The 220,356-nt window shown below is 68.0% G+C and carries 214 protein-coding genes and 5 tRNA genes (1 of these 219 only partly in view); 119 read left to right on the forward strand and 100 right to left on the reverse strand.

Annotation, left to right across the window (positions count from 1 at the left end; genetic code table 11):
- Positions 1-614 precede the first annotated feature (614 nt).
- The 8 genes from AC1DJ5_RS04870 (at position 615) to AC1DJ5_RS04905 (ending at position 7,961) form a co-directional block, all read left to right on the forward strand.
- Positions 615-1,514: a class I SAM-dependent methyltransferase gene (locus tag AC1DJ5_RS04870; RefSeq protein WP_477019858.1), complete on the forward strand. Its 900-nt coding sequence runs from the start codon at positions 615-617 to the stop codon at positions 1,512-1,514.
- 139 nt (positions 1,515-1,653) lie between these two features.
- The gene (locus AC1DJ5_RS04875; protein WP_477019859.1) at positions 1,654-2,388 is read left to right on the forward strand and encodes a pseudouridine synthase; all 735 of its coding nucleotides are present in this window, start codon (positions 1,654-1,656) and stop codon (positions 2,386-2,388) included.
- A 158-nt stretch (positions 2,389-2,546) separates the two neighbouring features.
- Positions 2,547-3,185 carry a phosphoribosylanthranilate isomerase gene (locus AC1DJ5_RS04880; RefSeq protein ID WP_441454421.1) on the forward strand — a complete coding sequence of 213 codons (639 nt, stop codon included), beginning with the start codon at positions 2,547-2,549 and terminating at the stop codon, positions 3,183-3,185.
- A gap of 32 nt (positions 3,186-3,217) precedes the next feature.
- Positions 3,218-4,432 (forward strand): tryptophan synthase subunit beta, encoded by a 1,215-nt coding sequence (gene trpB, locus AC1DJ5_RS04885; protein ID WP_477019860.1) that lies wholly within the window; start codon positions 3,218-3,220, stop codon positions 4,430-4,432.
- A 2-nt stretch (positions 4,433-4,434) separates the two neighbouring features.
- A complete protein-coding gene (locus AC1DJ5_RS04890; RefSeq protein WP_477019861.1) occupies positions 4,435-4,926 on the forward strand; it encodes a hypothetical protein in 492 nt (163 codons plus the stop codon).
- Positions 4,923-5,765, forward strand: coding sequence for a tryptophan synthase subunit alpha (gene trpA / locus AC1DJ5_RS04895; RefSeq protein WP_441454418.1), 843 nt, complete (start codon positions 4,923-4,925; stop codon positions 5,763-5,765). The genes AC1DJ5_RS04890 and trpA overlap by 4 nt, the downstream gene beginning before the upstream one ends.
- Positions 5,766-5,775: 10 nt before the next feature.
- The gene (locus AC1DJ5_RS04900) at positions 5,776-6,666 is read left to right on the forward strand and encodes an acetyl-CoA carboxylase carboxyltransferase subunit beta (protein WP_477019862.1); all 891 of its coding nucleotides are present in this window, start codon (positions 5,776-5,778) and stop codon (positions 6,664-6,666) included.
- A gap of 8 nt (positions 6,667-6,674) precedes the next feature.
- Positions 6,675-7,961, forward strand: a complete 1,287-nt coding sequence (locus AC1DJ5_RS04905; RefSeq protein WP_477019863.1) for a bifunctional folylpolyglutamate synthase/dihydrofolate synthase — start codon at positions 6,675-6,677, stop codon at positions 7,959-7,961.
- Between the two features lie 97 nt (positions 7,962-8,058).
- Here the strand turns inward: AC1DJ5_RS04905 and trxA are convergent, their stop codons facing one another.
- From trxA to AC1DJ5_RS04940, 7 genes are all read right to left on the reverse strand, one after another.
- Positions 8,059-8,391, reverse strand: coding sequence for a thioredoxin TrxA (gene trxA, locus AC1DJ5_RS04910; RefSeq protein ID WP_114816818.1), 333 nt, complete (start codon positions 8,389-8,391; stop codon positions 8,059-8,061).
- Between the two features lie 122 nt (positions 8,392-8,513).
- Positions 8,514-11,948, reverse strand: a complete 3,435-nt coding sequence (gene addA / locus AC1DJ5_RS04915) for a double-strand break repair helicase AddA (RefSeq protein ID WP_477019864.1) — start codon at positions 11,946-11,948, stop codon at positions 8,514-8,516.
- Complete coding sequence (addB, locus tag AC1DJ5_RS04920; RefSeq protein ID WP_477019865.1) at positions 11,945-15,022, reverse strand: double-strand break repair protein AddB; 3,078 nt, start codon at positions 15,020-15,022, stop codon at positions 11,945-11,947. The genes addA and addB overlap by 4 nt, the downstream gene beginning before the upstream one ends.
- A gap of 2 nt (positions 15,023-15,024) precedes the next feature.
- Positions 15,025-15,738 carry an N-acetylmuramate alpha-1-phosphate uridylyltransferase MurU gene (gene murU / locus AC1DJ5_RS04925; protein ID WP_477019866.1) on the reverse strand — a complete coding sequence of 238 codons (714 nt, stop codon included), beginning with the start codon at positions 15,736-15,738 and terminating at the stop codon, positions 15,025-15,027.
- A 187-nt stretch (positions 15,739-15,925) separates the two neighbouring features.
- Positions 15,926-17,014 (reverse strand): N-acetylmuramate/N-acetylglucosamine kinase AmgK, encoded by a 1,089-nt coding sequence (gene amgK, locus AC1DJ5_RS04930; RefSeq protein WP_477019867.1) that lies wholly within the window; start codon positions 17,012-17,014, stop codon positions 15,926-15,928.
- Positions 17,007-17,510, reverse strand: a complete 504-nt coding sequence (gene tsaE, locus AC1DJ5_RS04935; protein WP_441454411.1) for a tRNA (adenosine(37)-N6)-threonylcarbamoyltransferase complex ATPase subunit type 1 TsaE — start codon at positions 17,508-17,510, stop codon at positions 17,007-17,009. The genes amgK and tsaE overlap by 8 nt, the downstream gene beginning before the upstream one ends.
- Entirely contained in the window at positions 17,507-18,346 is an 840-nt protein-coding gene (locus tag AC1DJ5_RS04940) for a 1-acyl-sn-glycerol-3-phosphate acyltransferase (RefSeq protein ID WP_477019868.1), read from the reverse strand. The genes tsaE and AC1DJ5_RS04940 overlap by 4 nt, the downstream gene beginning before the upstream one ends.
- A 136-nt stretch (positions 18,347-18,482) precedes the next feature.
- On the opposite strand from AC1DJ5_RS04940, the gene AC1DJ5_RS04945 reads away from it, so the two are divergent.
- The 3 genes from AC1DJ5_RS04945 to AC1DJ5_RS04955 all read left to right on the forward strand — a co-directional run bounded on the left by AC1DJ5_RS04945 (position 18,483) and on the right by AC1DJ5_RS04955 (position 23,104).
- Positions 18,483-20,588, forward strand: coding sequence for a S9 family peptidase (locus tag AC1DJ5_RS04945; protein WP_477019869.1), 2,106 nt, complete (start codon positions 18,483-18,485; stop codon positions 20,586-20,588).
- 120 nt (positions 20,589-20,708) lie between these two features.
- Complete coding sequence (locus AC1DJ5_RS04950; RefSeq protein ID WP_477019870.1) at positions 20,709-21,572, forward strand: alpha/beta hydrolase; 864 nt, start codon at positions 20,709-20,711, stop codon at positions 21,570-21,572.
- A gap of 86 nt (positions 21,573-21,658) precedes the next feature.
- A complete protein-coding gene (locus AC1DJ5_RS04955) occupies positions 21,659-23,104 on the forward strand; it encodes an AMP nucleosidase (RefSeq protein ID WP_441454407.1) in 1,446 nt (481 codons plus the stop codon).
- Between the two features lie 78 nt (positions 23,105-23,182).
- Here the strand turns inward: AC1DJ5_RS04955 and AC1DJ5_RS04960 are convergent, their stop codons facing one another.
- Complete coding sequence (locus AC1DJ5_RS04960) at positions 23,183-23,929, reverse strand: SAM-dependent methyltransferase (RefSeq protein ID WP_477019871.1); 747 nt, start codon at positions 23,927-23,929, stop codon at positions 23,183-23,185.
- Positions 23,930-24,030: 101 nt separating this feature from the next.
- On the opposite strand from AC1DJ5_RS04960, the gene AC1DJ5_RS04965 reads away from it, so the two are divergent.
- The 4 genes from AC1DJ5_RS04965 to AC1DJ5_RS04980 are packed head-to-tail and all read left to right on the forward strand — an operon-like array spanning position 24,031 to position 27,115.
- Positions 24,031-24,657, forward strand: coding sequence for a hypothetical protein (locus AC1DJ5_RS04965; protein WP_441454405.1), 627 nt, complete (start codon positions 24,031-24,033; stop codon positions 24,655-24,657).
- A gap of 2 nt (positions 24,658-24,659) precedes the next feature.
- Positions 24,660-24,977 (forward strand): winged helix-turn-helix domain-containing protein, encoded by a 318-nt coding sequence (locus AC1DJ5_RS04970; protein WP_441454404.1) that lies wholly within the window; start codon positions 24,660-24,662, stop codon positions 24,975-24,977.
- Positions 24,978-25,019: 42 nt separating this feature from the next.
- Positions 25,020-25,796, forward strand: coding sequence for a tyrosine-protein phosphatase (locus AC1DJ5_RS04975; RefSeq protein ID WP_441454403.1), 777 nt, complete (start codon positions 25,020-25,022; stop codon positions 25,794-25,796).
- Positions 25,793-27,115 carry an anthranilate synthase component I family protein gene (locus AC1DJ5_RS04980; protein WP_477019872.1) on the forward strand — a complete coding sequence of 441 codons (1,323 nt, stop codon included), beginning with the start codon at positions 25,793-25,795 and terminating at the stop codon, positions 27,113-27,115. The genes AC1DJ5_RS04975 and AC1DJ5_RS04980 overlap by 4 nt, the downstream gene beginning before the upstream one ends.
- Here AC1DJ5_RS04980 and AC1DJ5_RS04985 read toward each other — a convergent pair.
- The 3 genes from AC1DJ5_RS04985 to AC1DJ5_RS04995 are packed head-to-tail and all read right to left on the reverse strand — an operon-like array spanning position 27,112 to position 28,634.
- Positions 27,112-27,669: a TadE/TadG family type IV pilus assembly protein gene (locus AC1DJ5_RS04985; protein ID WP_441454401.1), complete on the reverse strand. Its 558-nt coding sequence runs from the start codon at positions 27,667-27,669 to the stop codon at positions 27,112-27,114. The two genes, AC1DJ5_RS04980 and AC1DJ5_RS04985, sit on opposite strands and share 4 nt — an antisense overlap.
- Positions 27,666-28,217 carry a TadE/TadG family type IV pilus assembly protein gene (locus AC1DJ5_RS04990; protein WP_441454400.1) on the reverse strand — a complete coding sequence of 184 codons (552 nt, stop codon included), beginning with the start codon at positions 28,215-28,217 and terminating at the stop codon, positions 27,666-27,668. The genes AC1DJ5_RS04985 and AC1DJ5_RS04990 overlap by 4 nt, the downstream gene beginning before the upstream one ends.
- Before the next feature lie 3 nt (positions 28,218-28,220).
- A complete protein-coding gene (locus AC1DJ5_RS04995; protein WP_477019873.1) occupies positions 28,221-28,634 on the reverse strand; it encodes a pilus assembly protein N-terminal domain-containing protein in 414 nt (137 codons plus the stop codon).
- Between the two features lie 284 nt (positions 28,635-28,918).
- On the opposite strand from AC1DJ5_RS04995, the gene AC1DJ5_RS05000 reads away from it, so the two are divergent.
- The 9 genes from AC1DJ5_RS05000 to AC1DJ5_RS05040 all read left to right on the forward strand — a co-directional run bounded on the left by AC1DJ5_RS05000 (position 28,919) and on the right by AC1DJ5_RS05040 (position 38,182).
- Positions 28,919-29,083 carry a Flp family type IVb pilin gene (locus tag AC1DJ5_RS05000; protein ID WP_477019874.1) on the forward strand — a complete coding sequence of 55 codons (165 nt, stop codon included), beginning with the start codon at positions 28,919-28,921 and terminating at the stop codon, positions 29,081-29,083.
- 117 nt (positions 29,084-29,200) lie between these two features.
- Positions 29,201-29,713, forward strand: a complete 513-nt coding sequence (locus AC1DJ5_RS05005) for an A24 family peptidase (RefSeq protein WP_477019875.1) — start codon at positions 29,201-29,203, stop codon at positions 29,711-29,713.
- Positions 29,714-29,817: 104 nt separating this feature from the next.
- On the forward strand, positions 29,818-30,771 hold the full coding sequence (gene cpaB / locus AC1DJ5_RS05010) for a Flp pilus assembly protein CpaB (protein ID WP_477019876.1): 954 nt from the start codon (positions 29,818-29,820) through the stop codon (positions 30,769-30,771).
- A gap of 11 nt (positions 30,772-30,782) precedes the next feature.
- On the forward strand, positions 30,783-32,324 hold the full coding sequence (locus tag AC1DJ5_RS05015) for a type II and III secretion system protein family protein (protein WP_441454396.1): 1,542 nt from the start codon (positions 30,783-30,785) through the stop codon (positions 32,322-32,324).
- 5 nt (positions 32,325-32,329) lie between these two features.
- Positions 32,330-33,022: a CpaD family pilus assembly protein gene (locus AC1DJ5_RS05020; protein WP_441454395.1), complete on the forward strand. Its 693-nt coding sequence runs from the start codon at positions 32,330-32,332 to the stop codon at positions 33,020-33,022.
- A 5-nt stretch (positions 33,023-33,027) separates the two neighbouring features.
- Positions 33,028-34,614 (forward strand): CpaE/TadZ family protein, encoded by a 1,587-nt coding sequence (locus tag AC1DJ5_RS05025; protein WP_477019877.1) that lies wholly within the window; start codon positions 33,028-33,030, stop codon positions 34,612-34,614.
- A gap of 4 nt (positions 34,615-34,618) precedes the next feature.
- The gene (locus AC1DJ5_RS05030) at positions 34,619-36,193 is read left to right on the forward strand and encodes a CpaF family protein (protein ID WP_477019878.1); all 1,575 of its coding nucleotides are present in this window, start codon (positions 34,619-34,621) and stop codon (positions 36,191-36,193) included.
- A gap of 8 nt (positions 36,194-36,201) precedes the next feature.
- Positions 36,202-37,176 (forward strand): type II secretion system F family protein, encoded by a 975-nt coding sequence (locus AC1DJ5_RS05035; protein ID WP_477019879.1) that lies wholly within the window; start codon positions 36,202-36,204, stop codon positions 37,174-37,176.
- A gap of 13 nt (positions 37,177-37,189) precedes the next feature.
- Positions 37,190-38,182, forward strand: a complete 993-nt coding sequence (locus AC1DJ5_RS05040) for a type II secretion system F family protein (RefSeq protein WP_477019880.1) — start codon at positions 37,190-37,192, stop codon at positions 38,180-38,182.
- A 30-nt stretch (positions 38,183-38,212) separates the two neighbouring features.
- Here AC1DJ5_RS05040 and AC1DJ5_RS05045 read toward each other — a convergent pair whose 3' ends face one another.
- Entirely contained in the window at positions 38,213-38,644 is a 432-nt protein-coding gene (locus AC1DJ5_RS05045) for an SRPBCC family protein (protein ID WP_477019881.1), read from the reverse strand.
- Positions 38,645-38,673: 29 nt separating this feature from the next.
- Positions 38,674-39,048, reverse strand: a complete 375-nt coding sequence (locus AC1DJ5_RS05050; RefSeq protein WP_477019882.1) for a hypothetical protein — start codon at positions 39,046-39,048, stop codon at positions 38,674-38,676.
- Positions 39,049-39,200: 152 nt separating this feature from the next.
- Here AC1DJ5_RS05050 and AC1DJ5_RS05055 point away from each other — a divergent pair, with 152 nt between their 5' ends.
- Genes AC1DJ5_RS05055 through AC1DJ5_RS05065 form a run of 3 tightly spaced genes read left to right on the forward strand, consistent with a single transcriptional unit; the run spans position 39,201 to position 39,922 of the window.
- Positions 39,201-39,344: a hypothetical protein gene (locus AC1DJ5_RS05055; protein ID WP_477019883.1), complete on the forward strand. Its 144-nt coding sequence runs from the start codon at positions 39,201-39,203 to the stop codon at positions 39,342-39,344.
- Between the two features lie 29 nt (positions 39,345-39,373).
- Complete coding sequence (locus AC1DJ5_RS05060) at positions 39,374-39,715, forward strand: RidA family protein (RefSeq protein WP_477019884.1); 342 nt, start codon at positions 39,374-39,376, stop codon at positions 39,713-39,715.
- Positions 39,716-39,718: 3 nt separating this feature from the next.
- Positions 39,719-39,922: a hypothetical protein gene (locus AC1DJ5_RS05065; protein WP_477019885.1), complete on the forward strand. Its 204-nt coding sequence runs from the start codon at positions 39,719-39,721 to the stop codon at positions 39,920-39,922.
- Here the strand turns inward: AC1DJ5_RS05065 and dapE are convergent.
- Positions 39,919-41,112 carry a succinyl-diaminopimelate desuccinylase gene (dapE, locus tag AC1DJ5_RS05070; RefSeq protein ID WP_477019886.1) on the reverse strand — a complete coding sequence of 398 codons (1,194 nt, stop codon included), beginning with the start codon at positions 41,110-41,112 and terminating at the stop codon, positions 39,919-39,921. The genes AC1DJ5_RS05065 and dapE overlap by 4 nt on opposite strands.
- Positions 41,113-41,160: 48 nt before the next feature.
- Here dapE and AC1DJ5_RS05075 point away from each other — a divergent pair, with 48 nt between their 5' ends.
- Positions 41,161-41,637 carry a cupin domain-containing protein gene (locus AC1DJ5_RS05075; RefSeq protein ID WP_441454384.1) on the forward strand — a complete coding sequence of 159 codons (477 nt, stop codon included), beginning with the start codon at positions 41,161-41,163 and terminating at the stop codon, positions 41,635-41,637.
- Positions 41,638-41,684: 47 nt separating this feature from the next.
- The gene (locus tag AC1DJ5_RS05080) at positions 41,685-42,938 is read left to right on the forward strand and encodes an MFS transporter (RefSeq protein ID WP_441454439.1); all 1,254 of its coding nucleotides are present in this window, start codon (positions 41,685-41,687) and stop codon (positions 42,936-42,938) included.
- A 30-nt stretch (positions 42,939-42,968) separates the two neighbouring features.
- Here the strand turns inward: AC1DJ5_RS05080 and AC1DJ5_RS05085 are convergent, their stop codons facing one another.
- Together AC1DJ5_RS05085 and AC1DJ5_RS05090 are read right to left on the reverse strand one after the other, a co-directional pair.
- A complete protein-coding gene (locus AC1DJ5_RS05085; RefSeq protein WP_477019887.1) occupies positions 42,969-43,268 on the reverse strand; it encodes a hypothetical protein in 300 nt (99 codons plus the stop codon).
- Positions 43,269-43,332: 64 nt separating this feature from the next.
- The gene (locus AC1DJ5_RS05090) at positions 43,333-44,622 is read right to left on the reverse strand and encodes a hypothetical protein (protein ID WP_477019888.1); all 1,290 of its coding nucleotides are present in this window, start codon (positions 44,620-44,622) and stop codon (positions 43,333-43,335) included.
- A 138-nt stretch (positions 44,623-44,760) separates the two neighbouring features.
- Here AC1DJ5_RS05090 and AC1DJ5_RS05095 point away from each other — a divergent pair.
- The 6 genes from AC1DJ5_RS05095 to truA all read left to right on the forward strand — a co-directional run bounded on the left by AC1DJ5_RS05095 (position 44,761) and on the right by truA (position 47,995).
- Positions 44,761-44,837, forward strand: a tRNA-Arg gene (locus tag AC1DJ5_RS05095).
- Between the two features lie 192 nt (positions 44,838-45,029).
- The gene (locus AC1DJ5_RS05100; protein ID WP_441454438.1) at positions 45,030-45,371 is read left to right on the forward strand and encodes an acyl-CoA thioesterase; all 342 of its coding nucleotides are present in this window, start codon (positions 45,030-45,032) and stop codon (positions 45,369-45,371) included.
- An 82-nt stretch (positions 45,372-45,453) separates the two neighbouring features.
- Positions 45,454-46,035, forward strand: coding sequence for a peptide deformylase (locus AC1DJ5_RS05105; protein ID WP_477019889.1), 582 nt, complete (start codon positions 45,454-45,456; stop codon positions 46,033-46,035).
- The gene (locus AC1DJ5_RS05110; protein ID WP_441454380.1) at positions 46,035-46,250 is read left to right on the forward strand and encodes a hypothetical protein; all 216 of its coding nucleotides are present in this window, start codon (positions 46,035-46,037) and stop codon (positions 46,248-46,250) included. Before AC1DJ5_RS05105 ends, AC1DJ5_RS05110 begins: the two co-directional genes overlap by 1 nt.
- Before the next feature lie 27 nt (positions 46,251-46,277).
- Complete coding sequence (gene fmt, locus AC1DJ5_RS05115; RefSeq protein WP_477019890.1) at positions 46,278-47,243, forward strand: methionyl-tRNA formyltransferase; 966 nt, start codon at positions 46,278-46,280, stop codon at positions 47,241-47,243.
- Between the two features lie 2 nt (positions 47,244-47,245).
- Positions 47,246-47,995 (forward strand): tRNA pseudouridine(38-40) synthase TruA, encoded by a 750-nt coding sequence (gene truA, locus AC1DJ5_RS05120; protein WP_477019891.1) that lies wholly within the window; start codon positions 47,246-47,248, stop codon positions 47,993-47,995.
- 35 nt (positions 47,996-48,030) lie between these two features.
- Here truA and AC1DJ5_RS05125 read toward each other — a convergent pair whose 3' ends face one another.
- The gene (locus AC1DJ5_RS05125) at positions 48,031-48,168 is read right to left on the reverse strand and encodes an entericidin A/B family lipoprotein (protein ID WP_477019892.1); all 138 of its coding nucleotides are present in this window, start codon (positions 48,166-48,168) and stop codon (positions 48,031-48,033) included.
- Positions 48,169-48,267: 99 nt separating this feature from the next.
- Here AC1DJ5_RS05125 and AC1DJ5_RS05130 point away from each other — a divergent pair, with 99 nt between their 5' ends.
- The 4 genes from AC1DJ5_RS05130 to rplS all read left to right on the forward strand — a co-directional run bounded on the left by AC1DJ5_RS05130 (position 48,268) and on the right by rplS (position 53,054).
- A complete protein-coding gene (locus AC1DJ5_RS05130; protein ID WP_477019893.1) occupies positions 48,268-49,932 on the forward strand; it encodes a thiamine pyrophosphate-binding protein in 1,665 nt (554 codons plus the stop codon).
- A 65-nt stretch (positions 49,933-49,997) separates the two neighbouring features.
- Entirely contained in the window at positions 49,998-51,839 is a 1,842-nt protein-coding gene (locus tag AC1DJ5_RS05135; RefSeq protein WP_477019894.1) for a DUF885 domain-containing protein, read from the forward strand.
- Positions 51,840-51,877: 38 nt separating this feature from the next.
- Positions 51,878-52,630 carry a tRNA (guanosine(37)-N1)-methyltransferase TrmD gene (gene trmD, locus AC1DJ5_RS05140; RefSeq protein WP_441454374.1) on the forward strand — a complete coding sequence of 251 codons (753 nt, stop codon included), beginning with the start codon at positions 51,878-51,880 and terminating at the stop codon, positions 52,628-52,630.
- Between the two features lies 1 nt (position 52,631).
- Positions 52,632-53,054, forward strand: coding sequence for a 50S ribosomal protein L19 (gene rplS / locus AC1DJ5_RS05145; protein ID WP_431564349.1), 423 nt, complete (start codon positions 52,632-52,634; stop codon positions 53,052-53,054).
- Between the two features lie 110 nt (positions 53,055-53,164).
- Here the strand turns inward: rplS and AC1DJ5_RS05150 are convergent, their stop codons facing one another.
- The 9 genes from AC1DJ5_RS05150 to AC1DJ5_RS05190 all read right to left on the reverse strand — a co-directional run bounded on the left by AC1DJ5_RS05150 (position 53,165) and on the right by AC1DJ5_RS05190 (position 61,083).
- Positions 53,165-53,650, reverse strand: a complete 486-nt coding sequence (locus AC1DJ5_RS05150; protein WP_441454373.1) for a PA2169 family four-helix-bundle protein — start codon at positions 53,648-53,650, stop codon at positions 53,165-53,167.
- 118 nt (positions 53,651-53,768) lie between these two features.
- A complete protein-coding gene (locus AC1DJ5_RS05155) occupies positions 53,769-54,629 on the reverse strand; it encodes a tryptophan 2,3-dioxygenase (RefSeq protein WP_477019895.1) in 861 nt (286 codons plus the stop codon).
- A 54-nt stretch (positions 54,630-54,683) separates the two neighbouring features.
- Entirely contained in the window at positions 54,684-55,211 is a 528-nt protein-coding gene (locus tag AC1DJ5_RS05160; protein WP_441454371.1) for a CHAP domain-containing protein, read from the reverse strand.
- Between the two features lie 34 nt (positions 55,212-55,245).
- Positions 55,246-56,379 carry an acyltransferase family protein gene (locus AC1DJ5_RS05165; RefSeq protein ID WP_477019896.1) on the reverse strand — a complete coding sequence of 378 codons (1,134 nt, stop codon included), beginning with the start codon at positions 56,377-56,379 and terminating at the stop codon, positions 55,246-55,248.
- A gap of 79 nt (positions 56,380-56,458) precedes the next feature.
- The gene (locus tag AC1DJ5_RS05170; protein WP_477019897.1) at positions 56,459-56,911 is read right to left on the reverse strand and encodes a COG3650 family protein; all 453 of its coding nucleotides are present in this window, start codon (positions 56,909-56,911) and stop codon (positions 56,459-56,461) included.
- Positions 56,912-56,928: 17 nt separating this feature from the next.
- Positions 56,929-57,228: a hypothetical protein gene (locus tag AC1DJ5_RS05175; RefSeq protein WP_441454368.1), complete on the reverse strand. Its 300-nt coding sequence runs from the start codon at positions 57,226-57,228 to the stop codon at positions 56,929-56,931.
- 9 nt (positions 57,229-57,237) lie between these two features.
- Positions 57,238-57,597: a YdbL family probable chaperone protein gene (locus AC1DJ5_RS05180; RefSeq protein WP_441454367.1), complete on the reverse strand. Its 360-nt coding sequence runs from the start codon at positions 57,595-57,597 to the stop codon at positions 57,238-57,240.
- A 20-nt stretch (positions 57,598-57,617) separates the two neighbouring features.
- A complete protein-coding gene (locus tag AC1DJ5_RS05185; protein WP_431566299.1) occupies positions 57,618-57,806 on the reverse strand; it encodes a YnbE family lipoprotein in 189 nt (62 codons plus the stop codon).
- Positions 57,807-57,894: 88 nt separating this feature from the next.
- The gene (locus AC1DJ5_RS05190; protein WP_477019898.1) at positions 57,895-61,083 is read right to left on the reverse strand and encodes an intermembrane phospholipid transport protein YdbH family protein; all 3,189 of its coding nucleotides are present in this window, start codon (positions 61,081-61,083) and stop codon (positions 57,895-57,897) included.
- A gap of 331 nt (positions 61,084-61,414) precedes the next feature.
- On the opposite strand from AC1DJ5_RS05190, the gene AC1DJ5_RS05195 reads away from it, so the two are divergent.
- The gene (locus tag AC1DJ5_RS05195) at positions 61,415-62,770 is read left to right on the forward strand and encodes a M23 family metallopeptidase (protein ID WP_441454365.1); all 1,356 of its coding nucleotides are present in this window, start codon (positions 61,415-61,417) and stop codon (positions 62,768-62,770) included.
- A 408-nt stretch (positions 62,771-63,178) separates the two neighbouring features.
- On the opposite strand, the gene AC1DJ5_RS05200 is transcribed toward AC1DJ5_RS05195, so the two are convergent.
- Positions 63,179-63,255: transfer RNA gene (locus AC1DJ5_RS05200), tRNA-Arg, on the reverse strand.
- Positions 63,256-63,407: 152 nt separating this feature from the next.
- Between AC1DJ5_RS05200 and AC1DJ5_RS05205 the strand changes: the two genes are divergently transcribed.
- Positions 63,408-65,171 carry a gamma-glutamyltransferase family protein gene (locus tag AC1DJ5_RS05205; RefSeq protein ID WP_477019899.1) on the forward strand — a complete coding sequence of 588 codons (1,764 nt, stop codon included), beginning with the start codon at positions 63,408-63,410 and terminating at the stop codon, positions 65,169-65,171.
- A 10-nt stretch (positions 65,172-65,181) separates the two neighbouring features.
- Here the strand turns inward: AC1DJ5_RS05205 and AC1DJ5_RS05210 are convergent, their stop codons facing one another.
- Positions 65,182-66,072 (reverse strand): lipid A-modifier LpxR family protein, encoded by an 891-nt coding sequence (locus AC1DJ5_RS05210; protein ID WP_477019900.1) that lies wholly within the window; start codon positions 66,070-66,072, stop codon positions 65,182-65,184.
- A 159-nt stretch (positions 66,073-66,231) separates the two neighbouring features.
- Entirely contained in the window at positions 66,232-68,121 is a 1,890-nt protein-coding gene (locus AC1DJ5_RS05215) for a ribonucleoside-diphosphate reductase subunit alpha (RefSeq protein WP_441454436.1), read from the reverse strand.
- A 281-nt stretch (positions 68,122-68,402) separates the two neighbouring features.
- Here AC1DJ5_RS05215 and AC1DJ5_RS05220 point away from each other — a divergent pair, with 281 nt between their 5' ends.
- From AC1DJ5_RS05220 to AC1DJ5_RS05230, 3 genes are all read left to right on the forward strand, one after another.
- Positions 68,403-69,152, forward strand: a complete 750-nt coding sequence (locus AC1DJ5_RS05220; RefSeq protein WP_477019901.1) for a phosphatase PAP2 family protein — start codon at positions 68,403-68,405, stop codon at positions 69,150-69,152.
- 68 nt (positions 69,153-69,220) lie between these two features.
- Positions 69,221-70,552 carry an acetyl-CoA hydrolase/transferase family protein gene (locus AC1DJ5_RS05225; RefSeq protein ID WP_477019902.1) on the forward strand — a complete coding sequence of 444 codons (1,332 nt, stop codon included), beginning with the start codon at positions 69,221-69,223 and terminating at the stop codon, positions 70,550-70,552.
- Positions 70,553-70,657: 105 nt separating this feature from the next.
- A complete protein-coding gene (locus AC1DJ5_RS05230; RefSeq protein WP_477019903.1) occupies positions 70,658-72,766 on the forward strand; it encodes a hybrid sensor histidine kinase/response regulator in 2,109 nt (702 codons plus the stop codon).
- Here AC1DJ5_RS05230 and AC1DJ5_RS05235 read toward each other — a convergent pair.
- Positions 72,763-73,410: a glutathione S-transferase family protein gene (locus AC1DJ5_RS05235; protein ID WP_477019904.1), complete on the reverse strand. Its 648-nt coding sequence runs from the start codon at positions 73,408-73,410 to the stop codon at positions 72,763-72,765. The genes AC1DJ5_RS05230 and AC1DJ5_RS05235 overlap by 4 nt on opposite strands.
- Before the next feature lie 150 nt (positions 73,411-73,560).
- Here AC1DJ5_RS05235 and AC1DJ5_RS05240 point away from each other — a divergent pair, with 150 nt between their 5' ends.
- Positions 73,561-74,604: a ribonucleotide-diphosphate reductase subunit beta gene (locus AC1DJ5_RS05240; RefSeq protein WP_441454331.1), complete on the forward strand. Its 1,044-nt coding sequence runs from the start codon at positions 73,561-73,563 to the stop codon at positions 74,602-74,604.
- 71 nt (positions 74,605-74,675) lie between these two features.
- Here AC1DJ5_RS05240 and AC1DJ5_RS05245 read toward each other — a convergent pair whose 3' ends face one another.
- The 3 genes from AC1DJ5_RS05245 to AC1DJ5_RS05255 all read right to left on the reverse strand — a co-directional run bounded on the left by AC1DJ5_RS05245 (position 74,676) and on the right by AC1DJ5_RS05255 (position 77,499).
- Positions 74,676-75,176, reverse strand: a complete 501-nt coding sequence (locus tag AC1DJ5_RS05245) for a cell wall hydrolase (RefSeq protein WP_477019905.1) — start codon at positions 75,174-75,176, stop codon at positions 74,676-74,678.
- A 101-nt stretch (positions 75,177-75,277) separates the two neighbouring features.
- Entirely contained in the window at positions 75,278-76,774 is a 1,497-nt protein-coding gene (locus AC1DJ5_RS05250; protein WP_477019906.1) for a sensor histidine kinase, read from the reverse strand.
- A complete protein-coding gene (locus AC1DJ5_RS05255) occupies positions 76,771-77,499 on the reverse strand; it encodes a TVP38/TMEM64 family protein (RefSeq protein ID WP_477019907.1) in 729 nt (242 codons plus the stop codon). Before AC1DJ5_RS05255 ends, AC1DJ5_RS05250 begins: the two co-directional genes overlap by 4 nt.
- A 167-nt stretch (positions 77,500-77,666) precedes the next feature.
- Between AC1DJ5_RS05255 and rpmH the strand changes: the two genes are divergently transcribed.
- From rpmH to AC1DJ5_RS05280, 5 genes are read left to right on the forward strand one after another with little or no spacing between them, the layout of a single operon-like run.
- Positions 77,667-77,801, forward strand: coding sequence for a 50S ribosomal protein L34 (rpmH, locus tag AC1DJ5_RS05260; RefSeq protein ID WP_114818479.1), 135 nt, complete (start codon positions 77,667-77,669; stop codon positions 77,799-77,801).
- Between the two features lie 33 nt (positions 77,802-77,834).
- Complete coding sequence (gene rnpA / locus AC1DJ5_RS05265; protein ID WP_477019908.1) at positions 77,835-78,263, forward strand: ribonuclease P protein component; 429 nt, start codon at positions 77,835-77,837, stop codon at positions 78,261-78,263.
- Positions 78,264-78,268: 5 nt separating this feature from the next.
- Positions 78,269-80,059: a membrane protein insertase YidC gene (yidC, locus tag AC1DJ5_RS05270; protein ID WP_477019909.1), complete on the forward strand. Its 1,791-nt coding sequence runs from the start codon at positions 78,269-78,271 to the stop codon at positions 80,057-80,059.
- Between the two features lie 4 nt (positions 80,060-80,063).
- On the forward strand, positions 80,064-80,735 hold the full coding sequence (gene yihA / locus AC1DJ5_RS05275) for a ribosome biogenesis GTP-binding protein YihA/YsxC (protein ID WP_441454325.1): 672 nt from the start codon (positions 80,064-80,066) through the stop codon (positions 80,733-80,735).
- Positions 80,736-80,795: 60 nt separating this feature from the next.
- Positions 80,796-81,785, forward strand: coding sequence for an LLM class flavin-dependent oxidoreductase (locus tag AC1DJ5_RS05280; protein WP_477019910.1), 990 nt, complete (start codon positions 80,796-80,798; stop codon positions 81,783-81,785).
- Between the two features lie 2 nt (positions 81,786-81,787).
- On the opposite strand, the gene AC1DJ5_RS05285 is transcribed toward AC1DJ5_RS05280, so the two are convergent.
- The 4 genes from AC1DJ5_RS05285 to AC1DJ5_RS05300 all read right to left on the reverse strand — a co-directional run bounded on the left by AC1DJ5_RS05285 (position 81,788) and on the right by AC1DJ5_RS05300 (position 85,801).
- Complete coding sequence (locus tag AC1DJ5_RS05285) at positions 81,788-82,288, reverse strand: hypothetical protein (protein ID WP_477019911.1); 501 nt, start codon at positions 82,286-82,288, stop codon at positions 81,788-81,790.
- 4 nt (positions 82,289-82,292) lie between these two features.
- Positions 82,293-83,441, reverse strand: a complete 1,149-nt coding sequence (locus AC1DJ5_RS05290) for a polysaccharide biosynthesis/export family protein (protein ID WP_477019912.1) — start codon at positions 83,439-83,441, stop codon at positions 82,293-82,295.
- A 90-nt stretch (positions 83,442-83,531) separates the two neighbouring features.
- A complete protein-coding gene (locus AC1DJ5_RS05295; RefSeq protein ID WP_441454321.1) occupies positions 83,532-84,809 on the reverse strand; it encodes a glycosyltransferase family 4 protein in 1,278 nt (425 codons plus the stop codon).
- A complete protein-coding gene (locus AC1DJ5_RS05300) occupies positions 84,809-85,801 on the reverse strand; it encodes a KpsF/GutQ family sugar-phosphate isomerase (protein WP_441454320.1) in 993 nt (330 codons plus the stop codon). The genes AC1DJ5_RS05295 and AC1DJ5_RS05300 overlap by 1 nt, the downstream gene beginning before the upstream one ends.
- A gap of 182 nt (positions 85,802-85,983) precedes the next feature.
- Here AC1DJ5_RS05300 and otsB point away from each other — a divergent pair, with 182 nt between their 5' ends.
- Genes otsB through AC1DJ5_RS05315 form a run of 3 tightly spaced genes read left to right on the forward strand, consistent with a single transcriptional unit; the run spans position 85,984 to position 89,926 of the window.
- On the forward strand, positions 85,984-86,748 hold the full coding sequence (otsB, locus tag AC1DJ5_RS05305) for a trehalose-phosphatase (RefSeq protein WP_477019913.1): 765 nt from the start codon (positions 85,984-85,986) through the stop codon (positions 86,746-86,748).
- Positions 86,745-88,532: a glycoside hydrolase family 15 protein gene (locus AC1DJ5_RS05310; protein ID WP_441454318.1), complete on the forward strand. Its 1,788-nt coding sequence runs from the start codon at positions 86,745-86,747 to the stop codon at positions 88,530-88,532. Before otsB ends, AC1DJ5_RS05310 begins: the two co-directional genes overlap by 4 nt.
- A complete protein-coding gene (locus AC1DJ5_RS05315; protein WP_477019914.1) occupies positions 88,529-89,926 on the forward strand; it encodes an alpha,alpha-trehalose-phosphate synthase (UDP-forming) in 1,398 nt (465 codons plus the stop codon). Before AC1DJ5_RS05310 ends, AC1DJ5_RS05315 begins: the two co-directional genes overlap by 4 nt.
- A 39-nt stretch (positions 89,927-89,965) precedes the next feature.
- Here the strand turns inward: AC1DJ5_RS05315 and AC1DJ5_RS05320 are convergent, their stop codons facing one another.
- Entirely contained in the window at positions 89,966-91,168 is a 1,203-nt protein-coding gene (locus tag AC1DJ5_RS05320) for an acetyl-CoA C-acyltransferase (protein WP_477019915.1), read from the reverse strand.
- A 257-nt stretch (positions 91,169-91,425) separates the two neighbouring features.
- On the reverse strand, positions 91,426-92,331 hold the full coding sequence (locus AC1DJ5_RS05325; RefSeq protein WP_477019916.1) for an SDR family NAD(P)-dependent oxidoreductase: 906 nt from the start codon (positions 92,329-92,331) through the stop codon (positions 91,426-91,428).
- A 197-nt stretch (positions 92,332-92,528) separates the two neighbouring features.
- Here AC1DJ5_RS05325 and AC1DJ5_RS05330 point away from each other — a divergent pair, with 197 nt between their 5' ends.
- The 5 genes from AC1DJ5_RS05330 (at position 92,529) to aguB (ending at position 99,902) form a co-directional block, all read left to right on the forward strand.
- Positions 92,529-93,677 carry an OmpA family protein gene (locus tag AC1DJ5_RS05330; protein WP_441454314.1) on the forward strand — a complete coding sequence of 383 codons (1,149 nt, stop codon included), beginning with the start codon at positions 92,529-92,531 and terminating at the stop codon, positions 93,675-93,677.
- A gap of 281 nt (positions 93,678-93,958) precedes the next feature.
- Positions 93,959-95,128: a capsular polysaccharide export protein, LipB/KpsS family gene (locus AC1DJ5_RS05335; RefSeq protein WP_441454313.1), complete on the forward strand. Its 1,170-nt coding sequence runs from the start codon at positions 93,959-93,961 to the stop codon at positions 95,126-95,128.
- A gap of 192 nt (positions 95,129-95,320) precedes the next feature.
- Positions 95,321-97,840, forward strand: a complete 2,520-nt coding sequence (locus AC1DJ5_RS05340; protein ID WP_477019917.1) for a TonB-dependent receptor — start codon at positions 95,321-95,323, stop codon at positions 97,838-97,840.
- Positions 97,841-98,033: 193 nt separating this feature from the next.
- Positions 98,034-99,035 carry an agmatine deiminase family protein gene (locus tag AC1DJ5_RS05345; RefSeq protein WP_477019918.1) on the forward strand — a complete coding sequence of 334 codons (1,002 nt, stop codon included), beginning with the start codon at positions 98,034-98,036 and terminating at the stop codon, positions 99,033-99,035.
- Positions 99,036-99,902, forward strand: a complete 867-nt coding sequence (aguB, locus tag AC1DJ5_RS05350; RefSeq protein ID WP_441454310.1) for an N-carbamoylputrescine amidase — start codon at positions 99,036-99,038, stop codon at positions 99,900-99,902.
- Positions 99,903-100,037: 135 nt separating this feature from the next.
- On the opposite strand, the gene AC1DJ5_RS05355 is transcribed toward aguB, so the two are convergent.
- From AC1DJ5_RS05355 to AC1DJ5_RS05385, 7 genes are all read right to left on the reverse strand, one after another.
- Positions 100,038-100,529, reverse strand: coding sequence for a right-handed parallel beta-helix repeat-containing protein (locus AC1DJ5_RS05355; RefSeq protein ID WP_477019919.1), 492 nt, complete (start codon positions 100,527-100,529; stop codon positions 100,038-100,040).
- Positions 100,438-100,992, reverse strand: coding sequence for a hypothetical protein (locus tag AC1DJ5_RS05360; protein WP_477019920.1), 555 nt, complete (start codon positions 100,990-100,992; stop codon positions 100,438-100,440). The genes AC1DJ5_RS05355 and AC1DJ5_RS05360 overlap by 92 nt, the downstream gene beginning before the upstream one ends.
- A complete protein-coding gene (locus tag AC1DJ5_RS05365; RefSeq protein ID WP_477019921.1) occupies positions 100,992-101,813 on the reverse strand; it encodes a phosphatase PAP2 family protein in 822 nt (273 codons plus the stop codon). The genes AC1DJ5_RS05360 and AC1DJ5_RS05365 overlap by 1 nt, the downstream gene beginning before the upstream one ends.
- Complete coding sequence (locus tag AC1DJ5_RS05370; RefSeq protein ID WP_441454307.1) at positions 101,813-102,292, reverse strand: hypothetical protein; 480 nt, start codon at positions 102,290-102,292, stop codon at positions 101,813-101,815. Before AC1DJ5_RS05370 ends, AC1DJ5_RS05365 begins: the two co-directional genes overlap by 1 nt.
- Before the next feature lie 71 nt (positions 102,293-102,363).
- Positions 102,364-102,684, reverse strand: a complete 321-nt coding sequence (locus AC1DJ5_RS05375) for a ribonuclease (protein WP_477019922.1) — start codon at positions 102,682-102,684, stop codon at positions 102,364-102,366.
- Between the two features lie 153 nt (positions 102,685-102,837).
- Entirely contained in the window at positions 102,838-103,890 is a 1,053-nt protein-coding gene (locus tag AC1DJ5_RS05380; RefSeq protein ID WP_441454305.1) for a 1,9-bis(guanidino)-5-aza-nonane synthase, read from the reverse strand.
- Positions 103,891-104,004: 114 nt separating this feature from the next.
- Entirely contained in the window at positions 104,005-105,267 is a 1,263-nt protein-coding gene (locus AC1DJ5_RS05385; protein WP_477019923.1) for a type III PLP-dependent enzyme, read from the reverse strand.
- Between the two features lie 264 nt (positions 105,268-105,531).
- Between AC1DJ5_RS05385 and phnC the strand changes: the two genes are divergently transcribed.
- From phnC to AC1DJ5_RS05405, 4 genes are all read left to right on the forward strand, one after another.
- Complete coding sequence (gene phnC / locus AC1DJ5_RS05390; RefSeq protein ID WP_441454303.1) at positions 105,532-106,329, forward strand: phosphonate ABC transporter ATP-binding protein; 798 nt, start codon at positions 105,532-105,534, stop codon at positions 106,327-106,329.
- Entirely contained in the window at positions 106,326-107,333 is a 1,008-nt protein-coding gene (gene phnD / locus AC1DJ5_RS05395; RefSeq protein ID WP_441454302.1) for a phosphate/phosphite/phosphonate ABC transporter substrate-binding protein, read from the forward strand. Before phnC ends, phnD begins: the two co-directional genes overlap by 4 nt.
- A complete protein-coding gene (gene phnE / locus AC1DJ5_RS05400) occupies positions 107,330-108,139 on the forward strand; it encodes a phosphonate ABC transporter, permease protein PhnE (RefSeq protein ID WP_441454301.1) in 810 nt (269 codons plus the stop codon). The genes phnD and phnE overlap by 4 nt, the downstream gene beginning before the upstream one ends.
- A gap of 78 nt (positions 108,140-108,217) precedes the next feature.
- Positions 108,218-109,297: a substrate-binding domain-containing protein gene (locus AC1DJ5_RS05405; protein ID WP_477019924.1), complete on the forward strand. Its 1,080-nt coding sequence runs from the start codon at positions 108,218-108,220 to the stop codon at positions 109,295-109,297.
- A gap of 97 nt (positions 109,298-109,394) precedes the next feature.
- Here the strand turns inward: AC1DJ5_RS05405 and AC1DJ5_RS05410 are convergent, their stop codons facing one another.
- The 5 genes from AC1DJ5_RS05410 to AC1DJ5_RS05430 form a co-directional block, all read right to left on the reverse strand.
- Positions 109,395-110,315, reverse strand: a complete 921-nt coding sequence (locus AC1DJ5_RS05410) for a phytanoyl-CoA dioxygenase family protein (RefSeq protein ID WP_441454299.1) — start codon at positions 110,313-110,315, stop codon at positions 109,395-109,397.
- Between the two features lie 172 nt (positions 110,316-110,487).
- On the reverse strand, positions 110,488-111,366 hold the full coding sequence (locus tag AC1DJ5_RS05415; protein ID WP_477019925.1) for a WcbI family polysaccharide biosynthesis putative acetyltransferase: 879 nt from the start codon (positions 111,364-111,366) through the stop codon (positions 110,488-110,490).
- Positions 111,363-112,418 (reverse strand): GSCFA domain-containing protein, encoded by a 1,056-nt coding sequence (locus AC1DJ5_RS05420; protein WP_477019926.1) that lies wholly within the window; start codon positions 112,416-112,418, stop codon positions 111,363-111,365. The genes AC1DJ5_RS05415 and AC1DJ5_RS05420 overlap by 4 nt, the downstream gene beginning before the upstream one ends.
- Before the next feature lie 12 nt (positions 112,419-112,430).
- Positions 112,431-113,516, reverse strand: coding sequence for a glycosyltransferase family 4 protein (locus tag AC1DJ5_RS05425; RefSeq protein WP_441454296.1), 1,086 nt, complete (start codon positions 113,514-113,516; stop codon positions 112,431-112,433).
- A gap of 76 nt (positions 113,517-113,592) precedes the next feature.
- Entirely contained in the window at positions 113,593-114,054 is a 462-nt protein-coding gene (locus tag AC1DJ5_RS05430) for an Lrp/AsnC ligand binding domain-containing protein (RefSeq protein ID WP_477019927.1), read from the reverse strand.
- A gap of 118 nt (positions 114,055-114,172) precedes the next feature.
- Here AC1DJ5_RS05430 and putA point away from each other — a divergent pair, with 118 nt between their 5' ends.
- Both putA and AC1DJ5_RS05440 read left to right on the forward strand, forming a co-directional pair.
- A complete protein-coding gene (gene putA / locus AC1DJ5_RS05435; protein ID WP_477019928.1) occupies positions 114,173-117,301 on the forward strand; it encodes a bifunctional proline dehydrogenase/L-glutamate gamma-semialdehyde dehydrogenase PutA in 3,129 nt (1,042 codons plus the stop codon).
- Between the two features lie 93 nt (positions 117,302-117,394).
- Entirely contained in the window at positions 117,395-118,630 is a 1,236-nt protein-coding gene (locus AC1DJ5_RS05440) for a tetratricopeptide repeat protein (protein ID WP_477019929.1), read from the forward strand.
- 117 nt (positions 118,631-118,747) lie between these two features.
- Here AC1DJ5_RS05440 and AC1DJ5_RS05445 read toward each other — a convergent pair whose 3' ends face one another.
- The 3 genes from AC1DJ5_RS05445 to AC1DJ5_RS05455 form a co-directional block, all read right to left on the reverse strand.
- On the reverse strand, positions 118,748-119,749 hold the full coding sequence (locus AC1DJ5_RS05445; RefSeq protein WP_477019930.1) for a class I SAM-dependent methyltransferase: 1,002 nt from the start codon (positions 119,747-119,749) through the stop codon (positions 118,748-118,750).
- A gap of 94 nt (positions 119,750-119,843) precedes the next feature.
- On the reverse strand, positions 119,844-120,785 hold the full coding sequence (locus tag AC1DJ5_RS05450; protein ID WP_477019931.1) for a hydroxymethylglutaryl-CoA lyase: 942 nt from the start codon (positions 120,783-120,785) through the stop codon (positions 119,844-119,846).
- A complete protein-coding gene (locus tag AC1DJ5_RS05455) occupies positions 120,785-122,458 on the reverse strand; it encodes an ArnT family glycosyltransferase (RefSeq protein WP_441454290.1) in 1,674 nt (557 codons plus the stop codon). The genes AC1DJ5_RS05450 and AC1DJ5_RS05455 overlap by 1 nt, the downstream gene beginning before the upstream one ends.
- Before the next feature lie 104 nt (positions 122,459-122,562).
- Between AC1DJ5_RS05455 and AC1DJ5_RS05460 the strand changes: the two genes are divergently transcribed.
- Entirely contained in the window at positions 122,563-123,300 is a 738-nt protein-coding gene (locus AC1DJ5_RS05460) for a glycosyltransferase family 2 protein (RefSeq protein ID WP_441454289.1), read from the forward strand.
- A gap of 67 nt (positions 123,301-123,367) precedes the next feature.
- Positions 123,368-123,793: a hypothetical protein gene (locus tag AC1DJ5_RS05465; protein ID WP_441454288.1), complete on the forward strand. Its 426-nt coding sequence runs from the start codon at positions 123,368-123,370 to the stop codon at positions 123,791-123,793.
- Positions 123,794-123,813: 20 nt separating this feature from the next.
- On the opposite strand, the gene AC1DJ5_RS05470 is transcribed toward AC1DJ5_RS05465, so the two are convergent.
- The 4 genes from AC1DJ5_RS05470 to trhA all read right to left on the reverse strand — a co-directional run bounded on the left by AC1DJ5_RS05470 (position 123,814) and on the right by trhA (position 125,741).
- The gene (locus tag AC1DJ5_RS05470; protein ID WP_441454287.1) at positions 123,814-123,936 is read right to left on the reverse strand and encodes a hypothetical protein; all 123 of its coding nucleotides are present in this window, start codon (positions 123,934-123,936) and stop codon (positions 123,814-123,816) included.
- Between the two features lie 18 nt (positions 123,937-123,954).
- Positions 123,955-124,326, reverse strand: coding sequence for a hypothetical protein (locus tag AC1DJ5_RS05475; protein WP_441454286.1), 372 nt, complete (start codon positions 124,324-124,326; stop codon positions 123,955-123,957).
- On the reverse strand, positions 124,323-124,958 hold the full coding sequence (phaR, locus tag AC1DJ5_RS05480; protein WP_477019932.1) for a polyhydroxyalkanoate synthesis repressor PhaR: 636 nt from the start codon (positions 124,956-124,958) through the stop codon (positions 124,323-124,325). The genes AC1DJ5_RS05475 and phaR overlap by 4 nt, the downstream gene beginning before the upstream one ends.
- A 72-nt stretch (positions 124,959-125,030) precedes the next feature.
- Entirely contained in the window at positions 125,031-125,741 is a 711-nt protein-coding gene (gene trhA / locus AC1DJ5_RS05485; protein WP_441454284.1) for a PAQR family membrane homeostasis protein TrhA, read from the reverse strand.
- 149 nt (positions 125,742-125,890) lie between these two features.
- On the opposite strand from trhA, the gene AC1DJ5_RS05490 reads away from it, so the two are divergent.
- Positions 125,891-127,063, forward strand: coding sequence for an acetyl-CoA C-acetyltransferase (locus AC1DJ5_RS05490; protein ID WP_477019933.1), 1,173 nt, complete (start codon positions 125,891-125,893; stop codon positions 127,061-127,063).
- 77 nt (positions 127,064-127,140) lie between these two features.
- Here AC1DJ5_RS05490 and AC1DJ5_RS05495 read toward each other — a convergent pair whose 3' ends face one another.
- The 4 genes from AC1DJ5_RS05495 to argB form a co-directional block, all read right to left on the reverse strand.
- Positions 127,141-129,213 (reverse strand): S8 family peptidase, encoded by a 2,073-nt coding sequence (locus tag AC1DJ5_RS05495; RefSeq protein ID WP_477019934.1) that lies wholly within the window; start codon positions 129,211-129,213, stop codon positions 127,141-127,143.
- 319 nt (positions 129,214-129,532) lie between these two features.
- Positions 129,533-130,402 carry a 2,3,4,5-tetrahydropyridine-2,6-dicarboxylate N-succinyltransferase gene (gene dapD, locus AC1DJ5_RS05500; protein ID WP_441454281.1) on the reverse strand — a complete coding sequence of 290 codons (870 nt, stop codon included), beginning with the start codon at positions 130,400-130,402 and terminating at the stop codon, positions 129,533-129,535.
- Entirely contained in the window at positions 130,399-131,106 is a 708-nt protein-coding gene (locus tag AC1DJ5_RS05505; RefSeq protein WP_477019935.1) for a pyrimidine 5'-nucleotidase, read from the reverse strand. Before AC1DJ5_RS05505 ends, dapD begins: the two co-directional genes overlap by 4 nt.
- Positions 131,106-132,035, reverse strand: coding sequence for an acetylglutamate kinase (argB, locus tag AC1DJ5_RS05510; protein WP_477019936.1), 930 nt, complete (start codon positions 132,033-132,035; stop codon positions 131,106-131,108). Before argB ends, AC1DJ5_RS05505 begins: the two co-directional genes overlap by 1 nt.
- Before the next feature lie 74 nt (positions 132,036-132,109).
- Between argB and AC1DJ5_RS05515 the strand changes: the two genes are divergently transcribed.
- Positions 132,110-132,307 (forward strand): hypothetical protein, encoded by a 198-nt coding sequence (locus AC1DJ5_RS05515; protein WP_441454278.1) that lies wholly within the window; start codon positions 132,110-132,112, stop codon positions 132,305-132,307.
- A gap of 4 nt (positions 132,308-132,311) precedes the next feature.
- Here AC1DJ5_RS05515 and AC1DJ5_RS05520 read toward each other — a convergent pair whose 3' ends face one another.
- Positions 132,312-133,142, reverse strand: coding sequence for a sulfotransferase family protein (locus AC1DJ5_RS05520; RefSeq protein ID WP_477019937.1), 831 nt, complete (start codon positions 133,140-133,142; stop codon positions 132,312-132,314).
- 96 nt (positions 133,143-133,238) lie between these two features.
- Between AC1DJ5_RS05520 and AC1DJ5_RS05525 the strand changes: the two genes are divergently transcribed.
- The 3 genes from AC1DJ5_RS05525 (at position 133,239) to AC1DJ5_RS05535 (ending at position 137,469) form a co-directional block, all read left to right on the forward strand.
- Positions 133,239-135,449: an AGE family epimerase/isomerase gene (locus AC1DJ5_RS05525; protein WP_441454276.1), complete on the forward strand. Its 2,211-nt coding sequence runs from the start codon at positions 133,239-133,241 to the stop codon at positions 135,447-135,449.
- Positions 135,450-135,575: 126 nt separating this feature from the next.
- Positions 135,576-136,301 carry a class I SAM-dependent methyltransferase gene (locus tag AC1DJ5_RS05530; protein WP_441454275.1) on the forward strand — a complete coding sequence of 242 codons (726 nt, stop codon included), beginning with the start codon at positions 135,576-135,578 and terminating at the stop codon, positions 136,299-136,301.
- A 10-nt stretch (positions 136,302-136,311) separates the two neighbouring features.
- Positions 136,312-137,469: a methyltransferase domain-containing protein gene (locus AC1DJ5_RS05535; protein WP_477019938.1), complete on the forward strand. Its 1,158-nt coding sequence runs from the start codon at positions 136,312-136,314 to the stop codon at positions 137,467-137,469.
- Between the two features lie 33 nt (positions 137,470-137,502).
- Here the strand turns inward: AC1DJ5_RS05535 and AC1DJ5_RS05540 are convergent, their stop codons facing one another.
- Entirely contained in the window at positions 137,503-139,944 is a 2,442-nt protein-coding gene (locus AC1DJ5_RS05540) for a glycosyltransferase family 4 protein (protein ID WP_477019939.1), read from the reverse strand.
- Between the two features lie 182 nt (positions 139,945-140,126).
- On the opposite strand from AC1DJ5_RS05540, the gene AC1DJ5_RS05545 reads away from it, so the two are divergent.
- From AC1DJ5_RS05545 to rfbA, 3 genes are read left to right on the forward strand one after another with little or no spacing between them, the layout of a single operon-like run.
- Positions 140,127-142,598, forward strand: coding sequence for a glycosyltransferase (locus AC1DJ5_RS05545; protein ID WP_477019940.1), 2,472 nt, complete (start codon positions 140,127-140,129; stop codon positions 142,596-142,598).
- Positions 142,595-143,488, forward strand: coding sequence for a dTDP-4-dehydrorhamnose reductase (gene rfbD, locus AC1DJ5_RS05550; protein WP_477019941.1), 894 nt, complete (start codon positions 142,595-142,597; stop codon positions 143,486-143,488). The genes AC1DJ5_RS05545 and rfbD overlap by 4 nt, the downstream gene beginning before the upstream one ends.
- A gap of 3 nt (positions 143,489-143,491) precedes the next feature.
- A complete protein-coding gene (rfbA, locus tag AC1DJ5_RS05555; protein WP_477019942.1) occupies positions 143,492-144,364 on the forward strand; it encodes a glucose-1-phosphate thymidylyltransferase RfbA in 873 nt (290 codons plus the stop codon).
- Positions 144,365-144,392: 28 nt separating this feature from the next.
- Here rfbA and AC1DJ5_RS05560 read toward each other — a convergent pair whose 3' ends face one another.
- Positions 144,393-145,112, reverse strand: coding sequence for an SAM-dependent methyltransferase (locus AC1DJ5_RS05560; protein ID WP_477019943.1), 720 nt, complete (start codon positions 145,110-145,112; stop codon positions 144,393-144,395).
- A gap of 92 nt (positions 145,113-145,204) precedes the next feature.
- Between AC1DJ5_RS05560 and AC1DJ5_RS05565 the strand changes: the two genes are divergently transcribed.
- The 7 genes from AC1DJ5_RS05565 to AC1DJ5_RS05595 all read left to right on the forward strand — a co-directional run bounded on the left by AC1DJ5_RS05565 (position 145,205) and on the right by AC1DJ5_RS05595 (position 152,901).
- Complete coding sequence (locus tag AC1DJ5_RS05565) at positions 145,205-146,773, forward strand: methyltransferase regulatory domain-containing protein (protein WP_477019944.1); 1,569 nt, start codon at positions 145,205-145,207, stop codon at positions 146,771-146,773.
- A gap of 241 nt (positions 146,774-147,014) precedes the next feature.
- Positions 147,015-148,421 (forward strand): hypothetical protein, encoded by a 1,407-nt coding sequence (locus tag AC1DJ5_RS05570; protein ID WP_477019945.1) that lies wholly within the window; start codon positions 147,015-147,017, stop codon positions 148,419-148,421.
- 113 nt (positions 148,422-148,534) lie between these two features.
- A complete protein-coding gene (locus AC1DJ5_RS05575; protein ID WP_441454266.1) occupies positions 148,535-148,795 on the forward strand; it encodes a hypothetical protein in 261 nt (86 codons plus the stop codon).
- Between the two features lie 40 nt (positions 148,796-148,835).
- Positions 148,836-150,599 (forward strand): GspE/PulE family protein, encoded by a 1,764-nt coding sequence (locus AC1DJ5_RS05580; RefSeq protein ID WP_477019946.1) that lies wholly within the window; start codon positions 148,836-148,838, stop codon positions 150,597-150,599.
- A complete protein-coding gene (locus tag AC1DJ5_RS05585; RefSeq protein ID WP_477019947.1) occupies positions 150,589-151,266 on the forward strand; it encodes a class I SAM-dependent methyltransferase in 678 nt (225 codons plus the stop codon). The genes AC1DJ5_RS05580 and AC1DJ5_RS05585 overlap by 11 nt, the downstream gene beginning before the upstream one ends.
- A 1-nt stretch (position 151,267) precedes the next feature.
- Positions 151,268-152,476: a type II secretion system F family protein gene (locus tag AC1DJ5_RS05590; protein WP_441454263.1), complete on the forward strand. Its 1,209-nt coding sequence runs from the start codon at positions 151,268-151,270 to the stop codon at positions 152,474-152,476.
- A complete protein-coding gene (locus AC1DJ5_RS05595; RefSeq protein ID WP_477019948.1) occupies positions 152,476-152,901 on the forward strand; it encodes a prepilin-type N-terminal cleavage/methylation domain-containing protein in 426 nt (141 codons plus the stop codon). Before AC1DJ5_RS05590 ends, AC1DJ5_RS05595 begins: the two co-directional genes overlap by 1 nt.
- A 4-nt stretch (positions 152,902-152,905) precedes the next feature.
- Here the strand turns inward: AC1DJ5_RS05595 and AC1DJ5_RS05600 are convergent, their stop codons facing one another.
- Genes AC1DJ5_RS05600 through AC1DJ5_RS05610 form a run of 3 tightly spaced genes read right to left on the reverse strand, consistent with a single transcriptional unit; the run spans position 152,906 to position 156,401 of the window.
- Positions 152,906-155,242, reverse strand: a complete 2,337-nt coding sequence (locus AC1DJ5_RS05600) for a secretin N-terminal domain-containing protein (protein WP_477019949.1) — start codon at positions 155,240-155,242, stop codon at positions 152,906-152,908.
- A gap of 17 nt (positions 155,243-155,259) precedes the next feature.
- The gene (locus AC1DJ5_RS05605; protein ID WP_441454260.1) at positions 155,260-155,727 is read right to left on the reverse strand and encodes a hypothetical protein; all 468 of its coding nucleotides are present in this window, start codon (positions 155,725-155,727) and stop codon (positions 155,260-155,262) included.
- A complete protein-coding gene (locus AC1DJ5_RS05610; protein WP_477019950.1) occupies positions 155,724-156,401 on the reverse strand; it encodes a hypothetical protein in 678 nt (225 codons plus the stop codon). The genes AC1DJ5_RS05605 and AC1DJ5_RS05610 overlap by 4 nt, the downstream gene beginning before the upstream one ends.
- A 137-nt stretch (positions 156,402-156,538) precedes the next feature.
- Here AC1DJ5_RS05610 and gspG point away from each other — a divergent pair, with 137 nt between their 5' ends.
- Together gspG and AC1DJ5_RS05620 are read left to right on the forward strand one after the other, a co-directional pair.
- Positions 156,539-157,006, forward strand: a complete 468-nt coding sequence (gspG, locus tag AC1DJ5_RS05615) for a type II secretion system major pseudopilin GspG (RefSeq protein WP_441454258.1) — start codon at positions 156,539-156,541, stop codon at positions 157,004-157,006.
- A gap of 4 nt (positions 157,007-157,010) precedes the next feature.
- Complete coding sequence (locus AC1DJ5_RS05620; RefSeq protein ID WP_477019951.1) at positions 157,011-157,448, forward strand: pilus assembly FimT family protein; 438 nt, start codon at positions 157,011-157,013, stop codon at positions 157,446-157,448.
- A 3-nt stretch (positions 157,449-157,451) separates the two neighbouring features.
- Here AC1DJ5_RS05620 and AC1DJ5_RS05625 read toward each other — a convergent pair whose 3' ends face one another.
- From AC1DJ5_RS05625 to AC1DJ5_RS05635, 3 genes are read right to left on the reverse strand one after another with little or no spacing between them, the layout of a single operon-like run.
- Positions 157,452-158,534 carry a hypothetical protein gene (locus AC1DJ5_RS05625; RefSeq protein ID WP_477019952.1) on the reverse strand — a complete coding sequence of 361 codons (1,083 nt, stop codon included), beginning with the start codon at positions 158,532-158,534 and terminating at the stop codon, positions 157,452-157,454.
- On the reverse strand, positions 158,503-159,546 hold the full coding sequence (locus AC1DJ5_RS05630) for a type II secretion system minor pseudopilin (protein ID WP_477019953.1): 1,044 nt from the start codon (positions 159,544-159,546) through the stop codon (positions 158,503-158,505). Before AC1DJ5_RS05630 ends, AC1DJ5_RS05625 begins: the two co-directional genes overlap by 32 nt.
- Entirely contained in the window at positions 159,533-160,156 is a 624-nt protein-coding gene (locus tag AC1DJ5_RS05635) for a prepilin-type N-terminal cleavage/methylation domain-containing protein (RefSeq protein WP_477019954.1), read from the reverse strand. The genes AC1DJ5_RS05630 and AC1DJ5_RS05635 overlap by 14 nt, the downstream gene beginning before the upstream one ends.
- A 113-nt stretch (positions 160,157-160,269) precedes the next feature.
- On the opposite strand from AC1DJ5_RS05635, the gene AC1DJ5_RS05640 reads away from it, so the two are divergent.
- The 3 genes from AC1DJ5_RS05640 to rfbB are packed head-to-tail and all read left to right on the forward strand — an operon-like array spanning position 160,270 to position 162,870.
- Positions 160,270-161,205: a cell wall hydrolase gene (locus AC1DJ5_RS05640; RefSeq protein WP_441454253.1), complete on the forward strand. Its 936-nt coding sequence runs from the start codon at positions 160,270-160,272 to the stop codon at positions 161,203-161,205.
- Positions 161,202-161,789: a dTDP-4-dehydrorhamnose 3,5-epimerase gene (gene rfbC / locus AC1DJ5_RS05645; RefSeq protein WP_477019955.1), complete on the forward strand. Its 588-nt coding sequence runs from the start codon at positions 161,202-161,204 to the stop codon at positions 161,787-161,789. The genes AC1DJ5_RS05640 and rfbC overlap by 4 nt, the downstream gene beginning before the upstream one ends.
- A 31-nt stretch (positions 161,790-161,820) precedes the next feature.
- A complete protein-coding gene (gene rfbB, locus AC1DJ5_RS05650; protein WP_477019956.1) occupies positions 161,821-162,870 on the forward strand; it encodes a dTDP-glucose 4,6-dehydratase in 1,050 nt (349 codons plus the stop codon).
- On the opposite strand, the gene AC1DJ5_RS05655 is transcribed toward rfbB, so the two are convergent.
- The 7 genes from AC1DJ5_RS05655 to AC1DJ5_RS05685 form a co-directional block, all read right to left on the reverse strand.
- Positions 162,867-163,748, reverse strand: a complete 882-nt coding sequence (locus AC1DJ5_RS05655) for a hypothetical protein (protein ID WP_441454250.1) — start codon at positions 163,746-163,748, stop codon at positions 162,867-162,869. The genes rfbB and AC1DJ5_RS05655 overlap by 4 nt on opposite strands.
- Positions 163,745-164,416, reverse strand: a complete 672-nt coding sequence (locus AC1DJ5_RS05660; RefSeq protein ID WP_441454249.1) for an ABC transporter ATP-binding protein — start codon at positions 164,414-164,416, stop codon at positions 163,745-163,747. Before AC1DJ5_RS05660 ends, AC1DJ5_RS05655 begins: the two co-directional genes overlap by 4 nt.
- Complete coding sequence (locus tag AC1DJ5_RS05665) at positions 164,416-165,579, reverse strand: KpsE/RkpR family capsule polysaccharide export protein (protein ID WP_441454248.1); 1,164 nt, start codon at positions 165,577-165,579, stop codon at positions 164,416-164,418. The genes AC1DJ5_RS05660 and AC1DJ5_RS05665 overlap by 1 nt, the downstream gene beginning before the upstream one ends.
- A 40-nt stretch (positions 165,580-165,619) precedes the next feature.
- Positions 165,620-166,393, reverse strand: a complete 774-nt coding sequence (locus AC1DJ5_RS05670; RefSeq protein ID WP_441454247.1) for an ABC transporter permease — start codon at positions 166,391-166,393, stop codon at positions 165,620-165,622.
- A gap of 181 nt (positions 166,394-166,574) precedes the next feature.
- Positions 166,575-168,419, reverse strand: a complete 1,845-nt coding sequence (gene cysC, locus AC1DJ5_RS05675; RefSeq protein WP_477019957.1) for an adenylyl-sulfate kinase — start codon at positions 168,417-168,419, stop codon at positions 166,575-166,577.
- Positions 168,416-169,339 (reverse strand): sulfate adenylyltransferase subunit CysD, encoded by a 924-nt coding sequence (gene cysD / locus AC1DJ5_RS05680; protein WP_477019958.1) that lies wholly within the window; start codon positions 169,337-169,339, stop codon positions 168,416-168,418. The genes cysC and cysD overlap by 4 nt, the downstream gene beginning before the upstream one ends.
- Position 169,340: 1 nt before the next feature.
- Positions 169,341-170,663 carry a glycosyltransferase family 4 protein gene (locus AC1DJ5_RS05685; protein ID WP_477019959.1) on the reverse strand — a complete coding sequence of 441 codons (1,323 nt, stop codon included), beginning with the start codon at positions 170,661-170,663 and terminating at the stop codon, positions 169,341-169,343.
- 250 nt (positions 170,664-170,913) lie between these two features.
- On the opposite strand from AC1DJ5_RS05685, the gene AC1DJ5_RS05690 reads away from it, so the two are divergent.
- Together AC1DJ5_RS05690 and AC1DJ5_RS05695 are read left to right on the forward strand one after the other, a co-directional pair.
- Entirely contained in the window at positions 170,914-172,074 is a 1,161-nt protein-coding gene (locus tag AC1DJ5_RS05690; protein WP_441454243.1) for an OmpA family protein, read from the forward strand.
- A gap of 175 nt (positions 172,075-172,249) precedes the next feature.
- Positions 172,250-173,569 carry a UDP-glucose dehydrogenase family protein gene (locus AC1DJ5_RS05695; protein ID WP_441454242.1) on the forward strand — a complete coding sequence of 440 codons (1,320 nt, stop codon included), beginning with the start codon at positions 172,250-172,252 and terminating at the stop codon, positions 173,567-173,569.
- 69 nt (positions 173,570-173,638) lie between these two features.
- Here AC1DJ5_RS05695 and AC1DJ5_RS05700 read toward each other — a convergent pair whose 3' ends face one another.
- Positions 173,639-174,313, reverse strand: a complete 675-nt coding sequence (locus AC1DJ5_RS05700) for a YiaD family glycine zipper/OmpA-like lipoprotein (RefSeq protein WP_441454241.1) — start codon at positions 174,311-174,313, stop codon at positions 173,639-173,641.
- Between the two features lie 224 nt (positions 174,314-174,537).
- Between AC1DJ5_RS05700 and AC1DJ5_RS05705 the strand changes: the two genes are divergently transcribed.
- The gene (locus AC1DJ5_RS05705; protein WP_441454240.1) at positions 174,538-174,957 is read left to right on the forward strand and encodes an Hsp20 family protein; all 420 of its coding nucleotides are present in this window, start codon (positions 174,538-174,540) and stop codon (positions 174,955-174,957) included.
- A gap of 59 nt (positions 174,958-175,016) precedes the next feature.
- On the forward strand, positions 175,017-175,268 hold the full coding sequence (locus AC1DJ5_RS05710; protein WP_477019960.1) for a DUF1150 family protein: 252 nt from the start codon (positions 175,017-175,019) through the stop codon (positions 175,266-175,268).
- A gap of 51 nt (positions 175,269-175,319) precedes the next feature.
- Here the strand turns inward: AC1DJ5_RS05710 and AC1DJ5_RS05715 are convergent, their stop codons facing one another.
- From AC1DJ5_RS05715 to AC1DJ5_RS05750, 8 genes are all read right to left on the reverse strand, one after another.
- Complete coding sequence (locus AC1DJ5_RS05715; protein WP_477019961.1) at positions 175,320-175,784, reverse strand: PTS sugar transporter subunit IIA; 465 nt, start codon at positions 175,782-175,784, stop codon at positions 175,320-175,322.
- A gap of 78 nt (positions 175,785-175,862) precedes the next feature.
- Positions 175,863-176,519 carry a ribosome hibernation-promoting factor, HPF/YfiA family gene (gene hpf / locus AC1DJ5_RS05720; protein ID WP_441454237.1) on the reverse strand — a complete coding sequence of 219 codons (657 nt, stop codon included), beginning with the start codon at positions 176,517-176,519 and terminating at the stop codon, positions 175,863-175,865.
- A gap of 76 nt (positions 176,520-176,595) precedes the next feature.
- Entirely contained in the window at positions 176,596-178,113 is a 1,518-nt protein-coding gene (gene rpoN / locus AC1DJ5_RS05725) for an RNA polymerase factor sigma-54 (RefSeq protein ID WP_441454236.1), read from the reverse strand.
- A 401-nt stretch (positions 178,114-178,514) separates the two neighbouring features.
- Positions 178,515-179,324 carry an LPS export ABC transporter ATP-binding protein gene (lptB, locus tag AC1DJ5_RS05730; protein ID WP_441454235.1) on the reverse strand — a complete coding sequence of 270 codons (810 nt, stop codon included), beginning with the start codon at positions 179,322-179,324 and terminating at the stop codon, positions 178,515-178,517.
- A 6-nt stretch (positions 179,325-179,330) separates the two neighbouring features.
- On the reverse strand, positions 179,331-179,819 hold the full coding sequence (locus tag AC1DJ5_RS05735; protein ID WP_477019962.1) for an LptA/OstA family protein: 489 nt from the start codon (positions 179,817-179,819) through the stop codon (positions 179,331-179,333).
- Positions 179,820-179,821: 2 nt separating this feature from the next.
- Positions 179,822-180,484 carry an LPS export ABC transporter periplasmic protein LptC gene (lptC, locus tag AC1DJ5_RS05740; RefSeq protein ID WP_441454234.1) on the reverse strand — a complete coding sequence of 221 codons (663 nt, stop codon included), beginning with the start codon at positions 180,482-180,484 and terminating at the stop codon, positions 179,822-179,824.
- Between the two features lie 8 nt (positions 180,485-180,492).
- Positions 180,493-181,107 (reverse strand): ribonuclease D, encoded by a 615-nt coding sequence (locus tag AC1DJ5_RS05745; RefSeq protein WP_477019963.1) that lies wholly within the window; start codon positions 181,105-181,107, stop codon positions 180,493-180,495.
- A 157-nt stretch (positions 181,108-181,264) separates the two neighbouring features.
- Positions 181,265-181,351 (reverse strand) — tRNA-Leu (locus AC1DJ5_RS05750).
- A gap of 261 nt (positions 181,352-181,612) precedes the next feature.
- Here AC1DJ5_RS05750 and AC1DJ5_RS05755 point away from each other — a divergent pair.
- Positions 181,613-182,968, forward strand: a complete 1,356-nt coding sequence (locus tag AC1DJ5_RS05755; RefSeq protein ID WP_477019964.1) for an NRAMP family divalent metal transporter — start codon at positions 181,613-181,615, stop codon at positions 182,966-182,968.
- Positions 182,969-183,026: 58 nt separating this feature from the next.
- Here the strand turns inward: AC1DJ5_RS05755 and AC1DJ5_RS05760 are convergent, their stop codons facing one another.
- The 3 genes from AC1DJ5_RS05760 to rplU form a co-directional block, all read right to left on the reverse strand.
- Positions 183,027-183,560 (reverse strand): GNAT family N-acetyltransferase, encoded by a 534-nt coding sequence (locus AC1DJ5_RS05760; protein ID WP_441454231.1) that lies wholly within the window; start codon positions 183,558-183,560, stop codon positions 183,027-183,029.
- Between the two features lie 175 nt (positions 183,561-183,735).
- Positions 183,736-184,020, reverse strand: coding sequence for a 50S ribosomal protein L27 (gene rpmA, locus AC1DJ5_RS05765; protein WP_477019965.1), 285 nt, complete (start codon positions 184,018-184,020; stop codon positions 183,736-183,738).
- A gap of 96 nt (positions 184,021-184,116) precedes the next feature.
- Positions 184,117-184,593, reverse strand: coding sequence for a 50S ribosomal protein L21 (rplU, locus tag AC1DJ5_RS05770; protein ID WP_441454229.1), 477 nt, complete (start codon positions 184,591-184,593; stop codon positions 184,117-184,119).
- 264 nt (positions 184,594-184,857) lie between these two features.
- Between rplU and AC1DJ5_RS05775 the strand changes: the two genes are divergently transcribed.
- The 5 genes from AC1DJ5_RS05775 (at position 184,858) to AC1DJ5_RS05795 (ending at position 188,135) form a co-directional block, all read left to right on the forward strand.
- Complete coding sequence (locus tag AC1DJ5_RS05775) at positions 184,858-185,517, forward strand: hypothetical protein (RefSeq protein ID WP_441454228.1); 660 nt, start codon at positions 184,858-184,860, stop codon at positions 185,515-185,517.
- Between the two features lie 10 nt (positions 185,518-185,527).
- Positions 185,528-186,505: a cation diffusion facilitator family transporter gene (locus tag AC1DJ5_RS05780; RefSeq protein WP_477019966.1), complete on the forward strand. Its 978-nt coding sequence runs from the start codon at positions 185,528-185,530 to the stop codon at positions 186,503-186,505.
- 11 nt (positions 186,506-186,516) lie between these two features.
- Positions 186,517-186,747, forward strand: a complete 231-nt coding sequence (locus AC1DJ5_RS05785) for a hypothetical protein (protein WP_477019967.1) — start codon at positions 186,517-186,519, stop codon at positions 186,745-186,747.
- 72 nt (positions 186,748-186,819) lie between these two features.
- Positions 186,820-187,923 carry a CobW family GTP-binding protein gene (locus AC1DJ5_RS05790; protein WP_477019968.1) on the forward strand — a complete coding sequence of 368 codons (1,104 nt, stop codon included), beginning with the start codon at positions 186,820-186,822 and terminating at the stop codon, positions 187,921-187,923.
- Positions 187,920-188,135: a DUF2093 domain-containing protein gene (locus AC1DJ5_RS05795; protein ID WP_477019969.1), complete on the forward strand. Its 216-nt coding sequence runs from the start codon at positions 187,920-187,922 to the stop codon at positions 188,133-188,135. The genes AC1DJ5_RS05790 and AC1DJ5_RS05795 overlap by 4 nt, the downstream gene beginning before the upstream one ends.
- Before the next feature lie 162 nt (positions 188,136-188,297).
- Here AC1DJ5_RS05795 and AC1DJ5_RS05800 read toward each other — a convergent pair whose 3' ends face one another.
- Positions 188,298-188,990 carry an alpha/beta fold hydrolase gene (locus AC1DJ5_RS05800; RefSeq protein ID WP_477019970.1) on the reverse strand — a complete coding sequence of 231 codons (693 nt, stop codon included), beginning with the start codon at positions 188,988-188,990 and terminating at the stop codon, positions 188,298-188,300.
- A 219-nt stretch (positions 188,991-189,209) separates the two neighbouring features.
- Between AC1DJ5_RS05800 and AC1DJ5_RS05805 the strand changes: the two genes are divergently transcribed.
- The 4 genes from AC1DJ5_RS05805 (at position 189,210) to AC1DJ5_RS05820 (ending at position 194,538) form a co-directional block, all read left to right on the forward strand.
- The gene (locus tag AC1DJ5_RS05805) at positions 189,210-190,535 is read left to right on the forward strand and encodes a carbohydrate porin (protein ID WP_477019971.1); all 1,326 of its coding nucleotides are present in this window, start codon (positions 189,210-189,212) and stop codon (positions 190,533-190,535) included.
- A gap of 92 nt (positions 190,536-190,627) precedes the next feature.
- On the forward strand, positions 190,628-191,593 hold the full coding sequence (locus AC1DJ5_RS05810) for a WD40 repeat domain-containing protein (protein ID WP_477019972.1): 966 nt from the start codon (positions 190,628-190,630) through the stop codon (positions 191,591-191,593).
- Between the two features lie 210 nt (positions 191,594-191,803).
- Positions 191,804-192,508 carry a monofunctional biosynthetic peptidoglycan transglycosylase gene (mtgA, locus tag AC1DJ5_RS05815; RefSeq protein WP_477019973.1) on the forward strand — a complete coding sequence of 235 codons (705 nt, stop codon included), beginning with the start codon at positions 191,804-191,806 and terminating at the stop codon, positions 192,506-192,508.
- A gap of 122 nt (positions 192,509-192,630) precedes the next feature.
- Positions 192,631-194,538 (forward strand): ubiquitin-activating E1 FCCH domain-containing protein, encoded by a 1,908-nt coding sequence (locus tag AC1DJ5_RS05820; protein ID WP_477019974.1) that lies wholly within the window; start codon positions 192,631-192,633, stop codon positions 194,536-194,538.
- Between the two features lie 75 nt (positions 194,539-194,613).
- Here the strand turns inward: AC1DJ5_RS05820 and AC1DJ5_RS05825 are convergent, their stop codons facing one another.
- On the reverse strand, positions 194,614-195,525 hold the full coding sequence (locus AC1DJ5_RS05825) for an isopenicillin N synthase family dioxygenase (protein ID WP_441454434.1): 912 nt from the start codon (positions 195,523-195,525) through the stop codon (positions 194,614-194,616).
- A gap of 223 nt (positions 195,526-195,748) precedes the next feature.
- Here AC1DJ5_RS05825 and AC1DJ5_RS05830 point away from each other — a divergent pair, with 223 nt between their 5' ends.
- Entirely contained in the window at positions 195,749-195,961 is a 213-nt protein-coding gene (locus AC1DJ5_RS05830) for a hypothetical protein (RefSeq protein WP_441454219.1), read from the forward strand.
- Positions 195,962-196,018: 57 nt separating this feature from the next.
- On the opposite strand, the gene AC1DJ5_RS05835 is transcribed toward AC1DJ5_RS05830, so the two are convergent.
- The 3 genes from AC1DJ5_RS05835 to AC1DJ5_RS05845 form a co-directional block, all read right to left on the reverse strand.
- A tRNA-Ala gene (locus tag AC1DJ5_RS05835) sits at positions 196,019-196,094 on the reverse strand.
- Positions 196,095-196,180: 86 nt separating this feature from the next.
- Positions 196,181-196,256: transfer RNA gene (locus AC1DJ5_RS05840), tRNA-Ala, on the reverse strand.
- A gap of 127 nt (positions 196,257-196,383) precedes the next feature.
- Positions 196,384-196,851 carry a TIGR02300 family protein gene (locus tag AC1DJ5_RS05845; protein WP_441454218.1) on the reverse strand — a complete coding sequence of 156 codons (468 nt, stop codon included), beginning with the start codon at positions 196,849-196,851 and terminating at the stop codon, positions 196,384-196,386.
- 131 nt (positions 196,852-196,982) lie between these two features.
- Between AC1DJ5_RS05845 and aroA the strand changes: the two genes are divergently transcribed.
- The 6 genes from aroA (at position 196,983) to AC1DJ5_RS05875 (ending at position 203,983) form a co-directional block, all read left to right on the forward strand.
- Positions 196,983-198,308: a 3-phosphoshikimate 1-carboxyvinyltransferase gene (aroA, locus tag AC1DJ5_RS05850; RefSeq protein WP_477019975.1), complete on the forward strand. Its 1,326-nt coding sequence runs from the start codon at positions 196,983-196,985 to the stop codon at positions 198,306-198,308.
- Positions 198,305-198,955 carry a (d)CMP kinase gene (cmk, locus tag AC1DJ5_RS05855; protein WP_477019976.1) on the forward strand — a complete coding sequence of 217 codons (651 nt, stop codon included), beginning with the start codon at positions 198,305-198,307 and terminating at the stop codon, positions 198,953-198,955. The genes aroA and cmk overlap by 4 nt, the downstream gene beginning before the upstream one ends.
- Positions 198,956-199,124: 169 nt before the next feature.
- On the forward strand, positions 199,125-200,828 hold the full coding sequence (gene rpsA, locus AC1DJ5_RS05860) for a 30S ribosomal protein S1 (RefSeq protein ID WP_441454215.1): 1,704 nt from the start codon (positions 199,125-199,127) through the stop codon (positions 200,826-200,828).
- Between the two features lie 212 nt (positions 200,829-201,040).
- Complete coding sequence (locus tag AC1DJ5_RS05865) at positions 201,041-201,331, forward strand: integration host factor subunit beta (protein ID WP_105562595.1); 291 nt, start codon at positions 201,041-201,043, stop codon at positions 201,329-201,331.
- Between the two features lie 13 nt (positions 201,332-201,344).
- Positions 201,345-201,740, forward strand: coding sequence for a large-conductance mechanosensitive channel protein MscL (gene mscL, locus AC1DJ5_RS05870; protein ID WP_477019977.1), 396 nt, complete (start codon positions 201,345-201,347; stop codon positions 201,738-201,740).
- Between the two features lie 317 nt (positions 201,741-202,057).
- Positions 202,058-203,983 carry a peptide MFS transporter gene (locus AC1DJ5_RS05875; protein WP_477019978.1) on the forward strand — a complete coding sequence of 642 codons (1,926 nt, stop codon included), beginning with the start codon at positions 202,058-202,060 and terminating at the stop codon, positions 203,981-203,983.
- Positions 203,984-204,150: 167 nt separating this feature from the next.
- Here AC1DJ5_RS05875 and AC1DJ5_RS05880 read toward each other — a convergent pair whose 3' ends face one another.
- Positions 204,151-206,184, reverse strand: a complete 2,034-nt coding sequence (locus AC1DJ5_RS05880; RefSeq protein WP_477019979.1) for a TonB-dependent receptor plug domain-containing protein — start codon at positions 206,182-206,184, stop codon at positions 204,151-204,153.
- Between the two features lie 489 nt (positions 206,185-206,673).
- Between AC1DJ5_RS05880 and AC1DJ5_RS05885 the strand changes: the two genes are divergently transcribed.
- Positions 206,674-207,651, forward strand: coding sequence for a TraB/GumN family protein (locus AC1DJ5_RS05885; protein WP_477019980.1), 978 nt, complete (start codon positions 206,674-206,676; stop codon positions 207,649-207,651).
- On the opposite strand, the gene tldD is transcribed toward AC1DJ5_RS05885, so the two are convergent.
- The 4 genes from tldD to AC1DJ5_RS05905 all read right to left on the reverse strand — a co-directional run bounded on the left by tldD (position 207,648) and on the right by AC1DJ5_RS05905 (position 210,958).
- Positions 207,648-209,078, reverse strand: a complete 1,431-nt coding sequence (gene tldD / locus AC1DJ5_RS05890) for a metalloprotease TldD (protein ID WP_441454433.1) — start codon at positions 209,076-209,078, stop codon at positions 207,648-207,650. The genes AC1DJ5_RS05885 and tldD overlap by 4 nt on opposite strands.
- A 106-nt stretch (positions 209,079-209,184) precedes the next feature.
- Complete coding sequence (locus tag AC1DJ5_RS05895) at positions 209,185-209,961, reverse strand: GIN domain-containing protein (protein ID WP_477019981.1); 777 nt, start codon at positions 209,959-209,961, stop codon at positions 209,185-209,187.
- A gap of 17 nt (positions 209,962-209,978) precedes the next feature.
- Positions 209,979-210,545 carry a DUF1700 domain-containing protein gene (locus AC1DJ5_RS05900; RefSeq protein ID WP_477019982.1) on the reverse strand — a complete coding sequence of 189 codons (567 nt, stop codon included), beginning with the start codon at positions 210,543-210,545 and terminating at the stop codon, positions 209,979-209,981.
- Positions 210,542-210,958, reverse strand: a complete 417-nt coding sequence (locus AC1DJ5_RS05905; RefSeq protein ID WP_477019983.1) for a PadR family transcriptional regulator — start codon at positions 210,956-210,958, stop codon at positions 210,542-210,544. Before AC1DJ5_RS05905 ends, AC1DJ5_RS05900 begins: the two co-directional genes overlap by 4 nt.
- Before the next feature lie 250 nt (positions 210,959-211,208).
- Here AC1DJ5_RS05905 and coxB point away from each other — a divergent pair, with 250 nt between their 5' ends.
- From coxB to AC1DJ5_RS05960, 11 genes are all read left to right on the forward strand, one after another.
- Positions 211,209-212,156 carry a cytochrome c oxidase subunit II gene (coxB, locus tag AC1DJ5_RS05910; protein ID WP_441454207.1) on the forward strand — a complete coding sequence of 316 codons (948 nt, stop codon included), beginning with the start codon at positions 211,209-211,211 and terminating at the stop codon, positions 212,154-212,156.
- A gap of 23 nt (positions 212,157-212,179) precedes the next feature.
- Positions 212,180-213,832, forward strand: a complete 1,653-nt coding sequence (gene ctaD / locus AC1DJ5_RS05915; RefSeq protein ID WP_477019984.1) for a cytochrome c oxidase subunit I — start codon at positions 212,180-212,182, stop codon at positions 213,830-213,832.
- A 64-nt stretch (positions 213,833-213,896) separates the two neighbouring features.
- Positions 213,897-214,865, forward strand: a complete 969-nt coding sequence (locus AC1DJ5_RS05920) for a heme o synthase (RefSeq protein ID WP_441454205.1) — start codon at positions 213,897-213,899, stop codon at positions 214,863-214,865.
- A 4-nt stretch (positions 214,866-214,869) separates the two neighbouring features.
- The gene (locus AC1DJ5_RS05925) at positions 214,870-215,127 is read left to right on the forward strand and encodes a hypothetical protein (protein ID WP_477019985.1); all 258 of its coding nucleotides are present in this window, start codon (positions 214,870-214,872) and stop codon (positions 215,125-215,127) included.
- Positions 215,124-215,690: a cytochrome c oxidase assembly protein gene (locus AC1DJ5_RS05930; protein ID WP_477019986.1), complete on the forward strand. Its 567-nt coding sequence runs from the start codon at positions 215,124-215,126 to the stop codon at positions 215,688-215,690. Before AC1DJ5_RS05925 ends, AC1DJ5_RS05930 begins: the two co-directional genes overlap by 4 nt.
- A gap of 55 nt (positions 215,691-215,745) precedes the next feature.
- Positions 215,746-216,624 (forward strand): cytochrome c oxidase subunit 3, encoded by an 879-nt coding sequence (locus tag AC1DJ5_RS05935; RefSeq protein ID WP_441454202.1) that lies wholly within the window; start codon positions 215,746-215,748, stop codon positions 216,622-216,624.
- Between the two features lie 59 nt (positions 216,625-216,683).
- Positions 216,684-217,031, forward strand: a complete 348-nt coding sequence (locus AC1DJ5_RS05940; protein WP_477019987.1) for a DUF983 domain-containing protein — start codon at positions 216,684-216,686, stop codon at positions 217,029-217,031.
- A complete protein-coding gene (locus AC1DJ5_RS05945) occupies positions 217,028-217,750 on the forward strand; it encodes an SURF1 family protein (RefSeq protein ID WP_477019988.1) in 723 nt (240 codons plus the stop codon). The genes AC1DJ5_RS05940 and AC1DJ5_RS05945 overlap by 4 nt, the downstream gene beginning before the upstream one ends.
- A 50-nt stretch (positions 217,751-217,800) precedes the next feature.
- Positions 217,801-219,015, forward strand: coding sequence for a M16 family metallopeptidase (locus tag AC1DJ5_RS05950; RefSeq protein WP_477019989.1), 1,215 nt, complete (start codon positions 217,801-217,803; stop codon positions 219,013-219,015).
- 42 nt (positions 219,016-219,057) lie between these two features.
- Positions 219,058-219,681: a GNAT family N-acetyltransferase gene (locus tag AC1DJ5_RS05955; RefSeq protein WP_441454198.1), complete on the forward strand. Its 624-nt coding sequence runs from the start codon at positions 219,058-219,060 to the stop codon at positions 219,679-219,681.
- Positions 219,678-220,356: the 5' end (the start) of a putative bifunctional diguanylate cyclase/phosphodiesterase gene (locus AC1DJ5_RS05960; protein ID WP_477019990.1), read on the forward strand. 989 nt of this gene lie beyond the right edge of the window; the window shows 679 of its 1,668 coding nt (coding positions 1-679); its start codon is at positions 219,678-219,680; its stop codon lies beyond the right edge, outside the window. The genes AC1DJ5_RS05955 and AC1DJ5_RS05960 overlap by 4 nt, the downstream gene beginning before the upstream one ends.

Here is a 220,356-nt window from a genome sequence, read left to right on the forward strand (position 1 = left end):
CGTCGCTAGGCCCCAGCGGCGTCATGAATGGAGTGTGGTCTATCGCCCTTCGGGCTACTTGAGACCACGATAGGAAGAAGCGCGTTCGCGCCTGCTTCGTCTCTCACTCCTGAACCGCCCGCCTGATCCGTCGCCGCCTTCCGCTGGGTGCTCCCTTGCCCGGCGCGCGCGACGAGAGGCTGACGGTCCGACAAGACCCCCGGTCTCTCCGCTCCCGCCGCCGCTTCGGTTCGCCGGCCAAGCGAGCCCTCCCTTGCGACGGGACAGGGAAAGCATGGCGCAGGTTGGCGGTGGGGCGAGGATGTGGGGGATGGGACGGCGCGATCCCTTGGGTTTTCAGGGATTGGGCGGGGTGGTTGTGCGTGCTGCCGCCAAACTCCGCTCACCCCGGCGGACGCCGGGGTCCAGTCCTTTGCCCAGGGGCGGGCGTCCGGAGCTCGCACTGGATCCCGGCGTCCGCCGGGATGAGCGGGAGGTGGAGCATGCGAGACCCCTCATCCGAACCCTTTGGGCCCACCTTCTCCCGCAAGGGGAGAAGGGACGATTTCGGGCCTATGAGAGGAAGGCAAGGCGAGGCCTACGCCTCGGCGCGGAAAGCCGCTAAGGAGCGCCGCATGACCACTATTCTCTATGGCCGCCCGCCGGCGGTGTTCGATGTGCCGACCGGGGCCGTGCAGACCTCGCCCATCATTCCCGGCTCGACCGCGCTGGAAGACCTCGCTCCCGGTTCGGTGGACGAGGCGATGATTTACGCCCCGCCGGGCGTGGTGGAGCGTCGCTATACCCTGGCGATGGCGCTGCGGGCGCTGAAGGTCGGCGGACGGCTGGACGTCATGGCGCACAAGAGCAAGGGCGGCTCGCGTCTGGGCAAGGAGCTGAAGGACTTCGGTCTGGAAGTCGGCGAGACGGCCAAGGCCCACCATCGCCGCTGCATCGTCACCCGCCCCGAGATGATCGAGGGGCTGGATGCGGCCATCGCCGCCGGCGCCCTGCAACAGATCGAGGGTCTGGACGCCTGGTCGCAGCCGGGCGTCTTCGCCTGGGACCGGGTCGATCCCGGCACGGCCCTGCTGGCCGGAGTCATGCCGCCGCTGAAGGGCGCGGGCGCCGATCTGGGCTGCGGCTTCGGAGCGCTGTCGCTGGTGGCGCTGCGCTCGCCGGCGGTGACGAGCCTGCGTCTGATCGACATCGACCGGCGCGCGCTGGCGGCGGCCAGGAAGAACGTCGAGGACCCGCGCGTCGCTTTCGAATGGGCCGATGTGCGGACCCTTGAGACGGCGGGCGAACTGAACTTCATCGTCAGCAATCCGCCCTTCCACGACGGCGGGACCGAGGACCGGCGTCTGGGCCAGAACTTCATCCGTCAGGCGGCGGCCCTGCTGAAGACCGGCGGCGTGCTGTGGCTGGTCGCCAACCGGCACCTTCCCTATGAGGCCGAACTGAACGCGACCTTCAAGCGGGTCAAGCCGCTGCTCGACAAGGGCGGTTACAAGATTTTTGAGGCGGTGAAGTGAACCTGTCTCTCTTGCGCCATCCTCGGGCTTGTCCCGAGGATCCAGACGCGCAGGGGGTTGATGGGGGCGTGCTGTCGGAGACGTCGAGTCTATGGATCCTCGGGACAAGCCCGAGGATGACGGCTGTGGGTGAGCAACGGTGAAGAAAATCCCGACAAGCCGCGTCGACAAGCTGCTCGGCTCCATGGGCTACGGCTCGCGGGCCGAGATGGCGCGCATGGGCAAGGCGGGCGGGATCGTGCTGGACGGCGTCGACCTGACCGACGTGTCGAAACGCATTCCGGTGACGCCCGACCTGCCGACGCGGATGGAGATCGACGGCGAGCCGCTGGACCCGGTTCAGGGGTTGGTCATGCTGCTGAACAAGCCCTTGGGCATGACCTGTTCGCGCAAGGAAGACGGGTCTCTGGTCTATGACATTCTGCCGGATCGGTGGAAGCGTCGCGACCCGGCCATCTCGACCATCGGGCGGCTGGACAAGCAGACCACGGGCCTGCTGCTGCTGACCGACGACGGCGACCTGCTGCACCGGGTGATTTCGCCGAAACGCCATGTGGCCAAGGTCTATCGCGCGACGCTGGCGCGACCGCTGGTCGGCACCGAGGGGGCGCTGTTCGCCTCGGGCGATTTGGTGCTGGAAGGCGAGGACAAGCCGCTGTCGCCGGCCATCCTCGAGGTGGTGTCGCCGACCGAGGCCCTGCTGACCGTGACCGAGGGCCGCTATCATCAGGTGCGCCGCATGTTCGCCGCCGCCGGCAACCACGTCGAGGCCCTGCACCGAGAACGGCTGGGCGGGCTGGTCCTGCCCGACGATCTGGCGCCGGGAGCGTGGCGGCTGCTGACGCCGGAAGAGGTTGAGCTGATCTTCGCCTGAACCCTTCATATCCGCTCACCCCGGCGGACGCCGGGGCCCAGTGCTTTGGCTGCAAGCGTCGCAGGTGAGGCTCTCACTGGATCCCGGCGTCCGCCGGGATGAGCGGGAAGTGAGGTTGTCGTCTTGACCTCGCCTCTTCGCTCGCGCACCTCCCTCTCATGACCCTCGCCAAGATCTGCGGATTGACGACGCCCGAGACGCTGGAGGCGGCGCTGCAAGGCGGCGCGGCCTTTGTCGGGGCGGTGGTGTTTGAAAAGAGCCCCCGCCACATTCCGCCGTTGCACGCCGCCACCCTGTTCGATCGGGCGCGGAAACGGGCCAAGATCGTGGCGGTTCTGGTCGATCCCGACGACGCCCTGCTGACCGAGGTGGGGCTGATCCTGCGGCCCGACCTGATCCAGCTGCACGGCCATGAAACGCCCGAGCGCGCGGCCGAGGTGCGGCGGCTGACGGGGGCGGGGACCATTAAGGCCCTGTCGATCCGCGAGGCGGCCGATTTCGACGCCGCCGCCGACTGGGCTCCGTATGTCGATTATCTGATGTTCGACGCCAAGCCGCCGGCGGGCTCGGACCTGCCGGGCGGGGTGGGGGCCTCGTTCGACTGGTCGATGCTGGCGGGTCGCCGCTTCGACAAGCCCTGGTTCCTGGCCGGAGGCCTGAGCCCCGACAATGTCGCCGAGGCAGTGCGGATTTCCGGCGCAACGCTGGTCGACGTGTCCTCTGGCGTCGAAAGCGCGCCGGGTGTTAAGGACCGTGGCCGGATCGACGCCTTTCTAAAGGCCGTATCCCGGTCCTGATTTCGTCGCCTTCCCGCGAAAGACTGCCGCTCGTGAACGCAAACCTGTCCAATACCTACGCCTGGCCTGACGCCGAGGGCCGCTTCGGCCCCTATGGCGGCCGCTTCGTGCCCGAAACCCTGATGCCTCTGATCCATGAGCTTCAGGCGGCCTATGACGCGGCCAAGGCCGATCCGAGCTTCCAGGCCGAGCTGGACGGCTTTCTGACCCACTATGTCGGCCGCGAGAGCCCGCTCTATTTCGCCGAGCGGCTGACCGATCATTTCGGCGGGGCCAAGATCTGGCTGAAGCGCGAGGATCTGAACCACACGGGCGCGCACAAGATCAACAACTGCATGGGCCAGATTCTGCTGGCCCGGCGCATGGGCAAGACCCGGATCATCGCCGAGACCGGCGCCGGTCAGCACGGCGTGGCCTCGGCCACCGTCTGCGCCCGCTTCGGCCTGCCCTGCACCGTCTACATGGGCGCGGTGGATGTCGAGCGGCAGCAGCCCAACGTCTTCCGCATGAAGCTGCTGGGGGCCGAGGTCGCGGCCGTGACGGCGGGGGCGGCGACGCTGAAGGACGCCATGAACGAGGCGATGCGTGACTGGGTCACCAACGTCGAGGACACCTATTACATCATCGGTACGGCGGCGGGCCCGGCCCCCTATCCGGCCATGGTGCGCGACTTCCAGTCGGTCATCGGCAAGGAAATCAGGCGTCAGTCGCTGGCCCAGATCGGGCATCTTCCCCAAGCGGTGGTGGCCTGCATCGGGGGCGGCTCCAACGCCATCGGCGCCATGCACCCCTTCATCGAGGACGAGGGCGTGCGCCTGATCGGCGTCGAGGCGGCGGGTCATGGTCTGGATACGGCCGAACACGCCGCCAGCCTGAAGGGCGGTCGTCCCGGCGTGCTGCACGGCAACCGCACCTATCTGTTGCAGGACGCCGACGGCCAGATTCTGGAGGGCCACTCCATCTCGGCCGGGCTCGACTATCCGGGCATCGGGCCCGAGCACGCCTGGCTGAACGACCTCGGCCGTGGCGAATACCTGTCGGCCACCGACGACGAGGCGCTGGACGCCTTCCAGATGCTGTCCAAGCTGGAGGGCATCATCCCGGCGCTGGAGCCTTCGCACGCGCTGGCCCGCATCGGCGAGATCGCGCTGGACGTGGGCAAGGACGGCGACGTCGTGCTGGTCCTGTCGGGCCGGGGCGACAAGGACATTTTCACCGTGGCCAAACACCTGGGCGTGGAGCTTTGAGCATGAAGACCCTTCTGATCGCGGCCCTGGCCGTCGCCATGTCGCCGACCCTGACGATGGCTAAGACCCAGGCGGCGCCGGCTGCTCCGGCGCCCGCGGCGCAGGCTGCCGCCCCCGGACCGCAGGGCGCGCCCGCCGCCGACACGCCCCTGCTGGGCGCCGCCCAGCCGGCGCCGGACTGCGGCAACCTGCATGGACTGAACGGTCGCGCCTTCTGCGTCACCGCGCCGCTCGCCGGCGTCGGCGCTCTGGCCGAGACCTATATCGCTCATTTCGAAAGCCAGGGCTGGCTGGTCGCGGACGGCGACGACAATCGCGTCGTCCTGATCAAGCGCAAGGACGGCGGCGTCTGCGACGGTCTGCAGATGGTGGCCTTCTACGACACCGCGCGCCCCTCGGCGCCGGAAACGCCGGGCTACCTCGGCTTCGCCACCATCCCCGGCAACGTCTGCGCCGGTCAGCCGGCGGCGGCTGCGGGAGCGACGCCCCAGTGACGACCGCTCGCATCGACGCCCGCTTCGCCAAGCTGAAGGCCGAGGGCCGGGCCGGCTTTATTCCCTATGTCATGACCGGCGATCCCAGCCGGGACGAGGCGCTGGAAATCCTCAAAGGCTTGCCCGCCGCCGGGGCCGATCTGATCGAACTGGGTCTGGCCTTCTCGGACCCTATGGCCGAGGGGCCGCCGATCCAGCGCGCGGCGCTGCGCGGATTGCAGGCGGGGATGACCCTGCGCGGCACGCTCGACCTGGTGGCCGACTTCCGCAAGGGCGACGACGCCACCCCGGTCATCCTGATGGGCTACCTCAACCCGGTCGAGAGCTATGGCTACGAGGTCTTCGCGCGCGACGCGGCGGCTTCGGGCGTGGACGGCCTGATCGTGGTCGACTGTCCGCCGGAAGAGGCGGGGCCTCTGGCCGCCGCCCTGGACGCCGCCGAGGTCTCGCTGATCCGTCTGGCCACGCCGACCTCGGACGACGACCGGCTGAAGGTCATCGCGCGCGGCACCTCGGGCTTTGTCTATTACGTCTCGGTCGCGGGCGTGACCGGGGTGAAGGAGGCGCAGGCCGCCTCCGTCGCCCCCGCCGTCGAACGGGTGAGGAAGGCCGCCAACCTGCCGGTCGCCGTCGGTTTCGGCGTCAAGACGCCCGAGCGCGCCGCCGAGATCGCCCGCGTGGCCGATGCGGTGGTGGCCGGCTCGGTCTTCGTCGATGAAGTCGCCGCCGCCCTCGCGGCGAACGAACCCGCCGTCCCCCGCGTTCTGGCTCGAGTGAAGGCTCTGGCCGATGCGGTGAAAACCGCCCGGGCTAGTGCGTCAGTCGCGGAAACCGTCTAAAGGCGCGCTCATGGTCGACAAAAATCCCGAGAACAAGCCGCGCGGCGGCTGGCTGTCCCGCTTCGCTCCCGGCGTGCGCAAGATCGTCAGCCGGCGCGACACGCCCGACAATCTGTGGGTCAAGGATCCGGACAGCGGCGAGATGCTGTTCCGCTCGGACCTGGAGGCGGCCCTGTGGGTCACGCCGTCCGGCCGTCACATGCGGATCAATGCGCCGACGCGTCTGAAGGCCACCTTCGACGACGGCCAGTTCGAAGCCATCGACACGCCCGACGTGCCGGAAGACCCGCTGAAATTCTCGGACGGCAAGCCCTATCGCGATCGCCTGTCGGCGGCGCGCAAGGCGGCCGGCCGCAAGGACACCATGGCCATCGGCTTCGGCCAGATCGACGGCGTGGCCGCGGTCGTCATCGTGCAGGACTTCACCTTCATGGGCGGGTCGCTGGGCATGGCGGCGGGCGAGGCCTTTGTCGCCGCCGCCCGTGAAGCCGTGAAGCGCGGCGTGCCCTTCGTCTGCTTCACCGCCGCCGGCGGCGCGCGGATGCAGGAAGGCGCGTTGAGCCTGATGCAGATGGCCCGCACCACCCTGGCCGTGCAGGAAGTGAAGGCGGCGCAACTGCCCTATATCGTCGTCCTGACCGACCCGACCACGGGGGGCGTGACCGCTTCCTACGCCATGCTAGGCGACGTGCATCTGGCCGAGCCGGGCGCCCTGATCGGGTTCGCCGGTCCGCGCGTGATTGAGACCACCATCCGCGAGAAACTGCCGCCGGGCTTCCAGCGCGCCGAATATCTGCAGGGCAAGGGCATGGTCGACAAGGTCGTGGCGCGCGGCGAGCTGCCGACGAAGCTGGGCCAGATCATGTCCATGCTGATGGGCGGCAAGCGCAAGGCGGCGTAAGCGCCTTCATGGATCCGATTTCGCAGCGCCTTCTGGCCCGCCATCCGCAGCGCATCGACCTGTCGCTGGACCGGATGCGGGCCCTGTGCGCGGCGCTGGGCAACCCGCAGGATCGGCTGCCGCCGGTGGTCCATGTCGCCGGCACCAACGGCAAGGGCTCGACCGTCGCCCTGATCCGCGCCATCGCCGAGGCGGCGGGGCTTCGGGTCCACGCCTACACCTCGCCGCATCTGGTGCGCTTCAACGAGCGCATTCGTCTGGCCGGCAACCTGATCAGCGACGAGGCGTTGAACGAAGTGCTGGACCGGGTCGAGGCCGTCATGGCTGAGACGGGGGGCCAGGCCACCGTGTTCGAAAGCACGACCGCCGCCGCCTTCCTGGCCATGAGCGAGGCGCCCGCCGACCTAGCCATCATCGAGGTCGGTCTGGGCGGGTTGCTGGACGCCACCAACGTCATCGACCGGCCGCTGCTCAGCGTCATCACTCCCATCGACCTGGACCACGCCGAGTTCCTCGGCACGGTGCTGGAAGGCGTCGCCGCCGAGAAGGCGGGCATCCTGAAGGCGGGAGCGCGGGGCGTCATCGCCCGCCAGTCCGAAGCGGTCATGGCGGTGATCGCGCGGCGCGCGGCCGAGGTCGGCTCGCCGCTGACCGTCATGGGCGTGGATTTCGACGCCTGGGCCGAGCGCGGGGGCCTGGTCTATCAGGATCAGGAACGCTTCCTCGACCTGCCGGCCCCGGCGCTCAGCGGCCCGCATCAGTTCGACAATGCGGGCGTGGCCATCGCCGCCGCCCTCGAACTGGACCTGCCCGCGGCCGCCGTCGCCGAGGGGCTGAAATCCGTGCGCTGGCCCGCGCGAATGCAGCGGCTAACCGCCGGCCCCTATGCCGAAAAGGCGCAGAAGGCGGACGCCGAACTGTGGCTGGACGGCGGGCATAACCCCCACGCCGGACGCGCCCTGGCCCGGACCCTGGCCGAGCGGCAGGCGCGGGCGCCGCGCCCTCTGGCCCTGATCGTCGCCATGCTGGCCAACAAGGACGCGGGCGGCTTCTTCGAGGCGCTGAAGGGGACCGACGCTCAGGTCTTCACCGTCGGCTTCGACGGCGCCGCGGCCGATCCGGCGGCCTTGGCTGCGGTGGCGCAAGGGCGCGGCTTCGGCGCCATGCCGGCGGGTTCGGTGGACGAGGCGCTGGACCGCGCTCTGGCGCTGGGCGCTGGACGGGTGGTCATCTGCGGCTCGCTGTATCTGGCCGGCGAGGTGCTGGGCGCCAGTCCCGAGACCTGGCCTCAATGATTCTCCCTTCCCCCTCGAGGGGGAGGGCTTTGTTTCACGCATGAAAAAGGCGGCGGGCCTTTCGGCGCCGCCGCCTGATCTCATCCGCTGAGACGGATCAGTCCGCCTTGACGCCGGCTTCGGCCAGCCATTCGACGATCTTGCCCTTGGGCATGGCGCCGACCTTCATGGAGGCCAGTTGGCCGTCCTTGAACAGCATCAGGGTCGGGATGCCTTTGACGCCCATCTTGGACGGGGTCATGGGGCTGTCGTCGATGTTGATCTTGGCGATCGTCACCTTGCCCGATAGTTCGTCGGCGATCTGTTCCAGCGCCGGGCCGATCTGCTTGCAGGGGCCGCACCACTCGGCCCAGAAGTCCACGAGGACGGGGGTCGAGGATTTCAGGACGTCGGCGTCGAAGCTTTCGTCGGTGACTTTGACAGTCGCCATGAGTGGTCTCCTTTAGGGCGCTACGCTCGGCCCGCGGGGCCTCGCTGCTTGAGCGCATTTAGTGGCGCGCCGACGATGGGGCCGACGTTCAGTGGCAGATGTGGGTGCGATTCCCGCACAAATCAACGCGCATTTGAAAGAGCATCGTCCATCAGGCTTTGCGGCACGGCCATCAGCTTCGGCCCGTCGGTCCAGACCAGGGCCGCCTCGACCGCGCGGTCGGGATAGAGGCGCTTCAGCACCGCCGTATAGACCGCCATCTGCAGCACATAGGCCGGGTCGGCGTCCTCGACCTGATCTGGGGCCGGACGGTTGGATTTGAAGTCGACCACCAGCACCCGTTCCGGCGTGACCACCAGCCGGTCGATCCGGCCCGAGATGGAGACGCCAGCGGGCAGGTCGGGCGAGGAGCCGGTCAGGGCCACCTCGGCGCGACAGCCCTCGCCGAAGACGGGCGCGAACCGCGCATCGTCCAGCACGGCGAAGGCGGCGCCGATCATCTCGGCCCGCTGATCGTCGGACAGGTCGCGTTCGCGGGCCAGCATCCGGGCGGCGGCGTCGGGGCGGTCTCCGCTGGCGATATCGGGCAGGCGTTCCAGCAGGCGGTGGATCAGGTCGCCGCGCCGGAAGCGGCCGAGACCGGCGCCGGGGCCTTCGCCGCGCGCCAGGGGCGAGGGCGCCGGGATGCGTTTCTGCTCCTGCATCTGGGACGGCGAGGCGAAGCGAGCGGCGGCGTCGCGGACGGGCGTCCGGCGGGTCCAGTCGGGGGCTTCGGGGCGGGCTTCAGCCGTGGCGGTCACGGCGGGCAGGACATCGAGATCGACGCCGTAGCGGCGGACATTGTTGTCGAGCGTGCGGACCTCGTCGCCGAGGCGGTTGAAGGTCTCCTCGATGACCGACCACCAGTCGCCCGGCTCGGGCGACCGCTTGGAGCCTCGGCCCATGACGATGACCCGGTCGCGGGCGCGGGTCAGGGCGACGTAGAGCAGGCGCAGGGACTCGTCGCCGACCCGCGCCTCGCGGGCGTCGCGGGCGGCTTTCGAGGCGGCGCAGTCTTCTTTCGACGAGCCGGGACACATCAGCCAGGCTTCACCGTCTTCGGTCGTGACCGGCATCAGGGTCGGCCCCTGGGCCTTCGCCTTCATCGTGGTGTCGGGCAGGATGACGACGGGCGCCTCCAGCCCCTTGGCGCCGTGGACGGTCATGACGCGGACCTCGCCGCGCGGGCCTTCCAGTTCGCGCTTCACCTCGACATCGGCGGCCTCCAGCAGGGCGAGGCAGGTCTCCAGATCGACCCCGCCCCGGTTCTCGGCGGCCAGCACCTGATTCAGCGTCTCGTCGATGGCCTCCTCGGCCTCGCGGCCCAGCCGTGTCAGGACGCGGGCGCGGCCCGAAACGCCCGTGTCGTCCACTCGGTTGAGCAGGGTCGAGAAGAAGCCGAACGGGTCGTGGTCGCGCACCGCGCGGGCGGCCAGGCACAACTCCAGCGCCCGGCGCCATTCGGGGCGCTCCTCGGCCCGCTGCTTCAGTTCACGCCACAGACCCTGACGCTTCTCGCGCCCGGCCAGGTCATAGAGCGAGGCCTCGTCCACGTCGCAGAAGGGGCTGCGCAGCACCTCGGCCAGCGACAGGTCGTCGCCGGGGAAAAGCGCAAACCGGGCCAGGGCGATCAGGTCGTCAAAGACGATATGGCTGCTGAGTTTCAGTCGGTCGGCGCCGGCGACGGGCACGCCCGCCGTCTTCAGGGCGCGGATGATCTCCTCGAAGGTGGCGTCGCGGCGGCGCACCAGAATGAGGAAGTCGCCATAGCCGCTGGCGCGGGGCTGGCGGGTCGTGCGGTCATAGACGGTGGCGCCGGTCTCGACCTGACGTCTGATCTCCTGGGCCAGGGCGGCCGCCATGCGCTTCCTCGCGCCCGACACGCCTTCCTGATCGACCGGATCGTCCCAGGCGTCGCGCTCGGGCGGGGCCTCGTCCATGAACAGGGGCCAGAGGTCGACGCTGCCGCGCTGACCGACGCGGGCGGGCAGGTGACGGGGGATGTCGCCCGCTTCGCCCACCAGGGCGCGGGTGCGTTCGGGATCGGCGAAGGCGTGGTCGACGAAGGCGAGGACGTCCTCGGTCGAGCGGTAGGAGGTCTTAAGTTCGACCGCCTCGAAGTCCGCCCCGACCCCTTCGATCAGAGAAGTGTAGGCCTGAGACTCCTGCAGCAGCCGCTCCGGCCGGGCGCCCTGGAAGGAGTAGATCGACTGCTTCTGATCGCCGACGGCGAAGACGGTGCGGTCGGTCTCTTCGCCCGAGAAGAACTCGCCGGTCAGGGCGCGCATGATCGCCCACTGTTCTGGCGCGGTGTCCTGGGCCTCGTCGATCAGGACGTGGTCGATGCCGCCGTCCAGCTTGTAAAGGACCCAGGCGGCGGTCGAGCGCGTGGTCAGCAGGTCGACCGTCTTGGCCACCAGATCGGAGAAGTCCAACGCCCCGCGCTCGGCCTTGGCCGCCTCGTAGAAGGCGGCGTGGGCCACGGCGAGGGTCAGCAGCCTGATGGTGTCGGCGGCGACCTTGGCCGCGCGCACCACGTCCAGCGTGGCCAGATACTTGTCCTGCAGATCGGTCAGCCAGCCGCCGGCGTCGGGCGGAGCCTGCTTGGTCGCCATCGACTTGCGCGGCGATCCCGTGCCGGTGAGGAAGACGACGCCGACGCCGTGGAAGCTCCACTCGTGCTCGAGGGCGTGGATCAGTTCGGCGGCGCGGTCCTTGTCGGTCTTGCCGCCGGTCGCCATCAGCTCGGCCATGCGGCGGACTTCGTTGCGGTCCAGCCAGCGGATGAAGTCGGCCTCGATCTCGTCGGGCGTCTGTTCCGGGTCGGCGCCGGTCAGGAGGTGGGGGCCGGGGGCCGAGCCGTCGCCGACGCGGGCGACATAGTCGGTCAGGTCGGCGCGTTTGGCCTCGATCATGGCCAGCAGGCTCTCGAACCGCCCCCAGTCCAGCTCGACGGCGAAATGGCTGTAGGCTTGCCCCACCGGACCGTCGGGGTCCCGCAGCGCGGCGCGGGCCAGTTCCTCGCGCGCGGCGTGGCTGAGGGCGATGGCGGCCTCGTTCTCCAGCACGGTGAAGCGCGGCGAGACGCCCGCCTCGATGGGGAAGCGCCGCAGCAGCTTTTCGCAGAAGGCGTGGATGGTCTGGATTTTCAGCCCGCCCGGCGTCTCCAGCGCGCGGGCGAACAGGCGGCGCGCTTCGGACAGGCGGGCCGGGTTGAGGCTGGCGGGATCGCTGGCGTCCAGCCTGGCCAGTTCGGCGGACAGGGCGGCGTCGTCCATGACCGCCCACTTGCCCAGGGTCTCGAACAGGCGGGCCTGCATCTCGGCGGCGGCGGCCTTGGTGTAGGTGACGCACAGGATGGCCGAGGCTCCGGCCCCGCCCAGCAGCAGACGCGCCACGCGGCTGACCAGGGTGGTCGTCTTGCCCGAGCCGGCGTTGGCGGTGACGAAGACCGACAGGGCCGGATCGGCGGCGCGGATCTGCGGATCGGGTCGCATCTGCGGAGTGGCGATGTTCATTCGCTGTCACCTTCCTCGCCGCCGACGACGTGCCATTCCCAGACGCGGGCCAGATGGTCGTAGTTGCCGCCGTAATTGCCCATGAACTGCGGCGCGGCCCAGGAGACGTAGGGGGTGTCGGGATGGTCGAAGCGGGCCACTCGCTTCTTCAGTCCTTCGAGGGCCGCTTCGCCGAGGGCGGCGGCTTCGGGGCCGGAGGCGCGCACCGCGACTTCGCCCGCCTTCTTGCGCCCGACGACGCGGACATAGGTCAGTTCGTCCGCCGGCACCGGCCCGTTGGTGTCCTTGAAGCCGCCGTCGGCCAGGATGGCGGCGGTCAGGGTCAACTGGGGCGCAAAGCCCGCCTTGACCTGCTTGCCCGAAGGCACGCCCCCGGTCTTGAAGTCCATGATGGCGGCGCCGGTCGCGCCCACCTCGATGCGGTCGGCATAGGCCTTCATGGTGAAGGGGCCGGCGGGGGCGTTAAACGTCATCGTCCCCTGTTGTTCGATCAGCAGGGTGACGCCGCGGGCGCGGCGCTCGGCCTCGAACCCGGCCAGCCAGCGAGCGCAGTTGCGCGCCAGCGGCGTCTCGCGCGCCATGGCGGCGTCTTCAAAGCCGTGGGCGGTCAACTCCTCGATCAGCAACGCCTCGATCTGGGCCTCGCAGTCGTCGGGCAGGACATGGGGCCACATCAGGGTCATGCGCTCGATGGCCTTGTGCACCGCATTGCCGCGCGCCATCGCCTCGGCCGAGGCGCCGGGGCGGTCCATGATGTTCAGGCCCAGCACCCACTGGGCGTAGATGGCGTAGGGGTCGCGCACCCAGCGCTCGATGCGGGTGACATAGAGGCTGCGCGGACGGCGATCGACCGGCGGACGCGGCATGGGACGCGGGGCGAAACGGGCGGCGCCGGGCGGCGGGGCGTCCAGCGCGCGGGTCCAGTCGGCCAGACCTTCGGGCTTGGGAATGGCGACCGGCGTGGCCGGGGCGTCGGCGCCGCGCGTCAGCATTTCCAGCCGCCATAGCCAGCGCGAGCGCACGGCGGGCTGGCCGCCGCGTCGCTCGCAATGGATCAGAATGGCTTCGTCGGCGCAGGCGGCCTGGACGAAGTCCTGGGCCGTCTGGCCCAGACGCCGCTCGGGCGTGGGCAGGCCCAGGGTCTTACGCATGGGCCGCGACAGGAAGGGATCGACCGGGGCCGGCCGGGGCCAGACGCCTTCCTCCAGCCCGGCCAGGATCATGCGGTCGGCGCGGGTCAGGCGGGCCTCGATGGCGCCGAGAATGCGCAGGCGCGGATGGGTGGCGCCGCCCGTGCGGATCGTCTCCTCGCCCAGCAGACCGGCGGTCAGGGCGGCGAAGTCGGCGCGGCTGACCGCGCCCAGCGAGCCGCCGCCGTCGATCAGGGCGGACAGCAGGGAGGCGGCGGCCTCGCCGTCGGGACCGGCCCAGGCGTTCTGGCCGGCCAGGGCCTCGATCAGGGCGGTCAGGGCGCGGGCGGCGGCGTCGGGGGCGGCGGTCGGGGTGAAGACCGAGAGGGCGTCGGCGGCGAGTTGCTCCAGACGGGCGGCGAGGGCGCGGGCGCCGGACAGACGGGCGGCCTTCCACTCGGGCAGGGGCTGGCCGCCGCGTCCGGGTTCGGCGGCCTTCAGCAGGCGCTTGCCCACTTCGGACCAGTCGCGCGGACGGGGGCCGCGCAGGGCGTGTTCTTCCAGCGCCGAGGCGGCGTCCGACGGGCTGGCGCCGTCGAGGTCCAGCCGCGTCAGCGGATGCTTGATCAGGCCCAGCAGGGTCCGGGGCTTCAGCGGGGTCTCGATGAAGCGGGCGCAGAGGTCGACTAGAACCCCCGCGCTCATCCGCGACAGGGGGGCGCCGGTCGAGGCGTCGGGGATGATGCCCCAGCGCGCCAGTCGCGCCTCGACCCGTCGCGACAGGTCCAGATCGGGCGTGACGAGGGCGCAGGTCTCGCCGGGCCGTTCCAGCGTCTCGCGCATCAAGAGGGCGATGGCCGTGGCGGCTTCTTCCTCGGCGCGGACGGAGAGGGCGGACAGGCCTTTGAGGCCCTCGGCGATGGGGTCGGCGGCCTGGCCCGCCTCGGCGGCGTCGGCGCGCAGGCGGGCGATCTCGGCGCGCCAGTCGTCGGTGGCCTCGGCGGGGCGCAGGGCCTCGTTGATCAGGCGCTGGCGGGCCAGACCGCGCGCTTCCAGACGCGGTTCGACGGCGGGCCGGAACCAGGGGCGGACCTGATCGCGCGACACCTCGGCGCGCTTCAGCAGGGCCTTCAGCGCGGCCTGCGGATGCTGGTCATCGATGCGGTCCCAGACGCCGTCGGCCAGATCGAGGTCGAGACCAGGCAGGACGACCACGCCCTGCGGCGCCCGCGCCACGGCGGCCAGAACGTCGGCGGCGGCGGGGACGGTGCCGGTCGAACCGGCGGCGATCACCGGTTGCGACGGCGGGCGCGCGTCCCAGGCCTCGGCCAGACGGCGCAGCAGCGCAGCGCGACGCCAGGCGGAATCGACGAGGCCGAGGGCTTCCAGCCGCTTGGGCCAGGCCTCGACGGCGAGGCCGAGGAAGCGGGCGCTGTCCTGCCAGTGTTCGGCCAAGTCCTGTTCGGCCAGGCCGGCGATGCGCGACAGGTCGGAGACTTCTTCGAGTTGACAGGAATCGAGGAAGCCGCCGAGGGCGTCGGCCATCTCGAGCGCCCGCAGGGGCTTCAGTCCCGGCTCAAACTCTTCGACGATCATCCGCGCCATTTCGAAACGGCGGGTCAGGGGGGCGATGGCGGGGGGCAGGTCCAGACCCAGTTCGCCGGGGGCGAAGGGCGGCTCGTCCTCTTCCAGATCGCCGAGCGGGCGCACCTGGGGCAGCAGGACAGGGCGGTCGCCGGCCAACCGGCCCAGCGCCGAGGAGAAGGCGCGGGCGGCGCGGCGGTTGGGCAGCAGGATGGTGGCGTCGGTCAGGGTCTCGGGCGTCTGATCGCCCAGCCAGTCGAGCACCCCCGCCGCGAGGTCTTCGAGGAAGGGCCGCCAGGCGGGCACGGCGCGCCAGCGCGGCCCGGTTCCGGCGAACGGATCGAAGCGGCCCCCCGACATGGTCAGGCCTCTGCTTTCAGCCGGGCTTCGGCCTCGTCGCGCGCCTGCGGGTCGCCGACGTGCATCCAGTCGCCGTCCAGCACGCAGCCGAACAGGCGGCCCTCGGCGGCGGATTGCCGCCACAGGGGGCTGAGCGAAAAGGGACCGTCGGGGCCGGCGTCGGCGTAGCCGGGGCGGGTGATATGGACGCCCATGTAGGCGAAGGGGGCGCTGGCGGCCTCGCCCCGGAAGGTCAGTCGGCCGTCGTCGGCCAGGAAGAAGTCGCCGCCCCCCTCGAAGCCGATGGCGCCTTCGCGTCGGGCCAGCAGCAGGGCGGCGTCCATGCGCTCGGGGTCCCACAGACGGATCAGGTCGGCCAAGGCGTCGCCGTGGTCGATCCAGACGCTGTCGATATTGGCCACGAAGACGGGCTCGTCGCCGAGCAGGGGGCGGGCCTTCTTCAGGCCGCCGCCGGTCTCCAGCAGTTCGGCGCGCTCGTCAGAGATGAGGATTTCGGGACGGGCGCGGGCCTTGAGATGGCTCTCCAGCCGGTCGGCGAACCAGTGGACGTTGACCGCGGCCTGGGTGACGCCCGCCTCGGCCAACCGGTCGAGCACGTGGTCGATTAGGGCTTTGCCGCCGACCTCGACCAAGGCCTTGGGCCGGTCGTTGGTCAGGGGGCGCATCCGCGTGCCGAGCCCTGCGGCGAGGACCATGGCGGTCTTGGGAGCGGTCATGTGGCGGCTCCTGCCCTTCTCCCCTCGGGGGAGAAGGTGTCATGCGCAGCATGACGGATGAGGGGGCGGGCGGCGACGGGCGCGCCGATCGATTTCAAGGATGAGACTGGCGGAACGCGCCCCCTCATCCGAGCCGCGAGGCGGCCCACCTTCTCCCTCGAGGGGAGAAGGAAGAGAGCGGCGGCGGTCATCGACGCACATCCTCCGGCACGTGGCGGTCCATCCATGCGGCGACGGCTTCGAGGCCCGGCGCCTTCAGGTTGGCGTTCAGGTGCGCCCACATGCGGGGCATGAAGGCGGCGTATTTCGGTTTGGCGTCGCGGGCGATCAGGCGGGCGAAGATGCCGAGAATCCGCGCCTCGTTCAGCGCCGCCAGACCGGCGTAGGCCGCCATGAAGGCTTCGCGGTCGGTCTCGGGCCGCAGGGCGAAGTAGTGGTCCAGAGCCAGGGCTTCCAACTCGGGCGAGACGTCGCGGCGGGCGTCCTGCAGCAGGGAGTGGAGGTCCCACGACGGATGGGCCTTCACCGCGTCCTGGAAGTCGATCAGGCCGACCGAGGCGGCGCCGGCCTTGCCGTCCAGCCGGATCAGGTTCTCGGCGTGATAGTCGCGGTGGGCCATGACGGTCGCGCCCGCCTCGCCCGCCGCGGTGATCGGGGCCCAGACATTGCGCCATTCGGCGACGGCGGCGTTGTCGAAGGCCAGCGACGGCACCAGTTTCGGCAGCCAGTCGACGAACAGGTCGGCCCCGCCTTGCAGCGCTGTCTGGTCATAGGTCAGCAGGGGCCAGTCGCCGGCGGCGCCGCTCAGCACCTCGGGCGTCGGAGCGGCGTGCAGGACGGCCAGGGCCTCGACGGCGGCGCGGTAGAGCGGGGCTTCTTCGGCGCCCTCAGCGATGACCTTGGCGAACAGGGCGTCGCCGAAATCCTCGATCACGGCCAGGCCGTTGGGGGCGTCGACGGCGACGATTTCGGGGGCGGACAGGCCTAGGGATTTCAGGTGGGCGGCGACGGCGGCGAAGGCCTCGATGCGGCCGGCGGACAGGCGGGCGACGGCGTTCCAGCCGTGGGCGTGGCGCTGTTCCGGCGTCCACGACGGATCGCAGGGCGGGCTCTCGGCGGCGGGGGCCTGATCCATCAGCATCAGGGTGGCGCCGGGCGGCGTGGTCAGGCGCTCGTAACGGCGCGTCGAGGCGTCGCCGGGCAGGGACGCGCGGACGGCCTCGGCCAGACCAGCCGAGCGCAGGAAGTCGAGACGGAGAGCTTCGCGGTCAGACATGGAGTTCCTTCAGTTTCGCTTCCCACGCCCCTGCGCCAGATACGGTCGCAACTCTTCCAGCGAGACCCCTATCGCCGCCCTCGCGGAGGACGGCTGCTTGAGGGGAGGGTTCCGAAATCTCGATGACCAGCCGGTCCGGTCCCAGCATCCGGCCCGGGTCCTCGCCCAGGCGTTCGGGCCATTCGATCAGGGCGCAGCCTTCATCCAGCGCCTCGTCGAGGCCGATCTCGAAGGCCTCCTCGGGGCGGCTCAGGCGATAGAGGTCGAAATGGGCGATGGGCGGGTCGCTCTCATAGAATTGCACCAGAGTGAAGGTCGGCGACGGCACATCCTCGTCGGGCGAAGTCAGGGCGCGGATCAGGCCGCGCGCCAGGGTCGACTTGCCCATGCCCAGCGGGCCGTAGAGCAGGACGGATTCTCCGGGCGCCAGCAGGGGGGCGATGGCCTGACCCAGACGGGTTGTAGCGTCGGCGTCGTCGAGAATGAAGGTCGTCATGCGAACACCGCGTCGGGGTCGGCGGCCAGGGTGCGCTCGACAAAGGCCTTCAGCGCCTCGGTGGCCTTGGCGGCGTCGATGTCGAGCGTCTCGGGTGCGATGGGCAGGCCGACGCTGAGGTCGAACGCGCGCCCCTGCTTGTTGAGCAGTTCGTGGAAGAGGGTGATGTCGCGCAGTTCCTGAGAGAAGCGGTCGAACAGATGGAACAGGCGGCTGGTCGGTCCGGCGACGTGGATCGGGACGACGGGGGCTTCGTATTTGCGCGCCAGCGACGCCGCCGTCGCGGCCCATTCGGGATCGGTCAGCCGGCCCTGGGCGTCGACGCGGGCCAGTCGCCCGGCGGGGAACATGACGACGCATCGTTCAGCCTCGAAGGCGGCCTTGGCCGCGAGCAGGGTGGCGCGGGTCTTCGCGCGGGTGCGCTTGGCCGTGACCCATTCGACCGGGATGACGCTCTCGGCCAGGCGCGGCGAGACGCGCAGGGCGTCGGCGTTGGCGAAATAGATGATGTCGTCGCGCACCGTGCGGATGGCGTCGTGCACGGCTAACCCGTCGGCGATCCCGGTCGGATGGTTGCACACCACCAGACAGCGCCCGGTCCGGGGCAGGCGGTCGAGGTTCAGCGTCGTCGTCTTCAGCGCCAGCAGGGTCGAGACATGGTCCAGCGCCGCCTGACCCGACAGCGGCCCGATGGCGTCGGCCATGGCGCGGGCCCGGTTATAGTCGAGCAGCCGATACAGCAGCGGCCGCACCACCGGCCAGGCGGCCGAACGGGTCAGGCGCGGCGCGCGCTCGGCGATCAGGACGTCGACGATATGAGGGGAAGAGGGACTCATGCCCCTGCTTGTCGCCGCTCCCGACGATGGCGGCAAGCGGTCGTGACCATCCTCGCGGATGCCGGGTTTGACGCGAGCGTCGCCGGTGCTACGCCTGCGGCCAAGAATTTCGCGAAGCCCGAGAGGATCATCGCCCATGCGCCACCTGCCCCATCTTCTGAGCGGCCTCAGCGCCGTCGCCCTGCTCACGGCTTCGGCCCTGCCGGCGCTGGCCGAGGCGCCCGTTGCCCCGGCGGCGGCTTCGATCCAGGCGTCGAAAGCCTTCACCTATCAGGACATGATCTCGGCCAACCGGCTGGGCGATCCGCAGGTGTCGCCGGACGGCGATTGGGTGGTCTATTCCCTGACCCAGACCGACGTGGCGGCCAACAAGCGCGCCAGCGCCCTCTACATCCTGAGCCTGAAAGGCGAGGGCCAGCCGCAGAAGTTGGCGATTTCCGAGGGCGGCGCCAACACCGCGCGCTGGGGCGCGGACGGCAAGCTCTACTTCCTGTCGGGCCGTTCGGGTTCGAGCCAGGTCTGGGTCTCGGCCGACAAGGGCGCGACGGCGACCCAGGTCACCAGCCTGCCGACCGACGTCAACGCCTATCGCGTCAACGATGCGGGCGATGCGGTGGCCGTGTCGCTGGCCGTCTATCCCGAAGCGCCCGACCTGAACGCCTCGGTCGAGCGCGCCAAGGCCGCCGCCGAGGTCAAGTCGACCGGTCAGGTCTATGACCGCATGTTCGTGCGCCACTGGGATACGTGGAGCGACCACACCCAGAACCACCTGTTCGTTCAGGCCATCGGCGCCGACGGCAAGGCGGGCGGCGCTCCGGTCTGGGTGACCAAGGGCTTCGACGGCGACACCCCCTCCAAGCCGTTCGGCGACGAGAGCGAGTTCGTCTTCGCCCCCGACGGCCGGTCGCTGGTCTTCTCCGCGCGCAAGGCCGGGAACAGCGAACCGTGGAGCACCAATTTCGACCTCTACAGCGTCGCCGTCTCGGCGCCGGGTCAACTGACCAATCTGACCGAGGCCAACCCCGCCTGGGACACCGGCCCGGTCTTCTCGCCGGACGGCAAGACCCTGGCCTATCGCGCCATGGCCCGCCCGGGCTTCGAGGCGGACAAGTATTCGATCTTCCTGCGCGACACTGCCACCGGCCAGACGCGCCAGATCGCGGCCAACTGGGACCGCTCGGCCGATGCCCTGCAATGGTCGAAGGACGGCAAGACGCTTTACACGACCGCCGGCGACGTCGGTCAGACCCGTCTGTTCGCCATCGACGCGCGCAACGGCGTGGTGGTTCCGATCACGGGCGAGGGCCACGTCGGCGCCTTCGCCCAGACGCCGTCGGGCTTCGTCTACGCGCAGGACACCCTGACCTCGCCCGCCGACCTCTTCTTCAAGACCTATCGCGGTCGCGAGATGCCGCGTCGCCTGACCAACGTGAACCCGCAGCTGGCGTCCAAGGCCTTCGGCGCGGCCGAGCAGTTCAGCTTCCCCGGCTGGAACAATGAGACGGTCCACGGCTACGTCATCAAGCCGGCCGACTATGTCGAAGGTCAGAAATATCCCGTCGCCTTCCTGATCCATGGCGGGCCGCAGGGGTCGTTCGGCAACTCCTGGTCCTACCGCTGGAACCCCGAGACCTATGCCGGCGCGGGCTATGCGGTGGTGATGATCGATTTCCACGGCTCGACCGGCTACGGCCAGGAATTCACCGATGCGATCAGCCAGCACTGGGGCGACCGCCCGCTGGAAGATCTGCAGAAGGGCTGGGCCGCGGCTCAGGAGAAGTATTCCTTCCTGGACGGGAATAACGCCTGCGCCCTGGGCGCCTCCTACGGCGGCTATATGATCAACTGGATCGCCGGCAACTGGTCCGACGCGTTCAAATGCCTGGTCAACCATGACGGCGTCTTCGACACCTTCGGCATGGGTTATTCGACCGAGGAGCTGTGGTTCACCGAGTGGGAATACGGCGGCACGCCGTGGGAAAACCCGGAGGGCTATCAGAAGTTCAACCCGGCCAACCACGTGCAGAACTGGAAGACGCCGATGATGGTGGTCCAGGGCGACCTCGACTACCGCATCCCGACGGCCCAGGGCCTGTCGACCTACACCGCCCTGCAACGTCGCGGCATCGACAGCCGACTGGTCTTCTTCCCCAACGAGAACCACTGGGTGCTGAAGCCGGCCAACAGCCTGCAATGGCACAATGAGGTCTTCGGCTGGCTGGACAAGCATCTGGCCAAGTAGGGCCAAGGGCGAAACGAACGAGGGGCGCGGCCAGCCAAGGCCGCGCCCCTTTTTCATGCGTGGTTGGCGCGGGATGAAGCTTCGCCTTGATCCAGGACGGGGGCTGGGGCGTAGTGGGGCATGACCCGAAGAGGCCTGTTCGCTCCCCTGATCGGCGCTGTCGCCGCCGCCTGTTCGCCATTGTCGGCGCTGAACGCCCTGGGACCGCGCGACCGGGGTGCGGGAAAGGTCGCCTCGGGCGTTCGCTACGGCGAGGACCCACGCCAGACGATGGACGTCTATGCGCCGGCGGGGGCCGCCATAGGAGGGATGAGCCTGCCGACGGTGGTCTTCTTCTACGGCGGCGGTTGGAATTCGGGGTCGAAGGCCGTCTATGGCTGGGCGGCCCAGGCGCTGGCGGCCTGCGGCTTCGTGGTCTTCCTGCCCGACTACCGGGTCGTGCCGCAGGTCCATTTCCCCGCCTTCATCGAGGATGCGGGAGCGGCGACCGCGCGCGCCGGCGATCTGGCGGCGCAGTATGGCGGGGACGCCGGGCGGCTGGGCGTGCTGGGCCATTCGGCGGGGGCGCATCTGGCCATGATGATCGCGCTGGACCGGCGCTACATGGCCGCCGTCGAGCGCCCCGACCTGATCCGGGCGGCGGCGGGGCTGGCGGGGCCTTATGACTTCCTGCCGTTCGACGTGCCCGCCTCGAAGGCCGCCTTCGGCCGGGCGCTCGATCCGACCCTGACCCAACCCGTGACCTTCGTGCGCGCCGACGCCCCGCCGCTGTGGCTGGGGCATGGGGCGGCCGACACGGTGGTTCATGCCGAGGACACGACCATCCTGAACGACCGGATGAGGGCCGTCGGCGGCAGGGCGGAAGCCAAGCTCTATCCCGGGCTCGACCACGCCGACCTGATCGCGACCTTCTCGCCGTTGTTCAGGAAAAAGGCGCCGGTGCTGGACGACGTGGCGGCCTTCTTCCGTCGCGAACTGGGCTGAGGACGTCCGCCGCGCTTGCGGTCAACAGTCGTGTCCTCGTGTTTCGCCCGTCTCGCCAAGGTCACGCTTTTCCGCTAGAGGAAGTCATGACAGACAAGATGACCCCCCAGGCGGCGCTGGACCGCCTCGAAACCCTCTACAATCAATCCGTCGCCAATCTGCGCAGCGCAGTGAAGCGTTTTATCGAGACCGGCGAGCGCGCCGATCCCGAAGCCAGGGCCGCCGGCCTGTTCGCCTATCCCCGACTGACCGTCAGCTGGTTCGGCGACCGTCCGCAGGATCTGGCGACGCGCGCCTTCGCCCGCCTGTCGCGCACCGGCGTCTATACGACCACCATCACCCGTCCCGACCTGTTCCGGCCCTATCTGCTGGAGCAGCTGAGCCTGCTGGTCGCCGAATACGGCGCGACCCTGACGGTCGAGCCCTCGGATCAGGAGATTCCCTTCCCCTATGTGCTGGACGGTTCGGGCGTGGCGCTGGACGGCACCATGACGGCCTCCATCGCCCGCTGGTTCCCGACCACGGATCTGGCCCATATCGGCGACGAGATCTCGGACGGCCTGTTCGAGCCGGGCGAGGACTTCCCCCTGGCCCAGTTCGACGGCCTGCGCACCGACTTCTCGCTGGCGCGGCTGCGTCACTACACAGGCACGCCGGTCGAGGACGTTCAGAGCTACGTCCTGTTCACCAACTATCACCGCTACGTCGACGAGTTCGTGCGCTGGGCCTGCGCCCAACTGGCCGACCCGAACAGCGCCTATGAGACCCTGTCCTGCGCCGGCGGCGTGGTCATCACCCGCGACACGCCCAATCCGGAGGTCGCCATCATGGACGCGGCCTGGCGCCGACATCAAATGCCCGCCTACCACCTGACGGCGCCGGGCGGGACGGGCATCACCCTGGTCAACATCGGGGTGGGGCCGTCGAACGCCAAGACCATCTGTGACCACCTGGCCGTCACCCGGCCGCACGCCTGGATGATGATCGGCCACTGCGGCGGCCTGCGCGCCAGCCAGACTATCGGCGACTATGTCCTGGCTCATGCCTATCTGCGCGACGACCATGTTCTGGACGCCGTCCTGCCGTCGGACATTCCGATCCCGAACATCGCCGAGGTGCAACGCGCCCTCTACGACGCCACCAAACAGGTGTCCGGCGCGCCGGGCGAAGAGGTCAAGAAGCGGCTGCGCACCGGCACCGTCGTCACCACCGACGACCGCAACTGGGAGTTGCGCTATTCCAAGTCGGCCCTGCGCTTCAACCAGAGCCGGGCCGTGGCCATCGACATGGAATCGGCCACGATCGCGGCCCAGGGCTACCGCTTCCGCGTGCCCTACGGGACGCTGCTGTGTGTCTCGGACAAGCCGCTGCACGGCGAGATCAAACTGCCGGGCCAGGCCAATCGCTTCTACGAAGGCTCGATTTCGGAACACCTGCAGATCGGCATCCAGGCGGTCGACCTGCTGCGGGCCGAGGGCGCCAAGCTGCACTCGCGCAAGCTGCGCGCCTTCGACGAGCCGCCTTTCCGGTAAGCAGGCCTACCGCGCTTCGCGCTACTTGAGGCCGGTCTGAGCGCGGTTCTCCCTCCCCTTCATGGGGAGGGAAAGGCGTCAGCCCTTCCGGAACAGGTAGAGACCGAAGCCCAGATGCGGCGCGCCGAAGTCGAACATCAGCTTTACCCGTGCCGCGGTCGCCGAGACCGAGGGGGCGTCCGGGTGGTCCGGATGAGCGTCCAGCCAGTCGGCGATCGCCCTTTCCATCGCCGTGCGATAGGTCGCCCATTCGGTTTCGTCGCTGATCTCTGCCGAGACGACCTCCAGCCCCGCCGCGCGGGCGGCGGCTTGCAGGGCGTCGTGGCTGACGTAGTAGCCGCCGGTCTCGACCAGCTGGCGCAGGGGCGCGGGCGGTTCGTCCTTCCAGAACAGGTCGCCCCACAGCAGCGCGCCGCCCGTCGTCAGATGCTCGGTCAGGGCCGCGAAGACGGCGGCGGGCTCGCGCAGGCCCTTGCCCGCCGGTTCCGTCGAGCCGATGGCGACGATCAGGTCGAGAGCGGGGAGGGCGGCCAGGGCCTGGGCCGAGGTTTCGCGCCGCACCCGGATCCGGTCCGACAGGCCTGCGGCCTGGATGCGCGCCTCTGCCCCCTCGGCCATGACCGGGTCCAGTTCGACCGCCGTCACGCGCGCGTCGAAGGCGCGGGCGAGACGGATGGACACCTCGCCATAGGCGCAGCCGATGTCCATGACGGTGGCGTCCGGCGCAAGGCCGGCGCGCCGCACGGTCGCCTCCAGCCGGTCCATAGACAGGGCGTTGCAGACGGCCAACGGTTGATAGGCGATATGATGAAAGGCGACGCGCATGGCCAAGGCCTAGAATGGGTCGCGCGGCCTGTCTCAGAAAAAGTACTTTACATAATAAAGTTCTTGGCTCACTGTCCCATCAACAGGCAGGGAGAGACGCCATGACCCGCGACCAAGTGCAGTCCGTCCACGACGACATCGCCTATATGAAGGCCCTGGCCCAGGAGGGGCGGCAGGCCCCGTTGCTGGGCGGGTCGATCCTGATTTCCGCCGGCCTGATCTTCGGTCTGGCCTCGATCTTCGCCTACGGCATCGACAGCGGGATCATCGCTGTCGCGCCTGTCGCCTATGCGATCCTGTGGGGCGGGGCCATGCTGGCCTTCTTCGCCGTGCTAATGTGGCAGATTCGCAGGTCCTGCTATAAGCCCGGAGCGAAATCGGCGGCCAATCGCGCCGCCAGCGCTGGATGGATGGGGGTCGGTCTGGGGGTCTTCGTCATGTCGCTGTCGATGGCGGTGATCGGCTGGAAGACACACAGCGCGATCCCGTCGCTGATCTTCCCCTCGCTGATCTTCGCCCTCTACGGTTCGGGCTGGGCGGTGTCGGCGACCATGAGCGACCAGAAATGGCAGTGGAAGCTGGCCATCGCCTGCTGGATCGCGGCGCCCCTGATCGCCTTCCTGAGCGGCAGTCCGTTGATGTGGCTGGCCTATGCGGCGGGACTGTTCCTGTTCGCCCTGCTGCCCGGCGTCCTGCTGGTGCGTCAGGAACCGTCGGAGGTGATCTGACCATGGCCCCTTCGGATACGGTGGACGCTTTCGACATCGGCCGCATCGACGAGGTCATCCACGGGCGGGTGCGCCTGGGGATCATGGCCTATCTGTCGGGCGTCGGGACCGCCGATTTCAACGAACTGAAGACCCGGCTGCAGACGACGGACGGCAATCTGTCCGTCCATCTGAGAAAACTGGAGGAGGCGGGCTTCGTCGAAGTCTCCAAGAGCTTTCAGGGCCGCAAGCCCCTGACGCGGGCGACCATGACCGAGGCGGGGCGCGACGCCTTCGTCGCCTATCTGGACGCCATGTCCGGTCTGGTCGGCGCCCGTTAGCGCCGTTAGCGTCTGGACCTGAATAGGCTAAGGAAGGCGGTCATGAACGACCGCCTTCTGCCGTTTCAGGCCCTCGATAATTTCCGCGACTATGGCGACTACGCTGTCGGTGAGGGCCGCGTGGCGCGGGGGCGGCTCTATCGCTCGGCGCATCAGGCGCGGGCGACCGAGGCCGACCTGGAGCGGCTGGCGGCGCTGAACATCGCCACGGTGGTCGATCTGCGCCGCCCTAGCGAACGGCGCGACCAGCCCTCGCGGCGACCGGCGAACTGGGTCGGTCAGGTGATCGAGAGCGACCACGACGACGGCGGCGAGGCCCCCCACGTCACCTTCCTGAAGACCGCCGACCTGACCGAGATCTCGGGCCGCGCCTTTATGGCCGACACCTATCGCCGCCTGCCGTTCGAGCCGGCCCACCTCGACCTGTTCCGCCGCTATTTCCGCGCCCTGGCCGAGGGCGAGGGGGCGGTTCTGATCCACTGCGCGGCGGGCAAGGATCGCACCGGTCTGCTGGCGGCCCTGACCCACAGCCTGCTGGGTGTATCGCGCGACGACCTGATCGCCGACTATCTGCTGACCAATATCGCCGTCGATCTGGAGGGGCGGGCCGAGGGCATTGCGAAGAAGCTGACCGAGATGACCGGTCGTCCGGCCTCGCGCGGGGCCGTCGTCGCCTTCCTCGGCGTCGAGGCCGACTATCTGGACGGCGCTTTCGGCGCGATCACGCAGGCGCAGGGGTCGATCGCGGCCTATCTGGAGCAGACCTTGGGCGTGGACGCCGCCCTGGCCGAGCGCATCCGGGCGCGGCTGACGGCATGAGCCTGCCGGTCGTCCACGTCGAACGCCTGGCGTGGCGCGAGCCGCTGGCCGTGGCGGCGGGAATGAATCGACGCGAGGGGGCGCTGGCGCTGCTGGCCGGAGCGGGCGATGCGACCGCGCACGGCGGGCGCTGGTCCTTCGTCGCCTGCGAGCCGGATAGAGTTCAGATAGGGCCCGTGGAGGACGCGGCGCTCTTCGACGCCCTGCGCGACCCGGCGTTCGCAGGCGGCGGCGTGGTCGGGCTGATGAGCTATGACGCCGGGGCGCGACCGGCGACGGGGCGGCGGGCCGAGATCTGGCCCGACCTGATGCTGGCCCGCTATCCGGCCCTGCTGGCCTTCGATCATGCGGCGCGAGAGGTTCGGGCCGTCGGCCGGGGCGCGGACGCCGCCGGGGCCGAGGCGCAGGTGCGGCGCGCGGCGGCCTGGCTGGCGGCGGCGGTCGCGCCGTCGGTCCCCTCAGCGCCCGCCGCCGCCTTCGACGGCGAGGCGCCGCCTGACGTCTATGAAACCGCCGTGGCCGAGGTGACGACGCGGATCGCGGCGGGCGAACTGTTCCAGGCCAATATCGCGCGCGCCTGGAGCGGGCGGCTGTCGGCCGGGCGCGATCCGTTCGAGGTCTTCCTGCGGCTGTCGGTCGAGCGGGGCGCGGCCTACGGCGCCTTCTGGCGGTTGGGCGAGCGGGCGCTGGTGTCCAACTCGCCGGAGCTGTTCCTGACCTTTGATCCTGCGTCGGGCCGGATCGAGACGCGGCCGATCAAGGGGACGCGGCCGCGCCTCCCGGACCCGGCGCGCGACGCCGAATTGGCCGCAGACCTGGTCGCCAGCGCCAAGGACCGGGCCGAGAACCTGATGATCGTCGATTTGATGCGCAACGATCTGGCGCGGGCGGCGGCGCCCGGCTCGGTGCGGGTCGAGCGGTTGTTCGACGTCGAGAGCCACCCGACGGTGCATCATCTGGTCTCGACGGTGACGGCGACGGCGGCGCCGGGCGTCCATGCGGCCGAGGTGCTGGAGGCGACCTTCCCGCCGGGCTCGATCACCGGCGCGCCCAAGCATCAGGCCATGAAGGTGATCGCGCGCCATGAGCCGCCGCGCGGGCCGTGGTGCGGTTCCCTGTTCGGCCTGGGGTTGGCGGGGGGCGGCGAACTGACGGCCTCGGTGCTGATCCGCACGGCGTCGTTCGAGCAGGACGGGGCGGCCTGGCGCTGGCGGGCCCTGGCGGGGGCGGGCATCGTCGCCGACAGCGACCCCCGGGCCGAACGCGAGGAGACCGACGCCAAGATCCGGGCGCTGAAGGAGGCCCTGGCCGGCCTCTAGCAGTTGGAGCAGGCGACCTTGTCCACCGTCCGCGGCCGTAGATAGTAGCTGCGGCGGAAGTCGATCGGCGTCTTGATGACCTTGGCGAAGGGGGAGGTGTATTTGAACACGGTCTCGCCCAGGATCAGGCTTTCGCCCTTTTCGATCAGGCCGGGCGGCAGGTCGCTGACGACCGAGTTCTTGACCCGGGCGGTCAGGGCCTTGTTGTTGCCCCGGCTCCAGTCGACGCGGGCTGCGCCGTTGGCGTCGATGGTGACGCTGGAGACGCGGATCGACAGAGGCGAGGACGGAAACGGCCGCATGATCATGTCGCCGATGGCGAAGATGCTGGTCAGGTCCTGGGTCGTGGTCGCGTCCGATTGGGCCACCAGGTCGGCGACGATCGAGGCGGTGTGGCTGGCGCGGCGGTTGGCCATATAGCCCTGGCAGCACTCCACCAGACCGAAATAGATCAGCAGCATCAGCGGCGCGATCAGGGCGAACTCGATCGCCGATACGCCGCGCCGGTCGCGCCAGAACCGCTGGATCGCGCTGCGGACGAGGCGGCGGCTCATTGATAGGGCTCGTTGCGGAAGGCCAGGGAAGTGGTCAGCAGCACCTTGTGGTCGGTGGTGTGCGACAGGGCCTGGGCGATGAAGGGGGTGACGATCGGCTGTTCGTACCAGATCCGCACCAGGACGCGATCACCCGGGCCGCCGGGCTGATAGGTGAGCTTGCTCTGGTCGAACACCCCCGAGGCCAGCGGATCGGGCGCGACCGGATTGCTGAAGTTGTCGACCACGCGCACGTCGATGAATGCGCGCGACGGACAGTCGGCGGCGAAGACGCTCATGCGTTCGCACAGCTTCTGTCTGATCTCCGCAGGTTTCAGGGCCTGCTGCTGGGCCTGGCCGGTCCGCACCAGACGTCCAGTGTCGGAGACCGCCGTTTCGACCACGGCGTCGAGCAGAAGCAGCATCCCCACTTCCAGAATGCCGAAGACCAGGATGAAGAAGGGCAGGGCGACCATGGCGAACTCGACCGCCGTGGACCCTTCGCGGGCGCGTTTTCGCCGCCGCAGCAGCGACGGCCGGTCAGGACGGCGAGGAAGCGGCCCGATCATCGATCAGGGCGCCGGTGCGGCCCGCACGCTGGGCGAGCAACTGGTTCCGCAGGCCATGTCCGTGGCCTGGGCCCCGCGCCAGACGCGGACCGCGCCGGCCGAACCGGCGCTGACCACGACCTGGCTCTGGAACAGGGGGCGGCCGATGGCGTCGACGGCGACGATTTCGGTCACCCCATAGCCCTTGCCGGTGATGAACAGGGTGTTGGCGTCGACCACGGTGACGTCGGCGATCCTGGGGTTGGCCACGATGACCGACCCGGCCGGCGCCCTCAACTGCACGCGGGTGGCGTGGTCGATCTCGACGTTCAGCGGGCGCGACTGGCCTTGCGACTGGGCTTGTACGGCGACGGCGGCGCAGAGCGCGACCAGGGCGGAGGCGCAGCCGACGGCGAGCCTCTTGAAGGTCCTGGGCATGGGCGGCGGCTCCGAATGAATGAATGGGCGCGCGCGAGCGCTAGGCGTGAAACCTCGCGCTGAAAGATCAAGAAATCCTGAAGGGGCGCCGAAAGGGCTGATATTGGGATAAATCTATAGTAAACAGCTCAGTAACCATCAAAAAAGCGAAGCAGCTCTCGTCATTTTACTCGCCCTTAATGATCCTGGTCGCATTGTCGCCATGCAAACGGGGGTCAAGCGGGCAAAACCGGTGACCCTGGTGATGGAACTGTTGCTCGCTTAGACAAAGAAGGAAGATATTCATGCGTAACTTCATCAAGAACTTCGCCAACGACGAATCCGGCGCCACGGCCATTGAATACGGCCTGATCGCGGCCCTGATCGCCGTCGCCATCGTCGCCGTCCTGACCACCCTCGGCCCGAAGCTGGCCAGCGTGTTCGCCACGGTGGAAGCCAAGCTGCCTTAAGTCCGACAGCAAGGTTCAAAAATCGAGGCCGGAACGGAAACGTTCCGGCCTTTTTTGTCTGGACGTCGAGAGGCCGCGGAAACTCGGCCTTAAAGGTTGCCGCCGCAGGGTGATGCCATGACCGAGCTCTCTCTTGTCCTGCTGAGCATCCTGCCCGTGCTGGTGATCGTGGCGGGGCTGCACGATCTGACCACGATGAAGATTCCGAACTGGATCTCGGGTCTGCTGATCCTCGGCTTCTTGCCGGCGGCCTTGGCCACGGGTCTGCCGCTGACGGACATGGCGACGGCGCTCGGGGTCGGCGTGGCGGCGCTGTTCGTCGGCATGGGAATGTTCGCGTTGCGCTGGATCGGCGGCGGGGACGCCAAGCTGATGGCGGCGGCCAGTCTGTGGCTGGGCCTTGCCGGAATCGCGCCCTTCCTGCTGTTCACGGCCCTGGTCGGCGGCGGCCTCTGCCTGCTGCTGATGTCGGTTCGCGCCCAGTTTCAGGTCTTCGCCTTGAACGCGCCCGGATGGGTCGCGCGGCTGATGCAGCCCAAGGGCGATATTCCTTATGGCGTGGCCATCGCCATCGGCGCCCTGCTGGCCTATCCGTCGAGCCCTCTGGTCCAGGCCTTCGTCGGCGCCTGACGCCCGCTCCGGCTTAGGGGCGCGTTAACCGGCCGGCCTCATGGTCGTTAACGGCAGAGGGCGAAGAACGGAATCCGCGTCGCCGCTCAAGCCGGAGACCGTCGATGAAGCCCGCCAAGATCGCCGTCATCTGTATCGCCGCCGTTTCGGCCGTCGGCCTAGCTCTGGTCGTGCGCGCCATGGGGTCCTCGTCCGGGGCTCCGGCCGCGAGCGCCGTGGCCGCCGTCGAGACCCGCCCCATGGCCAAGGTCCTGGTCGCCGCCAAGGATCTGGAGCCGGGACGCCGTCTGACCGACGGCGACCTGAGCTGGAAAGACTGGCCGATCGACGAACTCAATCCCGTCTTCATCACCGACGGCACCGTGCCGGTTCCCGCCGCGCCATCGGCTGAGGCGCCCGCCGAGGCCAAGCCCGCCGCCGCCAAACCGGCCGCCAAGGTCGAAGGCGCCGCCGCACGCGTGACCCGCGCCGCGACCGATCTGGCGACCGGCGGGGCCAAGGCCGACTATATCGGCGCGGTCGTCCGTGAACCCATTCTGGCCGGCGAACCCATCGTCGGCCGTAAGATCGTCCGCGCTGGCGACAGCGGCTATATGGCCGCCTATCTGGAGCCGGGCATGAGGGCCATGGCCATCCGCGTCACGGTCGAGACCGCCGCCGGGGGCTTCATCCTGCCGGGCGACCGGGTCGACGTGTTGCTGACCCGCGAGGTCAAGCTGCCGGCGGGCGCGACCGGCGGCGAGACGTCGAAATTCGTCGCCGCCACCGTGATGCAGAACGTCAAGGTTCTGGCCGTCGACCAGAACACCCGCGCCGCCGAGAACGAGCAGGCCGTGGTCGGCGCAACCGCCACGCTCGAGGTCAGCGGCCGTGACGCCGAGACCCTGGCCCTGGCCAAGTCCGAAGGCGACCTGTCGCTGGTGCTGCGCTCCTACGCCGACACCGCCGGACCGTCGGGCCGCGTCCCGGGCGCGGTCCACCGTGGAAATGCCGCCGCTGCGGGCGGCGTCGTGCGCGTCTATCGCGAAGGCCAGGCAGAGGCGGTCGCGGTCCCATGAGGAAACCAGGCATGAATCGTTTGATCGCGGCGGCCTGCGCCTCCCTGATCGCTCTGGGCGGAGCCGCCTCGGCGCCGCTGGCCCAGACTCGCGCTGCCGTTTCTACGGGCGCGGCCCCCCAGTTGGTCAACCTGCCGCGCGGCACCTCCTTCGCGGTTGATCTGCCGGCCGACGCGCGCGACGTGATCGTGTCGAACCCGCTGGTGGCCGAGGCCATGCTGCATTCGCCGCGCCGCATCACCGTGATCGGGATCGCCCCGGGCGAGACCGACGCCGTCTTCCTGGACGCCGCCGGCCGCACCATCCTGGCCCTTCGCGTGCGCGTCGACGCGGGAACCAGCGCCCTTCAGGACACGCTGAGCCGTGTCACGCCAGGGTCGAACGTTCGCGCCGAAGCGGTCAACGACAGCATCATCCTGACCGGAACCGCCGCCAGCCCGGCCGAGGCCCAGCGCGCCGCCCAGGTGGCCCGCGCCTTCGTCTCGGCGCCCGAGAAGGTGGTCAACATGATCAGCGTCACGGGCTCCGACCAGGTGACGCTGAAGGTCCGCGTGGTCGAGGTGCAGCGCAGCGCCATCAAGCAACTGGGCTTTGACACCCAGGCGGTGATCGGCCGGGTCGGCGACACCCAGTGGCTGCTGGGCAACGCCGCTACCTGGGGCGTCAACGGGTCGCTTCTCGGCGGGATCACCGGCGGGGTGTCGCGCGACACGACCAAGAATTTCCAGATGCAAGCCCCCTGCGGCGGGGGCTTCCCCGCAGACGCCCTGTGCCCCCACACGGTTCACGGCGGCGCCCCAGGCGATCCGTCGAACTGGGACACCGCCCAGCCCGGCACCGGCCCCGGCTCGGACGGACTGAACAAGGGCAACGCCACGATCAAGGCGTTCGAGCGCGTCGGCCTGATCCGCACCCTGGCCGAACCCAACCTGACGTCGGTCAACGGCGAGGCGGCCAGCTTCCTGGCCGGCGGCGAATTCCCCACGCCCTCCGGCCGTGACCGCGAAGGCCAGATCTCGGTCGAATACAAGCCTTTCGGCGTCGGCCTGTCGTTCCGGCCGGTGGTGCTGAGCGGCGGCCGTATCTCGCTGCAGGTCAAGGTCGAGGTTTCCGAACTGACGCCTCAGGGCGGGCTGACCATCGGCGCGGGCACCCCGTCGTCGATCAGCCTGCCGGGCCTGTCGGTGCGCCGCAGCGAGAACACAGTCGAAATCCCCTCGGGCGGTTCGATGATGATCGCGGGTCTGCTGCAGGAAACGACGCGGCAGACGGTCGATTCCCTGCCGGGGATGACCAATCTGCCGGTGCTGGGCCAGTTGTTCCGGTCGCGCGACTATCTGATGGGCGAGACCGAACTGGTCGTGATCGTCGAAGCCTATATCGTCAGCCCCACTTCGCCGGGCCGGATGCAGACGCCCGCCGACGGCCTGCGCATCGCCGATGACGCCCATACCATCTTCTTCGGCCAACTGAACCAGGCCTATGGCTCGCCCGCCCCGACCGCCCAGCCGGGCGCCGGATGGCAGGGGCCGGTCGGCTATGTGATCGAGTGAACGTCATGACCCGTTCCGCCAAATCCATCCTGTGCCTGACGTCAGCCCTGGCGTTGGGCGGCGTGCTTCTGGCCGGTTGCGTCGGCGGCCCCGCCAGCCTGGGGGGCGAGCCGCCGCTGAACCCGGCCTCGCGCTACAGTCTTCAGGTCGAGCCGGGTCTGGACCGCATCGCCCTGGCCGTGCACGAGACGGGCCTGTCGGCGAACCAGCGGGCGGCGCTGGCCGACCTGGTCAGCCGCTTCGCCATCCAGGGCGCGCCGGCCCTGGTGGTCGAGGCCCCGGCCGGCGGCGATCCGGTCGCGACCGAGGCGGCCTGGCGCGTCAAGGCCGCGCTGGAGGCGGCGGGCGCGCCCGCCCGCATGATCCGTGTCGTCAGCTACGCCGGGCCGGACCCGCGCGCGCCGATCCTGGCCGGGTTCGAGACCCTGCACGCCGTCGTGCCGCAGTGCGGAACCCGGTGGGGCAGCCTCAGCCGCACCGGCGACAACCAGTCAGCCGCGAACTTCGGCTGCGCCGTCACCGCCAATCTGGCGGCCCAGATCGCCGATCCCCGCGACATCGTTTCGCCGCGCGCCATGACCCCGGCCGACGCCCAGCGCCGGTCGGTGGTGTTCGACCATTATGGCAAGGGCGAGCGGACGGCTGCGGCCCGCGAAGAATTGGTGTCTGGGATGCGCACTTCCCGCGCCGTGGATTGATGGACATGACCAAGCCCCTCGCCGCTCAGGATTTCGACGCCCTGGACACGTTCGACATGGACGACGAGTTCATCGACGCCGCCGCCGGCCCGGCGAACGAACCGTTGCAGTTCACGCCTGCGTCTTACGCGCCCGCCGAGACGCCCCCGTCGACCCTCGACGACAGCTACAACCCGGTCGGGCGTCTGGTCGCCGAAACCGAGACGGCGGTCGCCGCTGTCGTGTCCGCCATGCCTGCCCCCAAGACGCCTGACGACCTCGCCCCCGCCTATCCGATCGACGAGCCGACGGCCCCGTCCGCTTCTCTGGCGGCCTATGAGCCGGCCAGCCTGCCGATCGCCTCGAACGCCGGGGTCGAGGTGTCGATCCCGCGCATCGCCGTTCACGTCTTCGCCGAGCGTCAGGACACCTTGGCGTCGGCCGAGCGCGCCGGTCAGGACCGCCGCATGGCGCGCGCTACGACCCAGATCCGCATCGGCGGGGTCGCCGCCGCCATCGAGGCCTATCAGTCCGAGCCGACGCCGCCGCTGATCGTCGTCGAAAGCATGAAGGACCCCCAGACCCTGCTCTGGGAGATCGACCAACTGGCCGAGGTCTGCGACGCCGGCACCAAGGTGGTGATCATCGGCGCCACCAACGACATCCTGCTGTTCCGCGAGCTGATGCGGCGCGGCGTCAGCGAATATCTGGTCGCCCCAGTGCAGCCGCTGCAGTTGATCTCGGCCATCGGCGGCCTGTTCGCCGATCCGGCCCAGCCCTTCATCGGCCGCTCGATCGCCTTCGTCGGCGCGCGCGGCGGGGCCGGGGCTTCGGCCGTGGCCCACAATACCGCCTATGCGATGAGCGAGCGGATCGGCCTCAACACCGTCATCGTCGACTACGACCTGCCCTTCGGCACCGCCGGTCTGGACTTCAATCAGGACCCGCTGGGCGGCGTCGCCGACGCCCTGAGCCAGCCTGACCGTCTGGACGCGACCCTGCTGGACCGGATGATGGTCCGCTGCACCGACAAGCTGAGCCTGTTCGCCGCGCCAGCCAGCCTGGAGACCGACTGGGAGATCGGACCCGACGCCTTCGAGGAAGTGACCAGCCGCATCCGCTCCACGGCGCCCTTCGTGGTGCTGGACCTGCCGCACCTGTGGTCGGGCTGGATGCGTAAGACCCTGATTTCGGCCGACGAGGTTGTGGTCGTGGCGACGCCCGATCTGGCGTCTCTGCGCAACGCCAAGAACATGATCGACCTGATCAGGCAGGCGCGGCCCAACGACGCCCCGCCGCGTCTGGTGCTGAATCAGGTCGGCGTGCCGGGCCGTCCCGAAATCCCGGCCAAGGATTTTGGCGCCGCTCTGGGCCTCCACCCGAGCCTGATCATCCCCTTCGACGCCAAGGTGTTCGGCGCGGCCGCCAACAACGGCCAGATGATCGTGGACTCCGGGGCCAAGAGCAAGGCAGCCGAGGCGTTCGAGACTCTGGCCCAGATCGTGTCGCGTCGCGAACTGCCGGCGGTCCCTGTGAAGGGCAAGACGCCGTCCGGCGCTTCGGCCAAGAAGGGCGGCTCTCTCTTCGCCTCCCTGTTCAGCAAGAAGCACTGAGGCCATGTTCGGCAAGCGCACCGCCCAACCCGGCGTCGCGGTCGCCCCGCGACCCGCTCCGGCGCCTCAGCCGGCTGCGGCGGACCTGCGCGCGCTTGATCCCGTCGACGCCTTCCCGATCGAGGAACTGGAAGCGGACGCCGCACCGACGTCGGCCGCAGCGGACCGGCTGGACGCCCTGGCCGCGCGCCCGCGTCCCGAGGCGGCGGCCCCGACCCCCGGCGGTCCGGCCAAGGGGCCGCGCGCCACGCCCGGCCTGGAGCAGTTGAAGAAGGCTCAGGCGGTCGCCGAGATCGTCCGCGAACAGTCCGACTATTATCACGCGACGAAGACGACGATCTTCAATGCGCTGATGAACACCATCGACCTGTCGCAGCTGGCCCAGCTGGACACCAAGGCGGCGTCCGAGGAAATCCGCGACATCGTCGCCGAACTGGTGGCGATCAAGAACGTCTCCATGTCGGTGGTAGAGCAGGAGCATCTGGTCCAGGACATCGTCAACGACGTCCTCGGCTACGGCCCGCTGGAGCCGCTGCTGGCCCGCGACGACATCGCCGACATCATGGTCAACGGCGCCGGCCGGGTCTTCATCGAAGTCGGCGGCAAGGTGCAACTGACCAATGTCCGCTTCCGCGACAACACCCAGCTGATGAACATCTGCCAGCGGATCGTGTCGCAGGTCGGCCGTCGCGTCGACGAAAGCAGCCCCATCTGCGACGCCCGTCTGCCGGACGGGTCGCGCGTCAACGTCATCGCCCCGCCCCTGGCCATCGACGGCCCGACGCTGACGATCCGGAAGTTCAAGAAAGACAAGCTGACGATGAAGAACCTGGTGGAGTACGCCTCCATCAGTCCCGAGGGCGCGCGCGTCCTGGGCGTCATCGGCGCTTCGCGATGCAATCTGGTCATTTCGGGCGGCACGGGTTCCGGCAAGACGACCCTGCTCAACACCCTGACGGCCTTCATCGATCCGACCGAGCGCGTCATCACCTGCGAGGACGCCGCCGAACTGCAGTTGCAACAGCCGCACGTCGTGCGTCTGGAAACCCGCCCGCCGAACCTGGAAGGCCAGGGCCAGATCACCATGCGCGATCTGGTCAAGAACTGCCTGCGGATGCGTCCCGAACGCATCATCGTCGGCGAGGTCCGGGGGCCGGAGGCGTTCGACCTGCTGCAGGCCATGAACACCGGCCACGACGGCTCGATGGGCACGCTGCACGCCAACTCCCCGCGCGAAGCCATCAGCCGGATGGAGTCGATGATCACCATGGGCGGCTATGGCCTGCCCTCGCGGACGATCCGCGAGATGATCGTCGGCTCGGTCGACGTCATCGTTCAGGCGGCGCGTCTGCGCGACGGTTCGCGCCGCATCACCCACATCACCGAGGTGGTGGGGCTGGAAGGCGACGTGATCGTGACCCAGGACCTGTTCGTCTACGAAATCACAGGTGAGGACGCCCACGGCAAGATCACCGGCCGTCACCGTTCGACCGGCATCGCGCGTCCGCGCTTCTGGGATCGCGCGCGCTACTACGGCCTCGAGCGCGAACTGGCCGAAGCGCTGGACGCGGCGGAGTAACGACAGCGATGCTCCCGATTCTTGCGGCCTTCCTGGCCTTCATCACCATCGGCGGCGTGGGCTGGGCCCTGGTCAGCGGCGACGACGGCTCAGCCCAGGCGGTCAAGCGCGCCAAAACCATCGGCGCGGCGCGGGCGGAAACGTCCAACAAGCGCGCCGCCGTGACCAATACGCCCGAGGCGCGCCGCAAACAGATCATGCAGCAGTTGCAGGAGGTCGATCGCCGCGACCGCAAGGCCCGCATGACCATGAGCGCCAAGCTCAAGCAGGCCGACCTGTCGATCAGCCTGCGCACCTTCATCATCATCAGCGTCGTCTTGGGCGTCGTCGGCGCCCTGATGGCCTTGCTGCTCCACCTCAACCCGGTGCTTTCCCTGGGGATCGGCGTGGCCATGGGTCTGGGCCTGCCGCGTTGGGTGGTGGGGATGAAGGGCAAGAAGCGGATGAAGCAGTTCTCGCTCGCCTTCGCCGATGCGGTCGACATCCTAGTCCGGGGGATCAAGACCGGCCTGCCGGTCCACGACTGCTTCAAGATCATCGCTCGCGAGAGCCCGCAGCCCCTGGCCGGCGAGTTTCAGCTGCTGATCGAGGGACTGGGCGTCGGGATGACGCTCGCCGAGGCGCTGGACAAGATGTTCGAGCGGATGCCGGTTCCCGAGCTGAAGTTCTTCGCCATCGTCATCGCCATCCAGCAGAAGAGCGGCGGCAACCTGGCCGAGGCCCTGGGCAACCTCACCACGGTCCTTCGCGCGCGGCGCATGATGGGTGAGAAGATCAAGGCCATGTCGTCGGAGGCCATCGCCTCGGCCGGCATCATCGGCTCGTTGCCGCCAGTGGTCATGATCCTAGTGATGATCTCCAGCCCGGCCTACATGATGCTGCTGTTCACGGACATGCGCGGTCAGGTGATGCTGCTGGGTTCGGCGATCTGGATGGGCTGCGGCATCTTCATGATGAAGCGCATGATCTCGTTCAAGTTCTGAGGGGGAGGGGATCATGAACAGCTTCATGCACTTCATCACCGACTTGCAAAACCTGCTGAGCATCGGCGTGGGGATCGCCGTCTTCGCCAGCGTCCTGACCATGCTGGGCTCCTTCATGGGCGGCGAGCGGCTGGACAAGCGGATGAAGGCGGTGGCCGAGCGCCGCGAAGAGCTGAAGCGCCGCTCGCGCCAGGCGATGAAGGGCGGGGCGGCCGGTTCGACCACGGGCACGCTGCGTCACTCCGACGGGGGGTTCAAGAAACGCGTCGTCGAACGCCTGAACCTGACCAAGCTGCTGGAAGATCCCAAGGTCGCCGAGAACATGGCCCAGGCCGGGTTCCGCGGCCCGCGTCCCCTGACCACCTTCTACTTCTTCCGCTTCACCACGCCCTTCATCTTCATGGTGTTGACGGGGATCTACCTGTTTGCGGTCAATGATTTCGGCTTCAACCTGACGCTGAAGCTCTGCGCCCTGGTGTTCGCGGCGGCGGCGGGCTTCTACGCCCCGAACCTCTATGTGCAGAACCGCATCGCCTCGCGGCGTCAGTCGATCGTCGCGGCCTTCCCCGACTCGCTGGACCTGCTGCTGATCTGCGTCGAATCCGGCATGTCGATCGAGGCGGCGATCCAGAAGGTCAGTCAGGAGGTCGGCAGCCAGTCGATCGAGCTGGCCGAGGAACTGAGCCTGCTGTCGGCTGAACTGTCCTACCTGCCTGATCGGCGCATGGCCTATGACGGCATGGCCAAGCGGACCAACCATCCGGGCATCCGGGCCGTGGCCACCGCCATGACCCAGGCCGAGACCTACGGCACGCCGCTGGGCAACGCCCTGCGGGTGATGGCCAAGGAAAACCGCGACCTGCGTCTGGCCGCTGCCGAGAAGAAGGCTGCGGCCCTGCCGGCCAAGCTGACCGTGCCGATGATCGTCTTCTTCCTGCCGGTGCTGTTCGTCGTCATCCTGGGGCCGGCGATCATCAACATTCAGGACATGATGAAGGGCGGCTGATCCGCCGCCGCAAAATCGGGTCGTGTCGCGTCAGCCCTCGGCGGCGCGGCGCAGCGCCTCGCCGATCCCTTCATAGGCGGCGCGGATGGTCGGACGGTGCTTGTCGTGGAACAGTTCGCCGCGCAGGCCGGTGAAGATGACGCCGTTGGAGACGATGCAGCTGCCGCGGTCCAGTTCCTCGATCTCATAGTAGCGGATGGCGTTGAACAACCAGCCGCGCTTCTCGGCCCAGACCAGCTGCGAATAGGGCTGCCAGTCGCCGATGCGGGCCTGGACCTGACGTTCGACCATGCCGGGCAGGGACTCGGTCAGGTTGATGCTCCCGCCGAAGGCCAGGGCGCCGGTCACGCCGGTTTCATAGGGATTCCAGCTGTGCCAGTTCTCGAGATCGCTGAGGATCTCCCAGATGCGGTCCGACGGCGCTCGCACGCCGATACGCTTCTCGATACGGGTCGTGTCCATGGATTTGCCTCTGACACGGCTTTTGGACTTTAGGAAGTCGTCTCGATCGGATCGGCGTTCGCAAGAGGCGGCTTGAGCCGTCGTCCGTCCTCCAGACCAAGCCTTGCCTTGACCTCGAACAGGTCGGCGCCGGCGGGCACGATCAGCAGTTCCTCGGGGCGACGGGCGTTGACCGCGACCACGGCGTTCTTGGGACAGACATCGAAACAGTCGGCGCCGACGACGGCCAGATCGGCCTTGCGCCCCTTGCCCGCGTGCAGATAGCGGCGAAGCGCTTTCTTCAGCGTCTGGTCGCCATCGGGACCGAAGCCGCCATCCAGCTTCTTGGAGCATTTGCGGCACACCAGAACCACCTCGTTCCAGCGGGTTTTCGAGACCTTGAAAGATTTCGGCGGCTTGCTCATGCCGCCTGAGGATCGGTGTTCTCGACGGCTTGTACAAGCGGCGCCTGTCTGCGCTACAGGAACTTCACAAACGGCCCGACGAAACTGATTGTTTCTGTTTATCAAAGGGTAAGCGTGAGGGCGCATCCTTCTCTTCTGACGAGGGTCTGTCGATGTCGCGTCTGCCGATCAATCTGCCGTCCGCCAGGCCGGGGCGTTCCGGGCGCGGTCCCGTGCGCGTCCTGTTGGTCTTCTGCCTGTCGTTCGCGGCGGTCTTCGCCGCCGCCCTGCTGGCGATGGAGATGATGCTGGGCTAAGGCGGTCGCTCGATTTCAGGAGCGCGCCCATGATCACCCGCATCCAGCCCAACCCTCGCATGAGCGAAGCCGTGATCCACGGGAACACCGTCTATCTGGCCGGGCAGGTCGGCGAGCCGGGCGACGATGTCACAGCCCAGACCCGCATGGCCCTGACCGAGATCGACGCCCTGTTGGCGCAGGCCGGAAGCGACAAGTCCAAGATTCTGAGCGCCACCATCTGGCTGGCGGATATCGCCGACTTCGAGGCCATGAACGCGGTGTGGGACGCCTGGGTCGATCCGGCCAACCCGCCCGCCCGCGCCACCAGCGAGGCGAAGCTGGCGACGCCCGACTATCGGGTCGAGATCATCGTCGTGGCGGCGCACTGAGCCATGTCAAAGGAAAGCGAACTGGAGCGGTTCAAGGCGACCCGCGTCACCGCCCTCTTCCGCCTCGACCTGATCGAGAAGGGCGCGCAACTGACCTATGAGGACGGCACGCCCGTCGACATGGCCTCGGAAGCCCAGCGGCTGAAGGATCAGGTCGCCGACATGGATCGCCGCATCGCTCGGCTGGAGGCGGCGGGCGAAGCCTAGACCGCCAGCCGCGCCAACACCGTCCCGATCACCCGTTGATAGGCGTCGGCCAGGGCGCGCAGCTCGGCCTCGGGCACGCGCTCGTCGATCTGGTGCATGGTCTGGCCGACCAGGCCCAGCTCCAGCACCGGGCACAGGGCGCGGATGAAGCGGGCGTCCGAGGTGCCGCCGGTGGTCGAGGCGACGGGACGGCGGCCGATTTCGGCCTCGACCGCGTCCTGTACCGCCGTGACGAAGGGGCCGGGTTTGGTCAGGAAGGCCTCGCCCGAGCACAGGTGCTCCAGTTCGATGCGTAGGCCTGTGGCCGCCTGCATCTCGCCCGCCTCGCGGTTCAGCCAGTCGCTGAGGCTGTCGCCGGTATGGCTCGGGTTGAAACGGATGTTCAACCGGGCCCTGGCCTCGGCCGGGATGATGTTGGTCGCCGGATTGCCCACGTCGATGGTGGTGATCTCGAGGTTGGAGGGCGGGAACTCCGGATAGCCGTCGTCGAGGACGTGGGCGTCCAGTCGAGCCAGCAGCCGGGCGATCACCGGCGCCGGGTTCGCGGCGCGGTCGGGATAGGCGACGTGGCCCTGCTTGCCGTGGACGGTGATCCAGGTGTTCAGCGAGCCGCGCCGCCCGACCTTGATCATGTCGCCGAGGTGGTGGGCTGAGGAGGGTTCGCCGACGACGCAGGCGTCGATGACTTCGCCCTCGGCGGCCAGGGCTTCGACCACCCGCTTGGTGCCGTGCAGGGCCGGGCCTTCCTCGTCGCCGGTGATCAGGAAGGAGAGGGAGCCGGGCACGTCGCCTTCCGCGAGGATGCGCGAGACGGCGGCGACCCAGGCGGCGATGCCGCCCTTCATGTCCACGGCGCCGCGGCCGTAGAGGACGCCGTCGCGGGTCTCGCCCTCGAAGGGGGCGGCGGTCCAGGCGGCGACGTCGCCGGTCGGCACCACGTCGGTGTGGCCCGCGAAGCAGAGGTTGGGCGAGGCCGCGCCGCGCCGGGCGTAGAGGTTCTCGATCCGGGCGTCGCGGCCCACGCGCGTCGGCCCCTCGAACACCATGCGACGGCAGGTGAAGCCGAGGCCGGTCAGGGTCCGCTCCAGCACGTCCATGGCCCCTTCGTCGGCGGGCGTGACGGAGGGAATGCGGATCAGGTCGCGGGTCAGTTCGACAGGATCAATGACGGAATGTGATGCGGCGCTCATGGGCTCTATGCTTTAGGCATATCCCGCATCCGCGAGAAGGCCCGAACCGTGCCGAAGATCGACATCGAAACCGCGCCCACCGGGCATGGAACCGGATACCCGGACGAATTCGCCGGTCCGTGCAAGCCGCGCCGCCGCTGGCGGCTGGGCGACGCGGTCGGTCTGGACCAGTTCGGGGTCAACCTGCTGCGCCTACCCACCGGGGCCTGGTCCAGCCAGCGTCACTGGCACGCCGCCGAGGACGAGTTCGTCTGGGTGGTCGAGGGCGAGGTGGTTCTGGTCGAAGAGGACGGCGAGACCGTGCTGGTCGCCGGCGACTGCGCCGGCTTCAAGGCGGGCGTGCCCAACGGCCACAAGATCGAGAACCGCAGCGACCGTGAGGCGGTCTTGCTGGAGGTCGGATCGCGCCGCCCGGCCGAGGACGCCTGCGACTATCCCGACATCGACATGATCCTGCCGAAGGGCGCCGACCGCTACTTCCACCGCGACGGAACCCCCTATCCGAAGACGCCCCGAAGAACGTGACGACCGACAGCATAGACACCGCCCCGACGGTTCCGCCCCAGCCGCCCTTGCCGCCCGAGACCCATGACGGGGGTCCGTCCAGCCCGTGGGGGCTGCGGGATTTCCGCCTGCTGTGGCTGGGCCGGGTGGCGGCGGTCCTGGGCATCCAGATCCAGTCCTCGGCCCTGTTGTGGCAGGTCTATGAGATCGCCCGACGCGATCATCCGATCGCCGAGGCCAGCCTCTATCTGGGTCTGGTGGGGTTGTGCCAGTTCCTGCCGCTGCTGGCCTTCACCCTGCCCGCCGGGGCCATGGCCGACCGGCGCGACCGCAAGCACACCGTGACCCTGTCCATCGTGGTGGAGAGCCTGTGCGCGCTCGCCTTCCTCGCCATGGCGATCCATGGCGCGCCGCCGTTGTGGGGCCTGCTGGCGGTGGCCGCCGTCTTCGGCGCGGCGCGGGCCTTCCTCGCCCCGGCCAGTCAGGCCTTCCTGCCGATGGTGGTGGGGCGCAAGGCTCTGCCGCCGGCCATCGCGGCCCAGTCCATCGCCTTCCAGACCGGGGCCATCGCCGGCCCGGCCCTGGGCGGGGTGATCGTGGGGATGGCGGTGCCTTTGGCCTACGCCTCGGCCATGGCGCTGTTCTTCGTCGCCATCGCCTGCTTCGTGCTGATCCGCACCTCGGGCAAGCCGAAATTCGTCGAGACGGGCGTGGGGCCGCTGGAGCTGGTCAAGGAAGGTCTGGCCTATGTCTGGAAGACCAAGATCGTTCTGGGCGCCATTTCGCTGGATCTGGTCGTGGTGCTGCTGGCGGGCGTGGCCCTGCTGACGCCGATCTTCGCGCGCGACATCCTGCACGTGGGGCCGCAGGGCTTCGGATTGCTGCGCGCCTCGTTCGGGGTCGGGGCCCTGCTGATGGCCCTCTATCTCAGCCGTTTCCCCATCCGCCGCCACGGCGGGCGCTGGATGTTCGCGGCGGTGGCCGTGTTCGGCGTCTGCACCCTGGCCTTCGGCCTGTCCAAGAGCGTCTGGCTGTCGGGCGCGGTCCTCTTCGTCGGCGGGGCCGCCGACATGATCAGCGTCAATATCCGCCAGACCCTGATCCAGCTGGCCACGCCCGATCACATGCGCGGCCGGGTGTCGTCGGTCTCCATGCTGTTCATCGGCGCCTCCAACGAACTGGGCGAGGCCTATTCCGGCGTCATGGTGCGCCTGCTCGGCCCCATCGGGGCGGCGGTGTTCGGCGGCGTGGGCGCGCTGGCTGCGACCGGAATCTGGGCCAGGGCCTTCCCCAGTCTGAGGAAGGCGAACAAGCTGACCTGACCGTTTCGGTCAGGACGGGTCAGTGTCGGGTCAGTGTCGGGTCGGAGCGGGGTGGGCCGGGGCCGCGCCGGCATGGCCTTCGCGGGCGGCGTCGGTCGGTTTGCCTTCCAGCTTGTTTTCGACCTTTGCGGCGCCGGTCTCGACGGCGTGCGCCGCCTTTTCGGCGCCGGTTTCGACCGCATTGCCCGTCTCAGCTGCGGCGTTGGAGGCCTTCTCGCCAGCGGCCTTGGCGTGGCTCTCGGCCTTCTTCTGGTCGGCCTGGGTGCAGGCGGCGGCGCCCAGGGTCAGGACGGCGACGGCGGCGACGGCGCTTAGGGTGCGGATGGACATGACGGCCTCTCGATGATGTGAACCTTGGCGGTAAACGCCGCGCCGCGCCCCGGGTTGCGTCCGTCTATTGCAGATCGATCGGCAGGGTCTGGCTGGCGAGCAGGGCATCCATTCCCTTCCAGTGATCCGGCCCCTGACGTTCGACCCAGGCCTGCACCATGTCGCGGCCCAGGCCGTAGTTGATGATGTAGGAGCGGTAGGTTTCGATGAAGCTCAGCCGCTGGGCGGCCCGGTCGCGCGCGACCAGATTGTATTTCTGCAGCTGGTTCAGGGCCGTCTCGCGGTCGATGCGGCCCGCCAGGTAGTCATCGGCAATGGTGTACTCGGCCCGCGCCAGTTCGCGCGTCAGGGCCAGAAGCTGCGTCTGGGCCTCAGCCGTCGTCGGGTCCAGACCGGCCAGCGGATAGAGGACCCGCGCCTCGAACGAGGTCCGTTCGTGGCCGGGGAAGGCCAGGTCGATACCGTAGTTGGCGCTGCCCTCGGCGATGAAGGACATGGGGCTGAACAGGGGATAGACGCTCATCTCGACCCAGCCCTTCTGTTTCACAAAGGTCTGTTCCAGCAGGGCGTTATAGACGTGGTGGCCGGGGTATCCTTCGTGGCAGCCCAGATCGACGGCGCGGTCGATGTAGATGGGCAGGTCCGTGTTGACCTGGATCAGGCTGAAGGCGGCGCCCTTGTACCAGTTGTAGCCCGACCACGGCTTGCCGGTGACGAACTCCAGGGTGAAGGTCTCGTTGGCGGGTAGGGTCATGTGGCGCACCGTGCGCGCCCTGCACTCGTTGATGGCGGCCCGCATCACCGGCTCCAGCCGATCCTTGGGAATGACGTAGCGGGCGCGGAAGGCGGCGACGCGATCGGCCAGCGGTCCCTCGCCGGGGATCAGGGCGTCGATGCGCGCCAGCACCGGGTCGTAGGACGACAAAGGGCGCAGTTCGGGGCGCACGCCGAACTGGGCCTCGGCCTCGTCGGCGAAGCTCATCTTCTCGCCGCCCAGCATCCGCAGACGCGCCGAAGCCGCCGAGACGTGGGCCAGCAGATAGGCACGGCGCTGACGGCTCTGGGCGTCCAGTCCGGCGGTCGGCAGGGCGTCCAGCCGATGAGACAGGGCGGCGGCGCCTTCGGCCAGCTGGGGCAGGGCGCGCGGATGGGCCTTGGCCGCCTCGGCCCATTCCGGCGGGCCGTAATAGGCGTCGACATAGCCCGGCTCGCGCTCGCCGATCTCCAGCGTCAGGGCGACATAGTCGCGGGCCACGGCGTCCAGGCTGTCGGGCGCCGGCTTGGGCGCGGCGGCGCAGGCGGCCAGCAGGGTGAGGCCCGCGCTCATCACGGCGGCGATCGTCAGGTTGCGCATGGAAACTCCCTCTCTCCAGGCCGCGACGCTAGGCGCTCGACGGCGCGCCGCCAAGAAGGGAACCGGCGCGGAGATTCAGGGATTGAGGCCGCCCCGCCCATGCTGTAAGCACCGCCGTCCGGCCAAAGAGCCGCAGACGCACCCGTAGCTCAGCTGGATAGAGTACTGCCCTCCGAAGGCAGGGGTCAGAGGTTCGAATCCTCTCGGGTGCGCCATCTCTCCAAACATCGTCGCCATTTGAGCCATGCGCGCTGCCTTCAGGCTGCGGTCTTGCCTGACCCGGGGTCCGGGCGCATGGGAGGAGGCTCCTCCCCCAAGACCTTCAAGGCCCCATCGTGTCCGACGCCGAACAGACCCCCGCCCCCGTTCTCCTGCCCGAAGGCCAGCCGGTCGGCCGCGTCATCGCCATGCCCGCCGACACCAATCCCGAGGGCGACATCTTCGGCGGCTGGCTGCTGGCGCAGATGGACTTGGCCGGCGCGACCCCGGCGTTCGAGCGCGCCAACGGCCGCTGCGCCACCGTGGCCCTGGACGGCATGGTCTTCCACCAGCCGGTCTCGGTCGGCGACGAGGTCTCGATCTACGCCCGCGTCATCCACACCGGCCGCACCTCGATCCGCGTCCATGTCGAGGCGTGGAAGCGCTCGCGCGGCCAGCCGGAGGTCCAGTCCGTCCGCGTGACCGAGGGCGTCTTCACCTATGTGGCGATCGATTCCGAGCGCAAGCCGCGTCCGTTGCAGCCGGTCTGAGGTCCGTGCGGCACGGGGCCAAGACCAAGCGCCGCACTCGGTAATTCTTGACGTTCGGCTGCTCGCACCCTACCTGCGGGCCATGGCTATTCGTCGCATCCTGACCATCGATAACGCCGCCGATCTGGCGATCCTCAAGGCCGTCGCGCCGCCCGTGGAGGGCGGCGTCACCGACGATCTGCGCGCTCTCATGGATGACATGCTGGAGACGATGTACGACGCGCCGGGCATCGGCCTGGCCGCCGCCCAGATCGGCGAGTTGAAGCGCGTCGTGGTCATGGACCTGGGCGACAAGCCGGTCGAGGGCGCGTCGGAAGCCCCCGAGGCCGAGGAGAGCGAGGACCTGCAACTGGCCCGTCGCAACCCGCGCTACTTCGTCAATCCGGAAGTGATCTGGGCCTCGGACGAGCTGTTCGCCTACGAGGAGGGCTGCCTGTCGGTGCCGGAATATTTCGACGCCGTCGAACGTCCGAGCCGCGTCCGCGTCCGCTACCTGGACTACGCCGGCAAGCAGATCGAGGAAGAGATCGAGGGTCTCTACGCCGTCTGCTTCCAGCACGAACTGGATCACCTGAACGGCGTCCTGTTCATCGACCACCTGTCGCGCCTGCGCCGCGAACGGGCCGTCGCCAAGGTCAAGAAGAACGCAAGGCTCGCCGCCTGATGGCCCGCAAGACCACGATCATCGATCCGCGCGGTCGTCGCCGCCTGACCCGTAATCAGAAGGTTGGCGTGGCCAGTCTGGCCACCATCGTCGCCGTCGGCGCGCTGGGCGTGGTGGCGGGTCTGCTGCTGGACCGTCTGCTCGATTTCGACGACGCCCTGGATGCGGGCGGCGAGTGGGACGAGGGCGGCGGCGTCTATACGCGCTGGCAGTAAGCCGCCCCAGCGGCTAAAGGCGTGGCCATGCGCCTAGCCTTCATGGGAACTCCCGACTTCGCCGTGCCGTCGCTGGCCGAGATGATCGCCTCGGGACACGAAATCGTCGCCGTCTATTCGCAGCCGCCGCGCCCCAAGGGCCGGGGGCAGAAGCTGACGCCGTCGCCGGTCCAGGCCTTCGCCGAGGCCATGGGCCTGCCGGTCTTCACGCCCGAGAGCATGAAGGCGCCGGAAGCCATCGACACCTTCAGAAGCCTGGATCTCGACGCCGCCTGCGTCGTCGCCTACGGCCAGATTCTCAAGCCCGAGGTGCTGGAGGCGCCGCGTCTGGGGTGCTTCAACCTGCACGGTTCGCTGCTGCCGCGCTGGCGCGGAGCCGCCCCGATCCAGCGCGCCATCATGGCCGGCGACCGCCAAACCGGCGCTCAGATCATGCGGATGAGCGAAGGCCTGGACGAGGGCGCGATCATCCTGTCCGAGGTCATGGACATCTATCCCGACGACACCGCCGCCTCGCTGACCGCGCGGATGGCGCATCTCGGCGCCGCCCTCTGGCCGCGCGCCCTGGCCGCCATCGAACGCGGCGGCTTCACCGAGACCGAACAGACCGGCGAGCCGACCTACGCCAGGAAGATCACTCCCGCCGAGGCGCGCATCGACTGGACCCGTCCCGCCGCCGAGGTGGATGCCCACATTCGCGGCCTGTCGCCCTTCCCGGGGGCCTGGTTCGAGGTCGAGGCGGACGGCGAGCCGGTCCGCGTGAAGGCGCTGATGTCGGCTCTGGCCGAAGGGCAGGGGACGCCTGGTCAGGTGCTGGACGACGCCCTGACGGTGGCCTGCGGAACCGGCGCCGTGCGCCTGACCCGTGTGCAACGTCCCGGCAAGGCGGCGCAATCCGCCGAGGAAATGCTGCGCGGCTTCCCGGTTCCTTCCGGAACCATTCTTAGCGAGCCGCGGTCAGAAGGCTCCGCCTTCTCGACCCGACGCGGCTAGTAATGCCCCGCTACCGCTTCACGGTCGAATACGACGGCTCGGCCTACAACGGCTTTCAGGCCCAGGCCGGCCAGCCGACGGTGCAGGGCGCGATCGAGACGGCGGCAGCGGCCTTTACCGGCCAGGCCGTGCGGATCGCCGCCGCCGGGCGCACCGACACCGGGGTCCACGCCACGGGCCAGACCTGCCATGTCGATCTGGAGCGGGACTGGCCGGCGCGGACGGTGATGAACGCCCTGAACGCTCACCTGATGCACGAGGCGGTGGCCGTGCTGGACTGCGCCCCCGTCAGCGACGACTGGCACGCCCGCTTCACCGCCAACGGGCGCAAGTATCTGTATCGCATCCTCAACCGTCCGGGCCGTCCGGCGTTGGACCGGGGCCGGGTCTGGCATGTGAAGAAGCCGCTGGACGCTGAGGCCATGCAGGCGGCGGCGCAGGCCCTGGTGGGGTTGCACGACTTCACCACCTTCCGCGACGCCCAGTGCCAGTCGGCCAGCCCGGTGAAGACGCTGGATGTGGCCCGCGTCAGCCGGGTCGGCGAAGAGGTGCATCTGGTGTTCGAGGCCCGCAGCTTCCTGCATCGTCAGGTGCGCTCGATGGCGGGCAGTCTGGCCGAGGTCGGTCTGGGCCGCTGGGCCGTGACCGATCTGGCCGAGGCGCTGGCGGCGAAGGATCGCGCGCGGTGCGGCCCGGTGGCGCCGTCAGACGGTCTCTATCTGACGGGCGTCACCTATGAGGCCGAGGCCTGAGCCGACTGCCACCCTCCGCCGTCTGGGGCGCGGCTTTAGTTGCGGGCCGAGTTGGAGCTGGAGGTCACGGCCTGACCGGCGGCTTGCAGGTCGCGGCCGACGCCGGCGACGGTGTTGCAGGCGGCGACAGCCAGGGCGGCGGCGATGACGCCGAGGGCGATGAGCTTGCGCATGGTGGTTTCCCCGAGAGAGATGATTTGACCGCTTCAACGTGAAGCTTGACCATAAGGTTGCATGGCCAATTCATCCTTCAATCTGCTAACGGCGAAAGCATGACGCAAGCTCTCGGAACCGCCGCCCGCCGTCTGGTCGACACCCTGGTGATGAACGGGATCGACAAGGTCTTCTGCGTGCCGGGCGAGAGCTATCTCGCTGTGATCGACGCGCTGGCCGACGTGCGCGACAAGATCGAGGTCATCGTCTGCCGTCACGAGGCCGGCGCCGCCAACATGGCCGAGGCCTACGGCAAACTGACCGGCAAGCCGGGCGTCTGCATGGTCACGCGCGGCCCGGGCGCGACCCACGCCTCGATCGGCGTGCACACGGCGCATCAGGATTCGACGCCGATGATCCTGTTCGTCGGCCAGATCGCCCTGACCGACCGGGGACGCGGCGCCTTCCAGGAGGTCGACTACCGCGAGGTCTTCGGCGGCCTGGCCAAGTGGGCGACCGAGATCGAAAGCCCGCAGCGCACCGTCGAGGTGGTCGAGCGCGCCTTCGCCACCGCGCTGCAGGGCCGCATGGGCCCCGTGGTCGTGGCCCTGCCCGAAGACATCCTGCACGAAGAGGGCGGCCCGGCGCCGGTCCGCCCGGTCGTCGCCGCCAAGGCCGCGCTGGACCCGGCCTTCGTCGAACAGGTGCGCGACCGCCTGTCGGAGGCCGAGCGCCCGGTTCTGGTGCTGGGCGGCTCGGGCTGGAGCGACGCCGCCACCGACGCGATCTCCGCCTGGGCCGAGCGGCTGGGCCTGCCGGTCGCCCTGTCCTTCCGCCGCAAGGATCTGATCCGCAACGACCATCCGGGATATGCGGGCGATCTCGGTCTCGGCCCGAACCCGAAACTGGTCGCGCGCATCAAGGACGCCGACCTGATCATCGCCGTCGGCGCGCGCCTCGGCGAAAACCCCACCCAGGGCTACACCCTGCTGAACCGGACGAAGACGGCCGAGACCCTGGTCCACATTCATCCGGGAGCGGAAGAACTGGGGCGCGTCTGGTCGCCCGCCCTGTCTGCGGCCGCCGACAACTCGCTGGCGGCCCTGGCCCTGTCGAGCATCGATCCGGGCCGAGCCTGGAACGACCAGGCCGCAGCCGCCCATGCCGACTTTATCGCCTTCTCCTCGCCTATAGAGGTGAACAGCGCGGTGAACATGAGCGAGGTCATCGCCCATCTGGCCGAGGCCTTGCCGGAAGACGCCGTCCTGACCAATGGCGCGGGCAATTTCGCCGCCTGGCTGCACCGTTTCCATCGCCATCAGGCCAGACGCACCCAACTGGCCCCGACCTCGGGCGCCATGGGCTACGGCTATCCGGCGGCTCTGGGGGCCAAGGCGGTCGATCCGGCGCGCGAAGTGGTCTGTATCGCCGGCGACGGCGACTTCATGATGAGCGCCAACGAGATGGCCACCGCCGCCCAGTACGGCCTCGGCGTCATCGTCGTGGTCGTGGACAACGGCACCTTCGGCACCATTCGCATGCACCAGGAGCGGGAGTACCCGACCCGCGTCATCGCCACCGAGTTGAAGAACCCCGACTTCGTCAAGTACGCCGAGGCCTTCGGCGCCTTGGGCGTGCGCTGCGACCGGACCGAGGACTTCCCGGCGGCCCTGGCGGCGGCCCGCGCGGCGGCGGCCGGCGGGCGTCCGGCCCTGGTGCACCTGATCACCGAGGCCGAGCAGATCGCGCCGGGCCGGACGATCACGGACCTGCGCGGCGGCTGATCGGAAAACTTGCGCATCCCGTTCTATGCGGGAACAGTGTCGCCTCGCAGTTCCGAGGGGGTTTCATGCGTCGTTTTCTGATCTCGTCCGTCGCCGTTCTGGCGCTTTGCGCCACAGCACCCGTCGCCATGGCTCAGGCCGTCGCGTCCGCGTCGGCGTCTGCTCAGGCCCAGAGCGAGGACGTGCGTCTCAACGCCTTCTTCGACCAGGCCTTCCAGGAACGGATCGCCCTCAGCCCGCAGTCGATGACGTCGCTGGGCCTGAAGACCGACTACGACAAGCTGGACGACGTGTCCGACGCGGCGTCGGAGCGCGCCCTGGCGCTGCAAGAGGGGCAACTGACCCGGATGAAGGCCGAGTTCGACCCGGCCAAGCTGAACGCCCAGAGCAGGCTGTCCTGGCGGCTGTTCGAATACGGCGTGCAGCAGGCGCGCCTGTCGAACCAGTGGCGCGATTGGAATTTCCAGTTCGCGGCCAACGGCAATCCGACGACCGGCCTGCCGGTCTTCCTGATCAACAACCATCGCATCGGCAGCGTCTCGGACGCCGAGGCCTATGTCGCCCGCATCGGCGAGGCCGAACGCTACATGGGTCAGGTGGCGACGACGCTGAAGGCGCGGGCCGCCGAGGGCGTGGTCTCGCCGCGCTTCGTCTTCGCGCCCTCGATCGAGAACACCCGCGCGGTGATCACGGGCGCGCCCTTCGACAATGGCGCCGACAACCCGGTCTGGGCCGATTTCCAGAAGAAGGTCGGGGCGCTGGACGCCGATCAGGCGACGAAAGAACGACTGCTGGCCTCGGCCCGCGCCGCCCTGACCGGCCCCTACAAGCGCGGCTTCGACACCGTGCTAACGGCCCTGGCCGAGGTCCAGCCGATGGCCGACAGCGACGCGGGCGTCTGGCGGCTGCCGAACGGCGAGGCCTATTACAACGCCCGCCTGCAGCTCTCGACCACGACCGACCTGACCGCCGACCAGATCCACCAGATCGGTCTGGACGAGGTGGGCCGCATCCAGGCCGAGATGGAAACCGTCAAGGCCAAGATCGGCTTTACCGGCTCGCTCCAGGACTTCTTCGTCTTCCTGAAGACCGATCCGCGCTTCCAGTACCCCAACACGCCGGAGGGCAAGGAGCAGTATCTGACCGACGCGCGCGGCTTCATCGCCCAGGTCATGGCGGTGGCCCCGCAGTGGTTCTCGACCCTGCCCAAGGCGGCGCTGGAGGTCCGCGCGGTCGAGCCGTTCCGCGAGGCGACCGCCTCCATCGCCTTCTACAACGCCCCGGCGCCGGACGGTTCACGCCCGGGCATCTACTACGTCAACCTGTCCGACATGACCCAGGTGCTGAAGCCCCAGATCGAGGGCATCAGCTATCACGAGGGCGCGCCGGGGCATCACTTCCAGATCGCCTACGCCCAGGAGATCGAGGGCCTGCCGCGCTTCCGTCGCTTTGGCGGCTACGGCGCCTACGCCGAGGGCTGGGGCCTGTACGCCGAACAACTGGGCAAGGAGATGGGCTTCTATCAGGACCCCTATTCCGACTTCGGCCGCCTCTCGACCGAGCTGTGGCGCGCGGTGCGCCTGGTCACGGACACGGGCCTGCACGCCAAGCGCTGGAGCCGCGAACAGGCGATGGACTATTTCCGCCAGAACTCGCTGCTGTCGGAACGCGACATCGGCAAGGAGGTCGAGCGCTACATCACCAACCCCGGCCAGGCGACCAGCTACAAGATCGGCGAGCTGAAGATCGAGGAACTGCGCCACAAGGCCGAGGCGACCCTGGGCGACCGCTTCGACATCAAGGACTTCCACGCCGTCGTCCTCGGCTCCGGCTCGGTGCCGCTGGACGTCCTGGCCGATCAGGTCAACGCCTGGATCGCAGCGGGGGGCGGCAAGCCGAGCGCCTGAGGCTCGCGTTTGCGGCTTTAGAGCGGTAAAGGGCCGCCATGCCCTTTACCGCCACCGTCCTGACCATGTTCCCCGAGGCCTTTCCCGGGCCGCTCGGCGTGTCGCTGATCGGCACCGCCTGGCGCGAGAAGGGGCTGTGGGACCTGCAGACGCTGGACATTCGGGCGTTTTCCGAAGATAAGCGCGGCTTCCTGGACGACACCCCCGCGGGTGGCGGCCCTGGACAGGTGCTTAAAGCGGACGTGGTGGCCCGGGCTTTAGATAGTCTAGAGGGCCCGCCTCGGCCGCTTTTGTACATGAGCGCACGCGGTCGACCCCTGACGCAGGCGCGAGTGAAGGAATGGGCCAAGGCCGACGGAATCGTCGTGCTTTGCGGTCGTTTCGAGGGGGTGGACCAGCGGGTGCTTGACGCCCGCGGGTTCGAGGAGGTCTCCGTCGGAGACGCGGTTCTCGCCGGCGGCGAGGCGGCGGCCATGGTGGCGATCGAGGCGTGCGTACGACTGATCCCCGGAGTGCTTGGCGCGGCAGACAGCCTGTCGTCCGAGAGTTTCGAGGATGGTCTTCTGGAACACCCGCAGTACACGCGACCGCGGACGTTCGAGGGGCACGATATTCCCGAGGTGCTGCTGTCGGGCGATCACAAGAAGATCGCGCAATGGCGAGAGGCGCAGCGGGAAACGACCACGCAGGAACGGCGCCCGGATCTCTGGGCGGCGCATCTTGCAAAGACGACTGCGGAGCCTGGCTCCGCCAAATCAAAGGCAAAGGGCGCAAAAGCCCGAGGAGAATAGAATGAACATCGTCCAGCAGATCGCTGCCGAAGAAAAAGCCCGCCTGCTCGAAGGCAAGACCATCCCTGACTTCCAACCGGGCGACACCCTGCGCGTCCACGTGAAGATCAAGGAAGGCGAGCGCGAACGCATCCAGGCGTTCGAAGGCGTCTGCATCGCCCGCGACAGCGGCGGCATCAACGAGACCTTCACGGTCCGCAAGATTTCCTTCGGTGAAGGCGTGGAGCGTCGCTTCCCGATCCTGTCGCCGAACATTGACTCCATCGAAGTGAAGCGTCGCGGCGTCGTCCGTCGCGCCAAGCTCTACTACCTGCGCGACCGTCGCGGTAAGTCGGCCCGGATCGCCGAGCGTCAGATCGCTCGCCCGGCCAAGGGTGCGGCTGTTCCGGTCACCGGTTCGGCCGACAAGGGCGACGAGGCTTAATCCCAAGCTTCGGCTCTGCGCTGAAATGATCGAGGCCCTGGCGGAAACGCCGGGGCCTTTTTCTTTTTAGGGCGCTAGCGCGCGCCGCGCGGCGGCTTGCTGCTTGAGCGCTACTGCGGGAACAGCGGATTATCCGCGTCGTGCTGGCCTTCGAGGCTGCGTCTCAGGTCCTGCATCTGGTCCTGGCCGACCTTCACCGCAGCGTAGGCGCGGCGGATGGTTTCCTTCGTGGTGGCCGACAGGGATTCATCGGCCAGGGCGTGTTCGAACCGGGCATGGAGATGCTCCTCGCCGCGCTCGACCGAGTGCAGGGCGGTCGCCTCGTCGCGGACCAGGGCGTGTTTGATGTCCGTGAAGGCGCGCTGGGCCTTGGCCAGGATGGAGCTGTCGTCCTCCGGCTGGCCGCCCAGGCCGTGCACGGCGTCCTGAAGCTCGGTCGCGATCCGGCGCCGTTCCTCGCTGCGGCGCGCGAACAGGTCGCGATAGCGGGCGTCCTCGGTTACGGCGGCGGCCTCGGCGTAGCCGTCGGCGCTGTCGACGGCGCCGGCGGCCAGAGCGTTCAGAACCTTGACGTCGTGGCTGTTGGGGGTGTTCACCAGAGGCCTCCGTGGCTGACGCTGGGATAAACCCACGCCCGCAGCGAAGGTTGCGGCCATGATGCTGGCGCGAATATCTGAGCTTGGACGCGACGCGTCCAAACCGATTTCGCGCCCGTTACAGCTTGGTGCGCAGCGACCACAGTTCGGGGAAGCAGCGGCGCTTCAGCGTCTCGACCAGATAGCCGACGCCGTCGGTGCCGCCCGTGCCCTGACGGCGGCCGATGATACGTTCGACCGTCACCACATGCTTGTGCCGCCAGGTCAGCAGGGCGTCGTCCAGATCGACCAGCTTTTCGGCCAACTGATACAGGGGCCACCAGCGCTCGGTGTCGCGATAGACCTCCAGCCAGGCGGCCTCGACGCCCTCGGACGGCTCATAGGTCTGGCTGACGTCGCGGTTCAGCACCTCGGCCGGGACCGGCAGGCCTGCCTTCGACAGTTGCAGCAGGGCGTCGTCATAGAGGCTGGGGGCCTCGATGGCCGCCTGCAGCGCCGCGTAGGCTGAGGGGCGTTCGGCGTGGAAGCGAAGGAAGCGCGGGTCCTTCAGCCCCAGCATGGTCTCCAGGCGACGGAACTGGTCGCTCTGGAAGCCCGAGCTGGCGCCCAGGTCGCCGCGGAATTTCAGATAGTCGGAGGGGGTCATGGTGGCCAGGATGTCCCAGCTCTGGGTCATCACCGCCTGAATGCGGCTGATCCGCGCCAGGCTCTTGTAGGCGGGGACCAGATCGCCCGACCGCACCAGTGTCTGGGCCAGGGCCAGCTCGTGCAGGATCTGCTTGAGCCACAGTTCCTTGGTCTGGTGGATGATGACGAACAGCATTTCGTCGTGTTGGTCGGAGCGCGGGTGCTGGGCGCTCAGCAGCACGTCGAGCGACAGGTAGCCGGCGTAGGTGATGCCAGTCGGCTCGTGCTTGGCGGTCTCGATGGCCCTTCCACGAATATCTGGGCCGCGAATGTCGTCGGGAGCGTCGGTCATCCGCTATCTATCGCCGGATCGGCCCCTGAGGGCCAGCCCGAAGGGCGGCGAAACTCAGTTGCCGGCGCGGGCCTCGGCGGCGTTGGCGGCCATCTGGCGGCCGTTGTCGAAGGCGTCGCGCGCGCCTTTGTAGACGAAGCCGTAGGTCGGATAGACGGTGGTGCCCAGGGCGTTCATCGGATTGTACCAGACCTTGACCCGGCTCCAGTCGCCCGAGGGGGAGACGTCGACCACGGTGACGTTCTCCTCGACCTTGCCGCGGCTGCCGCCCCAGTTGGCGTGGGTCACGCGGATGACGCGGTCGGTCAGGATGTCGGAAACGACGGCGACGTGGCCCTTGTCCATCCGGCCGCTGGGCTGGAAGACCAGAACCGAGCCGGTTTCGGGGGCGCGGCCGGTGCGGAAGCTGTTCACCGCCTGGCTCCACCAGGTCCAGGCGTCGCCGAAGAGCTGGATGCCCGAGAACATGCGGGCGAAGGTCACGCACTGCCAGTAGGAGTCGTCGGCCTTGGCCGGCGCGGAGCCGAGGGCGAAGAATCCCAAGGTCGCCGCAACTGCGGCGGCTGTGAGCCGTTTCATCATCTGGCGTGCTCCCGACTAAAACGCGGACCAAGCCTTAGACGATAGCGTCCGAAGGTTGAAGAACCGTTTCGGACTGTTTCTCCGCCTCATCCACAGGCGCGCGGCGTCGTTCGGCCATCCCGCGCAGCGCCTTGCGGGCCGGGCGTTCGATCAGGTGATAGGTGGCCGCCGCGGCGGCGATCAGGCCTAGAACTATCCCCAGCCACACGAGAACGTGAAGCCGCTTGTCCTCGGCTCCGGTCGCGCGCGCGGCCACATTGACCGCCAGGATCTGCCACGGGGCGCAGACCATGTAGACCGAATAGCTGATCTCTCCGAGGTAGACGGCGGGCCTGGAGGCCAGCCCCCCGGCCCGGCCGTTGGGCAGGGAGGCCAGGGCCAGGATCAGCAGGCCGGCGGCCAGAACCGTGATCGCGTCCCAGGCCAGGACCGAGGCGCTGGCGATCATGACGGCGGCGGCCGTGAGGGCCATCAGCCCTGCGCGCGGCAGGGGCGCGCGGCGATAGACCAGGTAGAGGGCGCAGCCGTAGGCGAAGCACGGAACGATGCGCAGCGCCCCCCAGCGGAAGGTGGCTTCCGTCAGGGGGAAACCCGCCAGACGCTCAAACGCCGCGTAGAGCCCCATCAGGAAGACCGCCGCGCCCGCGGTCGCCAGCCAGGGCCGCCGGCGCAGCGGCCAGGCGGCCAGGGCGAACAGGGGGAAGGCCAGATAGGCGAACCACTCGGCCGAGATCGACCAGGACGGGTGGTTCCAGCCAGCCGAACTGGCGAAACCCCAGGCGTGGACCATCAGCAGATGGGCGGGCAGGGTCTTCCAACTGAGGACGCCGCCGTCGATGTTCATCCCCACGGCTGTCGCCGCCAGGCCCAGGGCCATGACGCCTAGCAGGGTGACGATATGCAGCGGATAGACCCGCGCGATTCGCGCCCACAGGAAGCCGCGATAAGAGAAGCGCTTCTCGGCGAAGGCGTGCAGATAGACGTGGCTGAGGATGAAGCCCGACAGGACGAAGAACAGCTCGACGCCCAGATAGCCCTTGGCCGTCAGGTTCGGGACGAAGCCGACGTCGAGGTTGGGCCAGAAGGTGTAGAGGGCCACCCACAGCGCCGCCATGAACCGAAGGGCGGTCAGCGGGCGAAGATCGACAGGCGTCTGAACCGGGGTCATGCGGCCACCATGAAACGGCGCCGCTTTGGGAAGCGTTAAGCGGCCGGACGCCTCAGGAGCAAACGCGGCGCCAGACGCCCTATTCGACGCGGCCGGATTCGCCGACCTTTTCGATCGCCGCGCTGGAGGCGGCGCAGCCGGTCAGGGTCTCGCCGCCGATCTCGACCTTGGCGGTCAGGGGATAGGTGCGGTCGCTCATGCCGTCGGAACAGTCCGTGGCCATCAGGGTGACGACCAGCGGGGCCCTGGCTTCGGTTTGGGTCGTCCAGACCGCGACTGTCCCTTGCAGCGTCGGGCCGGGGTTGGCGGCCTTCTGCTCGGGGCGGTCGACGCCGGAATAGGTCAGGCCCTGCGGGGTGATTTCGACGGCCCAGAAGGGTTCGGTCCCCAGCACGCGCAACGGCTGGTCCAGATCGACCCCGGCCAGGGCGCGCGCCTCTTTCGGCGCGATCGGGGCTTTTCCAGCGGGTTGCGAACAGGCCGCCAGCGCGGCGGCGGTCGACAGGGCGGAGAGCAGCAGGGCGAAACGCATGACGGGCTCCGAGAGGATCAGTAGTGGAGGTCGTCGTCTTCGGCCTCATCCCGGCCGGGGTCCAGTCGATTGTCGACCCGGTCGTCCCAGCCCTCGCGATCGGAACGAAAGGCCAGGGTCATCAGTCCCCAGGCCAAGCCGACCGTGCTGAGCACGCCGAAACCCATGGCGATCCAGCCGTGGACGGACATGGGTCCGCCGCCGATCAGCCGCCAGTATCCGGCCAAGCCCAGAACCGCGACGGCGGCGATGGCGGCCGCCAGGCCGAGGGCCAGCAGGAAACGTCCCGCCCGACCCCTGACCCGCAGCGTTCTCATCGCATCAGATCAGCGCTGGACCCACTGGCCCGCGGCGTTCTTGTACCACTGGCCCGAGCTGATGCGCGGCAGCAGCTGGGTCTCGAACATGCGGGCGCCCGCGACCTCGGCCGTGGTGCCGGCGTCGGCGGCGCTGCGGGCGTAGGCCTGGCGGCGGCCGGCATTGGTGGCGCTGACGGCGGTCTGGGTGTCTGGGGTCACCGAGGTGCGGACGCCGAGATAGCCGTCGGCCTGCTCGCCGACCGCGCCGGCGGCCTTGGCCTGATCGACCAGGGCCTTTTGCGAGGCGGTCTGGGCCACGGCGGCGCCGGCGGCCACGCCGAGAGCGGCGACGGCGGCGACGGCGACGAAGAGCTTGCGATGGTTCATGTTCAGCCCCTTTCTTTCGGTCAGAACAGGTTGGGGTTTTCGCGCAGGAGGTTCTGCAGTTCCTGGTCGAGCTTGATGCGAATGTCGGCGTCCAGCTTGGCGTAGATCTGCAGCGGCTCGCTGAATTTGATGTTCACCGTAGGCGAGCAGGCGGCCACGCTGACGGCGGCGAGGCCGAGAACGACGGCGATCTCACGCTTGCTGATCATGGGGCCGATCTCCGAAGGCGGCGGTTAAGGTCGTGACGATCTAACGCCGCCGCGGGTGAATGGGTTCTGAACAAAGCGGCGCCGTATCTCAAGGGGCGATTGGGGGCGTTTCGCCTCGGCGCGCGTATTCCATCAGGTCGGACACGATCTGGTTGGCGTTCCAGGTGGTGTCCAGCGTCAGGTCGATCGGCGTGTCGGAGGGCAGGGGCAGCTTCTTCTTGAGGAAGTCGCGGCGGATCACGTCCATCCAACTCAGGCGCAGTTGCTGGCGTTCCGGCGGATCGTGGCGGCCATGGATGTGGAAGCGAACGCCCAGACGCCCTGCGTCCAGACTGTTGACCTCGGCGCTCAGGTCGCTGATCGCCAGGTCCTGCATCGCCTGATAGGCCAGATCCTGCATGGTGTTGGGCGGCAGGGCGGCGGCGCCTTCGGTCGCGCCCGCGGCCTCCAGGTCGTCGAAGACCTCGGGCTGGATCGACAGACGACCGGGGCGGACCGCGTTCAGGACGCCGCCCGTGATGCGCCAGCCGACATCGGGGGCGTAGGTGAAGGGCAGGCGGCCCGACACGACGGAATCCAGCTTGGCCTTTTCCTGCAGGTTGGCGCTCTTCAGCAGGTCGTTGAGCTGAACCTGTTCGACCACGATCACCCCGCCCCAGGGCTGGCCGGGCGTCAGCGGAATGCTGAGCGGTTCGATGCTGATGCGGCCGCCCGCCGCCTGGATCTTGCCGCCGGACAGATTCAGCGCCTTCTCGTCCAGAGCGAAGCGCAGCGCCAGATCGGTCAGGGGCGTGACCGACTCCAGCCGATCGACCGTCAGCACCTGATCGGGCGCGGTGATCAGCGGCGTCAGGCTGGTGAACTCGACCCGGCCCTTTAGCCCCTTCACCTTGCCGGCCGGGCTGGTGAAGTCGAGGCCGGGCGTGGTCAGCAGGCCCGAACTGGTCGTGGCGGTCCGGGACCAGTCGAAGCGGCCCGCGAAGGCGGCCGAGCCTTCGACCGGCGACTTAAGATAGTCGGCCGCCAGCGGGCTGAGGTCGTCGGGCTGAAGCCCCTGGGCGGTGAAGGTCAGGTCGGGCGCGCTGATGGTCACGCCGCCGGCCTCGGCCTTGCTGTCGTGACGCAGGTCGACGCGGCCCACCGCATGGCCCAGACGGGTCAGGTCGAACCCGCCGCTCCACACGTCGCCGGCCAGTCGCGCCTCGCCGGTCGCGGCCAGCGGCAGGAAGCGTTGAGGATCGGTGGTGTCGGCGACCTGGGCCCGGGCGACGGTCGCCGTCATCGACAGGCCGGAAGGCTTGCCGTCCACGACCAGCCGGCCTTGGGCGTCGGCGAAACGCATGGCCAGGAAGGGGGCGGAGGCGGCGACGTCGGCCAGCGTGCCCTCGGCGCGCCAACTCCCGTCCGCGACCGTGATCAGCGGGGCGTGGGCGGGGCAGAACCGGCCCGCCACATCCGTCACGTCGTTCTCGCCCAACTCCAGCCGTTCGACGCTGACGGGGACGCAGTCCTGGGTCGTATAGGTCAGCCGCCCGTCGCCGGACGCCAGTTCCCCCTGGGTCGACAGGGCGATGTTGCGGCCCGGCCCGAAGTCCAGCGCCGCCTTGCCGTCCAGCCGGGCGCGGAAGCCGCCCTTCGTCAGGCTCCACGACGGCACGGCGAAGTGGGCTTCGGGCAGGCCCCCGCCGCGCTGCGCGGTAAGGCTCAGGGCGCCCCCGCCCGCTTGATCCGGCTCGGCCGCGAACAGGGGCGTCGGCGCGGGGGTCAGGGTCAGTACGCCGCCGTTGGCCGGACGGGCCGTGATCGGGCGGGTCAGGGTCAGCTCCGTCCCGGCGCTGCCGGTGGCCAGCTTCAGCCCCGGCGCATCCACGGCGAAGGCGCCCAGCGCCCGTTTCAGCTCGGCCAGTTCAGGCAGGTCGTCCGCCGCCGGCGCGCCGAAAACGGTCCAGGCGGCGCGCGACGCGCCCAGCGCCCCGGTGGCGGTGATCCGGGTCACGCCGTCGCGCACGACGTCCAGCGCCAACCGCCCGCGCGCGTCGTTCAGGGTCAGGTCGCCCGCGGCCAGCCGTCCCGCCGTCAGCGCCAGAGGTCCCTCGATCTCGAAGGCGTCGCCGCGACCACCCGCGATCAGCCCCCCGGACGATAGGGCGGCCTGGCTCAACCGCGTCCCGCCCGAGCTTCCGCTGTCGAGGGTGATGGCGGCGGGAGAGGCGATCCGCCATTCCAGGCCGCGTTCGCCGCGCGCCACGGTGACGTCGGCCCGGCTCAGGGCGATGTCGGCGCCGCGCGCCTCCAGTCCCTGACCGGTCAGGCGTTGGGCGCGAACCCGCATCTGACCCTTGCCGACGACGCGGAAGGTCTGGGTCCAGCCTTCGGTCCGGCCGTCGAAGTCGAGCGAGGCTTCGGTCTTGCGCCCCTCGATCCCGCCGGCCTTCAGGGCGTCGGCGGTCAGGCGGGCGGCGATGACGGCGCGCCCGTCGCCGCGACGGGCCTTGAGGTCAGGATAGGGCAGGTCGCCGGTCAGGTTTAGCCGGGCGGTCGTTCCGTCGCCGCCGTTCAGGGAGAAGCGCTCGGCCTCCGCCTCGATCTTTAGGGCGACGCGGTCGCCGACGGTGGTCAGGTCGACGACGGCGCTCAGGCCTCGCGCTTCGGTCTCGCCGCTCTTCAGCGAGGCGGCGGGCAGGCGCGCGGACAACTGCATTAGCTTGCCGTCGTCGACGCGGGCGTCGGCCAGGACCTGCACCGGGCCGTATTCGGTGTCGATGCGGGCGCGGCCGCCCTCGACGATGACCAGCGGGCCGGGCATGTCGGGACGCGGCGGCTTGGCCAGGAAATCCTTGATCAGGGGGTCCAGCGAACCGAACGACAGTTGGCCCTTCGTCCAACTGGCCCTGGCCAGCGGGCGGATCAGGCGGATGCGGCTGGGGGTCACGCCCAGGCCGGTCTTGGACCAGGGCATGCCCAGGGCGTAGTCGACCTCGACGCGTTCGACCTTGAAGTCAGGATTGCGCGGGTCGCCGATGACGATCTTGCCGACGAAGCCGTCCATCTCGAGCTGTTCGACCTCGACGTCCGCGTCGATTCCCTTGCGGTCCAGCCAGTCGGTCAGCAGTTCGCGGGCGGCGGCGCGCCGGTTCAGATAGAGGGCGGCGGCCAGGACAACGAGCAGCAGGACGCCGATCAGCAGAACGATCAGCATCGTCCGGGCGACGGAGTCCGGGCGACGGCGGGCCTGAGGCTGGGGCTGGGGCTGGGGAGCAGGAGTGTCGTCGGTCAAAGGCGCTCGGCGTTCGGCGGCGGAAGGAGGGGCAACAACGCCACAGATTGCTCGCGGACAACAGTTGTGGCCGCATGAACACTGGGGCGTGTCGCTTCAGTCACTGTTCAGTCGAGCAAGGCAAGAAAAGGGCCGTTGATGTCGGGAGATCCTGGAAAAACGGTGGAATACTCAGCGTTCACCCGGCCAAGTTAACCAATTGTAACCTGCGCGCTTCCCAAGTTGGGACGGACGGGCTATATCGCTCGCTTCGCGTTTCCGGGGGGACCTGGACGCGATCCATGATTCGAGTGGTTTGGCGCTGCGAGGCGTCGTCGATTGCCGGGGACCGATGGCTCAGTTCGATCCGCGCCGCCAGCCCATGCGGCTCGCGCCGCATCTCCTGACGACGGCCGCAGCCGTGGCCATCGCCCTGATGGCGGGTCAAGCCTATGAACCGGCGCGCGCCGAGGAAGTTCCGGCGCTGACGTCTGAACAGTTCGCCTATCTCGAGACCCAGGCCTACGCCGCCGCCGGCGCGCCCGCCGGTCTGACGGCCCCCGAGGCCATCCCCGTTCAAATCCGCCGCGGCGAAACCTTCGAACAGGCTGTGCGCCGCACCGGCATCGGCGCCGAGGAAGCCAGCGCCGTCGCCGCCACCATCGCCAGCGCCTTCGACCTCAAGGACCTGCGCGCCGGTCTGAAATTCGAGACGGCGGTGTCCAAGCCGCGCGGCGGCCGCGGCGACGCCCGCCTGATCGGCCTGACCATGCGCACCGGCCCGGCCAGCCAGCTGACCGTGTCGCGCAGCTTCGACGGGGCCCTGCGCCTGCGCGCTCTCGACGAAAACGTGACGCACGAAACCGTGGTCGCCAACGACAAGGTCCAGCGTTCCCTGTCGGCCAGCGCCCGCGAACTGGGCGCCACCTCGACGGTCGTGCGCCGCGCCAGCCAGTTGTTCGCGCACAAGTTTGACATGCAGCGCGACGTGAAGGCCTCTGACGAATTCACCCTGGTCTTCGACCGTTCGGTGACCGAGGCGGGCCGCACGGTCGAGACCGGCGAACTGCTCTACGCCGAGCTCAAGGGCCACGCCTTCTACCGCTATCAGCGCCCCGGCGCTAAGGCGGCGGAATATTTCGACGCCACCGGCAAGAACACCCGTTCGGCCATGATGCGCACCCCGTTGCAGAGCTTCCGCCGGGTCAGCTCCAATTTCGGCGTCCGCACCCACCCCATCTCGGGCTATCGCAAGATGCACCAGGGGATGGATTTCGCGGCGACGACCGGCACGCCCATCGTGGCGCCCGCCGACGGCGTGGTTGTCGAAGCCCGTCGCTGGGGCGGCTACGGCAACTGGCTGCGCATCCGTCATTCCAACGGTCTGGAAAGCGGCTACGGCCACCTGTCGCGCTACGGCTCGGGCATTCGCGCCGGTCAGCGCGTCAGCCAGGGCCAGATCGTCGCCTATGTCGGCTCGACCGGCGCCTCGACCGGCCCGCACCTGCACTACGAACTGTGGCGCGGCGGTCAGCGGATCAATCCGGCCGGCGTGAAGACCCAGGAGGGCACCGTTCTGGAGGGCTCGGATCTGGCCGCCTTCCGCGCCGAAAAGGCGCGCATCGACCGGATCATCGCCGCCGGCGGCCAGCGCCGCCCGGTGGTGCAGCAGGCTTCGGTGTCGGGCCTGCGTTCCGTCGAAGGCTGACGGCCGCTTAAGAACATGGCGCGTGGCGCTGGGCGTCGCGCCGCCGGGGACCGAAGCGGTCCTTTGAGGGCGAGGCGGGCGTCGGCGACATAGCCGCCCTTGGCCACCTAAAACGCGCTGGTGTCCGCCAGATTGCCCGAGGCTGTGGCGCGGGCCGCGCTCTCGGCGTGGCTCGGCTCGCGCGCTGGCGCTAGCGCCGACCCGTCCCCTGAATTCGTCGCGCCTTCAGCGACGCCGCGTCGATCACGATCAGGCGTCAGAAAGGCAGGAGTCGCCTCATGGTCAGGCCTCGCCTCTGCCAGGCAACAATCTTAAGGCGTGATCCGTCAAGGGGCGCTAGCGCGCATGGCTAAAGGCGGGCCCGGGCGGGTCCGCCTCATGAAACGTCTGATGCAAGGAAAGAAGAAATGGCGCGCCCGGAACGATTCGAACGTCCGACCCTCAGATTCGTAGTCTGATGCTCTATCCAGCTGAGCTACGGGCGCGCACTGCCTTGCGGGCAGGCCGGGTATCTAGCGGGCGGGTCGGAGGCTGGCAAGCGGCTTTTCTGGAAATCTCGATAGAAAATGCAGGCTTGGACTTTGGGGCCTGTGACACTAGGCATGAACCTCTCCCTGAACCCTGCAGGAGCCGTTTAGTGCGCGCCTATTCCAACCCCTCGTCGAACCGTCGGCGCAAAATTTCGCTCATTCTGACGGGAGCGGCCGTCGGCGCATCTATGCTGGCGGGATGCGCCACGGCGCCGGTCGTGGATGCAGCGACGGCTGGGCCGGTCGCGGCGACGACGGAGGCGCCCGCGCGAGGGCCCTTCGTGTCGGCGGCCAATCCTCTGGCGGTCGAGGCCGGGATGAAGGTTCTGGCGCGCGGCGGGTCGGCAGTGGACGCCGCCGTGGCCGTCCAGGCGGTGTTGGGTCTGGTCGAGCCGCAGTCCTCGGGCCTGGGCGGCGGCGCCTTCATGATGTTCTACGACGCCGAGAGCGAGGCGATCACCGTCTATGACGGGCGCGAGACGGCGCCGGCCTCGGCCACGCCCGAGCTCTTCTATGAGAACGGGCGGCCGCTGCCCTTCGTCGATGCGGTGCTGAGCGGGCGCTCCACCGGCGCGCCGGGCGCCGTGCCCATGCTGGCCCTGGCGCAGAAGCAGCACGGGGCGCTGGCCTGGTCGGAGTTGTTCGGCGACGCCGAGCGGCTGGCGCAAGACGGCTTTGTCGTCAGCCCGCGTCTGGCCGGGATGATCGCGTCGGACGCGCCCCAGGCCAAGACGCGCTGGGCCACCGCCTATTTCACCAAGCCGGACGGCGCCCGCTATGTCGCCGGGGACGTGCTGAAGAACCCCGCCTACGCCGAGACGGTGCGGACGATCGCGCGCGAGGGCGCGGCGGGCCTGCAGCAGGGGCGGCTGGCCGAGGCCATCGCCGCCGCGGTGGCCGAGGGGCCGCGTCCGGGCGGGCTGACCACCGCCGACATCGCCGCCTATAAGCCCATCGTGCGCGAGGCCGTCTGCGGTCCCTACAAGGTCTATGTCGTCTGCGTGCCGCCGCCGCCGTCCAGCGGGGCGTCGATCCTGCAACTGCTGGCCATGGGCGAGCGGACGCCCGATCTCGACAAGGGGCCGCAAAGCCCCGCGGCCTGGGCCGCCTTCGCCCAGTTGCAGCGGTTGATGTACGCCGACCGTGACCGCTATTTCGGCGACCCGGGCTTCGTTGCCGTGCCGGTCGCGGGCCTGCTGGACCCCGCCTATGTGGCCGAGCGTGCGGCCCTGGCCCCGGCCTTGCGCGGGGCGGCGCCCTTCGGGACGCCGCCGGGGGCGCCGCGCGTCGGCGCCGACGCGACGCGCGAGCCCGCCGGCACCTCCCACTTCGTGGTCGTCGACGCCAAGGGCAACGCCGTCAGCATGACCACCACGGTCGAGAGCCTGTTCGGCTCGGGTCGGATGGCGGGCGGCTTCTTCCTGAATAATCAACTGACCGACTTCTCGATGGTCCCGACGGCGGCCGACGGCACGCCGGCGGCCAATGCCGTGGCGGCAGGCAAGCGGCCGCGCTCGTCCATGTCGCCGGTCATCGTGCTGGACCGTCAGGGGCGGCTGCTGGGGGCCATGGGGTCGCCGGGCGGATCCTCCATCCTGGCCTATAACGCCAAGGCGCTGATCGCGACCCTGAGCTGGGACCTGCCGGTGCAGGCGGCCTTCGACCTGCCCAATCTGGTGGCCAAGGGCGACGGGTTCGGCGCCGACACCGAAGGCTTCACGGCCGAGATCCAGGCGGGCATGGCCATGCGGGGGATCGTGCTGCGGCCGAACGCCTCGGAGAATTCGGGTCTGCACGGCGCCTTGTGGCGCAACGGGCGCTGGGACGGCGGGGCGGACAGCCGTCGCGAGGGCGTGGCGCGCAGCCAGTAGGCGCTCGCCCCTATTCGTGAGGTCGGATCGTCAGTTGGAAGGCCACCAGGCCTTCCGACACGTCGGTGTTGATGCCGTTGTAGGCCCTGATGCCCTTGGCCTCGATTTCGCGATAGACGATGCCGAACGAGCTCTGCATGGCGCCCCGGCGATAGGCCACGCCGACGGAGGCGTCGCCCAGATAGGAACCGGAGTCGTGGCTCATGCCCGAGCGGGCGAAGTCGCCGTCGCGGGTGCGGGCGAAATTATAGCCGACGGCGCGTTTCGAACCGGCGGCGTAAAGGTACCATCGGGCGCGTTCTCCGAAGGCTTCGTCGCCATTGGGCGCGAGGCGGTCGAGTCCCTCGCCGATCTTGAGCGTGGCGCCGGCTTCCGCCGACGTGCCTTCGCTGCCGAAGCCCACGCCGGCGTGCGGCGTCAGCGACACCTCCAGACCCGAGGGCGTGCGGCCCCGCGCGGCGACCCAGCCGCGCGTATAGGTGACGTCATAGCCCTCGGCGTCAAAGGCGCGGGCGTCCAGAGGTCGCGGCGGCACCGGCGCGCCGTCGGCCCGGCGCAATTCGCCTATGGTGGTCAGGCGCAGTCGGTCGGTGAAGCCGTCACCGGCGAACCAGGCCTCGGTCTGGGCGGCGGTGAAGGCTGTGCCGCCCAGGGGGGCGTCGAGCAGGGCGCCAACCAGGGCGTCGACCATGGCGATCGGGGCGCCGAAGGGCGTGTCTGCGGCGGTGAAGGCGGTTTCGCGGTTCAGCAGGGCGGCGGCGTCCTCGAATCGGACGGCGTCGCCTCCGCGGGCGGCGATGGCGGGCGGCGTTGAACTGCGGGCAACGCTCGCCTGTGCGTCCGCCGTCGCGGGCAGAGCCACGACAACCAGCAGACCAATCAGGCAAGCCTCTACGCGCACAACGGCCCTCCCGATCCGTCAACGACTCCACTGTGCACTAACGGTGGAGAACCGCAACGGACTCTTTAGCGCCACAATCCTGTCCCGACGAAACGAAGCCGCCCGGAGGACGGTTCCTCCGGGCGGCATGATCAGGCGAAGGTGATGAGAGGGCGGGGCCTACTGGCAGGCCAGGCACTCGTCGTAGTCGGTGCGCGCGGCGGAGAAGAGGTCCGGCTGGTTCGGATCGATCTCGGCTTCGGCCTTGTCGTCCGCGCCGGCGAAGGCGGCGCGCTGCACCGATTTCGAGCGCAGATAATAAAGCGACTTCACGCCGCGTTCCCAGGCGGACCAGTGCAGCATGTGCAGGTCCCACTTGTTCACGTCGCCGGGGATGAAGAGGTTGATCGACTGAGCCTGGCAGATTTCCGGCGAGCGATCAGCCGACAGTTCGACGATCCAGCGCTGGTCCAGTTCGAAGGCGGTCTTGAAGATGCCCTTCTCGTCGTCCGACAGGGTCTCCAGGTGCTGGACCGAACCTTCGTGTTCGAGGATCGAGTTCCACACGGCTTCGGTGTCGATGCCCTTCTCGCCCAGCAGCTTCTGCAGGTAGGGGTTCTTGACCGCGAACGAGCCCGACAGGGTCTTGTGCGTATAGATGTTGGCCGGGATCGGCTCGATGCCGGCGGACGTGCCGCCGCAAATGATCGAGATCGAGGCGGTCGGGGCGATGGCCAGCTTGTGGCTGAACCGCTCCATCACGCCGCGTTCGGCGGCGTCCAGGCAGGCGCCCTTTTCCTCGGCCAGAAGCTTGGAAGCCTTGTCGGCCTCGCGGCGCAGGTGCTTGAACAGACGCATGTTCCACGACTTGGCCATGGCCGATTCAAAGGCCACGCCCTGCGCCTGCAGGAAGGAGTGGAAGCCCATCAGGCCGAGACCCACCGAACGCTCGCGCTTGGCGGAATAGACGGCGGCCTTCATGTCGGCCGGCGCCGTCTGGATGAAGCTTTCCAGCACGTTGTCGAGGAAGCGCATGACATCCTCGATGAACTTGGGTTCTTCGCGCCATTCCAGGAAGGCCTCGGCGTTGACCGAGGACAGGCAGCAGACGGCGGTGCGGTCCACGCCCAGGTGGTCCTTGCCGGTGTGCAGCATGATTTCCGAGCACAGGTTCGACTGCTTGACCTTCAGCCCCAGGTCCTTCTGGTGCTGCGGCATCGACCGGTTCACGGTGTCGGAGAAGATCAGGTAGGGCTCGCCGGTCTGCAGGCGGATCTCAAGAATCTTCTGCCACAGGTTGCGGGCGTCGACCGTCTTCATCACTTCGCCGGACTTGGGCGAGAGCAGGTGGAAGGGGCGACCGTCGCGCACCGCCTCCATGAACTCATCGGTGATGCTGATGCCGTGGTGCAGGTTCAGCGACTTGCGGTTGAAGTCGCCCGAGGGTTTGCGGATCTCGAGGAACTCCTCGATCTCGGGGTGGTGAACGTCCAGATAGACGGCGGCCGAACCGCGACGCAGCGAACCTTGGCTGATCGCCAGGGTCAGCGAATCCATCACGCGGATGAAAGGGATGATGCCCGAGGTCTGGCCGGCGCCCTTGACCTTCTCGCCGATGGAGCGGACGCCGCCCCAATAGGTGCCGATGCCGCCGCCGTTCGAGGCCAGGGCGACGTTCTCGTTCCACACGCTCTGGATGCCGTCGAGCGAGTCGCCCACGGCGTTCAGGAAGCAACTGATCGGCAGGCCGCGACCGGCGCCGCCGTTCGACAGGACCGGGGTGGCCGGCATGAACCACAGCTTGGACATGTAGTCGTAGATGCGCTGGGCGTGTTCGGCGTCGTCGGCATAGGCCGTCGAGACGCGGGCGAACATGTCCTGATAGCTTTCGCCGGGCAGGAGGTAGCGATCTTCCAGGGTCTTTTTGCCGAAATCCGTCAGCAGGGCGTCGCGGCTGCGGTCCAGTTGCAGGCCGGTGACGACCTTCAACTGCGGCTTGCCTTCAGGCGGCGCGGAGGAAACCGCCATGAAATCCGTGGTCTGCAAAGCTTCGCCGCCAGCCATATTGATCACTGCCCCGATCAAATCCGTTAGAAGACCGTGCCGTATTGAAACACTAGATATGGTGTTTCTGTTCCCGCGCTCGGCTACATATATGGGCGCACATCCCTAACCGCTCGTAAAGCTCTTGACGCGCGCTTTTCCGACGAATCGGTGGGCGGCCTCCGCCACCCTGTGGAAATGCCTCGGAAATTGGGGCGATCACTTTTCCCGCCCGCCCGAAGCGCTCATCACGACGGCGTGATGACGCGGGCGCGGGAACGCGCAGCCAGCGTAGCCGTTAGCGGCTCATGGCTCCGCATCCGACCGCCTTCCTGACCCGCGCCCTGAGGGTCGCCCGCAGCGAAATCGCCGCCGTCGCCGCCCTGCTGGTGGCGGCCTTGGGGACGCTGACTTTCGTTGAACTGGCCGACGACATGCGCGAGCCAGGCGGCCAGGCGTTCGACGTGGCGGTGCTGCATGCAGTCCGGCCCTACGTCGACGATCCGGCCCGGCCCTGGGGACCGTGGTGGCTGCAAGAGGCGGCGGCCGACCTGACCTCGCTGGGCGGAATTTCGGTCCTGGCCCTGTTCGCCCTGATCGCTCTGGGCTTTCTGCTGATTCAGGGAAAGCGGCTGTCGGCCCTGCTGCTGGTCTGCGGCCTGGCCGGCGGCGTCGCCCTCAGCGAGGGGTTGAAGGCCCTGTTCGAGCGCGAGCGGCCGCCGCTGGAGTATCAGGCGGTCCAGACGCTGAACGCCAGCTTCCCCTCGGGCCATGCCCTGTTGTCGACCGTCTTCTATCTGACGCTCGGCGTCATGCTGACGCGCGCCTTCCCCCGCAAAAGACTGAAGGCCTATGTCCTGGGCGTCGGCGTGCTGATCGCCCTGCTGACCGGGCTGACGCGCATCTATCTCGGCGCCCACTGGGCCTCGGACGTCTTCGCGGGGTGGAGCGTCGGCGCGGCCTGGGCCATGATTCTGTGGCTGATCGCCTATGCGATCGAGCGGCGTCAAAGGTTGCGCGGGGCCCCGCTTCAGGACGCGCCTTCGACCAATGTCTAGCGGTCGCAAAGGGCGGAAGGCTCGATAACGGACCGAAGAGCCCAACGGCCGTTCGAGGATGACGCCCCATGACCGACCCCATCATCCCTTATGGCGCCCAGTACGCCGAGCGCCTGATGTCGCCCGCCGCCGCCGCCGCCCTGATCCCGTCGGGGGCCAGGGTGGCCATGGCCCTGGGCGTCGGTCAGCCGCCGGCCCTGCTGAAGGCCCTGGCCGATCGGGCCGAGGCGAACGAGGTCGGCGACGTCAACCTCTACTACCTGCTGTCCACCGCCATAGCGGGCGAGACGGTGCTCCGCTACGAACTGACCGACCGCATCCGCCCCTACAGCCTGTTCCATGGCGCCATCGAGCGGAAGCTGGAGGCGCGCGGGATCGAGGCGGGGCGGCGCGCCGTCTGGTTCATTCCCACCGGCTTCCAGCAGGCCCCTCACGTCCTGACGCACGAGGTCGTGGTGGACACCCTGCTGGCCACGGTCTCGCCGATGGACGCGGACGGCAACTTCAGCTTCGGCACCAACACCGACTATGCGCTGGCGGCGTCCAGGTCGGCCAAGCGGGTGATCCTGGAGGTCAATCCGCACATGCCGCGCGTGTTCGGCGACTGCACGGTGCATGTGTCCCAGGTCACGGCTCTGGTCGAACACTCAGCCCCCTTGTTGGAGGCCGGCAAGGCCCCGCAGCAGCCGCAGGACCTGGCCATCGGCGGCATCATCGCCGGTCTGGTCGAGAACGGATCGACGCTGCAGATGGGCATCGGCGCCCTGCCGGACGCGGTCTGCGCCGCCCTGCACGACCATGTCGATCTGGGCATCCATACCGAGATGCTGACGCCGGGGCTGGTCGAGCTGATGCGGGCCGGGGTCGTGACCAATGCGAAGAAGACCCTGCATCCGGGCAAGACGGTCTTCACCTTCTCCATGGGCGATCGTTCGACCTATGAATTCCTGAACGAGAACCCGGCGCTGGAGGCGCGGCCCGTCGACTACGTCAACGATCCGGCGGTGATCGCGCGGAACGACCGAATGGTGTCGGTCAACGCCACGCTGCAGATCGACCTCTTCGGCGCCTGTTGTTCGGAGTATCTGAACGGGCGGCAATATACGGCCTCGGGCGGGCAATTGGACTTCGTGCGCGGCGCTTCGGCCTCGGAGGGGGGCAAGTCGATCATCGCCTGCCATTCGACGGCGGCGCGGGGAACGGCCTCGCGCATCGTCGCCAGACTGGACGGGCCGGTGACGACGCCGCGCAACGACACCCAGTTCGTGGTGACCGAACACGGCTGGGTCAATCTGCGCGGCCTGGCCGCGGATCAGCGCGCCCGCGCCCTGATCGGTCTGGCCGCGCCGCAGTTCCGCGACGGCTTGGAAGATGAAGCCCGGGTCATGGGGTTGATTTAGAGCGCCGATAAAAGAACGGCGCTACGCATAACCTCGCATAGGCGTTCGCAAGAATTTTTTACGTTTCGCCCGCAAGTTCGGCCTTAGGTGAGGCGGGGAATAGGCATGACCGGACGCTGGCGGTTATTTCGCCATGATGCGGGGCGAGAGGCAGGGCCCCCGCCGATCGCCTATGTCGTGCTGTTCGTCGCCTGCCTGGTGCTGGGCCAATGGAGCGCCGCGACCTTTCAGGCGATCATCGTCTGGCCGGCCAACGGCGTCATGCTGGCCGCGCTGCTGCAACTGCACCGACGCAAGGCCGTGGCGGTCCTGCTCGTCTGTTTCGCGCTGAATCTGGCTAGCAACGTCCTGCGCGGCGACGCCATGCCGCTGCTGCTGATCAACGCCGTGCTGAACATGGCGCAGGTGCTGGTCGCGGCCTTGCTCGCGCGGCGCGTCGGCGGCGCGGCCCTGGACATGCGGCGGCCCCGGCGTCTGATCGCCTTCGGCCTGATGGCCATCGCGCCGACGGTGGCGCTCAGCACGAGCCTGTCGATCGCGGCGGGCATGTGGCTGCGGGGCTATTCGCCCGTCTATGCGGCCTTCGTCTGGCGGCACATGTTCGGCATGGAGCTTCTGGGGTTGCTGATCGTGACGCCGTCCTTGTTGCTGCTCGCGCGCGCTCATCGCTTCCGAGAGGAAGGGACGGCCCGTCCGTCTGAGGCGGTCGGTCTTCTTCTGCTGCTGGCCGCGACGACGGCCTGGGTCTTCAGCCGCCCGGAAGCCATGGCCTATCTGGTTCTGCCGCCCCTGCTGCTGGTCGCCTTCCGCCTGTCGCCGCCTTGGACCGCGGCGGCTCTGATCCTGACCACGGCGATCAGCGGAATGGCGACGCTGACCGGCCACGGCCCGGTGATGCTGACGCCGGTTCCCGATGTTGCGGACCTGGCGGCGGTGCCGCTGCGGATGCGGCAGATGGGCGCCTATTATGTCTTCCTTCTGGTCACGGTGATCACCGCCCTGCCGGTCAGCACATTGATGAGCGAGCGCCGTCAGCTGACGGCGCGTCTGCAGCGGCGGACGGCGGCCGCGCTCAAGGCGCGCGCGGCGGCAGAGGCGGCCGATGCGGCCAAGTCGCGGTTCCTCGCCCTGATGAGCCACGAGATGCGCACGCCGCTGAACGGCGTCGTCGGCTACGCCGACCTGCTGTCGCGTCGAACGGACCTGCCTGCCGAAGCCGCGACTCAGGTGGAAGCCGTCCGCCGCTCCGGCGACGCCATGCTGATGCTGGTCGAGGACGTGCTGGACTTCTCGCGCGGGGGCGAAGAGGTCTCCGCCGAGAACCTGAGCTTGGCCGATCTGCTGCAGGAGGCCGCCGCTCCAGCCATGGCGAACGCCCGGGCCAAGGGGCTGCCGGTGACGCTGGCTGTCGAGCCCGGGGCGCAGGGTACCTTCTTCGGCGAGCGGCGCCGGCTGCGTCAGGCGCTGCATCACCTGATCTCCAACGCCGTCAAATTCACGGATTGCGGCGAGGTGCGCGTGACGGCCGGCTACGGCAGCGGCGCGGTCTCCATCATCGTGGCCGATACCGGCGTCGGCATAGCGCCGGATCTGATGCCGCATCTGTTCGAAGCCTTCGTTCAGGGCGATGATTCCCTGCAACGGCGCCACATGGGGGCTGGGGTGGGGCTGCCGCTGGTCCAGGCTCTGGCGCAGCGGATGGGCGGACGGATCGAGACGCGCAGCATCGTGGGGGAGGGGGCGACCTTCGTCCTGACCGTGCCTCTGCCCCGGCTGTCGGAGGAGCCCGTCGCTGCGGTCGGCGAGGCGGATCGCGCCTTGCGCGTTCTGATCGTCGACGATCATCCCGTGAACCGCGAGATGATGCGGCTGATGCTGGCCGCCGCCGACTGCGAGACGGTCGAGGCGGTCGACGGAATGGAGGCGGTCGAGCGCGCGGGTGAAGGGGCGTTCGATCTGATCCTGATGGATGTGCGGATGCCGCGCCTGGACGGCCTGGCCGCCACGCGACAGATTCGCGCCCTGGCCTCTCCTGCGGCTGCGGCGCCGATCCTGGCGGTGACCGCCGACGCCATGCCCGAGGACGCCGACCGGTGCCGAGACGCGGGCATGGACGGGCATCTGGCCAAGCCGATCACCCATGTCCGCCTCTATGCCGCGATCGATCAGGCCATGCAGGCGGCGGCGGCTCGTCTGGAGCGGGCGGCGGCCTAGATCGTGCCGTCTTCAAACGGGAAGCGCTCGGCCCAAAAGGCCTGCAGCGCGGGCAGGGCGTCCACCCGGCGCACCGCCTCGGCCATGCGCGGCGCCTCGGCGTAAAAACGCGTCCGACGCGGCGTCCAGCGGCTGGCGACGGCGACATAGAGATCGAGCACGCTCAACTCGTCGCCCAGCAGGAAGCGGCCCGGTTCGATCTGGCTGTCCATGACGCGCCAGCATTCGGCGATGCGCTCGGCGGTGCGCTGCTTCACCTGTTCCTGCGCCGCCGCGTCGTCACCGACCAGCCGCGACGGTTCGTCCCGCACCCAGAACATCGAATAGACGGCGGCGGGGATGAAGGTCATCCAGCGCAGGAACTGGGCGCGGCGCGGGTCGTCGAGCCTCGGTCCCAGCCCCGCCTCGGGATAGGCGTCGGCCAGCCAGATCAGGAGGGCGGCGCTTTCGGTGATGATCTCTCCGACCGGCGTGATCAGGGCCGGGATCTGGCGCATGGGATTGGCGACGGCGACCTTGTCGCGCTCGGTCTCGCCTTCCCAGGTCGGGGCCTCGATGACGCGATAGTCCAGGCCGATCAGGGTCATGGCCGCCTCGACCGGGACCGAACCCGAGCCGGCGGCGCCGTAGAGCGTATAGGTCATCCCCAGGCTTCTCCCCGTGTGATTGTCCGTGACCACCATATCTAGCGGTCCGAAAAAATGTGATCGCAAAATAAGCGCGTTTCAGCTTGGCGCCGAGGCGGCGCGGACGCATGTTGGGTCCCTCCTCCGGATTCGCCTCAGGTCATTTCGATGAACGCCCACACCTCGATCATCCGCCCCGGAACGGCCGGACTGCTGACGCCCTCGGCGGCCTACAAGCCGTTCCGCTATCCGTGGGCTTTCGACATGTGGAAGACGCAGCAGCAGGTCCACTGGATGCCCGAAGAGGTGCCGCTGGGCGAGGACGTCAAGGACTGGGCCGCCAACCTGACCGACAGCGAGCGCAACCTGCTGACGCAGATCTTCCGATTCTTCACCCAGGCCGACATCGAGGTCCAGGACAACTACATGGAGCGCTACGGCCGGGTGTTCAAACCGACCGAAGTGAAGATGATGCTGGCGTCGTTCGCCAATATGGAGACGATCCATATCGCGGCCTACGCCCTGCTGCTCGAAACCATCGGCATGCCCGAGAGCGAGTTCGGCGCCTTCATGGAATACGAGGCCATGCGCGACAAGCATGACTTCATGGGCCAGTTCGGGGTCGAGACGGACGCCGACATCTGTCGGACCCTGGCCATGTTCGGCGGCTTTTCCGAGGGGCTGCAGCTGTTCGCCAGCTTCGCCATGCTGATGAACTTCCCGCGCCAGTCGAAGATGAAGGGCATGGGGCAGATCGTCAGCTGGTCGGTGCGTGACGAGAGCCTGCACTGCGAAGGCATCATCAAGCTGTACCACGCCTTCAACAAGGAGACGGGCGCCGTCACCAAGGCCGTGGCCGACGACATCGTCGACTGCTGCAAGACGGTGGTCGACATGGAAGACAAGTTCATCGACCTGGCCTTCGAAATGGGCCCGGTGCACGGCATGACGCCGGACGATATCAAGTCCTACATTCGCTTCATCGCCGACTGGCGCCTGCGCCAGCTGAAGCTGCCGGAAGTGTATGGCGTTACCGAAAACCCGCTGCCCTGGCTGCAGTCGCTGCTCAGCGGCGTGGAGCACGCCAACTTCTTCGAGGCGCGCGCCACCGAATACTCCAAGGCGGCGACGCAGGGCGCCTGGCACGGCGCCGACGGCGTCTGGGACAGCTTCGACGCCATGATGAAGCGCCGCGAGACCGCCGAGGGCTGATCCCTCCATTCCGAGCCCGGCGGCCGGAAGGCCTGCCGGGCGTCGTGATCGAGAGCGCGCGCTCGTTCGATCTAGTAGGGCCTATACGGTCCGGGCGCCTGACTTCCGGCGTTGCAGCGCGCGCGGTCGCCGCGTTCGCAGGCCGCGACCGTGGCGCGCCAGTCGGCCATCTGTTGCTCATAGCGCGCCTGCCCTTCGGCGGCGGCGCGCGCTTCGGCGTCATAACGCTGGCGATCGGCCTCCGCGGCTTCCATTCCGGCTTGATAGCGGGCCAGCGCCTGAGCATGGGCGGCGGCGTTGGCGCGGTCCTCGTTCTCGGCCAGATTATTCTGGGCGACGATCTCGTCGTTCAGGGCCTGGGTCCGGCGTAGTTCGTCGGGGTTCTGAGCGGAATCCGGAGCGCGGTGGTAGCGCTCGCCCTTGCTGCGCAGCAGGTCGCCTACGGGGTCGCTGGGCGCGGTCTGGGCGGGCCTGGGCGGCATCGACGTCTGGGCCAGGGCGGGCGCGGCCAGAAGGACGCTCACGGCCGCCGCGAGAAGGGCGGCGCGGTGCGGGCGGGGGGCGTAGATCATGGAGGATATCCTTGCCGAACGAAGGGGGGCGGATCGAAGCTTGGCTTTTCCGACTTTAGACAGAAACAACGCCCGAATGGGACAAATGGCTGCACGTCGCTTCAGGCCGGCAGGCGCAGTTCGAAGGTCGTGCCTTGCGGCCCCGTGTCCAGCAGCCGCAGCTCGCCGCCGTGGTTGGCCGCCAACTCGCGCGAAATGGTCAGGCCCAGACCGGTGCCTTCCGAGGCGCGGCCGCTGACGAAAGGTTCGAACAGCCGCCCGGCCAGACGTTGGGGAATGCCCGGTCCGTCGTCGGTGATGCTGATGACGGCGACGGCGTCGCGGGTTTCGGCCCGGACGGTGATCCGGCCCTTCTTGTTCCGCGCGGGATCGCTCTCGATGGCCTGACGGGCGTTGCGCATCAGGTTGACCAGAATGCGATGCAACTGGTCGGCGTCGGCGTTGACGGTGAAGCGGGCGGGCAGGGCTCGGACCAGACGCACGCCGTCTTCCTCCAGGCCCGCATCCTCGGCGGCGACGGCCACGACGCGGGCCAGCAGCATCTTCTGGCGCTGGGGCGGGGCTTCTTCGGACTTGCCGTATTCCAGCACATTGCGGGCCAGGGCGGCGGCGCGGCTCAGGGCGCGCTCCAGCCGAGGCAGGGCCTTGGCCACCAGCGGGTCGGACGAACTGGACAGCCGCTCCGACGCCATCTGGGCCGAGGTCAGCATGTTGCGCAGGTCGTGGTTGATCTTGGCCACCGCTTCGCCCAGCGCCACCAGACGCGCGCGCGCGCGCAGCGACTGACGCACCTCTTCCTGCATCCGCGCCAGTTCGCGTTCGACCCGGCCGATCTCGTCATGGCGGTCCGAGGGCGCCTCGCCCGCGCTTTCGGGGTCGGCGGCGAACCGTTCGATAGCGCGCGTCACCCGGCGCAGGGGCGTCAGCACCAGGAAGGACAGGGAGACGTAGAGCAAGGCCCCCGCGACCATGGCGATCAGCAGGGACATGGTCAGGCTGTTGAGCAGGAAGGTCTTCAGCTCGACCTTCAGCGGCTGGGCGGGGGCCAGGATTTCGATGAAGTCGCCTGAGCGATACCGCGGCTTGGCCTGAACCCGGATCGATCGGTCAGGGTGGCCGAACAGGGTCTTCCACGGGTCCAGCAGGCGGGCGCCGATGTTGCGCTGGCGCAGGTCGATCAGGTCGGGCGCGCGGGGCAGGTTGGGAGCCTGCAGCAGCAGGCGTCGCACGCCCTGCTCGCCGACCACGACCGACTGGACCCCGCCGATGCTGAGCAACTGCTCGGCGGTGGAGTCCTCGACTGCGGAGTAGGGCAGGGCCTCGACCCCGACCGAGGCCAGTTCGGCGGCCTGCAGCCGGTCCATCAGCCACCGCTCCTGGAAGGAGGCGGCGCTGGGCACGATGATCAGGGCGGCCACCGCCAGGGTGAAGGCCACGGTCAGCAGCAGCAGGCGGCTGGACAGGCCGTCCGGCGCGCGGGGCGTCAGCCGCTCGCGCCAGACCTCGGGCAGACGCACGGCCTGCAGGCGCGCGATCAGGCCCGTCGCAGCGTGGGGGCGCGGTTGCAGCCGGGTCTCGATCGCCTTACGTTCCGTCATGCGGCGTCCATGCCGTGTCGAGCCCGCCATTTCTGCACTAATTTGAGCGCGAGGGGCAGAAGCAAGGACAGGAAACCGACGCCCATCAAGGGCCACATGAATTGGGCGAACAGGCTCTGCAGGTCCGGGTTCGGATCGCGGATCAGGATTTCGTTCAGCCCCGACCCGATCCAGCAATAGATGATGTGGGCCGGCAACAGACCGATGAAGGTGGCGATCAGATAGGGCCGCAGCGGCGCGGCCATGACCCCGGCGGCGACATTGATAAGGTGGAAGGGCACGGTCACGACCAGGCGGGCCACCAGCACATACCAAAATGTATTGCGGTCCACGCCCTCGCAGACCTTCTTCAACAGCCCCGTGTCCTGGGCCGCGCGACGACGCAGGGATTCGCCGAGCGCGGTGCGACCGACATAATAGATGGCCAGGGCGCCGGCGGTGGCGGCGAAGGCCGTGGCCACGCCGCCGACCCAGGGGCCGAACAGATAGCCGGCGGTCACGGTGATGAAGACCACGCCCGGGACCACGCTGGCCGTCAGCAGGGCGAACAGCAGCATCAGCGCCAGCAGCGTCAGCAGGTAATGTTCGTTCGCCAGGGCCTGAAACGCCGCGCCGTGCTCGCGCAGCGTGTCCAGCGACAGGTAGCGGTTCCACCCCATGCCGAAGATCAGCGCGATCGCCGCCAGCAGGACGGCGAGGGGCAGAAATCGTTTGACCCGGTTCATCCCTGCTCCGTAACCGACGCTGTCCGGCTTCCCTAGAGGATTCAGGCTGGTGCAACGTTCTGGATCGCTTGTCGGCGTTGACTCGTCCGTCGCCGCCGCTTATACGCCCGCCTCCTGCAGCGGATGACTGTTGTCCGTTGTGAAACCCTGTAGCCCTGGAGCCGAACGTGAAGCGGACCTATCAGCCGTCGCGACTCGTGCGCAAGCGCCGTCACGGCTTCCGTTCGCGGATGGCCACCAAGAACGGACAGAAGATCGTTATGCGTCGCCGCGCCAAAGGCCGTAAGCGCCTGACGGCCTGACGTCACGCGCCCATTACCCTTCAGGGCGGGCGCATGACCGATCCGATGAAAATCGATCGCCTGACACGGCGGCCCCAGTTTCTGGCGGCCGCCAAAGGTGTTTCTCAGGCCCGCGGCGCCGTGGTGGTCCAGCAACTGGACCGTCAGGACGGACAGACCGCGATCCGCCTGGGATTCACCGCCACCCGCAAGGTCGGCGGAGCAGTGGTGCGCAACCGTTGCAAACGCCGCCTGCGCGAGGCCGCACGGCTTCTGGCGTCCCTGCACGGGCGCCCCGGCTGCGACTATGTGTTCATCGCCCGCATGGGCACGGCGGACCGCGACTGGGACCGCTTGCTTGACGATGTGAAATCGGCCCTTACAAGGCTCGCAACCCCGCGTGCGGCTCCCGATATGGGAGACGAGGCGAAATCGCCCGCCCGCGCCTCTGACGATTCGCGCCCCTCCGGCCAGGACCGCTGACCCCGATGCAGAACGAGAATTCGCGCAACACCATCATCTTCTTCGTGTGCGCGGCCCTGATCATGGGCGTGTACTACTTCATGGTGATGCGCCCGCAGGCCGAGATGCGCCGTCAGGCGCAGGTCGTCGCCGCCGAGCAGAAGCTGGCTGTCAGCGACGCCGGGGCCAGCACGGCCTCGCGTCCTGAAGCCTTCGTGACCGACCGCGCCCAGGCCCTGGGCGCCGCCGCCCGCGTGCCGATCCAGACGGATACGCTGAAGGGTTCGCTGTCGCTGCAGGGCGCGCGCATCGACGACCTGTATCTGACCCGCTACCGCGAGACGCTGGACAAGAATTCGCCCCCGGTCGAGCTGTTCCGCCCGCAGGGGATGGAGCACGCCTATTTCGCCCAGTTCGGCTGGAGCGGCCCCAACGTCCTCGGCGGCGTGCCCGGTCCGAACACGGTCTGGCAACTGACCAAGGGCGCGACCCTGACCCCGACCACCCCGGTCGAACTGACCTGGGACAACGGCCAGGGCCTGCGCTTCACCCGCGTCATCGCCATCGACGCGCAATACGTCTTCACCGTCACCGACACCGTCGCCAACCTGAGCGGCCAGCCGATCACCATCGCCCCCTATGGCCGCGTCGAGCGCCAGGGCGTGCCGACGGATCTGGGCAAGCAGATGATCCTGCACGAGGGCGCCATCGGCACCTTCGGCGCGGACGGCAAGTTCACGACGGAACAGGTCAAGTACAAGGACTGGGCCAAGAAGCCGCGCATCGAGAACCAATCGACCGGCGGCTGGCTGGGCATCACCGACAAGTACTGGATGGCCGCCCTCATCCCGGACCAGAAGGAAACGATCGAGGGCCGGTTCGCCGTCCGCGACGCCGAGGGTCTGAACGTCCACGAAGCCGCCATGCTGGGCGCCACCCGCACCATCCAGCCGGGGCGCCAGATCGAAGAGACCCAGCGTCTGTTCGCCGGCGTCAAGCGTAACGAGATCCTGGCCGGCTATGAGAAGAGCCTGGACCTGCCGCGCTTCGTCTACGCCATCGACTGGGGCCACCTGTTCTTCCTGACCCGCCCGATCTTCATGATCGTGGAGTTCTTCTACGGCGTCCTCGGCAACTTCGGCCTGGCCATCCTGGCCCTGACCGTCGTGGTCAAGCTGATCATGTTCCCGCTGGCCAACAAGTCCTACGAGAGCCTGTCCAAGATGCGGACCCTCCAGCCCAAGATGGAGGAGATCAAAAAGAAGTTTAAGGACGACCCGCAGAAGCAGCAGCAGGAGACGATGGCCCTGTATCAGCGGGAGAAGATCAATCCGCTGGCGGGCTGCCTGCCCATCGTGGTGCAGATCCCGGTCTTCTTCGCCCTGTACAAGGTGCTGTTCGTCACCATCGAAATGCGCCACGCGCCCTTCTTCGGCTGGATTCGCGACCTGTCGGCGCGTGACCCGTCGACGATCTGGAACCTGTTCGGCGCCATTCCGTGGGATCCGGCGACCCTGCCCCTGGTCGGCAGCCTGCTGACCGGCCCGCTGCATCTCGGCGTCCTGCCGATCATCTATGGTCTGACCATGTGGCTGCAGCAGTCGATGAACCCGCCCGCCCAGGACCCGATGCAGCGTCAGATCTTCGCCTTCCTGCCCTTCGTCTTCACCTTCATCATGGCCCCGTTCGCGGCCGGCCTGCTGATCTACTGGGCGTGGAACAACATCCTCTCGATCCTGCAGCAGTATGTGATCATGCATCGCTTCAAGGCCGAGAACCCGATCGACAGCTTTATCGCCCGCTTCAAGAAGGCCTGATTCATTGGACGAACCATCGGCAGAGCCCAAGGTCGGAGAATACTCGGACACCGAGATTGAGGCCGCGCGCGTGCTGTTCTCGCGCCAGGCCACCTTCGTCCTGGGCTGCGCCAAGATCGAGCAACTTCCTGACCCCGACTTGCCGGAAATCGCCTTTGCCGGCCGTTCCAATGTCGGCAAGTCCAGCCTGATCAACGCCCTGGTCGGGATGCACAAGCTGGCTAGAGCCTCGAACGAGCCGGGCCGCACGCGCGAGGTCAATTTCTTCGATCTGGACGGCCGTTTGCGGCTGGTCGATCTGCCCGGCTACGGCTGGGCCAAGGCGTCCAAGACGACGGTGAAGAAGTTCCAGGACCTGGGCCGCGACTATCTGCGCGGCCGGGTGACGCTGAAGCGGGTCTATCTGCTGATCGACGCCCGCCACGGCCTCAAGAAGGTCGACGACGAGGCGCTGAAGGCCCTGGACCTGGCCGCCGTCAGTTATCAGATCGTCCTGACCAAGGCCGACAAGCTGAAGAAGGGCGAGGCTGAAAAGGTCCAGGCGGAGACACTGAAGGCCATCTCCAAACGCCCGGCCGCCTTCCCCGCAGTTCTGGTCACCTCGTCCGAAAAGGGTACGGGCATGCCAGAGCTGCGCGCCGAGATCATGCGCACCACGGGCGTCGACCTGACGTAAATCATCGTCGGATGCATCGGTTGATATGGCGCCGCTGACGCGCGGCCCCATATCGGACGGATGACCCCGCTTTCCATTCTCGATCTCGCCCCGGTGCCCGAGGGCTCGGATGTCTCGCAGTCGCTGGCCAACACCCTCGACCTGGCTCGCCACGCCGAGCGGCTGGGCTATCGCCGCTTCTGGCTGGCCGAGCACCACAATATGCCGGGCATCGCCAGCGCCGCGACCTCGGTCGTCATCGGCGCGGTGGCGGCGGCGACCAGGACCATCCGCGTGGGCGCCGGCGGCGTCATGCTGCCCAATCACGCCCCCCTGGTCATCGCCGAACAGTTCGGCACCCTGGCCGCGCTTTATCCCGGCCGCATCGACCTGGGTCTGGGTCGAGCGCCCGGCTCGGATCAGGCGACGGCGCGGGCCTTGAGGCGGACTCTTCAGGGCGACGTGGACGCCTTCCCGCAGGACGTGATGGAGTTGATGCAGTGGTTCGCGCCGGCGGCGCCGGATCAGCGCATCATCGCCAACCCCGGCGAGGGTCAGGACGTGCCGATCTGGATCCTGGGTTCCTCGACCTACGGGGCGCAGCTGGCGGCGCATCTGGGCCTGCCCTACGCCTTCGCCAGCCATTTCGCGCCCGGCGACATGATGCGGGCGCTGGACGTCTATCGTCAGACCTTCCGGCCGTCCGAACACCTGGCTGAGCCCTATGCCATGCTGGGCTACAATGTCTTCGCCGCCGAGACGGATGCGGCCGCGCGCCTGTTGTTCACCTCGGTCCAGCAGGCCTTCGTCAACCTGAGGACCGGGCGTCCCGGCAAGCTGCCGGCGCCGGTCGAGGGCTATTACGAGCGGCTGGACGGCGCCGCGCGGGGCATGATCGACGCGGCCTTGGCCTGTTCGGCGGTTGGATCGCCCGAGACCGTCCGCGCTCAGATAGAGGCCTTCGTCGCCCAGACCGGGGCCGACGAACTGATGGTCACCAGCCAGATCTGGGATCCCGCCGCACGGGTGCGGTCGCTGGAACTCCTCGCGGGGGCCGTCGGGCAGGGCTGAGGTCAGCCCGCCTCGTCCGGCGGCAGGAATTTCGGGATCGAGGTGTCCGTGGCGAGGCGGGACCAGGCCTCGCCCAGGCGGATGGAGTCCGCCAGGTCCTGAGCCGAGATGGTCGCGCGATCGGCGAGGCGCTGACGCAGGCCCTGACAGGCGGCCAGAAGGGCGGAGGCCCGGCGGACGGCAGGGACGTCCGAGCCCGCCCCCAGGGCTTCATAGGCGGCGTAGCGCCAGCGACCGCCCTCGGGCGAACTATCGACCAGCGCCCATTTCTCGGCGGGGGACAGGGCGTCGCCCAGGGGCTCCCAGACGTTGCCGTCGGCGGGGCGCCGGTAGTGCCCCCGACGCTGCGGCAGGCCATGGCGTCCATAGACCTCGCCGGCCGCCGTCTCGATCGCTTGCAGCAGGGACAGCAGGTCGTCGGTCGACGTCGGCACCTCGGGCCGATCACCCTTCAGCCCCGAGGACGGGGTTTCGAAACGGCGGCGTCCGAGGCGACCGAACATCGCCCTAGTTGACGTTCAGCGCGCTCGTGACCGAGACGTCGTAGATCACGCGGGTGATCGACTGCACGAACTCGAAGAATTTGCGCGCCTCGGCCGAATCCGAACGCGGCGCATAGACCACGTCCTCCGGCTGGATCATGAAATTATTGCCGATGAAGAAGCCCTGACCCTCGGCCAGGTTCAGCCGATAGACCACGGGCACGCCGCGGGGCGTGGCGGCCTGGGTCAGGCCCAGGGCCTGGGCGACCTCGGGCCGTTCGAAGCGGAACACCATGACCGAGCGGGGGTTGGCCGACTGGGTGTCCAGCCCGCGCAGGCGCGCCAGCGCGGCCGTCAGGCTGAGGCTTCCCTGTCCCAGATCCTGCTCGCTGACGGCGCCGACGGCGCCGAAGGCGGTGAAGCGACGCGGCTTGTAGGTCAGGCTGACCTGGTCGCCGCGACGCAGACGCACGTTCTCGCCGAACGTGGTGGCGACCAGGGTCAGGGGCGCCGAATAGGTCTGGTCGCCGCGACGCACGTTGACGATCAGGTCTTCAGCCGGACGGCTCGGGCCGCCGGCGGCGGCGATAACGTCCAGAATTCGGTCGGTGTTGACCGACAGGGCGGCGCGGCCGGGGCTGCGGACATCGCCCAGCACCGTGATCGCGTTCGAGGGGTTCTGCGTGATGGCGGCGATGACCTGAGGATCGCCGACCTTGCCGCGCAGGGCGCGCTTGATGGCGTCGGCCGCTTCCGGGCCGGTGAGGCCGTCGACATGGACCCGACCGGCGAAGGGGACGTTGACGGCGCCGGTGCGGTCGACCACCAGCGGCGGCAGGGCCTGGCTGCCAGTCTGGATGTCGCGCGACATGTTGCGGGTGCCGAACAGGGCGCCGCTGGGTTCGTAGATCGACACCGCCAGAGTGTCGCCGATGCCGAGCACGTCCACCGGCGCGTCGGCGCCGCCCGCAGCCAGACTGCCGCCGAAGCGGGGGGGGACGGCCTTGATCGTTTCGCCGACGGCGTAGTCCAGATCGACCATGGCGTAGTTGCCGGCCTGTTGGGCGCCGGCGGCCCCGTCGACGACGGCGCGGCCCGACGGACCGTCTCCGGGCAGGGTCGAGCAGCCGCCCACAAGGGCGAGGGCGATCAGGGGCAGAAGGGATCGCTTCATGGCGGCTCCGGGGATCTGGCGGTTCATGACCGTGATTACTTGGCTTTGCCGCGTCGGACCAGAGGCATGGCGCCGATCCCCGACACGGCCTCATGCCGAGCCGACGAGGCGGGCGTCGACGTTGCGGTCGAGGCCCAGCCGCGCCTCGACCGTGGCGAAATGTCGGGGCCAGGTCGGCGGCGAATAGGCTGTCACCGCCGGGCGTCGCCGGGTCGCGGCCTCGAGGGCCGTCAGCCAGCCCAGGCCATCCAGTGGATCGATCAACGTCGCCTGCGGCACCAGTTCGCGGTGCGCGGGAATGTCGGAAGCGATCAGGGGGACGCCGAGGGCGCAGGCCTCGACCGCCGGCAGGTCGAACCCCTCGACGGAGGAGGGCGCCAGGACGGCCTGGGCGCCCTGCATCAGATCGGCCAGCGCCGTGTCGGGCAGGTTCTCGGCCTGATGCACCAGACCCTGAAGATTGGGCGAGCGCTGCAGGTGGTCGAGCACGGCCTCGTTCTCCCAGCCGTAACGGCCGATCAGGACCAGACGCGGGGCCTGGTCGCCCATCCGTTCCTGCAGCCGGCGCCAGATTGTCAGCAGGAAGGCGAGGTTCTTGCGCGCCTCTATGGTGCCGACATGGACGAAATAGGGACGGCGCGAGGGGCTGGGCTCGGCCTTGAGGAAGATCGGCTCCAGGCCCAGGTGGGCGACGTCGACGGGCGGGGCCGGCAGCCTCTCGCGCTCGGCGAAGGCCAGCAGTTCATGGGCCGTATAGTGCGAGTTGACCACGATCCGTGAGGCGTGGCGCAGCGCCGTGATCACCCGGCGGCGATGTTTGGCGCCGTCGCCCGGTCGGCAGAACTCGGGATGGGTGATGGGGATCAGGTCGTGCAGCATCACGACGCGATCAATCCCCTGGGCTCTCAGGCCGGTAAGGATGTCCGGCGTGTTCAGGCTGGTGTGCCCGACGTTGAAATAAAGGCGGGCGGGCGGTGCGGCGGCGACCCGTTTGGCCCGGAAATACTGCTTCCAGGCGCGCGCCTTCTTGCGCTTCGACTGGCCGGGCTCGGGCGCTTCGCTCATGACCGAAGCGGTCGGCTTGTCGGCCTGCAGCGCGGCGAACAGGCGGCGCTCGGCGTCGTTCAACGCGCGGCTGGTCGCCGCGCCGGACCATCGACGACGCAGGTCGAGGATGCAGTCGCGGAACCAGGCGTCGTCCACCATAGCCAGTTGGTCGTGACGCGACCGGACCGGCACCATTCGATAGTCGGGATGGTCGACCAGCCATTCGGCGTAGGCCAGGCAAACGCGATCAACGCCGGTCGGGGCGCTCCGATCGGTGCGGCTCAGCAGGCGGCTGGCGTCGAAGAGGATGTCCTGGCTCATCAGGAAACGTAGCCGGCCTGCATCAGTTCGGCGACGTGAATGATGGCGACCGGCCTCTGGTCATCGACGACGAACAGATTGGCGATCTTGTTGGCGCTCAGCAGATCGACCACATCGCTCATCCGGGCGTCGGGATCGACGGTGATCGGCGCGCGGCTCATGATGTCTTCGGCGCGGATGACCGAGATGTCGCTGGCGAAGGCGCGGCGGATGTCGCCGTCGGTGATCATGCCCGCCAGGGTCCCGTCGGAATGCAGGACCGCGACCGCGCCCTTGCGACCCGCGCTGATGGCGGAGACCACGGCGCTGAAGCTGGCGTCCAGCGGCACGCCGGCCGGGGTGGCGGCGTTGTCGCCCATCCATTCGCGGACGCTCTGCAGGCTCATGCCTAGGGCGCCGCCGGGGTGATGCAGGCCGAAATCCTCGCGGGTGAAGCCGCGGCGGTCCATCAGCACCATGGCCAGGGCGTCGCCCATGGCCAGGGTCATCAGGGTCGAGGTGGTCGGCGCCAGGCCGTTGGGGCAGGCCTCGGCCACGTGGGGCATGGTCAGGCAGACGGCGGAGTGACGGCCGAGGAAGCTGCCGGCCCTCTGGGTGATGCCGATGACCGGAATGTCGTTGCGCTGGCAGTAGATCAGGGGATCGCGCAGTTCGCGGCTCTCGCCCGAGTTGGAAATGGCCAGCAGGGTGGTGTCCGGACGCAGCATGCCCAGGTCGCCGTGGCTCATCTCGGCGGGGTGGACGAAGAAGGAATTGGTGCCGGTCGAGGCCAGGGTCGCGGCGATCTTGCCGCCGATATGGCCCGACTTGCCCATGCCGGTCACGACCAGATAGCCCGGCCGCGACAGGATGATGTCGCAGGCGCGTGCGATCGAGACGTCGATCGACCGCTCCAGCGCGTCCAGCGCCTGGATGTTCAGGCGGACCACCTCGCGCGCTCGGTCCGTCATCGCGGCGATCTGCTCGGGCGACGAGTGAACTGAATCGGTCATGGGCATCGGCTCCTGAACGCCGGACCGCTGCCGCGGTTCTTCATGGCGCCTCGCGAATTGCCCCATCTGGATTGTTCGCACAATGGCGATGCGGCCGCGGAATTGTCGCTTGAGGGACAACCTTCCCGGACTCCATGCGTTCTCAGCAGTCTCAACCTCCGCAGAACACGAGTTCGGACCTTATGCCGTCAGCATCCGGGGTCATCGCCCCACGCTTGCCCAAGCCGCCCGTGGCCCTTCGCAAAGCCGCCCTGTTTCTGGATCTGGACGGCGTCCTGGCGCCGCTGGCCCCGACGCCGGATGCGGTGGGGCCGGACGTCCGGCGGACGGACGTGCTGACGCGGCTGACCGAACGTTTGCAGGGGCGGGTCGCCATCGTCAGCGGCCGGACGCTGCGCGAGATCGACCGGATCAGCGACGGCGCCGCGCGGGCGGCTTCCGGCGTTCACGGGCTGCAACGCCGCCGCGAGGACGGCTCCCTGGTCCAGCGCACGCCCGATCCAGCGGTGCGCCGCGCCGTCGCCGCCTTCGACGCCTTCGCCGCCGCCCGGCCCGGCGTGCTGGTCGAGGATAAGGAATTGTCGGCGGGTCTGCATTATCGCCAGGCGCCGGACGTGTCCGGGGAGGCGCTCATCCTGGCGGCGTCCCTGGCCGAGGAGACCGGCTTGGCGCTGCAACCCGGCGCCATGGTGCTGGAGCTCAAGACGCCGGGCGCGGACAAGGGCGCGGCGCTGTCCGCCTTCATGGCCGAGGCGCCCTTTCAGGGCGGCGTGCCGGTCATGGTGGGCGACGACCTGACCGACGAGCACGGGTTCGAGGCGGCCGAGAGGCTGGGCGGTTTCGGCGTTCTGGTCGGCCCCGAGCGGGCGACGGCGGCGCGCTATCGGCTGGAGGACGTGAACGCCGTGCTGGACTGGCTGGACGGGATAGCGGAGGTCCCTGCATGAGCCGTCCCAACCTCGACCTCGCCCCCATCGGCAACTGCTCGGTCAGCGCCCTGGTCGACCGACGGGCTCGCTTTGTCTGGGCTTGCGCGCCGCGCGTCGACGGCGATCCGGTGTTCTCGGCCCTCATGGACGGGAACGATCCCCAGCACGGATTTTGGTCCATTGAACTGGAGGGTGTGAAGTTCGTCGAGCAGGCCTATGTCCGCAACACGGCCGTGCTGCGCACCGTGATGACCGACGAGCGCGGGGCCTCGGTCGAGATCATCGACTTCGCTCCGCGTCATCTGAAGCACTCGCGCATCTATCGGCCGATCGCGTTCGCGCGGGTGGTGCGGCCGCTGTCGGGCGCGCCGCGCATCACGATCCGGCTGCGGCCCTCGGCCGACTGGGGCGCGCGCCGGGCCGAGCGCACGTCGGGCTCCAACCATATCCGCTACCTCTGCACCGACGTGACCCTGAGGCTGACCACCAACTGCCCCGTCACCCACGTGCTGGACGAACGGACCTTCCGGCTGGAAAGCGAGATGGCCTTCTTCCTCGGCCCGGACGAAGGCTATGACCAGTCGGTCACGGCCGGCGTCATCGCCGCCCTCGACCTGACCATCCTGAATTGGAAACTGTGGGCGCGGACCCTCTATGTGCCGCTGGACTGGCAGGAGGCGGTGATCCGCGCCGCCATCACCCTGAAGCTGTGCGTCTATGAAGAGACCGGCGCCATCGTCGCCGCCATGACGACCTCGGTGCCGGAATTCCCCGAGAGCGGGCGTAACTGGGACTATCGCTTCTGTTGGATGCGCGACGCCTATTACACGGTGCGGGCGCTGAACCGGCTGGGCGCGGTCGACATTCTCGAGAACTACCTCGGCTATCTGCGTAATCTGGTGGACGCGTCCAAGGGGGGGCATGTGCAGCCCGTCTATGGCGTGGGGCTGGAGGCGGGTATCGGCGAACGCATCGTCGACAGCGTCGAGGGCTATCGCGGCATGAAGCCGGTGCGCGTCGGGAACCAGGCGCACGAGCATCTGCAGCACGACGTCTATGGCCAGATCGTCCTGCCCCTGGTCCAGGCCTTCTTCGACGAACGCCTGCTGCGGCCCGGCTCGATCGAGGATTTTCACGCCCTTGAAAAGGTCGGCGACCGCGCCTTCTCCATGCATGACCAGACCGACGCCGGCCTGTGGGAGTTCCGCACCATCGCCCGGGTGCACACCTATTCTTCGGTCATGTGCTGGGCCGCCTGCGACCGGCTGGCCAAGGCGGCGCGACATCTGGGGTTGCCGGAACGGGCCGAAATCTGGGACGAGCGGGCGCGGCTGATCCGTGCCCGGATCGAGGCCGAGGCCTACCTGCCTGACGAAGGCCGGTTCGCCGCCAGCTTCGGCGGAACCGAACTGGACGCCTCCCTGCTGCAGATGACCGATCTGGGCTTCCTCGACGCCCGCGACCCGCGTCAGGTGAAGACCTTCGAGGCCATCGAGCGCGACCTCAAGAAGGGCGGCTATCTGTTCCGCTATATCCATCCCGACGACTTCGGCGAGCCGGAGACGGCGTTCAACTTCTGCACCTTCTGGTTTATCGAGGCCCTGCATCTGAATGGGCGGACGGAAGAGGCGAGGGCCATCTTCGACGAGATGCTCAGCCGCCGAACTCATGCCGGCCTGCTCAGCGAGGACATCGCCATTCAGGACGGCGAACTGTGGGGCAACTACCCGCAGACCTACTCCCTGGTCGGCATCATCAACTGCGCCGTGCTGCTCAGTCGTTCTTGGCAGGACGCGCGATGAGCCGGCTGATCGTCGTTTCCAACCGCGTTTCGGCGCCGCGCGACCCGGCCGCCGGATCGGCGGGCGGACTGGCCATGGCCCTGTCGGCGGCGCTGCGCAAATACGACGGCCTGTGGTTCGGCTGGTCCGGCGAAACGGTCGAGCAGTTCACTGGCGAACTGAACTTCGAGGATAGGGCGGGCGTCACCGTCGCCACGGTGGATCTGGAGCCGCAGGACGTCGACGAATATTACAACGGCTACGCCAACAAGACCCTGTGGCCGCTGTTCCATCACCGGGTGGACCTGACCGCCTATGAGCGGTCGTTCGGCGAGGGCTATGAGCGCACCAATCGCCGCTTCGCCGAGGTGCTGCGGCCGCTGATCCAGCCCGAGGACATTATCTGGATCCACGACTATCACATGATCCCCATGGCGCGGGACCTGCGCCGCCTGGGGGTGAAGAACCGGATCGGCTTCTTCCTGCACACGCCCTGGCCGGCGCGTCAGCTGCTGGTCACCTTGCCGCATCATCGGCGACTGGTGGAGTCGATGTTCTATTTCGACCTGATCGGCTTCCAAACCCATGAATGGCTCGGCCTGTTCGAACGCTACGTCGAGGTCGAGGCGCGCGGCCGGGTCTCGTCCGACCACGTGATCGAGGCCTTTGGGCGCCGCGTGCAGGGCGGGGTCTTCCCCATCGGCATCGACGTGGAAGGTTTCCTGAGTGCTCGCGGTTCGGTGCTGGGACGCAAGACCTACGACCGAATGGCGGCGTCGGCGGCCTTCCGGTCCATGATCGTCGGGGTCGACCGGCTCGACTACTCCAAGGGGCTGGAGCAGCGGATGCTGGGCTATGAGCAGTTCCTTGAGGACAACCCGGCCCTGCGCAGCGAGGTCTTCCTGTTGCAGGTGACGCCGATCTCGCGCGACGACGTGGACACCTATCAGGACATCCGGGCGCGACTGGACGCCCTGGCCGGGCGCATCAACGGCGCCTATGCCGACATGGACTGGCAGCCGATCCGCTACCTGAACCGCACCTTCCGCCGGGATCAGCTGGCGGGCATCTATCGCGCCGCCAGGGTCGGTCTGGTCACGCCGCTGCGCGACGGCATGAACCTGGTGGCCAAGGAATATGTCGCGGCCCAGAACCCGGAAGATCCCGGCGTGCTGATCCTGTCGCGCTTCGCTGGCGCCGCCGAACAGATGGGCGAGGCTCTGCTGGTCAATCCCTTCAGCCGCGAGGAACTGTCGGAGGCGATCAAGAAGGCCCTGACCATGCCGCTGGACGAACGCATCCGCAAATGGAAGGCGCTGATGCAGGTGGTGCGCGACTCGGACGTGTCCATCTGGCGCGACAGCTATGTGAAGGCACTGCTGTCGACGGCGCCTGCGGACGCGCACGCCCACTGAAGCGCGTCCCCCCACGGATGATGGAGGCGGCTGGCCGGCTCAGTAAATTTCGAACAGACCCGCCGCGCCCATGCCGCCGCCGATGCACATGGTGACGACGCCGTATTTGGCCCCGCGACGCCTGCCCTCGATCAGGACGTGGCCGGTCATCCGCGCGCCCGACATGCCGTAGGGGTGGCCGATGGAGACGGCGCCGCCCGAGACGTTCAGCCGGTCGTTGGGGATGCCCAGGGTGTCACGGCAATAGAGTACCTGGACGGCGAAGGCCTCGTTCAGCTCCCAGATGCCGATGTCGTCCACGGTCAGGCCGTGGCGCTTCAGCAGCTTGGGCACGGCGAAGACGGGGCCGATGCCCATCTCGTCCGGCTCGCAGCCCGCCACCGCCATGCCACGATAGGCGCCGAGCGGCTGCAGGTTGCGCTTCACCGCTTCGCCCGCTTCCATGACGACGCAGGCCGCGGCGCCGTCCGACAACTGGGACGCGTTGCCGGCGGTGATGAACTCGCCCTGCTGAATCTCCTCGCCGCCGCCGAAGACGGGTTTCAGCGCCTTCAGCCCTTCCAGGGTGGTGTCGGGGCGGTTGCCTTCGTCCTTGGCCAGGGTGACTTCCTTGGAGGAGGTCTGCCCGGTCGCCTTGTCCATCACCAGCATGGAGGTGGTCATCGGCACGATCTCGGCGTCGAACCGACCGGCGGCTTGCGCCTCGGCGGTGCGCTGCTGCGACTGCAGGGCGTACTCGTCCTGGGCGTCGCGGCTGATGCCATAGCGGCGGCTGACGACCTCGGCGGTCTCCAGCATCGACATATAGATGTGGGGCGACAGCTTCAGCAGCGCCTCGTCCTTCATCCGGTAGAGGTTCATGTGCTGGTTCTGGACCAGGGAGATGCTCTCCAGACCGCCGCCGACCGCCATCTTCTGCTGGTCGAAGATCACCTGCTTGGCCGCCGTGGCGATGCCCATCAGGCCCGAGGCGCACTGGCGATCCAGGCTCATGCCGGGCACGGAAGAGGGGAGGCCGGCGGCCAGGGCCACCTGGCGCGCCACGTTCGTTCCGGTCGAGCCCTGCTGCAGGGCCGCGCCCATGACGACGTCTTCGATCTCGGCCGGATCGACGCCAGCGCGCTGGACCGCGTGCTTCACCGCGTGGGCACCCAGGGCTTGCGCCTGGGTGTCGTTGAAGGCCCCGCGATAGGCCCGGCCGATCGGGGTGCGGGCGGTGGAGACGATGACGGCTTCACGCATAGAGAAGTTCTCTCTGTTTTGTGCGCTATCGCTCGGCGCGCGGCACCTCGCTGCTTGAGCGCGTGAAGGTGCGCTATCGCTCGCGACGCGGGCGCGCGCTGCGTGAGCGCGTTTCCTGCCTAACGGGGAGAGGATAGGCGCCTCACGTCACGTCAACGCAAGGCGCCTTTTCGGCATGGGGCGGAGCGGCCTCAAGTAGCGCGAAGCGCGGTAGGCTCCTCAAATGCCCTCAAGCAGCGCGAAGCGCTGCAGGCCCCTTAAGAACCATGATGCTTCTGGGCCTTGGTCAGTTCGATCATGCCTTGCGCTGCGCCCATGTCCGGCACGATCTCGTTGGTGCGGTCCGAGATGGCGTCGAAGCGGGCGGCGACCTGTTCCGGGGCGTCGGGGCCGATGGCGAAGTCGCCTTGGGTCAGGGTGACATAGGCGCGTTCGAAACCGCCGGCGCCGGCGGCCAGGATGGCGCGGGTCGGGGCGTCGCGGCTGACCAGGTGCAGCAGGCCCGGCGTCACCAGTTCCGGCCCCAGGGCCTCCAGCGGCAGGCCCTGCAGGTCCTCGGTCATGCGGGTGTGGGCGGTCGGGGCCAGGGCGTTGACGCGGATGTCGTTCTTGGCCCCTTCGATCGCCAGGGTCTGCATCAGCCCGACCAGGGCCATCTTGGCCGCGCCGTAGTTGGCTTGACCGAAGTTGCCGAACAGACCCGACGACGAGGTGGTCATGACGATGCGGCCGTAGTTCTGGGCTCGCATGATCTCCCACACTGCCTTGGTGCAGTGGACCGCGCCCATCAGGTGGACGTCCATCACCAGTCGGAAATCGGCCAGCTCCATCTTGGCGAACGACTTGTCGCGCAGGATGCCGGCGTTGTTGACCAGAATGTCGATCCGGCCCCAGCGCGCCATGACCTCGGCCACCATGGATTCGACCGCCGCCGCATCGGTGACGGAGGCCGCATTGGCCATGGCCTTGTCGCCCGCCGCTGTGATTTCGGCCACCACGGCCTCGGCCGCCGTGGCCGACCCGCCGGAACCGTCGCGGGCTGACCCCAGATCATTGACCACGACCTTGGCGCCTCGCGCCGCCAGGGCCAGGGCGTGAGAGCGGCCCAGACCGCCGCCTGCGCCCGTCACGATCGCCACCTGACCGTCGAACCTGATGCTCATCCTGCGTCTCCGTCTTGTTTCAAGACTGTCCTAGCAGGCAGGAATGAGGGGCAAAATGACCATTTGTGTTGGAATGGCGCCACACTCCGCCGCAATCCTTCGAAAAGCGGCGGAACCTGAGCGATCCCGTGTCGTTCGGCCTTCGATCGCCTTCGCCCGTGCGTCGGCATTCAGATCAACTTGACTGTGAGGACACCATGAAGCTCAAACTTCTCGCCAGTGTCGCCGCCGCGGGGCTGTTCGCAGCTGGCGCGGCGTCGGCCGAACCGGATGGCTGGTACGGCGCGGTCGACGCCGGCTATCATTTCAAAGACAAATTCGACCTGAAGTCGTCCACGACGAATGAGGAGTGGAAATGGGAGGTGAACCCCGGCTGGGCCGCGTTCGCCCGCCTCGGCTACCGCTTCAATCCGAACTGGCGCGCTGAACTCGAGGGCGGCTACCGCTCGGGCGATATCGGCAAGGTGCGGGCGGTCTCGGGCACGCAGGGTCTGTGCAACTCCACGCCGGCGACCGGGCCTTGCTTTTCGCCTCACGGCGATATCGAGTCCACCACCTTGATGGCCAACGTCATCTACGACATCGGCTCGCCCGATTGGCGTCTGCGTCCGTTCGTGGGGGTCGGCATCGGCGCCAACTACGTCAAGACTCGCGCCGACGGCCGTCTGCGCGCGACGCCGGCGGTGGGCTTCACGGCTAAAGACAGTTCGACCAAGTTCGCGGCCCAGGCGATCGCCGGGGTGGCCTGGGCCGTCGGCGACCGGGCCAACATCGATCTGACCTATCGCTATCTTAACAGTGACATGTCGTTCGACTCGAGGACGAGCAGCGGTCCAGCCTTGGGCGAATGGTCGGGCGACAACTATCAGTCGCACACCGTGACCCTGGGCCTGCGCTACGCCTTCGGCGCCGAGCCGGCCCCGCCGCCGCCGCCGCCTCCGCCGCCTCCGCCGCCGCCTCCCCCCCCGCCGCCGCCGCCGCCGCCACCTCCGCCGCCTCCGGCCAAGCCGGCTGCGCGTCAGTTCGTGGTCTACTTCGACTGGGATCGCTCGGACCTGACGGCGGAAGCCCGCTCGGTGGTGACGCAAGCCGCCAACTACGCCAAGTCGGGCGCTCCGACCCGCGTCCTGATCGTCGGCTACACCGACACCTCGGGTTCGGCCGCCTATAACCTCGGCCTGTCCAACCGTCGTTCGCGCACCGTTGCGGACGCCCTGGTCGCTCAAGGCGTCAACGGCGGCGTCATCGCCCTCGACGGCAAGGGTGAAACCGGCCTGGCCAAGCCGACGGCCGACGGCGTGCGCGAACCGCTCAACCGTCGCGCCACCGTCGACATCAACTTCTAAGGCCCTGGGCTCCGGAGCGACCGCAGGGTCACGCTCCGGAGCCTGGCGTCCCGAGATGTCAAAAGACCCGGCCGCCGGACTCGCCCAGAGCCGGCGGCCTTCTCTTTGCCGCGAAGCCGAACCGCATCCTTAGACCTGCACCCGCCTTGTCATCGGAGGGGGCTTGGCACTAGGAAGGGACTGTTCCTTGGAAAGATACTCAGCGGTTGCTCGCGCCATTTAATCCTGATCAACCGAACGCAATACCGCTCGTGCAGGCGGATTTGTGCGGTCGCCGGTTTTTGATCGTCACGGCCCCGTTCGGCGGGTTCGGGCGGCTGCTGGCCCAAGCCGTCGCCGCGCGCGGCGGCGAGGCCTTGCGTATGATCTTCAACGCAGGCGACCTGGTGACCTGGCGACGCGGCGGCGGTGTCGTGTTCCGCGAGGACGTGCGGCGCTGGCCGGCCCGGGTGAGGGAACTGGCGGCCGAGTTCACCGACATCGTCGTTTTCGGCGAGGGCGGTCCCTATAATCAGGGTGTCCTGGCCCAGGCCGAATCCCTGAACGCCCGCGTCTGGGTGCTCGAGAACGGCTATTTCCGTCCCGACTGGATCACGCTGGAGAGAAACGGCGTCAATGGTTCCAGCGGCCTGCCCCGCAACGCCGCCGACTACGCCGTGCCGGGGCCCGAGTTGCCGGTGACCCGTCCTGTCGGCAAGATCCTGCCGCACCATGTCTTCAACATCAGCTTCTATCACGCGGTCCAACCGCTGGGGTGGGCGGCCTTCCCCCGCTATCGCCATCCTTATACGGTCTCGCCGTGGCGGCAGTTCTTCGGCCACATCCGCCGCTATTTCGGCTTGGCGACGCGTCCCAAACAGTCCTGCGACGCCGATGCGATTCGGGCGCGCGGGCCGTTCTTCATCGCCTGCCTGCAGCGGGAGGGCGACGCGCAACTGCTGCGCTATTCCTCCTACGCCGACAACACCGCCTTCCTGGCCGAGGTCATGGGCAGTTTCGCCCGCCATGCGCCCAAGGATTGCCGACTGGTGGTCAAGAACCATCCGCTGGATCCGGGTCTGTCGGACCTGGAGCATATGACCCGCTGTCTGGCGGTGGAGCGCGGTCTGGCCGATCGAGTCGATTTCATCGACGGCGGCAATCTGGCTCAGCTGTGCCGCGCCTCGCAGGGCATGGTGGTCAACAATTCCAGCGCCGCCCTGTCGGCCCTGGGGTTCCGCACCCCGGTCAAGGTGCTGGGCGACGCCTTCTTCGATTTCGAGGGACTGACCGACCAGCAGCCGCTGGACGGCTTCTGGGGCGCGCCGGTCGCCGCCGATCCCACGCTGTTCACGGCCTTCCGGGCGCATGTGATCGCCCGCAGCCAGATCAACGGCAATTATCACGAACCGCGCGCCATGCGGTCGACCGCAGGCCTGATCGCCGACGCCTTCGCCCTGCGTGCCGACTGACCGGCCGCCCCGACGGGTGACGAGAATCGTCCACAGGGGTGTGGCGTTATGGCCACCCCAGAGCCCTGTCATATCACTGTCACACGACTGTCGTCCAAACTTCCCGCAGCGGCCTTAAGCCCCAGCCCATCTCGACAGGCGCCACGGCCTGCCGCGCATGGCGCTACGCCTTCATCACTGGGGATACGACAGATGACTAACCGCAAACAGCTGTTCTGGGCGACCACCGCCCTGATGAGCGGCCTTATCATGGCCGGCGCCGCTTCGGCCCAGTCGACCGGCACCGAGGCCACCGAAGTCAGCGACGTCGTCGTCACCGGCCAGCGCGGTCCGCGCAATCTCGAAGGTCTGGCTGTCGCCGAAACGGTCGCCAAGACCCGCAACACGGTCAACCAAGAATTCATCGCCACTCAGGCCGCGGGTCAGACCATCCTGCAGACCCTGAACCTGACGCCGGGCCTCAGCTTCACCAACGCCGATCCCTACGGTTCGTCGGGCGGCAACATCCGTCTGCGCGGCTTCGACGGTAACCGCGTCTCGCTGACCTTCGACGGCATTCCGCTGAACGACACCGGCAACTACGCCACCTACACCAACCAGCAGATGGACCCGGAACTGATCGAGCGCGCCTCGGTCAACACCGGTTCGACCGACGTCGACAGCCCCACGGCCTCGGCCACCGGCGGCACCATCAACTATGTCACGCGCCGTCCGGCGAAGGACTTCGGCGGCTGGGTTCAAGGTTCGCTGGGCGACTTCAACTATCGCCGCATCATGGGCCTGGTCGACACCGGCGAGATCGGCCCCTGGGGCACCTCGGCCTGGTTCGCCGTCTCGGCTCAGGACTACGACAAGTTCAAGGGCATCGGCACCCTCGAGAAGACCCAGTACAACGGCCGCATCTGGCAGCCGCTGGGCGACAACGGCGACTTCGTGGCCCTGTCGGGTCACTACAACGTCAACAAGAACAACAACTACAACGGCCCGAACCTGGGCACCGCCACCGGCTTCTGCGACGTCGCCCAGAAGGTCGCCTGCGGCCCTCAGGTCAGCGATCCGACCAACCCGTTCGGCTGGGGCGTCGACTTCGACCGCACCTACACCGCGCCGACGTTCCGCAAGGGCACGGCCGACAACGACTCCAACGCCGCCAACTACTGGGGTCTGCGCATCAACCCGTCGAACACGGGCAACATCCGCGGCAACTCGCGCTTCACCCTGCGTGACGGCCTGACCCTGACGGTCGACCCGTCGTTCCAGTACACCCTGGCCAACGGCGGCACGGGCCAGGTGGTCCTGTCGGAAACCGATCCGCTGCTGCGCGGCACCAAGACCACAGGCGGCGTCGACCTGAACGGCGACGGCGATACCTTGGACAAGGTTCGCGTGCACACGCCGTCGGTGACCAATACGCACCGCTACGGCCTGAACAGCTCGCTGATCTGGGAGCTGAACGACAACCACCGCCTGCGCGCCGCCTATGCGCTGGACTGGGGTCGTCACCGTCAGACCGGCAACTACGGCTTCATCGACTTCTCGGATCCGACCAACCCGCACTTCGTTGATGATTTCGGCGGTCGCAACAAGGAAGACAACCGCGTCGTCAACCTGGACGGCTATGCCCTGCAGGCGCGCGACCGCAAGTCGATCGCTTCGCTGAACCAGTTCTCGGCGGAATATCGCGGCCGCTTCCTGCATGAAGCCCTGACGGTCAATCTGGGTGTTCGCGCGCCCTTCTTCGAGCGTGAACTGAACCAGAACTGCTACACGCAGAACGCCTCGTCGAACGTGCTCTGCACCACTGAGGCGCCGAACGCGACCCTGGCCAACGGCAACGTGACCTTCGCTTCGAAGGGCGCGACCCCGTACATCAAGCCGTTCCAGCGCACGGTGAAGTTCGACGACATCCTGCCCAACATCGGCGCCACCTATCGCTTCGGTGAAGGCCAGTCGGTCTTCGGCAGCTACAGCGAATCCCTGTCGGCTCCCCGCACGGACAGCCTCTACAGCACCACCCGCCTGGCGGACGGCTCGCTCGGCAACCCGACCGTGATGCCGGAAACCTCGAAGAACATCGACCTGGGCTACCGCTTCAGCTCCTCGACCATCGTGGCTCAGGCCTCGGTGTTCCAGAACCAGTTCGACAACCGCATCGTCAGCACCTTCGACCCCGATCTCGATCAGTTCGTCGATCGCAACGTGGGTTCGGTGAAGAGCGTCGGTTTCGAGGCTTCGCTGGGCTGGCAGCCGATCGAGAAGCTGAACCTGTACGGCACGGTTTCGCTGCTCAACAGCGAACTGCAGGACGACTACGTCTATGACAAGGCCGGCGCCCGCCTGCCCACCAAGGGCAAGAAGCAAGTCGAAACGCCGGAACAAATGTTCTCGCTGCGCGCGTCGTACAAGTTCAACGACGTCTTCTCGGCCGGCGTCCAAGGCAAGTACACCGGCGAGCGTTGGGTGACCGACGTCAACGATCTGAAGGTTGACGCCTACACCGTCGTCGATCTGGACGCCCGCTTCGACTTCTCGACGCTGGGCCTGAAGGACACCTACCTGCAACTGAACGTCATCAACCTGTTTGACGAGCAGTACTACAGCACGCTGGGCACCCGCGCTTCGGGTACGCCGGGCCAACTGGGCTATAGCCGCTCGTTCGCGGGCGTCGGCGCTCCGCGTACGGTCATGGCTTCGATCCGCTACAGCTTCTAAGCTCTAGCTTCGATACCGACAGGGAAGGGCGGTCCGGAAACGGGCCGCCCTTTTTTGTTGGGCCTACCGCGCTTCGCGTTACTTGAGGCCGGTTCGATGGGGTGCGGCGGCTTGCCCCGCAAACATTGAACCGGGGGGCGTCTCGGCCTATCTGGCGCGGCTAGCCTTCTTCCAATTCGGATCGACTTCGCCCATGACCCATCCCATCCCCGCCGAATGGTCGCCGCACCGTGCGATGTGGGTCGGCTGGCCCAGCCATGCCGAGCTGTGGGGCGAGGACTTCGAACAGGCTCAGACCGAGGTCGAGGCCCTGGTCCGCGCCCTGGCCGGTCCGGGCCGCGAGCAGGTCAAGCTGATGGTCGGCAATGAAGAGTCGCTGGCCGGCGCCCGCGCGCGTCTGGACGGCGTGGAGGGCGTCGAGATCGTGGCCGGTCGCTTCGGCGACATTTGGCTGCGCGACACGGGCCCGATCTTCAGCAAGGGTTCGACCGTGGCCAACGCCTTCAGCTTCAACGGCTGGGGCGGCAAGTACGACTATCCGCACGACGACGAGGTCGCCGACCAGATTGCCGAGTTTTCCGGTGTGCCGGTGACGCGCCACGACTTCATCCTGGAAGGCGGCGCCCTGGACCACGACGGCGAGGGCACGGTCCTGACCACCCGCCAGTGCCTGCTGAACAAGAACCGCAACAAGGGCTGGACCGCCGAGGCCGCCGAGGCGGCTCTCGCCGAGGCCGTGGGCGCCAAGGTCGTGGTCTGGCTGGGCGACGGCCTGCTGAACGACCACACCGACGGCCACGTCGACAACCTGGCCCGCTTCGTCGCGCCGGGCGTGGTGGCCTGCCCCATCGCCTTTGGCCGCAAGGACCCGAACGCCGAGGTCTATGACGAGACCGCCCGCCTGCTGTCGGAAACGACCGACGCCATGGGGCGGCGTCTGAAAGTGCTGCGCATCCCGTCGCCGGGTCTGGTGCTGGACGCCGACGAGCGCCCGATCCCGGCCAGCCACATGAACTTCCTGATCGCCGACGGCGCCATCGTGGTGCCGACCTATGGCGATGATGTCGCCGCCCGTCTGGCGGGCGAGGCCCTGGCCACGGTCTTTACCGACCGCGAGATCGTGTTGTCGCCGTCGAACGCCGTCCTGACCGGCGGCGGTTCCTTCCACTGCATCTCGCAACAGGAGCCCGCGTAAATGGCCCGCACGGTTACGGTCGCCGCCCTGCAGACCTCCTACGGCGAGGACATGCAGGCCAACATCGACAAGACCATCGCCCTGATCCGTCAGGCGGCGGCCAAGGGCGCGCAGGTCATCCTGCCGTCGGAGCTGTTCCAGGGCCCCTACTTCTGCGTGACACAGGAAGAGCACTGGTTCGCGACCGCCTATCCGTGGCGCGAGCATCCGGCCGTGGTGCAACTGCAGCCGGTGGCGAAGGAACTGGGCGTCGTCATCCCCGTCTCGATCTTTGAGAAGGAGGGGCCGCACTATTTCAACTCGATGGTCATGCTGGACGCCGACGGGGAGGCCCTGGGCGTCTATCGCAAGAGCCATATCCCCGATGGCCCCGGCTATCAGGAGAAGTACTACTTCCGTCCCGGCGACACCGGCTTCAAGGTCTGGAGCACCCGCTTCGGCCGCATCGGCGTCGGCATCTGCTGGGACCAGTGGTACCCCGAGGCCGCCCGCGCCATGGCGCTGCAGGGCGCCGACATCCTGATGTACCCGACCGCCATCGGCTCGGAGCCGCATGACGATACCCTGGACACCGCAGCGCCCTGGCAGCGCGCCATGCAGGGCCACGCCGTGTCCAACGTCACGCCCGTCGTGGCCGCCAACCGCATCGGCCATGAGACGGTGACGGAGGCGGGCCAGACCTTCTACGGCCACTCCTTCATCGCCGACCATCGCGGCGATCTGGTCGAGAGCCTGACGGGCGAGGAGGGCGTGCTGGTCCACACCTTCGACCTGGACTTCCTCGACCGCTACCGCGCCGCCTGGGGCTTCTTCCGCGACCGTCGCCCGGAACTGTACGGCGCGCTGGCGACAGGGCGTCCGGCCTAACCCGTTCTGTCATCCCGGACGGCCGTCAGGCCGATCCGGGACCCAGACGTTTGCTCCCGTCAGGGAATGGCCGGGTGAGACCCGCCGCCTGGGCCCCGGGTTCCGCTGCGCGGCCCCGGGATGACGGCAAGCTTGTCAGCGGCGCTGGTTCCGCGCCACCACATTGCCCGTGGCGTGGTCGCCGTCGTCGGCGCTGCTGCCCCAGGGATAGCCGCGATCGGCGCCGCAATAGGCGCGACGGCCTTCGCGCGAACCGACGACGACCAGTTGAGGGCGCAGGCGCGCCGCGCCGCTGAAGACATTGTCCGTGATCGCATTGTCCGACGGCGTCTGATGACGGATCACCCCGCGCTCGCCGCAGTTGCGATAGAGGAAGACTCCGCCGCGCCCGCCCAGCAAGAACCGGTTGTCGACGATCCGATTGCGAGCCGAACCGTCCACCGCGATGGCCTCGCGCCTGGTCGTGACGGCGATGGTGTTGTTCTCGATCCGGTTGTCGGCGCTCTCGGCGTCCAGATAGACGGCGGTGGCGACGCTACTGCCCGTCAGCGTCGAGTTGGTCAGGCTGAGGCGGGTGACGCCCGGTCCGACATAGAGGGGAATGGAGCCGGTCCCGACGATCGCCACCCGCTCCAGTTCCACATTGCGTGGTCGCTGTATGGTCGGCGGTGCGCGACGAGGCGCGCAGGTCGTCATAGCCGCCGTCCGCCCCCATGCCCCAGACGCGCACCGCGCCGTGGACGGTGCAGTCCTCGATGCGGACGTCGGTGGGGCGGCTCCAGTGCTGGGCCGAGATGCGGCGCGACCAGACGGCGATCGTGGGCGTCTGGGTGGTGGTCGCGACGCCCGGCTGTCCGACCGCGCCGCCGTTGCAGTCCAGCCCGGCGCCCGAGGCCTCGGCGCCTTCGATCAGCAGGGGGCGGAGGATGGTCTGGCCCGGCGTCAGCACGGCGCGGCAGGTCAGACGATAGGGCGTCTCCGCTTCGGCCGTCAGGTCGCGCAGTTCGCCGGCAGAGCAGGGCCGGGCGGCAGGCAGGGTCCAGGCGTCGGGCGCGGCGCTCAGCAGCAGGGCCGCCAGCAGGACCGTCATCAGGGTAGGGGCGTGGCCAGAGCCAGACGCTCGGCCGCGCAGCCGGGACTGGTCAGGCCGGTGGCGCGGGCGGCGGCCAGTTCGGTGCGGGCAGCGGCCAGATCGGCGCCGAACCCAGGCATGGCGGCGGCGGCGTCGAACACCGCCCTGCCCAGAACCTCGCCAGCGGCGACGTCGCTGGGATAGTGCATGCCGCAGACCAGACGGCTGAGACCCATCTCACGGGCGATGCGGCGCGCCTCGGCAGCGCGCTGCGGCTCCAGGGCGGCGAAGGCCTCGCCATAGACAGTCGCCACGGTCGAACTGCCGGAGGGGTAGGAGGCGCTTTTTCGGCCGGCGTCGCTGACGCGCTGGCAGGGGCGGCGCTTGGGGTCGTCGCCGATGGGGCGGGCGCGGAAGCCGCGCGCCTTGACCAGTTCGGCGGCGGCGTCGGAATCGTCGAACAGCCGCTGCATCAGCCGGTTCAGGTGGGGCGTCGAGGCCGAACCCAGTCGTACGCCCAGGGCGCAGTCGAAATGCTGCAGCGCTAGCGGCGGGCGCAGTTCGGCGTGGGCGGTGGCCAGAAGCCAGCGGTCGCTGTCCTCCAGCGCCTCGAACCGCTCCGAGCGCGCCCTGTCGGCCAGATCGGTTGCTGAGCCGGCGGCGGGGGGCGGCGGGGTCGCGTCGGCCAGGGCCTGGATCAAGGGGCTGTTCAGATACCCCTTGGCCTCGGCGGCCTTGGACGACTGGGCCGCTTCGGGGCGGAGTGCGGCGGGGGTGCCCGCCGCACAGGCCGAGAGCAGGGCGGCGGCGGCGACGATGAAGGCCCCCCGGCGATGCATCAGGCCCCGGCGCTCCAGGTCAACTGGACGGAGGTTCGGCCGCCTTCGCCCGGCGAGGCGACGACCTGAAGCGTGGCGCCGTTGGCGGTGCGGGCGCCGGCCCCGTAGGCGCGAGCCTCGCCCTGGTTCATGGCCATGATGGGAGCCAGGCCGGCGGCTTCGGCGCGCTGGCGATAGAAGGCGATGACGGCCTCGGGCGCGGCGTCGGTCGTGAAGGTGATCAGACCGCCGGGGCCGGTCGGGCCGGCCGCGACGGTGGCGGGCGCATCGACCTGGGCGCCGGGATACAGGGCGGCGAAGACCGGCGCGCCGTCAGCGGCGGGCTCGGCGGCGGCCGTCGCGACGCTCGCGGCAGGTTGGGCGGGCGGAGCCTCGGCGATGGGCGGTAAGCTGGTCTCGGGCGCAGCCTCGCTGCGCCCGTCGCATCCGGTGAGACCGACCGTGAAGGCCACGGCGACGGCTGCCACGCTACGCTTCATTCCGCCTACGTCCTTGAGACTGTTCAACTTGATGACACCGTGGCCTATCCGTGCGGCGGCAGCAAGGCGGTTCAACCGGTTGGGGCGTCCACGTCGTCGCCGGGCTGGCCGGTCGACTTGCGGGCTTCGGCGGGGCCCCCGGCCGGGTGGGGGCCGTCGTCCTTGACGCGCCGCCCTTCGGCCGCCAGGGCCGCGTTGATGACGTCCTGATCCGGATCAATGTCCGAGCCCGAGGCCGAGCCGCCGCGCAGCGACCCCGCCCGCGTGTCGGAGCCCGAATCCGTGCCTTCCAGGGCCTTCTTCAGCGCGTCGGCGGTATGGCCTAGATCGGGCTTCTCGCCCATGACGGCGGCTTCGCGGGCATCTTCGGCATCGGTTTTGGGGTCGGCCATCTTTTTCTCCTGTTGCAGGGACAACGCAGAGGTACGGGCAGAGGGTTCCATAAAAGAAAAGGCCGGCGGATCGCTCCGCCGGCCTTAATGCCTTGTGCGCCTGACGCGCTTCGCGCTGCTTGAAGCGCTGGACCGCGGCCCAACAAGAAGTTCTTACTTGCCGAACAGCTTGTTCCAGCGGCGCTTCTCGCGGTTCTTCCAGGCGCCGCGGTGATAGGCGTCCGAGCCGATTAGCGGCACGACGGTCGTGGCTTCGGCGAAAACCATCTGTTCGTGCGTGGTCTGGACCTTGCCCCAGGAGGCGGCCTCTTTCAGCGTCGAGGACGAACAGGCTCCGTCGCGGACGTCGGCCACGGTGATCTGGACCGCATAGCGGTGCATCTCGGCTTCCACGCCCAGGATTTCGGCGCAGACCACGGTGTCCTGGGCGAAGTTCTTGGGCACGCCGCCGCCGACCATGAACAGGCCGGTGACGCCGGCGGCGATCTTGATGTCGGTCAGTTCGCGGAAGTCGGCGATGGCGTCGAGCATCAGGTAGGGCAGGCCAGCGGCCGCGCGCTCCTTCTGATGTTTGACCAGGCCGAAGCCGGCCGAGCTGTCGACGAAGGCGGGGCAGAAGATCGGCACGCCTTCTTCATAGGCGGTCTGGATCAGCGAGCCCGGCTTCTTGGCGTTGCCCTCCGACAGCCACTTGCCCATCTCCCAGATGAACTCGCGGCTGGAATAGCCGCGCGGCTCCAGGCGGTTGGCGATCTCCAGGATGGTGTGGTCGCAGGCCTGGAGCTCTTCCTCGTCGATATAGGTGTCGTAGATCCGGTCGATGTAGTTTTCGCGCAGGACGTTGTCGTCCACCTCGCCGGCGGCCTGATAATGCTTGAAGCCCAGGGCCTCGAAGAAATCCATGTCGACGATCGAGGCGCCGGTGGCGACCACGGCGTCGACCATGCCGAACTTCACCATGTCGCGGTAGACGTGCATGCAGCCGCCGGCCGAGGTCGAACCGGCCAGGATCAGCCACGGCGAGCACTCCTTGTCCTCGATGGCCATGGAGAAGATGTCGGCGGCGCGGGCGGTGTCGCGCGAGCTGAAGGACATCTTGCGCATGGAATCGATGATCGGGCGCGCGTCGAAGCTGGTGATGTCGACGTGTTCGACGACGTTCTGCAGCAGCTGGGCCTTGGTGTTGGCCTGAACGGGAGCGTTCATTTCGGAGGTTTCCCTTGGATTTGAGCGCCCGTCGTCAAAAAAAGAGCAGCGGCCCGGACGGAGCGACGGGCCGCTGCTTGTATCAATGTCCGAAGACGATTTTCGCTCAGTCGATCAGCGCTTGCGCTTGCGGACGCCGGCCTTGCCCTTGGGGCGCGACAGGCGGACGACCTTGCGGGCGGTCTCTTCGGCCGTGGTGCGCACGGTCGGGATGGAGCGCGGCGCCAAGCCGTACATCGAGGCCATCGGGGCGTCCTCGACCACGGCGATGTCGTGCTCGCCATAGCCGTTGAAGCCGGTCGTCATGGCCACGCCATAGGCGCCGAGCATGCCGATCTCGATGAAGTCGCCTTCCTGAACATCCGCCGGCAGCCAGAACGGACCTGGCATATGGTCGATGCTGTCGCAGGTCGGGCCGTAGAAGCGGAAGGGCTTCAGGTCCGACGAGGCCTCGCCGTTCCGAACCAGCTTGGTCGGGAAGGGCCAGCGCGAGTGGGTGGCGTCGAACAGCGAGCCGTACGACCCGTCGTTGAGATAGAGAGCGTCGCCCTTGCGCAGGTCCACGCGGCACAGCACCGACGACGACTCGGCCACCAGCGCCCGGCCGGGTTCGCACCACAGCTCGGTCGTTTCGGACACGGGCATCTCGTTGAAGCCGCGGTGGATGGCGTCGGCGTATTCGCTCAGGTCCGGCGGGACCATGCCCGGATAGACCGAAGGGAAGCCGCCGCCGACATCGACGATGTCGACGAAGACGCCCGCCTTCTTGATGGCGCGACCGACCTGGGTCATGGCGGCTTCATAGGCCGACGGGCGCATGCACTGCGACCCGACATGGAACGACACGCCCATCAGGCCTTCCTGCACAGCCTGGCGCACGGCCAGCAGCAGGGCAGGGGCTGCATCCGGCGTGACGCCGAACTTGCCCGACAGGGAATAGGCCGCGCCGTCCGCCGAGACGGACATGCGAACGATCAGGTTCAGATCGTCGGCGTTGTCAGTAACGTCGAGGATCTTCTGCAACTCGTCATGGCTGTCGAGCACGAAGGTGCGCACGCCGTGTTCGGCGTAGGCCGCACGGATCGCGCCCCGGCTCTTGACCGGGTGCATGAAGGCCAGGCGCGCGTCAGGGCTGACCGAGCGAACCAGCTCGATCTCGGCCAGAGACGCGACGTCGAAGGCGTTGACGCCCTGTTCCACCAGGGTCTCGATGACCCAGCGGGAAGGGTTGGCCTTCACTGCATAGAAGACGTCGGCTTTTAGATTATCCTGGAACCAGCGCGCCGCTACGGAAACCGAACGCGGCCGCACGAGGGCGACGGGACGTTCAGGGGACCGCTCACGGACCAGGTCCAGGGGATATTGGTACGTGCGCAATTCACGTAACCCCCTGCTAATTGTTAACCCAGACCGGCGTTAGCAGCGCTTAACGGTTAGACCACGGGGTCCGCCGGAACGCGCGATGTAGGGTCGGCGGACCGTCATGTAAAGCGGTAATTTCATGACTCGATCCACCGGAGAAGCGGGAGGCTTCCTCCCTCGCACTGGACGAAAACGACGCAGACGTGCCATTAAGACTTGTCGAAACGCGCGTGGCGCGTCATGCGGCGCCCCCCTGTTGCAACCGTCACCCACGGGTTCATGAATCCTTCAACCGCCGCCGTCGCGTCCGTACGGGATGTGTCAAAGACCTACGGAGCCAGAAAGGCGCTCGACGGCGTGTCCGTCGAAGTGGCCGCCGGCGAGATGGTCGCCCTGATCGGTCCGTCCGGTTCGGGCAAGTCCACGCTCCTGCGCTCCATCACCGGACTGCACCCGATCGACCCCGGCAAGGGGACGATCCAGGTGTTCGGCGAAACCGTTCAGCAGAACGGCCGCATCACCGGCGCCGTGCGCAAGGCGCGCGGTCGTATGGGCATGATCTTCCAGCAGTTCAATCTGGTGGGGCGTCTGTCGCTCTATTCCAACGTCATGCTGGGCGCCCTGGGGCGCCTGCCGGACTGGCGTGGCGTCTTCGGCGTCTGGCCCAAGGCCGACCAGGATCGCGCCATGGCGGCCCTGCACCGCGTCGGCGTGTCGGAATACGCCGCCCAGCGCGCCAACACCCTGTCGGGCGGCCAGCAGCAGCGCGGCGCCATCGCCCGCGCCATCGTCCAGGGCGCACAAGCCATTCTGGCCGACGAACCCGTCGCCTCGCTGGACCCGGTTTCGGCCCGCAAGGTCATGGAACTGTTGGTCGAGCTGAACAAGCGCGACGGTCTGGGCGTGATCGTCACTCTGCACCAGGTCGACTACGCCATTCGCTACTGCGACCGCGTCGTCGCCCTGCAAAAGGGCAAGGTGGTCTATGACGGCCCCTCGACTGGTCTCGATTCCAAGCGCCTGATTGAAATTTACGGTCCTGAGTATGAGGACGCGTTCTGGGAAGCCAAGGCATGACCCGCACCGCCATCACTCGCCGCCTGCTGGGCGTCGCCGCCGCCGCGACCCTGGCCGTGGGACTGACGTCCTGCGGCAAGGGCGAGGAGACCAAGTCGGGCGCCGCCCCGACCGAGATCACCTTCTCCATCCTGTCGGCCGAGGGCCAGGCCTCGTCGGGCCCGATCTGGCAGCCGCTGCTGGACGACATGTCCAAGTCGCTGGGCGTCAAGGTCATCCCCCGCTTCGGCTCCAACTATAATGTCCTGATCGAAGCCATGCGCTTCAACCAGTCGCAGGTCGGCTGGTTTTCGGCCAAGCCGGCGCTGGAAGCCATCGACCGCGCCAACGGCGAAGTCGTGGCCCGCATCGTCGATCCGGAAGGCCGCGACAGCTACCAGTCGACCCTGATCGTCAAGAAGGGCTCCGGCATCACGCTGGACAAGGTCCTGGCCTGCGACAAGACGCTGACTTTCGGCATCGGCGACGCCCAGTCGACCTCGGGCACGCTGGCGCCCATGACCTTCCTGTTCAATCCGCGCGGCGTCGTCCCGTCGCAGTGCTTCAAGGTCGTGAAGTCGGCCAGCCATCAGAACAACGCCTTCGGCGTCGCCGCCGGCGTCGTGGACGTGGCCACCTCGAACAGCGTCAACACCATCTTCATGAAGCGCGAGAGCCCGCAAACGGCCGCCCAGCTTGAGGAAATCTGGCACTCTCCGCCGATCCCGGAATCGGGCATCGTCATCCGCGAGGACCTGGACCCGGCGCTGAAGGAGAAGATCCGCAGCTTCTTCCTGACCTATGGTCAGGGCGAAGGCGCCGAGGCCGAGCGTCAGCGCAAGGTGCTGCTGGGCCTGAACTATTCCATGTTCCGCGCCGCCGACGACAGCTATCTGGATCCGGTGCGCGAAATGGTCGCCGATCAGAAGCTGACCGAGGCTCGCGCCAAGAACGACAAGGTCGGCGTCGCCACGGCCGAACGTGAACTGGCCGCTCTGCGCGCCAAGCGCGAGGTCCAGCCGTGACCGCACCCGTGACCACGGCGGCCATTCCCGCCGCGCCGACCAAGCCGCTGTCCGCCTGGATCTTCGACGTCGTCCTGTGGGGCGGCATCGCGGCTCTCCTGCTGGTCAGCTTCAAGGCCGTCGACCTGCCGAACCTGAAGCTTCTGGTGACGCGGTCCAGCGACATCGGCGTCTTCGCCAAGGACCTGCTTCATCCTGACTTCGCGAACTGGAAGATGCTGGTCGCCCAGATGTGGCAGACCATCCAGATCGCCCTGTGGGGCACCTTCCTGGCCATCTTCCTGGCGGTTCCGCTCAGCCTGATGGCCGCGCGAAACATCTCGCCCGCCTGGCTGGTCTGGCCGGTGCGTCGCGTCATGGACCTGCTGCGTTCGATCCCCGACCTGGTGATCGGCCTGCTGTTCATCGTCGCCGTGGGCCTGGGCCCGCTGGCCGGCGTCCTGGCCATTGCGCTGAACACTGCGGGCGTTCTGGCCAAGCTGTTCTCCGAAGCGGTCGAATCGATCGACAAGGGTCCGGTCGAGGGCGTGCGCGCCACGGGCGCGGCCAAGCTGCACGAGATCGTCTGGGGCGTCTTCCCTCAGGTGGCCCCGCTGTGGACCTCGTTCGCCCTCTATCGTTTCGAGTCGAACAGCCGTTCGGCCACCGTCCTGGGCCTGATCGGCGCGGGCGGCATCGGTCAGGTCCTGTTCGAGAGCATGGGCGCGTTCAACTACAATCAGGTCTCGGCCATCGTCATCATCGTCGTGGTCGCCGTGACCCTGATCGACGTCCTGTCCCAGGCGATGCGCAAACGTTTGCTCTGACTGTCACAAAGGTCTGGCCGGACCGTCACATTCCGCTGCTCTAAGCGTCATCAACTGACGTCTGGAGAGGTCCGGCCAATGATCCGTCCCCTGAAGTTCACCGCCAAGTTCGGCGTTTGCGCCGCCGCTCTGATCGCTCTGGCGGCTTGCGGCAATAACGAGGGCGCCGCCCCCGGCAACCAGAAGGCCCGCGCGGGCATCTGGGCCGCCGGCTCCTCGACCGTCTTCCCCTTCGCCACCCGCGTGGCCGAGAACTTCGCCCGCACTTCGGGCGGCTCGGCGCCGCGCGTTGAATCGCTCGGCACCGGCGGCGGAATCCAGGCCTTCTGCGCCGGTGTCGGCCCCTCGACTCCCGACATCGCCAACGCCTCGCGCCCGATGAAGCAGGGCGAGTTCGACCGCTGCGTCGCCAACGGCGTCACCGACATCGTCGAGATCAAGATCGGCTTCGACGGCATCGTCATCGCCACGGCCCGCACGGGCAATAGCTTCAACTTCGAGCTGAACGACCTGTATGAAGGTCTGGCCAAGGAGGTTCCTGGCCCGAACGGGACCTTCATCGCCAACCCGGCCAAGACCTGGAACGACGTCAACAAGGGCCTGCCGAACCAGCGCATCCAGGTCTACGGCCCGCCGCCCACCTCGGGCACGCGCGACGCCTTCCTGGAACTGGGCATGGCGCCGGGCGGCAAGCTGATCCCCGCCGTCGCCGCCTTCAAGGACGACAAGACCAAGTTCGAGACCCTGACCCATACCCTGCGTGAGGACGGCGCCTGGGTCGACTCGGGCGAGAACGACAACGCCATCGTCCAGACCCTGACCCGCACCCCGGGTTCGCTGGGTGTGTTCGGCTTCTCCTTCCTGGAGCAGAACATGGACACGGTGAAAGCCGAGACCATCGACGGCGTCGCCCCTTCCGCTGAAACCATCGCCGACGGCAGCTATCCGCTGGCCCGCAGCCTCTACATCTACGTCAAGAAGGCCCACATCGGCGTGACCCCGGGCCTGGAGCAGTTCGTCCAGGAGTTCGTGTCCGAAGGCTCCGCTGGCCGCGGCGGCTATCTCCAGGACCGCGGCCTGGTGCCGCTGCCCGCCGACCAACTGGCCGCCGAACGCGCCAAGGCCGCCGCCATGACCGCGATGGCCCGCCCGAACTAGGCAGGGTTCGCCCCTTAAACGGAAACGCCCCGGACGAGATCGTCCGGGGCGTTTTTCTTTGTCTGCGTGGCGGCCCGAATTCCCAGCGAGAGAGTGCCTAGGCCAGAAGGTCCTGGGCCAGAGCCTGCATCGGTTGCGGCAGGGGATACATGTGCGCGTATTGCAGGATCTGCTTGGCGATCAGCTTCATCCGGTTCTCGAAGCTGAGGACCGGCAGGGTGCCCAGCAGCGGGGTGTTGTAGGGCGCGATATCGCTGCGCTGGAACTCCAGCGCCATGCTCATGCGCGGGCCTTCGGCGAACGGGCTGGACTGGCCGCCCCAATGCAGCACCGCCTGATTCCAGCAGAACCAGTCGCCCGGCTTGCCGGGCAGGGCGCGAATGGAGGGGTAGTCAATTTGCCAGGTCCGGTCCTCGGAGGTGCCGTAAACCGGGTCGCGGCTGGCCGGCAGCATATACATGCAGCCGTTGAGCGGCGACGCTTCCGTCAGCGGCACCCAGACGGTGAGGGACAGTGGCGTGCCGTCCGGCGCCAGGGCCTGGAACCCCTTGTCCCGGTGGGGCCGCCAGCCCGCCTGCCCCGCCTTGGGATCGACGTGCCAGGCCCAGAAGTCCGGCAACACCTGATAGGAGGCGCCTAGGAAGGCGGCGATGGTCTGGTGCTGGCGGTGGAAGACGGCCCAGGCCTCGTCGAAGACGAAGGCGAAGACCGGCGGAATGCCCATGGCGACGCAGCGGGCGATGCCCGCCGCCAGTTGCCCGGCGAGTCGGGGCAGCTCCGGATCAGCTTCCTGGAAATAGCCCTCGGTGATCAGGCGCTGGCTCGCGCGCTCGCCTGCCTCCGGGCTCAGGGCGTTGAGCGCGAACTGGCCTTCGAACAGGGCGCCGATCGAAAGTTCCGGGAAGGTATCGCGCCAGAAGGCGATATCCTTCATGGCCTCGGTCGGAGGATTTCCGGCTGAGGCGAGGGTCGATGAGGCGGGGCTGTGACCGGCGAGGGGCGTGGCGGAATCGGGCATCGGACTCTTTGCGCTGGAGGCGGACAGGGTGCGTTCGGACAGGGTTCCAATGAGTTTCCCCACCCGGAATCTACTACCGCTTATGGCAGAGATGCGTGACTCTATCCAATCGGCGGCGGCGCGCGGGATGGCTCGATTATCGCCTTCTTCGGTCGAGGGTGCGGCGGAATTCTCAGTCGTGAACGACGTGGGTCCGGATGAACTCGCGCGCCCGCAGGATGATCTGTTCGCCCGGTGTGTCCGGACGACCCAGCGAGCGGTCGCCTAATCGGTCGAGCGCGTCATAGGCGCGCCTGGCCACGGCCTCCATGTCGCGCGGATCCCATGAGGCGGAGGGAGGCGCCCATCCGCCGCGTTGCGCGAGTTCGGGATAGGCGGGCCAGATGGGGCCCAAAGCGAGATCGTCATGCGGCAGGGGCGCGGTCGGGCTGCGGGGAACCGCAGTCAGGTCGAGCGCCTGGCGCGCGACCGACTGCAGGATCTCCACCCTTGGATGGTTGACGGTATGCATGAACGGCGCGGCCGGCGCCGTCAGGAAGGCCGAAAATTCAAAGCCGAGTTGCGCGGCTTGGGCGGCAAACAGGGCGGCGGCTTCCTCGAAGGCTTTGAAATAGCCCAGCGCGGCGTAGCTGAAGCCGTTGAACAGGCGCGCGGCGCAGTCGGGGGAAAGACCTTCGCACCAGGCGGCGCACAGCAGGGCGGAGTGATAGGGGCCGACGATCCCGTCCGCCGCTCGACCCTCGCGCAGCACATAGACGCAGTCGGGGTGAAAGCCGCGAAAGATGATCGGCGGCCAGCGCAGCGCGGGCGGCTCGCTGCTCGCCAGGGCGGCCGCGAAAAGCCCGGCGAGGCGAGGTTGCACCTCCTCCAGCGTCTGGATCATGGCGATATCGCAGGCCGCCATCTCGGCGGCGATCGCGGCAACGACCTCAGGGTCGTCTCCGTCGGCCAGGGACACGCTGCGCGTCGTCACCTCGGCCTGGGGGGCGAGCAGGCGGATGCATCGGGCGACCCCTTGCGCCTGACAATTGCCCAGGACCCCGATCTTCATGGCCGATCGATCGCTTCTTCGTCGCAGATCACGCCCTGAAGCGCGGCGTCGACGGCCGCCGCCGACGGCGCTTGCGAAACGGGGCTATCCGGAGAGGCGGGGCGGGCGTCCGTCTCGATCAAGTAGTGGCGGCCGAAGATTTTCATGACCTGGTCCACCCCGTCGGGGCGCACGCTGCGCAGGTCTTCGGCGAAGTAGCGCCCCCGGGTGTGGGGGCCGGTGATGATTTCGTAGCTGGGGAAGTAGTCGACGTCAGAGTTCTCGCGGACGACGGCCTCCACGGCCACGCGCAGCACCGCCTTGCTATAGGTGGTGGCTGTCAGCACGTGTCGGTCGCTGACCGTCGCCACCAGCGCGACGGGCGATACGGTGAGCAGCACCCGAAGGTCGGGATTGAGGATGCGCGCCAGTTTCAGGACGGCGTTGAGGTCGTCCACAACCTCCTGAACCGTGAAATGCCGAGGCTGAATCAGGTCGGGCCGCGGCGCGTCGCCCGCGACCCCCGGAGCCAGGGGAAAGACGGCCCCGCCTGCCTGCGAAATCCAGCCTTCCGTAAGCCCCAGAGTGAAGACGAGGACGTCCGCCTGTTCGAACATCTTTCGTACGGCGTCCAGATGCCGTTCTCGGTCGGCCAGCATGGCTTCCTTGCTCTCGAAGCCGCCCGGTTCGACCTGGGGCCGGAAGGGATCGACGAACCGCTCACCCAGGCGCCAGGCCGGCTCGACCGGCGAAAACAGGCCGAAGGCGCGTTGGAACAACTGCAGCAGTTGGCGAGCGGTGTAGATGTTGCCGAACCGGGCGGGATAGACGCCATAGTTGCGATCTTCCGGTCCCGGCTCCGTGACCAGGTAGCGGTAATCCTGGGCTTGCAGCGCCCTCGACATGTGCTGGGCGAAACAGCTTCCGGCGGTGACGATCCGGTCTTCCCGGTCGATGCGGAAGCGCGGGGCCGCGACGGGGTCCACGTCTTCCGCCGCGATTCGGGCCACGGCGCGGGACCAGAAGGCATGGTCAGGTTGCGAACGATAGGGATTGTGATCTTCGCTCGCCATGCACCCTCCCGGTCAGGCCGCCGCCTTGCGCCTCAGGCGGGCGATGCGGCGCAGGCGGCGCCAGAAACGACCGCGCTCGGGGTCGGGATAGGGCTGCAGGTTTTCCACGAACTGTTCCGCCGAGGCGCGCCAGCTGAACTTCTCGGCGTAGGCGCGCACGTCCCCGCGATCCAGTTCCAGGCACTTCAGGCAGGCGGTCTTCAGGTCGTCGTCGATAGCCCCGGCGTTGGAGCCCGGGATGATGTCGATGGGCCCGTGCGCCGGATAGGCGGCGACCGGCGTGCCGGCGCCCATGGCCTCGAGGATCACCAGGCCGAAGGTGTCGGTCCAACTGGGGAAGACGAAGACGTCGGCGTCGGCGAAGCAGCGCGCCAGTTCCTCGCCGAAGCGGGCGCCGAGGAATTTCGCCTCGGGGTATTTCACTTCCAGTTCGGCACGGGCCGGGCCGTCGCCGACGACGATCTTGGTGCCGGGCAGGTCCAGTTCGAGGAAGGCCTCGATATTCTTCTCGACGGCGACGCGGCCGACGTTGAGGAAGAAGGGTCGGGGCCACGCGTCGCCGCCCATTTCCTTATAGATCGGCTCCAGATCCGGTCGGAACAGGTCGGTGTCCACGCCGCGCGTCCACGGCGAGACGTTGCGGAAGCCGTGCTCGACCAGCTCGTCGCGCAGGGTCGGGGTCGCCACCATCAGCCGGCCCGACGGCTTGTGGAACCATTTCATATAGGCGTAGCCGACCTGCACCGGGATCGGGAAACGGGCCGAGACGTATTCCGGGAACTTGGTGTGATAGCTGGTGGTGAATGGCAGCTTCCATTCCACGCAGATGCGGCGCGTGGCGATGCCCAGCGGGCCTTCGGTGGCGATATGGACGGCCTCGGGCTCGAAGGCGCGCAGGCGCTCGCGAATCTCTTCTTCGGCGCCCAGGGCCAGCCGGATCTCGGGATAGGTCGGGCAGGGGATGGTCTTGAACTGGCTGGGTTCAATGACCTCGACCTCATGACCCATGGCGCGGCATTCGGCCACGGTTCGAGTCAGGGTGCGGACGACGCCGTTGACCTGAGGCTCCCAGGCGTCGGTGACCAGGACGATACGCATTGAAATCGAGTGGGCCCCGGGCCGTTTCGCTGAGCCAAAAGTTCTAGACGGTTAAAATGACGAAGGCGAGACGGGTTTACAGCGGCAGCACCGTCGTCGACTTCACCTCTTCGAGAACGGCATAGGTTCTGGTCTCCCGCACGCCCGGCATTCGCACCAGGATGTCGCCGAGGAAGACGCGATAGGCGTCCATGTCGGCCACCCGCGCCTTGATCAGATAGTCGAAGCCGCCAGCCACCATATGGCACTCCAGAACCTCGGGCTGATGGCGGACGGCGTCGGCGAAGGCGTCGAAGACATCGCCCGTGGTGCGGTCCAACTGCACCTCGATGAAGATCAGCAGGGCGCGGTCGGCGCTGGCGGGGTCGATCAGGGCGGCGTAGCCGGTGATGACCTTCTTGTCCTTCAGCCGCTTGACCCGCTCGAAGCAGGCGGCCGGGGACAGATTGCACCTTCGCGCCAGTTCCGCGTTGGAGATGCGGCCGTCGGTCTGCAGCACGCGCAGCAGTCGGCGGTCGGTATCGTCCAGAATTTGCATGGTGGATCAGCCTATTTGCCGAAGAATCGCTGGTTCAGACGGTCATCATACAATGCACATTCGGCCAAGTCCGCCATATACGCCGGAAATCGCAGGGTTTGATCCCAGGGTGAGTTTCATGACGCCGACCGACCTTCAACACTGGGATGACCTGGACCGGAACAAGTTCCGCGACGAACGCGAGACCGTGGCCGAACTGCTGGCCCATCTGCCGATGGATCTCGACGAGCGCGCTGACGTGCTGCGCGACGCCGTGGCCCTGGTCGATCACGCCCGCGCCAGCCGGAAGAAGCAGGGCGTGGTCGAGAGCTTTCTGCAGGAGTTTTCGCTGGGCACCCGCGAGGGTTTGGCCCTGATGTGCCTGGCCGAGGCGCTGCTGCGCACGCCCGACGCCGGCACCCGCGACCGTCTGATCGCCGAGAAGATCGGTTCCGCCGACTGGGCCGCGCACATGGGCCAGTCCGACAGCCTGTTCGTCAACGCCTCGACCTGGGGGCTGATGCTGACCGGCAAGCTGGTCGATGTGGACGAAGAGGCCAGGACCGACCTGCCGGGCTTCCTCAAGCGCATCGCCGGGCGTCTGGGTGAGCCGGTCATCCGTCAGGCCGTGGCGACCGCCGTGAAGATCATGGGCGAGCAGTTCGTGGTCGGCCGCACCATCGAGGGCGCGCTTAAACGGTCGGACCGCGAAGGCTGGCTGTGCAGCTTCGACATGCTGGGCGAGGGCGCCCGCACCGTCGCCGACGCCGAGCGCTATGAAAAGATCTACGCCGATGCCATCGAAGCAGTGGGCAAGACCAACAAGGGGCAGGGGCCCGAGGCTGGCCACGGCGTCTCGGTCAAGCTGTCGGCCCTGTCGCCCCGCTATGAGGCGACGCAGGAAGATCGCGTGTGGGAGGAACTCTATCCCCGCATCCTGCGCCTGGCCCTGATCGCCGCCAGGTACGACATCAACTACACCATCGACGCCGAAGAGGCCGACCGTCTGGCCCTGTCGCTGAAGCTGCTGGAGCGGCTGGCCCGTGAGCCGGCCCTGGGCGACTGGCAGGGCCTCGGCCTCGCCGTTCAGGCCTATCAGAAGCGCACGACCGAGACGGTGCAAAAGCTGGCCGACCTGGCCAGGTCCTCGGGCCGTCGCCTGATGGTGCGTCTGGTCAAGGGCGCCTACTGGGACACCGAGATCAAGCGCGCCCAGGTCATGGGCCGCACCGACTATCCGGTCTTCACCACCAAGCCGGCGACCGATCTGAACTATCTGGTCTGCGCCAAGGCCCTGATCGAAGCCTCGCCCCACATCTACGCCCAGTTCGCCACCCACAACGCCCATACGCTGGCCGCCGTGCGTCGTATGGCGCGTGACCGCGACGTGGTCATCGAACATCAGCGCCTGCACGGCATGGGCGAGGCCCTCTATGACGCCGCGCACGAGGCCTGGGCCGACGAGGACGTCATCGTCCGCGCCTACGCCCCCGTCGGCGGCCACGAAGAACTGCTGCCTTATCTGGTGCGCCGCCTGCTGGAAAACGGCGCCAACTCCTCCTTCGTCCACGCCCTGCTGGACGAACGCGTTCCGGCGGCCGCCGTCGCCGCCGACCCCATCACCGCCGTCGAGGCCCAGCCCGACCGTCACCCCAGGATTCCGGTTCCCATGAACATCTACGGCGATCGCCAGAACTCCCTCGGCCGCGACTATTCGCAAGCCGCCGACCGTGACCGCCACGCCCAGGCTCTGGAGCGCGTCGACAGCGAGAAGCTGACGTCCGGCCCCATCATCGGCGGCAAGCTGCGCGCCGGGGTCAACGCCCAGGACGTGACCAATCCCTTCGACCGTTCGCAGGTGCTGGGCCACGTCTCGGAAGCCTCGGCTGACGACGTGGACGCCGCCGTGATCGCCGCCGGGAACGCCCAGGTCGCCTGGGACCGCATCGGCGGCGCGGGCCGCGCCCCGGTCCTGCGCGCCATGGCCGACGGCCTGGAAGCCGAGATGGACCGTCTGGTCGCCCTGCTGTCGCGTGAAGCGGGCAAGACGCTGAACGACGGCGTGGCGGAGGTGCGCGAAGCCGCCGACTTCTGCCGCTACTACGCCCTGCTGGCCGAGCGCGACTTCGGCGGCGCCCAGACGCTGAAGGGGCCGACCGGCGAGACCAACCAACTGGTGCTGCACGGCCGCGGCGTCTTCGCCGCCATCAGCCCGTGGAACTTCCCCCTGGCCATCTTCGCCGGCCAGATCGCCGCGGCTTTGGCCGCCGGCAACGCCGTGGTGGCCAAGCCCGCCGAACAGACCCCGCTGATCGCCGCCGAGGCCGTCCGCCTCTTCTACAAGGCTGGCCTGAACCCCGACCTGCTGGCCTTGGTCCCCGGTCGCGGCGAGATTGTCGGCGCGGCCCTGACGGCCCATCCGGGCATCGACGGCGTGGCCTTCACCGGCGGCACCGACACCGCATCCGCCATCAACCGCGGCCTGGCCGCGCGCCCCGGCGCCATCATCCCCTTCATCGCCGAGACCGGCGGCCTGAACGCCATGTTCGTCGACACCACGGCGCTGAAGGAACAGGTCATCGACGACGTTATCCTGTCGGCCTTCGGTTCGGCCGGGCAGCGCTGCTCGGCCCTGCGCATTCTCTATGCGCCTAGGGAAGCCGCCGACGCCCTGATCGAGGGCCTGAAGGGCGCGCTGGCGACCCAGGTGCTGGGCGATCCGACCGATCCCAAGAGCGACATCGGCCCGGTCATCGACGCAGAGAGCCGCAAGAACCTGGAAGCCCACGTCGAGCGCCTGTCGAAAGACGCCAAGATCGTCGCCCGCGCCGAACTGCCGGCCGGCTACGCCCAAGGTTCTGGCAAGGGCGACCTGTTCGCCCCGACCATCGCCGAAATCCCCACGCCCGACTTCCTGGAGCGCGAAGTCTTCGGCCCCATCCTGCACGTCTATCGCTATGACTCGAAGGACCTGAAATCGGTCGCCGCCAAGCTGGCCGCGCGCGGCTACGGCCTGACGCTCGGCGTCCACAGCCGCATCGAAGCCTTCGCCGACGAGGTCGTGCGTCTGGTCCCGGCGGGCAACGTCTATGTGAACCGCTCAATCATCGGCGCCGTCGTCGGCGTCCAGCCCTTCGGCGGCGAAGGCCTCTCCGGCACCGGCCCCAAGGCCGGCGGCCCCAACAGCCTCATCCGCTACGCCGCGGAAAAGGCCATCAGCGTCAACATCGCGGCGCAAGGCGGCGATCCGGCCCTGCTGAACCTCTGAACGAGGCCCGGGAGGCGCATCGATGCGACCCTGGTCGATGCGCCGAAGGCTTCGCGTCCCGCCGCAAATCGGTCTAAGGCGAGCGGCTAAGTGATGATCGAACTCTTCCGCAGCAACAACGTCGTCGTGCGCAGCGTCCCCGTCGGGGATGCTGGCCGCTGGGTCGTGACCTTCGACAACTACGGCCTGGGGCCGGGCTTCAATCGTCCCGGGTTCGGCGAGGCCTTCCTGCGTCAGTCCGGCGTTTCGGCCATCCATGTCATGGGGCGTCGCGAGGACTGGTATCAGTATCCCGAGATGGCCGAGGCCATGGCCGCCGTGCGCCGGGCGACAGCGGGCGCCGACCGGGTCATGACCTATGGCTCCAGCATGGGCGCCTATGCGGCACTGCGCTTCGCGGATGCGGCGGGGGCGGACGCCGTGCTGGCCATCTCGCCTCAGTATTCGGTCGACCCGGCCAAGGTCCCGTTCGAGACGCGCTGGCTTCAGGACGGCCGCCGCATCGCCTTCCGGCCCGAGATAGAGGGGCGCCTGAGCTGTGCCTGCCGTCCGGTGATCGTCTATGACGCGACCGGCGACGATGAACGCCAGGTCCGGCTGATCGCCGCCGAGATCAAGGCTGATCTGATCGGCCTGCGCTACATTCACCATCCGGCGACGACGTTTCTGCAGGAGATGGCGCTGCTGGGGCCGTTGGTGTTCGACGTCCTCGCGGGCGATCTGGACGTGGAGGCGTTTCGGGCCGAGGCCAAGGCGCGCCGTCGCGACAGTTCGATCTATCTCAGCCGGCTCGCCGAGCTTCAGCCCGTCCGCCGGGCCCGCACCGCCCGGGCGCTGGCGACCCTCGCGGTGGAACGCGCGCCGCACAGTCCGATGGCGCTGACGGCGCTGGCGGCCTGCCTCGGCCTCGCCGGCGAACACGACGAGGCCGTCGCCCTGCACGAACGCGCCACCGAACTGGGACTGCGTGCGGCCAATCATCTGGTGCCGCACGCCAACGGCCTGATCGCCGCCGGTCGGGTCGAGGAGGCTCTGCCTCTGGTCGAGGAGGCGGTGGACAAGCTGCCGACCGCCGCGCACCTGCGCTACTGGCACGGCTTGATCCTCTGGCGCGCCGGGAAGACAGAGGCGGCGGTCGTGGCGCTGGAGATGGCGGTGCTTCTCGACCCGCACCAACCGTCCTACCGGGAACTGCTGGACGCCTGCCGCACCAGCCTCGAGCCGACCGTCGAAGTCAGAAAGCTGGCGCGGATCCTGCGCTTTGTCCGCCGCCGCATCGCGGTCGACGGTCCGCTCGCGACGGCCCGATCGCGACGACGGGCTCGCTAGGCGCCGGGCGACAAGACGTGAGCGACCCCTGAGGCGGGGCGTCCCGTCAGCCTTCGGACGGTTCGAGCGATCGTCCTGCGGATAGTCATCTAGAAGGCTCGCTGGTGGATATCCGCGTTAGCCGCGCTGGACAATGATGCCGACCGAGGTGGTTGCGTAGCCCCATAGCGCCATCCGCAGATGGGGCTGTTCGCGATAGGGCATGACGTCGAGATACTGGTCGATGGGGCCGTCTCCCATTTCCAGATCGAAGGTCGCGACCTTGTGGCCCTGCTCGGTTAGGCGCTGCGCCAGCCGCTCCAGATCCTGTCGGCGGAACAGGACGGTGTCCATGTTGTCGATCGTCTCGACGTTGGAGCCGTAGTTGTATTCCGTCGTGTGCACCGCCCAGCCGCCGGGCTTGAGGCATTGCACCGAGCGTTCGACGAAGGCGAGGCCCTTTTCGATGGAGCCCAGATGCTCAAGCGCGCAGGCCGACCAGCAGAAGTCGAAGCCGGCCAGATCGTCGGGGATGTGGTTCATGTCGCAGGTCTGGAACGAGACGTTCTCGTCAAACAGGGCATCCGGGCAGACGACGGATTTGCGCAGCGCCTCCTTGCCGGTGGCGTGTTGGTTGGTCAGGGTCCAGCCCATTTCCTCGGCGCTGCTCAGGTCCATGTCGGTCGCGGTGATGCGGCAGTTCTGCGAAGCGAAGAAGGCGCTGAGCGGTTCTGAACCCACGCCGAAGCCGAGGCCGCGTGCGCCCGACACAATCGCCCCGCGTTCCCACAGAGCCTGACAGATGAAGACGAACTCCCACAGCTTGCGGTGATAGCGCAGACCTTCGTTCAGCCGCTTGGTCCAGTAGGAGAACCACGGAGTCTCGAAGCTGTCCTGGCGGCAGACCGTTCCATGAGGGAAGACGTGGCCGCCGGGGCGGCCCGGAATCATCGGCGGCTGGCCGTCCCACAGGCGGCGCTCCGGCAGGGTCTGGACGCTGTGCAGCAGCCGCACCTCGCGGCGATGCTCCTCAAGCGCCTTGCTCAGCTGATCGAGTTGCGAAGGCGCTTTTTGCAGCCGCTCCAGCAGCAGTTGGGCCCGCTGCAGGTCTTTGATCCAGGTCTTGAACGGTTTGGCCAAGGCGGTCTCGCGTCAATACGTCGGGAAAGGCCGGAGCCTCGTCGACCACGGTCCTATAGGAAATGTAGGATGCCGGGAAAGCGGTTGAAGAAAATTAGCCGTTCAGGCCGATTTTCGGCCACCCGCCGGCCCGGCTCAAGGCGCTGAGGCGAGGCTTGTCGATCTTTTCGCCGATCCAGCGGGCGGCGTTGATGAGGGCGTCGAGGTCGTAGCCTGTCGAGAAGCCGGCGCGTTCCAGCATGTAGACCAGATCTTCGGTAGCGACGTTGCCCGTCGCGCCGGGCGCGAAGGGGCAGCCGCCGATGCCGCCGGCGGAGGCGTCGAGGATGTCCACCCCGGCCTCGACCCCGGCGTAGGCGTTGGCCAGGCCGGTGTTGCGGGTGTCGTGGAAATGCAGGCGCAGGACAGCATCTGGCGCGGCCTTGCGGGCGGCCTCGACCTTTTTGGTGACGCTCCACGGGTCGCCGACGCCGATGGTGTCGGCCAGGGCGATCTCCTCGACGCCCAGGGCGGTGATGCGGGCGACCAGATCGCTGACCTGTTCGACCGAGACCTCGCCGTCGAAGGGGCAGCCCCAGACGCAGGACAGGGTGGCCGACAGCTTCGGCGTCGCGCCCGGCGCGCCCTCTACGCCGCTTGGGGCATTGGCGCGGCCCGCCATGATGTCTGACAGCATCTGCACCTGCTGGTCGACGTCGAGGCCCTGGTTCTTCAGGCCGAAACCGTCGGTGGCGGACATGGCGATGTTGACCTCGTCCACCGCCGTGCCGAGCGCCCGGTCATAGCCCTTGCCGTTCAGCACCAGGCCGATGCGGCTGCGGCCCGGTTCATGGGGCAGGTCGGCCATGACTTCTTCCGCGCCCGCCATCTGCGGCACGTATTTGGGGTGGACGAAGCTGACGGCCTCGATCCGCTTGGCCCCGGCGGCTTCGAGGCGGCGCACGAAGTCGGCGCGGACGGCGGGCGCCAGCACCGCCTTTTCGTTCTGCAGGCCGTCGCGCGGCCCGACCTCGACGATCTGGATGAACCGGCCCATCAGCGCGCGCTCCGCTCGCCTGCGCCAGCGGGCGCATAGACGGTCAGGCGCACGTCGTCGCCCGAGGAGTAGTTGTGGCCGCTGACCACGCCCACGGCGCGTCCAGCGGCGCCCAGGTCGGCCAGGGCGCGGCGGAAGGCCTCGTCGTCATGGGCCTCGACGATGGCGGGACGGCCCTCGGCCAGGGCGCGGGCGGCGCCGGGACCGTCGGTCAATTGGGTGTCGCGCCCGGTCAGGAAGACGAAGCTGGGCTCATGATAGGTGGTGATGGCCACCGGTCCCGGATAGCGGCCCTGACGCGGGCTCAGTTCGGCCGATTCCAGCGTCTTCACCAGGCGCGGGGCGATGGACAGGGGGCGCAGCTGGCGGATGGTCCCGGCCAAGCCTGCATGGGCGATGACGCCGCAGAGGATGGCGGCCAGGACCCCGGTGATCGCCGCCCGGTTGAGCAGCAGGAAGCCGCCGACCGCCGCCGCCATGACGGCGAAGACGATGGTGACGGTGGCCCAGGTCTGGGCGGTCGAGCGGCCATATTCGGTCAGGCCGTAGACGGTGATGGCGCAGATGACGACGGCGGCGAAGAGGCCCAGCAGGGCACCCGAAATGCGCGAGACCTTGCCGATCGGCTGGGTCAGGGCGGCCGCCGCCAGCAGCGCGATCGCGCCGAAGGTGGGCAGGGTGTAGTGCCACAGCTTGGTTGGGGCGATCTCGAACATCAGCCAGGCCGGGACCAGCCAGCAGACGGCGAAGCGGATGGCCGGCTCGGCGCGACGATGCCAGCCCGTCGACAGGGCGGCGGGCAGCATCAGTGTGACGGGGAAGAGCAGCAGGGGCGACAACAGGGCGTACATGCCGATGAAGCCGCCGTGGCTTTCATGGGCGCCCGCTAGTTTCGGGGCTAGATCGCCGCCGATGGCTTCACGCCAGAAGCCGCCGTCGGTGGCGATGGTGATGGCGATGGCCCAGGGCCCGACCAGCAGGGCCACCAGAGGCAGGCCCCAGCCCCAGCCGAGCTTGCCCAGCCACTTGATGTTTCGATCCCAGGCCGACAGGGCGATGATCGACAGCGCGACGACCAGCAGGCCGATCGGTCCCTTGATCAGGATCGACAGGCCGATGCCGAGCCAGAACAGCAGCTTGTGCCATCGCACCGGCTTATCGCCCGCCCGTGTCGCCATGTAGATCCGCGCCAGGGCCGCCATCGCTAAGGTCGTCAGGCCGCACAGCATGGCGTCGGTCTTGGCGATGCCTGCCTCGGTCGACAACAGGAAGGTCGCGCCCAGCATGGCGCCCGCCAGGAAGCCCGCTCGGTTGCCGAACAGGGCGGCGCCGGCCCAGGCCACGGCCCAGGCGGCCAGCATGGCGCCGAACAGCGACGGCAGGCGATAGGGCTGGATACTACGGTCCTCGACATCCGAGGTCAGCGCCACGGCGGCGGCTTGCATCCAGTAGATGCCGACCGGCTTTTTCCAGCGCGGTTCGTCCTGGAAGCGGATATCGACATAGTCGCCGCTTTCCAGCATCTGCGCCGTCGCCTGGGCGAAGCGGCTCTCGTCGCGGTCCAGCGGCGGCAGCAGTAGGAGGCTGGGCAGGCCGGCGAGTAGGGTGAGCAGGGCCGCCAGAACGGGGCCGCGCCAGCCGACGATGAAATGATCCAGGTTCGGGCGGTTCATGAGGCTGTCGTATCACGCCGACGACGCCCCCCGGAAGCTTCAGCTTTCACCGACGGCGCGGCGCCCGTTTTCCTCGGACCCGACGATGCGCTACAGAGCGACGGATGACCGACAGCCTTGCTTCCGTTCCCGACATCTCCGTCGTCGTGCCCGTTCACGACGAATCCGGCGCCGCCGTGCCTCTGGCGCGTGAGATCGCCGAGGCCTTCGCCGGTCGGTCCTATGAAATGATCTTCGTCGACGACGCCAGCCGCGATTCGACCCTGGCCGAGTTGAAGGCCGCCATGGCCGAACTGCCGACCCTGCGGGTGCTGGCCCATGCGACCAATGCGGGCCAGAGCCGGGCCGTGCGCACCGGCGTCCTGGCCGCGCGCGGCGGCGTCGTCGTGACCCTGGACGGCGATGGCCAGAACCCGCCCGCCGACGCCCCGCGTCTGGCCGACGCCCTGATGGCCGCGCCGCCCAGCGTCGCCCTTGTCGGCGGCGTTCGCGCCAAGCGTCAGGACAGCGAGGCCAAGCGCCAGGCCTCGATCTGGGCCAACCGCATCCGCCGCAAACTGCTGTCCGACGACGCCGACGACACCGGCTGCGGGCTCAAGGCCTTCCGTCGCGACGTCTTCCTGCGTCTGCCCTACTTCGATCACATCCACCGCTATCTGCCGGCGCTGACGATCCGCGAGGGCTACGAGAACCGCTACCTCGAGGTGGATCACCGTCACCGCGAGACGGGCCGCTCGAAATACACCAACTGGGGCCGGCTGCGGGCGTCCTTCTCGGACCTGCTGGGCGTGATGTGGCTGAAGTCGCGTTCACGCCGTCCAGGCCCGATCAGCGAGTTCTGAGGCGGTTGCGCCCATATGGCGGTGTACCGGAAACGGGGTTAAGCAGGGGCATCTGGAGGGGCCGCCCATGCTGATCGCCATACCGCTGCTGATCGTGCCGGTCGTGATCTACAATCTGGTCATTCTACTCGGCGGGGGCGGCGCGGAGTCTGTTCTGGGCCCGGCCTCGGTGCTGAGCGAAGAACTGTTCCGCGTGCCGATGACCTCGGGTGCGGTCTGGAGCGTCAGTGTCGGCGACCTGATCTTGTTCCTGTCGCTGATCCTGCTGTTCGTGGAACTGCTGAAATCGACCTCCAGCCAGCGGGTCGCCATCGTCAATCACGCCCTGTCGATGGTGCTGTTCGTGGTCTGCCTGGTCGAGTTCCTGCTGCTGCCGGGCTTTGCCGGATCGGTCTTCTTCCTGATCCTGACCATGGTGCTGCTGGACGTGCTGGCGGGCTTCATCGTCACCATCATCGCCTCGCGGCGCGATTTCGACCTGAACCCGCGCTGAGAGTCCCAGGCTCCGGGGCCTTAGCTGAAGGCGACGAAGACCAGGGCGACAACGGTCACGTCGAACAGGCGGGCGGCGAGGTTGAAAACGGCGGGCATGGACGAGGTTCCAGCGAAAGACGCCGGACGCATCGCAAGCCGCATGCCATCATCTCGTCCGGATCAGACCTCGGTCCGCGCCGCCTTGCCCACGCGCGGCCGCCGGTCGCGCTGGCCCGAGTATTCCGCGCCCAGATAGGTCGAGCGGGCGGCGTCCAGCACCGGCGGGCCGCCCTTTAACCCGCGCTTCTGGCCCGTCTGGCCGATCACCTGGGCGGCGAACAGGGCAGGGGGCGCCAAGGGATTGGGCGGCGCCACGGCAGGCTTTGCCGGGGAGGCGGCATGTTCGACCCGCTCGCCGGTCAGAATCAGGGCGCGCGAGGCCGCTTCGGCCCGGGCTTCGGCCGCCCGCCGGTCGCGCCCGCGCCGGTCGCCTTCGCGGCGCTCCTGCGCCGGGTCCTCAAGGGGGCCGACCGGGCGCATGCCGTCGGTCATTTTCCGGAACCGGCCAGGCGGTCGATCTGGGCGCGCATCTCGTCCATCTGGCGGCGCATCTCGTCGAGGGCCGTGTCAGCGGGCGCGGCTTTATGGGCGGGCTGGGACGAGGGCTCGGGGGTTGCGGTTTCCGCCTCGGCGTCAGGACGGCCATAGCCGGTCATTCCGGGAAAGATTTTCATGGCGCGTTCGAACATGGCCATGTTCTGGCGCACCGCCTCCTCCATCAGCCCGCCGCCCGGCGTGCCGGCGAAGGTGCGGGTGAACTGGCTGCGCAACTGCTCTTGCTGGCGGCTGAAGCTGTCCAGCGACATCTCCAGATAGGAGGGCAGGACCGCCTGCATCGAGTTGCCGTAAAAGCCGATCAGCTGGCGCAGGAACTGCACCGGCAGCAGGGCTTCGCCCCGGCTTTCTTCCTCGAAGATGATCTGCGTCAGGATCTGACGCGTCAGCTCGTCATTGGTCTTGGCGTCATAGACGACGAATTCGACGCCCTGGCGCACCATTTGCGCCAAATCTTCCAGCGTCACATAGGCGCTGGTGGCGGTGTTATAGAGCCGTCGGTTCGCGTATTTCTTGATGACGACGACGCCGTCACGGGTTTTTCCGCCCTCGGATTTCTTGTCGGCCACGCTTGTTCTCGCGTTGTTGCAACGCCGCACTATCACGCGTTGCGAGCGCGAACGCCAGAGCCCTGAATTGTCTCAGGTCGCGCCCGGCGCCAGCACTACGCCGACCAAGATGGCGGCCCAGTGCACGCCGGCGCCGGCGACGACGAAGCCGTGCCAGATGGCGCGGCGGAATTTCACCTTCTGGCTGATGAAGACGAAGACGCCCGAGGTGTAGATCAGCCCCCCCGCGACCAGCAGGCCGAGGGCCAGCGGATGGACCGTCTCGATCATCGGCTTCAAGGCGAAGACCGCCACCCAGCCGAACAGGACATAGACGCCGCTCCAGAAGGCGTCGGAGATGCGTGGGGCGAACATCTTCACCCCCACGCCGGCCAAGGCCATGGCCCAGACGCCGATCGTGAAGCCGATCGACCAGCCGCCCTCGAATCTCTGGGTGGTGAAGGGGGTGTAGCTGCCGGCGATCATCAGGAAGATGGCCGCCTCGTCCAGCCGCCTAAGCACCGGCCGCGCCGCGCAGGGGTGGGTCAGATTATAGACGGTCGAGGCCGTCAGCATGGCGATCAGGCATAGGGCGTAGACGGCGGTGGACACCACGGCCCCGACGCCGCTGTAGAGCCCAGCCAGCACCGCCAGCACCACGCCGCCGACCGCCGCCAGACCCAGGCCCACCGCATGGACCCACAGGTCGGCCAGACGTTCGGCCCGCGTCTGATAGTGCTCGATCATGTCAAGATCGTCGGGCGTCCAGACCCGTCTAGCCAAGGATTTCAGCCGCACCAGCATCACTCCTGAAAAACCATCCGTCGCGGCTATCGTTCCCGTCAGATTGCGCCGGGATGATGACGAAGTGCTGAAATTCGCACTTGCGAGACGTGACGAGGGGTGCGGAATGCGGCACAACCTCGCCCAGAATTCTCCCCGGAGTGAATATCATGACTGACGTAGTGATCGTTTCCGCCGCCCGCACGCCGGTCGGCTCTTTCCTCGGCGCCCTGTCCAGCCTGCCCGCGTCCAAGCTGGGCGAGATCGCTATCCAGGCGGCGCTGGAACGGGCGGGCGTGGCCCCCGCCGACGTTGACGAGGTCATCCTGGGCCAGGTGCTGCAGGCGGGGGCGGGCCAGGGGCCAGCGCGTCAGGCCGCCATCGGCGCCGGCATTCCGGTCGAAACCCCGGCCTGGAGCCTGAACCAGCTGTGCGGCTCGGGCCTGCGCGCCGTGGCCCTGGCCTATCAGCAGATCCGCGAGGGCGACGCCAAGATCGTCGTCGCCGGCGGTCAGGAAAGCATGAGCCAGGCGCCGCACGCCCAGCAGCTGCGCGCCGGTCAGAAGATGGGCGACCTCGCCTTCGTCGACACCATGATCAAGGACGGCCTGACCGACGCCTTCCACGGCTACCACATGGGCCAGACGGCCGAGAACATCGCCAACACGTGGTCGATCGACCGCGCGTCGCAGGACGCCTTCGCCGTCGCCTCGCAGAACAAGGCCGAGGCCGCCCAGAAGGCCGGCAAGTTCGTCGATGAGATCGCGCCCGTGACCATCGCCGCCCGCAAGGGCGACGTGGTCGTGGATCAGGACGAATACATCCGCCATGGCGCCACCATTGAGGCGATGGAGAAGCTGCGCCCCGCCTTCGTCAAGGACGGTTCGGTGACGGCGGCCAACGCCTCGGGCCTGAACGACGGCGCCGCCGCGCTGGTGCTGATGTCGGCCGATGAAGCCAAGACGCGCGGTCTGGAGCCGCTGGCCCGCATCGCGTCCTGGGCCACGGCGGGCGTCGATCCGTCGATCATGGGCACTGGCCCGATCCCGGCCGCGAAGAAGGCGCTGGAGAAGGCCGGCTGGACCGTCGCCGATCTGGACCTGATCGAGTCCAACGAAGCCTTCGCCGCCCAGTCGCTGTGTGTGGTCAAGGAACTGGGTCTCGACACGGCCAAGGTGAACGTCAACGGCGGCGCTATCGCCATCGGCCACCCCATCGGCGCCTCGGGCGCGCGCATCCTGACCACCCTGCTACACGAGATGAAGCGCTCGGGCGCCAAGAAGGGTCTGGCCACCTTGTGCATCGGCGGCGGCATGGGCGTGGCCCTCTGCGTCGAGCGCTAACGTCCCCCTTCAAGGGCTGAGAACAGGAAAGGCCGGCGGAGCGATCCACCGGCCTTTCTCATGTCTGGATCAGCCGATCAGAAGCCGCGTCGCCAGCTGCCCAGCAGGGCGTAACCGGTCGGCGTGCCGGCGCGGTGCTGCTCGTCGCGGCTGGCCACGGCTTCCAGCTGCAGCACCGACCCGCCGGGCAGGGGGTGAAGGCTGCGGACGCTGAAATCGATCTGACGCCCCGACGGACTGGCCGAGAAGCGGCGCTCGGAGAAGGTGACGGGGTCGAAATACTCCAGCGGCACATCGGCCAGGAAGGCGCTGAAGGTCCCGCTCTCGATCCGCAGCGGCTGCGAGATTTCCCAGGTCAGACGGCTGCATCCGAGGGCCCAACTGGGGCAGTCCGATTGCAGGGCCATGCGCCAAGTCGAGCTGACGGCGACGCTCGACAGGCTCAAGAACCGGCCTTCGATCTCGGTGCGGCCAAAGCCCGCCTCGCCGCTCAGAACTAAGCCATGACCCAGGCCCAGGTCGCCGCCGAAAGCTGCGAAGCGCGTGCGCGACGGCAGGGCGAAGTCCGAACGGGTCGGCATATAGGCGCCCAGCGGCCCCATCTTCTCGTCCAGCGCCCCCATACTGAAGGATAGGCCGCCGTGTTCCCCGCGCCAGTCCAGGGCCGCGCGGGCGTAGGACGACACGTCCTGCTCGACAGATCGAAGGGGCGCGCGCCGGTCGCCCGCCCCGGTTTCGGCGCTGACGGTCAGGGGGCCGAAGCCCAGCCCGTCGAAGACCATGGCCCCGCGCACGGCGTGGTCGGCCTGGGCCAGGGCGGCGAAACCGTCGCCTGACCCGGTGCGGAAGGGCGAGCGCGACCCGCCCTTGCCCTGCCAGGCGGCGAACGACATCCGTCCGGCGGTGACGTCGAACAGGGCCTCCTGCTTGACCTCGTCGCCCAGCCAGGGGGCGTCGAAGGGGGTGTAGCGGTTCAGGATCGGCTCGGGCGTCTCGACCGGCACGGCGGCGACCAGCGACAGGCGCGCCCCGCCGGGACCGACCATCGACACCTGCGACTGGCGCATGGGCGTCGGATTTTCCGGCTGATAGCTGCGACGCGGGGCGATGCGATAGGCCGCGCCCATGTCGATGCGGAACAGCCGTTGGTATTCGTCATAGCCGATGGTGCTCAGCGTCCCGGTACGGCCCATGGCGTCGCCGAACGGCCCGCCGACATAGGCGCCCGGTTCGATGGCGACCCGGACGGCCGCGCCCGCCGCCTGAGGTGAAGAGGTGGTGCCCATCGGCTGGAAGGCCTTGGCGATGTCCAGCAGGCCGCGGCCATAGACCACGTCGGTTCCCGCGTCGCCCGCGTCGCGCGCGGTGCGCAGCAGGATGTCGGCCGCCTGGCGTCCGCTCAGATTGGGAAAGGCCTCCAGCAGCAGGGCCAGCGCCCCCGCCACGGCCGGCGAGGCGAAGGAGGTGCCGTTGACGCGCCAACAGCCGGTGTCCTCGCAGTCGACGACGACGCCGACGCCGGGGGCGGACAGGAACCAGGATTGGGACACGCCGGCGCGGTTAGAGAAGTCGGCGATCAGATTGTTTGAATCATGCGCGCCCGTGACGATGATGCCGCCGGCGAAGCGTGGGTCGCTGGCGTAGCGGCCCGGCCATTCCGGATTGGCGCCGGCCTCGTTGCCCGAGGCGATGGCGAAGATGGCCCCCGCGTTGATGGCGCGTTGCAACGCCGCCTCGAAGGCGAAGCCCAGCGTGCCCTCGCCGCCGAGCGACAGGTTGATGACCCGGGCGCCGTTGGCGACGGCGTAATCCAGCGCATTGGCCAGATCGGCCCCCCGGAAACAGACGGTGTTTTCGGGCTTGGTGCATTCACTGATGTCGGCGCGGATCGACAGGATGGTCGCGTTGAAGGCGATGCCGACCGTGCCGAAATTGTTGAACGGCGCCGCGATCACGCTGGAGACGCGCGTGCCGTGGGCGTCGGTCCCCTGGGGCTGGTTGCGCCCGCCGACGACGTCGGTGGAGCGCGGAGAGATGTTCACCGCCAGATCCTGGTGATCCAGTTTGATGCCGCTGTCGACCACGCCGACGGTGACGCCCCTGCCGGTTGCGCCCGTCTGCCAGGCGGCGATCGCCCCCGTGTTCGCCACGCCGTAGTTGCGCAGATATTCCGACGAGTTCGCGGACGGAATGGCTGGAGGCGGCGGAGGCGGCGGGGGAGGTGGAGGAGGTGGCGGCGGGGGAGGTGGTGTCACGACGCCGCCCCCCGTTCCTCCACCGCCGCCGCCCCCGCCGCAGGCGGCGAGGGGGAAGGCTAGAAGGCCGAGAACGCCGATCGAAACCGCTACTCTGCGCAGGCGCTGGTAAGCCACAGATCTCTCCCCAACTGAGGGAGGCATTAGGCCATAGTTCGCGGCCTTGGCGAGCCCGTTTCCGAGCTTGGCTGGAGCAGAATCGCCTTTTACGGTCCTAGTCGCGCAACAGTTCGTTCACGCCGGTCTTGGCCCGGGTCTGGGCGTCCACACGCTTGACGATCACGGCGCAATACAGCGACGGGCCGCCGTTCGGATCGGGCAGGGCGCCTGGCACCACGACGGAATAGGCCGGAACCTCGCCGCGGAAAATCTCGCCGGTGGCGCGGTCGACGATCTTGGTCGAGCCCGACAGATAGACGCCCATGGCCAGGACCGCGCCCTCGCGGACGATGACGCCCTCGGCCACCTCGGCGCGGGCGCCGATGAAGCAGCCGTCCTCGATGATGGTCGGGTTGGCCTGCAGCGGCTCCAGCACGCCGCCGATGCCGGCGCCGCCCGACAGGTGGACGTTCTTGCCGATCTGAGCGCAGGAGCCGACCGTGGCCCAGGCGTCGACCATCGAGCCTTCATCGACGAAGGCGCCGATGTTCACGAAGGAGGGCATCAGCACCACGTTCTTGGCGATGTGCGCGCCGCGGCGGACGACGGCGCCGGGCACCGAGCGGAAGCCGGCGGCCTGATAATCGGCGGCGCTCCAGTCGCCGAACTTGTTGGGCACCTTGTCCCAGAAGGGGCCGATGGCCGCCGGATGGTCCGCCGACAGCGGAAGGGTCGGGGCGTGCCCCGCACGCATGATCTGGTTGTCGTTGAGGCGGAAGGACAGCAGCACGGCCTTCTTCAGCCACTGATGCGTGGTCCAGACGCCGTCCTCGCCGCGCGTGGCGACGCGGGCCTGGCCGGAGTCGAGCAGGGCCAGGGCGGTGTCGACGGCGTCACGCGCCTCGCCACGCGTGGCGGCCGAGATTTCGGCGCGGCCATCCCAGGCGGCTTCGATCACGGCTTCGAGATGGGTCAGGTCGGTCATTGCGGGTCTCCGGCCAGCGAGGCGGTGGTCAGGAAGGGGCCGACGGTGGAGGCCCGATGGTGGATGTGCTCGCCCTCGGCCGTGAAGGCCTTGGGGCCGACCAGAACTGTGGTCATGCCGATGGCGTGGGCCGGCTCCAGGTTCTTGGGCGTGTCCTCGAAGAAGCAGGCGGTGGTCGGGTCGACGCCGAACCGGGTCAGCATCCTGTCGAAGGTGCGCGGGTCGGGCTTGGGGATCAGGTCGGCGTCTTCGAGGGCGAAGACGCCGTCGAAGAAGCGCGTCAGCTCCAGCCGTTCCATCACCCGCCGGGCGTGGCCGATCGAGCCATTGGTGAATATCAGGCGCGGGCCGCTCAGCCGCTCCAGCGCGGCGTGCAGGCCCGGATCGGGCGTCAGCACGTCCAGCGGCACGTCGTGAACCTCGGCCAGGAAGTCGTGCGGGTCGATCTGATAATGCTGCATCAGCCCGGCCAGGGACGTGCCGTAGTCGTGCAGATAGCCCTTCTGTATCGTCAGCGCCTCGTGCGCGGGCAGGCCCGAGGTGCGCACCACATAGGCGTTGATGCGCAGTTCGACCTGTTTCAGGAACTGGCTTTCCGGCGGATAGAGGGTGTTGTCGAGGTCGAACACCCAGGACCGGACGTGACGCAGGTCGGCCCCGATCTCGGTCGTCGCCGCCAGCGGCGAAGCCGTCGCACTTGACATCACTGGGCCTTCACCAAGGTGCCGGCCCCGAACTCGGTGAACAGTTCGACCAGCATGGCGTGGGGGCGGCGCCCGTCCAGGATGACCACGGCCTCGACGCCGGCACGGACGGCGGCCATGGCCGTCTCCAGCTTGGGGATCATGCCGCCGGTGGCGACGCCCGTGTCGATCAGGTCTTGCGCCTCTTCCAGCGTCATCTGGCGGATGATCTCGCCGTTGACGCCCTTGACCCCAGCCACGTCGGTCAGCAGCAGCATCCGCTTGGCGCCCAGCGATCCCGCGATGGCGCCCGCGACCGTGTCGGCGTTGACGTTAAAGGTCATGCCGTCTTCCGCGACCCCGATGGGGGCGATGACCGGGACCCAGTCCTCGGTCTCGGAGGCGATCAGCCCCTTGATCAGCTTGGGATCGACCTTGGTCGGTTCGCCGACGAAGCCCAGGTCGACCTCGTGCTCGATCATGCTGTCGGGATCGCGCTTGGTGCGCAGGGTCTTCTCGACCGTCAGCAGGCCGGCGTCCTTGCCCGACAGGCCGACGCCGCGCACGTCGGCTTCCTTGCCGGCGACGGTGATCCAGTGGGCGATCTCTTTGTTGACGGCGCCCGACAGGACCATCTCGGCCACCTGCATGGTGTCCTTGTCGGTCACGCGCAGGCCGTCGACGAAGGCCGATTTGACGCCCGCCTTGTCCAGCATGGCGCTGATCTGCGGGCCGCCGCCGTGGACCACCACGGGGTTCACGCCCATCAGCTTCAGCAGAACCACGTCGGCGGCGAATTGCTTGGCCACGGCGCTCTCGCCCATGGCGTGGCCGCCGTATTTGATGACCACGGTCTCGCGATCGTAAACCTGGATATAGGGCAGCGCTTCGGCGAGCGTCTTCGCCGTCTCCCAGCTGCGTTCCTCGGATTGCCGTTCAGTCTCTTTCATGATGGCCGCTCGATAGCGGCGAAGGGCGCGCGAGTCACGACGAAACCGGGGCGCCGCTGGGGCGTTTGGCCGTCATGAGCGCTTCCATTGACCCCACCGAGATCGACGACCGCGACCTGGGTCCGGTCGATCCGACCGATCCGGCTGCGCTGCAGCACCCGGACGCCACCCTCTGTCCCGAATGTCAGGGCGTCGGCGTTCTGCCCTCAGGCGAGACTTGTCCGGTCTGCGAAGGCACCGGCAAGGCGGTCGGCCGCACGGGCGGAGGCTGAAATTTCAGCGCGGCGCGTCGGCGAACAGGTCGCAAGCCTGCTCGAACGCCTGCCGGACCCCGTCGAGGTCGCGCTGAAGGTCGGGATGATCGCCGTCGCGCGCGGTCAGCAGCAGCAGTTGGTGGGCGCGCCGGATCGGGTCAGGCACGCGCTCGTCTGCGTTCTGACGTTTCAGCTCGGCGGACAGGAAGTCGTCGACCCGCGCCTCGGCTTCCGGGCTGCGGTCAAAGGCGACGCCGAGCTCGCGGCTCATCCGATTCGCCTGCCCGCGCCAGTCGGCGATGAAGTCCGACCAGGCCAGGAAGCGGCGCGGCTGGTAGCGGCTGGCCCGCTCGGCGTCGGACACGTGGCGCAGCCACAGCCGCAGGGCATGGCTGCGCGACATGGCGTTGCGCGCCATCAGCGACGCCGCCACCTCGGCCGGGGGGCGAAGCGGGCTGACCACAACGACGCGATAGCCGCTGTCCTCCAGCACGCCCCGCCAGAAACCGAACAGGCGGCAGATGCGTGGATCCTTGAGCACGATCAGTTCGGCGCCGCCGAACTCGGACTCCAGCTTGTCCGCCGCCTCGGCGCGGAAGGCCGGCAGGGCGTTGGCGACGGCCGCAAGGTCGAAACGGCGCCAGTCATGCCAGGACGAGCCGCCGGCCTGCAGCAGACGGTCGTTCAGCCCCGCCAGGACCTCGCTCTCCCAGAAGCCCTTGGGATTGTCCTCGGCGGGCCGCATCAGGGTCTGCGGCGCGCTGGCGCCCAGCAGGGCGAGGGCGCCGGCCACCGACGAGGTGCCGCTGCGGTGCATCCCCAGCACGACCAGAGCGGTCTTGTTCGCTTGCATCTGTCTGAATCCCCTCGCGGCCTTGTCGGTCTGTAACGGGCGCGTCACGATCATCATACCCTTCGCGAACGGCGCGTGACGCGTTAGACAGCCTCGATGGCTCTCTATCCTGTGATCATGTGCGGCGGCGCCGGCACCCGGCTCTGGCCCGCCTCGAGGCCGTCGCGCCCGAAACAGTTCATCCCGCTGGCCGGGAACCGGTCGCTGTTTCAGGAGACCGCCCTGCGCGTGGCGCCCCTGGCGGATCAGGGCGGACAACTGATCATCGTGGCCGGCGTGGCCCATCGCGAGTGGATTCTGGATCAGTTGGAAGAGGCGGGCCTGGAGGCCCAACTGCTGCTCGAGCCGGAGCCGCGCGATTCGGCGGCCGCCATGGCCGCCGCCGCCGCCTGGACCGAGAAGCGCGATCCCGACGGCATGCTGGCCTTTGTCGCCTCCGATCATCACATCCCCGATCAGGAGGCCTTTCGAGAGGCTGTGCTGGCGGCGGCGGACGGGGCGGCGGACGGCCGTATCGTCACCCTGGGGGTCAAGCCGGACGAACCGTCCTCGGCCTACGGTTATATCAAGCCGGCGGGCGTGGGGCTGTCGGCGGTCGAAGCCTTCCGCGAGAAGCCGGACCGAGGGACCGCCGAGGCCTACATCCGCTCGGGCTACCTGTGGAACAGCGGCAACTTCATCGTCTCGGCGCGCACTCTGATCGAGGAGCTCCGAGCCCTCGCGCCGGCGGTGGAGCAGGCGGCGCGCCGGGCGCTGGCGGACGTCGGCGGGACGGCGGTCGAGGTGCTGGGACCGGCGTTCTCTTCGGCGCCGAAGATCTCCATCGACTATGCCGTCATGGAGAAGACCCTTCGCGCGGCGGTTCTGGCGGTGGACTTCCGCTGGTCTGACCTGGGTGCCTGGGATTCCATCGCCGCCACCGGCGAAGGCGAATACGGGCAGCATATTCTGGAAGACGCCGAAGGCTGTCTGGTGCGCGCCCCTGAAGGGGTGCTGGTGGCGGCGCTCGGCGTGCGCAACCTGGCGATCATCGCCGAGAAGGACGCCATCCTGGTCTGCTCGCTCGGCCGCGCCCAGGAGGTGAAACGGGTGGTGGATCGGGTGCGCGGCGCCTCGCCGGCCCATCTCGATTTCCACGGCGCCGAACCCGAAGGTCTGGCCGCCGGCGCGCGGCGGCTGGGCGACTGGCTGCGGCTTCGCGCTCTGCCGGTGTGGGGAACGGTCGGTCAGGCGTCGGACGGCGGCTTCGCCGAAGCCCTGGCGCTGGATGGCCGGCCGGTGGCGGCGCCGCGTCGCGCCCGCGTGCAGACGCGTCAGGTTCATGTCTTCGCCGAGGCCGGGCTGCTCGGCTGGCAGGGCCCCTGGCGTCAGGCGGTCGAGCGGGGACTGGACCGTCTGGACGCGGTCTATCTTCGCCCGGACGGCCGGATGCGCACCATCCTGACGGCGGACAGCGCGCCGCTCGATGAAACGGCGATGGTCTATGATCAGGCCTTCCTGCTTCTGGCTTGGGCGTCGGCCCACGCCGCCGGCGTTCGCGACGATCTCGAGGCCCGGGCGGTCGCCCTGCGTGAGGCGCTGCTAGCGTCGGTCCAGGCCAACGGCGCCTTGGTCGAAGCGGGCCTGCATCCCCATCAGGCCAATGCTCATATGCATCTGCTGGAGGCCTGCCTGGCTTGGGCGGCGGTGGGCCAGGACGCTGGCTGGGCGACGACAGCGGACTGTCTGGTCAAGCTGACGCTGGACGTGTTCGTGGACGCCAAGGCGGGCTGCCTTCGTGAATTCTACAGAGCCGACTGGTCGCCCGCGGCCGGGGAGGACGGCGCCCTGGTCGAACCGGGGCACCAGTTCGAATGGGCCTGGCTTCTGGCCCGTCATGCGCGCGTGCGCGGCGCCGGCGCCGGCCTGCAGGCGGCGCGCCGGCTCTACGCCTTCGGCCTGAAGGGGGTGGAAAGCCGCGCCCAGGTGGCGATCGACGCCTTGAACGACGACGGCACCCGGCGCAGCCGCCGCGCCCGCCTGTGGCCGCAGACGGAATGGCTCAAGGCTGCCCTGATCCTGTCGGAGCACGAAGTCGGCGGCGAGCGGGCGGCGCGGCTGCGCGAGGCGGCGGCGGCCCAGCGCGCCCTGTGGCTTTATCTGACGCCGGAAGGGCTGTGGCGCGACAAGCGGCTGCCCAACGGAAAATTCATCGACGAACCCGCGCCGGCGAGCTCGATGTATCACGTCCTGGCCGCCTTCTCGCAGCTGAAGGACAGTCTTGGAGTGATCGAGCGGGACCATCCACCGCGACTGGATCTGGCTTAAAGGCGCGGCGACTCGCGGCTTGATCTGTCATTCTTCGACAGATAGGGCGGCGTCTGACTTATCGATTAGGCGCGCGGACCGATCGGGCGCGTGCGGATACTGAATACTGTTGCCGGAGGGCTTGTCATGAGTCTGCGCGAAACCGACGCCGACTGGATCGTTCTGGGCGAGGACGAGCCCTATCACGGCGTGCTGTCGCAGGAGAAATTCCTGCGCCGCAACCTGACGCCCGAGATCCTCGAGGAGTTCTGGGCCACGGGCGAGGAGGAGATCGCCTATCTGGCGCGGGTGCTGGAACAGCATTTCGGCGCCTTCGCCTCGAAGCGGGCGCTGGACTTCGGTTGCGGCGTCGGTCGGCTGACGCGGGCCCTGTCGCACCGGGCCGCGCATGTGACGGGCGTGGACATTTCCGCCGGGATGCTGGCCGAGGCGCGCCGGCATGATCTGGCCAACGTCGACTTCGTCATGGAGTTGAAGGATCAGACCTTCGACTGGATCAACACCATCATCGTCTTCCAGCACATCCCGCCGCAGCGCGGCTATGGCCTGTTCGAGGATCTGCTGCAGCGGCTGGAGCCTGGCGGCGTCGTCTCGGCGCAGTTCACCCTGTTCAAGGACCAGGCCTTCATCGCCCATGCCCTGTCGGGGGTTCAGGCGGCGATCTGGGACGGCGATACCCTGCGCGTCATGAAGCAGGAGGAGGCGGGGCCGGGCACCATGATGATGTTCGACTACGACCTGAACCGGATCATCGCCCTGTTGGTGGCCAACGGCGTCGAGCAGATGTTCCTGGAGCACACCAACCACGGTGGTTGCCACGGCGTGCGACTGTTCGCCCGCCGCGCGGCCTAGGGGCGCGGATATGTTGCGGAACCTCCTGTCCCGCCGCCGTCAGGGCGCCGAAGTCGAGGCGGCGGCGGCCTCGAGCGGCGCCGGGCGCGAGGCTGTCCGAAAGGACATCTTCGACTGCTACAACCGGTTTCTGGGCCGCGAGCCCGACGCCGCGGGGCTGGAGAGCTGGTCGTCCACCGTCGCAGAGGGCCTGTCCTTCGACGAACTGCGGGGCCGCTTCATCGGCAGCAGCGAGTTTCATGCGCGCCCGCCGGAGGCGAAGGCGGCGGCGCTGGCCTCGGTCTGGCCCGGCGATCCGCTGCGGTTCGCGCTCGACGAGATCGAGTCCGTCACCGCAGCCCTGCAGGTCGAGGGGTTCCGAGATCGCGTGACGGCCGGCGCCTTCATGCTGCCGGACGATTTCGACGCGACCCTGTCGCCGGATTCGCCGGAGTACGCCGCTCAGCAGCTGGCCTTGTGGCGCGTCGTCACCCAGCGGTCCGCCTATGATCCCGAGGTCGACGAGGACACGCCCGAGGTCGGCGCTCTGGACGCCATCTATCGTCCGGCCTTTTACAGCACCCAGGATCCTCTGGTCGCCGGCGAGCACCTTGTCGCCCTGGGCCATATGGTGAAGCTCAGCGGCCTGAAGCCTGGGGGGCGGGCGCTGGAGTATGGCGCTGGCTTCGGCCAGATCGCCCTGGCCTTCGCGCGTCTGGGGTTCAAGGTCGATACGGTCGACATCAACCGCAATTTCTCGGGCGCGGTGAACAAGGTGGCCGCGCATTTCCAGGTCGACCTGACGGCCCACGTCGACGCCTTCGGCTTCAATCCGGCCGGGGCGCCTGGCAGCTACGACCTGATCTATTTTTACGAGAGCTTCCACCACTGCCTGCAGTTCCGCGAGGTCCTGCCGCGCCTGCGCGACATCCTGAAGGACGGCGGGCGCATCCTGTTGGGCGGCGAGCCGGTCCTGCCGCACGATCATCCGCTCTTGCCCTATCCGTGGGGGCTGCGGCTGGACGGTGAATGCGTCTCCGTCATGCGCCAAAGGGGCTGGATGGAACTGGGCTTCCGCGAGGACTATCTGCTGAAGGTGTTCGCCGAGGCGGGCTTTGACGTGAGCAAGCACGAACTGCCGGGCTTCCACTACGCCACCGTCTACGTCGCCGAGAAGCGTCCGGACTGAGGCGGCGAGGGCGGCGCTCGCCGCCCGCCGTCGTCAGGCCGCGCCGGACGCCTCCGCCAGCTCAGGCAGCTGTTGCAGGGTCAGGGCCTCCATGAAGTCCGCGCGGGACTTCAGGTCGTCTGCTTGGCAGATCATGAAGCCGAAGACGCCCAAGCCGGCGACCCGGCGGTCGACGCCGTTAGTGTTGAGGGCGAAGTCCTCCTTGGCCTGGCCCTTCAGGCCGATGACGATCTCGCCCGCCGCATACTGGTCCGTGCGGATGTCGATGGAGAGCCAGCGCTCCTCCTTGGCGCGCAGGACGCCCTGACGGACGACCACGCCGCCGAAGGTGATCTGATAGGTCTGCTCGGCCTGGCTGAGCCCCTGCAGGCCGATGTAGAATTTGAGCGTTCCATCGGCCTGACCGAGGTTCAGCTTGAGCTGCGCGCCCTTGAGCTTGGTCCAGTTGCCCCAGTCGTCCGGTTGCCACCAGCCGTCGCCGCTGCGGAAGCGCTCGTTGGCCTCCATGCCGCGATGGATGGCCGTTTCGTTGACGCGCCGCAGCCAGTAGTAGCGTCCCAGCGTCGGGGCCGGGGCGACGAAGGCGGCTTCGGCGCGGTCGGCTGGGAACCACGCGATGAGCTGGCGGGTCATCTCCTCGCCCAGGTCGCGCCAGGGGCGAGGGGCGAAGTCGCTGGCGATGCGGGCCTCCAGCGCCTGTCGATAGGGCAGGTCGAACATCAGCCGGTCCAGCTTCTGGACGAAGTCGGCTTGATCGCCGGTGCGGAAATAGACGGCGAACTCGCCCCCGGCCTCGGGCAGGGAGGAGGCGTCCGACAGCAGGGCCGCCTTGCCGTAGCAGAAGGATTCCGTGACCGGCAGGCCCCAGCCCTCATAGGTGCTGGGATAGAGGGTGAAGGCCGAGCCGCGATACAGGTTGGCGAGATCGGGGTCGGAAACGCCCGAGACGATCGAAATCCGGGCGCGCAGTTCGGCGCTGGCCTCCAGCTTGGCGAAGACGGCGTCGTTCAGCCAGCCGCGATTGCCGACGCAGATCAGCCGCGCCACGCGGGCGGCGCCATGCTTCTGGATTAGCTCCTGCCAGGCCTTGAAGACGCTCAGGTGGTTCTTGCGCGACTCGATGGTCGAGACGAACAGGACGTATTCGCCCTCGACCAGGCCGTAGCGGCTCATGGTCTGGCGCATCGGCGCGGCGGCGAGGGGCTTGCGGAAGTCGGCGTCTAGGCGGACGACATGGACGGCTTCCGGCGCGACCGCGTGGCCCAGGCGCTCCGCCACGGCCAGCAGGTCCTTCTTGGACGCTTCCGAGTTGGTGAAGAAATGATCGGCATGGGCGAAGACGCCCAGCGCCCAGCTGATGAAGTCCTGGGTCAGTTCCTTGACGCAATGTTCGGGCGTCATGATCGGAATCATGTCGTGCACGAACGGGACGTACTGGATGCCGTAGAGGTCCTTGGCCTGGCGGACGTGCAGGAAATAGTTCTGCAGCCACCAGGACGTGCCCAGATTGATCAGGCAGGCCCCCTGGGGGAAGGCGAAGGCGGGCGAAAGGTCGCCGAGCACCTTCAGGTCGCGCACCGCCCGGGTCCAGGCGGCGTCGGTGACGTCCCCGCTCTGCAGCGACAGGTCGCACAGATGCAAGAACAGCTCCGGCGGCACCCCGACCCAGTGGTCGCGGTCGCGCGAGAAGCTGCAGACCGCCACGTCCACGTCGTCGCGCGGCGTGGCCAGCAGGGCGGAAATGACCTCGATCTGCACCCGCTGGATGCCGGTCGGCAGCCGCGCGGCGCCGAAATAGCCGACCAGGTCGGAGATATCGAAGACCAGATGGGTCCGGCCCGCGCCGGACGTCGTCTCGGTCGCGTCCCGCGTCAGCGTCTGGGCGGCTTCCACGCCCCGCTGCAGCGTCGCGATCAGAGCCTGGTTGTCTTCGCGCGTCTTGGCCTCGAGCCGGCGAAGCAGATCGTCCATCAGGGCGGTCAGGTCGCCGGCGGAGCTGGAGCGAGTGGGCAGGGCCGGCACGGCGACGGTGCGGCGGGCGACCGCCGAGGCGCGCGCCGTGTCGAACGCGACGCCCTGGCCGCCGAGCGACGTCAGTTCGTCCAGGGCGAAGGGCAGGTCGGGATCAAGCTCGGCGGCGCGCAGGAAGTTGTCGGCCGCCTGATCCAGCCGGCCCTGAAGTTTGCGCAGAAAGCCCAGCTGAAGGTGGGTGTCCGCCGCCTCCGGCGACAGGGACAGGGCTTTCAGATAGGCGGTTTCGGCGCCGTTCAGGTCGCCCGATTCCTTGCGGGCGTGGCCCAGCTGGACCCAGATGCCCATGCGCGCGGGATCCAGTTCGAGCGCCTTGCCGTAGGCGGCGGCCGCCGCCATCCAGCTGCGTTGGTCCCGCGCCGCGTCGCCGGCCGCGATCAGGCTCCGCACCTGCCCCTTGATTTGGGACTTCCGGGAGGTGCGGACGATGGACATCAGATTCATAGGCCGGACCAGATCCATGTTGGGCGAGACGAATAGCCGCTCCTTCCCGACTACGGTGACGCCAAGGGGCCTGTCAAATGCCGTGAAACGCGGGCGGGGCCTCGAGCGTAGCGGGACATTTTCGTCAGAGGGAGCTAGAGGCTGGGGAAGGATATTTCGGCGGCGGCGCGATGGAAGACAATATGACCGAGAGCGAATCCGTTCAGGCTGAGCGCAGCGACGTCGAGTTCCTGTACCTGCTGGCGCTGGGGCGGGCCTTCGACGAACCTGCGATGAAGGATTTCGTCGGCCAGCCGCTGCCGTTCCTTCTGGGTGTCTTCTTTGAAAGCCCGGAGTTCGGCGAGAAGGTGCTGTCCGGGCTGGACCGCCGCCTGCCCCCGGCCGGCGGCGCCTTTTCGGATGACGTGCCCGAAACCCTCAAGGCCTGGCTCGTCGAGCGTGCGCCGCTGATCGACGCCGGCCGTCAGGCGGTGGTCGAGGCCGAGACCTGGTCGGGGCTCTATCTGGCCCTGTTCTCCGACCCGGCTTTCCAGCAGGGGGTCGGCGTCGGCCCGTCGCGTCCCTTCTCGCCCGCCGCCTGGGAGGCCCTGTCCTATTGGGGCGCGGTGCGGCGCGGCGGCGAGATTGAGGACGTCCGGGGGGCGATCGTCTCGGGCTGGGCGGCGGATCGGGCGATGCCGACGCGACCCTTGAACGTCGAGCTCTGGATCGACGGCGAGTGTGTAGCCGCCGCCCCGGCGGACATCTTCCGCCGCGAACTTCAGGATCGTTTCGGCGGCGAGGGGACGTTCGGGTTCCGCATCGACGCCGGCGATCGGCTGGCTGACGGCGAACACCATGTCGAAATTCGTGACAGCGAAACGGCCATGCGGTTGGCGGAGCTCCGCTATCAGGCCCCCCCGCGCACGGCCCAGCCCTATGAGGCGATGGTCGAGGAGTTGCGCTCCCTGCGCGAGGCTCTGACGCGTCTGGAGCGCACGCTGCCGCCGACGGTCAGCCGCCTGGGCTTCCCGCTGGAGGAATACGACCGCTACGCCGAGACCTATGGCCGGATCGGCGACGCCGCCGTCCTGCCGCAGGGTTGGCGCCCCGCCTTCTGCGTCGTTCTGCGCGCCGAGGGCGCCGACGCGCAGGCGGTCGAGGACGCGGTGACGGCGGTGATGGCCCAGACCTGGACCGACTGGCGGCTCGCCGTCGTCGGCCTGGATCACGACGGCCGCCAGCACCTGCAGTCCCTGCTGACCCGCCTGCAATGGCGCGGCGAAACGGCGACGGCGCGGGTCAGCGCCCCCGACGACATCGGGACGGTGCTGGAGGGCGAGGAGCTCTGGCTCGATCTGCCCGCAAGCGGCGTTCTGGCGCCGGAGGCTCTGGCGGTATTCGCCGGCGTCCTGGTCGATCCCGAAATCGCTGCGGCCTATGCCGACGAGGATCATCTGGACGTGGACGGCGATTTCGGTCGGGCGCGTCGTCGCGATCCGCTTCTGAAGCCGACGCTCGACGTCGACCTGTTGTGCCAGACGCCCTACATCGGGGATTGCGCCGCCTTCCGGACCTCGGCCTGGGCTCCGACGCAAGATGGACGCGCGGCGGCGGCGGTGTTGCGGCTGGCGATCGCCGGAGGCCGGATCGCTCACGCCCCTTCCATCCTGTTCTCGAAGTCGGTTGGCGCGGCCGAGACGGGCGACTGGGCGGCCGACGTTCGGGTGGTGTTGGGCGCCGACGCGGCCGTGGAACTCGCGCCGCACGACGACGTCCTGGGCGCCCGGGTTCCCGGCGCGATCCGGCTGAAGCGCGCGCCCCGCGCGAAGACGGCGACGGTGATCATCCCGACCAAGAACGGTCTGGACCTGCTCCGGCCCTGCGTGGACAGCATCCTGGGAATGGTCGGGCATAATACGGTCGCGCTGGACCTGCTGATCATCGACCATGAAAGCGACGACCCGGAAACGCGGCGCTATCTGGATGAACTGGCCGCGCGCGGCGACGCTCGCGTCATGCCCTACAGCGGTGCCTTCAACTGGGCCCTGATGAACAATATGGCCGTCGAGCAGGCGCGCGGCGAGGTTCTGATCTTCCTGAACAACGACACGATGGTCGTCAGCCCCGACTGGCTGGACGAGCTGACCAGCCAGGCCGAGCGGCCGGAGGTCGGCGCGGTCGGCGCGCGGCTGCTGTACGGCGACGACACCATCCAGCACGGCGGCTTCGTCGCCCGCGACCGGCGCGAGAACTTCCTGATCCACGACGGCGTCGGCGCGCCCGGGAACGAGGCGGGCTATATGGGCCGCTACGCCCTGTTGCGTCAGACCGTGGCCGTGACCGGCGCCTGCATCGCCATCGCGACGGAGACGTTCAAGCGCCTCGGCGGCTTCGACGCCGCCCACTTCCCGGTCGAGGGCAATGACGTCGACCTGTGCATGAGGGCGCAGGCGGAGGGATTGAAGGTCCTCTATGATCCCTACGCCACCCTTTATCACCTTGAGTCCAAGACCCGGGGCTTCAGCCGCGAGGGCGGGAAGCGGGAGGTCGCCGAGGCGTCCGGACGGCTGCTCTGGGCCCGCTGGGGCGAGCGCTTCCATCGCGACCCCTTCTACAACCCCCGCTTCGATCGCGAGGCGCGTCCCTTCACCCGGCTCAGGCCTCTGCCGTGATCTCGAGCGAGCGGACGGTCCTGATCACGGGCGGGCGGGGGCGTCTGGCGCGCGCCCTGACGGCGACGACCTGGCCGCAGGGCTGGCGTCCGCTTGCGTTGGGACGCGCCGAACTGGACGTCACGCGAGCCGACGAGGTCGCGGCCTGGGTTCAGCGTCACCGGCCCGCCTTGATCGTCAATGCGGCCGCCTTCACCGGCGTCGACCTAGCAGAGCGCGAGGCGGAGGCCTGTTTCGCCGTCAACGCCGCCGGGGCGGGGAACCTGGCGCAGGCGGCGGCTGAAGCCGGTTCGGCGCTGATTCATATCTCGACCGACTTCGTGTTCGACGGCCTCTTGGGCCGGCCCTATGTCGAGAGCGACGCGACTGCGCCGCTGAACCTCTATGGGGCCAGCAAGCTGGCGGGCGAACGCCTGGTGCTGGAGCGCCACCCCCAAGCCCTGGTGCTGCGCACGGCCTGGCTGCTGGGCGGGGAGGGCAACTCCTTTATCGACGCGATCCTGCGACGGGCGGCCACGGGTCAGGATCTGCGGGTCGTCTCCGACCAGACCGGCAGCCCGACCGACGTGGACGACCTGGCGCGGGCCATCGTCGTCGCGGCGGAGCGTCTGGCGCGGGGGCCGGCGCCGCAACGGCTTTATCATCTAGCGGGATCGGAGCCGGCGACCTGGCACGAGATCGCCGCGGCGGCGGTCGAGGCCTGGGCGCGTCACGCCGGACGCGCCGCCCCGCAGGTGGCGGCTATCGCCAGCGCCGACTGGCCGTCGCCCGCGCGACGTTCCGCAGATTCGCGGCTTGATAGCGGAGCCTTCGCGCGCGACCTTGGCGTCGTCCTGCCGGGCTGGCGGGACCGGGTCGCCGGCTGGGCGGTCGAGAGCGCGGGGGCTTAAGCGATGAAGGGGATCATCCTGGCGGGGGGCACGGGCTCGCGGCTGCATCCGATGACCGTCGCGGTCTCGAAGCAACTGATGCCGGTCTATGACAAGCCGCTGATCTATTATCCGCTGACGACGCTGATGCTGGCGGGGGTGCGCGACATCCTGGTGATTGTCACGCCGCACGACCGGCCCGCGTTCGAGACCCTGCTGGGCGACGGCGGCCAGTGGGGCGTCTCGATCGCCTACGCCGAGCAGCCGCGCCCCGAGGGGTTGGCTCAGGCCTATGTCATCGGGGCCGATTTCGTGGCGGGCGGGCCGTCGGCGCTGATTCTGGGCGACAACATCTTCTACGGCCACGGAGCGACCGACCTGTTCGGCGCCGCCTTCGCCCGGCCATCGGGCGCGACCGTCTTCGCCTATCACGTCAATGATCCGGGTCGTTACGGCGTGGTCGAGTTCGACGCCGAGGGCCGGGCGCGGTCGCTTGAAGAGAAGCCGGCTCATCCGCGCTCGAACTGGGCGGTCACGGGCCTCTATGTTTATGACGCGCAGGTGGTCGACATCGCGGCCAACCTGACGCCCTCGGCGCGCGGCGAGTTGGAGATCACCGACGTCAACCGCGCCTATCTGGAGCGCGGCCAGTTGTCGGTCGAGCGTATGGGCCGGGGCTATGCCTGGCTGGACACCGGCACGCCCGACAGCCTGATCGACGCGGCCCAGTTCGTGCGCACCCTGGAGCAGCGCCAGGGCGTCAAGATCGCCTGCCCCGAAGAGATCGCCTGGCGCATGGGCTTCATCGACGCCGCGCAGTTGGAGCGGCTGGCGGCGGCCATGGGCGGCAACGCCTACGGCCGCTATCTGCGCGGCCTGACGCAGGACGGCCGCTAGGCGACCGCCCGCTCAGGACGTCTAGGCCTCAGGGCCGTTCCAGCGGCGGCATGGCCAGACGCGCCAGCTCTTCTTCCGTCGGCAGCATCTCGGCCGAGCGCGCCAGCACGAACCAGCTCAGGCCGCCGCCGTGCGGCCAGGGGCAGAACCGCACCGCCAGCCCGGCCTCCGCCGCCAGCCGTTCGACGCGCGCGCGGGCGAAGGGCACGCATTCCGGATAGACCCAGCCGCAGTTCTCGGGCGCCAGTTCCGCCGTCTCCTCGCCGATCAGCCAGTTGGCGACCAGCAGCCCGGTCTCGCTCAGCGAGCCGGCGAAGGATTTCAGCGCCGTCGCCGTTGCCTCCTCGCCGGTGTGCGAGAAGATGGACTGGGCGATGATGAAGTCGAAGGTCTCGCCGAAGACGTCGGTGCGATAGTCGGCGTTGTGGTCGAAGCGGGGCCGCTTGATCCCCTGGATGTCGCCGCCGATCTCGCGCGCCAGGCCGTCGGCGATCAGCCAGGCCTCGGGCTCGATGCCGAAGTATTTGCCCTCGGCCAGATAGGGGATGGCCATTCGTCCCAGCCGCAGCGAGCCGCAGCCGAAGTCCAGCAGCCGATGGTGCTCGCGCAACCCCAGCAGGAACAGCAGCGAGAACTGCGACCCGCCGAGCAGGTCATAGCGATAGGCTGGCCCGACGAAGCTGCGATAGTGGCCTGCGCCCGCCGCCAGTTCCAGGGCTTGCTCATTGCTGAAGTCGCGCACGTTCATCGGTTTTCCATCCCCGGCGGGGCCGCTGCTATTTTCAACCGCTGCCTTAGCGGGTAACGGCTAGGATGCAAACGCGCTTCGGGGATACTCAAATGGACTGGACTTCCGGCTACGTAGCCGATGTCGCCTATACGGCCGGCTATTTCAACGAGCTGAATCCGGCGCGCCTGCCGCTGGCCTTGCTGAACGCCGGCTATGCGCCGCCGAAGATCGAGAACGCCTGCGAGCTGGGCTTTGGCCAGGGCGTCTCCATCGCCATGCACGCCGCCGCGCAACCGGGCGTCAACTGGTTCGGCGATGACTTCAATCCCAGCCACGCCGCCGCGGCCAACTGGATGGCCGACGCCGCCGGAGCCAAGGCGGTTCTGACGGACGAGAGCTTTGCGGAGTTCTGCAACCGCGACGACCTTCCGGACTTCGATTTCATCGGGCTGCACGGCATCTGGAGCTGGATCTCGGAAGAGAACCGCGCCCTGATCGTCGACTTCCTGCGACGCAAGCTGCGCGTGGGCGGCGTCGCCTACATCAGCTACAATGTCCTGCCCGGTTGGGCGGCCGCCATGCCGCTGCGCGACCTGATGGCCCGCCATGGCCAGATCATGGGGTCGAACGGTCAATCCAGCCTGACCAAGCTTGAGGCCGCCATGGGCTTCGCCGACCAGTTCTTCGCTCTGAACCCTGTCTACATGCGCGCCAACGCCGGGATGATGGAGCGGTTCGAGGCGCTGAAGGCGATGCCGAAGGCCTATCTGGCGCACGAATATCTGAACCGCGACTGGAAGCCGATGTACTTCACGGAGATCGCGGCTCAGTTGCATGAGGCCAAGCTCGACTTCGCCTGTACGGCCGGCCTGTCCGACGCCGTCGAGGAGGCGCACCTCACGGCGGAGCAGCGCGAGTTTCTGGCCGGTATTGAGAACGAAGATTTCCGCGAGATGGCCCGCGATTACCTTTGCAATACGCAGTTCCGTCGCGATTACTGGATCAAGGGTTCGCGAACCATGAGCCAGGCGGAGCGGTTCGAGGCCATCCGCGCCACCCGCGTCATCCTGTCGGTCCCGCGCGAGGGCGTGCCCAAGGCGATTTCCACCACGCTGGGCCAGGTCTCCCTTCAGGAGGCGATCTATGATCCCTTCCTCGACGTCCTGGCGGACCACAAGCCGCATACGATCGGCGAGATCGAGCAGGCGCTGGCGTTGAAGGGCATCGCCCTGGTCCAGGTTCTCCAGGCGGTCATGCTCCTGGGCGGGATCAACTCGATCAACTTCCCTCAACCCGACAAGGCTATCGCTGCCGCGCGTCCCACGGCGCGCAAGTTGAATGCCGCGCTGATCGAGCAGTCGCGGTCCGGCGAGGCCATCGGCTACCTCGCTTCGCCGGTGACCGGCGGCGGCGTGCCGTTGGCGCGGTTCGAGCAGATCTTCCTGGCCTCTATCCGCGCCGGCCGGCGCACGCCCAAGGAATGGGCGGCGGACGCCTGGGCGCTTGTGAATAGTCAAGGTCAGAAGCTTCTCAGAGATGGCGCGCCGATCCAGAGCGACGCGGATAATCTGGCGGAACTGGAGTCCGTGGCCGCCAGGTTTGCGGACACCCTGCCGATGCTTCGTGGTCTTGAGATAGTGGAGGTATCGGCGCCACAGTCGGGGCAAAAACGGGGCTAGGCTTTCCTGCTCAGCTTCACATCCCTGACACAATGTCCCGTAAGTACCGAATTTACTTCGTGTTAACTTGCCGAACATTCGCCCGGTTTAAACCACATGCCGGTTGACGGCCTTGTGAGGCGCGCGCTAGTAAGGCCTAGCCGAGGCATGGTCGCAGGAAGGAGATTCTTCCCCTTCTTGAGTCCTTCCTGCCACCATGGCGCCTTAAAACGATCAGATCTCAAATCCCCAGGGGGAGTTTATGAAGAAGCAATCCATCCTCAGCGCCGCAGCGCTGACTACGCTGGCCATCGCTGGCGCTGCCAACGCCAGCACGTTGACGGCCAGCACGAAAGTTGCAGGCGCTACCGTCACCGCTGACCGCGTCATTGCCAGCGAAGTGAAGCTGGATGCGGCAGGTAACGCTGCCGGCGTCATCGGTCTCGCCCTGACGCCGTCGACGGGCGCTATCCTGCCCTCGGGCAACGCCCTGCTGACCGTTGCCCTGACCGGCGGCGCCACCTTCGGCAAGCAAGTGACCGCCGGCGCCATCGTCGCCAACGTCAAGTGCGCTCCGACCACCACGGTTTCGACCGGCGGCGGCGCTGCTGCCAGCTCGGTGACCTTCCTGGTTTCCAGCCTGGCCGGCTGCGATGACACGAACGCCATCCACATCGCTCTGCCGGTCGTTCTGAACGGCACCAGCAACGTCAACGTCACGACGAACCTGACCACGGAACTGGGCACCGCCATTGACGGCGGCACGGCGACGACCGCCACCAAGACGACTGATCTGATCTCGTTCGCCAAGGCATTTGACGTCAAATTCACTGCCGATACCACGGCGACCTCGGCTACGCTGAAGTCGGGCTTCAAGTCCCTGACCGGCGACGTCGCACTGGGCACCATCGACATCGCGACCGACACCAACCTCTTCGAGGGTGTCGCCACGGCCACCAAGGTTGCCGCTAACGCTGCGTCCAAGGCTGCGATCACCATCAAGGGCGATCTGGCTTCGGTGAACCTGTCGGTTACTGGTCCGGGCTTCTCGAAGGCAGCTACGCTGTCGGGCACCACGGGCACGGCTACGGCCACCACGGATCTGACGCCGGTGACCGGCAGCTACCCCGTCACGGCTGTGCTGGCCAAGGGCACCCCGGTGATCAGCGGCTCGAACTACACCGCTTCGGTCGTCCTGACCCCGACTTCGACCTACAACGCGATCCCGGCCTTCGGCCCGGCCGCGCTGCAGCCGATCACGCGTGAAGGCACCTCCTACCTGATCCCGTGGGTCGCTTCGGACACCCTGGCCAAGACCTCGACCAGCAACACCGTCATCCGCATCGCCAACAAGAGCATCGCGGCTACCGGCGCTGTCTCGCTGGAACTGCTGACCAGCTCCAAGGGCATCCCCGCTAGCGCCACCCTGGTGCCGCTGGCTACCTCGATCCCCGCCGGCGGTGAACTGGTCCTGACCAGCGCCTCGCTGCAGACGACCCTGGGCGCCGACTTCGGCCGCGGCGACATCCGCATCACCGTCGAAGGCCTCGCCACCGACCTGATCACGCGTCGTTTCGTTCAGAGCACCGTCAACGGCGCCCTGTCGGAAGTCTCGCTGGGTCGTAACGACGTCGCGGGCAGCGGCTTCGGCTACGAGCCGACCAACTAAGACTTCGGTCTCAGTCGATCAAAGGAAGGGGAGGGCGAAAGCCCTCCCCTTTTCTTTTGCGCCACAGGGGGATCAGCGGCTATCACTTGGACCTGTTTCAGTCGGAGAGCCTCGTGGCCGTTTTCAAAGATCAGACCCTGACCGGTGATGTCGTTCTCGACGGCAACACCTTCCGCAATATCCAGTTCAAGGACGCCGTCCTGAACTACGATGGCGGTCAGCCGCCGCGCTTCGAGAACTGCGCCTTCGACACCTCCAGCTTCACCTTCCGCGAAGCTGCTGGAAACACCCTGCTGTTCCTCCGCGCCATGGCCCCCGAAAGCACCAACATGCGCTCGGTCGTCCTGGGCCTGATGCCCGAGATTCAGGGCTAAGGCTTTCGCCGCGCCCCTTTCCTCGCCGGAGCATCCCCGCGTGAACCCGTCCGCCGCCGCCCATCTCAGCCCCGCCCGGCGTCGTCTGGGCGAGGTTCTGGTCGAGCGCGGCCTGGTGCGCCCCGCCGACATCGCCAACGCCCTGTCGCTGCAGGCGCAGAACGGCGGCCTGATCGGGCTCAATCTGGTGCGCCTCGGCGCCCTGTCGGAAGCCCAGCTTCTCGACGTCCTGTCCGAACTGCTGAACCTGCCGGTGCTCGCGCCCGAGGACGGCCCGGCGCCGGCGCGGATCTCCGCCTTCCTCGACGAAATCCGCTCGCCCCTGGGCTGGTGGGCCGAACGCGAGGCCGTGGCCTGGCGCGAGGACGCCCCGGAAGGCGAAGAAGGCGGCGCCTCGCGCATTCTCTGCGCCGCCGTCCAGCCGATGGACCCGGCCCTGGGCGAGCGAATCGCTCAGGCGACGGCGGAACCCGTCGTCTTCCTGCTGGCGCAACGCTCGCTGATCGAGGCGCTGACCGAGGACATCAGCCGCGACCACGCCCCGACGCTCGACGCCGGGCTGGGCGGGGCCGGCGCCGACGCCGCCCGCCTGCGCGAACTGGCGCAGGAAGCGCCGACCATCGACTTCGTCAACGCCGTCTTCGCCGAAGCCCTGACGCGTCGCGCCTCCGACGTCCACGTCGAACCCTATGAGGACCGTTTCCTGGTCCGTATGCGGATCGACGGCGTCCTGACCACGGCCCGCAGCGCCCCGCGCTCCAACTTCGACGCCGTCTGTTCGCGCATCAAGCTGCTCAGCGGCATGGATATCGGCGAGCGCCGCCTGCCGCAGGACGGGCGTCAGTCGATCCGCGTCTCTGGCCAGGAGGTGGACCTGCGCGTCTCGTCCCTGCCGTGCTCGTGGGGCGAATCGATCGTCCTGCGTCTGCTGGGCAAGACCAGCCGCCTGCCGCAGTTGTCCGAACTGGGCGTCAGCGCCGAACAGGAGGCCGGCTTCCTGCGCCTGGCTGAGCACCCCAACGGCGTTTTCCTGATCACCGGCCCGACCGGCTCGGGCAAGACCACGACCATCTATCGCCTGCTGACCCATCTCAACGACGGCGAGCGCAAGATCATCACCGTCGAGGACCCGGTCGAGCTGGACCTGCCCGGCGTCATCCAGGTGCGGGTGCGCGCCGAAATCGGCCTGACCTTCGCGGCCGGTCTACGCTCCATCCTGCGTCAGGACCCCGACGTCATCATGATCGGCGAAATCCGCGACCCCGAGACGGCGCGAATCGCCGTCCAGGCCGCCCTGACCGGCCACATGGTCATCTCGACCGTCCACACCAACACCGCTCTGGCCGCCATTCCGCGCCTGCTCGACCTGGGCATCGAGGACTATCTGCTGGCCGACGTCATGCGCGGCGTGGCGGGCCAGCGGCTGATCAGGCGTCTGTGCGACGACTGCGCCCGGCCCTCGACCTCGGCCGAGGCCAAGATCCACGAGATGGCGATCCCCGCCCATCTGCGCGCCGTCGCCAAGCGCGAACCCGCCGCCTGGCGCGAGCCCGTCGGCTGCGCCAAGTGTGGCGGCAGCGGCTTCCGCGGCCGCGTCGGCGTCTATGAGCTGGCCCCCATGTCGCCGGCCCTGATCGCCGGCATGCGCGCCTCGGCTGACGAGGATCAACTGACCGCCGCCGCGCGCAGCGAGGGCTTCCTCAGCTTCGCCGACGACGGCTATCTGAAGGCCCGTCGCGGCGAGACGGCCCTGACCGAAGTCTATCGCATCGCCGGTGCCGAAGGAGCGTCCAGTGTCCCATAGCGGCTACTACGATCAGGAAGCCGTCAGCGCCGGCGTGCGCGACGGCCGTCACCGCGAGGTGATCGGCGGCCTGTGGGACGAGATCGGCGACCTGCAGATGCGGTTCCTGATCCGCCAGGGAATGCAGCCGCATCACCGCCTGCTCGACGTCGGCTGCGGCTCGCTGCGCCTCGGCGCGCGGGCGGTCGAATATCTTGAGGCCGACCGCTATTTCGGCTCGGACCTGAACGAATCCCTGATTCGCGCCGGCTATGAGCAGGAGCTGACCGAAGATCAGCGCGCCAAGGTTCCGTGGAGCCATTTCGGCGTCAACGACGATTTCGGCTTCGACTTCCTGAGCCAGCCGATGGATTTCGCCATCGCCCAGTCGGTCTTCACCCACCTGCCGCTGAACCACCTGCGCCGCTGCCTGCACAATCTGGCGCCGCACATGGCCTCCGGCGGGCGGTTCTTCGCCACCTATTTCGAGTGCCTGGACGGCCAGGACCTGTTCGCGCCGCTGGCCCAGCCGGGCGGCGGCGTCACGACCTACGACTACCAGGACCCCTATCACTACCGCCTGAGCGACCTGACCTGGACGGTCGATCCGTCGGTCTGGGTGTTCGAGCCGATCGGGGAGTGGGACCATCCGCGCGGACAGCGGATGGCCTGTTTCCGCCGGCTGTAGGATGACCGACCAACTGACATTCCGGTACGAAGCCGCTGGTCGCGACGGACGGATGGTCAAGGGCCTGATCGGCGCGGCCGACGAGGCCGTGGCCATGCGCCGTCTGGCCGCCGACGGATTGACCGTCGTGCGCATCAAGCCCGCCGCCGCCGCCAAGGCCGAGGGCCGCGAGCGGGGCCTGCGCACTGGCGAGCGGGTGTTGGTCTTGCGTCAGATGGCGCTGATGCTGGAAGCTGGCGTCTCCCTGCTGGAGGCGCTGGATACGGTCGCGCAAGGGATGCAGGCCCGCAAGGGCAAGCGCCAGTTCCAGGCCGCCATCGGCGCCCTGCGGCGCGGCGATTCGCTGGGCGACGCGTTGGAGGAGCACGTCCCCGGCTTCCCCGACTACGTCTACGCCATGGCCCGCGTGGGCGAGGCCTCGGGCCGCATCGCCGACGTGCTGAAGGAGGCCGCCGAGCAGATGGCCTATGAGGACCGGCTGCAGCGCGACTTCGCCAACGCCATGACCTATCCGGGCTTCCTCGGCTTCGCGGGCGTCGCCGCCATTGGCTTCATCTTCACCCAGGTGGTGCCGCGCTTCGCCACCATGATCGGCGACGACCGCGAGAACATCCCCGCCATGTCGCGCTGGGTGCTGGAGACCGGCGAGTTCGCCAACGCCAATCTGGGCGTGGTCGGCATCGGTGCGGCCCTTCTGGTCGCGGCCATCGTCTTCATCGTCTCGAACAAGGCGTTTCGCGAGCGGGCCTATACCGTCGCCCACGGTCTGCCTGTCGTCGGCGCGGTGATCCAGGCGCGCGAGGTCGCGTCCTGGGCGCGGCTGACGGCCTTTGCGCTGAACAACGGCGTGCCTCTGCTGTCGGCGGCGGCGCTGGCGCGGGCGGCGGTGCCGATCGGCCCCTTCCGCCAGGGACTCGACCTGCTGGACAGCGACCTGCGCGCCGGCATGACGCTGGACGCCTCGCTGGGCGCGCACACCAGGCTGGAGGCGATGGACCTCAGCCTGCTACGCGCGGGTCAAAAATCCGGGGCGATCGGCGTCATGTTCGGTTTTATGGCCGACAACTACGAGGCGCGGCTGCGCGACCGGATGAAGCGGATGACGGCCCTGCTGGAACCCATGGCCATCGGCATCATCTCCATCGTCGTCGGCTTCGTGGCCCTGTCGCTGGTTCTGGCCCTGTCCAGCGTTTACGAAGGCGTCGTCTGATGCGGATGGCCGCGCGGGGGCGCGACGGCTTCAGCCTGATCGAGGCCCTGGTGGCCCTGGCCATCGCCTCGATGACGCTGATGGCCATCTTCGAGCTGCAGATTCAGATGACGCGCAGTCAGCAGCGCGCGGCCCTGGCCATCGAACAGGTGGCGGCCCAGGAGAACGCCCTGGCCCTGACCCGCAACCTCAATCCGATGGCCGAGCCGCAAGGGCGGATCGAACTGCCGGGCGGCGATGTCGTGGTCTGGTCGGCCGAGCCCAAGAGCGAACGCCGCAGCAATGCGGGCTTCCCGGCGGGCGACGGGGCGTTCGAGGTTCAGCTGTATCGCGTCACCGTCGGCGTCGAGCGGGCGCAGGGGCGGCCCCCGGCGCCCCTGGTGTTCGACCGCCTGGGTTGGCGACGGCTGCAGTCAGAAGGCTGAAGCCTTAGTCGGCCGCAGGCTCGACGGGCGGCGGCGTAACCGTGACGGTGGATGCGACGGCGGGTGCAGGTGCTGCGGCGACCGGCGCCTCCGCGGCGCGACGATCCGACGGGCGATTCGGCGCCGGCAGGTCGAAGCCGATCCCGCGCACCCCAAAGCCGACATTGAAGGGCGTCAGCGTATAGGACCAGCCGCGGCCGGTGCGGAAGGCGGCGTTCATGTCGCTGGCGTAGCGGTCCGCATAGTCGGCCATGTCCTCATCGCCGCGCAGCACGTGCGGCGTGATCAGGATCAGCAGTTCGGTGCGGTTTCCCGTCACGGAATTGCTCTGGAAGGCCGAACCGATGAGCGGAATATCCTTGAAGAAGGGGATGCCGTCGTTGACCTTGGAGTAGTTGTTGCTGATCAGGCCGCCCAGAACCCCGGTCCAGCCGTCGGTGATGGCGATCTGGGTGGTCAGGCTGCGGTTCAGGATCGGCGGGCTGGCGATGGCGCTGTTGGTCGACTTGCCGACCTCCGAGATTTCCTGGCTGATGGTGATGTCGACCCGATCGCCATAGACCACGGGCTGCAGGTCCAGGATCACGCCGGTCTGGCGGTACTGGACGCTTTGCAGGATGTCGCTGTCGCCGCCGACCTGGATGTTGGTGGCGCGCTGCGAGGTGATGATGGGCACGTCGGTGCCGACCTGGAAGCGCGCTGTGCCTCCGCTGCGGGCGACCAGTTGCGGGCGCTGCAGGATGTTGACGCGGTTGTTCGAGGCCTGGGCGTTCAGCCGGGCGCGGAACTCCGGCCCGATGAAGCTCATCAACAGGCCGCCCCCGCCGAGTTCGATGCCCTCGGTGCCGCCGCTCAGCACGCCGTCGCCGCGCACATCCCTTCCGAACAGCTGGACGCCCAGGCTGGTGTTGTCGCTCAGGGTGACCTCGGCGATCATGACCTCGATCACCACCTGGGGCGCCGGGGTGTCCAGCGTCGTCAGCAGGCCGCGCAACTGGGCGAACTCGCTCGCCGTGCCGGTGAAGATGATGCGGTTGCCGATAGGGTCGGTCAGCACCCGCCCGTTCATGTACTGCCCGCCCGGGCCGCCGGCGCCCTGCTGGGCGTTCGCGCCTTGACCGGCGATGGAGCCGTTCATCGGGGCGGGCGGCGTGCCGGGAACGCCGACCGGGGCGCGAGGCTGGGCCACCGTCGGCGCCTGGCCCATGGCCAACTGACCGAGAGAGGCGGCGTCGGTGTTCTTGACCTGGTAGACGAAGGTCGAGGCCTTGTCGCCGAGAGCGGCCGGCTGGTCCATGGTTTCGGCCCAGTAGCGGGCGCGGCCCAGGACCTCGGGATCGCGACCAAAGATCAGAATCTGGTTGGCGGTCGGGAAGGACAGGATGACCAGGGCGCGGCCCGCCGGGGCCTGACGCGACACGACATAGCCCTCGGTCGTCAGCACCTGCTCCAGGGCGCCAGCCAGGGCGTCGGTGGCCCAGAAGGAGGGCTCGATGCGCAGCACCTCGGCGCCGGCGAAGCGGGGCTGATCGATCTCGCGCAGGGCGCGGACCACCTGGGCCACTTCCCGGCCGGAGCCGGAGATGATCAGGCTGTTGTTCAACTGGTCGGGCGTGATCCGGGCACCGGCCAGATTGGGATAGAGGTCCTGCAGCAGGCTCTGTAGCGCGTTCACCTCGATGGTCTGGACGGTATAGAACTGCACCACCCGCCCCGCCGTGGATGAGGGGGTGCGGCTGCGGTTGACCTCTAGGGCCGTGCCGCCTTGCGGCGTGGCGCCGACGGTGACGAAGCCGCCATCGACATAGACCTCGACGCCGTACTGCTTCAGCGCCTGCTGGGTCAGGCTGAACAGGGCGCGCTTGCTGATCGGGCCGCCGCTGCCGCCGGCGATGACCTCGCTGCGGGCGGCGACGTCGGGGGCTAGGGTGAACGGCACCTTGAGCACGCCGCCGAAGACGGTGGCGGCGAACTGCGGGATCGACTGGGGCGACAGATTGGCGTCCACCGTCTCGTCCGAGACTAGGGCCGCGATCTGCTCGGGCGTGGCGGGCAGGCGGGTGGGCCCCGCCGGGGCGACCGGGCCGGGAATGGCCAGGGTGCCTGTCTGGGCGCGCGAGCCGCGGTCCACGGCGACGCCGCTGCCGATCAATCCGTCCTGCGACGCGCCTTCGACCCGCGTATCGGGCCGCGACACCATCGTATTCATCTCGGGGAAGGCGGCGCAGCCCGCCAGGATGACCATGGGCGCCAGACAGACGGCGGCGCGCAGGCCCGCACGACGCAGGGCGGTCGCAGCAGGGCGCCGGAAGGCGGAGGGACCCGCGGTCAGGTTCGTCATGCCATTCTCCTCGATACTCAACCGAACACCCGGACGACGCGCGTCTCGCGTCCCTTGGCCAGGGTCACGGCTTCCGCCGAAATGTTTTTGATGCGCCAGCCCTCGCCGAAGCGCCCGCCCTCATTGAGGGTCGAGACGCCGCCCGAGGCGTCGCTGATCAGGACGCGCTGACGGCCCGTGGTCGGGTCGCGCTCGACGCCGCGCAGCGCCGCACGGAAGGTCGCGGCCACGTCGGGCGGCGGCGGGGGGGGCGGAGGCGGCGGCGGGGGGGGAGGCGGGGGCGGAGGCGGGGGGTCGGACCGCAGCGTCTTCAGGAAGGCCACAGCGCCCACGGCGCTCTCGCCGGGACGCAACGCCGCCCCAGAGTGCGCCGACTGGCCGCGCACCACGGCGGGCGGCTCCTCCGGACGGCCAGGATAGGCGGCGCCGGTCAGGAAGGCCAGCGCCAGGACCAGCGGCGGGGCCAGCCACAGCAACCGCTTCATGACGCCGCTCCCGCACTGGAAATCCGCACAGGGAAGGCCAGGCCGATACGCAGCTTGCCGCTGGGCGGGGGCGCGTCGGCGCCGATCAGCAGCGGATTGGGCGGGGTGATCTCATAGCGGAAGGCTGTCACGCGGAAGCCCTCGGGCCATTCGCCGAGCGTGTCGAGGAAGGCGAAGGCGGGGCCCCAGCGCAGGTCCGCCTGAACCTCGGCTTCCAGCCACTGAGTCGGGCCGACGGCCTCGACCTTGGCGTTGGTGGTGATGCGCGGATTGGGCAGGCCGGTCGCGGTGGCGGCCTCCAGCAGCCGCTGTTCGATCAGGACCTGGGCCACGGCGGTGTTGCTCGCCTCGAAGCCCCAGCCGTTCATGTCCTCCAGCGCCAGACGGTCGGCGGCGCCGGCGGCGATGCGGCGCGCGGCGTTGGCGGTCAGTCGGGCGGTCGATTGTTCGGTCAAGGCGTCGATGTAGCGGTCGGCCTGGGTGGTGCGCCATTCCAGCGCGGCGACAGGGGCATAGACGGCGGCGCCCAGAACCAGTCCGCCCAGCAGGACGCGCTCGCGCATCGTGGTGCGGCGCAGCCGGTCCTTCAGCGTCTCGATCGACGCGCGCGTCGAAGCGACCATGTCAGCGAAGAAGCCCTGCAAGACGCGTCCCGTTTCAGTGTTGCGGCGCACGGGTCTGCATTTCGCATCGACCCCCCATGAGCCCTGAGCTATAGCAACCGTTAAAAGCCCATAACAGCTTAGAAATCCAAGGCGATCGTTTGATGCACCGCGACCGTTCCCGTCTCCGTCACTGTTTTTCGCTGATCGTGGCCTCGTCGCATCAGCGCGGCCGTCAATCTCGTGAAGGCTACAGCCTGCTCGAGATCCTCGTCGTCCTGTCGATCATCGCCCTGATCGCGGCGGTCGTGGGGCCGCGTCTGTTCGCGCAACTGGACAAGTCCAAGACCCAGACCGCCCGCCTGCAGATCCGCTCGCTGGAAGCCGCGCTGGAGACCATGCGTCTAGACATCGGCCGCCTGCCGACCGAGCAGGAAGGCTTGGGGCTGCTGATGCAGGCCAACGCCGAACAGGTGCCCGGCTGGTCGGGCCCCTATCTGGACAAGGCCCTGCCGTCCGATCCCTGGGCGCGCCCCTACATCTATGTCGCCCCTGCCGCGCCGGCCTCAAGCGACGTCGCTCCCGACAACCGCGCGCGCGTCATCAGCTATGGCGCCGACGGCGCCGAAGGCGGCCAGGGCGTCAACGCCGATGTCAGTTCCGATCAGGCCCGCTGATCCCATGCCGCCCCCGCCTTCCAGGGGCGGCTACACCCTGATCGAAGTGCTGGTGGTGCTGGCGATCTTCGCCCTGAGCACCGCCATCATCATGCCGTCCACGGCCCGGATGCTGGACCAGACCACGTCGCACGCGGTCTTCTTCGAGTTCCAGCGCCAGGTTTCCGATCTTCGGCGCGAGGCGAACCGCACGGGTGAGCCGCTGCGGATCGTCGATCCCTCCATGCCGAAAACTGAGGACGATCGGCTGCTCGAGTTGCGCGCGCCGTGGCGCTACACGCTCGCGCCCGCGCTGGACATCGCCGAGGGCGGCGGTTGTTCGACCGTCAGCGCCAATCTGATCAATCAGGATCGGGTGGTCATGACCCTCCGCACTGACGACGGCACCTGCCGGTTCATCCGGTTGCAGGCCGCTCGGGTCAAGAAGCGCGCCGCCTCTTAGGGCTCAGGGTTCCGGGGTTAGCGGCGGCGCCGCCTCGCGCACCTTCATTTCCAGCGTCAGGGTCTGGGCGGTGCCGTCGGTGCGCGGCTGGACGTCGTGGAAATAGCCCGAGCTCTCCAGGTCGTCGACTAGGGCCGCGACCTTGCCGAGGGCGGCGTAGGGCAGGGCGAAGCTGAGCGTCTCAGCCTCGGCGTTCAGCGACGTGGGCGTCAGCTCGTGAAAGGCCAGGATGCCGATGGCGGCGCCGGCGGCGCTCAGCGGACTGGTCTGCGCCTCGATGCGGCGATAGGCGATCAGCTTCTTCTGGCTGGCGTCCAGATTGCGCACGGCGGCGGCGCGCGGCGTGGCGGCGCGGATTTCGGCCGTCTTGACCTCGACCTGATCCGTGTCATTGGACAGTTGATAGCCCTGGCCGAACAGGAAGGCGCCGAAGGACAGCGAGGCGAAGGCCGCGCCGCCGCCGACCACCAGGGCCAGCTGCTCGCGCGTCAGCTCGACCGGGGCCAGGGCGAAGGCATCGCGGTTGTCGAAGGCGATGGGCAGGTCGGCCGGAGCGGGCGGGTTTTCCGGCGCGGTCTCGGCGGCGCGCTGCAGCCGCACGAAGGCCGACCAGGCGGCGACGTCATAGCGCTCGCGGCGCCAGGCCGAGGCGACCAGGGCCTTGCCGCGCCACAGCTGGGCCTCGTAGCCGAGCTTGAGGCGGACGATGCGCCAGCCCTCGCCGCGCGGCTGGGCCAGGGTCTCGGGACTGATCAGAGGGCGGGCGGTCACGGCGCGGGACGCCAGCAGGGCGTCGACGCGGTCGGCGTCCCACCACCAGACGCCGAAGTCGTCGCCGGCCTTGCTTAACGCTGAGCCCGATCGGACATAGGGCGCCGCCACGCGGGCATGCAGGGTGGCGGCCTGACGCCGACGGCCGCGCGGTAGGGCGGCGGTCTGGAACAGGCCAAAGGCGCACAGATCGCGGGCCAGCAGCAGCACCGGCCGACGCAGCACTCGGCCCAGGGCGCCGCCGGGGTGGACGACGTCTATGGCGCCATCGGCGTTAAGCCGCTCAACGCGGGGCGTAAGGAAGTCGAGTTGCATTGGATGTGTCGGCCACGGCCCGGCGAGGGGCCTCTGTAAGTTCAGTCTGATCGATCCAGAGCGGTTGCTCAAGGCCGGAGGGCGTCAGCGCCAGCCGCGCCCGGTATGTCCAGGCCGAACGGGTGTCGCGAATGGTGAAGACCGTCGCGCCGGACGGATAGGTGTAGATACGCTCGAAATCGTCGCCGAACGGCATTCCCGTCACATTGGCGATGTCGGCGAGAGAGGTCAAAGGCGCCTGCTCGCGCGCCCGGATCAGGGCCTGGGCCTGGGCCTCGCTCATGCCGAACAGGATGGCGAGCACGGCTGGGCTGGCGGTGTTGACGTTGATCGATGCGGACATGGGATCGGCCGCCAGATCGTCGCGCAGTGCGCGCCAGCGGCGCTTGTCGACGGCCTCGCGGGCGCCGAGGATCGACAGCCATTCGGCCGGACGCATCAGACGACGATTGGCTGGCCCTCCGTCGGGGTAGTCGCGACGCTCGGCCCCGTTCGGCTGTTTCAGGTCGTCGGTGTCGACGTAGTCCTGATAGCGGGCAATCATCTCCTGGCGCAGGTCGGCGTTCACGCCGATCCGCTCCATCAGGCGCTCATAGGGCTGGCCGTACAGCATGGCCATGTTGATCATGCCCGCCTGGTCGCGCATCCGCACCACCAGAGGCCCGTCCACGTCCATCAGATAGGCGCGGCCGTCGAGCCGGACCGGCTCGACGGCCGCGCCCGACAGATTGGCCGGGGCATCGGTCTGGGCCAGGTCCATGAAACCGCGCGCGTCGTTAACCCCGAACCCGTAGGCCCGCATCGGCTCGGTCGCCGCCATGTAGGACAGGGTCGCCTCGGCGGTCAGGGCACGCTGCAGGAAACGCACCCGCGCCCGCGCCGACGCCGCCTCCGCCGTCAGGCTGGCCAGGGCGGTGATCGCTACCAGGAAGATCAGCGTCACCACCCCCGTGACCGCCAGGACGGCGGGCAGGGCGAAGCCGTCGCGGCGCATGACCTCAGAACTCCGCACTGGGCCGCATCCACAGGGCGGGCTGGCCGGAATAGACCAGGTCCACGATGTCCATCTTCGGCCCGCCGTTCAGGCGCACCCACAGGCTCTGGCTGCGGAAATTCTCCATGCTGACCGGCGCGCCGCGCGGCGTCTCGAATGAGGGGGTCCAGGTCGCGCCGTCGGGCGAATAGGAGAAGGCGGCGGGTGCGCCGCGCGGCAGGGTCAAGATCGGCGTCTTACGCGGTCCCGCTTGGCACATCAGCACCCGTTCCGCGCCCTGGGTCTCGATGGTCAGGGTCAGGCGTCCGGCCCAGCCCTGGGGCGCGCAGCCGGTGGCCCGCTCCATCACCGCGTCGGCCTCCAGCCGCTCCGGGCCGGCGACGATGGGCAGGTCGACGCCTTCGACGATGGTGGCGGCCGGGCGCAGGCTGAGGCTCCGGATGATGCTGCGCAGGTCGCTGATCGCCACGTCGGCGTCGGCCACCGACATGGCGCGCCGGCCCAGCGAAAAGCCGGTGTCGCCGGCCTTGATCCCGATAGAGAAGATGACAGCCAGCGCCATGCCGCCGATCGCCAGGACGACCAGGGCTTCAATCAGGGAAAAGCCGGCGCGGCGGGCGGTCTGCATTATGGAGCCTTGATAGGGCTTCCCGCGCCGCCTGCCAATCGGTCCAGATTACGCCTCAGCTTGGCGCTGACGGCCCCGGCTGTTATGCAGATCGTGAAACTTTGGGGGGGATGATGCGCGGCGTCGCCTCGGTGCTGATTGCAGGAGGATTGGGGTGCGCCGTCTGGGCGGGCCTGACCAATCACGTCCCCTTCGCCCAGGCCGAAGCCGGCGCGGTCAAGCCGATCCCCGCCTATGCCCCCGCCGTCGCCGAAGCGCCGGTCGAAAGCGACCATGATCGTCGCACGCGTCTGAACGCCCGCCTGCAGACCATGGTCAAGGAGGGCAGGGGCGTTCGTCTGACCGACGCTCCGCCCGCGCCGCGTCGTGGCCCCGGCGTCCGTCGCCCGTCGCGGGCCGAGCCAGCCTCGACCTTCGCCCCGCCCGCCTATGCGTCTGCCGCCTCGGGGCCTCGCCGCGTCGGCTATACGTCGCCCTATCTGGATCTGAAGACGCCGCCCCGCGTGCCGGACAATGATCTCGAATGCCTGACCCAGGCCATCTATTACGAGGCGCGCAACGAGAGCGAAGAAGGTCAGGCGGCGGTCGCCGAGGTGGTGCTGAACCGCTCGCGTCACCGCGCCTATCCCAAGCGGGTCTGCGAGGTCGTCTATCAGCGCAACAGCCGGACCTGCCAGTTCACCTTCACCTGCGACGGCTCGATCGGGCGGCGCGCCGTCAATCCGGTGGCCTGGGCCCGCGCCGAGCGCATCGCCCGCGAGGTCTATGAAGGGCGGTCTTCCAGCCAGTTGCCCAAGAATTCGGTCAATTATCACGCCAACTACGTCCGCCCGTCGTGGGGTCAGCAGCTGGCGCGGGTGCGCCAGATCGGGGCGCATATCTTCTATGGCGCGCCGTTGAACGGGGGATCGACGCCGGGCGGCTATGAGCGCGAACCGGCGCAGGCTCGCCTCCTGTTCGTGCGCAACGAGGCGCTGGACCGGGCCTATACGCTGATGACGGCCCAGGCGGCGTCGAACGACGCTCCCGCCGATCCGGCGGGGTCGTGACGGGAGGCGTGATTCTGGTGCGGACGCCGCGCCACGGAGACGACAGGGGCTGGTTTTCCGAGACCTGGTCGCGCGCGCGTTTCCGCGCCGCCGGGATCGATTGCGACTTCGTTCAGGACAATCATTCGCGCTCCGAACCGGCGGGCGTGATCCGGGGGCTGCATTTCCAGCGTCCGCCCTACGCCCAGGCCAAGCTGGTGCGCTGCGTGCGCGGGGCCATTCTCGACGTGGTGGTGGACCTGCGCGCCGGTTCGCCGACCTTCGGCATGCATCATGCGGCGGAGCTGTCGACGGAGAGCGGCGACCAACTGTTCGTTCCGCCCTGTTTCGCCCATGGCTTCGTCACCCTGCAGCCGGGAACCGAGGTGATCTACAAGGTCTCGGCCCCCTATGCCCCCGCGCATGAGGCGGGGCTGGCCTGGGACGACCCGGACTTGAACATCGCCTGGCCCGTCGCGGCGGCCGACGCCATCCTGGCCGACCGCGACCGAAACTGGCCGCGCCTGCGCGATCTGGACACGCCTTTTACCGGCGACACGCCGACCACCCTGTCGGTCGTGGACCTGGCCAAGTTTAGCGGCTAGCTCGGTCCGGTCGGCGGCCAAGGAGAGCATCGTGCGGATACTGCTTACCGGCGGCGCCGGCTTCATCGGTTCGGCCCTGGCGCGGGATCTGCTGGGGCGCGGCCATGAGGTCCACGTTCTGGACTTGCTGACCTATGCCGGGGTCGAGGCCTCGCTGGCCGAACTCGAAGCGGATCCCGCCTACAGCTTCGTGCGCGCTGACATCGCCGATCCGGTCGCCGTCGCCGCCGTCTTCGCTGACTTCCGCCCCGAGGCCGTGGCCCATCTGGCCGCCGAGACTCATGTCGACCGTTCGATCGACGGCCCCGCCGTCTTCGTCCGCACCAATGTTGTGGGGACCCAGGTGCTGCTGGATCAGGCGCTGGCGACGTGGCGCGGACTATCGGGCCCGGCGCGTGACGCCTTCCGCTTCCTGCATGTCTCGACCGATGAGGTGTTCGGATCTTTGGGCGACGAAGGGCGGTTCTCGGAGACCAGCCCCTATGACCCGCGCTCGCCCTATGCGGCGTCCAAGGCGGCGTCGGACCATCTGGTCCGGGCCTGGGGCCACACCTTCGGCCTGCCGACAATCATCAGCAACTGCTCGAACAACTACGGCGCCCGGCAGTTTCCCGAGAAGCTGATCCCGACCATGATCCTGCGCGCGCTGCGTGGCGAGACCCTGCCGGTCTATGGCGACGGCCGCAACGTGCGCGACTGGCTGTTCGTCGACGACCACGCCCGCGCCCTAGCCGACATCCTGGAGCGCGGGTCGCCGGGCCAGACCTATGCCGTCGGCGGCGACGCCGAACGCACCAACCTGCAACTGGTCCACGCCCTCTGCGACGTGCTGGACCGGCTCCGGCCCGCTGCGGACGGTCGTGGACATGCGGAGCGAATCCAGATGGTCGAGGATCGGCCCGGCCACGACCGCCGCTACGCCATCGACGCGGGCCTGATCCGCCAGGAACTGGGCTGGACGCCGGAGGTCGGTTTCGTCGAAGGGCTGGAGCGGACCGTGCGCTGGTACCTCGACAACGAGGTCTGGTGGGCGCCGCTGGTCGCCGATTCCAAGGGGTTGGCCCGTCTGGGAACGTTCTAGCCGACCCGGCTGATCTGGGCGCCGCTAAAGGTCATCCGGCCGTCGAACACCCCTTCCAGAACGATGATTCGCAGTTCGCAAGGCGCGCGCTCGGTCCAGTCGTACTCCTGGACGATCTCGAACACTCCGGCGCGACCGGGCGTGAATTCCTTAGAGATGAAGTCGGTCTGACTGCCCCAGTCGACACGGAAACGCGGACGGCTGCCCTTGGCGTCGAAGGTCAGGCGGTAGGTCGCCCGCCAGCGGCCCGGCGGCAGGGTGATGTAGGGGCCGGTGATCATGAAGCGCGGACGGCCGGTCAGATCCAGCTGGCCGCGGGCGCCGCCCGGCACGGTGCGGGAATCGTAGTTGAATAATTCGGGCGCCCAGACCGCCTGGGGCCGGGCCGGGTCCAGCAGGGCGACCGCCTCCGTCACCGCGCGCAGGCGCGGCGAAAGAGGGGTGTCCGTCGGGGCGGGCGCCGGCCGATGCACCTTCACGCCCGGCAGGACCTCGACCGGACCGGCGTCGAAGTCGGCGCTGCGGAACAGTCGATCCGGCGGCAATAGGGCGGTGCGGGCCATTAGGTCCGTCAGCACCGCGATGTGGGGCGGCGGCGCGTCAGGGTCGTCCGCGTCGCTGAGCCGCATGCCGGGGGCGGCGATCAGGCCGGCGAGATGTAGGGCCGTGACGCCCGCCTCGACCGCGCGCTGGGCGTCGGCGGTCAGGATGACCGTCCCTGGATCGCTTAGGGGCGCGTCCTGGGGGAAGGCGTCGAGATCATGCAGCCGCAGTCCGGCCTCGGCGGCGGCGGCCACCACGGCGGCCCGCCACGCGATGTCGTTGCGGAAGGTCGGAACGACGATCCATCGTGCGGTCGAAGAGAGAGGCTGACTCACGCGGCGCGCAGCCAAGTATAGACCTCGACCGCCTCGTCGATGTCGTCGAACATCTTGGCCTGGCCGCCCTCGATGATAAGGGCCTGATCGCAGTAGCTGGCGATCAGATGGGTGTCATGGGACGCCATCAGGAAGGCGCGGTGGGCACGGTGCTCGAACAGCGCCTCTTGGCATTTACGCTGGAAGCGGGCGTCGCCCACCGCGACCAGTTCGTCGATCAGATAGCAGTCGAACTCGATGGCCAGCGACAGGCCGAAGGCCAGACGCGCGCGCATGCCCGAGGAATAGTGTTTGACCGGATCGCGCAGCGCCTTGCCCAGTTCGGCGAAGTCGTCCACCCGCGCCAGCATGTCGCGGAAGTCGCGGTCATAGAGCCGAGCGAGGAAGCGGACGTTGTCCAAGCCCGACAGACTGCCCTGGAAGCCGCCGCCGAAGCCGATCGGCCATGACGACGACATCCGCCATTCGATACGCCCCTCGGATTCCAGCAGCACGCCGCCCAGCATCTTGATCAGGGTCGACTTGCCCTGACCGTTGCGGCCGAGAATCGCCAGCCGCCCCGACTTGCCGAGGTTGAAATTGATATTCTGGAACAGGGGCTTGGCGGCGCCGTGATAGGTCTTTCCGACGTTGATGACGCGCAGGCCCGGAGCCTCGGGGGTCTGCATCAGTCCTGCCTGTGCTCCCGCACGCCGGCCCAGACGAGCCAGCCCACGGCGTAAACCAGCAGTGACGAGGCGAAGATGGTCAGCAGGGCCAGCCAGCGCTTCGGCTCGGTCGGCTTGTCCGGTTCGCTGGGGGCGACGATGCGCTCCAGATACAGTTTCTGGCGGCGGGCGTCCTGTTCGGCGGTCAGCAGGGCGGCGGTGGCCTGGGCCATGACCTTGTCCGCGATTTCGCGGCGCATCGTCAGTTCCTCATAGACGCCGACCTTGGGCGCCAGCGACGAGGCGCCGCCGGTGACCTTGGCGCGGGCCTCTTCGACCTGGCGCTCATAGGCGGCGATACGGCTGTCGAGGACCGGCAGTTGCGGGCTCGACGGAGCCTCCGACGCCAGTTGCGCGCGATCGGCGCGCAGCTGGGCGATGGTCACCAGCAGGCCGCTGATGACCCCGGTCGATTCCGTCACGGCGGCGCGCGGATCGATGAACTGGGCGCTGTTGCGCAGCGCGGTCAGGGCCTGCTGCGACGCGGCCAGTTCGCCGCGCGCCTGTTCGTAGGACACGCGGGCGTCGCGGACCGCGTTGGCAGCGGAGCGTTCGTTGAGGCGGTTGATCAGGGCCTCGCCGCTGTCCAGCATGGCGGCGTTGATGGCCTGGGCGTCCTTGGCGGTGAAGGCCTCCACGCGCACGGTGCTGATGCCCGACGTGGCGTCGTAGCCGACGGTCAGGAACCGCTTGAAGCCCTTGTAGAGCGCTTCCTCGCTCTTGCCCTCCCAGGGGCGCGGCGAGCGCGAAAACCAGTCGATTTTCGAGCCGTCCAGCATGGCCTTCAGATTGAAGCGGCTCTGCAGCGCCTTCACGCTGTCGCGCGAGGCCATGTATTCATGGACCGCGAAGGCGTCGTTCATGCCGCTGGAAATGCCCACGCCCTGCAGGGCGATGCCCAGGCCCGTTGGCTGGTTGGAACTGGCGGAACGGACCACGAAATGGGATTCCGACACATAGCGCGGCGAGGCGATCAGGCCGTAGTAGATGCCGCTCACGAGGGTCGGGATCCCGACCACGATCAGGAAGCCCAACGGCAGCCGCTTGCGCCAGGAGCGCTTGGCCGGACGGGCGGCGTGCGGTTCATCCGCCGCGCCGAGATAGGTCAGGTTGGTGTCAGCCATTCGTCTTCTGGGCGATGTGATTCATAATCGGACGATGTCTCTATTCAACCGAGATGCGGTCCCGGGCACCCGCGATCAGCAGCAGACCCAGAATATTGAAAACAGTGCCCACCGCGAGCGCATAGAGCGGATCGTAGTAGGTCGGAATGAATTCCCCAAAGACCCCCGCCCGGATCATCTCCACCCCGTGAGGGAAGGGGACGTAGAGATACAGGTGGCGAACGCTCGGCGGCAGCCACGACACCATGAAGAAGACGCCGGAAACCGGAATCAGAATGTAGCTGATCAAGCCGACGACACGTTCGAACGTCTCATAGCGCATGGCCAGGCCGGTGAGAATGAGCGCGAAGCCGCAGGAGATCCACGCCAGCAGGAACCAGCCAGCATAGAGCAGCAGATAGTCATGCGGCAGCCCGACCTGCTTGAGGCAGAGCAGCACCACATAGATGATGAAGAAAGCCGCCGTGGCTCCGCCCAACTCCAGCACGATGCGAGCGGCGAAGATGTGAAGCGGCGCGATCTGGCGATGATAGAGCAGGCCCAGGTTGGCCTGGAGCGCGCCCCCCAGAAGGCCGATCATGTGGCGGGTCAGGATCAGCGACATATAGCCGGTCATGACGAAGGGCGCGATGCGGACGCCGTGCTCATAGGGCGGCTTGGTGAGGGTCCACAGCGCCATGACGCCGAAGCAGAAGATCAACGGCTCGCCGACGACCCAGGCAAAACCCAGCCCTTCGCGTCCGAAGCGCGTCGCCATTTCACGCATGATGAGTGCGCCGACGATTTTGAAATGGCGGACGAGAGGTTCGAACATCAGGGCATTTGAGGCGCGCCGGGCGCGAGAGAAATCTATCGCGAAACAGCCTTTACCGTTGGCCGATCACGCCGCGACCATACTCCGCGCCGTCGCAAGCGCAAGCGATCGCAGCCGGGTTGCGGAGAAACTTCCGTCGCCTTTTCGAAGGTCGCCGGTCGCTTGATTGCGTGCCAAAAAATTAGGGAGCCGGCCTGAGATCCCCGCGCAGCCGCGCGATCACGGCCTCCGCCGCCTCCTCGGCGGTCATCCGGTCGGTCCGCAGGTGCAGATCCGGTTCGGTCGGCGGTTCGTAGGGGCTGCTGACGCCGGTGAAGTTGGCGATCTCGCCGCGCCGGGCCTTGGCGTAGAGCCCCTTGACGTCGCGCGCCTCCACCACGTCGAGCGGCGCGTCGATGAACACTTCCAGGAACTCGTCGGTCGGCATCATTTCGCGGACCATGCGGCGTTCGGCCCGGAAGGGCGAGATCAGCGACACCAGGACGATCAGGCCGGCGTCGGCCATCATCCTGGCGACCTCGGCCGCGCGGCGGATGTTCTCGACCCGGTCGGCCTCGGTGAAGCCGAGGTCGCGGCTGAGGCCATGACGCAGATTGTCGCCGTCGATCAGATAGGCGTGGCGCCCTTCGGCGGTCAGCCGCTCCTCGATCCGATTGGCGATGGTGGACTTGCCCGACCCCGACAGGCCGGTGAGCCAGACGACGGCGGCCTTTTGCCCCTTCAGGGCGGCGCGCTCGGCGCGGCCGACCCGGATGGCCTGGCGATGGATGTTGTGGGCGCGGCGCAGGGCGAAGCGGATCATTCCCGCGCCGACCGTCGCCCGCGTCATGCGGTCGATGAGGATGAAGGCCCCCAATTCGCGGTCGACGGCATAGGGCTCGAAGGCGACGTCCTGGCCCAGCGACAGGTGGCAGACGCCGATGTCGTTCAGAACCAGGGTGCGGGCCGACAGTTTTTCCTGGGTGTTGACGTTCACGCGGTGACGAATGTCGGTGATCTGGGCGGCGATGGTGCGGGCGCCGATCTTGAGATCATAGACCCGGCCTGGAATCATCTCCGCCTCGGCCATCCAGACGAGCGTGGCTTCGAACTGGTCGGCGGCCTCCAGCGGCGCGTCGGCGGCGGCCAGAACGTCGCCGCGCGTGACGTCGATCTCGTCGGTGAATGTCAGGGTGACGGACTGGCCTGCCTGGGCCCATGGCAGGTCGCCGCCCAGGACCACGATCCGCTCCACGCGCGATCGCACGCCCGAGGGCGAGACGGCGACCGCGTCTCCGACCGCGACGGCGCCGCTGGCGATGCGGCCCGAATAGCCCCGGAAGTCGAGGTTCGGCCGGCTGACGCCCTGGACGGCCATGCGGAAGGGGCGGGCCGTGACAACGGGGGCCGGCAGGTTTTCCAGCACCTCCAGCAAGGTCGGCCCTACATACCATTCAGCCGCCTCGCCGCGCCGGACGAGGTTGTCGCCGTTCACCCCGGAGACGGGAATGACGGTCGGCGTCGGCAGGCCGGCGGCCTCGGCGAAGGCGAGGTAGTCGGCGGCGATGGCGTCGAAGGCATCCTGCGACCAGGCGACCATGTCCATCTTGGTCACGGCCAGGATAACATGGCGCACGCCCAGCAGGGAGACGATGTGGCTGTGCTGCCGCGTCTGGGTCAGCACGCCCTTGCGCGCATCGACCAGGACGACGGCCGCGTCGGCGGTCGAGGCGCCGGTCGCCATGTTGCGGGTGTACTGCTCATGTCCCGGGGTGTCGGCGACGATGAACTGGCGACGCGGCGTCGAGAAGTAGCGATAGGCGACGTCGATGGTAATGCCTTGTTCGCGCTCGGCCAGCAGGCCGTCGACCAGCAGGGAGAAGTCGAGGCGGCCGTCGGCGTCGCTCAGGGCGGCGATCTGGTCGTCGGGCACGGCGCCCGCGTCATGCAGCAGGCGGCCGATCAGGGTCGACTTGCCGTCGTCCACCGATCCGCAGGTGATGAAGCGCAGCAGGTCGCGCTGAGGCTGAGGCAGGGTCGCGGTCAAAAATAGCCCTCCTGCTTCTTCTTCTCCATCGACCCCGCCTGGTCGCGGTCGATCAGCCGGCCCTGGCGTTCGGAACTGCGCGAGGCGCGCATCTCGGCGATGACGGCCTCCAGCGTCGCCGCCTCGCTCTCGACCGCGCCGGACAGAGGGTAGCAACCGAGGGTGCGGAACCGAACGGACATCATCTCGGGCGTCTCGTCAGGATTGAGCCGCATCCGTTCGTCATCGACCACGATCAGGGCGCCGTCGCGCCGGACCACAGGCCGTTCAGCCGCGAAATAGAGGTCCACGACAGGAATGTTCTCCAGCGCCACATATTCCCACACGTCCATCTCGGTCCAGTTGGACAGGGGGAAGACCCGCATGCTCTCGCCGGGCGCGACGCGCGCATTGTAGAGGCTCCACAACTCGGGACGCTGGCGACGCGGATCCCAGCGGTGGCCCGGACCGCGGAAGGAGAAGATCCGTTCCTTGGCGCGGCTGGCCTCCTCGTCGCGGCGCGCGCCGCCGATGGCGGCGTCGAAGCCGTGCAGGTCCAGGGCCTGCTTCAGTCCTTGCGTCTTCCACATGTCGGTGTGGGCCGCCGAGCCGTGGTCGAAAGGATTGATGCCCTGGGCTTGGGCCTCGGGGTTGTGGTGCACGATAAGCCGCGTGCCGCTTTCGGCCGCCATCCGGTCGCGCAGTTCGTACATGGCGCGGAACTTCCACGTCGTATCGACGTGGAGCAGGGGAAAGGGCGGGGGGGCCGGATAGAAGGCCTTGCGGGCCAGATGCAGCAGGGCCGCCGAATCCTTGCCGATCGAATAGAGCAGGACCGGGCGTGCGCACTCGGCCGCCACCTCGCGCAGGATGTGGATGCTCTCGGCCTCCAGTCGCTGGAGGTGGGTCAGTCGGTCAGGAGCGGTGAGGGCGGTGGTCATGTCAGTCGGCCGACACCCCGACCTTGCGATAGAGGTCCGTGAGGCGCGTCTGATAGGCCTCCGGGCTGAACTTCGCTGCCTGAAGGACGCCGCGCGTCTGCAGGTCCAGGCGAAGGCCCTCGTCGGCGTCCAGCGCCTGGATGCCGCGCGTGATGGCTTGAACGTCGTAGGGATCGACGATCACGGACGCGTCGCCGGCCACTTCAGGCAGCGACCCGCCCGTCGAGGTCAGCACCGCCGTCGACAGGGCCATGGATTCCAGCACCGGCAGGCCGAAGCCTTCATAAAGCGAGGGGAACAGCGTCGCCTTGGCCCCCCGGATCAGGCTGATCAACATGGAAAAGGGCATGTATTCGTACTGGCGGATGCGGTCGGCGCTGGGGCCGCCGTCGCGCTTCACCTGGTTCAAGAGGGCGGTCTCGCCCTCGTCCAGCCAGGCCCGGCCGCCGATGATGACCAGCGGCGTCTGGCTGCCCGACGCCAGATAGGCTTCGACGATCCGTCCCAGGTTTTTCTTGGGTTCGATGGCGCCGAAATGCAGGAAGTAGCCCTTCCAGCCCAGGTTGAAGACACCCTCCAGTTCCGTCGTGACGTCCGCCTGACTGCGGGAGGTCAGTTTTTCGGGGAGGCTCACTGCCTGATAGGTGTTGGTCACCCGGTCTTCGTCCACGCCCAGCAGGCGGATGACGTCCTGGCGGGTCGTCTCGGACACCACGGCGATATGGTCGGCACGGCGGGCGATTGTTTCGCACAGCGCCCGATAGGTCGCCTTGTCGTCCAGGGTGGTGTGCGGCAGGCGCAGGGGGATGAGGTCGTGGATGGTGTAGATGTTGGGAACGCCGCGCGCGTGTAGCGGCAGGGTCGCCGTCCAGTGCATGACGTCTGGCGCAGGCGCCTCGGCCGTGGCCTCGAACGAGACCGGCGTCTCCTTGCCGTAGGCGGCGAAGCAGCGATTGGCGTGGCTGAACAGGTCGCGCGCGGCCCAGAACCGGTCGGCGGCGGGACGGCCGCCGGATCGCGCCGGCCAGATCACCTCGCCCGAGGGCAGGATCGAATGCGCGGTCCGACCGTAGCGCGAGGTGAGGGTGTCCGCGAAGCGCTGGACCTTCTGCTTGCGGTTCAGGCGTTGCGGCGGTCTTTCGGCGTCGACTAAGGCGGTTTCGTTAAGCAGATTGTCGTCGCGTCGACGCGCGGCCGGCCCATAGAGGACTTGTGTTCCGAAACCGACAGCGCGTGCGCCGTCCAGCAGGTTCCGCCCATAGGTGGCGATGCCGGTCCCCTTGGCCAGGGCCAGGTTGAAGCCGTCGATGCAGATAGAAGTCATGAAATCCTGAGGGGCCGAGCGTTCGGTCGGGGATGTGGACGACAGGCGGGAAGACAGGTCAAGCTCATATCCGAGGCGTCTGTTGATCTTAATGCGCCGTTAAACCCCTGTAGCCCTCCGGCCACGGTGTGTTGCAACCTTCGGTAAATCGGGCGTTTGCCGCTCGACCACCCACGGCAACGCTGATAGGGAGTGGGGTAGGCGACGTATCCGTCGTCCACGAACAACAAAATCTCGGAGGGCCGCATCTATGCGCGTCAAGAGTTTGATCCTGGCATCCAGCGCGGCGGTGGCTCTGGCCCTGTCGGCGGGCGCCGCTTCGGCTGAGCCGGACGGCTGGTACGGCGCAATCGACGCCGGCTACCACATCATCGACGACATCAACACCGAGTCGTCGCTCAACGGTTCCAACTGGAACTGGGAAGTGAACAACGGCTGGGCGGCCTTCGCTCGCCTCGGCTATCGTTTCAACCCGAACTGGCGCGTCGAGCTCGAAGGCGGCTACCGCTCGGGCGACATCGGCAAGGTGCGCGCTGTCTCGGGTCCCCAGGGCCTGTGCAATGTCACGCCGGCGACCGGCCCCTGCTATTCGCCCGACGGCGACATCAAGTCGACCGCCCTGATGGCCAACGTCATCTATGACTTCGGCTATTCGGCGTGGGGCATCCGTCCCTTCGTCGGTCTCGGCGTTGGCGCCAACCACGTTGACGTCAATACCGTCGGCCGTCTGCGTCAGAACCCGGGCGTGGCCTTCGCCGCTGACGACAGCTCGACCAAGTTCGCCGCTCAGGGGATCGCCGGTCTGGCCTGGTCGCTCAGCGACCGCGCCAACATCGACCTGACCTACCGCTATCTGACGGGCGACGCTGAGTTCAAAACCTTCACGAGCTCCGCGACCAACGCCTTCGGCGAAATGACCGGCGACTACGACCAGAGCCACACCGTGACCCTGGGCCTGCGCTACGCCTTCGGCGCCGAGCCGGCGGCACCCCCGCCGCCTCCGCCTCCGCCTCCGCCCCCGCCGCCCCCGCCGCCCCCGCCGCCGCCTCCGCCTCCGCCGCCTCCGGCCAAGCCGGCTGCGCGTCAGTTCGTGGTCTACTTCGACTGGGATCGCTCGGACCTGACGGCGGAAGCTCGTTCGGTGGTGACGCAAGCCGCCAACTACGCCAAGTCGGGCGCTCCGACCCGCGTCTTGGTCGTCGGCTACACCGACACCTCGGGTTCGGCCGCCTATAACCTCGGCCTGTCCAACCGTCGTTCGCGCACCGTCGCGGACGCCCTGGTCGCTCAAGGCGTCAACGGCGGCGTCATCGCCCTCGACGGCAAGGGTGAAACCAGCCTGGCCAAGCCGACGGCTGACGGCGTGCGCGAGCCGCTCAACCGTCGCGCCACCGTCGACATCAACTTCTAAGACTCAGAGGGACCGGTTCGCGCCGGTCCCGATGACCTCGAAGGTCGATAAGATTGAGGGCGGTCGATCCATTCGGATCGACCGCCCTTTTTCTTTGGTCGCGGCCCCGCCGGTCGACTGGCAAACGCCATGCTTGAGCGCTATTTCGACCTGACTGCACCAAGAGGATGACCGTATGCGCGTCGCAATGATCGGCACCGGCTACGTCGGGCTTGTTTCCGGGGCCTGTTTCGCCGACTTCGGCCATGTCGTGACCTGCGTCGACAAGGACGCGGCCAAGATCGACCAGTTGAACGCCGGCCGGATGCCGATCTATGAGCCGGGGCTCGAGGATCTGGTCGCCGCCAACGTCCGTGACAGCCGCCTGTCCTTCGCCCTCGACGGCGCCGAGGCCATTCGCACGGCCGACGCCGTCTTCATCGCCGTGGGCACGCCGTCGCGCCGCGGCGACGGCCACGCCGACCTCTCCTACGTCTACGCCGCCGCTGAAGAAATCGCCGACCTGATCAACGGCTTTACGGTCATCGTCACCAAGTCGACGGTTCCAGTCGGCACCGGCGATGAGATCGAGCGCATCATCCGCGCCCGTCGCCCCGACGCCGACTTCGCCGTGGTCTCCAATCCCGAATTCCTGCGCGAAGGCGCCGCCATCGGTGACTTCAAGCGCCCCGACCGGGTCGTGGTCGGGATCGAGGACGAGCGCGCCCGTCCCATCATGACCGAGCTCTACCGTCCGCTAAACCTCAACGAGACGCCGATTCTGTTCACCGGCCGGCGCACGTCGGAGCTGACCAAATACGCCGCCAATGCCTTCCTGGCGCTGAAGATCACCTTCATCAACGAGATGGCCGACCTGTGCGAAAGCCTGGGCGCGGATGTGCAGCAGGTGGCGCGGGGCATTGGTCTGGACAACCGAATCGGCTCCAAATTCCTGCACGCCGGGCCGGGCTACGGCGGGTCCTGCTTCCCCAAGGACACCCTGGCCCTGGTGCGGACGGCGACCGACGCGGGCGCGCCCCTGCGCCTCATCGAGACGACGGTCGAGGTCAACGACGCGCGCAAGAAGGCCATGGCGGACCGCGTTGCGGCGGCCCTCGGCGGCGCAGACCTGAAGGGTAAGACCGTCGCCCTGCTGGGCCTGACCTTCAAGCCGAACACCGACGACATGCGCGACGCCCCGTCACTGGATGTGGCCCCGGCGCTGATCGCCATGGGGGCGACGGTTCAGGCCTTCGACCCCGAAGGCATGGGTGAGGCAGCCAAGCTGCTGGACGGCGTCGTCTTCCGCGATGGCCCCTATGACGCGGTCGAGGGAGCTGACGTAGTGGTGATCCTGACAGAGTGGGACCAGTTCCGCGCCCTGGATCTGGACCGGGTCAAACTGCTGCTGAAACAGCCGGTCATGGTCGATCTGCGCAACGTCTATCGGCCCGACGACATGAAGGCGCGCGGCTTCCGCTACACCTCGATCGGGCGACCCGAGAGCACCCGCTAGGCTTCACACACGCAAAAAGGGCGGCGCGTGAGCGCCGCCCTTTGAGTTTCAGCGGCCGTGGTCGTGGGATCAGCCCGTGAACGGGCGGATCAGGATCTCGACGCGGCGGTTCTTGGCCTTGCCTTCGACGGTGCTGTTGTCGGCGATCGGGTTGCGCGAGCTGTTGCCGGCGACATAGAGGCGTTCGCGGATCACGCCGTGATCCATCAGATAGGAGGCGACCGATGAGGCGCGGCGCTCCGACAGCGGCTGGTTGATGCCGTCGCCACCCGAGGAATCGGTGTGGCCGACGACGTCGACCATCGAGCGATCGTATTCCTTCAGTACGCGGGCGACGTCGTCGAGGACCGGCAGGAAGCGGCTGTCGAGGTTCGACTGGCTGCTGGCGAAGGTCACGTCGGACGGCATGCGCAGCACCAGGTTGTCGCCCTGACGCGCCACGCCGACGCCGGTGCCCGAAAGCTCGGCTTCCAACGCGCGCTGCTGGCGGTCCATGTACTGGCCGACCCCGGCCCCGGCCAGGGCCCCCACGCCGGCGCCGATCAGGGCGTTCTTGCGGCCCTGTTCGCCGCTGGAGGTGTTGGTCAGATAGCCCAGAACGGCGCCGCCCAGGGCGCCGGCGATGGCGCCGGTCGCGGTGTTGTTGCGGTTCGGCGTCGAGCTGTAGGGGTCGGTCGTGGTGCAGGCGGTCGCGCCCAGCAGGGCGACGAGGCTGACGCCGGTGACGATGAGCTTGGCGCGCATGAAAAATCCTTTGGAGAGGGAGAGGGGAGCGAGAGGGAGCGGGCGGGCCGCGAAAAACCAGCCGCTACACTGAAGGCTCCAACCTGTATGTCACGTGAACGGTTGCGGCGCCTAGCCGCACCGTTGACCGGATCGTCGCGCATAACCATTTGTTGCGAACGGCCGGGCGTTCTTGCCTTTCAGGGGGAACGCGGACGGTCGGGTCGCTTGTTTGCGAGGGCCCCATGACGACGCGCACCATCCTGTTCGACAGCCCCTTCCTGCTGGGGTTCGATCATACCCGCGCCCTGATCGACCGGGCGGCCAAGGCCGCGGCTGAAAGCTATCCCCCCTATAATGTCGAGCAGCGCGGCGAAGCGGGCGTGCGCATCAGCCTGGCCGTGGCCGGGTTTGCGCCTGAGGAGTTGGCCATCACCCTGGAAGGCCGCCAACTGACCATAGCGGGCAAGCGCGACGACGCGGGCAAGGGCGAGCAGGCCTTCCTGCATCGCGGCATCGCGGCGCGCGGCTTCGTGCGCAGCTTCGTCCTGGCTGACGGGCTGGAGGTCGCCGAGGCGCGGCTGGAGCACGGCCTGCTGCACGTCGATCTGGTCCGCCCCGAACAGGATCGGAACATTCGCCGGATTCCCATCACGACGGGCTGATCCCGTCGTCGAACCGCTCGGCTCGCCGGGCGTTTAGTCAAGCGTAAGGAGGCGGTCTTATGACGCCTATTATGACCAATAAAGATTTTGCGGGTCTGGGCGCCCCAGACCTTGTCTATGTGCGCGCCATCCGCGCGTCGGACGTGATGGTGGACGCCCATATCGAAGCTCCGGGCGTCGAGATCGATCCCGAGCAGATTCTCTACGCCGTTCACGGCGCCGACGGCGAACGTCTAGCGGTCATGCTGGATCGCGACACCGCCTTCGCCGCCGCCATGGCCCACGAACTGGCGCCCGTGTCGGTGCATTGATTTCGGTGCGCTAACGGCTGTTCGGCCCGCTTGAGCGCGGGCCGGGTCGGCTCAGGCGGCGGTGGCCGGCACATCCTTGACGAACAGGGCGCGGACGGCGTCGATGGTGCGCGCCTGGCGCAGTTGCTCGCGCAGCTCCGGCGAACGCATGGCGCGCGACACGGCGGCCAGCGCCCGCAGGTGCTCGGCCCCGGCGTTCAGCGGGGCGAACAGGGCGAACAGCAGATCCACCGGACGATCATCCACCGACTCGTAGGCCACGGGCGTGTCGAGGCGGACGAAGACGGCGCAGACGCGGTCCAGTCCCTTGATGCGTGCGTGGGGCACGGCGACGCCGGCGCCCAGGCCGGTCGAGCCCAAAGCCTCACGCTCCAGCAGCGCTTCCAGCGCCCGGCCTTCGTCGAGGCCCAGCGCGCCGGCGGCGGCTTCGGCGACGGCGTGCAAGGCTTGGCGTTTGGATGACGCGCCGCCGCGCAGGACGATCCCGTCCGACGACAGCAAATCTGCGATGTCCATGATGACCCCGAAACTCGAACCCGACATTGGCGGAAGGGCGAGGCGTCTTCTAGCGCCTTCGCCCTCCGCATGAAAGTCTCAGCCTCGTGAGCCGTTGCCGATCTTCGCGGCGTTCAGCGTGCGTTCCGGGTCGACCCAGCCCACATTGCCGTCAGGACGGCGATAGACCACCGACAGACCGCCGTGCGCGGCGTTGCGGAACATGACCATGGGATAGCCGGTCATATCCAGTTCGAGCACGGCCCGACCCACGGTGATGGTGCGGATTTCCGCTTCGGTTTCCGCGATGACCATGCCGACGGGCGGCGGCTCGTCGGGCGCTCCGGCGTCGCCGAAGGCCTCGTCCTCGACCGTGTCCGGATTACGGAAAATGGTCAGGGAGGCGACTTCGCGGGCGGCGTTCTCGGTCTTCTCGGGCGACAGGCCCTTGGGACCGATGTGATGGTCTTTCAGCCGGCGCTTGTAGCGACGGACCCGCTTCTCCAGCTTGTCGAGACTGTCAGAGAAGGCCGCCTGGGCGTCGCCGCCGAAGCCCGTGGTCACCAGTGACTGGCCCGAGGCCAGACGGACCCAGCAATCGACGCGGAAGCCGTGGCGGTCCTTGGACACCACGACCTCGGCGTTTTCGCCGCCACGGGCGAAATACTTGCCGACTCCCTCTTCGAGTTCCTGGGAGATGCGCGAGCTTAGCGCTTCGCCGACATCCACTTGCTTGCCGCTGACTTGGATCTGCATAGGCATAGAACGCGACGGGTTGCGTTTGGTGTCAACGCCGATCACCGATTTGTGGTGACGCTTCGTCGCAGGGTGATCAGCCGGCTTTCAGCATCCGTCGGCGCTGGACAGAGGACGGAATTCGCAGGGCTTCCCGGTATTTGGCGACGGTCCGACGGGCGATGTCGATGCCGGTCTCGTTGAGGATTTCGACAATCCGGTCGTCGCTCAGCACCTCGCCGTCGACGGCCTCGCTGTCGATCATCGCCTTGATCCGGTGACGCACCGCCTCGGCCGAGTGAAGGGCGCCGCCGTCCGACGACTGAATGGCGGCGGTGAAGAAAAATTTCAGCTCGAACACGCCGCGCGGGGTGGCGACATATTTATTCGAGGTGACGCGGCTGACCGTCGATTCGTGCATGCCGATGGCGTCGGCGACGGTCTTCAGGTTCAGGGGGCGGAGGAACTCCACGCCGAAGGCCAGGAAGGCGTCCTGCTGGCGCACGATCTCGGAGGCGACCTTGAGGATGGTCTTGGCGCGCTGGTCCAGCGACTTTACCAGCCAACTGGCCTGGGCGGCGCAGTCGGCGACGAAGGCCTTTTCAGTGTCCGACCGGGCGCCGGCGACGACCACGCCGTGATAGCGCTTGTCCATCAGGATGCGGGGCAGGGTCTCGCTGTTCAGCTCGACGCGCCAACCGCCGGCCGGATCGGGACGGACATGGACGTCCGGCACCACAGTCTGGGCCGGTTCGCCGCCGAAGCCTGCGCCGGGGCGCGGCGTCAGTCCTTTCAGTTCGGCGATCATGTCGCTCAGGTCCTCGGCGTCGACGCCGCAGACCTTGCGCAGGGCTGGCAGGTCGCGCCGGGCCAGAAGCTCCAGATTGTCCAGCAGGGCTTCCATCGCCGGGTCGAAGCGGTTGCGCTCGATCAGCTGCAGCCTCAGGCATTCCGGGGCCGAACGGGCCATGACGCCAGTCGGCTCGAACCCGTGGCAGACGGCCAGAACGGCTTCAATCCGCGCCAGATCGACGCCCAGCCGGTCGGCGACCTCCTGCAACTCGCCGCGCAGATAGCCGCCCTCGTCGGTGGCGTCGATCAGGGTCAGGGCGATGGCGTGGTCGGCGGCGCTGAAGCCGGCGGACGAGGCCTGGGCCTGCAGATGCTCCCACAGGGTCGCTTCGCGGGTGTCCGGCCGCTCCATCCCTTCGCCGTCCATGCCGCCGCCGCTGCCGGCGCGGGACCAGTCGGACAGACCGGGCTGTTCGCCGACCTCGCCCGCGTCGCGCTTGCGGTCGGCGTCGCGGTCGCCGGGCGAGGCGTCGTCGTAGAGGTCGTCCGATCGGGCGTCCATGGCGCGCTCGGCCTCGCCAGAGGGTTCGGTGAATTGCAGTTCGCTAGTGTCTGAGGAGGCGGCGGCGTCGGAAGGTTCGCTGGTGGCTTCGCCGCCCGCCTCGCCCTCGTCGCGTTGCAGCAGGGGATTCCGCTCCAGCTCGCCTTCGACGAAGGCGTCCAGCTCGAGATTCGACAGCTGCAGCAGCTTGATCGCCTGCTGCAGCTGGGGCGTGATGACCAGCCCCTGACCCTGTCTGACCTCCAGCCTCTGACCGATCACGGCGCTTCAATCCCTCCGACCAGCCTCGTTGGCCCGGTTCTTGCTGGGATCGTGCGGCATAGCCGTTAACGTCTGGCGAACGGCGAGCCGACTGTCGGCGGCGGATCGCCTGAGAGGGCGCCGCATTGCACCGCGCCATCAGAAAAAAACAGTGCAATTGGTGCAATGAGTGCAATGGGGAGTCGCGCGGGGCGGGGGCTGAGCGACGGCTTCGGCGTGGCTTCGGCGTGACGGGGGCGAAGGCGGCGGGAGGACGATGTCAAAGACCAGGACGCTGATCCTAGTCGATCCCGCAGCCCTGCGACCTATAGAGCCGTGAGCGGACGCCAATCCCTTGCGGGGCAAGGGTTTGCGCAGACGGATTGTGACGGCTTCGGCGTGGCGGGCAGCAGGTCTCGGCGTCAGGCGTACATTTCGCCGAGATAGACGCGGCGCACTTCGGGATCGCTGACGGCCTCGTGGGCGGTGCCTTCGAACAGGACCGAACCGGCCGAGATGATCGAGACGCGGTCGATGATGTCCAGGGTCTCGCGCACGTTGTGGTCGGTGATCAGCACGCCGATGCCCTGGCTGGACAGGTAGCGGATCACGTGGCGGATGTCGGCGATGGCCAGGGGGTCGATGCCGGCGAAGGGTTCGTCCAGCAGCATGAAGCTGGGCCGGCCGGCCAGGGCGCGGGCGATCTCGACGCGGCGACGCTCGCCGCCCGACAGGCCGGTGGCCGGAGCGTGGCGCAAATGGTCGATGCGCAGTTCTTCCAGCAGGCGGGTCGTCTCGTCGCGGACGCCGGCGGCGGTCTTCTCGCGCAGTTCGACCACGGCCTTGATGTTCTGCTCGACCGTCATGCCGCGGAAGATGGAGGCTTCCTGCGCCAGATAGCCCAGACCCATCCGGGCGCGCTGATACATGGGCTGCTGGGTAATCTCTTCGCCGTCCAGCCAGATCGAACCGCTGTCGGCCGGGATCAGGCCGGTGATCATGTAGAAGCAGGTGGTCTTGCCGGCGCCGTTGGGCCCCAGAAGGCCGCAGACCTCGCCGCGCTGGACGGTCAGGGAGACGTCCTTGACCACCTGGCGCTGGCCGAAGCTGCGGGCGATGTGTTCGACGCGCAGGCCCGTGTGGCGCGCGGCCCCGGCCGCGGCTTCGGGGGCCGGCGCTTCGTCGGCGGCCGCCTGGTCGAGGTTGAGGGCGGAGAGTTCCTTGCGCGCCAAGCGGGGTCAGTTCCCTTGCGGGTAGAAGACGCCCTGGACGCGGCCGGCGCCGCCTTCCATGCGGGCCGTCTCGGTGCGGACGTTGTAGACGAGCCGGCTGCCGCTCAGGACGTTCTTGCCCTGGGTCAGGATGACGTCGCCCGTCACCACCACCTCGGCGTTGCCCAGCGTATAGACGGCGCGGTCGCCGCGCATGCTCTGGTCCGGGGTGACGAAATAGACGTTGCCGGTCGCCTCGACCCGGCTCAGGTCGCCGTTGGCCGTGACGCCGTGGATGGCGTCGGCGCGCAGGCGGTTGCCGCCTTGCGTCAGTTCGGCCCGGCCGCGCAGGGAAAAGCCGTTGGGCGTGTATTCGCCGCCGTCGGCGCCGTACTGGACCGGCTGCTTCGAGGCGTCAGCTCCGATCGGAGAGGTGCTCTGCGCGCCCGAAGTCGCGGGGACCGTCAGGGCCAGCAGCAGGGCGGCGCCTGCGATCATGGTGTTCGACTTGGACATGGTCACCTGCCGGATCCCGCGGGGTTGATGGTGCCCCGCATCTTGTTTTCGCCCTGGCCGCTGAAGACGACCCGTTGGCCCTGATCATAGATCGCATAGGACGAAGCATCGATGGTTCCAAGAGGCCCGCGCCCCTGGACGCCCTTGTCGCCCGTCACCACGCCCGTATTGGTGTCGACCACGGCTTCCGGCGTGGTCAGGACGAAGCCGGAGCCGCCGTCCGAAATTTTCACGTTCGGCCCGATCACGACCTTGCGGCTGGTCTCGATATAGGTGCCGCCGTCAGCCGTCAGTTCCGTCACCTTGCGGCCGCCGAGGTTCAGGCGGAGCAGGGGGCCGACAAGGCGGAAATAGCCGGTGGCCGGATCGCGGATCGCGCCCTGGGCCCCGATGACGAAGGAGCGGCCCTGGGCGTCCTGGCCGTGGAACATGGGGTTGTCGAGGCGGATCTCGCGCGTCTCGCTGGCCTTGCGCTCGACCCCCGACATGACGGTGCGGAACACGGTCCAGGTCAGGGCCCCGCCCGCCAGCGTCAGGATTAGGATGGGCAGGACGCGGCGATACAGCTTCACCCGCTTGGAGCGCGCGCGCCAGCGCTCGCCCGCCTGGGCGACCCGGGCCTCGTCGGCGCGCTTGCGCGCTTCCTGGGCGTCGAGGTCGCTCATGGTGCTCCTCAGGCGTGCGCGAAGATGTCGGTCTCGTCCCAACCGGCCAGGTCGAGACGCGAACGGGTGGGCAGAAAGTCGAAGCAGGCGCGGGCCAGCTCGGCGCGGCCTTCGCGCTCCAGCATGACATCGAGCTTGGCCTTGATGGCGTGCAGGTAGAGGACGTCCGAAGCCGCGTAGTCCAGTTGGGCCTGCGACAGGACGGGCGAACCCCAGTCCGAGCTCTGCTGGGCCTTGGACATGTCCACGCCGGCCAGTTCCTTGGCCACGTCCTTGAGGCCGTGACGGTCGGTGTAGGTGCGGGCCAGCTTGGAGGCGATCTTGGTGCAATAGACCGGACGCGTCTCGACGCCGAGGTGCAGGTCAAACATGCCGATGTCGAACCGGCCGAAGTGGAAGATCTTGAGCACCTTCGGGTCGGCCAGCAGCCGCTTCAGGTTGGGGCAGTCATAGGCTGGGCGGTTCAGCCGCACGACATGAGCGTCGCCGTCGCCCGACGACAGCTGCACTACGCACAAGGGGTCGCGGCGGAAGCGCAGGCCCATGGTCTCGGAATCGATCGCGACCTCCGGTCCCAGGTCCAGGCCATCGGGCAGGTCGCCTTCGTGCAGGTAAACAGTCATGGGCAGAAAACTCGGGTGGTCGATCAGGACGACAACATAGACGAACCGCGCGCTATCGCTAGGACGCAGCGCCAACCTTCGCCGTTGTAGATGAGGAAAGCAGGGCTGAAATGACAAACGGCGCCGTATCCGTGGGATACGACGCCGCTTGAGAATGTGGTGCCCAGGAGAGGACTCGAACCTCCACGGCCGTTAAGCCACTGGCACCTGAAGCCAGCGCGTCTACCAATTCCGCCACCTGGGCCCGGTGGGTCGCCCCGCCGAGGGCCGGACTAATAGGGGGGACCCCGGAGGCGGTCAACAGGCTTTTTTCCGATTTCAGGAAAATCTGCTCAGCTGTCCGAAAGTCCCGGAAATTCCGCGCCCTATGCGGCCGGGCGGACCATCGTCCGCGTATCGTCGATCTCGTGGGATGCGTTCCTGCGGGGGCTGTATCGGCCTTCTTTCCATCTGGAGCGTTGAGCCTAGGCTGGCGTTGTTGAAGTCAGGTCCTCGCAGGTGATGATTGTCCGAAACGCCGCCGCTCCCGCAACCTGAGCCGAAGCCTGCAGGCGAGCCGGACGACGCCGCGCCGCGCAAGCGCGATCTGTTGCGGATCTTCAAGGTCCTGGGGCCGGGCCTGATCACCGGCGCCGCCGACGACGACCCCTCCGGCATCGCCACCTATTCCCAGACCGGGGCGCAGTTCGGCTACGGCCAACTGTGGACCGCCCTTTATCAGATCCCTCTGCTGCTGGCGGTGCAGGAAGCCTGCGCCCGGATCGGCGCGGTGACAGGGCAGGGGCTGGCCGGGGTCATTAAGCAGCACTATTCGCGCACGGTGCTGGTCGGCGTCGTGCTGCTGGTGGTGGCGGCCAACACCATCAACATCGGCGCCGACATCGGCGCCGTGGCCGAGTCGGCGGCCCTGGTCGTCCATGCGCCCATCTGGGCCCTGGCCCTGCTGACGGCGACCGTGGTCCTGCTGCTCGAGGTGTTCGTCAGCTATCGCATCTACGCCAAATTCCTGAAATGGCTGGCGCTGGCCCTGCTGGCCTATCCGGCCACGGCCCTGATCATCGACCAGCCCTGGCAGGAGATCCTCTATGCGACGGTCGTGCCGCACATCGAGTTCACGGCCTCCTTCCTGTTTATCATCACCGGCGTCTTCGGCACCTCGATCTCGCCCTATATGTTCTTCTGGCAGGCCTCGCAGGAGGTAGAGGAACTGTGGGACCACAAGACCCCGGTCGGCGAAAACGGGCGGCCGGTGCTGCCGCGGGGCTATCTGTCGGACATGCGGCTGGACACTACGGTGGGCATGGTGGCGGCCGAACTGGTGCAGTGGTTCATCATCATGACCACGGCATCGGTACTGTTCCGCAACGGGGTGACGGACATCCATACGGCGGCCGATGCGGCCAAGGCGCTGGAGCCGCTGGTTCAGTCTTTCCCCGACGCCGGTCAGGCGGCCAAGGTGCTGTTCGCGGTCGGGGTGATCGGCCTGGGCCTGCTGGCGATTCCGGTGCTGGCGGGCTCTGCGGCCTACGCCCTGTCCGAGGCCCTGGGCTGGAAGGAGGGGCTGTCCAACAAGCTGGGCGACGCGCGCGGCTTTTACGGCGTTATCGCCGTGGCGACCCTGATCGGCCTGTTACTGAACTTCATCGGCGTCAATCCGATGAAGGCGCTGGTCTATACGGCGGTGTTCAACGGGATCGCCGCCGTGCCCCTGTTGTATGTGATCGCGCGGATCAACGGGAATGGGGCGATCATGGGGAGCTCGCGCGGCGGGCCGTGGTCGCGCACCTTTGTTTGGCTCACCTTCGGGATCATGGGGCTGTCGGGCGCGGCTCTGCTCTACACCCTGGTCTTTCCGCATTAGGGCAGGGCACCGCCGCCCCGGGGAGGACGGCGGCGATCAGGCGGGGCTCAGGCCAGACTCAGGCCAGCCAGACCATCATCCGCGTGTCGGCGATCTCGCCGCGCGCCTGGCTGAAGGACGGGCGGGTCTCGCCCGTGTAGAGGAAGCCGGCCTTTTCCAGCACCCGGCCCGAGGCGGGGTTGTCGGCGAAGTGGCCGGCGACAAGGGCGCGGCGCTTCCACCGCTTCGAGGCCCAGACCAGAGCTCCTTCCAGGGCCTCCGTGGCGAAGCCCCGGCCCCAGAAGTCGCGGCCGATCCAGTAGCCGGTCTCGGGCACATTATCCTCGCCCTCGAACAGGCCGATGACGCCGACAGGCCCCAAATCCTCGTGCTCGATGATGAAGGTATTGGCGCGCTTCGGGTCCTGGGCGGCGACGTGCAGCACGAACTCCTCGGCGTCCTGGACATGGAAGGGGTGGGGCATGCGTTTGGTCATGCGCGCGATGTCACGGTCGTTGGCCAGGGCCGCGATGCGGCTGACGTCCTGGGCGCCCGGCGCACGCAGGACGAGGCGCCGCGTTTCGACGACGGGAGAAGTTTCAATCATGCACATGGGTCACGCCCCTCTGGTGCGACCGCCGTCCTTGTTCATCAGGGCTCGGGCGGTCAGCGAGGCGGGGAAACGCAAACGGGGAGCCTGGTGATCCAGACTCCCCGCGGAATATTTTCCCTGGTCCGGATCGCGGCTTCTAAGAGCAACGCGATCCCGGATTTTGGTCCAGTTTGCGTTACTCGGCGGCCATAGCCTGAGCGTCGTCGTTGGCCGCGAGAATCGACACGTAACAACGGCCACCACGTTTGGTGGTGAATTTCACCGAACCCGTCGCCGTGGCGAACAGGGTGTGGTCGCGGCCCAGGCCGACGTTGTCGCCCGGGTGGAAGGTGGTGCCGCGCTGACGCACGAGGATGTTGCCGGCCAGCACGCGCTCGCCGCCATACTTCTTCACGCCAAGGCGCTTCGACTCGGAGTCGCGACCGTTACGCGACGAACCACCGGATTTCTTGTGAGCCATTGGTCTGCTCCTCTTCCTTGGTGCGCCATCGCCCTTGCGGGCTACGTGAGCGCGACCTTCGTCCTGCTAGGCGCTGCGACAGCGCCGGTGAATATCTTAGGCTTCGGCGCCTTCAGCCTTGGCGGCTTTCTTGGCGGGAGCCTTCTTGGCCGGGGCGGCCTCGGCTTCAACTTCAACGCGCGGGGCGAGGCCACGGGCGCGAGCGTTGATTTCAGCCTTGGTCATCAGGTCGACCGTGCCGTCCCATTTGGCTTTCTCGCCGGCGCCTTCGATGCCGGTGATGCGCAGGACGGTTTCCATCTGACGATGGCCGTTCGTGCGGCGATAGCCCTGACGACGGGTCTTTTTGAAGATCTTGATCTTCTCACCCTTGCGGGTCTCGACCAGGGTTGCGGCGACTGCCGCACCGTCGATCAGCGGAGCGCCGACCGTAACACCCTTGTCGCCGCCCAGCATGAGGACTTCACCGAAATTGACGGCAGCGCCAGCGTCGCCGTCGAGCTTCTCGACAACAATCACATCGCCCGGTTGAACCCGGTACTGCTTTCCGCCGGTCTTGATCACCGCGTACATTTGGAAGCCTCAGCGTGAACGCAAAAAAGAATGCGCCCGCTGGGAAACCCTGCGGGCGAAGAGCGGCGACATATACGGAAGGGCGAGCCAGAGTCAACGCGAAAGGGCGGTCGGCAGGGCCAAAACCCGTGCACAGTCGGCGTCGCGGTTTGGATGTGGCCTGATTTGTCGGCTGTCCGCAATAGAAGAACGCCCGCGTAAGCGTGGCGGATTCCCTCGCCAGACCTCTCGACCGTTACAAAGTAACAGGATAGAAACCCCGGAATGTCGCCGCCCGATCTCCAGCAGCCGGTTCTGATTTCGCTTCTGGGCGGAGGATTCGTCGCGGCCTTTCTGCATGCGGCCCTGCCGACCCACTGGCTGCCTTTCGTACTGGTGGGGCGGGCGCAGCGGTGGAGCATCGCCCGCGTGATGACGGTGGCCGTGACGGCGGGGCTGGCCCATATCGCCTCGACCGCCATCGTGGGGTCGTTGATCGTGGCGGCCGGTCTGGCGTTGAACGCCTGGATCGGCGGGCTGCTGCCCCATCTGTCGGCGGCGTTGCTCTTCCTGTTCGGCGCCTTCTATCTGGCGCGGGCCTCGCTGCAGAAGCCGCTCACCGCGACGGGGCCGGAAGCGGAGGCGCCTGAGCCGGCGGTGTCGAACCGCGCCGCCTTCTGGGGCCTGGTGCTGATGATGGCGGTGACGCCGGGCGAGGTGCTGCTGCCCATCTATCTGTCGTCGGCGACGGAGGGGATGGTGGCGCTGGGGCTGCTGACCGTCAGTTTCGCGCTCGGCACGGTTCTGGGCATGACCCTGCTGTCGGCTCTGGCCAGCGCGGGCTATTCCATTCTGCGGCTGGAGCGCTGGGCGCGCTATGAAGGCGCCATTCTGGGCGTGGCCCTGATCGTGATCGGGCTTCTCGTCCTGACGCACCAGCACTAGGGTCCGCGTCATGGCTCACGACGCGCACGCCCACGATCACGACGACCACAGTCACGGCCACGACCATTCTCATGACCATGATCACGGCCATTCCCATTCGCACGGGCTTGGCGGCCATCATCACGGGCCGGTGGATACCGGCGACTGGCGCTACGCCCTCGGCCTGATCGTCAATCTGGCCTTCGTGGTCGTCGAGTTCGGGGCCGGAATCTGGGCCGATTCGGCGGCCCTGATGGCCGATGCGGGCCACAACCTGTCCGACGTCCTGGGGCTGGCCATGGCCGGGGGGGCGGCTTGGCTGGCTAGGCGCGCGGCGGGACCGAAGCGGACCTACGGCTATGGCAAGGCGACGGTGCTGGCGGCGCTGGGCAACGCCCTGCTGCTGATCTTCGCCTGCGGGGCCATCGCCTTCGAGGCCGTGCGGCGGCTGGCCGAGCCGGCGCCGGTGGCGTCCGGCGTCATCATGGCGGTAGCGGGCATAGGCTTCGTCATCAACCTGGGCACCGCCCTGCTGTTCATGAAGGACCAGCACAAGGACCTGAACGTGCGCGGCGCCTATCTGCACATGATGGCGGACGCGGCGGTGTCGCTGGGCGTGGTCATCGCAGGAGCGGTCATCCTGCTGACCGGCTGGGCCGTGATCGACGCCCTGGTCAGCCTGGGCATCGTCATCGTCATCCTGCTGGGGACCTGGGGCCTCCTGAAGGACTCGGTCAATCTGGCGCTGGACGCCGCCCCGAACGGGGTCGAGGTGGACGAGGTTCGCGACGCCTTCCTGGCTCTGCCGGGCGTCAGCGCGGTGCATGACCTGCACATCTGGGGCCTGTCGACCACGGACACGGCCCTGACGGCGCATCTGGTCCACGACCGGCCCGACGCTGACGCCCTGCTGGGAGAAGCGCAGGCGGTGGCCCGCAGTCGCTTCGGCATCAGCCACACCACCTTCCAGCTGGAAAGCGGCGCCCTGCCGGACTGCCCGACCTGTTAGGCGCCATGAATATGAGCGCATCTCCCGTCGCCAATCTGCTGATGCTAGCGGTAATCGTCTGCGGCATCGGGTTCATTGCGTCATGGGCTTATTGCGTCGTTCATATGATGCGCTTCTTGGGCGCTTGCCGAAGGAGCGAGGGGCTGGGGCGCTCCTTCGGCAGGTTCCTCGCGGGGTGGCTGGCGGGCTGGCTTTGCATGGCCGGCTTGTTTGCTGCGGCCTATGCGTTGACGGTGGCCTGAGCGGCATTTCGTAGAAGATTGCGCTGAACGCGGCTCTTCCCTTTCCAAGCAGGACGCTCCATCTAGCCGCCCATGACCCAGAAGACTCCCGTCACCGTCCTCACCGGCTACCTCGGCGCCGGCAAGACCACCCTGTTGAACCGCATCCTCACCGAGGATCACGGCAAGCGTTACGCCGTCATCGTCAATGAGTTCGGCGAGATCGGCATCGACAACGACCTGGTGGTCGGCGCCGACGAGGACGTGTTCGAGATGAACAACGGCTGCGTCTGCTGCACGGTGCGCGGCGACCTGATCCGCGTCGTCTCGGGCCTGATGAAGCGCCAGCGTCCGGGCAAGCCCGCCTTCGACGCCATCATCGTCGAGACCACGGGTCTGGCCGACCCCGGCCCGGTGGCGCAGACCTTCTTCGTCGATGAAGAGGTTAAGGCCAAGACCCAGCTGGACAGCGTGACCGCCCTGGTCGACGCCAAGCACGTCATGGCGCGTCTGGACGACAGCAAGGAAGCGCGCGAGCAGGTGGCCTTCGCCGACCGCATCATCCTGAACAAGGTCGACCTGGCCTCCGAGGACGAGCTGGCCGCGGTCGAGCGCCGTCTGCGCGCCCTGAACCCGCTGGCCCCGATCATCCGCGCCGAGCGCGCCAATGTGCCGCTGGATCAGATCCTGGGTCTGCACGGCTTTGATCTGGAGCGCATCGTCGAGGTCCGTCCCGACTTCGTGAACCCGCCCCACGGCGCCGAGGGCCATGTCCACGACGCCGACTGCGGCCACGGGCATGACCATGCCGGGGACCACGACCATGACCACGTGCATGACGAGCACTGCGGCCACGACCACGATCACCACGACCATGGGCCGCGCGGCCACGCCCACGAGGACGACATCAAGGGCATCTCCCTGACGCTGGACCGGCCGCTGAACGGGGCGAAGTTCACCGCCTGGCTGGACAAGCTGCTGGGCGAGCAGGGCCAGAACATCCTGCGCGCCAAGGGCATCATCGACGTGGACGGCGAGGACCGCCGCCTGGTCTTCCAGGCCGTGCACATGATCTTAGAAGGCGACCTGCAGAAGCCCTGGGGCGACAAGGAACGCCGCTGGAGCCGCGCCGTCTTCATCGGCCGCGATCTGGACGAGGCCGCGCTCAAGGCCGGGTTCGAGGCCTGCGCGGCATGAACCCGCCGCCCAGAGCCCGCGTCGAGGCCAAGGTCATCTACGGCACGCCCGAGTTCGAGATCATCAAGGGCGGGGACCATGTGGTCTGCGCCGTCTCGGGCGCGGCCATCCCGCTGGACATGCTCAACTACTGGAGCGTGGAACTGCAGGAAGCCTACGCATCCGGCGCGCTGATGACGCAACGCTGGGTCGAGACGCATAAGCCGAACTGACCCGCGCTGCTCCCCCTCCGCCGTCATCCCCGCGAAAGCGGGGATCCAGACGTCAGGCGCCTATGCGCCGGTTCGCATTTCAGAGGCGCAACGTCAGCCCGCTCTTACCGCCTGGGTCTCCGCTTTCGCGGGGATGACGGCATCAAGGGGCGGGGGAGGCGGCTAGAGCGCGGGCAACCCAGCCAGCCAATCCGCCATCACCTTCGCCAGCGCCTCCGGCTGTTCCAGCGGGATCATGTGGCCGCTTTCCGCGACGTGAACCAACGTCGAGCCCGCAATCCCTTGATGCAGTTCCTCGGCCTCATCCGGGCCGCGCAGGCGGTCGGCGTCGGCGACGACGATCAGGGTCGGCTGGCGGATCTCGTTCAGCCGGTCCAGATCACCCGCCCGCGCCAGGGCCGACTGGCGATGGAAGACCTCGCCGCCCAGCCGCAGGCCCATGTCGCGCACCCGCGCGATCATCGCTTCGTCCCCGGCCAGATCGGGATGGAGCGACGAGACGATGGCCGGGCGGCTCAGGCCCTTGAACGCCTTGGGCGCGGCCTTCAGGGCCGAGCGGCGCTGGCGGATCAGATCCTCGGTGTCACCGCGCGCCGAGGTGGCGATCAGGATCAGGGCTGTCACCCGCTCCGGCGCGATCCGCGCCAGTTCGCGCGCCACGTAGCCGCCCATTGAAAAGCCGACCGCGACGAAGGTGTCAGGCGCGTCGCCCAGGATGGCGGCGGCCATGGTCTCGATGTCCTCGCCCCGGCTCAGGTCGACAGCGACCAGCGGCCCGAACGGGGCCAGGTCGTCGGTCATGGCGTCCCACAGGGTGGCGTCGGCCATGAAGCCGGGAATGAGCAGCAGGGTCATGGGCGCCTCTATAGGGCCAGGTCTTCACAGGCGACAGCGCCCGGCGGGGCGTTATGAGACGTCCCGAACGTTTCTTCGCTACCTTCGCCAGCGCGCACACAAGGGCTGACGGCGCGGCTTTCCCCCTGCCTCGGCCGCGCTCTGAACCCGCGCTCCATGCAACCCGATAGCCGGTCCGCGTCTTGTGTCATGGCAAGGGTGACGGCTGGAGGTCGCACAATGGCGCGGGCAGGGTTTGTCGTCGTGGCGTGGCTGATGGCCGCGCCCGCCACCGCCTTGGCGGCGGGCCAGGATAAGCCGCTTGAGCAGGCCGACACCCAGAGCGCGCCGCCGCCAAGCGCCCCCCGGACCGAACTGACCGGCGACTGGGGCGGCCTGCGGTCGCGATGGCTTGATCGGGGCGTTCGGATCAACGCCCGCCTGTCTTCGGAATCCGCGGCCAATCTGTCGGGCGGAACCCGCCGCACCTTCGCCGAGGCGGGCCAGTTCGACGTCGGCGCACGCCTCGACATGGAAAAGCTGTTCGGCCTCAAGGGCGGGTCCTTCCAGGCGACGGCGGTCTATCGCTACGGCGACAACCTGGTCACCCGGGCGGACCTGGGCGTGATCTTGCAGCCGCAGGAGATCTTCGGCCGGGGCGAGACCTGGCGGCTGACCCAGTTCTGGTACGAACAGGAGTTCGCCGGCGGGCGCGCCGCGCTCAAGGTCGGGCGTATCCCCGAAAGCGACGATTTCGGCGGCTTCTCCTGCTACTTCCAGAACCTGAGTTTCTGCGGTTCGATCCCGGGCAGGGTGGCGGGGTCCTATTGGTTCAACTGGCCGATCAGCCAGTGGGCCGCGCGGCTTCGCGTCAAGGACGGCGACCGTTATGCCCAGGTCGGAGTTTATCAGGTCAATCCGAAAGACCTGAAGAACGCCTTCACCATTGGCTATTTCAAGGGCGCTACGGGCGTCGTGGTCCCGGTCGAGGTCGGCTGGACGCCGAAACTGGGCGCCGAAGGTCTGCCGGGAAACTACCGGGTCGGGGCCTGGTACAGCAGCGTGGACGGCGACGACGTGCTGCTGGACGTCAACCGTCAGCCCCGCGTGCTGACCGGCGACGCCCCCTTGCGTCGGGACGGACGCTACGGCGGCTATGTCCTGCTTCAGCAACAGGTGACGGGCAGCGCCAGCGACGGCACGCCCTACCGCGGCCTGATCCTGTTCCTGAATCTGGTCCAGGCCGATGCGCAAACCTCGACCGTCGAGCAGCATCTGGCCGGCGGACTGTTCTACAAGGGGCCGTTCGCCAGTCATCCCGAGGACGCCATCGGCTTCGGCGTCGGCCGCAGCCACATCAATGACCGCGTCGCCGAGGGGCAGCGTCTGGACCCGGCAGGCCCGCCGGTCCAGCATTCCGAATACGCCGCCGAACTCTACTACAGCCTGCATCCCAGCCCCTGGCTCGTCCTGCGGCCGAACATCCAGTATTATCATGATCCCGGCGGCGTGGACGGCCGCAAGGACGTGACGGTGGCGGGGTTGAAGGCGTCGGTCACCTTCTAGTCGCCGCAGCGGAGACCGTCTGCGGGCGGGACATCGGGATTTGACGGCGCTATGAGCGTGGCTTCCGACTCTTCTCCACGCCGCGAGCCGCCATGACGACCTTCTCCTTCGACGCCCAGGTCACCGCCGCCCTGTTCGACAAGACGGGCGCGATTTTCGCCCTGGGTGACGGCTCGGTGCGCTTCGAGAACGGCGCCCGCAGCGAGGTCCATGACGGGGCCATCCTGTGCGCCGCCGTCCACCCCTCGGGCGAGGGCGTCGTCACCGGCGGCGACGACGGCAAGGTGGTGTGGAGCCGCGAAGGCGAGGCGGTCCTGCTGGCCACGGCCAAGGGCCAGTGGATCGACTCCATCGCCGCCTCGGCCGAGAGCGGCCTGATTGCTTTCTCGGCGGGCCGCACCCTGTCGGTGATCGACAGCAAGGACGCCGTCTTCCGTCGCGACTTCCAGCACGAGCGCACCGTCTCGGGCGTGGCCTTCGACCCCAAGGGACGGCGAGTGGCGACCTCGACCTATGGCGGGGCGGCGCTGTGGTATGCGCGCATCGAGCAGCAGCAGCCGGTTCTGCTGAAATGGGCCGGGTCGCACCTGGCGGTGGGTTTCTCGCCCGACGGCGCCTTCGTCGTCACCTCGATGCAGGACGCGCAACTGCACGGCTGGCGGTTGAAGGATCAGAAGAACATGCGGATGGGCGGCTATCCGACCAAGGTGAAGAGCTTCGCCTTCATGGCCAAAGGTCAACTGCTGGCCACCTCGGGCGCGCAAGGCGTGGTGCTGTGGCCCTTCATCGGCGCCAATGGCCCGATGGGGCGCGAGGCGACCGAGATCGGCTTTGACGAAACGACCCTGATTTCCCTGGTCGCCGCCGCCGAACAGCATGGGCGACTGGCCGCAGGGCTGGACGACGGCCGCATCTGGTGGGCCGATCCGGCGGGGCAGGGGCTGGCCTTCATCAAGGGAGAAAAGGGCGCGCCCATCGTCGCCCTGGCCATGAGTTCAGGCGCGGCCCGCATCGCCTGGGCCGACGAAGAAGGTCAGGCCGGCGTCGTCTCGCTCTGATCCGCCATCTCGCCGCCATCGTCTTCACCCTCCCTTCGGGCGTCATCCTCGGCCTTGTGCCGGGGATCCAGAGACTCGACATCGGATGATCGAACCGCGGCGTATCATCGGCGCCGTCGAGTCTCTGGATTCTCGGGACAGGCCCGAGAATGACGAACGTGGGTTAAGCGTGGCCGTGATTTCTCAACCTTCCTCGGGCAGGATGGCGGCATGACCCGTGCGAAGACCCGTAGGCGGCGCCCGCTGCTGACCCTGCTGCTGATCCTGGCCCTGATCCCCGTCGGCGGGGTGGCGCTGCACCGTTTTGTGCCGCCGCTGTTCACCATCCTGATGGTCAAACAGGCGGTCGCGGGTCACGGCATGGACTACCGCTGGCGATCGCTGGACCACATCTCGCCGCGTCTGGTCGAGGCGGTGATCGCCGCCGAGGACGCGCGTTTCTGTCAGCATCACGGCTTTGACGTCGAGGCCATCCAGAAGGCGCTGAAGGCCAATGAGCGGGCCGAGCAGCGCGGCTCGTCGCGCGTGCGCGGCGGTTCGACCATCAGCCAGCAGACCGCCAAGAACGTCTTCCTCTGGCCCGGCCGCGACTGGGTGAGGAAAGGTCTGGAGGCCGGCTACACCGTCATGATCGAAGCCGCCTGGGGCAAGCGCCGGATCATGGAGGTCTATCTGAACGTCATCGAATGGGCGCCGGGCGTCTATGGCGCGGAGGCCGCTTCCCGCCACTGGTTCAACAAGAGCGCCGAGAATTTGACGGCGCGCGAGGCGGCGCGTCTGGCCGCCATCCTGCCCAGTCCGCGCCGCTATCAGGCCGCCGATCCCGGTCCCTATATCCGCGGCCGCGCCGGTCGCGTCCAGGCGGCCATGGGCACGGTGCGCGAGGCGGGGTTGGACGCCTGCGTCGACCGCTGAAACCCGACGTTAACCGTCGCCATAGGGCCATCCCTTAACCGAACCACGCCACAGTTCGGCGGAATGCGGACCTGCGTCCGCTGACGATGGCAGGCGGGGTCGAGACGGTGACGAACGGAGCGATGAGCGGATTGAACCGGCTGACGCGCGCCGCGCGAGCCTTCGCGGCGCGGTTCGTCGCGGGCACGCGCGGCAATGTGGCGATGATGTTCGCCCTGGTGCTGCCTATGCTGGTCATGGTCACCCTGGGGGCCATCGACATTCACCAGGCCTCCAAGGTGAAGGCCAATCTTCAGGATGCGCTGGACGCCGCCGCCCTGGCCGCCGCGCGATCCAAATACACCGACGACGTCAACCTCAACCGCATCGGGCTGGACGCGCTGAAGGCCAACATGCCGGCCTATTTCAAGACGGGGTCGACGGACACGGCCAGCTTCACGCTGCAGGGCAACAGCATCCTCGCCGACGCCCGCGTCAACGTGAAGGTCATCGTCGCCAACATCGTCCTGCCGCCCTACGGCAAGCTCATGGACGACTACCTGCCGGTCGGCAGCCACTCCGAAGTCCTGCGCGCCTCGCGCGACGTCGAGGTGGCCATGGCGCTGGACATCACCGGGTCGATGAGCGGGCAGCCGCTGAAGGATCTGAAGGCCGCGGCCAACGAACTGATCGACATCGTCGTCCAGGATCAGCAGGCGCCCTTCTATTCGAAGGTCGCCCTGGCGCCCTACGCCGTGGGGGTAAACCTGGGCGGCTACGCCGACGCCGCGCGGGGCAGCATTCCGGCGCCAGTTTCGATCACCAACGCGCAATGGAAGACGGGCGTCGCCAAGACCGTAGGCGGCATCACTAAAGCCAATCCGGCGGTCTTTACCTCCAACGGCCACGGTTTCGCCAACGGCGACTACGTCTGGATCAGCGGCATCAAGGGCATGACCCAGATGAACGACCGGGCGCTTGAGGTCATGGACTCTCAGACCAACACCTTCCAGGTGCGGATTCCGGGCCAAAGCACCGCCGTCAGTAGCTCCGGCTACAGCAGCTATTCGTCGAACGGCACGATCCAGAAATGCCTGGTGTCGGACTGCTCGGTGGTGGTCACCGCCAGCGGGCACGGGCTCTTGAACGGCCAGGCAGTCTGGATCGACGAAATGAAGGGTATGACCGAACTGAACAAGAAGAGTTGGGTGGTGGGCAATGTGACCGCCAACAGCTTCTCGACGGGGGGGTCGGCCGCCAGCTACGGCGCCTACACTAGCGCCGGTCGGGCTTGGTGCGCTCAACAGGGCTGTCAGTGGTATCGCTTCGATAATGCATCCGGCGGCGTGACAACCTATCCGGTTAGCGACTGCGCCAGTGAACGCACGGGCGCGCAGGCCTATACGGATGCGGCGCCGACCCTCGGCGCGCGCGTCGGTCGCAGCTATACCGATCCGTCCACGTCGAACGGCAATCCCTGTCCGACTGCCGGCGTGATCCCCCTGTCCAGTAGTCGAACCGACCTGAAGGCCAAGATCAACGCGCTGGCTGCCGGCGGCTCGACGGCGGGTCAGATCGGCTTAGCCTGGGGTTGGTATCTAGTGTCTCCGAACTTCTCGTCTCTGTGGACCGGAGCCAGCGCGCCGGCGGCCTATAATCCGCAGAAGACGCTGAAGGTCGTCATCCTGATGACGGACGGGGAGTTCAATACCCCTTTCTGTAAGGATGCGATCGCGCGTGACGCCGGTAACGGCAGCGGCGGCGCCGACACCCACATCAGCTGCAACGCCACCAATGGTAACGCCTTCTCGCAGTCGGTTTCGCTGTGCAACGCCATGCGGGACCAGAACGTTATCGTCTATACTGTGGGGTTCAATCTCGGCTCCAATCCGAGCAGGGGCGGGGCGGGCGTCGATACGGCGATCGAGGTGCTGGAGACCTGCGCCACCAACAAGACCACCCACTTCTACAACGCCAACAGCGGCGCCGACCTGAAGGACGCCTTCAAGGCCATCGGGCGGGACATCACCCGGTTGCGCATCGCGCGCTGACGCCGACGGGATCGGCAAACAAAAAGGGCCGGCGGAAACGCCGGCCCTTTCTTCGTTCTGAACTACGCCGATCCGTCAGATCAGGCGGATCTCCTTGAGGCGTTCCATCAGGAAGTCCTCGGCCAGGATGGTCTTGCCGGCGTAGCGGTCCGGGTTTTCCGGGGTGATCGTCGACGGCAGGGTCTCGATCGGGAAGTCCGGGTTAAAGTGCAGGAAGAAGGGCGTCGAATAGCGGGCGAAGCCGCGGCGCTCGGGGGCCGGGTTGACCACGCGGTGCGTCGTCGACGGCAGGACGTGGTTGGTCAGGCGTTGCAGCATGTCGCCGATGTTGACCACCAGGGCGCCGGCGGGCGGGGCGATGTCCAGCCACTCGCCGTCGGCGTCTTTCAGCTGCAGACCGGCCTCTTCGGCGCCCAGCAGCAGGGTGATGACGTTGATGTCCTCATGGGCGCCCGCGCGCACGCCCGGCGCGTCGGCGGGGACCGGCGGATAGTGCAGCATGCGCAGGACGCTGTTGCCCAGTTCGACCTTGTCCTCGAAATAGTCGTCGCCCAGCTTCATGTAGCGGGCGATGGCCTTGAGGATCTTGCGGCCCAGCTGATCCAGGGCCTCGAACATCCCATAGAGATGCGGCTTGAAGCCCTCGATCTCGGTCGGCCAGACGTTGTCGCGCATGTATTTGCGATAGGGGTGGTCGGCCGGCAGTTCGCGGCCGACGTGCCAGAACTCCTTGAGATCCTGAACGGTCGCGCCCTTGGCGGTTTCGACGCCGAAGGGGGTCAGGCCGCGGGCGCCGCCGGTGCCGGCCTGGTGGTACTGGCGCTTCACGTCTTCCGGCAGGGCGAAGAAGGCCTTGGCGTCGGCGATGGCGGCGTCGATCGTCGGCTGGTCCAGGCCGTGGTCGGCGATCACGGCGAAGCCGTAGCGAGCGAACGAGGCGCCCAGCGCGTCGGCGAAGGCCTGGAAGTCGGCGTCATAGCCCTGCATCGACACGGGGACGATGGCGCGGGTCTTGGTTTGGTCCTCGGCGGAGGATGCGGTCAGCGAAGAGCTCACGGGCGAATAAGGCCTCTGAATGGGTGATATGGAGGGTTCCATACGCCTTGCCTGAACAAATTGGCAGTCCGGCGCCGCCGAGGGGCGTTTCAACGCCTTTGACTCTCAAGCGTCGCTGTTGTCGTGTGCGGGTTCAGGCAGGACGAAGGACGACATGGACGCGCGATCTCAGCCCGAACCGCCGAAAGGCGAGGGGGAATGGACCCTGCTTCAGACCCGGCCGGATCGCAGCTTCTGGCAGCAGACGCGCACATTGGCGCCGGGGCGGGCCGTGTCCTGGTTCGTCATCGTCCGCCCGCCCGAGCAACTGAGCTACGACAGCTTCGACGAGGCTGAGGCCATGTTCCGGGCGATGGACGAGGACTGACGGAAAGAAGCGGCCAGACAGGACAAAGGCCCCGCGGGGGTTCCGCGAGGCCTTTGATGGTGGAGCTTAGCGGAGTCGAACCGCTGACCTCTTGCATGCCATGCAAGCGCTCTACCAACTGAGCTAAAGCCCCGCGCCTTGCGGCTTGGGTATGTCGTCGTCCCGGCGAACCGGAGCAGATAGGACGAAGGCCCCGCGGGTGTTCCGCGAGGCCTTCGATGGTGGAGCTTAGCGGAGTCGAACCGCTGACCTCTTGCATGCCATGCAAGCGCTCTACCAACTGAGCTAAAGCCCCGAACCTTTCGGTCGGCCTCGCCGGGGATATTGTGGTCCCCAGCGAGGGGCGGAAACTATGTCAGGCCTTTTGAGAGATCAAGCCGCTCTGACAACTTTTTTTCCGCTTACTTTTCCGACCCTTGGTATCAGTCGTCGTCGCGCGACGGCTTGACGATGTCGTCGTCAAGCGAGTCGTCGTCTTCGTCTTCGATGAAGGGCACCGAGTCGTCATCGTCGTCGGCCAGGGCGTCTTCGTCGTCCCCGTCCGAGGCGCCCATGCCGGCGTCGTCGGCGCTGGGTTCAGCATCGTCGTCGTCGTCGGGGGTCAGGATCGGCTCATGACCTTCCTCGTCGATTTCGGGGGTCGAGGGTTCAGCTTCCTCGTCCTCGTCTTCGGCGTCCTTCGCCTTGTCGGCGACTTGATCCTCGGCCTCTTCGTCGGCGGCGAAGCCGGGGCCGGTGCGACCGCGAACGCGGCGGTTGCGCATCGCTTCTTCAAGCGGATCGAACTCGGCGTCGCATTTGGGGCAGTGCGCCGGGCGACGGTTCAGATCGTAGAATTTGGCCTGGCAGTTCGGGCAGACCTGCTTTTGGCCCAGTTCGGGATTGGCCACGGGATAAACCTTCGGCAGGAGTTGAATTCCGGAATTCGGTCGGCTCCCTTGCCACCCAAGGGGGGCGCTGTCAAAAGCCTTCTTATCCGCGCCAGCGCGGGGTTTCCTGAACAATCGGAGTTTTTGGCCGGGTGACTGCCCCCTCGACCCTTACCGCGCGACCCGTTTCCGCCCTGAAAGGCGTCCTCCGCGCGCCGGGCGACAAGTCGATGTCGCACCGTTCGCTCATCCTCGGCGGCATGGCCGAAGGCGTGACCGAAATCGAGGGTCTGCTGGAAGGCGACGACATCCTGGCCACCGCCCGCGCGGTCGAAGCCTTCGGCGCGACCGTCGAGCGTCTGGGCGACGGGCGCTGGCGGGTGACGGGGCGCGGCGGATTCCGCAGCCCGGCTTCGGTCATCGATTGCGGCAACGCCGGCACCGGCGTGCGGCTGCTGATGGGCGCCGCCGCCGGCTATGACCTGACCGCGACCTTTGACGGCGACGCTTCGCTGCGCAAACGACCGATGAAGCGCGTCACCGGGCCGCTGGCCGACATGGGCGCCCGCTTTGACTGGAACGGCGCCGAGGATCGCGTGCCCCTGACCCTGCGTGGCGGCGGTCTGAGCGGCATTGAGTATGTGCAGGCGGTGGCCTCGGCTCAGATCAAGTCGGCCATCCTGCTGGCTGGGCTGAACGCGACGGGCGAGACCGTCGTGGTCGAGCCGGAAAAGAGCCGCGACCACACCGAGCGGATGCTGCGCGCCTTCGGGGCGACGGTGGACGTGACCGAGGAAGGCGAGGGCTGTTGCATTCGCCTGAAGGGCGGGCAACGCCTGACCGGAACCGCCGTGGCCGTGCCGGGCGATCCGTCCTCGGCGGCCTTCCCCCTGGCGGCGGCCCTGATCGTTCCGGGTTCTGAGGTGACGGTCGAGGGCGTCATGCTGAACCCGCAGCGCACCGGCCTGTTTGCTGCCTGGATCGACATGGGCGCCGACCTGACCATCTCTAACCGCCGTATGAGCGGGGGCGAGGATGTCGGCGACATCACGGCCCGTTATTCCGCGCTCAAGGGCGTGGTGGTGCCGGAAGACCGCGCCGCCTCGATGATCGACGAATATCCGATCCTGGCCGCAACCGCCGCCTATGCCGAGGGCCGCACCGTCATGCGCGGCATCGGCGAGATGCGGGTCAAGGAAAGCGACCGGATCGCCCTGATGGTCGCCGGCCTGACCGCCTGCGGCGTCGCGGTCGAAGAAGAGGCCGAGGGCTTCATCGTCACCGGGGGCGCAGTGAAGGGCGGGGCGACCGTCGCCACCGCCCACGATCACCGCATCGCCATGAGCCATCTGATCCTCGGCATGGCCGCCGAACAGCCGGTCTCGGTACTGGATCCGGAAATGATCGCCACCAGCTTCCCCGGCTTCGTCGCACTGATGAACGGCCTGGGCGCCTCGGTGTCGGAGGGCGCGGCGTGAGCGCCGGTCTGGTCATCGCCGTCGACGGCCCCGCCGCCTCGGGCAAGGGGACGATCGCTACGCGTTTGGCGTCTCATTACGGGCTGCCGCATCTGGATACGGGCCTGCTGTATCGCGCCGTCGGTCTGGCGGTGCTGGACGCGGGTCAGGACCTGGGCGACGCCGAGGCGGCCGAGGCTGCAGCCTTGTCACTGGATATCGTCGGCCTGTCGGACAACGCTCGCCTGACCGAGCGCGACGCGGGGGAGGCGGCCAGCCGGGTCGCCAGCCATCCCGGCGTGCGCGCCGCCCTGCTGAAGCTGCAACAGGACTTCGCCCGTCAGTCCGGCGGGGCCGTGTTGGACGGCCGCGACATCGGCACGGTCATCGCCCCGGACGCCGCCGCCAAGCTCTATGTCACGGCCAGCCCCGAAGTCCGCGCCGACCGCCGCTGGCGTCAACTGACGGCGCGTGGGCAGGACATCGCCTTCGCCGACATGCTGGAGGACATCCGCCGCCGCGACGAGCGGGATTCGGGCCGAGATTCCGCCCCCATGGTTCAGGCCGAGGACGCGGTCTTGCTGGACACGACCGATCTGGGTATAGAAGCCGCCTTCGATGCGGCCCGCCGTCTCGTCGAGGCGGCGCGCGTCCGGGCCGGGGTTTAGACCTCGCTGGACAAATCCAACGCTCCTGACCTCGGCTTCCGCGGGCGCTCTGGCTTTATTTGTTTGCGCCCCTTGCGCCGGCCTCGCGTCCTGACGACCTGACTTTCCCTTTCCCTGTCTATCCACCCGTGCGGGACCACCTGGTCGCGCGCCATAACCCCAGAGCTATATGACCGACACCCATAACCCCTCGCGTGACGATTTCGCTGCGCTGCTCGACGAAACCCTTCAGGGTCGCGACCTTGGCGAAGGCCAGGTTGTTCACGGCCGCGTCGTCGGCATCGAAAAAGACATCCTGATCATCGACGTCGGTCTGAAGACCGAAGGTCGTATCCCGGCTCGCGAATTCGGCATCGGCGAAGGCGCTGTCATCCCGAAGGTCGGCGACAACGTCGAAGTCTACCTGGAACGCGTCGAGAACGCCCTGGGTGAAGCGGTCATCAGCCGCGACAAGGCTCGTCGCGAAGAAGCCTGGACCCGTCTGGAAGTCGTCTTCGCCGAAGGTCAGCCGGTCAACGGCGCCATCGTCGGTCGCGTCAAGGGCGGCTTCACCGTCGACCTGGGCGGCGCCTCGGCCTTCCTGCCCGGCAGCCAAGTCGACATCCGCCCGGTGCGCGACGTCGGCCCGCTGATGGGCAAGGAACAACCCTTCGCCATCCTGAAAATGGACCGTCCGCGCGGCAACATCGTCGTCTCGCGTCGCGCCATCCTGGAAGAAGCCCGCGCCGAACAGCGCACGGAGCTGGTCGGCCAGCTGCAAGAGGGTGAAGTCCGCGAAGGCGTCGTCAAGAACATCACCGACTACGGTGCGTTCGTTGACCTGGGCGGCATCGACGGCCTGCTGCACGTCACCGACATGTCGTGGAAGCGCGTCTCGCACCCGAGCCAAGTCCTGGCCGTCGGCGACACCGTCAAGGTCCAGATCGTCAAGATCAACCCGGACACCCAGCGCATCTCGCTCGGCATGAAGCAGCTGCAGTCGGATCCGTGGGACGGCGTCGAAGCCAAGTACCCGGTCAACGCCAAGTACACGGGCCGCATCACGAACATCACCGACTACGGTGCGTTCGTTGAGCTGGAAGCCGGCGTCGAAGGGCTGGTCCACGTCTCGGAAATGTCCTGGACCAAGAAGAACGTCCATCCGGGCAAGATCGTCTCCACCTCGCAGGAAGTGGAAGTCATCGTCCTGGACGTCGACAGCGCCAAGCGCCGTATCTCGCTGGGCCTGAAGCAAGCCCAGAACAACCCGTGGGAAGCCTTCGTCGAGGCTCACCCGATCGGTTCGACCGTCGAAGGCGAAGTCAAGAACGCCACCGAGTTCGGCCTGTTCGTCGGCCTGGACAACGACATCGACGGCATGGTCCACCTGTCGGACCTGGACTGGAACGTGTCGGGCGAAGAAGCCATCCAGCGTTACCGCAAGGGTGAAACGATCAAGGCCAAGGTGCTGGACGTCGACATCGAGAAGGAACGCGTCTCGCTGGGCGTCAAGCAGCTGGGCGGCGATCCGATGGAAGGCGACGTTTACAAGCGTGGCCAGCAGCTCACCGTCACGGTGACGTCGATCGAAACCGGCGGCATCGAAGTCAAGTTCGGTGAAGACGATGCGCCGGTCACGGCCTTCGTCCGCAAGTCGGACCTGTCGCGCGACCGCAACGAGCAACGTCCGGAACGCTTCGCCGTCGGCGATCGTATCGACGCCATGATCACGGGCATCGACAAGGCCACGCGCCGCGTTTCGGTGTCGGTCAAGGCGCTGGAAATGAAGGACGAGGCCGAGGCCATCGAACAGTTCGGTTCGTCGGACTCGGGCGCTTCGCTGGGAGACATCCTGGGCGCCGCGCTTCGCGAAAAGGCCGGTTCGAAGGAATAATCTTCCTTATCGACCAGAAAACGGGGCGGCTGGAGCGATCCAGCCGCCTTTTTTCTTGCGTGGCGGGCAAGAACCCGCGCCAATGTCGGGGCTTGGCCGTAAGAATCGCTCCTAATCGACGCGACCCCCTTTCTTCCTGTGGCGTCAGACGGTTAGGGTGCGAGCCTGAGCGGAAGCGACTGCATCTGAAACAGCCACGGGCGGGGGCCTGAATGATCAAGTCTGAACTGATCGAGAAGCTGGCGGCCGAGAACATCCACCTCACCCACGCCGAGGTGGAGCGGGTCGTCAACGTCATCCTGGGCCAGATGACCGAGGCCCTGTCGGACGGCGGCCGGGTCGAACTGCGTGGCTTCGGCGCCTTTTCGGTGCGCAGCCGTCCCGCGCGCGTCGGGCGCAATCCCCGCACCGGCGAAACCGTGGAAGTGCCCGCCAAGGCCGTGCCCTTTTTCAAGAGCGGCAAGGAACTTCGGGAGCGTTTGAACGCTTCTGGCGACGCCTGACGGAGATCCGAGGATGAGCCTGTTTTCCGAGTTTCGCGAATTCGCCGCGCGCGGCAACGTCGTCGATCTGGCGGTCGGCGTCATCATCGGCGCCTCGTTCGGCAAGATCGTCACCAGTCTGGTCGACCAGATCATCATGCCGCCGATCGGCCTGCTGCTGGGCAGGGTCGACTTCTCCAAGCTGGAATGGGTGCTGGTGCCGGAAAACCCGGCCACCCCCGCGATCGAGAAGGTGGCGATCCAGTACGGCGCCTTCATCAACACCCTGATCCAGTTCCTGATCGTGGCCTTCGTCGTCTTCCTGCTGGTCAAGGCGATCAACAAACTGCGTCGCGATCAGGCGCCCGCGTCGACCCCGACCGAAGCCCTGCTGGCCGAAATCCGCGACGAACTGAAGGCCCGGCCCTAGGCCTGCGAGCGCGAAGGGCCGCCGTCGGCGTCAAATCCGCCGAGCTTCGAGTCGCCCCCGTCCCTGTCGCCGAATCTAAAGCTGCATTTCAGGGCCTGACAAATGCGTCATCGCGGCGACGGGTCACGGCGTTAACGCTTGTTCGCGCCGGCCTGCCGTGCTGCTTATGCGCGCTTTAGCGCCCGTCGGGGGCGTCGAGCATGGAGTTTGCCGTTGAGCACGACGGATGGAGGGGGCGCGCTTGGGGCGCGCTTGCGTGAATCGCGACGGGGCGTCGCCCGGGCGATCGACAGGAACCGGCGCAGGGGGGACCGTTCATGAACATCGTCATCGCCATTGGTCTGATCATCACCTTCGTCACGGGCGTGCCCGTGCTGATGCAGATCCTGAAACACCACCCGCGCGGACTGATCATCCTGTTCTTCGCGGAAATGTGGGAGCGGTTCTCCTACTACGGGATGCGCGGCATCCTGATCTTCTTCCTGACGCAGCATTTCCTGTTCGACGACGCCATGGCGGGGTCGGCCTACGGCTCCTACACGTCGCTGGTCTATCTGCTGCCGCTGCTGGGCGGCATCATGGCCGACCGCTTCATCGGCACGCGCAAGGCCGTGGCCTTCGGCGCCCTGCTGCTGGTCGCCGGTCACGGCATGATGGCCTTCGAAGGCCGTCCCGCCACCGAAACCCTGACCTACGCCGGTCAGACCTATGAGATCGCGGCCGAAGGCCGTGGCGCCGCGCGCGACGTCGGCATCGTGGTCGACGGCAAGAAATACGCCTTCGGTCCGGCTGAAGGCGGCGGCCTGACTGTCGCAGGCCTGCCGACGGGCGGCGCCCTGCCGGCCGTGATCCCGGCCGGCGAGTACAAGATCGAAGCGACCCGAGACATGGCGGGCGTCAACGTCTTCTATCTGGCGGTGTCGCTGATCATCATGGGCGTCGGCTTTCTGAAGCCGAACATCTCGACCATCGTCGGCCAGTTGTATCCGCAGGGCGACCCGCGTCGCGACTCGGGCTTCACCCTCTACTACTACGGCATCAACCTCGGCGCCTTCTGGGCCGCGGTGCTGTGCGGCTATCTGGGTCAGACCGTCGGCTGGTGGGCAGGCTTCGGCCTGGCCGGCGTCGGCATGGCTCTGGGCTGGGTGGTCTTCGTGCTCGGCAAGCCGCTGCTGCAGGGCAAGGGCGAGCCTCCGAACCCGCAGGCGCTCAAGGCGCCGATGCTGGGGCCGATCAACCGCGAATGGGGCATCTACATCCTCAGCATTCTCGGCGTCGGCATCGTCTGGTTCATGGTCCAGCGCAACGCCCTGGTGGGCAGCGTCCTGACCGTCGCCACGCTCGCCTCCCTGGCCTTCATCCTCTACGTCATCCTCAAGGTCTGTCAGACGCGCGCCCAACGCGAGCGCATGATGCTGGCCGTGGTGCTGATCTTCGGCTCGGTGGTCTTCTTCACCCTGTTCGAACAGGCCGGCACCTCGCTGAACCTGTTCGCCGACCGTAACGTCGACCTCAGCCTGACGCCGACGGCCTTCCAACTGTTCGGCGTCACCGTGGGCACCCCGGCGCAACTGGCGGCGGCGGGCATCACGCCTTCCGGCTTCTGGATCGACGCCACCGTGACGGCGGCCCAGACCCAGTCGTTCAACGCCGGTTTCATCCTGATCTTCGCGCCGATCATGGCGGCCCTGTGGGCCTTCCTCGGCAAGCGCGGTATGGATCCGAACCCAACGCTGAAATTCGGCCTGGGCCTGATCCAGGTCGGCCTCGGCTTCATGGTCGTGGTCTGGGGCGCCGGCATGGCGAATTCGGCCTTCCAGATGCCGATCGTGCTTCTGGGCCTGCTCTACATGCTGCACACGACGGGCGAGCTGTTCCTGTCGCCGGTCGGCCTGTCGGAGATCACCAAGCTGTCGATGCCTTCGGTGGTCAGCTTCATGATGGCCGTCTGGTTCCTGGCCAGCTCCATCGCCCAGTTCGTGGGCGGCTGGATCGCCGGTCTGGCCGGCACCGAGACCGTCGGCGGTCAGGTGCTGGACCCGGGTCTGGCGCTGCGCACCTCGCTGGGCATCTTCGAGAAGCTGGGCTGGGGCGGCATCGCCATCGGCGCGGCCTTCATCGTCGTCAGCTTCTTCATCAAGGGCTGGTCCAACGGCGCCAACAACGCCAACAGCCATCCCGGCCCCGATCTGACGGACCGGGGACAGGAAGACCAGAACATCGCCCAGCCGCTGAACCCGTAAGGGTCCAGTTCTGCAACGAAGGCCGGTCTGTAACGAGGCCAGTCTGTAACAAAGGAAAGGGCGGCGTCTCGCGAGAGGCGCCGCCCTTTTCAGTTGTTCCGGGGAAGGCCCCCGTTCCTCCCGTCCATCCTTCGGGGGGAGCGACGGGTCGGGGGTTCTGGTTGTCCTCAGAAGGTCTTGCGCAGGCGGATTTGGTAGAAGGTGCGCGGATCGATGAAGCGGTTCTCGACGAAGGCGACGGGCCGGGTCTCGCGGTCGGAGAAGACCGTGCGTTCGACGTTGAAGTCGTCCCAGATGTTGACCTGGCTGCGGATCGACAGGGTCGGGGTCGGCTTGTACTCGGCCCACAGCTCGTAATAGTCGCGGCCGCGCCAGCCCGAGACCTGATCCGGCTGGAACCCCCTCTGGCCCAGCAGCGGGATCCAGGCCCCGCCCCATTGCAGCTTCCACGAGGTGATGTCCTGCTGGAAGGTGAGGGTCGCCTGGGAGGCGCGCACGTTCGAGATGGGCCGGGTCTCGCCCGTGGTCGGATCGGTGACCTCGGTCCTGTTCCAGGTGTTGCGGAAACCGAACTTGCCGCCGGACAGGCCGAGCTTGGTCGTCGGAACGGTGACGTTCAGCGCCAGCTGATCGAGGGAGCCGTCGCCGATGTTGCCGACCGCCGACAGGCCGCCGTCCAGCGGAATGATGTCGATGACGTCGATGATCTCGTCGTGGCGCAGGCCGAGGCTGACGATGCCTTCGCCCCAGAAGCGTTTTTCGTAGCTCAGTTCGCTGATCCAGCGCTGCTCGGGTTGCAGGTTGACGTTGCCGCCCTTGACGTTTTCGTCCGCGAACTCGGCCGAGGCGGCGAAGTCGTTGAAGTCCAGTTGCCCGACCGAACGTTCAAAACGCAGACGCAACTGGTTGTTGGGCATGGGCGTCCAGGTCGCCAGCAGGCGGGGCTTGGCGAAGAAGAAGCTCTTTTCCTGGGAGGCGTCGCCCGACTGGCTGATGGTCGAGGATTCCAGCCGCAGGCCGCTTTCCAGCGTCCATTTGGGATTGATCCGCCAGGTCGCCTTGCCGAACAGTTCGCCGCGCGTCTCCTCGACCTTGACCGAGGCCGAGGGCAGGGGAACGGCGACGCCGCCGACCGAATAGGCCTGGGTCGTTTCCAGCATGTTGTAGGCGATCTCGCCGCCGGTCTCGAAATCCATCGCCGGCGAGCGTTCATAACGGATCAGGCCGCGCAGGATCGTCTCCGACGAGTTTCCGTTCGAACTGAACAGCTGTTCGGGGCTGTCCGCGCCGTTCAGATGCGTGCGCGAGGTCGACACGCCGTCGAAATCGGAAAATTCGTGGATGAAGCGGGTTTCGAGCTTCAGTTTCTCGTTCAGCGGACGGCTGTAGACCACGCCGACCTCGCCGCTGGTGTTGTCGTTGTCGAAGAGGTTGTCGCGTCGCACTTCGTGGGCCGTCTGTCGGCTGATCGAGTGCCAGTCGTTGACGCCGTAACGCGCGGTCAGATCGATCTTGCCGCCCAGGAGGGGGCTGGAATAGTTGCCGCGGATCGAATTACTGCCGCCGAAATTGTCGTTGAAATAGGCCTCGTCGCGCAGGACCGACCCATCGGGGTCGACCCGCCGCACCCGACCGGCGCCGTTGGAGTCGCTCATGCCGATGCCGTCGTTCAGGGTCACGCCCCAGGTGCGGTCGCCCTCGCGGGCGGTGAACTGATAGGCTCCGCCGAACAGATCCCTGCCGCCCTCGAACAGGTTGGCGTTCCAGCTCACAATGTGTTCGCGGCTCGAGGTGGTCTTCAGGATGACGTTGGCGACGACCGCATAGCCCTGCATGTCGATGCCGGGAGCGCCCCCGCGAACCAGTTCGATTCGCTCGACCTGTGTCGCCACGGTGCGCCCCAGGACGTTGGAGCCGGTATCGTTCTTGGACGCCGGGCGGGCGCCGTTGATCAGGATGTTGCCGACCGCGCCTTCAAAGCCCCGCGCGCCGTCGCCGTCGTTGACCGAGAAACCCGGCACGCGGTTGACCATGTCCAGCGCCGTATTGGGCCGGGCGTCCTTGAAGAAGTCCGGAGTGAAGATCAGCACGCCCTGATCCTGGGCCTCGGCCGTCTGGCGCGCTGGCGTCGTGCCGGCCAGAGCGGGCGCGGCGGCGCCCAGGATCATGGCGGTGGTGGCCAGCAGAATGGTCCTGGTCATGGCGTCGTCCCTCTCCCTCGGTCGTGGCGAAAGGTTTGACGACCCATGGGTCGTGTCTCCAGTTACAAGCGGGACAGGTGGATTAAATATCGGACAGCATTACCGATTAGTCAGATTTCATTTTGGATGATTGTTGTTACGCAAGAAGGGATGGCTGGTCGTATATTGCAGAATGGTCATGACGGGTTGGCAGGCAGAATCAGCAACGGGGCGAGGTCCGAGCCCGCCGAGACCTTACGGCTCCAGGTCGCGCCGCCGGCGTTCCAGCCGGTCTGGATGTCAAAGCTCACCGACCGTTGAGCCTCTATAGCCGACCCGTCGTTCTGCTGCGTAGAAGGGCCGAAGGGGCGAACGAACCGGCGCGGCTAAAGCCCCTGTGGTCGGCCTGACGCGAGCGTCGGCGGCCATCGTGGAAGTGCTGAGGCCGGGTTTGACGGGGCGCGCACCCTTGCCGTAACGATGTGCGATGTAGGATTGAGCGGGGACCGCATGCGTATCAGGGATGCGTTTTGGGCGCTGGGGTTCGCCATATTCGCCTTTGCGGCTGGGGCGCAGGCCCAGACCGACGTCCCCACGACCGTCGATGAGATCGTCGTGGTCGCGCGGCGGGCCGAGGCGCCGATCTGGCATGTGCGACGCGGCGACGACGCTCTGATCCTGGTCGGGGCGGTCGAGGGCTTGCCGCGCGATCTGGAGTGGCGGCCCGAAGCGCTGCAAGCAGCGGCGGACGGCGCCGACCGGGTCCTGTTCCCGCCGGCCAGACGCGCTTCCTTCGCCGATATCGGCCGGCTGATCTGGAGGGCCCGATCGGCCATGCTGCTTGCGGACGACAAGACCAGCGCCGATTATCTGTCAGCCGAGATGCAGACGAGGTTTTCGGCGCTGGCAGGCGATGCCGACAAGCGCATGAATCTGACGGTCAGCGCCGATCGACTGCTGGTGGAGCGCGCCGGATATGTCCGGCGAAGCCGGGCGGCGGCCGAGGTCGTGCGGACGTCGGCCCGCAAGCGCCGCGTACAGGTCGAACCGACCGGGGTGCTGCACGGCGATGAAATGATTGAAATGCTGATCAGCACTCCGCCCTCGGTCCACGTTCCCTGCATGGAGGCGACCATAGCGGCGGCCGAGGCAGGGCCGGAAAGCGCTGCGCAGCGCGCCGAGGCCTGGCGGCGGCGTGACGTTCAGGCTGTGCTGAATTCGCCTTTGGAAAAGGCGATCAACGTCTGTTGGCCCTGGGGCGCGGCGGGGCCTGAGGCGCGGTTGCGTTCGGGCTGGAACGCGGCGATCGACGAGGCCGTACGGCAGCCGGGCGTCACCCTGGCCGTTGCGCCGCTTCATCTGCTGGCCGAGACGAACGGAATATTGGACCGGCTCAAGGCCCAGGGGCTCGATGTCTCGGGGCCGCCGTGGCGGGCCGGAGTTCAGCAGGATATTCCAGAGGACGCCGACGGACCGGCGGACGATTAAACCGCTGTGCCGCCCACGGTCAGGCCGCCGATCTTGAGGCTGGGCTGGCCTATGCCGACAGGGACGCCCTGACCGGCCTTGCCGCAGGTGCCGACGCCGGGGTCGAAGGCGAAGTCGTCGCCGACCATCTGGATATGGGTCAGGGCCGTGGCTCCGTCGCCGATCAGGGTGGCGCCGCGCACCGGGGCGGTGATCTTGCCGTCCTCGATCAGATAGGCCTCGGTGCACTGGAAGACGAACTTGCCGTTGGTGATGTCCACCTGGCCGCCGCCGAAATTGGCGGCGTAAAGGCCGCGCTTGGTCGAGGCGATCATGTCGGCCTTCGAATCCTTGCCGGCCTCCATGAAGGTGTTGGTCATGCGCGGCATGGGCATGTGGGCGAAGGACTGGCGGCGGCCGTTGCCGGTGGCCTGGGCGCTTAGCTGACGCGCCGACAGCCGGTCGTGCATCAGGCCGACCATGATGCCGTCCTCGATCAGGACGGTGCGCGAGGTCGGGGTGCCTTCGTCGTCGAACGACAGCGAGCCGCGACGTCCGGCGATGGAGCCGTCGTCCACCACGGTCACGCCGGGGGCGGCCACACGTTGCCCCATCTTGCCGCTGAAGACCGACGAGCCCTTACGGTGGAAGTCGCCCTCGAAGCCGTGGCCGATGGCTTCATGCAGCAGGACGCCGGGCCAGCCGGCGCCCAGGACCACGTCCATCTCGCCCGCCGGGCAATCGATGGCGTCCAGATTGACCAGAGCCTGCCGCAGGGCCTCGTCGATCTGGCCCTGCCAGCGGTCGGGGGCGATCCAGGCCTCGAAGCCCGCACGGCCGCCGGCCCCGGACGAGGCGCTCTCGCGCTTGCCGTCACGCTCGACCGTGACCGAGACGTTCAGGCGGACCAGGGGCCGCACGTCACTGAGCAGGCGGCCGTCGGCGCGCAGGATCTCGACCGCGCGGCGCTCTCCGACGATGGAGGCCGAGACCTGAACCACGCGCGGATCGCGGGCGCGGGCCCAGGCGTCGATTTCCGACAGCAGCTCGATCTTGTCCGAGAAGCCGGGCGAGGCGAGGGGATCGACCTCGTCATAGAGTTTCTGATTGGTGGCGCGCGGGGCCTCGGCGGCGCTGCCGGCGTAGCCGCGCTTGGCCAGCGAGGCGCTGTCGGCGGCGCGACGGATGGCGGCGGCGGAAATCTCGTTGGCGTGGGCGTAGCCGGCGGTCTCGCCCGCCACCACGCGCAGGCCGAAACCCTCGACCGCGTCATAGGAGGCCCCCTTCAGGCGTCCGTCGTCGAAGACCAGGGATTCGCTCTCGGTCTTTTCGAGGAAGAGCTCGCCGTCGTCCGCGCCGGCCAGCGCCGTCTGCAGGATGGACAGGGCCTCGTCGGGGGCCACGCCGGAAGCGTCGAGAATGGGGGAGGGGGAGGCGACTGCGGTCATGCAGGCTAGATAGGCGCTCGACTGGCCCACGTCACGGGCTCCAGACGCCAAACGGCCCCTCTCACGGTGCGAAAGGGGCCGAACGGTCGCCATCGGTAGAAGGCGATCAATCCTGGGTGACGTCGCCCGAGCCGCTGATGTCCTGACGCAGTTGGGCCGGGCGACGGGTCAGGCGGACCGAGCCGCTGCCCGAGACGTCGATCTCGGCCTTGCCGGTCGGGCCGACTTCGGCGTCGCCGCTGCCGCTGACGCGCAGTTTGGCGTCGGTGACGAACAGTTCTTCCAGTGCGGCGCTGCCGGCCCCCGAGATGTCCAGGGTCACGGCCTCGGCCCTGCCCTGGGCCTTGACGTCAGAGGCGCCGGTCAGGGTCAGATCCAGCGTCGGCTGGTCGTAGCCGCGGATGTTCAGTTGGGTGTGGCCCGACAGGTCAAAGGCCTTCACCGAGGGCGCCTTGATGACGACCTTCAGCGCGTCGGTCTCGCTCCACCCCTGGATGCCGGTACGGGTCCAGCGGATGTAGCCGTGGTCGCCCCTGGGGGCGCCCTCCATCGTCAGGCGGCCGTTGGCGAACCGGACGCGGTCCACGACGGTCTTGGGGCCAATTATGGTGACGCCGGGTTCGCCAGCCTGCTGGTCGTATGTGATGTTGGCGGTCAGATCGATGGCCAGCCGCTGGTCGCCGGTCCAGGCGAGGGTGCGGGTGACCTCCGGCGAGACGGCGCCGCGCTCGATCTTGAAGCCGTCGTTGCCGTCGTTGTCGGTAACCTCCCAGGTCCAGTCGTGCCGGGCCAGATCGCGGCCCCCGACGGCGAACGAGCCGCCGATGCCGACGACGGCCAGGATCAGGCCCGCGCCGGAGATGATGAGCAGATTGCGGATCATGTCTTTGTCTCCCTGGTTCAGGCTTGAGGTTCGAGCGCGGGTTTGACCACGCGGTAGTGCAGGCGGGCGTACCAGACCGTGGCGTCGATCAGCCATTTGGTCAGCAGGGCCATCAGGCCGCCCATGAAGATGCCCAGCCCCATCAGGCCGACGCCCAGCAGGGCCGCCGCCAGGGCGCCGCCCGGCGCGCCGATGAACGGCCCGGCCACCAGGACGAAGCCGCCGATTATGAAGACCGCGATGCCGGCGACCAGGATCGACAGCACCGTGCCGAACACCGGCAGGGCGATGGGCAGCAGGATCAGAATGTCGATGGCGCCCAGGCCGAGGATGCCGAAGACGGCCCCGGCGGCGGAGGAGGCGGTCTGTTCCTGCCCCCAGCGCTTGGCGCTGGCCTCGGCCTTCAGTTCGCGGGCCAGACGATCAGGGTCGCCCAGGGCCTCGGCGACCTGCGCCTCGGTGCGGCCGGCGGCGGCGCCGTCGGCGAAGTGGCTTTCATAGTCGTTGATGATCTCGGCCGCCGTCGTCGTCGGCAAGCCGACCAGTCCGCGTTGCAGGCGGGCCAGGAATTCGGCGCGGTTCATTGTTCAGCTCCCCGTTGAGCGTCTGCGGATTGGTCGGTCAGGGCGGCCGGTTCGACCGGCGCGCCCGCCGCTATGGTTTCGTCGTGCGGCGCGGTGTCCGCCACCAGGGCGTCGACCGCCTGGGCGAAGGCCCGCCATTCGGCGGTCTGGCCTTCCAGGGCAGCGCGACCGGCGGTCGTCAGTCGATAGTATTTGCGTGACGGCCCGCTGGACGATTCGACCATGTAGGTCTCGACCAGGCCGTCGGACTGCATCCGCCGCATCAGCGGATAGATGGTGCCTTCCCCCATGCCGATGGCGTCGGACAGGCGGCTGGCGATCTCGTAGGCGTAGCTGTCGGAGCGGGCCAGCAGGGCCAGCACGCACAATCCCAGCACGCCTTTCTTCAGTTGGATGTCGATGGATTCGGGCATGGCGTTCCCTTCGGTGATGACGAATGGGTATCGCAAGGTATCGTGTGGTGCAAGGTAGCTGTCGGTACATGACAGCGAATTAATCCGCCGTTCTTTCCTCTCCTGCGTCGTGTTGCGCGTCTTGATCGCTTGGCAAGCGCAAGCCGAGCCGATATGGACCGGCCCTGAAACGCCGAGGTTCCGCACGAACCCGGTGGTGTTTGCGAATTGCTCGCAAGCATCGGCTGCGAAACGGTTTATGAGGACTCGAATGGGGATGGGCACGCGAGCCATGGCGCGGATCGGAGGCGGTGTCGCCGCGACCGCTCTTGCCGCCTTCGTCGCTGCGCCGGCGTGGGCGCAGGATCTGCTGGGTCAACCGACCCCGGGCGGTATCGGCCTGCAACCCGCTGCAGCGCCGCTGAAGCACGAAGCAATCTTCTTCCATGACTGGGTTCTGATGCCCGTCATCACCGCCATCACCGTCCTGGTGCTGGCGCTGCTGATCTGGATCGCCATCCGCTACAACAAGCGTTCGAACCCGGTTCCGGCCAAGTGGAGCCACAACACGGTCGTCGAAATCATCTGGACCGTGGTGCCGGTGCTGATCCTGGTCGGCATCTCGCTGTTCTCGTTCCGTCTGCTGTTCGCCTATCACGACATGCCGGATCCGGACCTGACGGTTAAGGTCACCGGCAACCAGTGGAACTGGGCCTACGAATATCCCGACCAGGGCGTGGCCGAGTACATTTCGAACATGACGCCCGAGGACAAGGCGCCGCCGCACCTGTACCGCCTGGCCGCCGACGAGCCGATGGTCGTGCCGGTCGGCAAGACCGTGCGCCTTCTCGTCACCGCCTCTGACGTGATCCACTCCGTCGGACTGCCGGCCTTTGGTCTGAAGACCGACGCCGTTCCGGGCCGCGTCAACGAGACCTGGTTCAACGCCGAGAAGACCGGCATCTATTATGGCCAGTGCTCCGAGCTGTGCGGCGTCGACCACGCCTTCATGCCGATGCAGATCAACGTCGTCTCCGAGGCCGAATTCGCCGCCTGGGTCGCCTCCAAGGGCGGGTCCATGACGAAGAAGGCTGACGAAGCTGCTGCCGCCGCCGCTGCGGCTGCACCGGCCGCCGTTGCCGCTCCGGCCGCCGCCGCCCCGACCGCCGCCGCTCCCGCGGCCCCTGCTGCCGCGCCCGTCGCGCCGGCCGCCCAGTAATAGAGACGCGAGAGCCCACGATCATGGCCACCGCTGCCGCAGCACACGACGATCATCACGATCACAAGCCGGGTTTCTTCACCCGCTGGTTCCTGTCGACCAACCACAAGGACATCGGTCTTCTGTACCTGATGTTCGCCATCTTCACCGGCCTGATCGGCGGCGCCCTGTCGGGCCTGATCCGTTGGGAACTGGCCGAGCCGGGCATCCAGCTGTTCAAGGAAGGCACGATCATCCAGCAACTGGGTCTGATCGAAGCCTCCAAGCACGGCTATAACGTCACGGTCACGGCCCACGCCCTGATCATGGTCTTCTTCGTCGTCATGCCGGCGACCATGGGCGGCTTCGCCAACTACTTCACGCCGATCATGATCGGGGCGCCGGACATGGCTTTCCCGCGCATGAACAACGTCTCGTTCTGGCTGCTGTTCGCGGGCTTCATCCTGCTGTGCATCTCGATGTTCGTCGACGGCGGCCCGGGCAAGGGCTTCGGCGGCGGCTGGACGGCTTATCCGCCGCTCTCCACCATCGGTCACGCGGGGCCGTCGTTCGACCTGGCGATCTTCTCGCTGCACATCGCCGGCGCCTCGTCGATCCTGGGCGCGATCAACTTCATCACCACCATCTTCAATATGCGTGCGCCGGGCATGACCCTGCACCGTATGCCGCTGTTCGCCTGGGGCGTGCTGATCACGGCCTTCCTGCTGCTGCTGTCGCTGCCGGTTCTGGCGGGCGCCATCACCATGCTGCTGACCGACCGCAACTTCGGCACCAGCTTCTTCGACCCGTCGGGCGGCGGCGACCCGGTGATGTACCAGCACCTGTTCTGGTTCTTCGGTCACCCCGAAGTCTACATCATGATCCTGCCGGGCTTCGGCATCATCTCGCACATCGTCTCGACCTTCTCGAAGAAGCCGATCTTCGGCTACCTCGCCATGGCCTACGCCATGGTCGCCATCGGCTTCATTGGCTTCATCGTGTGGGCGCACCACATGTACACCGTGGGCATGAGCATCAACCTGCGCGCCTATTTCGTGGCCGCGACGATGATCATCGCCGTGCCGACGGGCGTGAAGATCTTCAGCTGGATCGCCACCATGTGGGGCGGCTCCATCAGCTTCAAGACGCCGATGCTGTGGGCGATGGGCTTCATCTTCCTGTTCACCCTCGGCGGCGTGACCGGCGTCGTCCTGTCGAACGCCGGCATCGACTACAGCCTGCACGACACCTATTACGTCGTGGCGCACTTCCACTACGTGCTGTCGCTGGGCGCGATCTTCTCGATCTTCGCGGGCTTCTACTACTGGTTCGAGAAGATGTTCGGCGTGAAGTACAACGAGTTCCTCGGCGCGACCCACTTCTGGATCATGTTCGTCGGCGTGAACCTGGTCTTCTTCCCGCAGCACTTCCTGGGTCTGCAGGGCATGCCGCGTCGTTACATCGACTATCCGGAAGCTTTCACCTACTGGAACCAGGTCTCGTCGATCGGCTACCTGATCACCATCGTCGGCGTCGGCGTCTTCCTGGTGATGCTGGCCGAAGCTGCGATCCGTCGCCGCAAGGGCGAAGCCAATCCGTGGGGCGAAGGCGCCACCACGCTGGAGTGGACTCTCTCGTCGCCCCCGCCGCACCACCAGTTCAACGAACTGCCGGTGGTCAAGGCGGACAACCACTGATCCGAACCGGATAACCCTTGAGAGGCCGCCCTTTCGTAACCGGAAGGGCGGCCTTTGGCTTTTAATGACCATGACCGACCGTCAAGCTCCTCTCGTCACGACCTCCCAGCCGGAAGACTTCTTCCAGCTGCTGAAGCCGCGCGTCATGTCGCTGGTGGTCTTCACCGCCGTGACCGGCCTGGTGGTCGCGCCGGGCCGTCCCAACTTGCTTCTGGCCGCCATCGCCGTCCTGTGCATCGCCGTGGGGGCAGGGGCCGCCGGCGCCCTGAACATGGCGCTGGAAGGCGAGACCGACGCCCTGATGCGGCGCACGCGCGGCCGTCCGGTTGCTGCAGGCCGCGTTCGGAAGAATGACGCGATGGCGTTCGGCGTCATCCTGTCGATCTTCTCGGTCATGCTGCTGGGCATGACGACCAACTGGCTGGCCGGCGGCCTGCTGGCCCTGACCATCGTCTATTACGCCGGCTTCTACACCTTGCTGCTCAAGCGCCGGACGCCCCAGAACATCGTCATCGGCGGCGCCGCCGGGGCCTTGCCGCCGGTCATCGGCTGGGCGGCGGTGACGGGCCAGGCGCCGTGGCAGGCCTGGCTGCTCTTCCTGATCATCTTCCTGTGGACCCCGCCGCACAGCTGGGCGCTGGCCCTCTATTCGGCGGGCGATTACGCCAAGGCGGGCATCCCCATGATGCCGGTGGCGCGCGGCGCCAAGTCGACCCGTCTGCAGATCCTGATCTACACCCTGATCTTCGTGCCCGTGGCCATCGCCCCGGCCTTCCTCGGCCTGGGCGGCGTGGTCTATCTGGCGGTGTCGGTGGCCGGCGGCCTGTTCTTCCTGGCCCTGGCGGTCCGCCTGTGGCGTTCGCGCGCCGGCGACCAGCCGGACAAGGCCGAGGCTGTGGGGCGAGAGGCCGCATTGTATGACGTCCGCGCCGAGGCCAAACCGGCCCGCAATCTGTTCGCCTTCTCCATCCTGTATCTGATGGCGCTGTTCTCGGCCTTGCTGGTCGAGCAGTTGCCAGGCTTGGGAGCCTGACCGCGTGACCCGTCCTGAATTTATCAAGCTGACCGACGATCAAGTGCGCGCGCGCAAGCGCCGCAACGTGGCCATCGCCCTAGGCCTAGTCGGCTTCATCGTCCTGGTTTTCATCGTCACGGTCGTGAACCTTCAGCGCAACACCGAGGCCCGCAAGGCGGTCGAGGCCGCAGCGGCGGCGGCGCTGGATCGCGTCGATCCCGCCCTGCCGGCCCCCGTTCCGCCCGCCCCGGAGGCGGCGGTCGCGGAGCCTGCGCAGTGAAGGACCGCAAGAACCTCGTCGCCCTGATCTGCGCCGCCGTGGTCATGGGGATGACGGGCGCGGCCTTCGCCGCCGTGCCTCTGTATCGCCTTTTCTGCCAGGTGACGGGCTTCGACGGCACGGTGAAAAAGGCCGAGGCGGCGCCGACCCAAGTTCTGGACCAGACGGTCCTGATCCGCTTCGACACCAATGTCCGCGATCTGCCGATGACCTTCAAGGCCGAGCAGGTCAGCCAGCGGGTGCGAATCGGTGAGACCGGCATGGCCTATTTCGACGTGACCAACACCTCGGATCGGCCGATCCACGCGACGGCCGCCTACAACGTCGTGCCCGAACGCGCCGGTCCCTATTTCCAGAAGCTGCAGTGCTTCTGCTTCGAGGGCCAGGAAATCGCGCCCGGCGAGACCAAGGCCTTCCCGGTCCAGTATTTCGTCGCGCCCGAGATGGCGACGGATTCCGAGTCCAAGGGGGTGCGCGAAATCACCCTCAGCTACACCTTCTTCCCCACCAAGGGCTTCGAGCAGGCCGCTTCCGGCCAATCCGCTACTGGCAAAGCCGGATAGCGGGCGCTATAGCCCCTGTCATAACGATCTCTCGCCTTAATTCAGAGACCCTGGAATGGCCGACGCGCACGCAAAACCGCATCACGACTACCACCTTGTGGACCCGAGCCCGTGGCCGCTGATCTCGTCCATGGCCGCCGTGGTCATGTTCGTCGGCGCGGTCATCTGGATGAAGGGCCTGTTCGGCCTGGAAGCCGGGACGAAATACGTTTTCTTCGCCGGTCTGGCCGGCGTCCTCTACGCCATGTTCGGCTGGTGGTCGGACGTGATCAAGGAAAGCCGCAAGGGCGACCACACCCCGGTCGTCTCGATCGGGCTGCGCTACGGGATGGTGCTGTTCATCGCTTCGGAAGTGATGTTCTTCGTCGCCTTCTTCTGGATGTTCTTCGACATGGCGATCTTCAATGAATCGCGCGCCCTGACGCCGGAAATCGGCAACTGGATGGACACCGCCGCCGCCTGGAAGACCTGGCCGCCCAAGGGCGTCGAGCTGCTGGACCCGTGGGGCCTGCCGCTGCTGAACACGGTCATCCTGCTGCTGTCGGGCACGACCGTGACCTGGGCGCACCACGCGCTGCAGGTCGGCGACCGCAAGGCCGCCAAGATCGGCCTGCTGATCACCGTCCTGCTGGGCGTGCTGTTCACTGGCGTTCAGGCTTACGAGTATCACCACATCCTGCACGAGCACTTCTTCTTCAGCGAAGCGGCCGCCCATTCGAAGCTCTATGGTTCGATCTTCTTCCTGACCACGGGCTTCCACGGTTTCCACGTCGCCATCGGCACCATCTTCCTGGCCGTCTGCCTGCTGCGTCTGCAGGCTGGGCAGATGACCCCGCAGAAGCATTTCGGCTTCGAGGCGGCCGCCTGGTACTGGCACTTCGTGGACGTGGTCTGGCTCTTCCTGTTCGCCTTCGTCTACGTCACCTTCGGGTGAAGTTGAGCGAACCAGGAACTGCACTTCAAGCGGCGCGGGACGAACAGTCCCGCGCCGATTTGCTTGGCGGTCGGGCAATCCGCGCTGGCCTGCTCGGCCGCTGCCCCAACTGCGGGCACGGGCGTCTGTTCCAGGGCTTTCTGAGGGTTCGGCCCATCTGCGAGAACTGCGGCTATGACCTCGCCTCGGTCGAGACCGGGGACGGCGCCGCCACCTTCATCATGCAGATCGCCGGCTTCATCGTCGGTTTCTCGGCCCTGGCGGTGGAGATCGCCTGGCATCCCCCCATATGGCTGCACCTGATCGTCTGGCTGCCGCTGGTCGCGGCCCTCGCTCTGGGCCTGATGCGGCCCGGCAAGGGCTTGATGACGGCGCTTCAGATGCTGCGAACCCGAGACCCGAAATGACTGCTGCCGTTCGTCCCCGTTTCCCCGTCGTCCTGACCGTCCTCGCTGTTCTTCTGTTGGGCGTCCTGCTGACGCTCGGCGTCTGGCAGGTGCAGCGGATGCAGTGGAAGGAGGGCCTGATCGCTGGGGCCGAGGCCGCCGCCGATCTGCCGCCCCTGCCGCTGGCCGAGGCGCTGAAGGTCGAGAACCCCGAGTTCCGCCGCGTCATCCTGAGCTGTCGCGGCCTGTCGGCGGCGTCCTTTGTCGAGCTTCAGTCGATCGAGAACAGCGACGCCGGCGTGCGTCTGGTCTCCGCCTGTCCGGTTGAAGGCGGCCCGACCCTGCTGGTGGATCGCGGCTTCGTCTCCGCAGAGGTCTCGGCCCGGCCCCCGGTGAACGCCGACGACACGATGCCGGTCGTGATCACCGGCGTCCTGCGTCGCGCCCCTGCGCCCAGCGCCCTGACCCCGCCGCCCGCCCAGGGCCGCTTCTACGGCCGCGACGCCGAGGCCATGGCCCGCTCGCTGAAGGTCGAGGGGCCGGTGTCGCCCTTCACCGTCTTCGCCACGACCTCGACCAACCCCGGCTGGCAGGCGCTCCAGCCCTCGGCGCCCCCCGCCGCCTTCTCGAACAACCACCTCGGCTACGCCCTGACCTGGTTCGGTCTCGCCGCCGCCCTGATCGCCTTCTACGGGGTGCTGCTGCGCCGCCGCATGACCCGCAAGGACACAGAATCCTGACCGCTCGCCTCCACACCCTGTCCAACGGCGTCCGCGTCGTCTGCGACCCCATGCCCGGCCTTCGCACCTTCGCCCTGACCGTCGCCGTGCGCGGCGGCGCGCGGATGGAGGACGAGGCGCGCTCCGGCTGGTCGCATCTGCTGGAGCATCTGGTGTTCAAGGGCGCCGGCGACATGGGCGCGCGCGACATCGTCGAGCGGATCGAGGCCGAAGGCGGCTCGATCAACGCCGCCACCGGCTATGAGCGCACCAGTTTCGAAATTCGCGCCCTGCACGGCTCGCTGCCGCTGGCCATGCAGATCGTATCCGACCTCGTCTTCCGCCCCACGCTCGACCCCGCCGAGATCGTCCGTGAGAAGGACGTGGTGGCTCAGGAGATCGCCGAGGCCTTCGACACACCCGACGACCACGTCTTCGAAATGGCCCAGACGCGGGCCTACGCCGGACAGTCGCTCGGACGCCCCATCCTCGGCACCGTCGCCAGCCTGGCCCCCGCCGACCGCGCCGCCGTGGCCCAGTGGCGCGCCCGGCTCTATTCGCCCGACCGCATGGTGGTGGCGGTCTCGGGCGCGGTCGAGGAGGGCGAACTGCTGGCCCTGGCCGAGCGCTGGTTCGGCCAGGAGGCGGCGACCCCGCTCGCCCCCCTGGCGCCCGCCGCCTTCGTCGGCGGCGAGGCCAGGCTGACTCGAAAGATCGAACAGGCCAACCTGGTCTTCCAACTGCCGACGATGGGGGCGCTGGACCCGCGATTGCCGACGCTGCGTCTGTTCACCGAAATTCTCGGCGGCGGCATGGCCTCGCGTCTGTTCCAGAGCGCGCGCGAGGATCGGGGCCTGGCCTACGCCATCGACGCCTATCAGGAAGCCTATGAGGACGCTGGGGTGCTGGGCATCTACGCCGGGGCCGCCGCTGACCGCGCGGTGGAACTGGCCGAGGTCTGCGCCGCCGAACTTCTGGACCTGGCCGAAAAGGGCCCGAGCGACGCCGAGCTGTCGCGCGCCAAGGCCGTGCTGAATGCGACGCTGTGGATGGCCGACGAAAGCCCCGCCAGCCGCGCGGGCCGCAACGCCGCCCAGACCCTGATCTTCGGCGCGCCGGTCTCGTCCGAGGACAGCGCCGCCCGCATCCTGGCCCAGACCGGCGACGATCTGCGTCAGGTCGGCCGGGCGCTGGCGGGCGCGGGTCTGGCGGCGACGGCGGTACTGGGACCCAAGGCAGCAGCGGCGGCGGGATCGGCCTTCGCCACGCGACTGAAGGCCAGTTAAGTCGTGGCTGGCGTCGGCGGCGCTTCTCGCTAATCTGCCGCGATGGCCCTGTTCGACTGGATGGCGGAAGCGACCGGACCGGTCCTGAACGGACAGGGGGTCTTGCTGCGCCCGCCGCGTCCCGCCGACCATGCCGAATGGGCCGATCTGCGCGACGGCTCGCGCGACTATCTCCAGCCGTGGGAGCCCGCCTGGGCCGAGGACGATCTGACCCGGGCGGCGTTTCGTCGCCGTTTGGGGGTCTATGCCCGTGAGATGGAACTGGGCACGGCCTGGCCGCTGTTCATTTTCGACCCCGCAGAAGAGACGTTGATGGGGGCGATCACCCTGTCCAACATCCGGCGCGGCGTGGCCGAGACCGGGACGCTGGGCTACTGGATCGGCCAACCCTATGCGGGCCGGGGGATCGCCACGGCGGCGGCGCGGGCGATTTTGAGCTTCGCCTTCGGGCCCCTGGGGCTGCACCGGGTCGAGGCGGCGTGCGTGCCGTCCAATCAGGCCTCGCGCCGGGTGCTGGAAAAGGCGGGCTTCCGGGACGAGGGACTGGCGAAAGCTTATTTGAAAATTAACGGCGCATGGGCAGATCATCTGTTGTTCGGCGTTATTCGGGACGAGTTCGTCCCTGACCCGGTCGCGTCCAGTCCTTCGATTCGGGAATCGCTTTGAGCACACGATCCAGAGCGCTGACCTGGGACCCGACGACGGCGATCGAGGCGCTGGCCGCCGCTGACGCCGCCCTGTGGATCTGGACGCCGTCCGAAGACCAAATTCGCTTTACCGGCGCGACCCGGTCCCTGGGCCTGGGACCCCTGGCCCCCGAGTGTTCGGGTGCGGCCTTCACCGCCCTGACCATGCCGCAGGACCGCGCCCTGGCCGACCGCCTGCTCAAGCCCCAGGCCGAGGGGACCGAAATCGCCGTGCGCCTGCGCATGCGCGGCTGCGAGACCTGCCTGTGGCGAGGCGTCTGGCTGGAGGAAGGCCTGCGCGCGGCGGGCGTCGTCGCCCTGGAAACCAAGTTCGCCGGGGCGGATCGGGATACGCTGACCGGCCTGCTGGATCGGCGCACCTTCCTGGTTCGGGCCGCTGAGACCCTGGCCGTGCCGGGCGACTATGAACTGGTGGTGGCCGACGTCGACCGTCTGCGCCGTCTGAACGAGGCCCTGGGCCATGAGCGCGCCGATCTGGTGCTGTCGGCCCTGGGGTCGCGGCTGTCGGGCGCTTTCGCCCAGGACAGTTCGCCCGCCCGTATCGGCGAGGACGAATTCGCCGTCCTGACCCGTCGCGGGGGCACGAGCGCCAGCGACCGGGTTCGCGAGGCGTTGGAGCAACCGCTGCGCGTCG

The sequence above is a fragment of the Brevundimonas sp. 01N35 genome (assembly GCF_056399785.1).

What these genes read in the sequence shown, in the direction of transcription:
- AC1DJ5_RS05175 (WP_441454368.1), bottom strand. Translation starts at nt 57,228, where the DNA reads ATGAGAACGCTGCGGGTCAGGGGTCGGGCGGGACGTTTCCTGCTGGCC.
- AC1DJ5_RS05105 (WP_477019889.1), top strand. Translation starts at nt 45,454, where the DNA reads ATGGCTATTCGTCGCATCCTGACCATCGATAACGCCGCCGATCTGGCG.
- AC1DJ5_RS05250 (WP_477019906.1), bottom strand. Translation starts at nt 76,774, where the DNA reads ATGACGGAACGTAAGGCGATCGAGACCCGGCTGCAACCGCGCCCCCAC.
- AC1DJ5_RS05570 (WP_477019945.1), top strand. Translation starts at nt 147,015, where the DNA reads ATGAAGAAGCAATCCATCCTCAGCGCCGCAGCGCTGACTACGCTGGCC.
- AC1DJ5_RS05920 (WP_441454205.1), top strand. Translation starts at nt 213,897, where the DNA reads ATGACCATGACCGACCGTCAAGCTCCTCTCGTCACGACCTCCCAGCCG.
- AC1DJ5_RS05800 (WP_477019970.1), bottom strand. Translation starts at nt 188,990, where the DNA reads ATGACCCTGCTGCTCATTCCCGGCTTCATGGCCGACGCCACCCTGTGG.
- AC1DJ5_RS04965 (WP_441454405.1), top strand. Translation starts at nt 24,031, where the DNA reads ATGACCCGCGACCAAGTGCAGTCCGTCCACGACGACATCGCCTATATG.
- AC1DJ5_RS05670 (WP_441454247.1), bottom strand. Translation starts at nt 166,393, where the DNA reads ATGTTCGAACCTCTCGTCCGCCATTTCAAAATCGTCGGCGCACTCATC.
- lptC (WP_441454234.1), bottom strand. Translation starts at nt 180,484, where the DNA reads ATGAGCGACCTCGACGCCCAGGAAGCGCGCAAGCGCGCCGACGAGGCC.
- AC1DJ5_RS05705 (WP_441454240.1), top strand. Translation starts at nt 174,538, where the DNA reads ATGACGACGCGCACCATCCTGTTCGACAGCCCCTTCCTGCTGGGGTTC.
- AC1DJ5_RS05285 (WP_477019911.1), bottom strand. Translation starts at nt 82,288, where the DNA reads ATGTTCGGTCGCCTCGGACGCCGCCGTTTCGAAACCCCGTCCTCGGGG.
- phnD (WP_441454302.1), top strand. Translation starts at nt 106,326, where the DNA reads ATGACCCGCACCGCCATCACTCGCCGCCTGCTGGGCGTCGCCGCCGCC.
- AC1DJ5_RS05000 (WP_477019874.1), top strand. Translation starts at nt 28,919, where the DNA reads ATGCGTAACTTCATCAAGAACTTCGCCAACGACGAATCCGGCGCCACG.
- AC1DJ5_RS05045 (WP_477019881.1), bottom strand. Translation starts at nt 38,644, where the DNA reads ATGGACACGACCCGTATCGAGAAGCGTATCGGCGTGCGAGCGCCGTCG.
- AC1DJ5_RS05900 (WP_477019982.1), bottom strand. Translation starts at nt 210,545, where the DNA reads ATGAACCGCGCCGAATTCCTGGCCCGCCTGCAACGCGGACTGGTCGGC.
- AC1DJ5_RS05315 (WP_477019914.1), top strand. Translation starts at nt 88,529, where the DNA reads ATGAGCCGGCTGATCGTCGTTTCCAACCGCGTTTCGGCGCCGCGCGAC.
- AC1DJ5_RS05015 (WP_441454396.1), top strand. Translation starts at nt 30,783, where the DNA reads ATGAATCGTTTGATCGCGGCGGCCTGCGCCTCCCTGATCGCTCTGGGC.
- AC1DJ5_RS05030 (WP_477019878.1), top strand. Translation starts at nt 34,619, where the DNA reads ATGTTCGGCAAGCGCACCGCCCAACCCGGCGTCGCGGTCGCCCCGCGA.
- rplS (WP_431564349.1), top strand. Translation starts at nt 52,632, where the DNA reads ATGAACATCGTCCAGCAGATCGCTGCCGAAGAAAAAGCCCGCCTGCTC.
- AC1DJ5_RS05490 (WP_477019933.1), top strand. Translation starts at nt 125,891, where the DNA reads ATGACTGACGTAGTGATCGTTTCCGCCGCCCGCACGCCGGTCGGCTCT.
- AC1DJ5_RS05440 (WP_477019929.1), top strand. Translation starts at nt 117,395, where the DNA reads ATGATCGAACTCTTCCGCAGCAACAACGTCGTCGTGCGCAGCGTCCCC.
- AC1DJ5_RS05380 (WP_441454305.1), bottom strand. Translation starts at nt 103,890, where the DNA reads ATGAACGCTCCCGTTCAGGCCAACACCAAGGCCCAGCTGCTGCAGAAC.
- AC1DJ5_RS05255 (WP_477019907.1), bottom strand. Translation starts at nt 77,499, where the DNA reads ATGAACCGGGTCAAACGATTTCTGCCCCTCGCCGTCCTGCTGGCGGCG.
- AC1DJ5_RS05165 (WP_477019896.1), bottom strand. Translation starts at nt 56,379, where the DNA reads ATGACCCCGGTTCAGACGCCTGTCGATCTTCGCCCGCTGACCGCCCTT.
- AC1DJ5_RS05040 (WP_477019880.1), top strand. Translation starts at nt 37,190, where the DNA reads ATGAACAGCTTCATGCACTTCATCACCGACTTGCAAAACCTGCTGAGC.
- rfbA (WP_477019942.1), top strand. Translation starts at nt 143,492, where the DNA reads ATGAAGGGGATCATCCTGGCGGGGGGCACGGGCTCGCGGCTGCATCCG.
- AC1DJ5_RS05820 (WP_477019974.1), top strand. Translation starts at nt 192,631, where the DNA reads ATGAGCGGATTGAACCGGCTGACGCGCGCCGCGCGAGCCTTCGCGGCG.
- AC1DJ5_RS05880 (WP_477019979.1), bottom strand. Translation starts at nt 206,184, where the DNA reads ATGACCAGGACCATTCTGCTGGCCACCACCGCCATGATCCTGGGCGCC.
- AC1DJ5_RS04985 (WP_441454401.1), bottom strand. Translation starts at nt 27,669, where the DNA reads ATGAGCCGCCGCCTCGTCCGCAGCGCGATCCAGCGGTTCTGGCGCGAC.
- AC1DJ5_RS05050 (WP_477019882.1), bottom strand. Translation starts at nt 39,048, where the DNA reads ATGAGCAAGCCGCCGAAATCTTTCAAGGTCTCGAAAACCCGCTGGAAC.
- AC1DJ5_RS05470 (WP_441454287.1), bottom strand. Translation starts at nt 123,936, where the DNA reads ATGCGGCTTGCGATGCGTCCGGCGTCTTTCGCTGGAACCTCGTCCATG.
- AC1DJ5_RS05565 (WP_477019944.1), top strand. Translation starts at nt 145,205, where the DNA reads ATGGACTGGACTTCCGGCTACGTAGCCGATGTCGCCTATACGGCCGGC.
- coxB (WP_441454207.1), top strand. Translation starts at nt 211,209, where the DNA reads ATGGGGATGGGCACGCGAGCCATGGCGCGGATCGGAGGCGGTGTCGCC.
- AC1DJ5_RS04955 (WP_441454407.1), top strand. Translation starts at nt 21,659, where the DNA reads ATGACAGACAAGATGACCCCCCAGGCGGCGCTGGACCGCCTCGAAACC.
- AC1DJ5_RS05130 (WP_477019893.1), top strand. Translation starts at nt 48,268, where the DNA reads ATGACGCAAGCTCTCGGAACCGCCGCCCGCCGTCTGGTCGACACCCTG.
- AC1DJ5_RS05155 (WP_477019895.1), bottom strand. Translation starts at nt 54,629, where the DNA reads ATGACCGACGCTCCCGACGACATTCGCGGCCCAGATATTCGTGGAAGG.
- AC1DJ5_RS05790 (WP_477019968.1), top strand. Translation starts at nt 186,820, where the DNA reads ATGACCCAGAAGACTCCCGTCACCGTCCTCACCGGCTACCTCGGCGCC.
- AC1DJ5_RS05035 (WP_477019879.1), top strand. Translation starts at nt 36,202, where the DNA reads ATGCTCCCGATTCTTGCGGCCTTCCTGGCCTTCATCACCATCGGCGGC.
- AC1DJ5_RS05060 (WP_477019884.1), top strand. Translation starts at nt 39,374, where the DNA reads ATGATCACCCGCATCCAGCCCAACCCTCGCATGAGCGAAGCCGTGATC.
- AC1DJ5_RS05100 (WP_441454438.1), top strand. Translation starts at nt 45,030, where the DNA reads ATGCCCGCCGACACCAATCCCGAGGGCGACATCTTCGGCGGCTGGCTG.
- AC1DJ5_RS05160 (WP_441454371.1), bottom strand. Translation starts at nt 55,211, where the DNA reads ATGATGAAACGGCTCACAGCCGCCGCAGTTGCGGCGACCTTGGGATTC.
- AC1DJ5_RS05520 (WP_477019937.1), bottom strand. Translation starts at nt 133,142, where the DNA reads ATGCAAGCGAACAAGACCGCTCTGGTCGTGCTGGGGATGCACCGCAGC.
- AC1DJ5_RS04975 (WP_441454403.1), top strand. Translation starts at nt 25,020, where the DNA reads ATGAACGACCGCCTTCTGCCGTTTCAGGCCCTCGATAATTTCCGCGAC.
- AC1DJ5_RS05545 (WP_477019940.1), top strand. Translation starts at nt 140,127, where the DNA reads ATGACCGAGAGCGAATCCGTTCAGGCTGAGCGCAGCGACGTCGAGTTC.
- AC1DJ5_RS05605 (WP_441454260.1), bottom strand. Translation starts at nt 155,727, where the DNA reads ATGAAGCGGTTGCTGTGGCTGGCCCCGCCGCTGGTCCTGGCGCTGGCC.
- AC1DJ5_RS05135 (WP_477019894.1), top strand. Translation starts at nt 49,998, where the DNA reads ATGCGTCGTTTTCTGATCTCGTCCGTCGCCGTTCTGGCGCTTTGCGCC.
- AC1DJ5_RS05885 (WP_477019980.1), top strand. Translation starts at nt 206,674, where the DNA reads ATGCGTATCAGGGATGCGTTTTGGGCGCTGGGGTTCGCCATATTCGCC.
- AC1DJ5_RS05745 (WP_477019963.1), bottom strand. Translation starts at nt 181,107, where the DNA reads ATGACTGTTTACCTGCACGAAGGCGACCTGCCCGATGGCCTGGACCTG.
- AC1DJ5_RS05710 (WP_477019960.1), top strand. Translation starts at nt 175,017, where the DNA reads ATGACGCCTATTATGACCAATAAAGATTTTGCGGGTCTGGGCGCCCCA.
- AC1DJ5_RS04890 (WP_477019861.1), top strand. Translation starts at nt 4,435, where the DNA reads ATGAAGACCCTTCTGATCGCGGCCCTGGCCGTCGCCATGTCGCCGACC.
- otsB (WP_477019913.1), top strand. Translation starts at nt 85,984, where the DNA reads ATGCCGTCAGCATCCGGGGTCATCGCCCCACGCTTGCCCAAGCCGCCC.
- AC1DJ5_RS05325 (WP_477019916.1), bottom strand. Translation starts at nt 92,331, where the DNA reads ATGAGCATCAGGTTCGACGGTCAGGTGGCGATCGTGACGGGCGCAGGC.
- AC1DJ5_RS05420 (WP_477019926.1), bottom strand. Translation starts at nt 112,418, where the DNA reads ATGGCGAGCGAAGATCACAATCCCTATCGTTCGCAACCTGACCATGCC.
- AC1DJ5_RS05795 (WP_477019969.1), top strand. Translation starts at nt 187,920, where the DNA reads ATGAACCCGCCGCCCAGAGCCCGCGTCGAGGCCAAGGTCATCTACGGC.
- AC1DJ5_RS05290 (WP_477019912.1), bottom strand. Translation starts at nt 83,441, where the DNA reads ATGAAGCGATCCCTTCTGCCCCTGATCGCCCTCGCCCTTGTGGGCGGC.
- AC1DJ5_RS04950 (WP_477019870.1), top strand. Translation starts at nt 20,709, where the DNA reads ATGACCCGAAGAGGCCTGTTCGCTCCCCTGATCGGCGCTGTCGCCGCC.
- AC1DJ5_RS05515 (WP_441454278.1), top strand. Translation starts at nt 132,110, where the DNA reads ATGAGCGCTTCCATTGACCCCACCGAGATCGACGACCGCGACCTGGGT.
- AC1DJ5_RS05735 (WP_477019962.1), bottom strand. Translation starts at nt 179,819, where the DNA reads ATGTCCAAGTCGAACACCATGATCGCAGGCGCCGCCCTGCTGCTGGCC.
- phnC (WP_441454303.1), top strand. Translation starts at nt 105,532, where the DNA reads ATGAATCCTTCAACCGCCGCCGTCGCGTCCGTACGGGATGTGTCAAAG.
- AC1DJ5_RS05530 (WP_441454275.1), top strand. Translation starts at nt 135,576, where the DNA reads ATGAGTCTGCGCGAAACCGACGCCGACTGGATCGTTCTGGGCGAGGAC.
- AC1DJ5_RS05340 (WP_477019917.1), top strand. Translation starts at nt 95,321, where the DNA reads ATGACTAACCGCAAACAGCTGTTCTGGGCGACCACCGCCCTGATGAGC.
- AC1DJ5_RS05620 (WP_477019951.1), top strand. Translation starts at nt 157,011, where the DNA reads ATGCCGCCCCCGCCTTCCAGGGGCGGCTACACCCTGATCGAAGTGCTG.
- AC1DJ5_RS05525 (WP_441454276.1), top strand. Translation starts at nt 133,239, where the DNA reads ATGGCTCTCTATCCTGTGATCATGTGCGGCGGCGCCGGCACCCGGCTC.
- AC1DJ5_RS05640 (WP_441454253.1), top strand. Translation starts at nt 160,270, where the DNA reads ATGCGCGGCGTCGCCTCGGTGCTGATTGCAGGAGGATTGGGGTGCGCC.
- AC1DJ5_RS05560 (WP_477019943.1), bottom strand. Translation starts at nt 145,112, where the DNA reads ATGAACGTGCGCGACTTCAGCAATGAGCAAGCCCTGGAACTGGCGGCG.
- AC1DJ5_RS04940 (WP_477019868.1), bottom strand. Translation starts at nt 18,346, where the DNA reads ATGAGTCCCTCTTCCCCTCATATCGTCGACGTCCTGATCGCCGAGCGC.
- AC1DJ5_RS05020 (WP_441454395.1), top strand. Translation starts at nt 32,330, where the DNA reads ATGACCCGTTCCGCCAAATCCATCCTGTGCCTGACGTCAGCCCTGGCG.
- AC1DJ5_RS04900 (WP_477019862.1), top strand. Translation starts at nt 5,776, where the DNA reads ATGGTCGACAAAAATCCCGAGAACAAGCCGCGCGGCGGCTGGCTGTCC.
- AC1DJ5_RS05185 (WP_431566299.1), bottom strand. Translation starts at nt 57,806, where the DNA reads ATGATCAGCAAGCGTGAGATCGCCGTCGTTCTCGGCCTCGCCGCCGTC.
- AC1DJ5_RS05505 (WP_477019935.1), bottom strand. Translation starts at nt 131,106, where the DNA reads ATGTCAAGTGCGACGGCTTCGCCGCTGGCGGCGACGACCGAGATCGGG.
- AC1DJ5_RS05590 (WP_441454263.1), top strand. Translation starts at nt 151,268, where the DNA reads ATGACCGACCAACTGACATTCCGGTACGAAGCCGCTGGTCGCGACGGA.
- AC1DJ5_RS05345 (WP_477019918.1), top strand. Translation starts at nt 98,034, where the DNA reads ATGACCCATCCCATCCCCGCCGAATGGTCGCCGCACCGTGCGATGTGG.
- AC1DJ5_RS05540 (WP_477019939.1), bottom strand. Translation starts at nt 139,944, where the DNA reads ATGAATCTGATGTCCATCGTCCGCACCTCCCGGAAGTCCCAAATCAAG.
- AC1DJ5_RS05005 (WP_477019875.1), top strand. Translation starts at nt 29,201, where the DNA reads ATGACCGAGCTCTCTCTTGTCCTGCTGAGCATCCTGCCCGTGCTGGTG.
- AC1DJ5_RS05695 (WP_441454242.1), top strand. Translation starts at nt 172,250, where the DNA reads ATGCGCGTCGCAATGATCGGCACCGGCTACGTCGGGCTTGTTTCCGGG.
- aguB (WP_441454310.1), top strand. Translation starts at nt 99,036, where the DNA reads ATGGCCCGCACGGTTACGGTCGCCGCCCTGCAGACCTCCTACGGCGAG.
- AC1DJ5_RS05235 (WP_477019904.1), bottom strand. Translation starts at nt 73,410, where the DNA reads ATGACCTATACGCTCTACGGCGCCGCCGGCTCGGGTTCGGTCCCGGTC.
- AC1DJ5_RS05635 (WP_477019954.1), bottom strand. Translation starts at nt 160,156, where the DNA reads ATGCAGACCGCCCGCCGCGCCGGCTTTTCCCTGATTGAAGCCCTGGTC.
- AC1DJ5_RS04990 (WP_441454400.1), bottom strand. Translation starts at nt 28,217, where the DNA reads ATGATCGGGCCGCTTCCTCGCCGTCCTGACCGGCCGTCGCTGCTGCGG.
- amgK (WP_477019867.1), bottom strand. Translation starts at nt 17,014, where the DNA reads ATGTCTGACCGCGAAGCTCTCCGTCTCGACTTCCTGCGCTCGGCTGGT.
- AC1DJ5_RS05230 (WP_477019903.1), top strand. Translation starts at nt 70,658, where the DNA reads ATGACCGGACGCTGGCGGTTATTTCGCCATGATGCGGGGCGAGAGGCA.
- AC1DJ5_RS04880 (WP_441454421.1), top strand. Translation starts at nt 2,547, where the DNA reads ATGACCCTCGCCAAGATCTGCGGATTGACGACGCCCGAGACGCTGGAG.
- AC1DJ5_RS05195 (WP_441454365.1), top strand. Translation starts at nt 61,415, where the DNA reads ATGGCTCAGTTCGATCCGCGCCGCCAGCCCATGCGGCTCGCGCCGCAT.
- AC1DJ5_RS05405 (WP_477019924.1), top strand. Translation starts at nt 108,218, where the DNA reads ATGATCCGTCCCCTGAAGTTCACCGCCAAGTTCGGCGTTTGCGCCGCC.
- trxA (WP_114816818.1), bottom strand. Translation starts at nt 8,391, where the DNA reads ATGGCGACTGTCAAAGTCACCGACGAAAGCTTCGACGCCGACGTCCTG.
- AC1DJ5_RS04870 (WP_477019858.1), top strand. Translation starts at nt 615, where the DNA reads ATGACCACTATTCTCTATGGCCGCCCGCCGGCGGTGTTCGATGTGCCG.
- AC1DJ5_RS04960 (WP_477019871.1), bottom strand. Translation starts at nt 23,929, where the DNA reads ATGCGCGTCGCCTTTCATCATATCGCCTATCAACCGTTGGCCGTCTGC.
- putA (WP_477019928.1), top strand. Translation starts at nt 114,173, where the DNA reads ATGACGCCGACCGACCTTCAACACTGGGATGACCTGGACCGGAACAAG.
- AC1DJ5_RS05450 (WP_477019931.1), bottom strand. Translation starts at nt 120,785, where the DNA reads ATGGGCCGGTTCATCCAGATCGTCGAGGTCGGGCCGCGCGACGGCCTG.
- mtgA (WP_477019973.1), top strand. Translation starts at nt 191,804, where the DNA reads ATGACCCGTGCGAAGACCCGTAGGCGGCGCCCGCTGCTGACCCTGCTG.
- AC1DJ5_RS04905 (WP_477019863.1), top strand. Translation starts at nt 6,675, where the DNA reads ATGGATCCGATTTCGCAGCGCCTTCTGGCCCGCCATCCGCAGCGCATC.
- AC1DJ5_RS04970 (WP_441454404.1), top strand. Translation starts at nt 24,660, where the DNA reads ATGGCCCCTTCGGATACGGTGGACGCTTTCGACATCGGCCGCATCGAC.
- AC1DJ5_RS05180 (WP_441454367.1), bottom strand. Translation starts at nt 57,597, where the DNA reads ATGAACCATCGCAAGCTCTTCGTCGCCGTCGCCGCCGTCGCCGCTCTC.
- AC1DJ5_RS05780 (WP_477019966.1), top strand. Translation starts at nt 185,528, where the DNA reads ATGGCTCACGACGCGCACGCCCACGATCACGACGACCACAGTCACGGC.
- AC1DJ5_RS05245 (WP_477019905.1), bottom strand. Translation starts at nt 75,176, where the DNA reads ATGATCTACGCCCCCCGCCCGCACCGCGCCGCCCTTCTCGCGGCGGCC.
- AC1DJ5_RS05935 (WP_441454202.1), top strand. Translation starts at nt 215,746, where the DNA reads ATGGCCGACGCGCACGCAAAACCGCATCACGACTACCACCTTGTGGAC.
- fmt (WP_477019890.1), top strand. Translation starts at nt 46,278, where the DNA reads ATGCGCCTAGCCTTCATGGGAACTCCCGACTTCGCCGTGCCGTCGCTG.
- AC1DJ5_RS05310 (WP_441454318.1), top strand. Translation starts at nt 86,745, where the DNA reads ATGAGCCGTCCCAACCTCGACCTCGCCCCCATCGGCAACTGCTCGGTC.
- yidC (WP_477019909.1), top strand. Translation starts at nt 78,269, where the DNA reads ATGCAGAACGAGAATTCGCGCAACACCATCATCTTCTTCGTGTGCGCG.
- addA (WP_477019864.1), bottom strand. Translation starts at nt 11,948, where the DNA reads ATGAACATCGCCACTCCGCAGATGCGACCCGATCCGCAGATCCGCGCC.
- AC1DJ5_RS05830 (WP_441454219.1), top strand. Translation starts at nt 195,749, where the DNA reads ATGGACGCGCGATCTCAGCCCGAACCGCCGAAAGGCGAGGGGGAATGG.
- AC1DJ5_RS05945 (WP_477019988.1), top strand. Translation starts at nt 217,028, where the DNA reads ATGACTGCTGCCGTTCGTCCCCGTTTCCCCGTCGTCCTGACCGTCCTC.
- AC1DJ5_RS04980 (WP_477019872.1), top strand. Translation starts at nt 25,793, where the DNA reads ATGAGCCTGCCGGTCGTCCACGTCGAACGCCTGGCGTGGCGCGAGCCG.
- AC1DJ5_RS05280 (WP_477019910.1), top strand. Translation starts at nt 80,796, where the DNA reads ATGACCCCGCTTTCCATTCTCGATCTCGCCCCGGTGCCCGAGGGCTCG.
- trhA (WP_441454284.1), bottom strand. Translation starts at nt 125,741, where the DNA reads ATGCTGGTGCGGCTGAAATCCTTGGCTAGACGGGTCTGGACGCCCGAC.
- AC1DJ5_RS05625 (WP_477019952.1), bottom strand. Translation starts at nt 158,534, where the DNA reads ATGCAACTCGACTTCCTTACGCCCCGCGTTGAGCGGCTTAACGCCGAT.
- cpaB (WP_477019876.1), top strand. Translation starts at nt 29,818, where the DNA reads ATGAAGCCCGCCAAGATCGCCGTCATCTGTATCGCCGCCGTTTCGGCC.
- AC1DJ5_RS05805 (WP_477019971.1), top strand. Translation starts at nt 189,210, where the DNA reads ATGGCGCGGGCAGGGTTTGTCGTCGTGGCGTGGCTGATGGCCGCGCCC.
- rpsA (WP_441454215.1), top strand. Translation starts at nt 199,125, where the DNA reads ATGACCGACACCCATAACCCCTCGCGTGACGATTTCGCTGCGCTGCTC.
- AC1DJ5_RS05895 (WP_477019981.1), bottom strand. Translation starts at nt 209,961, where the DNA reads ATGATCCGCAATCTGCTCATCATCTCCGGCGCGGGCCTGATCCTGGCC.
- AC1DJ5_RS05715 (WP_477019961.1), bottom strand. Translation starts at nt 175,784, where the DNA reads ATGGACATCGCAGATTTGCTGTCGTCGGACGGGATCGTCCTGCGCGGC.
- AC1DJ5_RS05775 (WP_441454228.1), top strand. Translation starts at nt 184,858, where the DNA reads ATGTCGCCGCCCGATCTCCAGCAGCCGGTTCTGATTTCGCTTCTGGGC.
- AC1DJ5_RS05535 (WP_477019938.1), top strand. Translation starts at nt 136,312, where the DNA reads ATGTTGCGGAACCTCCTGTCCCGCCGCCGTCAGGGCGCCGAAGTCGAG.
- AC1DJ5_RS05375 (WP_477019922.1), bottom strand. Translation starts at nt 102,684, where the DNA reads ATGGCCGACCCCAAAACCGATGCCGAAGATGCCCGCGAAGCCGCCGTC.
- mscL (WP_477019977.1), top strand. Translation starts at nt 201,345, where the DNA reads ATGAGCCTGTTTTCCGAGTTTCGCGAATTCGCCGCGCGCGGCAACGTC.
- murU (WP_477019866.1), bottom strand. Translation starts at nt 15,738, where the DNA reads ATGACCGCTCCCAAGACCGCCATGGTCCTCGCCGCAGGGCTCGGCACG.
- AC1DJ5_RS05955 (WP_441454198.1), top strand. Translation starts at nt 219,058, where the DNA reads ATGGCCCTGTTCGACTGGATGGCGGAAGCGACCGGACCGGTCCTGAAC.
- AC1DJ5_RS05320 (WP_477019915.1), bottom strand. Translation starts at nt 91,168, where the DNA reads ATGCGTGAAGCCGTCATCGTCTCCACCGCCCGCACCCCGATCGGCCGG.
- AC1DJ5_RS05110 (WP_441454380.1), top strand. Translation starts at nt 46,035, where the DNA reads ATGGCCCGCAAGACCACGATCATCGATCCGCGCGGTCGTCGCCGCCTG.
- AC1DJ5_RS05690 (WP_441454243.1), top strand. Translation starts at nt 170,914, where the DNA reads ATGCGCGTCAAGAGTTTGATCCTGGCATCCAGCGCGGCGGTGGCTCTG.
- AC1DJ5_RS05595 (WP_477019948.1), top strand. Translation starts at nt 152,476, where the DNA reads ATGCGGATGGCCGCGCGGGGGCGCGACGGCTTCAGCCTGATCGAGGCC.
- AC1DJ5_RS05950 (WP_477019989.1), top strand. Translation starts at nt 217,801, where the DNA reads ATGCCCGGCCTTCGCACCTTCGCCCTGACCGTCGCCGTGCGCGGCGGC.
- truA (WP_477019891.1), top strand. Translation starts at nt 47,246, where the DNA reads ATGCCCCGCTACCGCTTCACGGTCGAATACGACGGCTCGGCCTACAAC.
- AC1DJ5_RS05685 (WP_477019959.1), bottom strand. Translation starts at nt 170,663, where the DNA reads ATGACTTCTATCTGCATCGACGGCTTCAACCTGGCCCTGGCCAAGGGG.
- AC1DJ5_RS05410 (WP_441454299.1), bottom strand. Translation starts at nt 110,315, where the DNA reads ATGCCCGATTCCGCCACGCCCCTCGCCGGTCACAGCCCCGCCTCATCG.
- AC1DJ5_RS05825 (WP_441454434.1), bottom strand. Translation starts at nt 195,525, where the DNA reads ATGCAGGGCTATGACGCCGACTTCCAGGCCTTCGCCGACGCGCTGGGC.
- AC1DJ5_RS05055 (WP_477019883.1), top strand. Translation starts at nt 39,201, where the DNA reads ATGTCGCGTCTGCCGATCAATCTGCCGTCCGCCAGGCCGGGGCGTTCC.
- rplU (WP_441454229.1), bottom strand. Translation starts at nt 184,593, where the DNA reads ATGTACGCGGTGATCAAGACCGGCGGAAAGCAGTACCGGGTTCAACCG.
- AC1DJ5_RS05785 (WP_477019967.1), top strand. Translation starts at nt 186,517, where the DNA reads ATGAGCGCATCTCCCGTCGCCAATCTGCTGATGCTAGCGGTAATCGTC.
- addB (WP_477019865.1), bottom strand. Translation starts at nt 15,022, where the DNA reads ATGTCGGGGGGCCGCTTCGATCCGTTCGCCGGAACCGGGCCGCGCTGG.
- AC1DJ5_RS05360 (WP_477019920.1), bottom strand. Translation starts at nt 100,992, where the DNA reads ATGACGGTCCTGCTGGCGGCCCTGCTGCTGAGCGCCGCGCCCGACGCC.
- AC1DJ5_RS05425 (WP_441454296.1), bottom strand. Translation starts at nt 113,516, where the DNA reads ATGCGTATCGTCCTGGTCACCGACGCCTGGGAGCCTCAGGTCAACGGC.
- rnpA (WP_477019908.1), top strand. Translation starts at nt 77,835, where the DNA reads ATGACCGATCCGATGAAAATCGATCGCCTGACACGGCGGCCCCAGTTT.
- AC1DJ5_RS05760 (WP_441454231.1), bottom strand. Translation starts at nt 183,560, where the DNA reads ATGTGCATGATTGAAACTTCTCCCGTCGTCGAAACGCGGCGCCTCGTC.
- AC1DJ5_RS05810 (WP_477019972.1), top strand. Translation starts at nt 190,628, where the DNA reads ATGACGACCTTCTCCTTCGACGCCCAGGTCACCGCCGCCCTGTTCGAC.
- AC1DJ5_RS05455 (WP_441454290.1), bottom strand. Translation starts at nt 122,458, where the DNA reads ATGAACCGCCCGAACCTGGATCATTTCATCGTCGGCTGGCGCGGCCCC.
- AC1DJ5_RS05170 (WP_477019897.1), bottom strand. Translation starts at nt 56,911, where the DNA reads ATGCGTTTCGCCCTGCTGCTCTCCGCCCTGTCGACCGCCGCCGCGCTG.
- ctaD (WP_477019984.1), top strand. Translation starts at nt 212,180, where the DNA reads ATGGCCACCGCTGCCGCAGCACACGACGATCATCACGATCACAAGCCG.
- rpmA (WP_477019965.1), bottom strand. Translation starts at nt 184,020, where the DNA reads ATGGCTCACAAGAAATCCGGTGGTTCGTCGCGTAACGGTCGCGACTCC.
- AC1DJ5_RS05025 (WP_477019877.1), top strand. Translation starts at nt 33,028, where the DNA reads ATGACCAAGCCCCTCGCCGCTCAGGATTTCGACGCCCTGGACACGTTC.
- AC1DJ5_RS05460 (WP_441454289.1), top strand. Translation starts at nt 122,563, where the DNA reads ATGACCGACAGCCTTGCTTCCGTTCCCGACATCTCCGTCGTCGTGCCC.
- hpf (WP_441454237.1), bottom strand. Translation starts at nt 176,519, where the DNA reads ATGCAGATCCAAGTCAGCGGCAAGCAAGTGGATGTCGGCGAAGCGCTA.
- dapE (WP_477019886.1), bottom strand. Translation starts at nt 41,112, where the DNA reads ATGAGCGCCGCATCACATTCCGTCATTGATCCTGTCGAACTGACCCGC.
- AC1DJ5_RS05225 (WP_477019902.1), top strand. Translation starts at nt 69,221, where the DNA reads ATGACCGACCCCATCATCCCTTATGGCGCCCAGTACGCCGAGCGCCTG.
- AC1DJ5_RS05065 (WP_477019885.1), top strand. Translation starts at nt 39,719, where the DNA reads ATGTCAAAGGAAAGCGAACTGGAGCGGTTCAAGGCGACCCGCGTCACC.
- cysD (WP_477019958.1), bottom strand. Translation starts at nt 169,339, where the DNA reads ATGACCACCGCCCTCACCGCTCCTGACCGACTGACCCACCTCCAGCGA.
- dapD (WP_441454281.1), bottom strand. Translation starts at nt 130,402, where the DNA reads ATGACCGACCTGACCCATCTCGAAGCCGTGATCGAAGCCGCCTGGGAT.
- AC1DJ5_RS05905 (WP_477019983.1), bottom strand. Translation starts at nt 210,958, where the DNA reads ATGCCCGAATCCATCGACATCCAACTGAAGAAAGGCGTGCTGGGATTG.
- AC1DJ5_RS05370 (WP_441454307.1), bottom strand. Translation starts at nt 102,292, where the DNA reads ATGAAGCGTAGCGTGGCAGCCGTCGCCGTGGCCTTCACGGTCGGTCTC.
- AC1DJ5_RS05090 (WP_477019888.1), bottom strand. Translation starts at nt 44,622, where the DNA reads ATGCGCAACCTGACGATCGCCGCCGTGATGAGCGCGGGCCTCACCCTG.
- tsaE (WP_441454411.1), bottom strand. Translation starts at nt 17,510, where the DNA reads ATGACGACCTTCATTCTCGACGACGCCGACGCTACAACCCGTCTGGGT.
- AC1DJ5_RS05700 (WP_441454241.1), bottom strand. Translation starts at nt 174,313, where the DNA reads ATGCGCGCCAAGCTCATCGTCACCGGCGTCAGCCTCGTCGCCCTGCTG.
- AC1DJ5_RS05125 (WP_477019892.1), bottom strand. Translation starts at nt 48,168, where the DNA reads ATGCGCAAGCTCATCGCCCTCGGCGTCATCGCCGCCGCCCTGGCTGTC.
- AC1DJ5_RS05415 (WP_477019925.1), bottom strand. Translation starts at nt 111,366, where the DNA reads ATGAAGATCGGGGTCCTGGGCAATTGTCAGGCGCAAGGGGTCGCCCGA.
- AC1DJ5_RS04995 (WP_477019873.1), bottom strand. Translation starts at nt 28,634, where the DNA reads ATGCCCAGGACCTTCAAGAGGCTCGCCGTCGGCTGCGCCTCCGCCCTG.
- AC1DJ5_RS05300 (WP_441454320.1), bottom strand. Translation starts at nt 85,801, where the DNA reads ATGACCGATTCAGTTCACTCGTCGCCCGAGCAGATCGCCGCGATGACG.
- AC1DJ5_RS05875 (WP_477019978.1), top strand. Translation starts at nt 202,058, where the DNA reads ATGAACATCGTCATCGCCATTGGTCTGATCATCACCTTCGTCACGGGC.
- AC1DJ5_RS05465 (WP_441454288.1), top strand. Translation starts at nt 123,368, where the DNA reads ATGCTGATCGCCATACCGCTGCTGATCGTGCCGGTCGTGATCTACAAT.
- AC1DJ5_RS05365 (WP_477019921.1), bottom strand. Translation starts at nt 101,813, where the DNA reads ATGCATCGCCGGGGGGCCTTCATCGTCGCCGCCGCCGCCCTGCTCTCG.
- AC1DJ5_RS05665 (WP_441454248.1), bottom strand. Translation starts at nt 165,579, where the DNA reads ATGGCTGACACCAACCTGACCTATCTCGGCGCGGCGGATGAACCGCAC.
- AC1DJ5_RS05220 (WP_477019901.1), top strand. Translation starts at nt 68,403, where the DNA reads ATGGCTCCGCATCCGACCGCCTTCCTGACCCGCGCCCTGAGGGTCGCC.
- AC1DJ5_RS05430 (WP_477019927.1), bottom strand. Translation starts at nt 114,054, where the DNA reads ATGCAAATTCTGGACGATACCGACCGCCGACTGCTGCGCGTGCTGCAG.
- AC1DJ5_RS05295 (WP_441454321.1), bottom strand. Translation starts at nt 84,809, where the DNA reads ATGAGCCAGGACATCCTCTTCGACGCCAGCCGCCTGCTGAGCCGCACC.
- argB (WP_477019936.1), bottom strand. Translation starts at nt 132,035, where the DNA reads ATGAAAGAGACTGAACGGCAATCCGAGGAACGCAGCTGGGAGACGGCG.
- AC1DJ5_RS05660 (WP_441454249.1), bottom strand. Translation starts at nt 164,416, where the DNA reads ATGCAGACCCCCGAGGCTCCGGGCCTGCGCGTCATCAACGTCGGAAAG.
- AC1DJ5_RS05330 (WP_441454314.1), top strand. Translation starts at nt 92,529, where the DNA reads ATGAAGCTCAAACTTCTCGCCAGTGTCGCCGCCGCGGGGCTGTTCGCA.
- tldD (WP_441454433.1), bottom strand. Translation starts at nt 209,078, where the DNA reads ATGACCGCAGTCGCCTCCCCCTCCCCCATTCTCGACGCTTCCGGCGTG.
- AC1DJ5_RS05085 (WP_477019887.1), bottom strand. Translation starts at nt 43,268, where the DNA reads ATGTCCATCCGCACCCTAAGCGCCGTCGCCGCCGTCGCCGTCCTGACC.
- AC1DJ5_RS04945 (WP_477019869.1), top strand. Translation starts at nt 18,483, where the DNA reads ATGCGCCACCTGCCCCATCTTCTGAGCGGCCTCAGCGCCGTCGCCCTG.
- AC1DJ5_RS05240 (WP_441454331.1), top strand. Translation starts at nt 73,561, where the DNA reads ATGAACGCCCACACCTCGATCATCCGCCCCGGAACGGCCGGACTGCTG.
- AC1DJ5_RS05475 (WP_441454286.1), bottom strand. Translation starts at nt 124,326, where the DNA reads ATGACCGACGGCATGCGCCCGGTCGGCCCCCTTGAGGACCCGGCGCAG.
- AC1DJ5_RS05865 (WP_105562595.1), top strand. Translation starts at nt 201,041, where the DNA reads ATGATCAAGTCTGAACTGATCGAGAAGCTGGCGGCCGAGAACATCCAC.
- trmD (WP_441454374.1), top strand. Translation starts at nt 51,878, where the DNA reads ATGCCCTTTACCGCCACCGTCCTGACCATGTTCCCCGAGGCCTTTCCC.
- AC1DJ5_RS05600 (WP_477019949.1), bottom strand. Translation starts at nt 155,242, where the DNA reads ATGACGAACCTGACCGCGGGTCCCTCCGCCTTCCGGCGCCCTGCTGCG.